Below are 230,686 nucleotides of genomic sequence, written 5' to 3'. Positions count from 1 at the left end.
TTGTAAGGAAAATTACCTGCCACTGCATAAGGCCCTTGCATGATTGGTGTAAAATCCTTTTTCAAATAATCAGCCTCTATGATTTTATCACCTAACTGAGGGTATTTCTGATTCAAATAGACAATGGATTCTGAATCAATATCTACCAAGTATAAATCCCATGCCTTTTCTAGCAAGAAATCTGTCAAGACCCCCATTCCTGGACCTATTTCCAACACTTTATTTACATGTTGATGCCCGGTGACAGCATCTGCTATCCGCTGAGCAATCCTTAAATCTGTAAGAAAATGCTGTCCCAGGTGTTTTTTGGGTTTGACTTTGTCCATGCGGCTAACTTTGATATTTTTATATAAATTGCAGTTCAAAAATAAGACAATTATCACAAAGGCCTACTATCTTATGTGAAGTCCTTGTGAAGCTTGGTACGCTAATCAAAAATTAATGAGTAATAGAAAACAGAAACCCATCATCGGAATCAGCATTGGAGACATCAATGGAATCGGTGCAGAAGTAACCATGAAAGCCTTGTTAGACAACCGAATCATGCGTTTGGTGACTCCAGTTATCTATGGACATGGCAAGACTATGGCCTTCTACCGAAAGCAATTGGAGCTGGAAGATTTCAACTTTATGCAAATCCGTTCGGTGGATGAAGTACATCATAAAAAAATAAATTTGGTCAACGTTTTGGAAGAAAGCCCTGAGGTCATGCCAGGAGTAGAAACCCAAGAGTCTGGAAAAATGGCTTTAGCCGCCTTGAACCAAGCGATTGAAGATCTAAAAACAAATAAAATCGATGGATTAGTTACGGCTCCATTGAATAAAAACAATATCAACTCCCCTGAAAAAAAGTTTATCGGGCATACAGAATATCTGACTGATGCCTTTGGAGCGGAAGACAGTTTGATGTTTTTAGTAGCAGAAGATATCCGAGTGGGGCTGGTGACCGGCCATATTCCGATTACTCAAATTGGCAATAAATTAACAGCAGAAAATATCCGGAAGAAATTGACCGTTATGTTGAATTCCTTAGAAAATGATTTTGGAATCAACAAACCAAAAGTAGCAGTCTTGGGATTAAACCCTCATGCAGGTGAAGACGGACTCCTAGGAACAGAGGAAACTGAAATTATAAGTCCTGTCATCCGAGAATTTAAAGATAAAGGTAAGTTGGTTTTTGGCCCTTATCCTGCTGATGGATTTTTCGGAATGATGCACCAAAAGAAATTTGATGGTGTCCTTGCCATGTATCACGACCAAGGATTGATCCCATTCAAATCCATGGCCTTTGACTCAGGAGTCAATTTTACAGCTGGATTACCGATCGTGCGCACCTCCCCTGACCATGGCACTGCCTATAACATCGCAGGAAAAAATGTTGCAGACGAAGGTTCCATGCGAGCAGCCATCCTTCAGGCCTATGATATTTTAAAAAATCGAGGTAACTGGGAAAATGAACAAGAAGATGAATAAAACTAACTGGGAGTTGATCAATCACAAATGACTAACTCCCTTTTTAATTTTAATGACGAGGATTGCAATAAACCCATGTAAACTTTATGCTAGACGTACTCATCATTGGCGCAGGATTTTCAGGAATTGCTGCCGGTAAAAAGCTCCATGAAGCCGGGAAATCATTCAAAATTCTGGAAGCACGAGACAGAATCGGTGGCAGAGTATATACCAAACGCTGGGAGGATGGTTTCTACTTGGATTTAGGTGGGCAATGGATAGGTCCAACGCAAGACCGTATGTATGAACTGTGCCGAGAGTATGGAGTCGACTTCTTCGAAACTTACGATGAAGGTAAAAACTTATTAGATCTGAATAATAAAATAAGGAGTTACGCAGGCCTAATTCCCAAAATGGACATCATTTCCTTGATTAATCTTGACTGGGTCATGAAAAAAATGGAGAAAATGGCAGCCTCCATCGATTTAAACCAACCTTGGGCTCACTCCAATGCAAAAGAGTATGACAGCATTAGTTTGGAAGCTTTTATAAGCAAAAACTGTAAAACCAAAGCCTGCAAAAAAGTCATCCGATTGGCATGCGAAACAGTCTTTGCTTCGGAAATGAATGAAATCTCATTACTTCATGCCTTGTTTTACATTCGTTCCGGAACTGACTTAAATACCCTCGTCAGCATCAAAAATGGTGCTCAACAGCATCGCATTCAAGGTGGTATGGGAACCATAGCCGAACGTATGGCCAAAGCATTTGAGGGTTCCATCCTGTTATCTCATGCAGTCAGCAAGATAGAACAAGGTGACTCTTCAGTAACTGTTTATACCGAGAAGGTCTCTTTCACTGCTAAAAAACTGATCATAGCTATCCCTCCACCACTCGCTGCCAAAATCAATTTCAATCCCATGCTGCCCGCCAACAAAAGACAAGTTATGGATCGTATAGCCATGGGGCAGGTAGGAAAATGTTTTATGATTTACAAAAAACCATTTTGGAGAGAAAAAGGATTTAGTGGACAGGTACTAGCTGACGAGCAATCACCTTTCCAAACACTTTTCGATGCTTCTCCTAATGATGGATCGATTGGTATTATTTTAGGTTTTACCATTGCAGAAAGATGCAAGGCCTACTTTGCACATGTAAAAAAAGACCGGCAGAAAGCTATGGAAAAACAATTGGTTTCCTATTTTGGTGCAGAAGCATCCACCCCCATTCGTTATGAAGATTTTACCATGACAGATGAAGCTTGGTCCCGAGGCTGCTATGCAGGCTTGTACCCCACAGGTGCTTGGACCGGTTTTCAGGATGCTTATCGGGAAACAACCGGACGCATTCATTGGGCCGGTACGGAGGCAGCTACTCGTTGGTTTGGGTATATTGAAGGGGCAGTCTTAGCTGGAGAAAAAACGGCTACCGACATCATTTTATCTCTCAAAGATTAAGGGAATTGGGCAGATTGAGCGCAGGTATTTTTTGATTTTGAATGATTGAAAACAGATAAAGTAGGCATGAGAAAGGTTAGGATTGGTTTGGTAATTATACTGGTTGGGTGGGGAGTATGGGTGAATGTGGGGTATTCAGTTGAGTCAATTTCTACGGAATCCCATATCAGCTTGGTTGAGGACATCAATCCAGTTGGATATGATACAACTACTGGCAATATTGTGGGCATTCAGCCTTACATGCTTCCTGCTGACTATTTGAGCGAGGAACTGTTTTTCCAAAAAATGGACGCCTATTTCAATAAAGCTGAGCAGGCAGGATTTTTTGGAGATAAAACCGTTGTTCTACTTCCTGAATACCTTGGCACCTGGTTGGTTATTTCCAACGAAAAAGTAGCGGTTAGCAAGGCTTATACCTTAACCGGTGCCATGGCCACATTATTGTTGAGTAACCCCCTGAGTTTTTTAAAAAACTACTTCTTATCATCTTCTGATGAAGATCGTATTGCTTCCACCCTATTTCGCATGAAAAGTCAGGAAATGGCTCGAATTTACAGTACTACTTTTCAGCAATTGGCAAGAAATTATAGCGTACATATCGTGGCCGGGTCCATCAACCTTCCGGGAGCCCATGTAACTCAGGGAACAATTCAAGTTACTCCCTCTGACCCGATCAAAAATACTTCCTTTGTTTTTAGCCCGACGGGAGAAATCCTTCCTTATGCTGTACAAAAAGCCTTTCCTATTGAATCCGAACAGCCTTTTGTGACAGCAGCCAATCCCTCAAATATCCCAGTCATTCAATTACCTATTGGCAAAATCGGCGTATTGGTATGCGCGGACTCCTGGTATCCAGAATCTTACCAAGCCATCCAATCTGCTGACATTATCTTGGTCAATTCCTATTGTGCAGGTAACGGAGCCATGAGCATTCCATGGGCTGGTTATAACGGTGCTCCCACCCCATCCGATGTAGCACTTTCAGATATCGGAACCCTCACCGAACAGGAAGCATGGAAAAAATACGCCCTCCCCGGTCGCATCTCCACCACCCAAGCCCGCCACGGCGCTAACATCTTCCTCCGAGGCCAACTCTGGGACCTCGGCACCGATGGACAGCCATTTTTTATTCTGAATGGAGTGTTGCTAGATATAAAAGAGGCGGAAAGAGGGGGTATATGGAATTTGTCTCTCGCAGAAAGTTCTCGCAGATAAAAGGGATTGAACAGATTAAGCGCAGATTATTTTTTTTGATTTTAGGAGAGTTTCTCGCTGATAAAACAGATAGTGAAGATTTCAAGCAGATTTAATTACTTGGATTTTAGGCAGATTACTTTAAAATGCTAGTTATATAGCAAACCTACAAGACTTAATTGAGTGAGTTTATTTGGATTTAGTTAAAGTTGATTACTTGGATTCTCTGGTATTGATGATTCTTATGATACTTTTTTTATTGACTAATTCATTGGTGTTGAAATTCACTAAAATACCCAATTTCAATCCCGAAAGTCTTAGATAGCTTAATAATTGCTTTTTATGGACATCATGCAATTCTTCCACTGATTTAACTTCAACAATCACTTTATCTTCTACAAGAATATCTAAGCGATAATTTCCTTCTAATTTTACTCCTCTGTAGACTATTGGAAGGGTAACTTGTGTTTGCAATTTTAACCCTTGTTCTTCCAACTCCAAGGCTAATGCTTTTTCATAAATTGTCTCTAACAGCCCTGGACCAAAGTGGTTATACACAGCAAATATTGCTCCCCTAATCTTATAGCTAACATCATTTTCCTCCATACCCAAAAATAGAATATGTGAGCAAATCAGTTCCAAATTTAAGTACTTCAATAAATACTTAATTTTCTTCAGAGGCTTGTCCCTTCCCAACTATTAGAATCAATAACCATCAACTAATATTTGATCTGTGGGAAATCCGCCATATCCCCTTTATCTGCGATAACCTTTTGCGAGAGCCTTACCTATAATTCCAATTGATAATTGCATTCCATACCATGGGGGCTTGGTGTAAGTTCAAGTATCGGTGGAGAGGATCGAAGGTGAAGGCTACGATGGAACCTTTGCCCACAGGAACGTGGAAGATAGCGCCGTGACCGATGATTTCCTGTTCGTTGCGCACCATGCCAGATACTACGTAGGCCGGATTTTTAGTGGAAGGTTTTTCTTCTTTCTCTACTTTTTCTACTGTTGGCATACCCAAAATCGGTCCTTCATAAGGCACCTCATCTTTCAATTGCCCATAGCCGTACTGGGCAATCATGTAGTCTCGATTATACTTATCCGTTTGTAAAAGCGGTCCATTCCCTCTAAACAAATCAAAGTCTTCGGGATAGCCATATAATATTGGATGGGTACTTTTTCGGGCCTTGCCTCGCACGATGGAACCAGGATGAAACAAACTCGGTGTACTCACAGCTGACAATTCGGAAATCAAACCTGCTTCTGCCAAGATTGCGGCACTATTTTCCAAGGCAATAACCATACCCCCTTCTTCCACAAACTTTTTCAACTGTTCCATCCCCAGAAAACCAGGACCTCCCGTCATATCTGCCGTGCTGGATGGAAATCCATGAGATGGAAATTCAGCAGTCTTTGTATAGGGCATAGGACCATATTTGCTGTCTACCCCATGAATGAAGTTTTTGGCAGTTCCCCTTACTCTAGGAATCAAAATCACGTCGTACTTGGAGCGGAGATTTCCTGCTTTCAGTGCGTCTTTGTCTATACTGGTATACGGGATTTTATTGGTATCAAAGGTGTAACGGGACCAACCTTCATCTTGGGTATTGAACCATGTATGATAAATGGCTATTCTCGGTAGTTGAACATCTCGTAAAGCCGCTCTCATAATCGTCAAAGGCTCGGGAACCAAGTCAATCCCGAATTCTTTCGCTACTTGCTCTGCTAAGGAACGGTTGATTTTTCGCACGAGGATGGTTCCAGCTGGATAAAGTTCTCCTTTGATCTCTGTACTATTCGAGAGTACAAAAAGCTCTGCATTACGATTTTTGGATTTGATCGCATAGAGCGCTGGCAGAACATTCGCTTGTGCATGATAGGGAATCAAGTAACTGCTTCCATCACCTTGCGCTTTCCCTTCATACCTAACCCCTTCAGCCACTCGAGTCAATTCGCTCATTTGGAGATTCAACTCCTGATGCGTTTCCACTTCCACTCCATACAAATTAGGCAAAGTCCAAGCAATGGCATCATAGGGAGGGAATTTGGCATCCTTTGGGTAGGCCGTAGGAGTCATCAGAGAAACCAATAAATTTCTATAGGGCTGTTCGGTTAGCGCAATGTAATGCGTGTCATTTTCATGCACTTCGATTCCTTGAGCAATCAATTGATTGGCTAAGTAGGCCGCCATACTCGGATCACGCTGAGCTTTGGCTATTGAAAAAGCTTTTGGACCTTCGTTTTTCCCTTTCTGCAAGCTGTTGTAGCCTTTTTTATAAAAATTCTCTAACAATAACTTGCTATTGGTTGCTGCATAGGATAAGGAAGCAATCACTCCCACTTGGGTATAATTGATATTATTTCTAAAAGACCACAAGACTTGAGGCGTCGCTGGATCTGGCCTGTACCATTCCTTCGAAGTAGCCAAATCTCCTGCATATCTGGATGTTGACAAATCTCTCAGATAGGTGTCGGCCCCTGCATTTCCATAGGTTTCATAAAAACGCCCATTGGAATTGTGATTATTGGCCACCCAAATTCCATAACCTGGCCACCAACCATCGTAAAAGGCCCAAGTAAAGGCACCTGGCATACCCTGAGCAGCAACTGCTGCCACATCATGGTTACCCATGACCTGCCATTCACTTTGAGTAATAGGATCTACGTAGTCATTGTACGGCCCTGTACCTGTGGAGATGTATAACAAAGGCACTGACTCATGCAGGTCCAACATGACGGTTGGATGAAACTCGAAAAAGCCCTTGAAAATACTTTTAGTGATGGCTTGAGAGATCTGCAAACCATCCCGGTTGTTATCATGAAAGACATATTTTCCCCAGTAAGGTGTAGAGCGCGGAAACCCATCATCAAACTTATCTCTGCCTTTGGTATATCTATAGTACCAATCCACCTGCTTATCCCAACCATCCGGTTCCATGATTGGGTTGATGACGGTGATGATATTTTCCCGGATCTGACGGATTTCATCTTCTGGGGAAGTCACTAAGCGGTAAGCTAATTCCATCATCATTTCAGGCGAGCCCATTTCCGTAGCATGCATCCCCCCTGAAACGTAATAGATGGGTTTACTATCTAGGATGATTGTCTTTGCTTGTTCTGGACTGGTGATCCGTGCATCTGCCAATCGGGCTGTTTGAGCTTTGTAGTGCTCCAATTTTCCAATGCTAGCTTCATCTGCAATCACTACCAGATAAAACGATCTCCCCTCTTCTGATTTCCCCATTTCTTGCATATGAACCATGGCCGAAGTCTCTGCGAGTTTCTTATAATACCCAAAAATCTCCTCCGAACGGTGGACATGACCTTCTGCCCCAATGATATGACCAAAATGCTTTAAGGGAGATGGAATGGTCGGATGATCCACCACATTCAAGAGTTTCTCCGGTAGAAATCGTGCATCGGTCGTGAAATCTTTGATGAGCTGATTGTACGTCTGATCGAGTTGCTGAGCAAAAAGCGAGGTATGAAGACAAAAAATAAAGGCAAGGGAAAGTATTTTTCGTAGCATAGGAACTGACTTTGTTGATGATGTCAGGAAAGTACAAAAAATAATCAGTGCTAAAAAACGAATTTTCTTAAAAGGTCTCTCGCAGATACAACTGATTTGGCGGATTTCACACAGATAACAATTATTAAAAAATTGATCTGCGGTAAATCTGTTATATCTGCTCGATCTGCGAGAGACCTGATCTATCTGAATTTATTCAATACATCTATAAATGCTTGAATATCTTCCTCCGTATTGAAAAGATGTAAAGAAACACGAATACCCTCCCCTCGGACGGAAACGTATATTTTGGCTTCTTCCAAGGATTTTAGAAGGTCCGTTCGGGCTATTCCTTGGGGCAATCCGATTGCAAATAGGTGTTTGGCACGATAAGTTTCCTCCTCTACCCAAAAGCCATTGGCTTTACAGAAGGAAATCAAGGGCTTGGCTAACTCCTCCACATAAGCCGTAATCATTTCAGGAGTCCATTCCAGCAATTGGATAAGTGCTGCTTCAAGCATGGGCATCAGATTGAAACTGCTAAATTCACCCATATTGAATCGTCCTGCTCCTTCAGAGTATTCCGAAGTGTAATGGGTAAGAGCGGCAAAATTCTCGGCATTGGCACGATTCATCCAAGACTCTTCCATAGGCTTTCCTTCATTAAATTTTGAGGAATAGTATGCCAAACCAATGGCATAGGGCCCCATCAGCCATTTATACCCCGCACAGACTAAAGCGTCAATCCTGCATTTTTTTACATCAATAGGCATGGCACCCACGGATTGTGTTCCGTCGACAATTAAATAACAAGTATGCTTTTGGCAAGCCTCCCCTATTTTTTCCAAATCAAAAATAGTCCCATCCGCCCAATGAATGGTTGAGATAACTATAGCCGTACACGTATCATCAATAGCATCCAAAATTTGCTGATTCCAAAGAGCACCTTTTCCCACATGAACCTCAGGTGCAGACACAACTTCTAACGACTGTCCATGCTCCTTACACCAGCGCTCAGCTGTGTAATACCCACTTGGAAATTCATCCGATACAACCAAAACCTTACTTCCCTGATCGTTTGGTAGATTTGAAACTGCCGTCATCATTCCATAGGATGCAGATGGAATAATGGCTACTTGTTGGGCAGTACCATTGACCAACTGAGCAAACAAAGATTTTACCCGAGCCGTCTCGGTAAAAAAATCAATGGGTTTGATTTGTGTTGGATTTCTCTTTTTTACTAAGGCGCTCATACCTGCCTCTTCCACTGATATAAGCAAGGGTGACATGTAGGCAGCATTGAGGTAATGGATATCCTCGGGTAATTGGAAAAGGTGTTTGTAGTCCTTCATAGAGTTGGATGAATCTTCTTCTTCATCAAACATAAAAACAAGCAAGGGAATTTTCTCAAAAAGGGGTGAAAAAAGCTATCTAGCATAAGTGAAAAGTGTACTTGCTAGATAGCTTTACGACTCTTTCATCAAGGAAACTTCACACTGAGCATCAAGAAAAAATTTCTACCAGGCGCAAACAAAGGTCTTCTGTCTGCTCCTATAGGTCTATTGAGATGCTCATAATACGTTTGATTGAATAGATTTTGTGCTCCCATTTTCAAGGAAAGTTGGGATGTGAGGGTATAGGATGCGTCCACATCCACCAAGGTAAATCCTGGTGTACTCATTTCACTAAATATGGTTGAAACCCTATCTTGCGCAAGAACATGCCTTAATCGGAAAGCCGTATGTAATTTTTGATTGAAATGATTGCCTTGCAAAGAATAGCGAGCATCCAAAGGGGCTATTTCAGGCAGGGCTTCTCCCACTACCAAATTTTGGCCATAGGTATAAGCAAATGCTATTTGTTGCTGAAAACCAAATCCTATCAGTTGATTAAATGCTACCTCTAAACCTGTTTTAAAAGCCCTGTCTATGTTTACAAATTGCCTAACGCCTGGAGCAGTCGCAATTCTTGGTGTAAGGTTTGTTTTTTCCGCAGTAATAAAATCTGTCAAATAGGCAGCAAAGGCACTGAGTTCAATCTGTATTTTTCCCTCCTGATAGCCAAGAACGAAATCTACCTGATTATTGGTTTCAGCTCTTAAATTTGGATTCCCAACCATCTCGTAGGGGTCAAGCCCCACGGGAAAGTAATTGATAAATCGTTCAGTTAAGCTCCCACTTCTTTGTACACTTGCCATCCAAATGCTAGCATTCCACTGCCCATTGATATCTTTTTTGACACCCAAAGAAACTCCAGGATTCAGCTGTGTAACTTCACTTGCTGGATTGACAACTTCAAATTCTAGTACCGTATCTTTGGCCTTCGCATGATTTACATCCAGTCTTCCTGCAAGTGAAACAAGGTAGTCACCAAGAGGCAAGTGATAGCTCATAAATCCACCAAATTTTTCAATAGTTGAATTCTGCCAAGCGTTATCAAATACAACTCTTCCTGCCATGGGACCCACTAAAAACTCACGCTCCCGTATCCCTTGAGCCGATTCTGAACGAAAGTCAATACCTGCATACATTCGGGCATTTCCTATTTTCCAAAGCCCCTCTGTTCTACCTCCAAAATTTTCGGTAGTAGCGGGCACTCGGGCATTGCTCATACGAGGAGTTAGATCTCTGAGCAAATTATCCATTAAATGATCTACCTTAGATAAGTAAACAGATGATGTCAGTGAAAGTAAATTTCTGTTTTGAAAGGTTCGGGTATGCTTGAGAGATCCCATCCATGTATCGTCCGTCCTTAGATCCATGGCCAAAGAAGGAAAGTCCACATCCCTGGCAAAATTTCTATTGAGGGTCATTTGAATTAAATCCCGTTTACTTACACTAAAGTCTCCGTACAACCCAATTGTCCCTCTTCGAAAATTAGCTGGTACCCTTGTACCCGATCCGTCTACGTAGTCTGTCCCTGTAGACCAAGATCCCAAAATACCAACATCGTGATTCTCGCCAGAAAAGCCTACTCTTCCCTCATTCCTCCATATATTTCCATTACTTTCGTACATACTGGAATATCGGCCATATACGCCGTTGGGAGAAGAGAAATTAGGGTCTTCTTGTACAAAATTTATGGTACCACCAAGGCCAATACCATATCGCAGGGCATGTGGGCCCTTGAGGATTTCAACCTGCTTAATCCGATTCAATGCAATCTGGGAAGTAGGTGGGTCCATGCGATTGGGACAGGCAGCTATAGCGGACTGAAGACCGTCTATAACGATATTCAATTGTTCGTATTTAAATCCTCTCATGACGGGATCAAAGGCAAATGACCCACTTTTTCGAATCCCGTTGACTACGGGGTTTTGATTTAAAATAGCCCCTGCATCGTGGTGCAAACGCTCTTGATCAGAAATCATGATCCGCTGATCTTTTTCATCCGTTTGCTTCAGTGAAATTACCGTAACAGGCTGTAAATGGAATGATTGCTCCGTCCGATAAACTATACCAAGTCTAATTGCCTCTTGAAGTTCGGTCGCATCAAAGGTCCATTTTCCGTACAATACATGGCTGAAATGGATAGACGCTCCTACCTGAATTTGAATAGTGATTTTTCCGAATTCATCTGAAATGCCGGATTGATCGGCATAATGATAAGTCAATCCTATGATAGGGTCTAGTGTTTGGCGATCAAGTAGCTGGATCGTCTGGGCTTGAGAAGATATGCCTGCTACCCAAAACAAAAGGATAAGCAGATATATATACATTTTAAATATAGGCGAATTCATAAGCGAAAGTTTGAATTTGAAGAGTAAGGTTTGGACAAAATCGATCCTTGCTAACTCTCAAAGGAGTAGCTATCGGGTTATTTGTCAAGACACATGTGGATTTTTTAAAAAAAATCAGGCAATGGGAGGATGAAAAAAGTCAAGAAAAACTCCTTGAGATTGATTGGCTGGTACGAATAAACATTTGGACTGCTCAACTACCTTCCTTTCAGTCGAATAAACCTGAATAGCAGGTGTCGATAGATACAGCAGTTGCACCTCTTCTTGAATATGTGCCTTCTTGGTGTCTTCATGATCTTTTGCTTTGTCCAAGCGCTTATCCAATTCACACAATCCATCACACTCCAAAGTAGGCTGTTCCTTGTTTTCACAAAAAGCATCTGCAATAGCTTCCCTATTCATGTAAAAATGGGTCTGAATCAAAGAATAACTCATTCCTGAAGCAAGCAAGAGCAGTGAAAGGACTATATAGGTAAGGGATTTCAGCATGTGCTATAAAGTTGCAAATTTAGATTTCATTCCTTGGAATAATGTGACCAAGGTCACGGTTAAGGCTTTTTTTAATGGAAAGCTTCATGGGAAAAATAAAAGCAGGTATTGAAATCATTTTCATAGTGATGAATAGAACATGAATTTCCATAAGTTTTTGCCTTGGTTTTCTATCCTGTTGCCTTTACTTTGTAAGCAAGTTCTAATTTCAATAATGGTAGCTATTGCCTCTTCATTCTTGTTTCTTATTTATCGATTTTAAATAAATGGTCAACATAACCCATAAATCCCCCACCCTCCGAAAAGCCATCGCTCAGGCCATTGTCAAGGTAAGTTCTCAAGCCACTATTGAGGCCATCCTAGAAAAAAAAGTCCCCAAAGGAGATGTATTTGAAATGGCAAAAGTGGCAGGCTTATTTGCAGCCAAGAGAACTGCTGACATGATTCCGGATTGCCATCCACTACCCATAGAATTTACAGCTATCAGCTATGAAATCAAGGAAATGGAGGTCTATGTATATGTAGAAATTCACACCATTTACAAAACAGGGGTAGAAGTGGAAGCCATGCATGCAGCATCGGTCGTAGCTTTGACCATGTATGATATGCTTAAGCCTATTGATAAACAGATTAGCATAGAGCAGATCAAACTGGTGGAGAAAAAAGGTGGTAAAACAGATTATTCAAAAGACAAGAATACTGACTTAAAAGCAGCTGTAATTGTATGTTCCGATTCTATTGCAGCAGGCAAAAAAGAAGATAGAGCAGGCATGGCTATCATTCAAAAATTAGAGCAATCGGCTGTTCACATTCATCAATACTTAGTCATTCCCGATGAAGTGGAACAGATACAAAACCAATTGAAGAAATTCCTTGCTGAAAAAGTTGATATGGTCATCTTCACAGGTGGTACAGGACTTTCCCCACGGGATGTCACACCCGAAGCCATCAGGCCATTATTGGAAAAAGAAGTTCCTGGTGTAGAAGAGGCCATTCGCTCTTACGGTCAGCAAAGAACTCCCTACTCCATGCTTTCACGGTCAGTGGCTGGATTGATTGGAAACACCTTAGTGCTTGCGCTACCTGGTTCTACCAAAGGGGCAGAAGAATCCATGGACGCCATTTTTCCTGCTATTCTCCATATTTTCAAAGTGATGGAAGGACCTAGATTTACCCATTGAAAGCATTGGTGATCAGAGTGCAGTGAGTTGCATTCTTTTAGGGATTCTTAGGGAGTACAAAAGAAAAATTGCGCTCTGCCGAAAGCATGTAGACAGGGATACTATTACCAATAGTAACGGCCATGCAGGTATTTTAGAAAAAAGACTTCTAATAGATGGAAAAATGTTTATTGATTGAAGGTAAAGAACCAAACCGTGGGTACGGTTTGGTTCTTTTATTGATTCAACACGAATAGGTCTTCAATTTCAGATTAAGCTATCGTAGGCACCAATCCCCTTACCTCATCCTCTAAAGCTTGCAATTGTGCCTTGAAGCTACTCATCACTTCCTCTGTATCCATACTCCATTGATTGGCTAGTTCTTTGTAGTAATTCACACCATCCAACAGATTACTCTTAAACTTTTCGAGGTAGCTGGTGTATTTGGCTGTTTGCTCAGGTAAAGTCTTCTCCATTTCTTTTTGAAGATGCTGCACATACAGCTGCAATTCTTTGATAAATACATGCGGACGCTCTGGGTCAAGTGGCAATTGCAATTTTCCATAGATATGGCCTACCATTTCCTTCAAGCTGTAAATTCCTTTAAAATAAGCCAAATTAGGACCAGGGCAAATAGTTACCGCTTTCAAGTTTCGAGCAGGCACTTCTCCCGCGTGTAAGATAGCTGGAGCACTCAAACCTTCACACAGGCAATCCTTTTCCAATACTTCAGTCACTTCCTGTTGAGAAACTTCTCCCGCTTGGAATTGCTTCAATTTCAAGTGCTGATATTCGCGGGAAGCAGTACAAATAGGCTTTGCTGAATATTCTGTACTAAATGCCAAAAACTTCTTGTAACATGGACTTCCTGCTCTGTTTTTTTCAATCCTTGCTTTCCGCTGATCTTCCCCCGTGCTTGTTCTTAGGTTATTGAAAGGCACTCCTAGAGGAGAAGCATGACTTAGATAAAAGTCTGATTTTTTAGCGTCGATAATTCGCTGAAGTGTTTCATCATCTACACTAGTAGCCTCAGGAACCAATAGGAAAGGACTTCCCCAGCCAGTACCGTCCAATTCATAGTGATTCAATAAAAACTCTTTTTCCTCTGCATTTCCCAAGCCACCTTGGTAGGTAATTTTGAGCGTAGTATCATCTGTGATTAAAGAAAGGCCTTTACTTAAAAGTACCTGATTACATCCTTCTCGTAATAAATCAGCAAGGGATTGTTTGTTAGCTTTGAACTCCTCCAAGATTGGACCTGCCAAAATCCCGTCTGTGGCAAATGCATGCCCCCCACAATTTAAACCAGATTCAATTCTAAATTCACTAACCCAAATCCCTTTTTTGGCTAAAAAACGCCCTTGAATCATGGCCGAGCGGTAATCTGAAACTTTCAGTATCACTCCTTTGGCAATATTTCCAGCTTTGTCTGGGAAAAAATCTTCAAATTCTTCCAAGTAGCTGTATAGTGCAGGGTTTAAGCCTGCGGAAAACACAACATTTCCTCTCACCTTACTTTTGGCAAAACCTCTCAAAGCAGCCAAAGCATCAGAATATTCCCGTGGAAGAGCCTCTCCTGTCTTGGTTCGGTTGATTTTATCCACCTTTGTCATGATATTGACATCAATGTTCCCGGCTTGAATGAATGTTCTCAATTGCGCTTGTAAAGACAATCGCACCTCTCCATTGGCTTCCAACATTTGCCGGTACACAACTGCATAGGCATGATTGCTTGGCAATAATTCAAAAAAATCATGAATGCTTGTAGACGACTCAAAGTCCTCTCCACGTAACTGCTCCACTTGTTGGTCTACCAAATCTTGTAGAAGGTCCAAATAAGCTGCTACCCGTTTGGCTCGATGATCTTGCTCGCTTTCCAAAATAGGAATGTAAGGAACCGCATATTTTCGTGAATAAATTCGTCGCATTTCCTCCAGTAGTTGATCATCAACTATGGAAACGACTGATGTAATTCCGAATTTGGCTACTTTCAAAGGAGAGTCAATAGTAAATCCCAATCCCATAACCGGGATATGAAACTGATGCAAAGCGTTATTCATGGCACTGATTGATTGTAAGGTATTAAAAACACATTTACAAAGGAGAGATTTATCTCCGAGATAAAAGATGATATTCATCAGGCTTTTGAAAAAGTTTTCTTTTTTACACAAACGGACAGCAATTCAATCAAATTGTCCGAAATCGTGCATTCTTAAAGTAAAAAGTCCCTTTGTACGCTACCCACAATCATTTAGTAATCATGGCACTGAATTTGGACTTGTAATTAAAAAAACTCCGTTAATGCTGACATTTCTCCTGTGGTTAATCCTCTGCATCCTTTGCTGGCCAATTGCTCTGCTAGCGTTGATTCTTTACCCCTTGGTTTGGTTGCTTTTGCTCCCCTTCCGCTTGTTGGGGTTTGCGGTAAACCTATCGTTGAGTTTTATCCAGAATTTGGTACTACTGCCATTTCGGTTGGTCAGGTAATCAATTCACAGCTATAAAAATCTGCTGAAACAGAGCCTCCACTTCTTGCCTGACTACACGGGCATCCAATTGATTATTCTGTAAATGCCGTGACATCACTTCCATAGAAGCCAAAGGAATCACCCCATTGGTTTGATAGAGGGTATACCTAGTTAAAGTGCGATGTTCGGGTTCAGGTATCAGTCCCGGCGAACCAGCGAAAGGTGCTGCCATAGCTTCCCGATGTTGCAATTGAGCTCCTAGGCCTGAATTTCGGGAAGGTTTCCTGCTGACTACCTGCATATCCAAAAAATAACTTACCCCCAAGTTATCGTGCAATCGCTGTATGTTCCGCTCCAAAGAAAAGTCATTGATCTGCGCTGCTTTTAAATCAAAATCATGTTCGTCAATATCCAAAATATCCTGAAACCCCCTCATCCGAACTCCTGTAATCATGGATTCTCTGACAGCTTTAAAATCTGTCGGAGATAAATTTTGCGGAAAACTCAACATAATGGACTCTTGGATCCTGAGGTCTATGAATGGTTGAACATCCACCTTATTCAAAGCTAAAATCTGACCTCTTGGACTACAAGAAACCAAACTAACCAGTACAATCCATATTCCTACATACTTCATAAGTCTTCGATTATGATACACAAACATACTTATATACCGCCCATTCTCCATAGGCTACAAAATAAATTCGCATCCATCATTAAACTTTTCTAATTTCCCCAAGTCAAACGTTTGAATGTTGTCAATAACTGATTTAGACCTTTTAAAGCTAATACAAGACCCTTCCACCAAGGAAAAAGGGTTTCGCTTACTTATTGAAACCTATCAGAGACGTGTCTATGGGATAGCCCGTAAAATGGTTTTAATCCACGAAGATGCGGATGATATTACCCAAAACACATTCATCAAAGCATTCAGGAATATTCATAAATTCCAACATAACTCCAGTTTGTTCACTTGGTTGTACAGAATTGCTGTCAATGAAAGTCTAACTTTCTTAGAAAGTAAAAAAAAGCGATTTTTTTTTCCTGTAGAAGATCATTTGGAGGTATTGGAAAACTATCTGGACCAATCGACTGCTATATCTGCCGACGAAATTACTTTGAAACTCCAAAAAGCCCTGCTTAAAATCCCTGAAAAACAGCGATTGGTGTTCAATTTAAAATATTATGAAGACCTTAGCTATGAAGAGATTTCAAAAATCACCGACACTTCCGTAGGTGCTTTAAAGGCTTCTTATCATCATGCCGTAAAAAAAATTGAATCAATTCTGACAAATGAATAAACCTCAAGCCATTTTCAGAGTCTAATAATCAAATTATGTTACCAAAACAACCACATACCAATTTTCATCGAGCCCCAGAGGGTTACTTCGATCAATTGCCAGATAAAATTTTCCAGCGAAGAAAACAATCTGCCACAAAAGTGAGAAGCCTTTGGTTAGCTGCTAGCTTAAGCGCCGCCATGGTACTTATGGGGATTTTCTTTTGGAATCAATCGGAATTACCATCAGATCAGCTAAAAAATAACCTATCCGCTGAAATCAATTTCTACATCAACGCTGGATATTGGGAAGCAGAGGACATTCTCAACCTTAGTGATAACCCTAATCAATTGTTAGATGATTTAATTGCCAGTGAATGGGATTTCATGGATTATTCCGATGATGATGATGATGAGTTGGATGAATTTTGGTTTTAATTGATACTACTATGAAAATCGCCCCATACTTACTACTAACTTCCTTTTTCATCCTGATGAGTTTAGATGGGTTTGCTCAACGCCAAGAGCAACGCAGCTATGACCGTGAAAAATTGGAATCAGCTAGAATTGCATTTATCACCAATCGATTGGATCTCAGACCCGAGCAAGCAGAAAAATTCTGGCCATTATTCAATCAATACAATGAGCAACGATCTGCCATCATGGAAACATTGGTTTCGCTGAATCGAACTTCTATGGATAATATGTCAGATGCTCAGGCAAAAGACATTATTCAAAAAAGACTCAACCATCAACAAAAGATGCTGGATTTGGAAGTAACCTTTATGGAATCCATCACCAAAGTCATCAGCCCCAAGCAAGCGGTCCAACTCAGTGGAGTCAACAGAGAATTTACTAGACAAATCTACCGCAGTCAACAAGGTGGCGGCGGTGGTAGGAGAAATTAATCAAATTTAAAGCCCTATTCCACTTCCCAGTACATCAGACGCTGTACTTTACCATCAAGGGTAATAACTTCTACAGTTCGTAAAGGCTCCCAGTCTCCTATGGGGTATTGATGAGAAATAATTCTGGAGCCTTTGGGCATAGCCTGAATCTTTGGTAGTAATTTTTCATTGATATCGGGAAATAGATAGATAATCAAGATACTCGCCTGATTAAAGTCAAATGCAAAAAGATCTCCTTGGTAAAACTTGACTAAATCGTCAACTCTAGCTTCTTTGGCCAAGGAATCTGCCAATTGGACGAGTTCAGAATCGATTTCTACTCCTAAACTTTTGATGCCAAACCGTTTGGACGCAGCAATGGGAATCCTCCCATCTCCCGAACCCAAATCCAATAATACATCCCCCTCCTGAATACCCGCCAATTCAAACATTACCTGCATGACTTCTTCTGAGGTGGTCACAAAAGGCACGATATCACCTACAGTAGTTTGAGCCAATGCCGTACCAAAACACAAATACAACAACCAACCGATGAAGCCACGACTTTTCATACTTACAAATATAGAAGATTTTGAAGCGTGAAATCCCTGCCAAAATCTGGGTAATTGGGGTATTTTCGCTATTTTTGCGCGATTCAATTGAAATAAACCCAGAATTTTTGTGATGAGAAATATAAAATTGGTAGAAGTACGCTCTGAAATTGCCGCCGGTACTCGTGGTGCCAGTATGGGCATTGATGCCCTGAAAATTGCAAGTTTGGACAAAACATCCGACTTCTTTACAAAGTTTGAGCCTGTTCATGTACAGGATGCCAATAACTTTCTATTCAAAGGAAATAAGTATCCCCATGCCAAATACATCGACGGGGTATATCATGTATTGAAAAATGTGTACAGCACCATCGAGACCTTACGGTTAGAGAAAATGTTTCCCATCATTTTGGCGGGAGACCATTCCACCGCGGCAGGCACGATTATGGGCATCAAAGCTGCTCATCCAGAAAAACGCTTAGGTGTCATCTGGATTGACGCGCATGCGGACTTACACACTCCTTTTACAACTCCTTCAGGGAATATGCACGGAATGCCATTAGCTATGTGTATTCAGACAGACAACTTAGCCTGTCAAGTCAATGAACCATCGGAAGACACTTTGCTATTTTGGAACAAAATCAAAGTTATCGGAGGGGATTTCCCTAAAGTAAAACCAAAAGATATTGTTTTTATATCTGTCAGGGACACAGAGGAACCCGAAGATTATCTGATTGAAAAATATGGCATCAAAAACTTCCAAACGGAAGAAGTAAGAACAAAAGGCGTCACACAAATAGCTCAAGAAGCTTTGGAATTATTAAAGGATTGTGACCAAATCTACATCTCTTTTGATGTGGATAGCCTAGACTCTTCTATATCTGTGGGTACTGGAACTCCCGTTCCTAATGGTCTTACAGTAGAAGAAGCGCTCCATCTAAATGCAGAATTGATCAAAGATAAGCGGGTCTGTTGTTGGGAAATTGTGGAAGTTAACCCAACTTTGGACACTGAAAACCTGATGGCTGAAAATGCATTTGACATTTTGGAAGCCACCACCAAGTCACTCGTCGAACACTTTTAAAACCTATGAGCTTAGAACAAGGAATACTGTCATCCATTCAACAGGCTTTTGCCGAACTATTCAACCACGAGGTAGCAGTTGAAGATTTACAATTGCAACCTACCCGAAAAGAATTTGAAGGTAGTTATACCTTCGTTGTCTTCCCGTACCTCAAAGTAACCAAATTGAATCCGGAAGCTTCTGCAAAGGCTATCGGAGATTATTTGGTCAATGCAAGTGAAGCAGTAAGTGCCTATAATGTGGTGAAAGGTTTCTTGAATTTGGTGGTCAATCAAGCATCTTGGTTGGATATTTTCCAAGGACTAATGAGTAAGCCACAAATCGGACAACTACCTGGCAATGGCAAAAAGGTCATGGTGGAGTACAGTAGCCCGAATACTAATAAGCCCTTACACCTTGGGCACCTACGCAATAACTTCCTGGGGTATTCCGTGGCTGAAATTATGAAGGCTACCGGATACGAAGTAATTAAAGCTAACCTTGTCAATGACCGCGGCATTCATATCTGTAAGTCTATGGTTGCCTACAAGCACTTGGGCAATGGAGAAACCCCCACTAGCAGTGGCTTAAAAGGTGATCACTTAGCAGGCAAATATTATGTATTGTTTGATAAAGCTTATAAAACCCAAATATCAGAACTTGTAGAACAAGGCATAAGTGAGGAGGAAGCCAAAAAATCTGCTCCTTGGATGCTTGAGGCTCAGGAGATGTTGCGGCTATGGGAAAACGGTGATTCAGAAGTCGTTGGCTTATGGAAACTGATGAATGGATGGGTGTATGAAGGCTTCAATGCTACCTACCAAAAAATGGGAGTGAATTTTGACAAGTTTTACTACGAGTCCGATACCTATCTTTTGGGTAAAGACATTGTAGAAGAAGGTTTGTCCAAAGGCGTTTTCTTCAAAAAAGAAAATGGCTCTGTGTGGGTAGACCTCACAGACGAAGGTTTGGATGAAAAACTGGTTCTTCGTGCCGATGGCACCTCTGTATACATCACCCAAGATATGGGTACGGCAGACTTAAAGTATCATGATTTCCAAATCGATAAATCAGTGTATGTGGTAGGGAATGAACAAGATTATCATTTTGATGTGTTGTTCAAAATCATGCGGAAATTAGGTCGTTCTTACGGAGAAGGCTTGTATCATCTTTCGTACGGCATGGTGGACCTGCCCACGGGAAAAATGAAATCCCGCGAAGGAACTGTGGTGGATGCCGACGATTTGATACAGGAAATGATTGATACAGCAGAAAGTCATACCAAGGAATTGGGAAAAATCGACGGATTTACCGAAGAACAAGCAGCTGAACTGTATGAAACCCTAGGATTAGGGGCATTGAAATATTTCCTTTTGAAGGTGGATCCGAAAAAACGCATGTTGTTCAACCCTCAAGAATCCATCGAATTCCAAGGAAATACAGGTCCATTTATTCAATATTCCCATGCAAGGATTGCCTCTATATTGAGAAAAGCTTCTCAAATTGGCGTTTCTTATGACACGGAGGCCTTCGCTGCTCTTACAGCCATCCAAGATGCAGAGCGCGATTTGATCATCATTCTCCATGACTTCGAAAAGAAATTAACCCAGGCAGCAGAGGATTACTCCCCGGCAATCTTGGCACAGTATCTTTTTGATTTGGCCAAGGAGTATAATCGCTTCTATGCCGAACTTCCAATTTTCAATGAACAGGAAAAATCCATTCAATCCTTCCGTATCGCTTTATCCTTCCAAACCGCACAAACAATCAAACGCGGTATGGAGTTATTAGGTATAAAAGTTCCAGACCGAATGTAATATGAACAAACTACTGCTATTTTCTGCACTAATCATTTTTGCCTGCACTTCCAGTGTGCAAAAGCAAAATCCTGAAACCATCTCTACACTAGACCAATTGCTCATGGAAAAGACTATTTACGATTTCAAAATGAAAAACATCAATGGCGATGAGGTTGATTTCTCTCAGTTCCAAGGCAAAAAACTATTACTGGTAAACGTAGCTTCCCGTTGCGGATACACGCCACAATACGAAGATCTTCAAAAATTGCATGAGCAATATGGAGACCAAGTAACTATTTTGGGATTCCCGGCTAATAACTTTGGTGGTCAGGAGCCTGGGACCAACGAACAAATCAAAGAATTTTGTTCTTCTAAGTTTGGGGTAACCTTTACTATGATGGATAAAATATCCGTCAAAGGTGCTGACAAGCATCCCCTATACAGATGGCTTTCCGACAAAGACTTGAATGGATGGAATGATAAAGAACCTTCTTGGAATTTCTGTAAATACTTTATCAACGAAAAAGGAGAATTGGTAAAGTTCTTCCCTTCTTCAGTGAAGCCAATGGACAATCAAATTTTGGAATTGATCAAGGCTTAAATTCTGTCATTTGTTTCCATCTTGGTTACTCCTTGTTAGTATCCAAGATGGAATAATTTTATCGATCCGCCGTACTTGTGGAAACAGCACTTACCAGTAAAAAACAAGCTTGGCTTCATGCCTTTCGCTTACGCACCCTACCTTTAGCTTTATCCAGTATTTTCCTAGGGAGTATCCTAGCTTCCTACTTTGGCGATATGTATTGGGGAGTTTTGATTTTAGCTTCCTTGACCACCATATTCCTGCAAGTGCTCTCCAATCTTGCCAACGATTATGGGGATTCAGTTCATGGAGCTGATAGCGCAGAAAGAGAAGGTCCTGTACGTGCTGTTCAATCAGGAATTATTTCCCTTGCTGAAATGAAGCGTGCCATGATTATCTGTGGCGTTTGTTCATTTATTTCAGGTATTTTCCTCCTCTTCGTTGCTCTGCAAAGCTGGCAATTGATTTTGTTATTTGTAGGCTTAGGTGTAGCTGCCATATATGCTGCTATCACTTACACCTCTGGTTCCAATCCTTACGGATACATTGGCCTGGGAGACATTTCTGTGTTCATTTTCTTTGGATTACTTGGAGTGTTAGGTACCTTTTTCCTTCACAATCTCACGCTTGAAATAGGTGTTTGGTTGCCTGCAATTTCTTTGGGTCTCTTTAGCACGGCTGTTTTAAATATTAACAATATCCGGGATATTGCATCAGATACCAAAGCAGGAAAACGCTCCATTCCTGTCCGCATTGGTAGGGAAAATGCTGTTTTATATAATTGGATACTCATCTTGGGAGGAAACGCATTATTGCTGGCCTTTGCCTGGATGCATGAGGCTTGGGGAGCACTTGGCGCCTTGATCGCTTTGCCTATCATGCTTGCTGTTGGGACAGGAATTCAACGGGAGCGAGAAGCGGAAAAGATTGACCCTTTTCTGAAAAAAATGGCTATTTCCACCTTTCTTTGGGTATTAGGATTTGGGTTGGGGCTTTACCTTTTCAAATAAATTGGCCACAATTCTTTGTTTTTGGGGATTTTTCGTATTTTCCAATGTAAAAAACATAAACCCCTATGAAAACTATTCTTGTTCCTTACGATTTTTCAAAAGAAGCTAACTATGCATTGAATTTTGCTGCTGAATTAGCCAAAAAAACTAAGAATAAACTGGAATTGCTACATGTGATTGAATTACCAACTCCGACAAGTTTCAGCTCTTTTGGAGAAGCTGGTGCCATGAGCAATGAAACAGCCAATATTTTTATGATCGAGCTGATCGAGAAGCGTAAAAAGCAGATGAAAGAGCTGGAAGAGGAATTTAAAGATGCTGGCTTCAACTTTGAAACCAAGATGGTATTCGGCAATCCTTTTGCGGGTATTTCTAAAGAAATCTTGGAGATTGATGCGGACCTCGTGGTGATGGGAAGCAAGGGTTCCTCTGGCTTGGAAGAAGTCCTGATCGGATCCAACACAGAGAAAGTAGTTCGCAATGCCTCCTGCCCTGTCATCACAATCAAATCAGAAATAGCTCCATCAGATATCCATAAGATTGTATTTGCTTCTGATTTCAATGAAGTGCCCGCCAATGTGGTCGCAAGACTCAAAACATCCATCGAAATTATCGACGGAGAATTACATTTGGTGAAAATCAACACCCCAAGTATGTTTGAACATAGCAGGACATCTATGGAGAAAATGGAAGCTTTCATTAAGGCATTTGACCTGAAGCCAAGCTCTAAGAAAATCTATAACGCTCCTTCTGAGGAGGAAGGAATTGTGGATTATGCTGAGGACATTCAAGCAGACATGATTGCCATGGCTACTACGGGACGAACCGGATTTTTACATTTATTGACCGGAAGCATTGCCGAAGATGTAGTCAACTCTGCTAAAAGGCCCGTATGGACCATGAAAGCTAAAAAGTAAGATGAGTAAAAAGAAAAATAACGATTGGAAAAAACGTGACGGAGTGGTCTATTCCACTGCGGATGATTTTGAATTTAACCTTCTGGGAAATGAGGACGTAGAAACCTTAGCCCCCTCCCAACAACAATTGAAAGTACAGCTGGATAAAAAAGCCAGGGCTGGCAAGCAGGTAACCTTGATTACCGGATTTATCGGAAGCGAGGAGGACTTACAGACCTTGGGTAAATTATTGAAAAACAAATGTGGTGTAGGAGGTTCTGCCAAAGATGGGGAAATCCTCCTGCAGGGAGATCTGCGGGATAAGGTGTTGGATTTCCTACTCAAGGAAGGGTACAAAGCCAAAAAATCAGGAGGGTAATCCCTCCTCTTGTTTTATATAGCCTATCATGATGAATCGTCTGATTTATAGTTTCGAATTACTCCTCCTCCTACCCTTTTTCCCCTTGCTTTATTGGAAAGGGAAAAAATTAAGACAAGAAGTACAACGGCTTCCTCAACACAGTTCCTTTTTGAATCTGGAAGCCGCACACACATCTAAGCGTGTATTGGTCATAGGTGAGTCTACGGCCGCAGGAGTGGGAGCCAGCAGTCCGGAAAGCAGTTTTGCGGCACGTCTTTTTGAAGTCGGAAAAAGAGAATTTCAGGTGCTTAACTTGGGCAAAAATGGACTCAAAGCCAAAGGCTTGGTGCGCCTACTCAATCATGCCAAGCCCGATATTCCAGCTTCCTTTGATCAGGTAATAATTTTAATCGGTGCCAATGACTGTTTCAAGTTTACCCCTCCCGGTAAGTTTAGAAATGAATTAAAATCATTCATCAAACTCTTTGAGCAGCAGCAAGCTACTCGGTTGGTATTCATACCTGCCATTCCTCCTGTCAACCACTTTCCTGCTATTCCATCGATATTGCGTTTTTTCTTGGGAATTCACCGTTACATTTTAAACAAAGAAATCAAACGCCTCAGTCAGGAACTGGATAAACTATACTTTCACGATTGGAAAACCGGTTTTACGGACGAATTCTTCGCAAGTGATGGCATTCATCCCTCGGATATAGGCTATGCTAAAATGGCCGAAGAAACCTATCCCTATATAAAAGGGTGACCCCGCAACAGCCACCCTTTGTTCAAAAAAATGTCTAACCATTTATCTAAAAAATTCCAGCCAACCTTATATACGAAGCATCAAACGGTATTGGATTGCAGTATTTGACAGCGTTATGGAAAAAATTGCACGTTTTTTTTCAGTGATTGGTCACCCACTGCTGGTGGGTCCCTTATACGTGATGTTTATGGCCTTTACTAAACTCAGTACCCAAGAGGCCATGTTATTGTCTGGTATGGTCATCGGAGTAGTGACTGTTCCGATTATTGTTCACAATTATTACAAAGTCAAAAAAGGGAGTTACACCAACTTTGATGTGTCCCAGCGGGAACAGCGGAAAGGTTTTTATCCTTTTTTACTCCTCTTGTTTGTTTGCATTCAAGTGCTGATATATGTGTCGGGCTTACCTCGAGAAGTCAGTATTCAAACGCTGATTTTCACGGTCCTTTTGGTCGTCTCCTACGGTGTCAATTTCTATCTCAAATCCTCCCTTCACGCTGCTATTATCTTTTACATCTGTTTTAGCGTGTTGAATTTAATCAGCTTTTCATGGTTAGCCTTACTAACCTTTGCTTTCTTGACAGCTTGGTCCCGAGTTTATACCCAGCGTCATCAGGTATCTGAAGTAGTTGTGGGTGGAGTTTTGGGGGCTGTTTTTGGGTGGATGGCTATGATAGTTTAAATCATGGATCAGATTTAGTAGCACATTGATTGTCTCATGTATGGGAGAAACATTAGGAATTTGAAAAAATAATAGGCATATCCTCTGGATAGTAATCAAGGAAACAAAAAAAATAGCCATCAAACAAGATGGCTAAGAGAGCTTAAGTAGAAGAGTAGCCCGCGAAACTTGGCCCCACCGCTCTCAAGGCTTACGGTTGCTCCCCCCTTCTACCTCAATTAAATTAACAAAACTATCTTATTTGAGTTCCAGAAAATTAAAATTTCAACTCAGAAAGTTAGAAACTTAATACTACGATTTAATGACATCAAAGAGAATTATCTGAAATATAAAAATTAACATTTAGTCCTAAGTATCAATGCATATTAAATCTGTCATTGTAAGTAAGTACCGATTACATTTTCAAGTATCGGCTACAAAAAACGCTGTTCTTGTTGAGAACAGCGTCTATGAGGATTAATTCATTCTGCACATCCTAAGCAACGATTTCGCCCCCGTACATCCCCTAGGTGTTGGCCAGCCTTACAGCGCAGTATAAACTTATGTAAATATACATAAATTAACAAAATGAGATTCAATTAGGAGTTTCGGTATGTAGATTCACTTAGAAATCGGAGGAACTGATAAAGTTATCAAGTGGTTTATATGTTTTTTTGACGATTCATGGCTTTTCATCTACGAAAGACAGGTATTAATAAATAGGAGTTTAGTTGGGAAAGGATTAGCTGAACTTGGTCCCTCCACTCCTAGGCTGACGGTTACTCCACCCTTCCCAACTCAAGTGATATTCACGATAAATGTCAGGCGAAAGTTTATAAAAAAAACCACCCCAGAGGATGGTTAGAGAGCTTAAGTAGAAGACTAGCCCGCTAAACTTGGCCCCACCGCTCTCAAGGCTTACGGTTGCTCCCCCCTTCTACTTCAATACAAATATAAACAAATAAATTTAACTGTTCTTTATAGTAGCAATAGAGCTGGAAAAAGCTTAATTCAGTAATTAACAAAATGCCCTACTTTCCAAAGGAGCAGGGCATCAGGTGGATTAATCTAAAACTAACATCTAACAACGGTTTCGCCCCCGTACATCCACTAGGTGTTGGCCAAACCTTACCAGTCTGTTTTAGACTTACTACAAAAATAAGTAACAAGATTTACAACTAAAATAAACTGAATCTTGCTTTCGCACCGACCAACGGGAGGTATATGAACTCCGCTGAAAATTATTTAATCAGTAAATAAATTGGTTTCCTCCTTAATAGACATGAGACGCTAAACACTAGATAATAGACAAAAAGTATCCAACTGAAATCATAAGTCGTAACTGAATCTTGCTTTCGCCCCGACCAACGGGAGGTATATGAACTCTGCTGAAAATTATTCAATCAGTAAATAAATTGGTTTCCTCCTTAATAGACATGAGATGCTAGAAACGAGATAATAGACAAAAAATATCCAACTGAAATCAGAAGTCCTAACTGAATCTTGCTTTCGCCCCGACCAGCGGGAGGTATATGATCACCGCTGAAAATTATTAAATCAGTGAATAAATTGGTATCTTCCTTAATAGACATGAGATGCTAGAAACGAGATACAAGACAAAAAATATCCAACTGAAATCAGAAGTCTGAAATGAATCTTGCTTTCGCACCGACCAGCGGGAGGTATATGAACTCCGCTGAAAATTATTAAATCAGTAAATAAATTGGTTTCCTCCTTAATAGACATGAGATGCTAGAAACGAGATACAAGACAAAAAATATCCAACTGAAATTAGAAGTCTGAACTGAATCTTGCTTTCGCCCCGACCAACGGGAGGTATATGAACTCCGCTGAAAATTATTAAATCAGTGAATAAATTGGTATCTTCTTTAATAGACATGAGACGCTAGACACTAGATGCTAGACAAAAAACATCCAACTGAAATCAGAAGTCCTAACTGAATCTTGCTTTCGCCCCGACCAACGGGAGGTATATGAGCTCCGCTGAAATTTATTTAATCAGTGAATAAATTGGTTTCTTCCTTAATAGACATGAGATACTAGACAAAAAATATCCAACTGAAATTAGAAGTCCTAACTGAATCTTGCTTTCGCCACGACCAACGGGAGGTATATGAACTCCGCTGAAAACAAACACAACAGTGAATAAATTGGTATCTTCCTAAGGAAATCACAGCCAAGGCCCATTGGCTTACGCCTGATCATCCGTTGTGAATTGCTTTCAAATTGGTATCTTCCTAAGGAAATCACAGCGAAAAACCACATTGTTTGGTGGAAGGCCTGTTGTGAATTGCTTTCAAATTGGTATCTTCCTAAGGAAATCACAGCGGTGATAGTTGTATAAATCCTTATCAAATAGTTGTGAATTGCTTTCAAATTGGTATCTTCCTAAGGAAATCACAGCCTTGACCACCCTCACCTCCCGTAATCCTACGTTGTGAATTGCTTTCAAATTGGTATCTTCCTAAGGAAATCACAGCTATCCGCTACCATACCCTGACGTTCCTCTCTGTTGTGAATTGCTTTCAAATTGGTATCTTCCTAAGGAAATCACAGCATCTCGCAATTGTTTTGAATAAAGAAAAGCGTTGTGAATTGCTTTCAAATTGGTATCTTCCTAAGGAAATCACAGCGAGAAGTTTGGATATTGCGTGAAGCTTTTTGTTGTGAATTGCTTTCAAATTGGTATCTTCCTAAGGAAATCACAGCTTGCACTTTCAGTCCTCAACAAAAAGCAGAGTTGTGAATTGCTTTCAAATTGGTATCTTCCTAAGGAAATCACAGCTGAATGATTAGGATAATTGCAGGAATGCAGGTTGTGAATTGCTTTCAAATTGGTATCTTCCTAAGGAAATCACAGCCCCCCAATTCTGTGGGAACGGTGCTTAAAAGTTGTGAATTGCTTTCAAATTGGTATCTTCCTAAGGAAATCACAGCTGCTATTCCTGATTTAGGCTACGTTTTTCAGTTGTGAATTGCTTTCAAATTGGTATCTTCCTAAGGAAATCACAGCCGTGCCAGAAGGCTAACCAATACCCGGTTTGTTGTGAATTGCTTTCAAATTGGTATCTTCCTAAGGAAATCACAGCGATAGACCTACCAACAAAGCTTGCCATTCTGTTGTGAATTGCTTTCAAATTGGTATCTTCCTAAGGAAATCACAGCAGCGATGCAGACACAGCCTTCTGGTGCACCGTTGTGAATTGCTTTCAAATTGGTATCTTCCTAAGGAAATCACAGCAATTTAGAAGTTGCTCACATATTGGTTCCAGTTGTGAATTGCTTTCAAATTGGTATCTTCCTAAGGAAATCACAGCGTAGGTGGTTTACGATGTTGCCCGAACCTGGTTGTGAATTGCTTTCAAATTGGTATCTTCCTAAGGAAATCACAGCAAGACGTACAGCGCTTGACGAGCTTGCCCAGTTGTGAATTGCTTTCAAATTGGTATCTTCCTAAGGAAATCACAGCAAAGGCTCTAAAATCAAACTCAACTTTGCAGTTGTGAATTGCTTTCAAATTGGTATCTTCCTAAGGAAATCACAGCTCACTCCCGGGCCCCCTCTCCCTGGAGGGTGTTGTGAATTGCTTTCAAATTGGTATCTTCCTAAGGAAATCACAGCTGTTTGAGGATGAAATATTAGATGTCAGCTGTTGTGAATTGCTTTCAAATTGGTATCTTCCTAAGGAAATCACAGCATGTTCCCTATAATGAAGAACTAAATATTGGTTGTGAATTGCTTTCAAATTGGTATCTTCCTAAGGAAATCACAGCTAATGGAAGTGAAAAAATAGCGGATGGATAGTTGTGAATTGCTTTCAAATTGGTATCTTCCTAAGGAAATCACAGCACACAGGTAAATTATATTCACTTCTTCCTGGTTGTGAATTGCTTTCAAATTGGTATCTTCCTAAGGAAATCACAGCGCGATGACTAGCAAGCCAATACCGGTAGCTGTTGTGAATTGCTTTCAAATTGGTATCTTCCTAAGGAAATCACAGCGCTTCAAAAACAAATCCCACAAATTTATAAGTTGTGAATTGCTTTCAAATTGGTATCTTCCTAAGGAAATCACAGCTTCAACGCTTGCGCAATTACCTAGAAACTTGTTGTGAATTGCTTTCAAATTGGTATCTTCCTAAGGAAATCACAGCCAGGTGAATTTCAACCCTCTCACAATATTAGTTGTGAATTGCTTTCAAATTGGTATCTTCCTAAGGAAATCACAGCTCTCTAGACCATTGGTTGCGATTAATCAAAGTTGTGAATTGCTTTCAAATTGGTATCTTCCTAAGGAAATCACAGCACAGTAGTGTTAGATAATATTTACCGAATAGTTGTGAATTGCTTTCAAATTGGTATCTTCCTAAGGAAATCACAGCTCCTGCCTTGTGGGATGTGCTGATCAATGGTTGTGAATTGCTTTCAAATTGGTATCTTCCTAAGGAAATCACAGCCAAGAAAGTATCTTCCCGGCTGGGAGAGGTCGTTGTGAATTGCTTTCAAATTGGTATCTTCCTAAGGAAATCACAGCGACTTAACTATTTGGTCAAAGTCGTCTATAGTTGTGAATTGCTTTCAAATTGGTATCTTCCTAAGGAAATCACAGCCAAGCAAGCAACGAGAAAAGACGATTGCTTGTTGTGAATTGCTTTCAAATTGGTATCTTCCTAAGGAAATCACAGCCAAGCAAGCAACGAGAAAAGACGATTGCTTGTTGTGAATTGCTTTCAAATTGGTATCTTCCTAAGGAAATCACAGCGCCAAGCAGCAAAACGTTATCGGCAACCCGTTGTGAATTGCTTTCAAATTGGTATCTTCCTAAGGAAATCACAGCTCCTACAAATTCAAGACAGATCAATTGGTTGTTGTGAATTGCTTTCAAATTGGTATCTTCCTAAGGAAATCACAGCATATGTGTGGGATGCCGATCCACCTTAGAAGTTGTGAATTGCTTTCAAATTGGTATCTTCCTAAGGAAATCACAGCGGGAGAATCGGTTTTTCTCAAAGATTTTGAGTTGTGAATTGCTTTCAAATTGGTATCTTCCTAAGGAAATCACAGCATACCCCACGTTAAGTGGCTGGTATGCTGTTTTTTATGGGCTAAAATAGAAAATTAAAAATAGTATTAAATTAGATTATGGGGTAATAGACCTGTCAGGTTTTAAAAACCTGACAGGTCTTATCCGCCAATTTGGAAGAGTTTCACAAACATTCAAAATAACTCCAACTGCTGAGAAGGCGGCTCTGTCTCTTGCTTGCTCGTACCAAAAAATACCTCCATCATCCCAAACTGTTTATCGGTTATGGACATAATCCCCACTTTTCCTTTGGGTGGGAGATTTTTTTTGGTTCGCTTGATATGGACATCCGCATTTTCACGGCTGGCACAAAAGCGCATATAAATGGAAAACTGAAACATTCCAAAACCATCATCCAAGAGTTTTTTCCGGAAAGAAGTAGCAATTTTTCTATCCTTGCGGGTTTCCGTGGGGAGGTCAAAAAAGACTAAGACCCACAAACTCCTGTATTGATTAAGTCTTGAAAAATATTTCTCATCCATATTCCGGGTAAATGATTTTTCTACTGATTCCAGCAAAACACTCAAACAAGGAAGATGTGGTCCGAGAGGCTGCTACCATCAAAGGGCTTTTTTGTCCATCTATCTTGACATCCAAGGCAGGAATGCTCAACAGCTCCTTTTTTAATACTGTGGTCAATTCTGCATACTCATCTTGGGTTTCTACGATGTGTGCTACCACCAAATCAACATAAGGTCGATACGGTTCCATAATATCATCCGCCAAGCAATAAGCATTGTATTTATTCCGATGCCAAATTCCTACACCCGGCAACATTCCCGAGGAAACTAAGGCCCGTGCTACCACTGCCCTCAAAATGGCATAGCCATAATTCAATAAATTATTGGGGGGAATTCCTGCCTGTCCCCGATTGAAATCGGGAATATCAAAGAGTTCCTGCCAATAAATAGCAGCCGCTTGTGCCTCATGATTTCCAGAATCTCCTGAATTGACATTTTTGTAGAGGTACTCCATACGCTTTGACTCTTTCCCCTTTTCTAGCAAAAGCGCATGTTGATTTTTGATTTTAGCAATCACTGTTTGCTGCCAAAGGTTTTTTTTGAGTGGTTGAGAAGCTTCCAACTGGTAACGGACACGCTCCGTTTGCTCGGTATGCCCCTGCATGGGAAGTAATAAGCCTTCGGGTAAATGTTGAGCATTACAGGACACAACAGCTACTTTTCTATCGGTCAACTTTGCTAACAATCCATTGGTAATGGTAATCTGCTGGTTCTCCAATACAATCATCCCCAAGTCTTCAATAGGGACAGTCCTATCTGCTTTTTCAGCCTCCGGAAAACTGATGTGCAGCTGCTCGTTTTTGGTGCTGAGGTAGGCAGGATTACCGAAGAAGAGGGTTCTTTTGATCATGTTGTTCTGAATTTAAAGACCTGACAGGTTTCTAAAACCTGTCAGATCTGGAGTCTGCTTCACCCCCACCAATAAATGGAAATGATTTGGCATCAGGCAAAAGGCATAAGTATCCACAACATCACCCAAATAATTTTTATACTGTTGCAAAAAGAACCTATAATTTTCTTCTTCACGAAAGATATTCTCCATTCCATTGGCGTGGTTGTAGATATGGTAGGATTGACCTGGTTCCATTCTTTAGTACTCTCCTATTTGAATAATCTTCCCTAAATGATTCAATCTTACTTTTATGATTTTCTTTAGTACTTCTTTGCTGTAAATATCTATATAAGTAACACCTTTCAATTCTTTCTTATTTTCTAATTGTGTTTCTAGGTGGTGTCTAAACCAAAATCCTGACTTAGATAATTCTCCAAACTTTTGCACTCTAAACAAAATTGGACTAATCAAATGAAAACTCTCTTCATCCAATAAGTCTATTTCCTCAGGATCAAAATCATCAGAAGGAAAAATGAAGTACTCATTCTGTTTAAGCGTAAATAAGAATTTCCATCCTAAAGCGTGGTTTTTATTGATTATTGGTAAGCCTTGATTCTGCCTAACAACAGCCTCAAAAAAGGAAACTACCTCCTCTTGAAGATTTCCCTTTTCATCCTCATAAATAGCAACATGATGGTTATTGCCCGTACTGACAAAATCCACAGGTATTTCATTTCCTTTTTGATCTAAAATTGGCGATCCAAAATGATCTCTTTTGATATGCAATGATTCAACATTGCTTACTCCAGAAATTTTAACTCTTTTAATGGATATACCTTTCTCTTTGTTGAGCCAAATAGGGTTTTCGTCAAGATTTGAAAATGCAAGCTTGGCATTACCTCCAAACTCTTCCAATCGGTTTTCTAAAATTCTTTTTACTCCAACATCTATAATTTTATCCACCTTCAAATCCGGATCAATATTTTTTCTGATGGTGTAATTTTCCTCCAGTCCAACTGTCTTTACTTTCTCAGGCAGCTTGATATTTCTTTCCAAGTCCAAGTAAATGGGCATTTTACTCAAGGAGTTCTTCCCCGTAAATGCCTTTTTTGGATCATTTCCATTTTCTACTAGCCTTTTCAATAGAGCTTCTCTTTCTTCCTTCTTTGCAACGGTATTAATTTTCTGTACATCAAAAGATGCTCCGATTTTCTCAAACTTAGTACTATAATGAAAGGACTTCCCGTACACCGTCTCCTTATGAAGCTGACCTCTTGGTGTTAGGGCAATCTGTTCATTGAAACCTGCTCTCTTCTTCGTTTTATTCTTATTAATTGTAACAACTTTATTTTTTGCTTTATAAGAAATCAAAATCTTAGAAAGGTGCTTTTTAGCCTCAACTCTAATATTTTCGATTGGAGGAATAAAACAAAGTTTTCCATTTTCTCTTTTAAGATACTTTTGTTCTATTGCAAAAATCTCTGTGCCTTTTTTACCATTCAATCCTTTAGCATTTAGATTATTGAGATACTGAATATAAGCTGGTTTTGTCAATGCCACTGCAAGAGCATCCATAGCATGATGACGATGATCATTTCTTTTACTCCAATCTTTGATTTTATTCAACCTTTCGCCATGTTTCCCTTCAATTGTGTAGGTCAACCCTAACTTATCATATTTTTCCCAATTCAGCTCCTTCATGATCTCTACTAGACCCCAATCCTCGCGTAGCTTATCAGTAATAATTCCAGTTGTAACAGTTACTCTCCTTGTAATCTCAAAAAGTATTTCCTTCGCTTTTTTGCTGATATAGCGGGTTTCTTGAAGCTGTCGAGCTATAAAATCCTCGGGTATTTTATCATTGGCCATTAATAGTTTTTGAATTTTTGCCTTACTCAACTTTCCATAAAATGATTTTACTCGAGACTGGTACTGCTCAAACTCATCAGCAGATAGTTTATTTTGAAGAAAACTAAATGCCGTAACATTCGCTTTATCAATATTTAGTTGCCTTTCACAAATAGTCTTGTTAGAAAAAGAATCATCAAATAATCTTGCTTTGGGAATAATATGTTCGATGTCATATTCCTTGGAAAAAAGTTTACTTGCCTCTATTGGCTTACCAGTGTAAAGAGATATCCCATCTGTTTCCAGCCAAAGTTTGTAACGCAACAAATCGTTTTTAGTAACTCTTTTCAGCCCAAATTCCTTTTTGAGTATTTCTCTATATTTTTCATGGTCTCTTGTCGCAGATGCAATATTGGAAGTCATATTTTTCCTTTGCTCGGCATTTGCCTTTAGCTCCCGAGCCATTTCAACTCTTATTTCATCAGGTCTGCCTAGATTTGGATCTTTTATAATAGCATTTACAACATTAATCATCTGATTAAGAATCTTTTCTACTACAGGATTCCTCAAAGAATTCTTTTTTAATAATTCCAACTCTGATCTCAACGCTCTCTTTTCATTTTCTTCTGTGGTAAAAGAAGACGAATGATTATATCCGGCATAAGTACAAGCTTTGTCATAAATAAGTCCGGATTGAAGGTGAGGTAAAATCCTTTTTATAGCCCTACTACTTAAGGATGCATGATCATCTTGAAGACTAATACTTGCCAAAATTTTTGCATGCTCTGGTTTGAAACCGAACTTTTTTATTAAGTTTTTCTTTAATTTCTGGTCGTCTTCAGAGCTATACAATAAATGCCAAAATTGAATATAGGGCTGTTTTTCATAATTTGGTCCGTCGACTTCATTGTTTACTTGGAGTAACCCTGGATCTATGCCAATTCTTAAAAAGGCCTCAGAGAACTGATCCAAAATATCGTCAGCTTTCAGATTACCCAAATCAAGAGGTTCTCCATCTTCTAGTTCAATTATTTTTGCAAATGCCTCAAAAAAAGCATGATTGGTACGGTTGCCTTCTATTTTTGTAAAATTGAGTTCCCATTCACTTGATTTTAAACCTAAAATACTCAAGGCATCTTTTAAGGGTAAATCCCTTTTGAAAGCCAATTCTTTTGACAAAGCAATTTTATCCTCTAATGCTAATTCATATTTTTCATTTAGATTGTCTTTTTTTAGTAAAGTTAAATTATTGAGATTTTGCCATATCCTAAATTCCTGAAAGATGGGGTGTGACTTTGGTACAACCTTATTGTGTTCTTCAAACTCACAATTGCTAATCAAATGCTTTTGAGATTTAAGGCGACGCTGAAAGAAAATAGTAATATCCCTAATCTCCTTTTTAATTTCATCATTTAATTGAGGATGAAATCCTGATTGTACACTCCAAATTTTTTCGAATTCATCCAAATAATCCTGTCTATAAAAAACCTGCCCTTTCAATCTTGTATGGGGATTTTTTTGGACTTGCTGAAACAAATATTGACCAACTGTTAGATTTTTAAAGTACAACTCCTTACTCCTGTCACTGATAGCCCCCAGATAGCCACTAGAATTGGATATTTGAGAATTAATTTGCGAAAGAATGAATGCAATTTCAGAAAGATCAATTTTAGATTTTACTGCTTCAGCTCTCCATTTATATTCTTGCAATCTTCTATCGTCCCGTTTACCTTTATTTTCGGCTAATTGAACTCCTTTTTTATTGAAATATTGCTTTGTAGGACTACTAGCTTTTCCCATCCAATCTTCAACAAAAGAAAAATTCAAAATATCTGGATAGAATTCAGATTGGTAATTCACAATTTTTTTGAATTCTTCTTGAAGGTCAGATCTGTAAAAATCAGGGACATTCTTTTTTCCATTTTTCAATGCATCGTATACCCATTGTCCAGGTGTTAGATCATTTTCATATAACTCTTTAGCTATAACCATGCTATCAATAGCCGATCCTTCATCCTCATCGGACTTTGCCTTTCTACTGCTTTTGTAGCCTCTTTTTTTATTTATTTGTAAAAGGACTTTCACTAATTCATCGAGCTCAATTTTTTCTTTCGCTGCTTTATCTCTTTGTTTTAATGTTGAAAACGTAGAAGATGGACCATCCTCAGCATATTTAAAGTTTGATGGGATCAAATTCTTATCTTTAAAGATTTCCAGAAGTGCATTTCTCCTTTGCTTGAATCGTTGTAAATTTCTTCTGGCTCCTCTTTTTAGAGTCCTATCAGCATTAATTGAAATAGTATTGCCTTTTGCAAAATCATTTTCTTCATCAGAACTAAGAGGTACTATCCTTACTCCCATATCGACAATTTCACTTCCAACCACATCTTTTTCTGGTTCTCTGATAAATGCCCAACCAATTGAAGTAGTACCCAAATCCAATCCCAAAATCTTTTTCATATCTTTTACAAAAATTTAAAATTTATATCCTATATTCGTTTTACCAATTTGAAGCAATTCACAATAAGGATTATTCCGTTGTGAAAACATTTAAAAGGGCCCCATAGACATTTGTTTATGGGGTCGTTTTTTTTGCAATGTCAAAATATCACTTTTGTTTTTCCTTTCCTATACCCTGATCAGGGTATTTTAGTTGATTGACATGGGTTGTCGCAAAAAAAAATAAAAATTTAGGGTTTGAGGACTTAAAAGTTGGCCTAAAACTTCCAAAAAGCATTTTTTAAGGATACTTTGAAGACCTATTCCTGCTAATTTTTGTAAAAAACTTTGTTTGTATTCCTGAAGTTTCCCCCAAACAAACTTTTCCAAAGTTCTAAACTTTGGAAAAGTTAGCTCTCTTCCCCCCCTAAAAAGAAAAACCCGGCAGGTTTTGAAAACTGCCGGGCTTAGCTAACTACGAACTTTAAATAGCTGAATTTTTAGACTTACTTCACATCCTTCATCAACTCCTCGACAGCCTTTTCCAATTGCTGATCAATTCCTTGATCAATTTTGCCTGGCATATTTTTCACCTCAAACTGTGGCTTGGTTTCGTTGTTTTCCATCCAATTGCCTTGCTTGTCTTTGGCAGAGATCGGTACAATACCCCAACGGGCACCATTTGGCAAAGCCTCCCAACCTGCAAAGGAACAGGTTCCTGGGGTAGGCATACCTACGGTTTTCCCAATCTGTAAATCTGTATACCCACAGGCAAAGCAATGTCCATCGGAATAGTTAGCTTCATTGAACATGGCTAGGGTTGGTTTGGTCCAACGGAAAGTTGGTTCGTAGCCTACATCTCTACCCTCTACGGCGTAGGTGATGAATTTCTCTCCAGTAAAGAACATAGCCAAATCAGCCACCAAGTCTCCCCCACCATTAAAACGAGTATCTACAATCACGCCTTCACGGTCATGATACTTGCCCATCATCTCCTCATAGGTAGTTCGGAAAGGTCCATCAGACATGCCGGGGATATGCACATAGCCCAATTTTCCATCCGATAGTTTGTCCACTTCCTCTTGATTTTTGCGTACCCATCTTCTGTATAACAACTGATTTTCCTCACCCAAGGAAACCGGCTTCACCGTCACCTGCTTGCGTGCATTGGTCTGTGGGTTGAAGATATCTAGTAACGTGAACTTATCTGCTTTTCTATTCAAGTAAACGGCCACATCCTGATCTTTCGAAACTACCTGACCATCGATTTTTTCGATGATCATACCAGGGCTTAGGTCCAATCCAGCCTTGTCCAAAGGTCCATTACGAAGAATTTCTACGATTTTGATGCCATCGCCACTGTGTTTGTAATCCATAAATATTCCCAAACTAGCTGTCGCATCTGATTGGGAAACTCTTCTAGAATAGCGGGCACCTGCATGGGATACATTCAGCTCCCCGATCAACTCTGAAACCATCTCCGCAAACTCATAGCCATTGCCAATATGTGGAAGGTATTTTTCGTAGGAATCTGCCAAGGCATCCCAATCTACTCCATGCATATCCGGTGTGTAGAAAGCACCTTTGGTACGGATACGGATATGGTCAAACATGGCCTTTCTCTCCAAATCGGTATCCAAAGTCATCTCACCTGCAATTCTGATAGGATCTCTCTTTGTTCCGTTATTAGTAATTTTGGCAATGGACCCGCTCGCCAATAGGTAGAGATTTTTCATCTCTGCATCCCATTCCATAGACCCAAAACCAGCATCCAACTTCAACTCCATTTTCGTTTCTTTGGTACGCAAGTCCGTGCTCCATAAGTTCAAACCCTTTTCAAATCTGGCCAAGTAAAATAGCTTCTCACCTTCCTTATCTAAGACCGCATCACCTAAAGAAGAAGAGTGAATGGTCAATTTAACTTTACGATAAATCAACTCATCCCAATCGATCTTAATGTCCTCTACTTTCTTACTGTCTTCTTTTTTATCATCAGCTTTCTTGTCATCTCCTTTTTTGTTTGCCTTTTCGATTTCCTTCATCAAATCGTAATCCTCCTTGCTGAGGTTAAATTTGTCGAAGCCCTCTTTGGTGAGGAAAAGCGTGTACACATCTGCTTGAGAACCTCCACTTGTCGCCAAACTCTTCAAACCATCTCTGTTGGAAAACCAGATAATCTGCTTACCTCCATTGACCCACTTAGGTCTATAATCGCGGAAACCATTTTGAGAGATATTTTCCATCGGTCGTTTACCTGTTACATCCAACAACACAATCTCACCATTGGCCATGGTTGGATTGTATTCCGCTAATAGCCATTTGCTGTCAGGACTCCAAGAGAAAAACTGATCTCCATCTTGCATATGGTACAATTGGGTGTCGTCCATCAAGGTGATGCTAGTTTTTGTAGCCAAGTCCATGACCACTAAATTTTTACGATTCTCAATGTATGCCAATTTTTTTCCATCAGGAGATAACTTTGGTTGATAGACGTCCACATCTTTGGACACCAACACTTCCTCATTCAAGAGTGTACTTGCAAAGAAGAAAGGCTCTTCTTTTTCACGCACACGCTTGGTCTGTAAAATCTCCCATTTGCCATCACGCTCTGCTGCATAAATAATGGACTTACCATCTGGTGCAAACTGCACAAAACGCTCGGCTTCGGGTGTAGTGGTAATTCTCTTGGTCAAAGCCCCATCCACAGAGGTAACAAAAACTTCACCTCTGGAAATAAAGGCAATCTCTTTACCATCCGGAGACAAAGACATTTCCCGTACTTCCCCGTTGATGGTAATAAAACTATCGGTATTGCTAATAGCCTGGGTGGTCAAGGATACCTCCACTAATTGAGGCTGTCCACCCTCTCTCAGGGTATATAAATGTCCATCATAAGAAAAACTCATCAAGCCATCCTTGGCAATGCTCAGGAAGCGAACTGGAAAGTCTTTCAAATCAGTCAAGGCTTGCTTATTGGCAGGGTTGGCCAAAGAAGCTTTCCAAACATTAAAGTTGCCGTTTTCCTCGGATAGGTAGAAAAAATCACTGCCATTAGGAGCAAAAACAGGATTCCTGTCTTCACCATAGAAAGTAGTCAGCATTTGATGGGAATTGCTCCCTTGATCATAGACCCAAATATCACGGGCAATACCGGATTGATGCTTTTTCCTCCACTCATTTTCTCCACCCTTTTTATCATGGTAGAGCATTTTGCTGCCATCTTCGGAGACAGCTACATATTCTGCCGGAATGGTCCAAACTTGGTCAATTCGCCCACCTTTAACAGGAACTTTATACAATTCAGGCTGCGAACCCGTCGGATATTGTCTGTGCTCTGCCAAATCCTGACGAACACCTCCAAAAATCACATGAGCACCGTCCGAAGAAAAGCTGTATGGCATCTCATCGTTAGAATGATAAGTCAAACGGGTGGCATTTCCTCCTTGTGCAGGCATGATGTACACATCAAAATTACCATAACGATCGGAAGCAAAAGCAATGCTTTGACCATCCTTGCTCCACACAGGCATAAAGTCATGCGCCTCATGGAAGGTTAATTGTACGGCTTTTCCTCCTTGTGAAGGTACTGTGTAAATATCCCCTTTGTAGGTAAATGCGATCAATCGTCCATCAGGTGAAATGGACGGGTAGCGCAGCCACTGTGGGGCTTGTTGCGCAACAATGCTTCCAGACGCCAAAAGACAGCAGAGAAGCATGAAAAACATATATTTCTTTTTCATAAGACAGATTTATACCTGCGAAAATAGAAAAAAAACACAGGTCACAGCATCAATTTTGCTGAATGGTGCTTTCGGGTTGAAAGTGGTTTGTAAAAATAGAGAAATGACTCGAAGACCAATCCTGGCAGGTTTTAAAAACCTGCCAGGATTCTCGCTAAAATCCCTGTTTTCCCTATCCCTTCAAAGTCGAACACTGGACCATCTTTTCCAAAGTTTAAAACTTTGGAAAAATTCTCAGAAGACCAATGTAAACCCCTGAAAGCTTATTCAAATCCATCAAATTCAAAATGCAATTGCTTACCGAAGAGTATTTTCTCCTCTTCAATATTCAGATTGGATAGCCCAATCCCCAATAAGCGAACAGGCATTTTTAATTCCTCTTGTTCCAATAAAGCTTGCACCGTTTCCCAAATCTTATCCATTTCGAGGTATTGTTCAAAAGTTTTGCTTCGGGTCTGAATGGTGAAATCAGAATACTTGATTTTGAGTGTAACAGTACGACCCTTAATTCCTGTTCGCTCCATGCGTTTTTTTACCTCCGCTAGCACATCCTGTAAAGCTCCCAAGCAATCAGAAGCCGAAGATAGGTCTAGTTCGAAGGTATTTTCTGCAGAAAGGGATTTGCGTAAGCGGTTAGGCTGCACCTCACTTTGATGGATACCTCTGACAATATTGAAATAGTGCAACCCTGACTTCCCAAACTTTTTGGTTAAAAACTGGAGGGAATACTGCTTAAGATCATAGCCATTGTAAATGCCGAGTTTATTCATTTTCTCAGCTGTGACCTTGCCCACTCCATAAAATCGTTCGATGGGTAATTTTTCCAAAAAAGCCTCCGCATCCTTGGGTAAGATGACTGCCTGCCCATTGGGTTTATTGATGTCAGAGGCTGTTTTGGCTAAAAACTTATTGTACGAAATGCCTGCTGAGGCATTCAAACCAACTTCATCTTTGATCCGTTGACGGATTTCTTTAGCCAACAAGGTAGCGGATGGATTATTTACTTTATTGACCGTCACATCTAAAAATGCTTCATCCAAAGACAGTGGTTCCACCAAGTCAGTGTATTCGTAAAAAATTTCGCGGATTTGCATGGAAAGTTCCTTGTAGCGCTCAAATCGTGGGCGGACAAAAATCAAATGAGGACACTTCATCGCCGCCATTTTACCAGACATAGCCGAGCGCACTCCGTATTTTCTAGCCTCATACGATGCTGCCGCCACGACGCCCCGCTCACGATTACCGCCCACTGCCACCGGTTTCCCTTTCAGGTCAGGATTATCCATCTGTTCCACCGAGGCATAAAATGCATCCATGTCTACATGAATAATTTTCCGTATGACAACTCCTTCAATTTCCATTCTTTATTTTTACGGTCCACGAGTTATGCAAATTACACGAAGTTGATTATTATTCGTAACTTGCATGGAATGATTTCCCTAAATAACATATCGTCTCAATTTTCACGCGCTTTTCAAGGGAATTCTATGCACTTTTTGAAATCAACACCCAGCAAAGTCTTTGTACTGTAAGCCCCTGCTAGTGCAATCAACCAATTTATCGTAGCAGGGGAATCTTTCCCAGGCATATGTGCATCTGGGATTCTTCAATTCAACGCCAATTTACACTTTCAAATTTCAGCTACTTGGAATGCTGTTATCAATTTATTTAAAAAATTCACTTATAAATTACCTAACTCATGGTACCTATCATTAAACAATCAGACGAAAAAGCCCTTTTATCCATGATGGAAAGAATTCCATCCAGTGAACGAACCAAAGAAATGGGCGTATTACAATCTGAACTCCGTAGAGCCAAAATAGTTGCCGACAAGAAAATTTCTGATAAAGTCATCCAACTCGGCTCTACCTTTCACATCACAGATATTACCAGTGGAAAAAAACTAGAGTTCACCCTTACCTTTCCCAAAGATGCCGACTTAGCTGCCAAGAAACTCTCCATTCTTTCCCCATTGGGGGTTGCACTGATCGGTTTTCAGGAAGGGCAGGAAATTGAATGGAATCTGCCTGCAGGAATCCGTACCTTTAATATCGAAAAAGTTTCTCAACCTGAATACTCGATTTCAACCTAAATAAATCCTTCCCTACATTCGGGGAAGGATTTTTTAGATTTTATAGTGGTGAATTTAGAATTAAGGGACAAGAAATAAGATAGACTTCCAAGTGTCAGTGCCTAATTTCTCTTGACACTTTTTTTATCATTCTTCAATGATTAAACAAAGCCTCCGATCCCAGCGGGATCAACTATTTAAAGTTACAAAATGTCTAGGGACAGGTGCGACTCCGAACGGAGTCGAATGTCGCTAACTGCAAACAATTTAACTATAAACATGTGACCTCTTCGAGGTCGGGATTTTCGGCATTAAAAATAAATGCATATACTGTATTCAATAAACCAATTATTAGCTCCATCGGAGGGGCCGACATTTTAACAATGGGTTTAAAACCATTGATGTATATTCACACCTTAGGCGAAGTGTCATAGACACGATTGACATTGGCCAAAGGTATTTATGTCGGTCGTCCCGATGGGACTTTTAGGAGAGAGCTGGAAATCTTTTATCCGAGGGTTGAAACCCTCGGCTAGTATGCTGGCCGTCTCTATGAGACTCTAGCGGAAATTAGTAGGCAAAAACGAACTCCTTTAAAGTTTGAAAATTTCTATTTAAAGTGCTCGAATCTAGTCTTGACTCTTGGTTCTAAGTACAAGATTCGCGTAAGAAAAAGAAATATCTTCTGTACTCACATTTCTCATTCCTCATTCTTCATTCTTAATTCACCAACTGTTCACTGTCAATAATTTAAGATTTTAGAAGGTAGATTTTAGATTTGACTGCAACACCATTCGGTCTTCGGTCAATGAACTGTCAACCTATTTCATAAGGAGGTATTTCAACTGTTCACTGCCAATCTCCTCCAATGCCGGGGATTAAAATCCACGGCTATTGATAGAGCTACCCTCTCATAAAGTATCTGAATTTCAGACAATAATAGTCAAATCATTAGTGGGTTAAAACCCACAGAAAAAAGGATTCCTAATTTTAGTCTTACCATTTGGTTCTTGTCTCTTGTCTCTCGTTTCTCGCTTCTCATTTCTAAGTAAAGGATTCGTTTAAGAAAAAAAGTAATATCTTCCGTACCCCCATTCCTCATTTCTCATTCTTCATTCTTAATTCCTCACTGTTCATTTCTCACTGTTCCCTCCCCCTCCAAAACCTGTCTCATGGCTGATGCCTTCAACTGGCATTCTTCGTATTCATAGGCAGGATCGGCGTCGTAAGTGATGGCGGAACCCACGGCGAAGTAGCCTTTGCCTGTTTGTTGATTATAGATAATGCTGCGAATAATTACATTGAAATCAAAGTCACCCGATGCATCAATGATTCCTACGGATCCAGAAAACCATCCCCTCTTAAAATTCTCATACTGCTCGATGAGTTCCATGCACTTGATTTTAGGAGCACCCGTCATGCTTCCCATGGGAAATGTTGCCTTAAAAATCTCAGAAATGCTGATTTCTTCTCTCACTTGGGAACTAACAGTTGAGATCATTTGATGAACCCGAGGAAAGGCATACACACCAAACAACTCTTCCACTGCAACTGAACCGGTTACCGATACTTTGGAAAGATCGTTTCGCATAAGATCTACAATCATCAGATTTTCTGCACGCTCTTTTTCGGAATTCAATAAAGTTTGTGCAAGTTCGAGGTCTTCTGCTGGATTGGAACCTCTACGAATGGTGCCTTTGATGGGTTGTGCGATTAGTGTACTCCCTGTTTTCTTCAAAAACCGCTCTGGAGAAGCACCTATCAAATACTGATGCTGAGCTTTCAGGAAAACTGAAAAAGGCATGGGAGAAAGCTGCATCAACTCCCTAAATGCAGCCACAGGATTCCAATTAGATTTTTCAAAAGTATAACCCAAGCAGTAATTTAATTCATACATATCTCCTTCCTCTATATGCTGCTGTATGGATCGTACATGGGCAATGTACTGCTCACGGGAACTGAGGGCTTGAATTTGTACAGGAGGATTTTTTGACTCTGCTACCTGATGTTCCTGAATTTGCAGAAGAATCTGTTCCGGGTGCTCACTCTGTATGATAATCCTTTGTTTTTCCAATTGGATGGAAAGCGCTGCTTCGAAAAATACTGAATCCGGAACTGCCACGATGACCTGGTTTTCACTTCGCAATTTTTCCAATTGGTTTTTGTAATCATAAGAAAGTATACCAATGGTCGGAACATTTGTTTTGGTTAATTCATCCAAAGACTTAGCCTCGTATCCTGCAAAAATAGCCTTAGGAAAGGTGCCTTGGGGATACTCCACGTCGTTCCCGTGGAATAATGCCATATATGGAAAATTGCCCTGAGTCCAATCCAAGGCTTTGTACAAAAATTGAATACTGTTTTCTAGGTGTACTTCGATTTGAAACATGGCACAAATATAAGGATACAAAAAAAGGAAACCCGAAGGTCTCCTTTTTACCAAACAAACAATCTATGAATTTGTCTTAGTTAGCTTTGATGTCGAATCCTACACTTACTGTGTTGTAGATAAATTGATCTTTTGCTTTATCTACTGCATTACTTTCGTCACCGTAAGCCAAACCCCAAGCTGTTCTGTCAATGTTGAAACCAGCTTTAGCGCTTACTGCACCATCCACAATAGATACTGTAGCAGGGAATTTGATATTTTTGGTAGTACCTCTCATAGTCAAGTTACCAGAGATCCAATGAGTTGGGTTACCAGCTAATTCTGAAGCTGAAGCAGGAGTGTTTTCAGTTTCGAACTCATCCTTGTCCTCAATAGTACCAGCAGAGAAAGGTTCCACACCAGTCATTTCGAATACAGCTTCTGGGAAGTTAGCCGCATCGAAGAAATCGGCAGACTGAAGGTGACCCCACAATTTACCATAATTCTCATTGTCAGCGGGGATATCATCAATTTTCAAGCCCGTGATATCAAATGCAAAACGAGCACCTGTCAAATTAGTACCCTCTACCATCAATTCACCGGAAGTTACCGGGATAGTTCCCCAGTGCTTACCAGTTGGCTTGTAACCAGTCCAGTTTACAGAAGAAGTTTCTGGGCTGATTGCAAGAGTTACACCAGAACCAGCAGCTACATCTTGAGCATCTGTGGTTTCTACTGTATCGCCTGGTTTACCACAAGCGAAGGCTAACAAAGCAGCGGCTACAAACAAGCCTGATTTTTGAATGAATTTCATAATTTTTAATAGATAAGTTAGTTTCCTATTTAATGTCTATACACGAAAACTATTTTGAGCCAAAAAAGTTCACGCTAAGCCAAAAAAAAATACTTTTGATAGAAAATTTAACGCATTTTATACCTAATTCTTATGGCACTTATCATGGAAGTTAATGGAACTCAGCCCTCTTGGGATGAAAATTGTTGGTTTGCCCCCAATGCAACTATTGTTGGAGATGTGAAAATGGGAAAAAACTGCACGGTTTGGTTTAACGCAGTAATCAGAGGAGATGTTCATGAAATCCGCATAGGTGATGATAGCAATATCCAAGATGGGGCGGTGATCCATGGGACCTATCAGCAATCCGGGACTTACATTGGCAATAAAGTATCGATTGCTCACAATGCGGTTGTTCATGGCTGTACCATTCATGATAATGTATTGATAGGTATGGGCGCAATAGTGATGGATAAAGCAGTTATTCACTCGGGTGCGGTGATTGCTGCAGGTGCGGTGGTATTGGCGGGAACTGTGGTAGAAGAAAATAGTATTTATGCAGGTGCACCTGCCAAAAAAGTAAAAGCTACTGGACCAGAAATGCTTGCAGTAATCGAGCGTACTGCCGGGAACTATCCGAAATATGCGGGATGGTTTAGGGATGCTGAGAAAAAGTAAGTTAGTCCTTCAGCTATTTATCTCCCTATTGCGGGATAGATTTCATCAGAGTTCCAACTCAGTTAGGTTATTTTTAACCCAAAATTAAGAATGCGTTAATTCATTGCATTTGTCGTATACCGACAATGAAGCCTTCATAGAGGGGCTACTTTCGTGACTCAAAATCACACCTTCTATGAAAAAACTAGTACACATCACAGCCATTGTTTTTCTGAGTTTATTAAGCTTGGAAACATTTGCTCAAAATGCATCTGCCTCATTTTTTGGTAGTGTGCGAAATGCTTCGGGAGAAACTCTTCCGGGTGCCAATCTACAGATTCGAAATGAATCTACGGGCTTCGTTACCGGGACTGTAACCAATTTGGAAGGACGTTTTCAAATCAGTCAGTTACCCTTAGGTGGACCTTATGTCATCACAGCTTCTTTTGTTGGAGAGGGTCAGGTAAGCAAAACTGGGTATTTCCTCAATCTAGGTGATCAGGTCCGTGTGGATTTTGACCTAAGAGATGGAGATGGGGAATTGGAAATGATTACCGTCACTGCATCAGACTATGCTCCGAATAGAGTATCCCCTATTGGTGGTGCTACCCGTCTAGGTATTACCGAGATGAAAAATATGCCAACCAATGGCAGAAGCTTTCAGGACTTAGCCAACTTGTCGCCTACAACTGCCCCTGGGGGTTCTTTAGCCATCGGTGGTACTCGTGAGAGCTCTACGTCTATCACCTTAGATGGAGGCAATCAACGCTTCATGATGAATGGAGGATTGATCTCTCAATACACGGTATCCATGGAAGCTATTCGGGAATTTGAAGTAACAACCAATGAATACAGTGTACGCGAAGGACGACAAGGTGGAGGAGCCATCAACGTTGTAACCAAATCAGGAACCAATGAATTTACTGGTTCTGCCTTTCTTTTCAACCGTAATCAGCGATTGACTGCTGATCAAGATTATATCGGAAGACCCATCAATGACTTCAATATCAACCAATACGGCTTTTCATTGGGTGGACCAATCATCAAAGACAAATTACACTTTTTCACTGCCTTAGATTTTGAAGACAGAAGTGAACCATTCGCCATCATAGATGTACGGGATCCTTCCACGGAGCGATTGGAACAAATCACCCAGCAAAATTTGGATCGCTTTTTAACAATTTTGCAAAATCAATACGGCTTAGATCCAACGAGGCAACAAACCGGCTTATTCAACAGAAGACCTACGAATAGGACTGTCTTTGCACGCTTAGATTGGCAGATCAATGATATCCATAAGTTGACTTTCCGTAACAATGTCTTTTGGGGAGCGAATGAATTTGTCGTAGGTGGTGACCAAACTGCCCTGGCTGATTCCCGCGGCGATATCGAAATTTTTGGTCTCAATTCTCAATTGGCGCTTCGATCTACCTTTTCTCCCAAATTAACCAACGAGCTGAAAGTTCAGTACTTACGGGCACAACGTGACTTTGTAGCACGATCTTTTGCTCCTAGAGGTTTTGTAGGAATTGAATCCTTCCAAGAGGATGGTACAAGGTTATTTAGACAGTTTCAATTTGGAGGTAACAGAATCGCCCCAGAGGAGCAAGGTGAAAAACAGTTCCAATTAATCAACACCACATATCTTCAGACAGGTAAAATTTTCTGGACCTTTGGTACGGATAACATTGTAACCTTTACCAATACCTTAAATACCAATGAACAAGGCGGATTATTCCAATTTGCGAGCTTGGATGCCTTGGAAGCACAGACTCCTTTCCAGTATTCCAGATTAGTACCAAATAATCCTGATGGAAGATATGCTCCAAAATTACAGCAGACAGCTTTGGATTTATCCGCTTTTACCCAAGCAGATGTAAATTTTAGTTCCAAAATGAGTGCTTCCTTTGGTTTACGCTGGGATGCTACAGTATTTATGACAGCACCGGAATTCAATCCTTTGGTAGAACGTGAACTAGGCAGAAGAACAGACGTAGTAGCTTCTGATTGGAATAACTTCCAGCCTCGACTACAGTTCATCTATGACTTCAATGAAGATCAACGCAATGTATTGAAAGTTGGAATCGGTGGATACTCGGCCAACATCGTACACTGGGCTCAACTGAGTAATATCCTTCAGTCTGGAACAATTTTAACGGACCTCCTGCTCAGAGGTCAAAATGTTCCCTTCCCTGATTTCCCCTCGTTCATCAATGATCCAAGCACAGTACCAGGAGTACCTGCTGGTGGACAAGGCCGTTCTCCATATATCAACTTGATTGGAGAAAATTTCCAAGCTCCTTATACATGGAAAGGAAATTTGGCCTACAGAAGATTTTTGACGAATGAGTTCTATGTAGGTGCCAATGCCTATTTCGCAAGAACATTGAACAACTACCGATACCAAGACCTCAACTTAAGACAAGACTTTGTATTCCGATTGGCTAATGAAAATAACAGAGGCGTATTTGCCAGACCTGATCAAATTACTCCTGTCAACCTAAACAACCCAGGTGTAGTAGTCTATCCAATCAACGCTGAGGTAGTCAACGCCAACCCGAACTTGGGAAGAGTTTTGGAATTGAATGGTGACTCTGATATCTGGCAGCGAGGAATTATCTTTGAATCCGGTTATATCTTCCCTAAAGGTGGAACCATCACAGGTACCTTTACTTTGAATCGAACGGAAGATAACAACTCCTACAACTGTTGCATTGCACGAACATCCGTCTTGACAGCCATTGTAGATGACCCTAGAGACTTAATCGCCAACAGAGGGGGAGCAAATACGGACTTTAGACACAAAATCATCTTATTCGGAACAACGCCTACCTTCAAAAACATCTCCATCTCTGCTCGCTATGTAGGTCAATCAGGTACCCCTTGGTCTCCATTGGTATTTGGTGACATCGTGGGTGACGGTGCAGGTTTATTGATCAATGCCAATAAAAGAGCCTTTGTATTTAACCCTGAAACCATACGCGCTAATCCAAACCGAACCCCTTTTGAAGATATCATTGCAGATGGAATGGATGTGGTGCTCAACAATCCTAACAACATTGCTCGAGGACTATTGATCGATAACTTGGGTGAAATTGCTCCTAGAAATGAGATCTATAATCCATTCTGGCATAATGTGGATGTACGGGTGACCTATAAATTGGACAACACTGTCATCAAAGGTTTAGGAAAAAGCTACATGGAATTTATCGGAGAAATCTTCAACTTCACCAATCTGATCAACTCTGAGTGGGGTGGAGCTCCAACTGTTCCAGGAGGGAATCAAGTATTGTTACAAACACTAGGTTTAGATCCCATCGCAACTGCACAAGGAAGACCACAATATGCCTACCGAGTAAACCCAACTTTTGGAGAAACTGTAAAGGCTAATCCTCCTTTCCAAGTTCAGTTTGGTGTACGCTATAACTTCTAATCTTACAATCTAACCAATTCCAAAAAGACCTGTCGATGGCAGGTCTTTTTTTTAACCTTTTGTTTACATTCCGGTCACAGATTGATGATGTTTTTTTCGGAGCTTTGGCAATGATGAAAAAGTTGAAGTTGCGAGCTTATTTTAGCGATATTTTACAACAGGAAGGAACATGTGTACAAGTACTTCAGCTAAACCCCTTAGCTTGTGAAGGGCTTGCTTGGGTAGAATCAGGACTCGCCAAAATCTACGGCACCAATGAAAAGGGCCTGAAAGTAAATACTGACTTGATTTTTGAAAAAGAATTTGTTTGGCTGACTCCGGAGAACTATCAATCAAACGACCTTTTTTTCTTGGAGTGCATGAAAAACTCCAAACTCAGGTTTCTCCCGATTCACAAATTGGATAGTTCTGAAAAAGAAGCTGTCCCCATGTTAATGCTTGACTTTTATCAGGACAGACTTCGGAGAATTCATCAGCAGAAAGTAAAGAATTTTGATTTGGAACTAGAGGAGCGGGTCTTTTTCCTGTTGTTTGATTTTAGTTTACTTTATGGGAAAGAAGGCTATTCCCATATCAGTTTTCCAAATTTTTTCACGCATGATGATTTAGCCAGTATTCTCAAAAACTGCCGACAAAACATTACAACCTGTTTGAATGATTTGAAGAAAAAGGGAATTATCAGCTACAATAGGAAGGAAATCATCATCTCTAAAGATCAGCATGAACAGGCCATGCGAAAATATTACCAAGCAGTTTCCTGATTTTTCCCATCACACATTGACCAACTTCCATTTACCTTTCTTAAAGACCCACATGCTTACCATCGCGTGCATAGAATGAGCAATGGTGATCGCCCAGAAAACCCCAATAGCGCCCAATTCAAAATGGTTGGCAAGCACATAAGCAAGTGGAAGTTGAAAGCCCCACAACACCGCCAAGTTGATGATTGTAGGCGTGCGGGTATCCCCAGCCCCATTCAGCGACTGTGACATCACCATCCCATAAGCAAAGAAGACGTACCCCAGACAAATGATAGTCAAACCTAATCTTCCGACCTCAATCACGCCTGCTTCCTGATTGAAAATAGCAATGAAATAACCGGCACCAATGATAAATATCACGGAGCATATCCCTAAAAACAAGGCTGCTATATGTGCAGATAACCAAGCGGACCGCTCTGCCCTACCTGGTTGCAAGGCACCCAAATTCTGCCCCACTAAAGTTGCGGCGGCATTGGAAAAACCAAAGGCAGGTAATAAAACAAAGATGATTAGCCGTACCGCAATGGTATAACCCGCCAAAGCCACCGAACCTGATTCAGAAATGATGCGCATCAGGAAAATCCAAGAAGCCGATTCAATCAAAAACTGTCCCATACCACCCGAAGCTACTTTCAGTATCGTCCAGATAGTCTTCCAGTTCATCTGCAAACTCTCCCAATAGAATCGGATGATGGACATACCTTTAAAAAGAACTACTAGTTGAAAGACCACTCCAAGACTCCTTCCAATAGTTGTAGCCCAGGCAGCACCTTCCAAGCCCATGGCAGGAATCGGCCCCCATCCAAAAATCAGCAAAGGATCCAATACAATATTGAATCCATTGGCAATCCATAGGGCACGCATAGCCAAGGCAGCATTTCCCGCTCCTCTGAAAATCCCATTGATCAAAAAGAGTAACATGATGGCAACATTCCCACCAAATACGATCTGCGTATAGCGATAGCCCTCAGCAATGAGTTCTTCCGAACCTCCCATTAGGCGAAGCATGGTTTGTGCCTGCAATACACCGATAACAGCCATGGCAATTGCAAAAATGGAACAAACCATAATGGCCTGAAATGCTGCTATGGAGGCTGCTTGTTGGTTTTTCTCCCCTATCCTTCTTGCCACAATGGCGGTAGCTGCCATACTGAGACCGATAGCTATGGAGTAAATAATCGTCAACACTGATTCGGTCAATCCCACGGTAGCCACTGCGTTGACACCTAGTTTACCAACGAAAAAAATGTCAACGACAGCAAATAAGGATTCCATGACCATTTCTAAAATCATGGGAATGGAGAGATAGAAGATCGATTTTTTGATACTGATACTGGTAAAATCTTCTTCTTTGCCTTGTACGGCACGCTTGAAATGGGTAATAAATGAACGGAATTTCATACGCCGACGGTAATTGTTGAATGGAGAATAAGAAAAGTTCGGAGGCGTATTATAACTTCATGCCACAAATGTCTAGAAAAAATCATTTCCACAAAAGTGAACCGCTAAAAAATTTACGTTGAATAAGTTAATGGAAGAAGCATGTATTTTCCGCACGGAAGTTTTGATAATTATGGATGAGATAATATTTTCGCAGTAGGATTTCAGTTTGAAGTTCATATTCGGGGTGTGGCGCAGTCCGGTAGCGTACACGTCTGGGGGGCGTGTGGTCGCAGGTTCAAATCCTGTCACCCCGACTTTTTAACCTATTAAACTGATGAAAATCAATACTTTATACATTTATTTTCATTCTAGCCCCCATATAGGTCCCAAAAAATCTTATCATTTACCCACTTAATTTTCAGGTTTTAGCTTAATGCAATTTAAAAGGCTTAAAGAATTTTAACAATAAGTGCAAAGGACTGAAAACATACATAAAAACAAGCCTTTTCAACGAACCAACTGCTCATTGATTCACCCCCCACAAAAATCCTCATACTTCAAGGGAGACTTTCGATAATACAGGCTCCCTGCTGAACTGTAGCTTCCCAGAGAATAAACTAAATGTAAAAGCTCTCCATCCTCACTAAGCCCCCATTCATAATGTATCTCCAAACCTGATGCTTCCTTGATCGTGTAAAAAATGGCATTTTCACTCACAAAAACCGATACCACACCCTTTGGAAAATCCCTGAATTCTTTGTTATGAGTAAAGCAACCCTCTGCTTCCGTCCCATCACCTTTGCTGAGCTCCATGACTTTCCAATAATCAAATGCAATGACACGGGCAAAACCAAAAGGCATGTCTACATAAGGACCAAATGCTTCCCAAACCGTCTGATGTAATTTGGATGCTAAAATAGAGGGATTCGTCGGTACAAGCTTTGCAGTGATACTCATTGGTTGATTTACTGTTAGTTCAGCTACTGCTGTGGTAGCGGAAAATGAATCCTCCCATGAGACAAAAGCCCAATCGGGATCAGGGATGCATTCAATCCGAACCCTCCGCTCAAACGAGTCCCCCACAGGTATCGGTTCGGCAAGCAAGGTCTCCTCCACAGTACCCACCCCATCTACCACAAAATTGATCGGAGGACCCCAAGGGATAAAATGAGCTTGCAAATTCATGTCTCTGACCAAAACAAAGCGCAATAGTGGAGAAGTACTCTCAAACTCCCCTTCCCATCGATCAAATTTCCATCCTTCATCGGCCACTGCCTGCAACTCCACATGCCCTGGTAAAAATACTCCGGGAAACACAATCCACGTTCCTTGATTGACTTGCCCTTTCCCAATAATCTCTACAGTCAAATCAAATGATGAACGCACAAATACCGCACGCACCTCTTTTGGGCCATCTATTCGGATCACGTGAGGGTTACTGCTACCCGTCGCGTCCCCTTCCCAACGTACAAACACCCAACCTTCAGCAGGTAAAGGATTCAATTCCAACAATGTCTCCGCAGGATATTCCCTACTGGACGAATTAGAAATTATCCGTTCCTGAATGATACCTTCTCCATCCACATGTATGGTCAGTGGATACATGCGCTTAGTAAAATTAGCTTGAATTACCTGATCTTTATCCATTAGTACGACAAAGACACCATCTTCCAAATTCACCTCACCTTCCCAACCTGCAAATACCCAATGCTCAAAAGCCTCAGGTGTTAAAATAATCCGCTCGCCAGCCAAATAGCTTCCATTACTGCTTCCTTTGGATAAGTTAACAATTCCTCCTTCAGTAGGATTGGAAATCACCTGAAGGGTATAGCGGATGATGGGCTCTTCTTTCTCACAAGCCAAAAGCAAGACAACAAAAATATATTTTAAAAATCTTAGCATAACAGAAAATAATGATGAAAAATAGCAATTAAACAGAAGATAAACAAGAGACAATCTCCGAAATCAGAGTTAATAATATTCCACAAAAAAATTCGGGTTTATATTCATCACTTAGAGCCAATGTAACCTTAGTGGATTTACTTTAAACTTGAATGGCTACAAAGTCTCCAAGACACAAAGATTAATCGATCTTACACCAACTAATATTTGAGCAAATACTTCTAGGAAACTACTTATGACATAGCCTCCTATTCCCCTAATCTATACATCAATCTTATAAGACACGTAGCGTTTATCGGATGGGTTTTTCTGACGTACAATCAGTTCTTTTCCCTTGTCACCCATATAGAAGTCATTCACCCGATTGATTAAACGGGAGCGCTTCAAACGCTTGGAATCCAAATTATCTAACGTATGTATACCCAACACTTGATCGAGTTTTTCTGTATCCAATAACTCCCCCTCATAGCTGATAAGTGTTTGAACGAGCAGCTCGATTTCTTCTTCCTTTGAGGCTGTAATTATCTTTTGCTGCTGTCTATTCCACTGATTGAAGCCGATAAATAGAATTAACGAAACAATGACTAAGCTATAAGCCAAATCTTTGCTCATGAAGAATTTGGCGTCCTTAGAATCCGGGAAATCTTGTATAGTTATTTTACCAACTTCCTTGGACTTTGCTTTCAGTGTATTCAAATCCAACTGTACTGGACTACCATTGGGGTTTTGGTAAAATATCTGATTACCAATAACTTCTACAAAAGGCGATATAAACACATCTTCATTTCTCAAAGACTCATAAAAGTAAATCTTACCCGACTCCTTTTCTATGATATTCCAGCCTAAATTAGGAAAGTCAGCATTTGTTAATACCATATACACAAAATCATCTGTTTCGACGAATCTAAAATTTCCAACTTTAGAAATGCTAGAATTATCAATGCCCTCAATTTCAATCAGGAGTCTTTTCCATTCCTTACTTTTCCAATCTAAAAAATAACCATTTGGCTCTTGAATATTCAAATCTATTCGGGGATTAAAATAGGTGCCAAAAAGAGCAAAAATGCCATCTGAAGTGGAAAAAATCCTTTCAGTATGATAATTTAAAGGTTGGTTTTTAGTCTTCGTAAGCTCCCAGGATCCATTGATTTCATCCAACCACAACAAATCCATATGAGCTGTCCAAAGTCCATTTCCTCCCAATAGATAATTAACCGAGTCGCGCACAAATAAATAGCTGGCACAGGTATAGCCTCGATTATGCAATTTATACTTCGGCACCAATCCTTTGTCTCCTATAGTGTAAAAATCAAAAGAACATCCAATGGAAAGGTGTAATTGATCATTGACCCACAAAAAATTATAGCCGCTTGGTTTGAAGGCATATAGTTGATCAAGAGAATCCAATAGTTCGACCGAAACCCTTCCATTGAGAAAGGAAGTTCTATCAGTTTTTTTCCACAGACCAGTGTTGGTCTTAAAGTAATCACGGGAAGAGGATGCTATGGAAGCAAAGCTTGGCAAGAGCAAACATAGGAAAACTCCTAACAATTTATGCATAGTAATTTGGCATCGGGTGTTTTCAGGAAGAAAGGTGGAGAGAATCCCTGACTTTCTCTCCCCTTGTTGTACCCGAAAAATAGAAAAAATTTATCGTTATAAAAAAGAGTTGCACAAACATAATTTTTCGGTCATTGGTATGATAAAGGAATCGTGTTTTTCAGGAAACAATAACTGTTTCATATCTGATACATATTTTTTTACGAAATACAATCAACTGATTATAAATAAATTAACCCAATAACCCTTGCTTCCGAAAAAGAAAGAATTATTGGGCGAGAAAAGTACATAAATAGCAACTTATACCGCCAAATACCCTCCATCTACTGGATAATAGCTACCTGTTATGAAGGAAGATTTTTCGGATGCAAGAAACAATGCCAACTCGGCAACCTCTTCCGATTTCCCTAATCTCCCCAATGCATGTTTGGATGCAAGAAAATCTATGGTCTCCTTACCCATGGTTTCTTCATTGACCATTCCGGTGTAAATAAACGCCGGACCGATGGCATTTACCCGGAGATTTTGCAGACCATATTCAACTGCCGCAGCTTTAGTCAATCCTACGACTCCGTGTTTCGAAGCCACATAAGCAGGAGCCGTAGCAAAAGCCACCTGTCCAAGAATAGATGCCATATTGATGATACTTCCACCACCCGTCTTCAGCATTTCAGGAATTTGATAGTGCATACCATAAAATACACCGGAAAGGTTGATATCAATGACCTGCTGCCAGGATTCTATCGGATATTCTCCAGTCAAAGCAGCTGCCCCTCCGATTCCTGCATTGTTGACGGCGATATGCAGTGCACCAAATTCCTGAACAGCTGCCTTTACTAAGGCCTCATTATCCTCTGGTTTAGAGGTGTCCGCGTAGACAAAGATAGCTTCTCCACCCGCATTGCGGATAGAGTTCACTACTGCTTTGCCACTTTCCTCCACAATATCACTGACCACCACTTTGGCACCTTCTTGAGCGAATAGTTTGGCTGTAGCAGCACCAATTCCAGAGCTTGCTCCTGTGATAATGGCAACTTTATTTGCTAGATTTTTCATAGGGTTATATTGGGTTTAGTATATGCTTAAGATACAAACATTTTGAAAAACACCCCAATTTCCACAAAATCATCCCTATTTGAAAGAGCATTTATCAAAGCTAAACATGATAAATATCAGCTTTTGGGAAGGAAAAAGGAAGTAGATTCGTAAGTAAGAAATCAACCGAATAAATATCATGAAAACCCAAGATCCTATAAAAAATATCATGACCGCTCAGGTCTATACCGTACAGGAAGACGGGGACCTCCATGAAGTCATTCACATGTTTAAAAAACATAAAATCCGCCATGTGCCCGTACTAAAAGGCAAGCAATTGGTGGGAATGATCAGCCGTACGGACATCAATCGTCTAAGTTTTGGAGCCCTTTTTGAAAATCAACCGCGAGCAGATGAGACTGTCTTGGAAATGCTGACCATCAGTGAGGTTATGACATCCAAAATTAAAGTAGCTCAGGCAACTCAATCCATTCATGAGGTTGCACATATCTTCACCACAGAAAAGTTTCACACCCTACCCGTAGTCGAAGATGACAATCTCGTTGGAATTGTTTCCACCACGGATGTTATTCTCTATTTCCTAAGAAATTGTCATTAAAGACAGGTAAATCAAAAATCAATCGCTCGGAGCAGCATGATTTGCAGCAAGTGGCAGAAGCCTTAACGTTTTTGGCTTTACGAATGGCTTCTCTACCTGAGTTGAATGGGCCGAGGTAATCTCGGTCCATTGAATTTGGTATCAGAGGACAGTCTTTTTCATGAACTAAAAAGCGACCTTCAAAATCTGGAACAGAGGCTAAATAAAAGAATTTCATAACAGTAGGATTAAAGTCCAAAGATAATTCATTTACAAGCGTCAAAAAATACCCCGAAAAGGGTATTTTTTATCCATTTTTTTGAATTTCAGACCTTCTCATGGGCATACTGTCGACTAATTTAAAAACTGTTCCCCAATCTAATGCTAATTTTTCGTGGGCCTTTACTCCTCCATCCAAACCAATGAGCAACCATAATTCTTTATTCGCTTTCTTATCATACTGCTGACGTAGTTGACTGATTTCCTTTTCTATCAAGGAAAATTGGGCATTACTACTGACTTTTTCACCATATACCCAATACAAGATTTTCCTTTCTTGAAGTTCTTGAATCAGTTCTTTGGAGGGTTCAATCCAAGAATTTTCTTCGGATGGAAAGTAAAGTACCACGCGATACTTCCACTGCAATGTTTTTAGGGAAACTGTAGGATCTGAAAGATTCGCTAAGCCAATCCATATCCCTAACATCCAAATCCATCCGATTGCCATATCACCCGCTGTTTCTTCGTAACTCAATTACTGTAATTTCAGGCCAAATGCCTACACGTCCAGAAAATGCATGAAAACCAAAACCCCTGTTTACATACAGATACCTTCCTCCAAATTCTGAGAGTCCAGCCCAATTTGGATAGCGATACTGTACTGGACTCCAACGAAACACGGGAGTTTCAATCCCAAACTGCATCCCATGCGTATGTCCTGATAAAGTTAAATCAATTGGCATCTGATGGGTTTTGACCTCCGCTTCCCAATGTGAAGGATCATGAGAAAGTAATACCTTAAAATCTTCTTCGCTCAGGCCTTCCAATGCTTTGGACAAATCTCCCTTGGTTTTGAAGCCCAAACCCCAATTCTCTACCCCCATGATCACAATACTTTGTCCCTCTTTTTCAATCCGCACATGGGCATCGTTAAGCAAGGTCCATCCTAGCTTTGCATGATTATTTAGCAAGCGTTGAAAATTGGCTTTTTTCGCATCCTGACTCTCCCAGCTCACATAGTCTCCATAATCATGATTCCCTATTACCGAAAACTGTCCATAAGGGGTTTTGATCTGGGCAAAATTGGAGATAAAGGGTTCGATTTCATCCGCCTTATGATTGACCAAATCGCCTGTAAATACGAACAAATCAGCATTTTGCTCCTTGACTAAATCAATACCCTTTTGTATCCCCTCTGAATCTTTGAAACTGCCGGAATGAATGTCCGAAATCTGTACTATTCGAAAACCATCAAAAGCTTCTGGCAGGTGATCAAAATATATCACCTCTTCTTTGACTTGATAATTAAACTTGCCATACTTAATCCCATAGACAAAAGAGAAAAAAGGCACAGCTGCCACTGTCACCGCAAGCAAGGAAACCCACCTGTTACGGGCCGGAAAGGAATAGTCTTGAAAACCATTGACAAGATAGGTGAACCCAGCCTGTGCATTTCGAATGATATCTTCTCCAAATAGGAACATCACGCATACTAGCTGAGTGACCATGATGGTCAGAAACACATTCATGACTGTCTGAATTTCGGCGGTAATTTCTCCCATTCGAAAGACCTTCAAAAAAGTCAGCACCAACCATACAGCCAGTCCCTGAAAAATCACCCAATATACAACCGAGATCATGGTCCTTTGCTTTTCAGCTGCTAAGGTTAAACTCAAGGTTTTGACCGCCTGAAACACATACCAGTTAAGAAATGTGGCAAACAAAAATGCAGCAGCAAGAAAGATGATTGCTCCAAGAGAATTCATGTATCAATAGTTGGTTTACCCTATATACATTTCTTGGACAAAATATGTTCAATTTGCCTTCATAGAAACATAGGTTTCAAGAAAACTTGCGGCTTTCCCTCCGTAAGTTCCAACTATAGGAGCTGCACGCTCGAAATCAGCACTGCAAGCTAATGGGATGTAATGATGGTCAGTCAACAAACCTAAACTCGGATCCAAACCTATCCAACCTGCCCCCGGGAGATATACTTCCGTCCAAGCATGGAGTTCATGTCCCTCTTCCAACTCGGAATTAAAAGCATATCCGCTGACAAATCTTGCGGCAAAACCCGCCGATCGAAGCATCTGAATAAGCATCCAAGCCAAGTCTCTGCACGAACCGTGTTTGGCTTGGAAGGTTTTTTCCGGAGACCACACCCCTTCTTCCTGTCGGACTTCATACTTCCATTGGGTATGTACCTCACTGACCAACTTGACCAGAAAGGATACTATTTGATCCGATTCTTGTAAGATTCCCAAGGCAAAAAAATTAAAATTGGAGATTTGAGGATCTACTTGTAAAAAAGGCAATAGTAAAGGCAGGTCATTTTCGGCATACGCCATTCCCTGTTGATTGAAAGAAAAGGTCGGATTTAAGATAAATCCATAAGGATTAAGCTCATGAATCGTAAGTTCATAGGAAATATATACAGCTAAGCTTTCGGTAAATCCTTCAAACCAAGCTTGATGGTGAAGGTTGCACTCCAAATCCAATCGGGTCTGTAGACCCTTAGGAATAGGGGTAATTTGAATTTCCTGAGCATCTAGCTTAAAATAGTTCCTAAATTGAGGAATCAGGTTGATGATATGAACATTCAGCTGCACAGGTTGATCATAGGTGTACCGTGTGGTATGCTCTATGCATAATTTCATAGATGGGTGGCTTTTTCCTCAGTATCGAAAATCTGCATCAGACGCTCTGCTGGCAAAGCTCGAATACCTTCTTTGATCCGATCATTCCAAAATTCTGAGATATGTTCCAGTTCTTTTTTATCAAAGCGTTTTTCTATGGTATGGTACTGATCATTTTCCAAAAAGACTACATCTATTGGAAAATCTACATCATTGGCGGATATGCGGGTAGCATCAAAAGCCAAAAAGGCACACTTAAGCGCATATTCAAGGGTATCTTCATAAGTTATGGAACGTCTAAGCACGGGATTACCGGCTCCTGTATTCCCGATAGATACAAAAGGAGTACCTCTCCTGATTTCAATCCAGTTACCTTGTGGATATAACAAGTAGAGCTTAGGCGCTTTATCCTCTTCCAGCTGTCCTCCTATGATGGAAAATAAATTGAAAGATAATCCGGAGGCTTCCAGAAATTCTTGGTCTTCTTTAGCTACTCGCTTGACCTGATCACCAAACTCATTGACAGCTTTGTACAGTTTGGTGAAGTTTTGATCCTGTTCTTCGATGACTTCCGAGAAATACGTAATTGCCTTATCCCTGACGGAGCGAAGTCCTGAGGTCATGATAAAAAACGTGTGTTTATCCCGATTCACAGTAAAAACCTTTTTGGAAGTAGTCGTCTCTGTACCTGAAGTAATTCGGGTGTCCGATAAGCCCACAATTCCATACTTGGTTTTTATTCCTAAACAAAAGGTCATTCTTGAGTTGATTTTTGATGGCTAAAGTTATCCTTTATTTGGAAGAAGTTATCATCAATCCTATTAGAAATCTGATTTATTTTAATCTGTAATTGGTCAATATACTCATGTAAACCTACCAAAATAATTTCTTCCACATCAGTAAACTCTAATTTGGAGCGAAGTTCTCCCAATGATTTTTCAGCCGAATTGTGGAATCCTGTTTCCCGATTGCCCGAGATGCTGTGCAGACATCGTTCTGCCTCTTTGATACAGAAAAAGACTGAACGTGGGAAATATTTATTCAATAACAAAAACTCCACTACAGCCGAAGGCTCAATGTTCCCATATAAGCGTCGATAGGTATTAAAGGCTGTCACCGACTTCAGTAACGCCGTCCAATGAAGGAAATCCAAGGGGGTTCCCACCCAATTGGGAGACGGAAGCAACATGTGGTATTTGACATCTACCATTCGGCTCGTCTTATCAGCACGTTCCAAAAACATCCCTAATTGCCTGAAATGCCAGCCCTCTGTTCGTGCCACTGTACTATCGGCTAAGCCATACAAGAGTAGAATTTGGTTTTTGATACTTTCAAAGAAAACCCTTGGGTCCTCTTTCCCAAAGTCCTTTTTCTCTGCTCTTTTTTTGACAAAATGGTATAATTCATTCAAATATTCCCAGGTCTCTTTGGTGAGATTCTCCCGTATCACGCGGGCATTTTCCCGAGCAAAGCTTATAGAGGAAAATATGGAATTAGGATTATCTAAGTCGAAGGTAAGAAAGTGTATGACTAATTTTCTATCGTATTGCTCATACTTCTTTGCATATAATTCCTGATCCCCTGTTGCAAAAATCAGAGGTTCCCATTGTGCTTTCAGGTCCTGAGGAAGATCTAGCATCAAATTAAAATTCACATCCAAAAAACGCGCATAATTCTCTGCTCTTTCCAGATATCTTCCTAACCAATAGATGGAGTTCGCTACTCTACTTAACATGTTTGATTTGTTCTTTGATTAAAAATGATTTAGTATGATTGCCCATTACTCTCATCCCCATACAAGACCCAAGTATCTTTGGAACCTCCACCTTGAGAACTGTTTACGACCAAGGAACCCTTCCTCAGTGCAACTCTTGTCAATGCTCCGGGAATCACCTCAATTGACTCTCCGTACAAGATATAGGGCCGTAGGTCTACATGTCTGGGCTCTAATCCATCATCTGTCCAGGTAGGGACGGTAGAAAGAGAAAGCGTTGGCTGTGCAATGTAATTGGTTGGATTGTCTTTGATGAGTTGCCGGAATTTGTCATGTTCCTCCTTAGTAGATTTAGGACCAATCAGCATTCCGTAGCCTCCGGCTGCATTGGTTTCTTTGACAACGAGTTCATCAATATGGTCCAAAACGTACTGTCTGTCCTTTTCTTCCCTACAGAGATACGTTGGAACATTTTTCAAAATGGGTTCTTCTCCCAAATAATACTTAATCAATCGGGGTACATAGGCGTAAACAGCTTTATCATCCGCTACACCTGTACCGGGCGCATTAGCCAAGGCTATATTTCCAGCTTTATACGCTTCAAAAATACCAGGAACTCCCAACATGGAATGAGGATTGAACGTCAAAGGGTCCAAAAATGTATCATCAATCCTTCTGTATAGCACATCGATTTGCTGCAGGCCTTTGGTGGTCTGCATATAAACTTTATTGCCTTTGGCTATCAAATCAACTCCAGACACCAACTCTACCCCCATTTGTAGGGCTAGATAAGAATGCTCAAAATAAGCTGAATTATAAATTCCCGGTGTAAGAACACCCACTACAGGTTTGTCCTTATTGGAAATAAACTGCAGCATCTTCAATAGTTTGGCAGGATAATCGGAGACGGGCATTACTCCTAGTTTATTGAACAAATCAGGATAAGCCCGTTTGATGATTTCCCTGCTTTCAAGCATGTAAGATACACCCGAAGGACAACGCAAATTATCTTCTAAAATGTAATATTCCCCATCCTTATCCTTGACCAGGTCTGTACCTGTTATGTGACACCAAATACCTTTGGGGGGAGTTAATCCCTGACAGGCTTTTAAGTAATCTTTACTCCCTAAAATCAGATCCTCAGGAATAATTTTATCCTTCAATGCTTTCTGATCATTATACATGTCATGTATAAAAAGATTCAAGGCATAAATCCGCTGCTTGAGACCTGCTTCTAGATGCTTCCATTCTGCATTGGCAATAATCCTAGGGACTATATCCAAATGCAGGATTTTTTCTACACCTTGATTGTCATGATACACATTAAACGTCATCCCCATGGCAACCTGCGTTTTGTTGGCAGAGTGCTGAAGATGCTGCATCTTTTTTGAACTCGTTTTCTTGAGAATTTTCAAAAAATCACAGTAATGCAACCTGCACTCACCCTCATTGGTAAACATTTCGTCATAATACCCTTGCGGTTGGTATAAATTGGTATCCATAATTCAAAAATTTACAATTTTCACTATTGATTTTTGAATATACTGGATTTCCTCACAAGAACAAAATTCAGGTTTGGTCTAGCAAGGTGCGAATGACAGCGATTTTATTTAAATCTAAGGGCTTGCTGAAATAATCAACAACACAGGAATAACCTGTAGCACGCTCCCGATCTTGATGTGCAATGGAAGAAGTCAACATAATCACTTTAAACGCATGCATACTGTTGGACTGCCTCAGCGCTTCCAAAACTTGAAACCCATCCATAAGAGGCATATTGATATCCAACAGGAGTACCGCAACTTGTTCAGGATTTTTGGCAAATTCCTCCATAAAAACGATTGCCTCTCGCGGCTTATCAAACGTTTTTAACTGTATATCCCCACCTAATACTCCAGACTTTTCAATTAAGCTCTTCGAAATTAAGATAGCCAAAGGATCATCGTCTACTAGTATCACTGTCTTAACTTTCATAAGGGAGCTCAATTTTTATTTTTGTACCGTAATCAACTTTACTTTGGATGAAAATACTTCCACCCATAAACTCTATTATATTTTTCACAAAGAACAAACCAAAACCTTTACTTCCGGAAATTTGATGATTCGTTTGATACAAACGAAACAGTTTGGTTGGATCTGGATCAATTTCCATACCCAAGCCATTGTCCATAATTTGTATGGTTAAAAATCTATCATTCGGAACATTTTGCTGGACCTCAATAGCAAGCGCTAATTTCCGGTTAGGAGACTTGAAATCTATTGCATTTGTCAGCAGCTTCACCAATACACTTTGGAGATAGGCACGATTAAGAATAACTTCTAATGAAGCGTCGCATTCAATGGAAAGAGCAACCTGATCGGAATCTAAAGTCGGGAAATTTTGCACCAACACTTCTTGGATGAACCGTCTAAGCTCTATTTTTTCTTTTTGATTATTCTCTGCACTGTTGATGGTTAATATCTCCATGATTTTATGCAGGAGTTGATCCAAATTATCCACCGTACCATTCATCAACTGAATGTAGCTTGCTTTTTCATGAGCATCCTCTGCAATTTCCATCAATACTAGTAATCCTTTTAGATTACTTACCTGAGAACGTATATTATGGGATGTAATGTTGCTGAATTCAATCAATTTATTATTCAAGAAGCCCATGAAATGAGAAAGCTTCTTCAAGCTTGAGCTTTTCTCTTCCAATTCGGTGATATCACATCCCAAACACAGGATTTCCCCCTCACCGGTAGCTTCTGTTAGTTGGAAACTAAAATCCCATACCCCTACAAGTAGTTCTCCCTGCCGATTTCGGGATCTAAATTTCACTTTGAATGATTGTCCCGGATTGGCAATTGCCTTTTTTACCGTATCCAAACAATCTTTCCGATCCTCTTCCAGAATTAAATCCATGGACTGACTTCCGATCATTGAAGTTTTGTCCTTTACAAATTTCTCTTCGTAAAAAGAATTATAAAACTTGATTCTACCTTGAAGATCTGTTTTAAATATGAAAAAAGACTGATTGTTGACAAGTCTATCCAAATACTTATTTTTTTCCTCAATCTGTTTCACTTTCTCCTTCAATGCTTGCAGCAGCAACATATCTTCTGTCACATCCTGAGCACTTCCGGTAATCTGAACATCTTCACTTTCTCCACTCAATTTCTCTCCATAGACTTTAATCCATTTCACAGATTGATCAGGAAAAGTTAACCGATAAACGTTAGTAAATGGACGATTCTCTTTCAAACAGTTTCTACCATCTATCAGTAGTTGGGTCCAGGATTTTTCATCAAAACAGCTTTCAAGGATAACCACAGAGGGATCTACCCCCAGGGGCATGGCAAATAAGCGGTATAAATTAGGTGTAAATACAAGTTTTCTTTGATTAAGTGTATACTCCCAAGCCCCAACATCACTAACCATTTCAAGCTTTTTGATGAGATTATGTTGTTGGGTTATTTCTTTTTGAAAAGTGTAATTTTTGGTGTTGTCTTCAATAAATACGTAAAAGAGCTCATTTTCATGCCTATAATTGACTTTAAGCACATTTCCCAATTGATGCACATGGAAAAGAAAATCCCCTTCTGATTTTTGTGACGCATATGCCAACTGCTTGATTTCAGAGAAAAAGTCTTTAATATCAGGAAAATCACTGAATAAGTCTTTTTCACCCATGAAATCATCAAAACTCAGCAACGTATTGGAGGGTAATCCAAACAGAACATTGTTAGTAGGCCACCAATGAAGCTTATTTTTTTCAACGTTTATAATGAATCCTCCAACACCTCCCAATAAGGCAGCTTTTTCAGTGAAAAAACGCCACACTTCCAATGCTTGCTTTTCTTTTTCAACCTCTGCCTTTTTTCTTCGAATTTCCAACATCTGCTGAACCTGAACTGCTTGATTTTTGAGGAAATCAAAATGAAAATCCTCCAAGTGTTTAGGTTGGGTATCCATTAAACAGACAGTACCCAAAAGGATCCCCTTTTCCGAATAAATTCCTGCCCCTGCATAAAATCGAATTCCAAAATCCAATAAGGCAGGATGATTTTGAAAGTTTGGATTATCGGCTAGGTCTGGAATAACCAGTAAATCAAGCGCTGACCCTACCAATTCTTTGCATAAAGAATACTTGATTTCAGTTTCTCGCATATCTAACCCAGTAGTGGCTTTAAACCACTGCCGCTGGTTATCCAAAAAAACTACTAAACTTATCTCACATCCAGAGAAAGCAGCAGAATTTTTTGTAATTCTGTCGAAGAATTCCTCCCTTTCGGTATCCAGAATCCGATATAACTTTAGTTCTTCCGCTATTTTCTCCATTTTTCTATATTCGAAATGCACTATTTTTCATTGAAAAATTGCTGATTTCTAAAGATAAATATAGCGAAAAAAGAACGGTAAATCCGAGTATATTAAGTAAAATACGCTAGCTTAAAAGACCTGCTTTTTAAACATTTCTTTGATAGGAATCTTACGAATCTTCCAAAAGTTTTTTCCGTCATAGGGGCTTCACTTTTTAAACTATTGCCCATATTGCACTAGCTAATGAATTATGTCTAACGATAGCTCTGATGAACCATCTAACAACACTAATAAAAGCATTCACACTGACAGTAATTATAAGTGCATGTTCGGTACCTTCTGACCATGAACTGAGTAAAGAAGCACACGATGCAGCAACGGAAGCTTGGGTGCAGGATCGGATAGCTGCATTGAAAAAAGAGGATGGTTGGCTGAACTTAGTCGGACTTCACTGGATTACTGAACGCAAGAGCAGCATGGGTTCTGATGCTTCCAATGATGTTTTAGTCCCAGAAAAATTCCCCGGAAAAATCGGGACTTTTACTTGGGAAGATTCCCTATTAAAATTTAATCCTGAAATTAATGGCATCAAACATGGTGAAGAGCTCATTGAAAATCAACTAATTCTTTTTTCAGCCGCTTCAGAAGAATCTCCCAAAACTCTTACATTAGGCTCTTTACAGTGGACTATCATCAAAAGAGGCGATGCAATCGGAATACGGATACGTGATTTGGAAGCTCCTGCTGTTTCCGAATTCAAAGGGATTCCCAGATTTCCAACTAGCTTAGAATGGAGACTGAAAGGAGAATTTACTGCATATACTCCTGCCAAAGAAATTTTAATTACCAATGTCATCGGACAAACAAGTGTAAATTTATCCCCAGGATTTGTAAGTTTTGAAAAAGATGGCAAACAGTATCAGTTGGATGCATTAGATGCTGGAAACCAACTATTTCTTATCCTGGCAGACGGAAGTAGTGGCATAGATACCTACGGTGGTGGCCGCTATTTATACATCGATAAGCCTAAACCGAATCAATCAGCAGTAGTTATAGACTTTAATCAAGCGTATAACCCACCTTGTGTATTTACGCCCTATGCCACTTGCCCGCTCCCTCCTAGGCAAAATATCCTGGAGTTGACCATTGCGGCAGGTGAAAAATATTCTGAAAAATGAAATCACTGAGTGCTCAAAATCATCCGCTTGCAAATGCAAGCAAAGAATTAGAATTACTAGAATCAACAGAAGAAACCTATTCTTTTCAGCAGAAATTAGAAGAGTCAGGTCTTTTTCCGCTTCAACCTGTAAGCTTGGATGTATTGCAGATCAATGTTGGGAAAATGTGTAATCAGGTCTGCAAGCATTGCCATGTGGATGCAGGTCCTGACCGTAAAGAAATCATGGATCAGCAAACCATGATGGAATGTCTCCGAATCATCGCAACAGAAGACATTAAAACTGTTGACCTAACCGGAGGAGCACCTGAGATGAATCCCAATTTCCGTTGGTTTGTAGAAGAAATCAGAAAAATCAGTACTTCGATCGATATCATCGTTCGCTGCAACCTGACCATCATTGTAGCCAACCCAAAATATAACGATTTACCCGAGTTTTTTAAAAAGCACAAGATTCAAGTGGTCTCTTCTCTCCCCTACTTTACAGCTCTGAAAACGAATTCCCAGCGCGGTGAAGGAGTGTTTGAAAAATCCATCAAAGCCCTCTTAATGCTGAATGAAGTGGGTTACGGGATTGAAGGCAGTGGTTTGGTTTTAAACTTAGTCTATAATCCATCGGGGGCATTTTTACCAGGCTCTCAAGCTGGCTTAGAGGCTGAATTTAAAAAGAAGTTGCTCTCTCTCTACAACATCCATTTTAATTCCCTCTTTACCATCACCAATTTGCCCATTTCACGGTTTTTAGAGTTTTTGGTCCGCAGCGGCAATTATGAATCTTACATGGAAAAGTTGATTGAGTCCTACAATCCTGTCGCTGCCAGTCAGGTGATGTGCAGAAGTATGATTTCTGTTGGATGGGACGGTCAGCTGTACGATTGCGACTTCAATCAAATGCTTGATTTAACAGTCGCTCCAAGCAGTAGCAAGCATATAAAAGATTGGAATAGTTCTACCCTACTTAACCGGAATATTGTCATCAATCAACATTGCTTTGGCTGTACAGCCGGTGCAGGTTCTAGTTGTGGAGGGGCTACTGCCTAAGTCCCCATGAAGCGAGCAATTATTATTTTCCAAAAAGCTTTGGTCATGGGTGAGGTGAAAACCCGCATTGCTGAAACTTTGGGAGCCGCAGAAGCTCTTCATATTTACGCAGAGCTTCGCGCTCATACCCATGAAATTGTAAATTCCTTAAAGCAAACTGAAACTTTTATTTTCCAGAATAAGCTGGAAGGAACCGGTGAAGCCATCAGATTCAGCAGTCCTCGGGTTTTCCTTCAACAAGGAAATGACTTGGGTGAAAAAATGAAACATGCCTTTTTAGAAGTGTTTGCGCAGGGCTTTGACCAAGTACTCATCATTGGTACAGATTGCTTGGATTTGAACACATCACATCTGGAGAAAGCATTTGACTTATTATCCCAGCATGATAGTGTCATTGGGCCTGCAATGGATGGAGGCTACTATTTACTGGGCTTGCGAAAAATGGTTCCTGAGCTGTTTCACAATATTCCCTGGAGTACATCAGAAGTCTTTGCCAAGACTTGTGAAATCTTAGCCTTCAACGGCCTTTCCTTCGCGTGTTTGGAGCAATTATCAGATATTGATACAGCGGAAGATTGGCGGCGTGCTCAAGAGAAAAAGAACAAAAATAAAGCATAAAAATAAGAGATCTTCCATTTTTTTGACCCAAGGCATTTCACGGCAAAATCAAAATTTTCTTCCTTAGAGATAGATACTATCTATTGGAAGCCAAATTTTAATCATCAAATAAACCATTGAAAATTTTTTAATTTTTGCAAGTCAGCAAACGTTTCAACATTGAAAACAAAAACTTTGCATCTATTTTTTTGCTAATCAACAAAAGGCGATTAATTTTATTGAATTCCAGCTAGATTTTACATTTTATGAAACAAGAATATTTTAAGTGGTACTCCCCCCATGTGCATAGGGATGTGGAGATGTTAGTTTTTGGTCATCAAGGTTATCCTGTGATTTTATTCCCAACTTCTATGGGTACTTTTCATGAAAACCGTGACATGGGACTCATAGAATCTGCGAAGTGGTACATCGAACAAGGTCTCATTCAAATTTTCTGTCCTGACTCCAATGACCGTGCAAGCTTTTATAACAAACATGTACATCCACATGAACGAATTCAAAACCATGTGCGCTATGACAAAATGATTTGCCATGAGATCGTGGAAAGAGTCCGTCTGAATACAGGTACTGGAAAGGTTGTTACTGCTGGCTGCAGCTTTGGCGGCTATCATGCTGCCAACTTTGCTTTCCGCCATCCCGGCTATGTCAGCCACATGTTTTCCATGTCAGGTGCCTTCGAAATACGAAGTTTTATGGATGGCTACATCCATGATGATGTTTTCTACAACTCTCCTTTGGAGTACCTTAAAGGCTTAAATGATCAGGAACTTTGGAAAATGGACATTGTACTGGGTACCTCCAATTGGGACATCTGCTTTGATGCCAACATCAAACTCAGTGATGTTTTAGAATCCAGAGGAGTGGGCCATTGGCTAGATGTCCGAAGAGACAGGCAACATGATTGGCCTGTGTGGAAAGAGATGTTTCCTCATTACTTATCAAGAATCAGGTTTACCTAAATAAACAAATCACTTTTAATCGATGCAAGGGTCAGTTTAGTTTCTGAGAAAATACCCTTTCGAAACAAAAGTGATGTTAACTAATGACAAATATAACCCCCTATACACATGAAAAAGATTGGAATCTTATTTGGCATGGAAGACACTTTTCCCCATGCATTCGTAGAGCGTGTCAATGAAAAGAACGAGAAGGGAATCATTGCCGAACCCGTTTCCATCGACAAAGTAATTCAAAACCAATTGACTGAGTACGCAGTAATCATTGACCGCATCTCACAAGATGTTCCATTTTACAGAGCCTATTTGAAAAATGCAGCCTTAACAGGCACTGCGGTTATCAACAACCCATTCTGGTGGAGTGCAGATGACAAATTTTTCAACAATGCCTTGGCTGACAAATTAGGGGTTCCCCTTCCGAATACGGTCATTCTTCCATCTGCTGAACATCCGACTGATACGACTTCAAAGTCTTTCCGAAACCTCAAAATGCCTTTAGATTGGGATGGAATATTTGACTATGTGGGCTTCCCTGCCTACATGAAACCCTATGCTGGAGGAGGTTGGAAAAACGTGTATCGCTTGGAAAATAAGGAAGAATTTTTCCAAAGACATAGAGAAACAGGACAGTTGGTCATGTTGCTACAGGAAGAAATTGTGTTTGAAGAGTACTTCCGTGTGTACTGCTTAGGTGGAAAAGCAGTAAGAATCATGGAATATGAACCAAGAAACCCCCATCATTTAAGGTATGTGGTAGATAGACCCCCTTCCGCTAAAAAACTACTTTCCAAAGTGAAAGAATACACCATCGCCCTCTGTCAGGGACTAGGTTATGATTTCAACACCGTAGAATTTGCGGTTAAAGATGGAATCCCTTACGCCATTGACTTTGGCAATCCTGCACCGGATGCAGACATTCATTCGGTAGGTCAGGAAAACTTTGACTGGGTAGTGGAGGAAGCTGCAAAAATGGCGATTGCCTACGCAAAAGCCCAAAAGCCAGGCAAAATCAATTTGACTTGGGGCACCTTTATGAAAGATGCCGTCAGCAATGCAAAACGATTCTAGTATATGAGAAAATTACCCGTTTTTACCTTAGGAGTAGAAGAGGAATATCAGATCATCGACCCTCAAACCCGAGATCTACGCTCCCACATGTCTAAAATAGTGGATGGGGCGAAGATTTTTTTGAAAGAGCAAGTGAAGGCTGAGATGCATCAGTCTGTGGTAGAAGTGGGTACCAACATTTGCCAAAACGTCAAAGATGCTCGAAAGGAAGTTTCTTTCCTTCGAAGAAAAATTGTGGATTTGGCAGCTGAACAAGGATTGGTTGTGGGTGCTTCGGGTACCCACCCTTTCTCCAAATGGCAAGATCAGCCCATCACAGACGATCCTCGCTATCACATGATTGTGAATGAACTTCAAGACACGGCACGTTCCAATCTGATTTTTGGACTGCATGTACATGTGGGAATAGAAAATCGAGAGATTGCCTTGCAAATTATGAATCAGGCTTGTTATTTCTTGCCTCACATCTATGCATTGACCACCAATTCTCCTTTTTGGGAAGGCAGAAATACAGGATTCAAAGCATTTAGAGCGCACGTTTTTGCCAAATTCCCAAGAACTGGGTTGCCTGAGTACTTTGACTCTGTACAGTCCTATGATAATTTCCTGGAGACCTTGGTGAAAACCAACTGTATTGACAATCCAAAGAAGATTTGGTGGGATTTGCGTATGCACCCATTCTTCAGCACCATAGAATTCAGAATCTGCGATATGTGCCTGACAGTAGACGAAACCATGTGTGTGGTGGCTCTGATTCAGGCGGTGGTAGCAAAGCTGTATAAAATGTATCTCATGAACACCAGTTTCAATATCTATCGTATAGCATTGATTCGGGAGAATAAATTCAGAGCGGCACGCTATGGTACCGATGGTATGATGATTGACTTTGGGCAAAAGAAAGAGGTTCCCTACAAAGAATTGATGTTGGAGTTATTGGAGTTTGTGGATGATGTGGTAGATGAATTGGGTAGTAGAGATGAAATCAACTACATCCATAAAATCTTCCAAGAGGGTACTGGTGCTGATAAGCAATTGAAAGTATTTGAAGATACCAAAGACTTATCTAAGGTTGTTGATTTTATAGTAGGAGAATTCTCCAAGAATATTTAATTCTTACTGGCTGTTTTTCTGATTGAAATGCAGTTACTTATATTCAATGCTACTGAAAAACAGCCACTTGAATTAAATTACTTACCTTTGCACTCCCAAACAAAAATACCATGCAAGATAAAATCAATGTAGCCATCCTGGACATGTATGATGGAGAGCCAAATCAAGGGATGCGCTGTATTCAGGATATACTCGGGAGATTTCAATCAGAAATCACCTACAAGACATATAATGTAAGGCAACATGCTGAAATTCCTGATTTCCATGAATACGATTTATATATTTCCTCTGGAGGACCAGGAAACCCTCTGGAAGGTGATGGCAATTGGGATGTTAAGTACTATGAATTGCTAGACAGCATTTACGAGTGGAACAAAAAACACGAGCAAAAGAAATATATTTTATTTATCTGCCACTCTTACCAAATGGCTATCAAGCATTTTGGCTTGGCAGAAATAACGAAACGAAAGTCCACCTCCTTTGGAGTGATGACCATTCATAAGACAGATGTAGGACTGGATGATCCTTTATTTGAAAACTTGGACAATCCCTTTTGGGCAGTCGATAGTAGAGACTACCAAGTGGTACAACCTCATCATAAAAAATTCCGGGAAATGGGTGCTCAAATCATCGCCTTAGAAAAAATAAGGACGCATGTGGAATACGAACGGGCCATCATGGCTGTACGCTTCACTCCTGAGATGGTAGGTACCCAATTCCATCCTGAGGCTGACCCAGAAAGCTTTCATGTGCACCTCCGTAAACCGGAAGTACGGGAGAAAATCATCCATATGCGGGGACGGGTTCGCTACCTTCGGATGCTTGAGCATTTGGTAGAAGAAGATACCATCTACAAGACGAATGAAACATTGATACCAAACTTTATTCGTCAGTCTATAGACCTCATCAATCAACAGCACGCATACACTCATTAACACTACCTATGATTAGTCAACACAGACAATTTTTCAATCAGCAGTTTAGTCAGGAAAAATACCAGTCTTTACTTCAAAGTATCGCAGCGGAATTTGACTACATGCCTACCTTTCGCATTGCGGAAACTCCTTTTTTTATCTCCGATGAGCTAAAATCCCAAGTGGAAGAAGCTTGTCAACAAGTGATTGACTTTATCAAACGGCCTGACTTCAATACCCTCACGCAAAAAGCCATTGATGTCAACTTTGATGTTCCCAATCAAGATGCTCATACTCAATTTCTGGCAATCGATTTTGGTATCTGTGAAGAAGATGGGAAGATTCTCCCAAAACTCATTGAGGTGCAGGGCTTCCCTTCCATTTTCAATTTCCAATTTAATCTCTTCCAGAAATTTTGTGAAACCTATCCCTTCTTAGCGGATTTCACGCCCTACCTGAGTGGATTGAATGAGCATAGCTATTTCGAAAAAGTGAAAGAAACCATCTTAAATGGTTATGATCCTCATGAAGTGGTCTTGTTGGAAATTGAACCTGAAAAACAGAATACAAAAATAGATTTCTACTATTGCAAAAAAGATTTGGGGGTGCCCTACATCTGCGTTACCGCTATTGAAAAAGAAGGAAAAAAACTGTTTTACACCAATGAGGCAGGGGAAAGAATTCAAATCAAACGAATTTATAATCGAGTAATTTTTGATGAATTGATGGCCCGAACAGACTTGAACATGCGTTTTTCATTCTTCGAGGAATTGGACGTGGAATGGGCAGGACATCCCAATTGGTTTGCAAGAATCAGTAAATTTATCCTTCCGTATCTTCAAGGACCTTACTTCAATGACACCGTATTACTATCAGATTTGCAAGAAATCCCAAGTGATTTGGAAAATTACGTGCTCAAGCCACTATTTTCTTTTTCGGGAAGCGGTGTGATTTTCCATGTGACCCGTGAAGATGTCATGAAGGTAGCGGAAAAAGATCTATATATCCTTCAAAAGAAAGCCACTTATAAACCCATCATTCAAGCTTTAGAAGGCCAAGTTAAAGCCGAACTTCGGGTTTTAGCTGTATGGCCTGAGAAGGATGAATCCCCTACTCTAGTCGGGAATCTTGTTCGCTTGAGTCGGGGTGAAATGATCGGGGTGAAATTCAATAAAGACAAAGATTGGGTTGGAGGCACGATTGGACTTTTTTCCAAATAAATTCTCAACACAATTTTCTTTGGGTTCACGTACAATTACTTACCATTCCTACTTTACATGACAAAAATCACTTTTTTTTGTCATTGTTTTTCCTAGCTTTAAAAGTTGGATGCACATTATCCACTTTTAAACACCTACTCATGATTATTGGAATCCTCAAAGAACCCGAGGGAGAGGCAAGAGTTGCTTTTCTTCCGGAGGCCGTAAAAACTCTTCTTGACTGGAAATTAGATGTTTGGATAGAGAAAGGTGCCGGTATCTCGGCTTTCTCTCCTGATGAGCAATACATATCCCAAGGAGCAAGTATTCACAGTCGGGATGAAATCCTTTCAAAAGCTCATTTGATTTGTGGTATTCAGTCCCTCAAACAGGCTGAATTTTCCCAAACAGGTCCTGAAACTGTTATAATGGGACAAATGGATGCGCTTTTCAATTTGGAACTGACTGATTTTCTGTTGAAAAACAACAAAACAGCATTCAGTATGGAGTTGGTCCCTAGGACTACGCGGGCGCAATCCATGGATGTCCTTTCTTCCATGGCAACTGTGACCGGATACAAAGCTGTTCTTTTGGCTGCTTCAATGCTTCCTCGGTTTTTCCCCATGTTTATGACCGCTGCCGGAAGTATTACTCCCGCAAGAGTATTGATCTTGGGAGCAGGTGTAGCTGGATTGCAAGCCATTGCTACAGCTAGAAGACTGGGGGCTAATGTTTTTGCCTTTGACGTGCGTCAAGCTGCCAAAGAAGAAGTCTTATCCTTGGGTGCTAAATTTGTAGATGTAGAAGGGGCTACAGAAGATAAATCTGCTGGAGGTTATGCGGTAGAGCAAAGCGAGGCTTACCTACAAAAGCAAAAAGATACCATACACGAGCATGCCCTAAAAGCAGATATTATTATCACCACCGCCCAAATCCCCGGACGGAAAGCTCCACAATTGGTGGAAGAACGCACAGTCAGGGCTATGAAACCCGGTTCAGTGATCATTGATCTAGCTGCAAGTTCCGGTGGGAATTGCGCGGGCTCTCAGCCAGACCAAACAATTGAGATAAATGGAGTACGAATTGTAGGAGTGAGTAATTTACCTGCTCAAATGCCTCAAGATGCCAGCAAAATGTTTGGCAAAAACTATTTGAACTTCCTGAAACTGATCATCAAAGATGGGCAGATCAATCTAAACTTTGAAGATGATATTGTGCAGGGCACCTGTATATGTCATCAAGGTGAAGCTATCAGTCCACGAATCATCCAACGCCTAACGATCTAAAATTATGGAAAGTATTTTACAATTTATTGGCGAAAATATGGAAATGGTATATTTCCTGATTTTAGCCATTCTCCTAGGAGTAGAGGTCATCTCCAATGTACCCGCCATCCTTCATACTCCTCTGATGTCCGGTGCAAATGCCATCCACGGAGTGGTAGTTGTAGGTGCCATCATTGTCATGTTACAGGCATCTCCTGATAATTACCTAGCCTTAGGCGTAGGCTTTTTAGCAGTGGTGGTAGGCACATTAAATGTAATTGGAGGATTTGTGGTCACCGATAGAATGTTGGAGATGTTTAAGAAAAAGCCGAAAAAATCATGATACAGCTCACATTCCTAGAAATTGCTTATTTAATTGCTTCCCTGACCTTTATCATAGGGCTCAAAATGCTCTCACATCCGGATTCGGCTCGTAAAGGAAACTTGGTTGCCGCAGCAGGTATGTTGTTGGCTATTGTAGTCACTTTAACTTTGTATCAGGATTTCGATAGTAGTAAACTATTAAATTACGGATTGATTTTCGGTGGTTTGATTGTGGGCTCCGTGATTGGCACCATCATGGCTCAAAAGGTCCAAATGACCGCTATGCCACAAATGGTTTCTTTCTTTAACGGTATGGGCGGTGCTTGTGCAGCTTTGATAGCCATCATCGAGTTTCAGCACCATCAGCATAGCACAGTTACAGGTTTTGATGGAGAATTGCTCGTGATGCTTTTGGGCCTTTTGATAGGTTCTGTTTCTTTCTCAGGCTCTTTGATTGCCTATGGGAAACTAGAAGGAAAAATCAAAGATAAAGTACTTCCATTCAACCATGTGATCAACATGACCATGTTATTGGCGATGATCATTTTAATAGTGTATCAAATGGTGTTTGGATCCAGTCCATTGGTGTTTTATGGAATTTTAGTCATTGCCCTAGTGTACGGAGTACTCTTTGTCATGCCTATCGGAGGTGCTGATATGCCTGTGGTAATTTCCTTACTCAATTCATTCACCGGAATAGCAGCTGCTTTTGGTGGTTTCTTATATGGAAACAAAGCTATGCTGACCGGAGGTATTTTGGTAGGTTCAGCAGGTACCATTTTGACGATATTGATGTGCAATGCGATGAACCGATCCTTAACCAATGTGCTCTTGGGTGCTTTTGGAGGAGCAGCAAAAGGAACAGCTAAAGCAGGGAGTGGTGATCAAACTGTCCGAGAGATTTCCATCTCGGATACAGCTGTACTCTTATCTTATTCACAAAATGTAGTTATTGTACCTGGCTATGGTTTGGCTGTTGCCCAAGCCCAACATATTTGCCACGAACTAGAAAAATTACTGGAAGAAAAAGGTGTAGAAGTCAATTATGCGATCCACCCAGTAGCAGGACGTATGCCCGGGCATATGAACGTACTTCTTGCGGAAGCAGATGTACCGTATGAACGTATGCAGGAAATGGAAGACATCAATGATAAATTTGCCAACACCGATGTAGTCGTAGTCATTGGCGCCAATGATGTAGTGAATCCTGCTGCAAAGAATGACCCTAGTTCACCGATTTACGGCATGCCTATTTTGGAAGTGGAGCAAGCGAAAAATGTCATTATCATGAAACGAGGAATGGCAGCAGGCTATGCAGGGATCGAAAATGAACTCTTTTTCTACCCTAAGACTAAAATGCTTTTTGGGGATGCTAAAGCAACCTTGCAGAAATTAACTGCGGAGGTTAAGGATATTTAAACCAATTCAGGCTTGATGGGTTATCAAAAGGCTAGTATATTGCTAATAAACTATTAAAAACCCATCAAGCCATGTTTACATTAACTCTTTACTTTCAAGCATTCTTCCTAGCTTTATTGGCTTGGAATCACCTGAAGCCTATAGATGCAACAAATGAGCTAGCTCCAGCTATAACTTTATGTCATTCAGGCCCCTCCGAAATGATTGCTTTTTTGGATGACCCCAGCTTTGTAGCTTTCCATCCATCCCCTATTCCTTTTGACTTTACTCCATCCGGACAAATGATCTCATTTCCCAGTCCAGACGGAAAAGATGCAAGTGGCTACTACTTACCGGCTACCAATCAATCTGAGCTTTGGCTCTTTGTATATCAAGAATGGTGGGGGCTTAATGATAACATTAAAAATGAATCTGAAAAGTTTTTCAATGACCTAGGTGGTAAAGTGAATGTACTGGCTTTGGACATGTACGATGGAAATGTCACTGCAAACCCTCAAGAGGCAATGACTTTTATGAGAGGAACAGAGGAAGATCGATTGACCAATATTGTAAAAGCTGCACAAAATTTTGCCGGGCCAAGAGCACAAATAGCCAATGTAGGTTGGTGCTTTGGAGGTGCTTGGTCTCTGAAGTCTGCTTTGATCCTAGGTCAATCAAACATTGGTTCCATCATCTATTATGGCATGCCTGTACGAGAAGTAGAGCAACTCAAAACCTTGAATTCTGATGTTTTAGGCCTATTCGCTACGGAACAAAATATTTCCAAGGAAATCATTGAGGAGTTTGCTTCTGCAATGAATCAAGCTGAAAAGGTTTTGAATTATAAAATTTTTGATGCTGTTCACGGCTTCGCCAATCCTTCCAATCCAAGACATGATGTGGCCGCTACGGAAGAAGCGTATGGAATGGCATTGGCCTACTTGAGGGAGAAGTTTCAGATGTAAAAGTGAGCAGTGGGGAGTGAATTTGGAATGAATTGGTCCAGTGGGTTTTAACCCGCTTGGGTGATTAGAATTTCTTGGCGATTATTCGATTCAATTTCTCGAGGATACTTAAATCTAAAGCCTTGGATTTTAATCTCCGGTATTCAAGGGACGTTGAACCCTGAGGAAACTAAGAGACCTCTAAAAAAATCTGCACTAATCAGAGAAATTTGTGGACATACGACCACTTTAAAGGATGAAGGTTGAAGGATGAATTAAACAATGCAAAACACAGTTGAGAATTCCATCTGTTATTGTGCACTGATTTTTGAAGATTAGAAAGAGTTTAGTGAAATCAAATTATTAATGAAATCCAAAACAGCTTGATGAGGTTACCCCTTCTTCTACGAATTCTGCGTTATCTGTAAGCCCTAAATTAAAACTTAATAGATAATCCCAACATCAAATTCTGGAAAGCAAAATCTCCGTTACCTGTGAATACATCATCAATCACAATGGTTTGTCCATTCAACACCCGTTGGTAGCGAAGATCCAATCCTAAATTCCCAAAATTCAGACCAATCCCAAATTGATAGCCGGCATTCCATTTATCAAATTCAAAAGGTCTTAATTCATCTTGGATATAATAATGCATCGCAGGACCGGCAAATACAGAAAAGATAGGACCTAAGACATTGACTCCAAGCAACAAAGGCGCATCTAATAATTGGGTTTTGAAAACTTCTGAATTGACTTCTGAGCGGACTTGTGTGTAATTCAATTCCGGACGCAGAAAGACAGGACCTAAATTTACTTTTCCAAACATCCCAAGGTTGAAGCCTACATTATCCATAGGGTTTCCCCAGGCCAAGCCTGCATCTTTGAAATACTGTCCGCTGGAATTGTAATTGACACCACCACGGATTCCAAAGCCTCCTGATGTTTGCGCATATACTTGTTGTGTTAAAGACAGAAACAGTAGCCCTGCCATAGCGAAGGATAATTGAAGGATTTTTTTCATAGTGCTTTTTGTTAATAGTTGGTAAAAGATGGAAATCTCACAAACACATGCATCTATTTCATGGTTTTAACTCGTAGATAAAACCAAATAAAATATTGACTTCCTCAGAACGATCCCTTTTCCAAAATCGTGCCTGAAAATTAAATTATAATCAAAAACCTATGCGCTCGATAAAAGTCCAGTTTAGTTATGTAGTATTAGGAATAGCCCTGTTATTCTCCCAATGTTCCTCAGCTGAGAACAAACAATTACAAGCAGAAGATAAATCTGCCGATGCTGCTACACTCTCTAATAGTCGATCACTTGCTACATTCGCAGGTGGTTGCTTTTGGTGTATAGAAGCACCGTTTGAAGGAATTGATGGGGTCATCAGTGTCATTTCCGGCTATGCCGGTGGAAAAGAAAAAAATCCAAGCTATTCTGATGTATCATCCGGTAAAACCTCTCATCGGGAGTCTGTTCAAATCACTTTTAACCCGGATGTAATTTCTTACTCGGAATTGGTAGATATCTTCTTTCAGCAATTTGATCCAACGGATGAAGGGGGTTCATTTTATGACAGAGGTTTTCAGTACTCCTCTGCTATTTTCTACCATGACAAAACCCAAAAAGAAGTAGCTGAAAAAGCGATCAAAGCCTTGGACCAAGCAAAAATCTTTGATAAACCCATTGTTACTCCTGTAATCAAATTTACCAACTTCTACGAAGCTGAGGAGTATCATCAGGATTATTACAAAAAAGAGCCAGGAGAATATTATGCCTATAGAAGAGGCTCAGGCAGAGATGCATTCATCGCCAAACATTGGCCAGTGAATCTGGCAGATCAGTATAAAAAGCCTAGTGATGCAGAGTTGAAAAAGCGCTTGACCAAGCTACAATACGATGTTACGATGCATGAGGCCACCGAACGTGCCTGGAACAATCAGTACAACGACAATAAAGAAAAAGGCATTTATGTCTGCATTGTTTCAGGTGCCCCACTATTCAGTAGTACAGATAAGTATGAGAGTTATTCCGGATGGCCATCCTTTACCAAACCAATAGATGCCCGCCTGATAGATAAGCCAACCGATATTTCCTATGGCATGATGCGTGTGGAAGTAAGAAGTAAACTGGGAGATTCTCATTTGGGACATGTGTTCAATGACGGTCCTAACCCAACCAGTTTACGCTATTGTATGAACTCTGCTGCTATGAAGTTTATCCCATTGGCCGAAATGGAAAAAGAAGGCTATGGCAGTTACAAATGGCTAGTAAATTAATTTCCGGAATGTCAAATTAATCCTTCCCCCCAAGACCTTTTTGGTTTTGGGGATTTGATGCTCCCAAAAGTGTTGACACTCCCCTTTCATCAAGAGTAAAGAGCCATTTTCCAGCTCAATTGACTTTTTGAGCTGTTTGTTTTCGTAGTGTCTTAATTGAAATGCACGGGATGCACCAAAGCTTACCGACGCAATGGTAGGATTTCCACCCAGCACCTTTTCATTATCCCGATGCCATCCCATACTATCTGCACCATTTCGGTAGTAGTTGAGCAATACGTGAGTGAATTTTTCTCCAGCTTCCTGTTCTACCGCATTCTTTATGTCAATCAAAAAATCTGTCCATGCCACTGGAGTCATTTCTATACCCGAATACCCATAAGGTTTGGAAGGGTCTCCGTATAGGGCGGTTAATCGAGGTTGCATCACCTGCTTCCCAAACATCCAAATAGGCTCTTGTTTCCAGGCTATTTCATTCAAAAGCTTCTCCCAAAAATAAGCTGATTGGTCGCCAGTAAAGAATTCGTGATAGTAATATGCCTCTCCTTGTACAGGCAATAAATTTTCTTGTGGTGAAGCGTGAAAGAGTTGCATACTGTAACAATAGTTCTTCTGAGGAATTGTTTACAAAAAGTAGAAAATCCACAGAGCTTTTCTTACTTTTAGTTAAAATTCATCAACACACACATGGCAAAATTTTTAAAAATCAGCATTCCTATCCTCATCTTAGTGCTTGCAGCATTGATTTATTGGAGATATTTCTTCGTTTTTGGCGAAGGAGTCAAGGGTGGCACACTCAATTATTTCGAGAAAAAAGGCTTTGTATTCAAAACTTGGGAGGGTAGATTGGTACAAGAAGGCTTCCAAAGTCCCACTGCCGGCGCACTTCAAAGCAATGAATTCCGCTTTAGCGCACAAGGGGATAATGTAGCCAATCAACTCGAGCGGGCAAGCGGTCGATTTGTAGAAGTGCGCTACAAGGAATACCTCAATGCACTTCCATGGAGAGGAGCTTCCAAATATGTCATTTATGAGGTAGTAGAAGTTGGCGAACGAGAAGGGGGAAGTAATCGGGATATTCCGTCCAATAAAGATTAATTTGTTTCAACAATAGCTGTCACAATGAAGAATCACCGTAGCAGTAGATTTTACAAAATTTGCTTTTCTGCGTTTGTGTATTTTTCTTTGTGACAGATTCTTTATCTGATTTATAAAGAAGAGGCGAGAGAACAGGCTCATTGACCCTCTGGCAACCACTCCAAGCGAAGGAAAAGGTGCCAAAACCTGCCCAAATGGGGACTATAAATTGGCAACTATGTACGTAACTATTTCCTTTCTTCAATATACTTTCCTCAGACGACCATATTCGTCTTTGATTTTTTCTGTTAACTATTCAATTATCTATTTCCATTTATCACACTATCAAGCTCTTATTTACTGGATTCAAAAAATCTGGCAACGGCATTTTTATACTATTCATAATCAATCAAGAAACAGATTAATCTAACATATATGGCTAATTTCGAAACCAACGCTATCAGAAACATCCCCGGAAATCCTCATCAGCGAGAGCACTCCACTCCTATTGCTTTGACATCTTCCTTCACTTTTGAAAATGCAGAAGAAGCCAGACAGATGTTTGCTGATGAAATCGATGGAAATATCTACTCCCGCTACTCCAATCCGAATACCGCAGAATTGATTCATAAAGTATGCGTAGCTGAAGGTACAGAAGCAGGTATTGCTACTGCTTCGGGCATGGCTGCCATGTTTGGTTCAATTGCCTCCATCTTACAGCAAGGAGATCATATTTTGGCTGCGCGCTCCTTATTTGGTTCTACGCATCAATTACTGACACGCATTTTTCCAAAATGGGGAATTACCTCCACCTATGGAGATATATCAGACTATAAAAATTGGGATCGCTTGGTTCAACCAAACACCAAGATGCTTTTTTTGGAAACACCTTCCAATCCTGGTTTGGAGATCATTGATTTGGAATGGGTCGGGAAATTTGCTGCTGCCCATAGCCTGATTTTGGTAGTCGATAACTGCTTTGCTACGCCTTACCTACAGCAACCTGCCAAGTGGGGTGCACATATAGTAACCCATTCCGCCACCAAATTCATCGATGGTCAAGGAAGAGTATTGGGAGGACTTATCTTAGGTACCAAGGAACTAATGGATGAAGTCACTTACTTCACAAGACACACGGGACCATCTATGTCTCCTTTCAATGCCTGGGTGTTGGCAAAAAGCATGGAAACCTTAGCGGTAAGAATGGACAGGCATTGTAGCAATGCACTGGCAGTTGCTACCTATTTCCAAGATAGCAAAGACGTGGAATTTGTTAAGTATCCGTTCTTGAAAACACATCCCCAATACGAGCTGGCACAAAAACAAATGAAACTGGGAGGTGGAATTATCACCCTTAACCTTCATGGTGGACTGACACGAGCCCAGCGCTTCATTGATCAGTTGCAGATGATTTCCATTACCCCTAACCTTGGAGATAGCAGAAGTATCGTAACTCACCCAGCCTCCACCACCCATAGTAAATTAAGCCCTGAGGAACGCGCCCTTGTGAGTATTACTGATGGCCTGGTAAGGATTTCGGTAGGTTTGGAACATCAAGATGATATTATCGCTGATATAGAGCGGGCCTTGGAGAAATCGAGATAGGGATATTGAGCTAGATAGATTTTTAGGAGTAGATAGTGATATATGCTTTGCGAAATAAATGGATATATGCCTAAGGCGGTATAACAGGGGCGTGTGATAAAAAAGATTACACTCTGCCCGCTGTCCGAGATTATAAATCTCGGACAGTAGATGATGGGGATTTGTAATCCCCATTTGTGGAATTCATGTAGTTAATTCATGAGATTTTCGGTCATGCTTGTGGCGTTATGTCAATGCTATGCGTATTAGCTATAATCAAACTGTGAAAAATGAAAAATCAAATCTCATTTCTACTCTCACTCTGTTTTTTGTTTATCAGTTCATGCCAGCTGTTTGAAAGTGAAGATACATTTACCTGTACCTTAGATGCTGCATTCTGTAACCCTTTAATACAAGAAGATTTTGAAAAAATAGCCATTCCCGTCAATGCCTTTTTAGGAAGCTTGCCTTCCAATCTATCTGAACAAGAGGTTATTGATCGACTCATGGAGTGGATGATTTGTAAAAGTTGTGTAGACTCTATTGATTTTTCCTGCGTTTCTTGTTTATCTTCTTTTCCTCCTCAAAGCAGAATAGGATTTACTGTATTAAAAGATGGTCAACCCCAGCTTCATTACATGGATATTCTCATGAGTGAGCAACCAAGATTTATGCGAGTGTTTAGGTTTTCGGAGTGATTTTAAATACGAAAGCACTAGTGGGGTTGCAAATCCCTATTTATCTTTTTCACGAAATTACAAATTTTTAGAAGCAGAGAAGCGTCAAAAAAGCCTAGAAGTCTTTCTAATCCCCTAGGCTTTTCATTTGTAAATATGATACCAACTCTTAAGCTTCTTTTCTGAAGGATTTATATGCATTAATCAACCCATTGGTAGATGCATCATGACTGCTGACTGCTTCCTCTGATTCCAGTTCAGGAAGAATGGCATTAGCCAAGACTTTACCCAATTCAACACCCCACTGATCAAAGCTATAAATATTCCAAATGACTCCTTGCACAAATATCTTGTGCTCATACATAGCAATCAATTGACCTAGCGTATATGGAGTAATCTTTTTAACCAAGATAGAATTCGTTGGTCTATTTCCTTCAAAAACGCGATGCGGAGCAATTTTTTCAATGGCCTCTGATGACTTACCCGCTTGCTGCATCTCCGCTTTCACTTCTGCTAAAGACTTGCCATTCATCAAGGCCTCTGTTTGGGCAAAGAAGTTGGATAGTAATTTGGTATGATGATCACTCACAGGGTTATGAGAAATCGCAGGTGCAATGAAATCGCAAGGAATCAAATGAGTGCCTTGATGGATTAACTGATAAAAAGCATGCTGCCCATTCGTTCCTGGCTCACCCCAGATGATCGGACCAGTTGCATAAGAAACCTTTCCACCATCACGGGTTACATATTTACCATTGGATTCCATATTTCCTTGCTGAAAATAGGCCGCAAAACGATGTAAATACTGATCATAAGGCAAGATGGCCTCGGATGTTGCACCCAAGAAATTGGTATTCCATAAACCTATCAATGCCAATAAAACAGGAATATTTTTTTCAAATTTAGCTTCCCTAAAATGCTTGTCTATGCTATGAGCTCCGGAAAGCAGTGCCTCAAAGTTGTCATAGCCTATCGCACAGGCAATCGGTAAACCGATAGCAGACCATAAGGAATACCTTCCTCCTACCCAATCCCAGAAAGCAAACATATTTGCCGTATCAATCCCAAAAGCTGCAACAGCCTGGGCATTGGTAGATAAAGCCACAAAGTGCTTCGCAACCGCAGCCTCATCCTTTGCATGCTCTAAAAACCAACGTCTTGCCGAGTGGGCATTGGTCATAGTTTCTTGAGTAGTGAAAGTCTTGGAAGCAATAAAAAACAAGGTAGTCTCTGGATCTACTTGCTTCAAAGTTTCGGCTATATGCGTACCATCTACATTTGAAACAAAATAGATCGATAAGTCCGGATGCTGATACGGTTTTAGGGCCTCAGTCACCATCACTGGACCTAAATCAGATCCCCCAATACCGATGTTGACCAAATGTTTGATTGGTTTACCGGTAAAGCCCAACCACCTTCCTTGCTGAATTTGATCTGCAAAAGATTTCATTTGAGCCAAGACCTTATTGATAGCAGGCATGACATCCTCACCATCAACAAATACGGGAGCATTTGAACGATTTCTAAGTGCTGTATGCAAAACTGCCCGGCCTTCAGTTCCATTTATTGGCTGACCGGTAAACATCGCTTCAACTGCTTCTTGCAAGCCACATTCCGAAGCAAGGTTCACTAATTGATTCCTCACCTCATCAGTGACCCGGTTTTTGGAATAGTCTACTAAAATATCCTCCAATTGAATGGAATATTTCTGAAACCGATCAGTATCAGCGAATAAGTCTTTTATTTGAACAGTACCAAACTCTTGAGAAAGTTTAGTTAATTTTTTCCAAGCTTGTGCTTCAGTCGGATTAATTGCCTTCATGCATCTGTAGGTTTAATAGGATAAAGCGCAAAGTTAAAATTATTATTGAATCTGTTTAGAAAGCGTAGCCAAAACCTACACCTACCCATAGTGGCCAAAATCCATTATGGTTGAAAATTGGGGTAAGATTCGCTCGGAAGGTAAATCCCCCATCCACAGGAATTCTACGATAGCCTAAGTTCAAAACTCCCATAAATGCCGGTGTATTTCCTGAAGGAAGAATGAAATCGAATTCTTTGTAAGTTGTAGTAGGTCCCCCATTCCAATCTTCCCAACGATCTCTGTAATAAATAAAGGTTGTACCAAAACCCATTTCAAAAAAATGTGTATCCCTACCATAGAGCTTGTTCAACATGACAGGCATCGTTAAGAGACCTTCGGAAGTATTACCCCAACCTCTGTCTCTTCTAGCCCATCCACCGGCACCAATCCGCATGCCCCAAGAGTTGATATCATCTTTATCAAATCGGAAATCATAATTGAAGGAATAAGCCAAACCGGCACCGCCCAATTCAGCATAAAATGCTTGGGTTCCACCTTGTTGTTGCGCCTGAGCATTGAATGTCAATACTATAGAAAAACAGGCAATAATAAACAGTCTTTTCATGTTGTGTCAGGGAATTTAATTTCCAAAACTGAACATAAAATAATCAGAAACAAAAAATTTAGTTAATTATTTTTCTCCCGTTCGAAATTTAACAGCAATGGAAGTTTCCAAATCAGCATATAAACAAAAGAGCATCCATTCTCAGGTTTTGAGAAAAGATACTCTTTTGAAGTTAAACTATTCGCAAGTTAAAAACAACAATTATTTAGCTGGCAGAACTTTAGAGGCGACTTCACCAAAGCCTATGCGTACACCATCTTTTTCACAGAAACCTTTCATGATGACGGTATCTCCATCTTCAATAAATTTCCGCTCAGCACCATCTTCTAAGATTAATGGTTTGGTTCCTTTCCAAGCGAGTTCCAGCATAGAACCAAAACTATCCGGGGTTGATCCAGAAATCGTTCCTGATGCCATCATATCTCCTACATTCACATTACAACCGTTGATGGTATGATGAGCCAATTGCTGGGCAATATTCCAATACATGTACTTAAAATTAGAAGTACACACTTTACTTGCAGAACTTTCTTCCGGCTGGATAAAAACTTCTAATTGAATATCAAAAGCGTGATCAGATTCACAGGTTAAATATGGTAAAACTGGAACATCTTGCTCTGGGCCTTTAACTCGGAAAGGCTCTAATGCCTCCATCGTCACCACCCAAGGAGAAATGCTGGATGCAAAACTTTTACCTAAGAATGGACCTAATGGCACGTACTCCCAAGCCTGAATATCTCTTGCAGACCAATCATTGAATAAAACCATTCCAAAAATATGGTCTTCCGCTTGGTCGGTTGCGACTGAATCTCCCATTTTGGTGGTTTTCCCAACGATAAAGGCCATTTCCAATTCAAAATCCAATCGTCTGCTTGGGCCAAACTCAGGTTTCTCCATGTTGGGATCTTTGTATTGTCCCTTTGGTCTATGAATAGGTACTCCTGATGGAATAATTGAAGATGCACGACCATGATAACCCACAGGCAAATGTTTCCAATTAGGAAGCAATGCATTATTTGGGTCACGGAACATAGTTCCTACGTTGGTTGCATGTTCAATACTACTGTAAAAATCTGTATAATCACCTACCTTTACTGGCATCAGCATCTGTGCTTCCGAACGGTTGACCATGGCTTTACCTCTACAGGTATGCTCTTTAAGTGCGTCATTCTCATCCAATAATAAATCCTGGACTTTTTCTCTGACACGTCTGGTAACTGATTTACCAAGAGCTATAAAATCATTTAAAGCATCTCTTAAAAAGATATCATGTGGTAGTTGTGTCAAATCAGCAAAAAATCCTTCTTCATGTAACACAGATAAATCCACAATTTTATCACCGATGGCTATACCCACCCGGGCTGAAAGGCGCTTGCTTTGAAAAATACCAAATGGCAAATTATAAATGGTAAAATCAGAGTTTTTAGGCACAGAAACCCAAGATTGTAAGCTGGGTAATGGTTGGTTTGTCATCGTATAGATTTATTTTGGAGCTGCAAATGTAAGAAATAATGCTTTAAAAGGGAAAGTGCAAGGATTTTTCAAAGCTCTGAACAGTCTTATCTAGCTCAAAGTCAAGTATAAGTGATAATTATTCGCTGAATAACCGTAATGAATTACCTTCCTCTTAACTTGGATCAGAACTTCAGGCACGAATACCCAAAATATCAAATACAAAGGCATACTCTCTCGCCAACTCTTTCAAGCTTTCAAAACGTCCGCTTGCCCCACCATGACCAGCATCCATATTAGTATATAAAAACACATGATTGCTATCCGTCTTTAAAGTTCGGAGTTTGGCCACCCACTTGGCAGGTTCCCAGTACTGTACTTGGGAATCATGTAAACCGGTAGTAGCTAAAATATGAGGGTATGCTTTTGCTTCCACATTATCGTAAGGAGAATAGGAAAGCATGTATTCATACTCTTCCTGAATATTAGGATTTCCCCATTCTAACCACTCAAAAGTAGTCAACGGAATACTTTCATCCATCATCGTAGTGACTACATCTACAAACGCAACAGCAGCAATAATCCCTCTATAGACTTCAGGAGCCATATTAGCCACAGCACCCATCAATAAGCCACCTGCACTTCCTCCCGAAGCAAATAATTGATCTTTGGCCACATATCCATTGTCCTGCAACCACCGTGAACAATCAATAAAATCGTAAAAGGTGTTTTTCTTTTGCATCATTTTCCCTTCTTCATACCAATGGCCTCCCATTTCTTGTCCACCTCGAATATGAGCGATGGCAAATACAAATCCTCTATCTAATAAACTCAATCGGGGCCTACTAAATGTTGGATCAGTAGAATATCCATAAGAACCATAAGAATAAATCCATCCAGGCCTAGACCCGTCTTTCTTAAACTTGTCCTTTCTATACACCAAAGACATTGGTACTAATTTCCCATCTCTGGCAGGCACCATAATTCGCTCTGTTTGGTAATTGTTTTTATCAAAGTCCCCCAAAACAGGGGTTTCTTTCTTCAATTCCCGCTCTTGCGTTCGCATATTATAATCAAAAATTGAAGCAGGTGTTGTCAATGATGTGTAGTCAAACCTAAGAATCTCTGTATCAAATGCAGGATTATAATTGATTCCTGCTGAATAGGCGGGTTCATCGAATGCTAAAAAGTGTTCTCCACCCCCATCCATTTGGATAATTCGGATCCTAGTTAAACCTTCCACGGTTTCTTGAGCTACCATGAAATTTTTAAACAATTCAACTGCTTCCAAAAAGACTTCTAGACGATGTGGCAATACATCTTCCCAATAATCCGCAGAGGGATATTGCACAGCACATTGACATAATCTATAATTCACTGCATCCTTGTTGGTATGGATGTAAAAAAGATCCCCACCGGCATGGTCTACATCATATTGCACATTATCCTGTAAAGGTTCGATGATTTTTGGAGCCGTTGGATTATTGGCATTAATGTAAAAGGAATAAGAAGCATCTGTTCTCCCAGAAGAAATAATGATATACTCCTTGGATTTGGTTTTTCCTATACCACAATTGAGTGTAGGATCATCTTCTTGAAAAACAAGCTCATCCAGAGATGGGTCCGTTCCAAGAAAATGCCTTTTAATCTGAAAATTTCTAAGGGTTTGCTTATCCGGTATGGCATAATAAAAGGACTCATTATCATTGGTCCAGGCAGTTGAGCTTCTAATATCCATGATCTGCTCAGGGAAAAACTCTCCAGTCTGCAAGTTTTTAATCCTTACCTGATAAAAGTTTCTACCTTGGGTATCCATGATGATCGCCATCACTTGGTGATTGGGACTTACTGAAATAAAGAAATTCAAAAACGCCTGATCCTTTCCTAACTCATTACCGTCTACCAAAATTTCTTCTTCCGCTTCCAAAGAATCTTTTTTCCGTGCATAAACAGGATACTCCCCACCTTCTACAAATCGGGTGTAATAAAAATACTCATCAATTTTAGCAGGAACTGAAGAATCATCCTCCTTTACCCTAGCTCTCATTTCTTTGAACAATTGCTTTTGAAAGGATTTGGTATGTCCCAGCATTTGCTCGAAATACGTATTCTCTTGATTCAAGTAATCAATAACTTCCGGATTCTCCCGGTCATTTAACCAGTAATAGTTATCAGTACGTACATGTCCATGTTTGGCATGGATATCGAAAGGTTTGATTGCTGCTTGAGGTGCGGGTATACTAGGGTAGATAAATTCGGTTACTGACATCAGATTTTTTTAAAATGAACTAAGCCTCAAAATTACAAGAAGACCTAGAATTCTCTCTTTTTTTCATCATTTTAAAATGGAATAAAAAAAGCCACCTCAAGGAGGTAGCCTTTGTGCATTAAAATAAACCCAAACATTAACCTGCCACTGTAAAGTACAGCAGCTTAATTTTTCCGGTCCGATTGAACATCTCAGCAGACATCGCAGCGGACAATTTATTTCCTTCTATTTTTTCAAGAATCAACGAATTTTCCCCAATCACCTGAATCAAATTTTTAGAACCCTTGACATATTTCACTGGAACCTGACAGTAAGTAAAGCCCAAGCTATCTTTTTCCAACGGCAATACTTTAAACTCTCCATTCAGATCTAAATAAGAAAACTCTTGCGGGGTTTTCAACCACTCATGGGCCGCTAAGAAAGTTGGATTCAACTGAATGCAACCATCCACTACCCCAACTCCCAATTCTGCCCAGCGATTGAGGACATCCTCTTTCACCTGACCGGTCATACCAGGTTGTTGTGCTCCTCTATGTGCTGGCGTGTGACTGTAAGGGTCTGTTGGAATTGCACCATACACAGTTGGAATTTTATTGATTCCAATTCCTGCTCTTATTTCATAGTAATTGTCAATGAGCTTACCTCTGACCACAGGATCCATCGGTGTATCTTCCGCCAAAATTTCACTCACTGCCAACAAGAGTTTGGAAACCATGTGCCAGTAAATACTTCCCAATCCTTCAAATGCAAAGAATGTACCCGATCTTCCTGTAAAGGCTTTATGATTGAATACTCCTTCGTAAATGGCTTCTACATCTTTGAAGATCTCATCTGTCGCTGTTGGATAATCAGCTTTTATCACCTCATAAATCGTACGGAGCGCCTTGACATTATTAAAATCACTATTGAAGAAGCAATTACCCTGTGCATCCTGATCAATGATGCGAGAATCTCCTTTTGCAATCATTGCCGCCAACAGTGGATTTTTTTGAACTGTAGCAGCTGGCACACTGCTTTTTTCTAAAAATCCTGCCAAAGTTCGATTTGGATAGAGCAAATAACTATACTGATCTTCTCTGAAAATAGCGCTTTTTTTCATTTGCTCCAACAACTCTACTGCCTCAGTTTCATCCAAATAACCCGAAGAAAGAATACTTACTTGTCCTTCCAACATTTCATACAAATAATCAATTTCAATTGTACCTTTTTTGCAATCGATCAAATTATATGCATGGTAAAGCCCATCCTCCCGCTTGTTGTGAGCTATGGATTTTCGCAGGTATTGCTTAGTAAGAGATAATATCTCTAACAATTGCATAATAGATACGCTGGATTTTTTCTCTGACAATCCAGCATAGGCCTGCTCCCGATAGTTTTCTGACAACAGACCCAATGCTTTCACAAAAGTATATCTGGTATTGGCATCGAAACCTTGACTGAGCTGTCCTTCATAGGATTTCAGCACATCATATATTCCCTGCATCCAACTTTCTACTTCCTCGTGAAATTGAACTTCCTCATGAAGCTCTTCCTGAATCCAGGTTTCCATAAACTTGGTAAATCGGTACATGTAGTACAAGGTTACCATGGATGTTCCGTTACCTACCAAAGCATTATTGGCATCATTCCACTCTGGACGTTGCGTATTCATCCAGATCCCTGCATCTGGCACAAGGTTACCTAGTTTGGTGAGCCATGGAATGAAAAGTTTTTCCAAGAAACTGCTTTTCAGGATAGTACCGTTTTTAGCTGGTACCAATTTCCCGTCGCCACCCATACTTGCAACTCGTTGCTGTATACGATGCTCCAAGGCCTCATCAAAAATCACCGTATCTTGAGAATCTTTTACAATTTCTTCAAAAGAGCGGATACGATATGGAACGTTTGCAAATACAAACCATTCTTTTGGGGCTAACTCTTTAAGAGATAAAACCTGATGTTTTTTGGCCAACTCCAATAATTTCAAAAGATAAATCAACTGGTGGTCTCCCCAATATCCAATGTAGGACCATGGATCATCCGGTTCAATCACTTCCCAATCTACCCCGTTACGAGAAATCCGGTAAGGATTGTATCCATCCATCGTGGAGGCATTCAAAAACTTACTTATCATTCCCTCCAAAAACTGAGGAAATGACAAGGCCAAAGCCTCCCAGTTTTGGAAAATATCTCTCCAATTACCTGCGTAGGCTCTACGCTTAGATCCATCCGGATTTTTTAAATCAATGCTAAATTTATTCCATGGCCTACTCGGGTCACCATGCCTTCTACTAAAGCTTAATGGTAAATATTCCGTGCAAACCCGAATCAAATCAGAAGAGCCGATAGCCTTTGCTTTGGAAATTAAGGCCTGATAATTTTCCTGTGCTTCTAAAGAGTCAAAAAATGCTGCATGCTCGGTCATCAAAGGCTTGTTGATTTCGTTGACATAATGCAAGAAATCACGCTTGTCTACAGAATAGTCATCTTCAAAAATCCCCCCACGCATCACATTAAACAAGACATTGGAATAGTGCCTGCTAACAGATGCCTGATCTGCTGTTAATTGTAAGCCATCAGACTTTGCCACTATTTTTTTCAGCTCTTCCCTACCCTTGGCTAAATCTGCATGGAGGATAGACATAACCTGATCGCTAGATTTAGTCAGTTCAGCAATTAAGTTATGTACCTGAGCAGGAGTTTGGTCAATATCCAAGCAAAAAAAACATTCCTTGTTTTCTTGTGAACCTAAACTCAACGAAGCCTTTATTCCATAAGAACCAATAGTCCCTTTGATATCTTTTTCTGTTTGAATTGCTTTTCCTGTAACAAAAGCACTCACCTGCAAAGAAGACAAGACAACAGCATCGGCAGGTATACCAGTGTGCCAAGCGATCGTTGCTTTCAAGGCTTCACTTGGTTCAGCTTTATCTACAATTAATGAACTCAATGCAAACACACCCAATCCAGTCCCTTCATGTAGCTCACTTCTCTTATAGGCATTCCCTAGATTGCTACGCTGTTGCTGCAAGGCAGAAGAAATACCAAATGGCATTAAGTCCTGCACAAGGTCCATCACTTCTAGTGTGATTTCCTTATCAGATAGATTGATTAGCTGACTTTTCTTCACAAAACCGTACTTGGAAGAAAACTGCCAGCTATAAGAAAAGCTTAAGCCTAAATCATGATTGATTTCTTCAAAAACAACTTCATTTCCCCACTGACTTTTATAAAGATTTTGCTCCAATGCATACACTCCCGCATAATCTTTAGAAAATGGTTTCCATAAAATTAACTTACCGGCTACATGCACCCGAATCAAAGTCAACGAACCTACTTTCCCCTCAGCTTCTAAAATTTTATCATCTGTTGTATATGGAAAAAGCGCATGTTCTTCATTTTTTCTACCTGCTGTCAGAGCACCGTTTGATCCTATAAACATCCAATGCTCATCGTGACTCACGATGGACATAAAGAAAGGAGCCATTTGATTGACATTACCTACTTTATAATATAAATCACCATCTCTTTTCACAAAAGAACCGGTAACTTCTTGATCTGAAAAATTCAGCGATGAACTTCCAATTTTTACCGTGGAGGTTTGAGGTTTGGGCATACTCGAATTAAGTCTTTTAAATAACTGGGTTTATTTCGTAAAAATCGAAAGTCAAAACAAGTAATATTTAGACCGAAGGACTAATTTACCGATACATCATTACTACATCAAAGTAATGAAAATCATTTCTCAAAAACTATACAGATTCAAACAAACCCATTAATTTTCAGCATTTAATGGGCTCTATTCTGTTTTCAAATCAAAAAAGATATTTCATCGGTGAAATTTTCAAAACTTATTTAAAACTGCACATCAAAGGCAATTTTTCAAGACCAAAGAAACTTAAAAAATTACTAAAACACATTGTAATGCTCTACCAATAGAGTACCGTAAAAATCATTTTTTTACGATTTATCTGTAAACTCATGACTTTTGATAAAATATCTAAAAAAATCAACCTGTTTTTAAGATTTATCAACAAAATCAAATAATAGATGTATTTATTTTAACCAATAATCACAATTAATAATGATTTTTAAAATTTTTTGGTTTATTTTTAAACCAAAAACCACTAATCACATGAAAAATTTATCGAGAAGGGCTTGGTTAAGAACCAGTGCATTTGGTTTGGGCGGAATTTCGGCTCTTTCTAGTCTCCCCTTAAACGCGACTACAAGCCAGGAAGCAATTCACCACAAGAGTCTGGTAATGGAACTTCCTTTCACGGAAAATCTCCAAGTTCCTATTCGAGCAAGATTATCGGCCAATGAAAATCCATTTGGACCTTCTCCAAAAGCACAGCAAGCAATCATGGAGTCCATAGGACAGGGAAACCGTTATGGCCATGCGGATGCACAATACCTGATCTCATTGATCGCAGAAAAGGAAGGCGTCAAACCTGCCAATATCATGTTAGGCCCAGGCTCCACAGATTTATTGGAAAAAACGGCTATTGCACTCTGTAGACATGGGGGGAATGTGATTTCAGCAGATCCATCTTACCTTTCTTTAGTCAATACTGCCAAAGCAGTGGGTGCAAATTGGAAAGCAGTTCCACTAACAGCTGACCAAAGCCATGACTTAACCGGAATAGCTCAAGCTATAGACTCCAACACAAAACTAGTTTACATCTGCAACCCCAACAATCCAATGGGATCGATTACAGATTTTGAAGCCGTAAAATCATTTTGTAAAATGAATGCATCCAAGTCTCCGATTTTTGTAGATGAAGCATATTTGGAGTTTTTAGATAATCCCCAAGAAAAAAGTGCTGTAAACTTAGTAGCTGAAGGCCATGACGTCATGGTAGCGCGGACATTTTCCAAAATTCATGGCATGGCAGGCCTGCGAATCGGTTACATGGTAGCGACTGAGGAGCGCATCAAATCTGTTACGGATTTAGTGAGAAGCACTATGGGACTTTGTATCACTTCATTGAAAGGCGCAATTGCAAGCTTTCAGGATGAATCATTTATTGCTGAGTGTAGAGCCTTGAATAAGGCTTCCAGAGAATTTACCTCCGAGCAAATCCATCAGTTGGGGTATCAGGAAATTCCGTCCTATACCAGCTTTATGATATTCCCCATACGCTCCAAGGCTGAAACCTTTTCAAAATCTATGCTGAGTAAAGGAATAGGTATTCGCATGTATGCGATTGATGATAAACCATGGTGTAGAGTGAGTATGGGTACTATGGAGGAGATGAATTACTTCATTGAAGCACTTAAAATCACAGAAGGCTGAATTAACTAAAACCCAAAATAACCTTTTGAATTGATTTACCATTAACTATCACATCGTATGAATCCAGCAGTTCAAAAGACGCTAGCTTTTCTATTACTTCTGTTTATTGGCTTCTTGTTGCGCAGTAAGTTTCAATCATCGGAACAACAAAAAGGATTAAAAACAATCATTTTGACCATTGCATTGCCAGCTATCATCTTTGTAGCCTTATTGAAAGCTGAAATTTCCCAAGAGCTTTTATGGTTACCTATTATAGCTTTGGCATTCAACTTTATCTTATTTTTTATGCTTCAATTTATTCTTCCAATCTATGGAATAGAAAAAGACACGGCCACTTACAGAACCTATCTCTTACTTTTTCCTTCACTTGCTCCAGGTCTGTCCTGTTTTCCATTCCTGATAGAGTATTTGGGGGATGATGCGTTGGCATGGGGAGCACTCGCAGATATTGGGAATAAGTTTTTTGTCTTGATTTTTGCCTACATGTTAGCAATTCACTGGTTCTTCAAAATCCATCCTTCTGTGGATGGAAACAGCAGGGGGAAAATAAAGTCTTTACTCGTCAGCCTGGTGAATGAACCTATCAATATGGTGATCGTGATTGCCCTTATTTTATTGGCATTTGGTATCCGCATGGATAATCTACCTCTATTTTTATCCAGCTCAATTATCAGTTTGAGTAATTTGATGACTCCTTTAGTATTGATGTATATAGGAATAGCCGTTGTTTTCAACTGGGCTCAGATCAAAAAGATATTTAACCTATTAATGCTTCGCTCAGGGTTGACTTTTTTACTAAGTGGACTCCTGATTGCTATGGCACCCGGACTTTCCCCTTTGGCAATTTTGGTTATTGTGGTATTTCCTCAAAGTGCTATTAGTTTTTGGCCTTATGCACACATGTCTGCTATCCATGCAATGGAACAGGTGACTTCTCAACCAGGGAAAAAAACATTCGATTTAGCACTTGGAATTAATATTTTGGCTCTATCCCTTCCTTTTACCACTGCCATTATGCTGCTAGTCTTTTCCTTTGGAGAAACCTTTACTTCTCCCTCAGTCCTTTTGAGTTTAGGTTTAGGAATGACTTCTATCAGCGCTATCAAACCTACCTATATTAAAATCAATGATTGGATATTAAACGCTATGTTGAAAAAAGAACAGGGATAACGTTGGGTTGATTAACTCTTGAGTTTGAGAATTTCAGTCTTTAAGTCAAGAATCATTTTAGAAATATCCTCTAGGCTTGCGGGCTGAGCCTTATCTTTTGGACTTGGGAAGTCAGTGCTGATATAGGCTTTGGCTTCCCATATTTCCAATACATCCTCGCCTTTGACTTCATAGGGCTTATAGTATTCATTGTCTGATACGAGAAACAATTTTCCGTTTTCTTCCAAATAGTTGAAAACTCTTTTGTAGACAACTCCTTCAGTAATAGTCACCAACACATACGTTTTCCCACTTTTGATTTCATGCAATTGCTCCACATAACTGCCAATCACAACCGTGCCTGGGACTAATGGCAGCATACTATCTCCACTTAGTTCAAAAGCTCGGTACGTAGCATGATTGGAAAGATTTGGCAAGGAAAATTGCGGTAAATTTTCCACATATTCCGGATCCGCAAAGCCATTTAAATATCCAGCTGAAGCCTTTTGAGCAACCATAGGGATCTGCTCTCGATCCTCTCTATCAACTGTTATTGCCAACACTTTAATCTGCTTATTTTGCTGCACCTTCCTACCCAAAGTAGGGATGTCATGATATAACAATTCATCCACAGAAGTTTGAAACAATTCTGCGATTACACCAAGTGTAGAAAGCTTGGGTTCTGAGCGACCATCCTCATAAGCAGAAATCATCGTCCGCTGAAGACCTAATTTCTCCGCCAATTCCGCTTGTGTCATCTGAAGGGAAGATCGTAAGAACTTGAGATTTTTTGATAGAAGCATAGCTTAAGCAGAATAGAGGTAAAACTGATGATCATCTTTCACGGGCTTTGTCAAAGAAAAATGTTGGTTATTTTCCAATTGAACCATTCGCTGATACATGCGTTTGGTGATCTCATCAATGATTTCTCCAACAGGCTTTGGTTCTTGTGTTAACAAATATCCGTACATAGGCAATTGCTCATCCTCAATCACAAATTTAACCTGACACTTTCCCGAAGGAAGCTCTTTCTGAGTAATGCTGATTTTTTCTTTGAATTCCATAGCTCTTAGCGATTAACAAGAGCTAATATACAAATGTTGTTTTTATAAACACACAGGAGTTTATAATTTTAACATTTTTGAGACATTTATTGTCTCATTTTATATGAAATAGCAGGTATCAATTCAAAAAAAGATAGAGAATCATGTTACTGTTAAACTGATTACATCGAAGATGCAGCTAAAAAATATGACATATACCTCTTTAGACCAATCCCTCATTGATGGCCTTTGATACTGCCTCTGTCTGACAATGCACTTGAAGCTTTTCGTAGATTCTCTTAATATGTGTTCGTACGGTATCTATGCTGATTTTACAATCCGCAGCTATCATTTTAAAACTATTCCCTTTGCTGAGTGAAATCAACACATCTTTTTCCCGATCTGTCAAGCCATAATCACTGCTAGCAGGAGATTTTTGCATGGACTGTATCACCAATTTGGCAACAGCAGGAGACATGGGCGCCCCCCCTTCCAATATTTCTTCAACAGCATCGAACAAACGGCTGGCTATATGTTTTTTCAACAAATATCCTGAAGCACCGGCCTTTATGGCTTGTAAAACATTTTCGGAATCATCAAAAACCGTCATTATCAATACATAGACAGATGGAGACACCTTCTTTACTAGACGTGTTGCCTCAATACCATTTATTCCCGGCATCTCTATATCCATCAAAATCAGATCCGGATTAGTGAACTTGACTTGTCCCACAACCTCATTAGCATGCGAAAAAGCTCCCAACAATTCCATACTGCCACTCAAACCAACCATACTACTGATGCTTTCACGGAGGAGGTCATTATCTTCGTATAGGAGTACTCTAATCATTGGATTTTATTATGGTAGAAAGAGCTTTTAACTATCAAATTATTGCTTGATATTATTTTGGAAATTCATAAAGAATGTAGGTTTTACTATCGAACAATATCAATTATCTATAAATATCCGATTTTGTATTCAAAAATTAAATCCCCTAATCATGTGATAGCAAATTAAGCAATTGGAGCAGTAAGTTGAATAGAAGTCCCCATTTCCGGGAAACTTTCGATTACCATATTGCCTCCCATCATGGTTGCTCTTTGCTGCATATTGAATAATCCATTTCCTTTTTTTATCAACTCCTGATCGAAGCCCTTTCCATCGTCTTTGATCAAGAGGGTTAATTTCCCCGCTTCTACTGTCAAGCGAATATCTAAATGATGGCTATCGGCGTATTTGGCGGCATTATTTAGGGCCTCTTTGAATATTAAAAACAAGTTTCTGCGTTTCTCTAAGTCCAATTTAATTTCCTTAGCTTTTTCACTAACCTCAAATTCATACGTGATTTCTTTGGGTTCTAGGATCTCCGCTGCAAATTCCTGCATTTTACTTAATAATTGATCGAGATTATCATTATCAGGATGAATGGACCATACAATATCACTGAGTTTATCCATCATGCTTGCAGTTTGGGTATTGATTTTTGAAAAAATAGGCTTGCTCCCGTTCTTCTCCCGTTGCAAGGCCATTTGGGACAAAATATGTATACTCGAAAGCGTGCTCCCCAAATCATCATGTAAATCTCTAGCAATCGCATTCCGGAGGCGCTCAACTTCTAAAAGTCGCTTGGTTTTTCCTACGACACGGTATTTATTGACTAAAATACCCGCCAAAAGAATCAAAAAGAAAAAAATCGCAAGGATTAAATTTTGATTGGCCTTACGCTTAGATAACTCCACCTGGTCCAACTCTTTTTCAGCTTTTAGCAGGCTGATTTCATTTTCCTTCAAATCCAACAAATACTTGGATTCCAATTGAAGCAGCTGAGCCTGTAAAGCATCCACTCCCATGGAGTCTCGATAGGCATATTCCATACTTTGCGCTTCTAACGCTTCTTTAAAATACCCTTCCTTCAAGTAATATTCTTTAAGGTTTTTGAAGGCTTTTACAGCATCATCATATCGCTTACTTTCCATGGCGATCTTTTTGGCTACAAACAAATTTTGATAAGCATCCTTTTTTTGTTCCAATTTCTGCTGCGCATGTCCAAGATCTGCCAAAACCTTAGCCTGATAGGTTGTGACACCAGAATCGTGAAAATTTGTTTTTGCTTGCTCGAAATAAGAAACTGCCTGAGCATATTTTTCCTGACTCAGGGCATTTTTTCCAAGATTATAATATTGAATTCCCACCATCTCTTTTAGGCCCAACTGCTGCTGCATTTCCAATGCCTCCAAAAAATAGTGCTCCGCTTTACTATGGTCCCCAAGATCCATAAAATTATTTCCAAGATTAGCTAATACCATCGCCTCTCCCCGCTTATCTCCCAGCGATTTTCGGTATTCAAGCGACTTTAATAGGTAAGTTTGGGACTCCTTATAATTTTTTAAATGATAATGTAAGGTACCCAAACTGTTATAGGCAAAAGCAAGCCCTGTTTTATTTTGGGTTTTTTCAAATATCTCGAGGGCTTTATACGAAACTTCCAAAGTAGATTTCTCATCTCCAATTTGCTTATACACATTAGACAGATTGATATAAGTACCTGCTAAATTGTCCTGTCCAATGATAGAGGGATCCAATTCCAATACTTTCCGATAATTCATCAGAGCCTGTTCAAACTGACCTATTCTATTATAATGAATCCCCTTAGCTGTGTAGATCGGATAGCTTAACCGTTGATTATTTTCAGGATCACCAATAAATCTTTCCGCTAAATCAAAATAATAATCAACAGAATCCAACTTGCCCATAGCCGAAAAATTACCTGCTAGTCGTAAAGCAGCATTAGCTTTAAACCTATCAAATTCATTAATATCAGGCATGCGAAGAGCAGATAGGTAATTCGTGACGGACCTTTTGAGATCACTTCTCTCCAAGGCAATCCCCTGATTGACCAAGGCTTTGGCATACAAGGTGTCCTTTTGATTTTTATCAATGATGTGCTGAAGGCTATCAATTAATGCCTGTTGAGCAAAAGTCTTAGAAGGCTTACAAAAACACAAAAAAAGGCAAACCAAATAAATAACGAAATTTCTCATAAGTAAAAAGGTGTTTTATTACTAAAAATAAAACATTTATTTACAAAATAAAAAATTGATATCCAAAAACTTACTTAGCCATCTGAGAGATAAATAAAAAAGTCTGTTGACTTCACCTTTCCAGATAAAACAACAGACTATCAATCACTTATTGAGTTTCCAAATTACATGGAAGCAGCAAGCCTAATTATTATCTAAACTTCCCTTTTAGAAGCGCCAATTTGGAAGCAAAATCCCCCGTTTCTTCTACTTTCTCCTTCTTTGGCTGCGACTTCTGATTAGGTTTACCTCGATCTGCAAAAGGATCTGACTTCATGCTTAATCCTATGCGCTTTCTTGCCACATCCACTTCCATTACAGTCACTTCTACTTTTTGATTAACAGACACTACCTCCGTTGCATCCTTGATAAAACGGTCTGCTAAATGGCTAAGATGCACCAATCCATCTTGATGAACGCCCACATCCACGAAGGCTCCAAACTTGGTGATATTCGTAACAATGCCAGGAAGTTTCATTCCTACTTTCAAATCCGAAATTTCATTGACACCCTCCTGAAAATTAAACACCTCAAAAGTTTCTCTTGGATCTCTTCCTGGCTTGGATAATTCTTCCAAAATATCCTGCAAAGTCGGCAAACCAACATCCTCAGAAATATATTTTTTCAATTGGATTTTAGCACGAATTTCCTCCGAAGCCATCAAATCGACAACTTTGACACCTAGATCATCCGCCATTTGCTCCACTAGGGCATAGCGCTCCGGGTGAACAGCAGATGCATCCAATGGATGTTTGGCATTGCGTATTCTCAAAAACCCTGCAGCTTGTTCAAATGCTTTATCGCCCAATCTTGGCACCTTCCTGATATCATTTCTACTCTTAAAAGGACCGTGCTCATTTCGATAGCTGATAATATTCTGAGCTAATACGGGACCAAGTCCAGATACGTAAGTCAATAACTGCTTAGAAGCCGTATTTACTTCCACTCCTACCCCATTTACACAGCTCATAACGGTATCATCCAGGGAGTTTTTCAAGGCAGATTGGTCTACATCGTGCTGGTACTGACCTACACCAATGGATTTAGCATCAATCTTCACTAATTCTGCCAAGGGATCCATCAATCTCCTTCCAATGGATACTGCACCTCTTACAGTCAAATCAAAATCAGGGAATTCTTCTCGTGCCACTTCAGATGCAGAATAAATGGAAGCTCCACTTTCGTTGACCATGGTCACGATCACATGTTTAGGTAGTCCCAAAGATTTCACAAAAGCCTCTGTCTCTCTACTAGCAGTTCCATTTCCAATAGCAATAGCTTCAATTTTAAATTTATCCACCAAATGCTTTACCGTAGCTCCTGACTCAGCTAGTTTTCGCTGTGGTTCATTCGGGAAGATAGTATCATAGCTTAGCACTTGTCCTTGTGGCCCCAAACAAACAGTTTTACAGCCTGTCCTGAAGCCTGGGTCTATAGCCATGACAGACTTTTCGCCCAAAGGTGCCGCCAATAGCAACTGACGCAAGTTTTCGGCAAAAACCCTGATTGCCTCTTCATCAGCCTTCTTTTTGGTAAATAAACGCACCTCTGTTTCCATAGAAGGTTTCATTAGACGCTTATAGCAATCTTTGATAGCCAATCTCACTTGATCTACTGACGAATTTGCAGCCTTTTCTAGCACCATCTCTTCCATCAAAGCAATCGCTGAAAACTCCTCAGGGCAAGAATCCAACATCAAAAACAATTCTTTTTCCCCTCTGCGCATAGCTAAAACTCTATGAGAGGGAGCTGTTTTGATAGGCTCCGACCAGTCAAAATAATCCTTGTATTTGGCAGCATCCTCTTCCTTTCCAGGAATGACTTTACAAGTAAATGTCCCTTCATTGATAAAGAGATCACGCATTTTTTTTCTTAACTCTACGTACTCATTTACCCGCTCAGCGATGATATCCCGCGCACCTTGTAATGCTTCTTCAACAGATGCTACTTCTTTTTCTTCCGAAATATATTTTGAAGCTTCAGTTTCTAGATCTATGGAATCCTGAGCAAAAATTATATCAGCCAAAGGTTCCAAGCCCTTTTCTTTGGCTATCGTTGCTTTGGTCCTTCTTTTTGGTTTATAGGGTAAATACAAATCCTCTAAAACTGCCATCGTCTCCGCGGCCTGAATTTTCTTTTCCAAATCTTCTGTCAACTTTCCTTGCTCCTGAATGGACTTGAGAATAGCTTCTCTCCGTTTATCCAACTCCCGCAGTTGTTGCATACGATCACGGATAGCTGCCACCTGCACTTCATCCAAACTTCCTGTCACCTCTTTTCTATACCGGGAGATAAATGGCACTGTAGCACCCTCGTCCAAAAGTGCAGCAGTATCGGTTACCTGCTTCACTTTTACCTGAAGTTCCTCGGCAATTTTGATAAAATAATTGATATCCATAGTTCTCTTTATGCTTCAAAATGGAGGCGCAAAGTAAACAGGACTTTAGTAAGCTCACAAAAAAAGGAGGAGAATTTTCAGGCTTAAACGTAATTAATTCAGACGATGTAAGACACTAATAAAATCATATTCAGCAAAGTATGTTTTAACAAAAAAAATCGAAAAAAAACCCAGCCAAATACCCTTTTGGTGTTATCTGGCTGAGTTTTAAAATTAATTTGCTAATCTGAAAATCAACCCTCCTGTAAATCCAAATTGAACCACAGATGACCAACCACTTACTCCCACTTGAGTTCCTCCTCCCGGACTCCACCACAAGTTTGCCCCTACATTGGAGATTGGCATCATCAAGTTAGCTTGTAAACGAATACCAATGTTATCTGACACGAAGTACTTCATTCCTCCATTGAGCCCGACAGCAAACCTTGAAATATCTCGAAAATCTCCTTCAGGAAAAGCCAAGATACCGGCACCAGCTTTCAAACCAGAGAAAAATGCCATCTGAGAGCTTACTGGAAACAGACGATTACCTCCGATCATAATGTAATTGGCGTTTGTACGGGTATTGACATTGGATTGGATAGCGGTAGACCGAGCAGTACTGTTGCCACCTTGCCAACTGTATAACACTTCCACTTCTGTAAAATCATTGAGCTGGAATCCCAGCATACCACCCCAAGTCTGACCACCACCTAACGTGGCCCTTCCTCCTAGGATTGGTAAACTATGATTGAACGTGTAACCTGTGAAAGGCGTAATTTCAAGATTTTGAGCCTTACTTTCTATCAATAGAGAAAAAAAGATGCTGAGTAGTAATAGTTGTTTTTTCATAATGCTAATAAAATTTATTACCGATAATCGCAATCAACAAAAAACCTTATTTGAAAAATAAAGAATTTTTTGGAAGATTAATTAACAAATCTAATAAGTTTGTTTTTCCAAAAAAATAAAAATCTATTCCCATCAATAGAATTTTTAAAATGTTAAATCCCACCCGAATTTTTCCTATTTTTGTCGAAAGTAAATGCTTATGTTTCACTGGAAAAAACTGATGTTTTTTGGAGTTTTGTTGCTCTCATTGGTTGCTGTAATATCTATTTCAGGATTTAAAAAGCCAATTAAAAAAGCCCTCAACACACTTCTAGTGAATACTGGATTGAAAAAGCCAAAAGCTATTTTAATAAGTGCAGAAACTGAGCAGTTTTCTTACGATGGAAATTTTATGAATGAAGTCGGCGAAAGCATCGCACTTGCAGACTTTAAGGGCAAAACACTATTTGTCAACGTATGGGCCACATGGTGTCCTTATTGCAGAGAAGAGTTGCCCGATATCAATAGGCTTTATGAAAAATTCCGAGACAACGAAAAAATTGCATTCTTAACCATTTCAGTGGATAAAAAATTTGATAAAGCCCTTCAACTCATGCAAAATAAATCCTACCATTTTCCTGTAGTACATGCAGTTGATGGATTGAATGTCTCATTAGACGGTTCCACTCTACCCACTACACTCATCATCAATCCAAGTGGGCAAATTGTATTTTTTCAAAAAGGAAAATATGATTTTGGAACAGTTGAATTTGAGAACCTTTTACTCACTGCCTCTAACTAAATCACTTTATCAAAAAATCCCCCTTCCTTCATCGTGAGTTTTATCACAGGATTAGAATTGCTTAATTCCATAAATTGCATCAAAATTAACTAGTATGATTGATTGGAAGAAAGAATTAAAAAGTTGGGGGATAATGGCTGCCATTTTTGGTTTTCTATACTTTACTGGATTGCTAACCCCCATTATGGGTGGAGTTCAGTCAATGCTCCTAGCCACAGGTATCAAAAAACCAAAAGTCACCCTTGTCAACAAAGAAAAAGAGCAATTTTCATACGCCGGCATTTTCACAGATGCTTCTGGACAAGTTTTGCGATTAGAGGATTACGAAGGTAAGGCTGTATTTATCAATCTATGGGCTACCTGGTGCCCACCTTGCCGAGCCGAAATGCCCCATATTCATAGCCTATTTGAAAAAGTACAAGATCAGGAAAACCTAGAATTTTTAATGATCGCTTTGGATAAGGATTTTGACAAAAGCTTGAAATATATTGCAGACAAATCCTTTTCTTTCCCTGTGGTGCATGCCAGTCATGGCTTAAATGCTTCTCTACAAAGTCAATCCATTCCCACTACCCTCGTTATCAACCCCTTGGGAGAAATCGTTTTTTACCAAGAAGGGATGAGTAATTTTGATACAAAAGAATTTCGGGAATTTTTGATTGCTACGGCGGGGAACTAAGAAACGAAAAACAAGTGGAGCGAGAGATTCTGAGGAAGAGATAATGTAATATGCTTACTTAGACAGGCTCAGCACAAGTGTTCGATTTAAGTTGATATGTCCACTTCGACGAGCTTAGCAGAAGAATGACGATATATTATTGGCTAGTAGATAAGAGAATTATTCTAAAAAAAAGAATGAGGATCAATAAGCCAACAGGCCCAATTCCTCATTCTTTCATCACCAATTTTCCATTCCTAATCTAATGTCGTATAAATTAGAATGCAACTTGAATTGAAACTTTTCAAAAGTTAGATTAGAAGTATAATCAAACTGAACCTGCAAACAGAACTTTGGAAAAGTTATGCTAAACTAAACAGCATTAATTCCTAATCCCTCATTCCACGATGCAGATCATTCAACCTTTTTTCAAAAGGTCTCTGATTTCTTCCAAAAGTTGCTCTGATTTTGGTGGTGCTGGTGGGGCAACAGGAGCAGCTTCCTCTTTCTTTTTAAAGGAATTCATTCCCTTGATAGCCATAAAAATCACAAAGGCAATTATTAAAAAGTCTACTACATTTTGAATGAAATTCCCATAACTCAACACAACAGCAGCCATTTCTACTCCTGCATCAGTAGTGTAAGCATCCCTTAAAGTCACCGCAAGATCTTTGAAATCCACTCCACCAAGCAATACTCCCAATGGTGGCATAATGATATCGTTAACAAAGGAGGAAACAATTTTGCCAAAGGCTCCGCCAATAATCACGGCAACAGCTAAATCGACCACATTCCCTTTAACCGCAAATTCTTTGAATTCTTTAAGTAATCCCATAAAATAATTTGTTTAGTTGATTGATACGCCCAAAATACCTCAAATTCAAACATAAGCAAAATTTACTAGTTTATTTTTTGTACTAATCTCTCTAAAATTAACAAAAACCCAGATTCCACAATAATTCTATCGTTTCAAGAAAATAGATGCACAGTTCTTAGTAAATTTGTAAAAATTTATATCTTTCGACCTGAACCTATTGAATCTAATGAAAATTGCATTAATTGCCCACGATGGAAAAAAAGCCGACATGGTTCATTTCCTCAGTGGCTACAAAGATGTGTTTAACCATAAAGATATCCGCCTAGTAGCTACCGGAACAACTGGTTCGCATATAGAGCGGGCAGGAATTTTGGTGGACAAGCTCCTTTCTGGTCCACTTGGTGGAGACGCCCAAATCGCTGCTATGGTTGCAGAAAAAACGATTGGTATGGTGATTTTTTTCAGAGACCCTCTTGACAAGCACCCTCATGAACCTGATGTACAAATGCTTATGCGACTATGCGATGTGCATAATATTCCCCTAGCAACCAATCCAGCAACAGCCAACCTTTTGTTGAATGAACTAATTACAAGACTTTAATGGAAATCAAGACTATAAAAAAAATCGGTGTATTGACTTCTGGAGGCGATGCCCCTGGAATGAATGCAGCCATTCGTGCAACTGTCAGAGCAGGATTCTATTACAATTTGGAAATGTATGGAATCTATCGTGGCTATGAAGGCATGATCAATGATGAAATCAAAAAACTCGAGTCCAAAAATATTACTCATGTATTGGAAAGGGGAGGCACCTTCCTAAAGTCTGCACGTTCAGCAGAGTTTAGAACCCCTGAAGGTCGGAAAAGAGCCTATGATAATCTCAAAAAATACGGAATCGACGCATTAGTAGTCATTGGCGGAGACGGTTCTTTGACAGGGGCTCATCTATTTTATAAAGAATTTGGGATACCGGCTGTAGGGATTCCTGGGACTATCGATAATGATTTGGCAGGTACAGATATCACTGTTGGATTCGACACCGCCTGTAATACAGCAATTGAAGCAATCGATAAAATCAGAGATACAGCTACCTCTCATGATCGCTTATTTTTCGTGGAAGTGATGGGTAGAGATGCAGGATTTATTGCTATCAATGCTGGGATTGGAAGTGCCGCTGCTGCTACCTTGATCCCAGAGAAAAAAATGCCTATTGAGCGCTTGGTCGAACGACTAAAAGCCCGTACCAAAGCCATGAAGACATCCAATATCGTCATTGTGGCCGAAGGAGGTAAATCCGGAGGTGCTGCTGAAATAGCTGAAAAAATCAAAAAAGAGCTACCTTATTACGATATTAAAGTAACCATCCTTGGACACCTGCAAAGAGGTGGAGCGCCTTCAGCTTTGGACAGGGTATTGGCATCAAAATTAGGGGTGGCCGCCGTAGAGGGTTTACTCCAAGGCAAATACGATGTCATGGCTGGAGTTATCAATAATAAAGTAGTCTATACGCCTATTTCCAAAGCCATTTTAGGAGATAAAGAAGTGGATGAAGATGACTTTAGAGTAGTAAGGATTCTTTCTACTTAATATCAAAAGAGGTAATAGATCAATACATATCTATTACCTCTTTTTTCTGATACTTCCAGTGGATGACAGCGCTGGAAAGGTTATCCATACTAGAAATTACCTGTTTCATTACATTGGTAATCGTAGAGATAGGATAATCTAAATCTTCTTCTTGGATTTTTTGATAAAGTTCGGCTATCCAGTGGTTATACACACCTTCATTTTGTGCCAACCAACGTGGGAGGCCATTTGATTCGTCTACTTTTTCTATATGCCTATTAAGTTCTGTAATAAAATCAAAGCTGTACGATTTGATATCTTTATAAAAATACAGAACTAGCCTACTCTCATGTTCTTCCATTTCTCGAATATTATGCATGACATCCTTGATATCTTTGGCAGCATAAATGAGTGTTCGCAAAGTCAACATCAATGATGTTAATTTTTGAGCTTCTATTGGCTGCATATGCTGCCCTAGTAATTGGATGTGATAGGAAGTTAGCTCATCCTCTAAGCTTTTAAGCTCTTGATAACTTTGATTTAAATCTTTGGGTTGAAGTAATATCTTCCTCCAAATAGAAAGAGTCGCTTTAGAGGCATCTCCAGCCTTCCAAATATTCGCGATGAAATTGATTGTTTTATGGTAAGTTAGATTTATATCTTTTTCCAAGGCTGCTATGGCTGCTTCTGGAACTTCTACCGATACTTTTTTGGTATATACCGAAAACCCCTTTGGTTCATCTTTGGAAAAACGAGTATTCAGCCAATTTTCAAAAGTCCCTAAAATTGGAAAAAATAAGATAATCCCAATTAGATTAATGATGGAGTTCAATAATACCAGTTCCATCAAGGGATCCGAAATATGAAATGACTTCATAGTAAAGTCAACTAATTTTCCTACAAATAAAAATACTATCAAACCAGTAATAACATTAAATAAAAAGTGTGCTAAAGCCAATCGTTTTTTATTTGCATTACCACTAATTGCTCCGATACTTACCGTAATTGTTGTTCCGATATTAGCTCCTATAATCAAAACAGCCCCTTCGGTCAAAGTTATAATTGAAGCACTCATGGCACTTAAAATTATCACCATCATAGCCGAACTTGATTGAATCAATGCAGTAATGACAACCCCTAACAACAAATAAATCCACAAACCGTAAGCATGGAATGTACTTAGGTCAATCTGATCTGCTATTTCTTCTATGGCCGTTTTCATAAAGTCCAGACCAAGAAATAACAATCCAAAACCCACAGAAAACATCCCGATATTCCGAAGCACAGGGCGACTGGAAAAAAACAGGTAAAACAAGCTCCCAAAACCTAAAAAAGGCATAGAAAAAGATGCTACACTCAGCTTAAATCCCAAGGTAGCTACTATCCAAGCTGTCGCAGTTGTACCTAGATTAGCGCCCAAAATAACGCCTATGGAATTTTTTAAACTGATGACTCCTGCACCTAAGAATGCTAATACCATCAAGGTCACCAAACTACTGCTTTGAAGAATAGCCGTAATTAAGGCACCTACACTGATTCCTTTCAAAGGGGTATTTGTAAACTTTTGGAGCAAATGCCGAAAGGACTTCCCTGCCATTTCCTTGACCGCAGTTTCCAATTGATGCATCCCCCACAAGAATAGGCCAATACCTGCTAGGAATTGCCAAAAATCAAAAGTGTTTGTTTCCATAGATTGTATACAGCTACAACCAAAATTACACTTTTAGCAGAAAAAACAAAGGACTACTTTACTCTGCACGTTTGAATTTAGCCTGTTTTATTTTCTTTGGATAGTACCATAAATAAAAACCGGAAATGGCAAAACCAATTAAAGCCAAGGAAGTCAGCGTACTATAAACAAGTTTCGAATTTTCATTAGAAGATTGCAATAAAAAATCCAAGATACTACCATCATGGATTTTTTCAATCAAATCAGAGTTTCTCTGTGCAATGGACAAAACTTCTCCTGTGTAGCCATCCAATTGAATCTCAGTAAAGTGATGCTTAAAAACTACTTTAGCTATACCTTTATCTGGTCTCACATCCACTCTATCGATTAGCGTAGATTTACCCAAACTATCACCCATGATATGTTTAGAAATAGCTATCATTTCCTCTAAACTTATCCACTCCCCTAGCTGCTCAACTTTGGTCTTTTGGGTTTTGGGAATTAAACCCGTTTCTTTCTTCCAAGCCAATAAAATCGCGGTAACTCCTATAATGAACATAAAAGCCACGAAAGGCAAACTTAGCCACTTATGGATCCTTCGGTTGATACGGGTATTACGGGCGAGTTTAGAACTATTGGGCATGTACTTCTTACTTAAACACTACCTGCGCCAACTTCATGGCTTCGGCAAATTCATCCATCTTCAATCCTAAGTCAAAACCCTTTGCTTGGAGCAATGCAATCAACTGTTCGGTAGCCACATTTCCTACTAACTCATCTTTGGCCATAGGGCAACCACCATACCCCTTCAATGCCCCGTCAAAACGTTGACAACCAGCAGCTAATGCTGCGTCAATCTTTGGTGCTAAATCCTGTGCGTGGGTATGCAAGTGAAGCCCAAACTCAATAGCTGGAAATGACTGAGCATTAACTTGGTAAAGCGATCTAATTAACTCAGGGCTTGCAGACCCTGTAGTATCCGCAAAAGAGATGATCTGAATATCCAAATCCACCAATTGCTGTACAAAGGTCGCTACTAATTCTGGGGAATAAGGGTCACCGTAAGGATTACCAAAGCCCATACTTAAATAAGTGACCAACTGCTTACCCTTTGTCTGACAAAGATTCTGGATTTCCTCCACGGTCTGAAGTGCATCCTGAATACTTTTATTAGTGTTACGCTGCTGAAAGGTTTCAGAAACTGAAAGCGGGAACCCTAAATAATCAATCTGTTCAAATTGGCAAGCATCTTCTGCACCCCGGAGATTGGCAACAATAGCCAGCAGTTTGGAATGAGTGCCAAACAAATCCAGCTGATCCAATATATCTGCGGTATCCCGCATTTGAGGGATTGCTTTAGGACTGACAAAAGACCCAAAATCAATAGTATCAAATCCAACTTGTAGCAATTGGTTGATATAAGCCGCCTTAATGGAAGTATCTATAAAATCGGGAAGTCCTTGCATCGCATCCCGAGGGCATTCAATTAACTTAATCATGCGCTAAAGGTAAATGGAAGCTTTCAGTACTCCAAGGCAATTATTTAAATGGCCTTGGATAGACTTTTAAATGGTGATTAGAGCTGAAGACTCCCCGACACCAACCGTATATGGCTCAAATGATGCCTGCAATGCCAAGCGTACAAGGCAACATTGAAATCCAAGGCAATAGACTGTTGGCGCTCTGGATGGTAAAATGTTTTTTGGAAGTCTTCAATGTTCATACTACGCATCAATACTACCCAACGCCGATGAACAGCACGAATGATTGCCAAACTATCCGCAATGGGAGCTGATTTTCCATCCGGAAGCTCTGCCCATAGCTCTTCGTGATAGGGTTTCACTGTTGGGTTTTCTTCCGTTAATGCCAGCTTAAATCTGCAAAAACTATTCATATGACTATCGGCCAGATGATGGACAACCTGTCTGACAGTCCAGCCTCCATCACGATAGGGGGTATTCAACTGCTCCTCGATCAAGTCTTGGACTTCAGCTTCCAATAAAGCAGGAAATTCTTTTATTGTAGCGATCCAAGACTGAAAATCAGTTTCCGTATACGCGGATGGGAAGACAAACTTCCCGACTGGATATTGTTTCGTGAACTCCATCATTTTTCTAGTTAAAATACACAGGCAATCTAGTAAATTAAGGAAATCAAATAAAAAAAATCAGCTCATGTGTGACACCTTTGTAGCTTTAACACCCAAAACATTTACTGGAAATACCATCCTCTCCAAAAACTCTGACAGAGAACCTACAGAAGCGCAAGCGTTGCTACATCTTCCACGCAGCAAACAGGCATCCCCTACCCTTCGGTGTACCTTTATAGAAATCCCCCAAGTCCAAGAAACGTATGAAGTGATTTTATCGAAACCTTTTCAAATGTGGGGAGCCGAAATGGGAGTCAATGAGTTTGGATTAGCTATTGGTAACGAGGCAGTATTTACCACTGTAAAAATGTCCAGAAAAAATCAAGGGTTGACGGGAATGGATATGATTCGTTTGTGTTTAGAACGCTGCAAGAGTGCTGCCGAAGCATTGAACCTCATGCAAGACCTCCTTCAAAGCTATGGACAGGATGCCTGCGGAGGTTATCAAAATAAGTCTTTTTTCTACCATAACAGTTTTATCATTGCAGACCCCCAAGAAGCTTTTGTACTAGAAACAGCCGGAAAATCTTGGGCCTACAAACGAATTATGTACCAACACAGCATTTCCAATGGCCTAGGAATCCATACGGATTACGATGCTTTTCACTTGGAAATAGAACCCAAAGCATTCCCCTATTTTTGGAGAAAGGCCGCAAACCCATTCTCTTTCAAAGATTATTTTTCTGATATCCTGTTTACACAAGTTGGGCGGGCCAAACAACGGCAAAGTTGTAGTAGTGGCTTATTAAAAAATCATGTCAACCAAGGTGTCACTGTGGAATCTTCCATGGAAATTTTGAAAACCCATCATGTCCAAGATTCAGAATTTAACCCCAAAAAAGCCTCAACAGCTTGCCTGTGCATGCACGCAACAGGCCTCACGAATCCAAGTACGACCACTGGAAGTATGGTTGCCGAATTGAGGACAGATGGCTCTCATACGGTTTGGTTGACCGGAACTTCCATGCCATGCTTATCCATTTATATCCCATTTTTCCTCGGCACCACCACGTTGGACAATTTCCAAGCGCCAAGTGAACAAGCAGATGATTCCCTCTGGTGGCAAGCCGAACGCCTCCATCAATGGATTTGTGAAGATTATCAGGGCCGAAAAGCAGCTTGGCAAACAGCTTCGCAGGAGTTGCAAACAGAACTGTTGGAAAAAGAACATGTCCTGTTTAGCAAGGATTCAAGCCTCGCTACCTTAGAAAAATTCAGCAACCAAGCTTTGAAAGATGTCTGGGATTTGTACCAAAAATTCCTTTCGAAAATATAAACTTAATCCGCTCAAAACAAGTATATTAGATCATGGAAAAAGAGTTTGAAAAATCCTTGGTCAACGAACCTGATCTCAGTTATGAACGGCATACATATGCCGACTACCTCACTTGGGAACTCGATGAAATGGTCGAATTGATTAGAGGGAAGATATTCAAAAAAGTAGCTGCACCTAGACGCATTCATCAGCATGCGACCACTATTCTCGTATCAACTTTTTATCAACAATTAAACAAAGGTAAATGCCAGGTATATCCTGCCCCATTTGATGTTCGATTGCCCAAAAAATCCATCCGTGATGATAAAATCTACACCGTTGTACAACCAGATATTTGTGTGATTTGCGATCCAATCAAATTAGACGAAAAGGGATGTGTCGGTGCTCCAGATTTGGTAATAGAAATACTTTCTCCAGGTAACAAACAGCATGAACTCAAAAGGAAATACGAGGTATATGAAGAGGCGGGGGTAAAGGAGTATTGGCTACTTGACCCTGAAAGTCAAACACTTCTGGTGTATACGCTTGAAAACAAATCCTACAAAGCTTCTCGTTTGATGACTTCTGGAGATATTGTTTCTTCCACAGCGTTAGAAGGTTTCTCGCTTAATTTGGAAGAGTTTTTCAATCAATTATCTTGAACTCCATGGATAAAGCTAAACATCCATACAAAGAAAAAGAGGTCAGCAACCCACTTGTCAAAGAGCCCAATCTAAGCTTTGAAGGTTATTCCTATGCAGATTACCTTTCTTGGGAAATGGATGAAATGGTTGAATTGATCAAAGGGAAAATATTTAAAAAAGCGGCTGCACCCAGAAGAATTCATCAGCAGGTAGCTGGAAACCTCTTTTTTAAATTGCGCAGCTTCTTGCAAGAAAAAAAGTGTAAAGTATATTTCGCACCCTTCGATGTGCGATTGCCCAAAAAATCTATGAGTGATGATGAAATTCACACTGTAGTACAACCAGATATTTGTGTGATTTGCGATCCAAGCAAATTAGACGATAAAGGCTGTATAGGCGCACCTGACTTGGTAGTAGAAATACTTTCTCCCGGCAACAAACAGCACGAACTCAAACGGAAATACGAGGTATATGAAGAGGCGGGAGTAAAAGAGTATTGGCTACTTGACCCTGAAAGTCAAACACTTCTGGTGTATACGCTTGAAAACAAATCCTACAAAGCTTCTCGTTTGATGACTTCTGGAGATATTGTTTATTCCCAAGCGTTAGAAGGTTTCTCGCTTAATTTGGAAGAGTTTTTCAACGCACTAGACTAAATATGCTCTAACAGCCCCAAGGTTAGCATACCTGTACCAATCGCAATCCCAAAACTTAACAACGTTCCTATCAAGAGGTAGGTTGCAATAAAAAATCTCCAATGAAATGTGCTATAAGTAGTTTGAGTAATACAATCATTTGGTCAGTGCTTTGATTTTTTTACGAAAAAGTCTCTCAACAGCCAATAACTCATCTATATGAGCCCTGTTCCATCTTCCACTGACAGAGTTTTGCTTGATCCCTAATTGCTTACCGATCTCTTCTTGCGTTAAATTAGGGTGTCGAAGCACATAATGTGCTAATTCAGCGGATGATAGCGACCAAGAATCTGCAAATAATCCCAGCAATTTGAAGCACAAATTCATTTCTTCGTCAAATTCTCCCCAAGCTGTTTTTATTCCCAATTTTATATTTTCTTTTTTTAATCCATCAAATTTTTCTCCAGAATAAACAAAGGCAGGACCATTGCTTTCGGAGATGACTTCTCCCGAATAAATCTTTTCACCTATCCCGATGCCCATACGGACATCTATGGTACTGATTTTTTTTTGCTCATCCTGAGGCCTTACTTTTTTGATTAATGCCTTAATTTGCAATGCCTTTAAAAGTGCCTCTTCGGGATTTTTAACTTCTACTTGGAAGTAATCTCCCCTCGATAGATCCCATGTCTTGGATCGTTCTCCCCAAGTGCTCAGTAAGTCCTTCAATGGTACCAACCACTGTTCTTGGTTCATCAATTTTCTTGATGCTTCAATATCTCCTGTTAAAACTGCTATCATGACTCAATATATCGTCGATTTCAACGATAATCTAAAATATCATCGATTTCAACGATCATGAGTCCACGCCTTATCCGACTCAATACCCTTGCCAAATTTCCGTCACCACCTTCACCATCGCCTCGCGTATAGAAGCAGTAGGACGAATAAAATTGTTGTTCATAAACACAAAGCGGTAGTCGTTCCCCTTTTTACTTCGAATCCACCCACTCTGCAAATGGGCATACCGCAAAGTTCCTGTTTTGGCCCAAACAAATGGCTGCCCCTGTTCATCGGTCTTGTAGGCATTTTTTATGGTGCCCGAAACTCCTCCGGCAGGCATGATGACCCGCAGTCGCTCTATTCCCAATTCTTCCTCCACTAATTTCAATACCTCCATCACCGTCTGAGGAGTGAACAAATTGAATCGGGATAGCCCAGAACCATCATACCATTGAGGTGTTTGTTTCAAATCAACTAGTTGGTACTCCAAACTATACGCAATAGCATGTTTTACCTGTAATGCTGAATCAAGTCTACTCGCAATCAACAAAAGCTGCTGTTCTGCCAAAAAATTATCCGAAGGCTGCATCATATGTTTATACAAACTATCGGAGGGAATACTGTAAAAGGTACGGAAATCCGAAGGCTTCTTCCGCTCTATGAGTTGTACGGGTCGCTTCAAGGTGTCTGAAAGTAGTAATTGTGCAACAAGTAAATTACTGGGAAAAGGTACTTGTTCGGAAAAATCATTAGGAATCGTCATGGCAGGATAAACCAAGCCATCTCCCCGTTTATTGCGTACAACATCAAATGATTTGTTGGGAAGGCTTGAATCTTGCGTTAAAAATTGCTGAAGGACAGCGGGATTGGTAACCAATGACCCATCATTTCCCACACGTATGTTGGTCATATTTCCATACATCGGAAAAACAGACAAATCAGCCCGCCAATAACTTACTTCAAATTCAGGTTCCTCTTGCTTCACCAAATAAATCCTATAAGGTGTGTTCGACAAAAAATCAAATACCCTTCCATTATCCAGTTTGGGATGTAAAAAACTGGGATCCCCTGTACCCCAGATCAACAAGGAATCTCCCTGAATGCTGTAATCAAAAGCAGGTATTGAGTCCCCAAGCGTTTTCAAAGAGGCATACAAAGTCAATAGCTTGGTATTGGAGGCTGGAATAAAGTACTTATCCGCAAACTGCTGATAGATGGTTTTCCCCTTACCATCTTCGAGCATAAATCCGACAAAATGCTCTTGGAGCACCTCTTGGGATTCAATCAATTTTTGAACCTGCTTTTTTTTGATGCTTTGTGCATTCCCGAAGAAAGGGGACAAAAGCAGGAGTACGACTAATCTCAACATCATGGCTTTAAATGTCTTTGTAAAAATTCAGCAGTAGCAGCATTTACCTTCACTAGATTTTCAAATTTCATCCAATGATGGCTATCGTCGGGTATCATCAAATATTCATACGGTTTCTTTCGCTCGTCAAATCTTCGGATGATATCTGTGGTATGACTCACATTGACATTACGATCATCATCTCCATGGATGAATAGTACAGGAGAAATCCAAGTATCCAAATAAGCTAAAGGAGAGGATAACCAGGCGGTTCTTAAAGCTCGATCAAAATCTGGCGCCTTTTCAAAACCAGTAGGCAACTCTAATCTGCTAGACAATTCATGTACCCCATGAATATCCACACCTACTTTAAACAAATCTGAATCTCTCCCTAAAGCCAAAGCAGTCAAATACCCACCATATGAACCACCATAAATGCCAATCCTTTCTCCATCTACACCATCCAACGAAGCGAGGTATTCACCAGCAGCTTTTACATCCAAGTACTCCTCTGCTCCTTGCCAATAGGTTCTAGCAGGCCGATGAAATTCATACCCATAGCCAATACCTAGTCTAAAATTGACTGAAAGTACTGCAAAACCCAATTCTGCCAAATACTGATTGACAGCATAGGTATTGGAATAATAATCTCCATAATGCCAACCAAGTAGCATTTGACGTTGCGGCCCTCCATGGACAAAAACAATCCCTGGTTTTTTCTCTGCCCCATCATCTTTTACAAATAGTTGCCCGTGGACAGTCACTCCATCCAATGACTGGAAGATCACTTGTTTGGGCACCACCAAGGAAGTTGGCATTTCTTTAGGGATTCGATCTTCTGCCAAAAGCTTTAATTCCCGATTTTGTAAGCTTAAAATAGCTGGAATTAGAGGTCTGTGGACGGTAGAAGAAACCAGGCCAACCGCATCACCACTTGCCAAGGGTACAGGAATCGCCTCGATTCCCTCTCCAGGGGTCAATACCTCAAATGCTCCAGTTTCCACTTGTACACGAGCAACATGTCTCCTGTCAATATCCTCCATAGTAGGCCCAGTGTTCGCTGAAAAATACAGGAATGCTCCACCTAGACTAGAGGCAACATGTTCGACCATAAAATTTCCTTTCGTCAATTGCTTGCGATTTCCATCCAAGTCCATTGCATAGAGATGAGGCCAGCCATCTTCGTACGATAAAAAAGTAAGCGTATTATTGGCAACCCAACGCAAATTAAAACTTCCATGGGTAGTAGGAACTGAGCCTCTTAAGGTTTCTGGCGCTTTCCATAATCGAGAAGAAACCCCAGAACTTAGTTCATACGACCAAATTTCCCAAGGTGAATGGCGCTGTTCTAAAATGGCTTGTGGCTCGGGTCTTCCTCCCGGTAATCGAATAAATGCGATATACTGTCCATCCAAAGACCAACGTGGATTAGTATCACGGTAGAAAGCAGGTGCGATCCAAGTAAGTTGATTCTTTGTTATATCAAAAGTAGCTACCATAGAATGAGTACCTCTATTGACCGAAAATAAAATCGTCTGTCCATTAGGAGACCAAGAAAGATTGGAAACAGCCCCACTTGTCTCAAACAATTGAGATATATTATCACCAGTGGCATCCATTTTCCAAACCTGCCTGTTTTTAATGAATAAGATAATTTTACCATCTGGAGAGAAGCTTGGATAGTCCCCCTCCGTAAGTTTTTTTGCATGCTTATCAATAAGGTTGACTTTCCAAATTTCAACTCGGGGTATTAATGGCATTTGAGAGGGATTGATGCCTAAACCCGGGTCCCAATTTGAACCATGTTCTCCTCCTCTTACAAAAATCAATGCTTGACCATCAGGAGAAAATTGCAAACTAGTGATTTCCTGACCATCGTCTACCATAAAATCAGTCACTTGAATAGCTTCAAAAACCGGAGATTTAGCCACAAACACATTTCGTTTGCCCTGCTCATTCATCGTCCATGCCATTTGATCTTCAACTGGCGAGGCTGTGAGCTCAGATGGAAACGGAAATGAAGAAATATCCTGAATGGAAAAGCGCTGGGCTTGGACAGAAGCAAAAGTCCCCAACAGGGAAAAGAATAGTAAGATTTTTTTCATAGCGGGAGGATTTTTTTTAAAATGTAAGAAAAAAAGCTAAAAAAGAAAACCTAACAGGGTTTGAATCCTGTTAGGTTTTTCCAATTGACATCTGTATTTACATCTTAAGGTCTTACGTTGATTGTGATATTCCTTGAGCGTGTAAAATTACTTTGTGTCACTAATACAAACTGCATAGTAACCGCAGTTCCTCTAGCACTTTCGGGTACTGTCCATGTGAACGTTTCGACGTATGAGTCCTGAACATTCCATGTGCTGAAGTTCCTAGTTTCTATGTTAGTCACAGTTCCACCTTGAACTCTATTCATACGAAGCTCAGTTGCAGGCTCATGCTCCGAGTAAACCATCATGGTAAATGTAACCGTGCTTCCCACTTCCGGGGTAGTACTTGAGGCTGTTAGGGTAGCAATGGTTCCCACTGCTCCTACCACATCATATTCGGGCTCTTCGTTTTCCAAAATACATCCTGTCAACAGGAATGGAAATACCATGAAAGCCAATAGATATCTGAAATAGTTTTTCTGATTTTTCATAAGTCTAAATTATCTGTCCCAAAATACTCTATCCAAATTTGTAACACTTGGAACATTTGCAGAATTATTCACAACTTCCCTATTAGGATAGATAAATCTTCTAGGGAAATTACCTTGAGTGGTATTACTCGGAGCTACTTCCAACAAAGGGATACCAGATACCGTATTTGGTGAATTTGCAGGAATCGTTCTTCTCCAATCTACCCAAGCCTCAGGCTGAAGGAATAAATCAATATGCTTTTCTATCATGATTTTTTCCAAAGTAATGCTGGCTTCGGTCTCAGAACCATATTGTTCAATGTAAGCTGCATTGGCTGCGCCGGTAATCCTTTGTAAAGATGCTGCTACTGCTGCATTATGCGCAGCAGCTGCTCTTGCTGGCTGTCCTGCCCTCAAGGCCGCCTCAGCTTCGATAAATTTCACTTCACTGAAATTCATTAATGGCGTAGGCGCCTCTCTGGAATTTAAATAAGTTCCAGGGTTTACTGTTCCTGCTGGTCTAAATGTGGAACCATTAGGGACCCCGACATATAATCCTCCAGTAGTAGGCGTTACAAAACGCACCAAGCGAGGATCATCTATACCTGCTCCAACCCTATCTCTCAACAAATTAATAAATCGTTGACTAATACCCACATTATTTTCTCCAAAAGTTGTTTGAAAGAAAGGGAACCACGGACCCGCAAATTCTGACCCGAATGTAATGACAGGCTGATCTGCATTGGATGTGAATGTTCCAGCATCTATTGCAGCCAATGTTGCTGTGGCTGAGCCACTGGGATCAACTTTACTCAGGTGATTATGATATCTAGCTTTCATTGCTCTGGCCAACATGATCCAACGAGGCAATGAGTTTGCTCTCCAAAGGTTTTCATTATTAGCTCTGTATATCAAATCATTTGTACTTGGACTGGTTGTGCTTTGACGTTGAAGATCTGCTATTCCTTCATCCAACAAGGTTTGAACACGTTGGTAAAGACCTGCTGCATCATCAAATCTTGGTTGAGGAAATTGTGCTAAATTTAACGCTTCAGAATATGGAATATCATTCCATAAGTCCACAGAATATCCAATAATGATAGCCTCGATAATCTTAGATGTGCCTAGATAATGATAGGCTCCTAAATCCTCCGCTTGCTGCTTTACAATTCGTAAATTATTCAAGCAGTTTGAATAAAAGCGATTCCATGTTGCATCACTCATATCCGCAATAAAGGCATAATTATTCACCTGTTGTTGATCGCCCAAGATACCGGTTAAGTATTGCATCAAAATGCTCGTAAACTGAGCAGACTCCCCGTTCATCCCATACACAAAGGATGCTGTCGCAGCAGGAAAGATCACCTGAATAGACGCCTCAGTTGCTTGATTAGGATTGGTATTGATTTCATCAAAGGTCTCACAGGAATTAAAGACCAAGAGTATCAATAGAAAATATATAATTTTATTTTTCATCGTATGCTTGTTTAAGGGTTAAAAAGAGGCATTGATGGTCACACCGTAACTTCTCATATTAGGAGTAGTAAATGCATCTAAACCTACGACACTGTTAGGACCTGCAAGGTTGGTCTCTGGATCAATTCCACCATAGTTGGTAAATAACAAGAGGTTTCTTCCATACACACCCACATTCGCTCTACTCATTCCTAACTTTCTAGAAACGGATTGAGGTAAATCATATGTCAAATTAACATCTCTTAGGCGTATCCATGACCCATCCTGCACCCATCTTTCAGTTAATTCACGACCAAAGGCCAATGCAGCACCTGAGCCTTGAAAAGCAGCTTGATCTAACGTCACTGGAATAGTGTTTGGCTGTCCGTGATTATCTGCCCCAGGGTTTTCAATAATACCTCTGAATATAGCAACTCGATTTCTATCCAAGGTATGCTCAGCTACTCCTGAACCATTCCCCATCCAGAAAGCGGTAACATTTACTACATCACCACCTTTTCTTATATCCCAAAGCATGGTCAAGTTCAGGTTTTTATAGCGGAAATTATTTCTCCAACCAATCAGGTAATCCGGATTGGGGTTACCTACCTGGCGCTGAACAGGGTCCATTATCGGAAAGCCTTGTGGATTAATCAATACATCCCCATTATCATTTCTTAAGAAGGCATTTCCATAAAATACACCAAATTGTTCTCCAGGAATCAATCTGCTTTGAATACGGGCACCAAACATGTTGTTGACAATCTGCTCATCATTTGGTAAGGAAATCACAAAGTTTCTATTCCGCGTGAAATTGAAAATCATGTCCCAAGAGAAATCACCTCTATTGACGACATTTCCGGTAATAACAGCTTCAATACCTTTATTTTGAATTTCTCCAGCATTGACAATCTGCGTTGTAAACCCTGTTGATGCCGGTATAGGCACTGAGACAATTTGATCTGTACTTGTCGCATTGTAATACGTTACTTCAGCGCCAATTTTATTATTGAACAATCTGAAATCCACACCAAATTCATAAGTATTAGTAAATTCAGCTCTCAAGTTTGAATTTCCAGCAGCAGGACTCAACAATACTCCTCCTACCCCATCCAATGGAAATCTTACACCTGGAGCATATCGAGTACCCGTAGTAGCTACATTAAAGAAAGTATCAGTACGATAAGCAGGTGGAATATTTCCTGCACCTGCAATTGAACCTCTTAATTTCAGAAAGTTCAATGTATTGCTTTCAATACTCAATAGGTCTGTCATTACCACACTTAAACCTGCACTTCCATAGGTAAATGAACGGTTTGCCGCTGGTAAGGTAGATGCCCACTCATTTCTAATGGATAACTCTAAGAATACAGAATTAAGATATCCCAAACTAGCTCTTGAGAATACCGCTTGAGTCATCCTTCTAAAATCAAAACGCTCAAACCGTGGATTTTCTTGAGTATTCTGTACGGTAAATAAACTTGGAATGGCAAAATTTGTCCCATCCATCAGCAAACTGGTATTGGATGTGGAGAAGAAGTTATGACCTACCAAGAATGATGTGCTGAACTTATCATTGATATCTTTATTCGCTGAAATAATAAAATCAGAGTTGATAATTCTATCACTGATGGTATTTTCATTAATTCTTCCACCCAAAGCTCCACTGGCAGAAATGGCAGCACCACCAGAAGAGGAAGGCGCCCATATTTGCGTTCTATCTTCGTTGGTAAAGTCAAACCCTAATCGATGAGAAATCGTCAACCAAGAGCTTGGCTTATATTCTGAAAACACGAAAGAAAGATAACGATTAACATTATCGTTAAAAGGGTTATTATTTACTGTCCAAAATGGGTTATCCGGACTAAATGGTCTGCTTCCATCTACTGCACCTCTAAAGTTTCTTTGCTGCCCATTAGGTAAAACAAACCCTGCTGAATTGTCAAAAGAAGGAGGTGTCCGGTACAAGCCTTGGATAGCATCAGAGAAATTATCTCCACGACCAAATTTTGTACTTGTACTATTAGCATAGGTAATTGAAGCTCCTACCTTGAACTTTTCTCCTAACTTAGTATCAGCAGATAGTTTCACAGATGTTCTGTTAAACGTATTGTTAGGAATAATTCCTTGTTGGAACATATTTCCAACAGACAAATAGAAGTTAGAATTATCAGTACTAGACGATACTGCTACGTGGGTATCATTGGTAAAGCCACTTTGGAAAAATAACTCTTGATTATCATACACAGGTAATCGTGGACCCGCATTTGGATGATTCATATCTACGATTGTCCCTCTTGGATCCTTCGGATTTGGGGTAGATGGATCGTATCGCAAAGTAGAAATAGGTTGTCCAAAATGATTGAACGTAGTACCTCCATTAAAAATACCATTATCTCCTTGGCTGTATTTCAACTGAGCAGGGAAATAGTTCATGATTCTGTCTGTGGAGAAGTTAGTGGAAACATCCACGGTGAATCCTTTTTGTCTTGCTCCTTTTTTGGTTGTAATCAACACAACCCCTGTGGCACCTTGAATTCCGTAAAGGGCCGTCGCCGCAGGTCCTTTCAGTACCGATATACTCTCTATATCATTAGGATTGATATCAATAGCACGGTTTGCGTAATCCACGCCTCCCGATGTCCCAATAGTTGCATTAAAAGAGTTGTTGATGGGCACCCCATCTACTACAAACAAGGGTTGGTTTTGACCGGAAATTGACTGAATACCACGGATTACGATACTGGACGCAGCACCCGCAGATCCACCTTGCCTTGTCACCTGTACACCAGCAACTTTGGCATTGAGGGCATCTACGATGTTTTGCTCCCTAGATGCAATGATTTCATCGCCACGCACCTCTTGAGCTGCGAAGGCAATTTTCTTTTTCTCTTGGGTCAAACCAAAAGCTGTTACGACTACCTCAGACAGCTGCTCAGTATCGGTAGTCATATTGATGTTAATTACCGAACGTCCGTTGACTGGTACATTCTGCGACTTAAAGCCGATGAATGAAAAACTCAAAACGGAATTCGCATTAGGAACATTGATGGTGTATTCTCCATCAATATCCGTAACAGAACCTATTGAAGTGTTCTGTACCAAAATGGTTACTCCTGGAAGCGGTTGTCCGTCTTCTTGGGATACGACTTTTCCTCTCACTGTCAATTGTTGAGCATGTGCCAGCATAGGCACAGTCAAAATTAAGAAGGATAGAAGAAAGTAACTGGTAAACTTTTTCCTCATAATTGATTTTATTAGGGTTAAATGACTTTTCACTAATACCAGACAAAGGTCTAGACCGAATAGCATCTTGCTGTTTCATGTCGGTATTTGATAATAAAATATCGAAAAAAGACCTAAAACAGCACAAAGAATCAAACAAGAGTTTGATATTATTTAAAAATATGGCATAAAAACGCAAGAGCAAAACATTTTGTAAGAAAATTTTCAAAAAAAAAAGCCCCTGATTTCTCAGAGGCTTTTGTAATTATTTTGTAATGACAATTTTTTCTACCTTTTCTACCTTCTTCCCGTCTACGTAGGTAATCTCTTTCTTGATTTCTACATCTTCTTTCAGAGCATGCGAGCCATGAGGTTTTTCCGAAATATGGGGAGCGATTACCAAGGCTACGATGGATGTTAATTTGATCAAAATATTCATAGATGGACCTGAGGTATCCTTAAAAGGATCACCTACGGTATCACCAGTCACAGAAGCTTTATGAGCCTCTGAACCTTTATATTGCATCACACCATCAATCATTACACCTTTCTCAAAAGATTTCTTTGCATTGTCCCATGCACCACCGGCATTGTTTTGGAAAATACCCATCAATACCCCAGATACGGTAATACCTGCTAATAGACCACCCAAAACTTCTGCTCCAAAAGCGAAACCGACAACCATAGGTGCTATTAAGGCAATAGCTCCTGGCGCCACCATTTCTCGGATAGATGCTTGTGTAGAGATCTCCACACATTTTTCATACTCTGGCTTGTTTTTGTATTCCATAATTCCTGGAATTTCTCGGAACTGTCTACGAACCTCATTGACCATGTCCATAGCGGCCCTACCCACTGCAGCAATTGCCAATGAAGAGAAGATAAATGGGATCATCGCGCCTACAAAAAGACCCGCTAAAACATCAGCCTTATAAATATCAATGGAATCAATGCCTGCTATACCTACATAGGCCGCAAACAAAGCCAAGGCTGTTAAAGCAGCAGAAGCAATTGCAAAACCCTTTCCAGTAGCCGCTGTAGTATTACCTACTGCATCCAAGATATCCGTACGCTCACGAACTTCTTTTGGTAAACCTGACATTTCAGCAATACCACCCGCATTATCCGCAATTGGACCAAAGGCATCTATAGCCAATTGCATAGCTGTGGTTGCCATCATACCAGCAGCAGCAATTGCTACTCCATATAAACCTGCGGCAAGAAAAGAACCATAGATGCCACCCGCTAATACCAAAATCGGAAGTACCGTTGACTCCATCCCTACCGAAAGTCCACCAATAATATTGGTAGCATGACCAGTTGAAGACTGTTTGATAATGGAATTAACAGGTCTCTTACCCATAGCGGTGTAATACTCTGTTATCATACTCATTAAGGCACCGACAATCAAACCTATAACCACGGCACCGAAAACACCCATTTTCGTGAATGCTATGGAGCCTCCACGAGAAAGCACTAATTCACCTTCTGGCAACATGTACATAATCAAAGGATAGGATGCTGCAACTGTCAATAAAATAGAAATCCAGTTTCCTTTATTTAATGCAGCCTGTACCGAATCTGTATCCTTACTGATGGTTACAAACCAAGTTCCTACAATTGAAAAAATCAACCCGATACCTGCGATAACCAACGGTAATAATACTGGAGCTATACCTCCAAAATTATCATCAGATATAATCTCTCTTCCTAGAACCATAGAGGCAAGGATAGTAGCAACATAAGACCCAAACAAATCGGCACCCATACCCGCTACATCACCCACGTTATCACCTACATTATCTGCAATTGTTGCTGGATTTCTAACATCATCTTCGGGAATCCCTGCTTCTACTTTACCCACTAAGTCAGCACCTACATCAGCTGCTTTGGTATAGATACCTCCACCTACACGGGCAAATAATGCGATAGACTCTGCACCCAATGAGAATCCTGCCAAAACTTCTAAAGCTGTTTCCATAGCAGCACCATTGACATCTCCACCTGTAGAAAGCACAAACATATTGTAAAATAGGATAAACAATGCTCCCATTCCAAAAACGGCCAATCCTGCAACACCAAGCCCCATAACTGTACCTCCTGTGAAAGATACTTTCAATGCATTTTTTAAGCTTCCTTTAGCCGCCTGAGTAGTCCGAACATTCGCTTTGGTCGCGATATTCATACCCAAGTAGCCTGCAAAAGCTGATAGTACAGCACCTATCAAAAATGAAATAGCAATGACCGGCGAGGAGGTTTCGATCAATGTACCTGACCAACCTAATAACAAACCTGCGATCACAACAAAATAAGCGAGGACTTTCCATTCTGCCTTTAAGAAGGCCATGGCTCCTTTAGCAATGTGACCTGCCAATTCTGCCATATTTTCATCTCCTGCATCTTGCTTAGTTACCCAAGCTGATTTGATTGCCATGACGACAAGACCGATAATCCCCAACAAGGGGACAATGTAGATAAACATTTGTTCCATAAAGATTAATTGAGTTATTGTCAAAATTTCAATTCGACAAATATATTACTATTCATATACCAAGCAATCAAAACAGATAAAAGTCATCTATTTTTGATTTCAGAAGAAAATTCGGATTGATTTTCGGAAAGCTTTAGGCCAAATGAAGCAAACTTTTTACCTTTAATCCGTAACTATTCTTTAAAACCTATTTTACTATGATAGAATTAAGTCAGCAATTACTTTTTGAAAAAATCCGGAAGGATATGGATTTTCTCACTGAACGATTCAAAAATGTTTTGATAAATCTTGGAGAACATGAACTTGTAAAAAGCTTTGAAACCCGTTCAGGAGTGCCCGATATTCTCAGTAAACAAAGTGAGGAATCCAAGCACATTCAGACACTTAGTATATACCTTCAACTAATGAATCTAGTAGAAGAGAATGCGGCTGTCCAATTCCGAAGGAAAATAGTGGACCATAACGGCTCTTCAAGCATACGTGGCTCATGGGGAGAGACTTTTCAGCGCCTTCAGAGTGATGGGTTTTCTGAAAACGAACTATTGGATGTTTTAAAATCAACAGAAATCACTCCTGTTTTAACCGCGCACCCGACCGAGGCTAAGCGGATATCTGTATTAGAAATCCATAGAGATTTATATCTAAAACTAGTACAACTAGAAAACACCTCTTTTTCGAGTGCCGAAATTAAGGGTATCGAGCGTGAAATTGAGACGTTAATCGAACGTTGGTGGAGAACGGGGGAAGTTTACCTCGAAAAGCCAACTATTCAATCTGAGCGAAACAATGTCTTACATTACTTTACCAAGGTATTTCCCAAAGCCTTAGCCAAACATGATGAACAATTAAAAGATAGCTGGATAAATGCAGGCTTTGATAGGCAGGCAATGCAAAATCCAGAAAATTTCCCTGTTCTCAGTTTTGGAAGCTGGGTAGGTGGTGATAGAGATGGGCACCCCTATGTATCTGCCGAAATCACCGCAGAAACACTCCTACTTCACAGGAAGTCTGCTTTGGAATTAGTAGAAAAGCAAATCCGAGAATTAGCGGCTAAAATCTCGTTTTCTGGTATAAGGAATCCAATTCCTCCATTTTTTGAAAAGGAAATTAAATCCATGGAAAAATTATTGGAAGAAGAAGGAACACAAGCCGTACAAAGAAATCCATTTGAACCTTGGAGGCAGTATATCAATCTTTTATTGGTAAAACTCAAACACACCAAAGAGCAAAATTTAGAAAAAGGCTTTAGTAGTGCGCTAGAGCTCAGTGAAAAGCTGAAAATCATGCGAAAAAGTTTGATAAGCATTGGGGCTCATGGAATCATGGAAACCCTCCTTTTCCCTATTGAGCGTCAAATGCAATGTTTTGGTTTTCATCTTGCTAAGCTGGATATCAGGCAAAACTCTGCCTTCCATGATATAGCATTAGAACAATTAATCCAACATGCATATCCTGAGGAAGCACTTTATAGCGAGTGGTCGGAAGAGAAAAAGACAGAATTCTTGAATCGTGAATTACAAACCAATAGACCTTTTGGGGTAGTTGGAACAAATTATGGTGAAGAAGCCGACAAGGTCTTAAATTGCTATCGTGTTGTCAAATCCCATAGTGACACATACGGAAAAGACGGTATTGGTTCATTTATCGTGAGTATGACACGAGGATTAAATGATTTATTGACAGTTTATCTCTTTATGAGAGAGGCTGGAATTCCGTATGGTGATTTCCCAGTAGTGCCTCTATTTGAAACTATAGATGATTTACAGGCTTCTCCAGGCATCATGGAAGCTTACCTCGCTCATCCTATCCATCAAAAACAAGGCATTGAAGTTCAGGAGGTGATGTTGGGCTATTCCGATAGTAATAAAGACGGTGGTATTGTGGCCAGTAGATGGAATATTCATCAAACAGAACAAGCGCTAAGTCAAGTTGCCAAAAAACACGGGATTCGTTTCAAATATTTTCATGGAATTGGAGGAACAATCAGCAGAGGCGGAGGAAAATATCACCGTTTCCTAGAAAGTATGCCTGTGGGTAGCTTGACAGGAGAAATCAAATTGACTGTACAAGGCGAAACCATTGCCCAACAATTTGCTAATCTTTTGAATGCTGTCTACAACTTAGAAATGTTAGTTTCGGGTACTGTTCTTCAAACAGCCAAAGCAATCAAAGGAGAGCAGCTTGCCACAGAAAAAATACAGGCAGTTGAGCTACTAGCTGGGGCCGCACAAAAACATTATAAAAATCTGATTCAGCATCCGGATTTTATCAAATTCTATGCAGAAGCAACTCCAATTGATGTGTTAGAACTTAGTAAAATCGGTTCGAGACCTGCCCGTAGAACAGGCACACGTACATTGGCAGATTTACGTGCTATTCCATGGGTATTTAGCTGGACACAAAGCCGATTCAACTTGACCGGCTGGTTTGGTATGGGTACAGGCCTGCATACTTTGAGGACAGAAAAACCTGAACTCTATTCCCTATTAAAAGACAATCATGACAGTTGGCCATTCTTCCGCTATGTTTTAATACAATTGGAAACCAATGTATTGAATGCCGATGAAAAATGGATGAAAACTTACGCATCTTTGGTCAAAGATGAATCGGTCAGAAACAATGTACTGAACATCATTGAGGCAGAATATAAATTATGTTTAGATGAATTGGAGTTGGTGTTCAAGAATCCAAGAAGTATACGGAGAGCGTCCTTGCTCGATACCTTAGGAAGGCGAGCGGAGGCAGTGGAAATTCTCCATCACTATCAAATCAATAATCTCCAAACATGGAGAGCGGCCAATCCTGATGGAGACAATCAGGAAATCATTACACGATTGCTTCAGATAACTACCGCATTGGCGAATGGATTAAAAAATACAGGTTGATCAAAAACCAAATCCGCAACACTTGCTCACAGCAGAATGGGTATGGTACTTACCAAAACCCCATTCTGCTTTTTTCAGTAGCTATTGTCAAAAAGTTAAGGGGTTTCTCCTATAAAATCTATACTAAGCGCGCTTCCCCGAAATTAAATCCAGCTTTCAAGTGAGGCCCTTGACTGAAAAGTTTTTTAAGTACCTAATTACCATTCAATTTCTTTTATCCCTTTACTACTCAAGTACGCATTGGCTTGCGAAAAATGGCTGCATCCTAAGAAACCTCTATGGGCAGATAAAGGACTAGGATGGGGAGCTTTAAGTATGCAATGTTTATCTTGATCAATAAAGGACCCTTTTTTTTGAGCGTAAGCTCCCCATAACATAAATACAACATGTTCTTTTTGTAAAGCAATTTGCTTGATGACAGCATCGGTAAACTCCTCCCAACCTTTTCCTTGATGTGAGCCAGCTTGATTTGCCCGCACAGTAAGTGTAGCATTTAAAAGCAAAACACCTTGCTGGGCCCATCTATCCAAATTACCATGAGCAGGTATGGACTTCCCTAGGTCTTTGTTGATTTCTTTGAAAATATTCAACAAACTTGGGGGAAAAGGCACTCCTTCTCTCACAGAAAATGAAAGCCCATGCGCCTGCCCGGGGCCGTGATAAGGATCTTGGCCTAAGATAACCACTTTAACTTCATCCCAAGGACAAGAATCGAATGCCTGAAAAATCTCTTTCCCCTTTGGATAGATTGTTTGCGAAAGATATTCTTGTTTCACAAAGGCGGTTAGGTCTTTGAAATAGGGTTTTTGAAACTCCTCAGCTAATTTTTTCTTCCAACTATTTTCAATTTTTACATCCATTTTTTAGAGAATTCGTATCAATTAAAGATTTATTGTATATTTTCGTCACTAGTACTGATTAAATTTCTACACATCATGGTATCTGCCACAACCGAAGGAGTAAAGGTAACTGTAGACACAACTTACCAAGCTGATTTTTCTAATCCTCAACAACACCATTATGTTTTCACTTACAAAGTAATTATAGAAAATAATAGCAGCACAACTTTGAAGTTACTGAAAAGACATTGGGAAATACACGATGCTGGAGATCATTTAAAAATTGTTCAGGGTGATGGGGTTGTTGGTAGGCAACCTATCTTAGAACCAGGACAACACCATGAATATGTATCAGGGTGCAACTTAAAGTCAGGATTGGGGAAAATGGGGGGCACATATCTTATGGAAGTTATCAAAACAGGCAAACTTATTGAAGTTCAAATACCTGAATTTCAACTGATAGCAACAATATTCGACAACTAAACTCACTTGATACTACCTTATCTCAAACATTGGTTACTCAAATTAGACCAATATTCTCTGCAATCCCCGCAAGTTTTCCAAACCTACTCCAAGCTCAAGAGCTTCATAAAAGAGGAACAACCTTATGAAGCTGAACTTGAAGCTATTCGTCAACAACTTTTACAAGATGATGAGCTGCTTTTTATCAAAGACTTTGGTGCTGGTTCAAAGAAATTGAAAAAAAACACCCGTAAAACATCTGATGTCACCAAGTACAGCACTAGTAAACGAAAATTCAATAAGCTTTATCAATTTTTTTGTCAAGAAACACCTGCACAACAAATATTAGAATTGGGTGCCTGTACGGGTCTTAATGCACATTACTTATCCAAAGTCAGTAAAGGAGTTGTGCATTCACTGGAAGGAAGCGAAGCTTTATGGAAAAAAGCTAAGGAACACCACAAAGCTGAAAACCTTCAATTTCATCTTGGAGATATCAAAACCTCGTTACCAATTATTCTCACAGATTTAAACGCTATAGATTTTGCTCTTCTTGATGCTACACACACAGAAGAAGCTACTTTACATTATTTTGAAACCCTCCTACCTTACCTACACCATCAAAGTATTGTCGTTGTAGCAGATATACATTGGTCAAGGGGCATGGAAAATGCATGGAAAACACTTAAAGAGCACCCTAAAACTAGTTTGTCTTTTGATTTTTTTGAGTGCGGCATCCTTTACTTTGACCCCAAACTACCTAAGGAAGCTTACATTTTAGATATCTAATCTATTTTGGAGACTTAATAGAAATAAAGACTTCTGAGCCCATTCTAGGCGTGATGGAATTATAACATTCTTCAATCATCACATGATTAAAATATTCTTGGAAAAGGATTTTATAATCTTCGGCCCATCCACCAAAGGGAGGCCCCTGGTTTTCAAACTCCTTATTGAACATTACCCCAACAAGCTTTCCTGTTGGTTTTAGAAGACTGTGCATTTTCTTTACATATGCTTTCCGCAATGAAGGATTTAAGGCACAAAAAAAAGTTTGCTCAAGAATCAGGTCATAACTACCCTCATGGTCGAAAAAATCTTGATGATGCATTTGGGAAATAGGGAAATTTGGGCAGTTTTGACTAAATTGCCTTAATGGTACATCCGAAAAATCTAGAATATGAACCTGCTCAAATCCCAATTCGTAGGCATATAAGGCTTCATGGGCATTTCCAGCGCCTGGAATTAAAATACTCAAGCTCTTATCAAGAATTTGGTCCAGATATTGCTTTAGTGGAGTTGAAGGAGCACCAAGATCCCAGCCTATTTGCTGATTATTGTAGCGATTTGTCCAATATTCAGAAGAAAGAAAGGTTGTCATAACTATATCTCTTAATTATTTTACACACACTATGGAACCAAGTAAACAATTCCAACAGCCTAAAAAGAACGATACAGGCAAAAATGTTTTAATCATCGTTTTGGCAATTTTGGTAATTTTAAGTGGAATCAAGCTATACTCAGACAGTAAAGACAAAAATCGTAAGTCCGAAGAAATTATTCTCCTTTCAGAAGAAAACAACGAACTCAATAAACGGCTAGACTCCATGACCTATCAATTGGATCTTCGAATTCAAGAGATAGAACGATTGGGCGGCGAGGTAAGTTCACTGCAAGAAATCAGAGAACAACTAATCCGAGAACGTGCAAGTGATCGAAAAAGGACTTCCGATGAAATTGCAGCATTGAACAGACAAATCAGCTCATACACTAAAACTCTAAATGAGAAAGATCAGGAAATCGTACGTCTTCGAGAAATCAATCAACAGCTGTATACTGAGAACGAAGGGCTAAAAACTACACAAGCCCAAATTCAGGAAGAGGTTTCCCAATTGAATATCCGTCAGCAAGAGCTTCAGGAAAAGGTGGATATCGCTGCCCAATTGAAGGCTGAAAATATCACTGTGGCTGCTGTCAATTCCCGAGGACGCGAACGGGAAGATGGCTTTAGGAACCGTCAAATTGAAAAATTAAAAGTAACTTTCAACTTTGCGGATAATAAAGTCGCTGAAGCAGGCCCGAGAGATGTATATGTACAGGTAATTGCTCCAAACAATCAACCGATCTTTGATATTGCGAAAGGTTCAGGTACTTTTAATCTAAATGGTAAAGAGGAATTTTTCACGGCTCACAGAGATATCAATTTCACCAACAATCAGCAGACCTTAAGCTTCTTTTACGAAAAAGGCAGTAATTATGCCTCCGGTATTCATGAAGTCAGAATATTCGTTGATAATTACCTTGTGGGTACCAAAACATTTGAAGTCAAATAAAACCAATCCCAACAGAAATAAAGCTGAATATTTATAGAAAACAATTCGATCTCAGTTTGTTTACTGCTTAATGAAAAGCTAATGCAAACTGAGATTTTTTATTTGTACAGCACCTTGGAAAAAACCAAATAATATTCTACTTTTGCGCTTTGTTTATTGTAAACACACAAAAAGTTTAACACATGTTCCAGAAAAATTATGAAACGGTATTCATCCTTACTCCCGTTTTGTCTGATGTTCAGATGAAGGATACCGTAGACAAGTTTGTAAACTTGTTGAAACAAGAGGGAGCAGACGTCATCAACGTTGAAAATTGGGGTTTGAAAAAAATGGCTTACCCTATCCAGAAAAAAAGCACCGGCTTCTACGTATTGGTTGAATTTAAGGCATTGCCTACGTTGATCAAGAAATTGGAAGTAGAATACAGAAGAGATGAGAAAGTAATGCGTTTCTTGACTACTGTATTGGATAAGCACGCAGTTGCTTACGCTGACAAGAGAAGAAAAGGTGAATTTAACAAAAAAGCAGAAGCTAAGGAGGAGCAAGCCTAATGACACTTAAGAACGAACCTATCAACAGAGTTGAGAACAGAAAAAAATATTGCAGATTCAAGAAGAACGGCATCAAGTATATCGATTACAAAGACCCTAACTTCTTATTGAAATTTGTAAATGAGCAAGGTAAAATCCTTCCAAGAAGATTGACTGGTAACTCTGCAAAATTCCAGAGAAAAGTTTCCAATGCAATCAAGAAGGCTAGACATTTGGCTTTATTGCCTTTCGTAACTGACGGTTTGAAATAATCCGTTATTGTTCAGTTCTATCACCAATAATATTGCACGACAATGGAAATTATTCTAAAAACAGATATAAAAGGACTAGGTTATAAAAATGACCTTGTTGAAGTAAAGCCAGGATATGGTAGAAACTACCTTATCCCTCAAGGCTATGCAGTACTTGCTACAGCATCTAACAAGAAAATCTTGGCTGAAAATATTAAGCAAGCTGCTCACAAAGCGGACAAAATCAAGAAAGATGCAGAAGAAATTGCTGCACAACTTGAAAACTTAACGTTAGAAATCAAAGCTAAAGTAGGTGATTCCGGTAAAATTTTCGGTAAAGTTACTACGCTTCAGATTTCTGATGCTTTAGCAGAAAAAGGAATTACTCTTGACAGAAAGAAAATCTCCATCAACATGGAAGTTTCTACTGCTGGAGAATTTGAGGCTGAAGCTGATCTTCACAGAGAAGTAAAAACTGCCATCAAATTTGTAGTGGTAGGAGAATAATCTCTTCACTGTATAAAATAAAAAACCGTCACTAGTGGACGGTTTTTTTTGTGCATAAAAAAACCAACTCCTTTTATTCTTATCACTAGCGAAGCCAGTTTTTATACAAAGGAGTTGGCTAAAATTGGCTGGATTATAATGCTGCTACTTTCTCTAGATCATCGATTAATTTTTTAGCAACAGCTTTTGCATTTTGTTCTCTTTTCTCTTTAAAAAGCGCAAGTGCTTGCTTACTTTTTTCGATTACACCTACCGGATTTTGATCAGCAAGAAAGCTGTTCCAGCACCAAGACAATTCAGCATGAAGTTTTTCGTCCAACTTTAGTTTTTCTAGTTTCTCTAGCGTTGAAACAATGGTTTTTTCTGAAATTTTAACTGACATAATTTTGTATGTTTGGTTTGTTTTTTTCTCAATTGTTAATAAATACGCAACAAAACAAGAGATTTAATTTTATAAATGCAAAAAAACCAGCTAATTATATAACTAACTCTTGAATACAATCGATTCCGCTAATCAAAAAGCAAAGAAAAATTAGGAACATGAGCTAGTTATTTCATCGAAAATCAACTATTTCACACCATGGTTACAAGAAAACAAAGCATAGAAGAAGAATTTGCCAATAGCATCACCCATGGGTTTGGTATCTTATTCAGCATCGTAGCAATTGCCCTGCTCGTTACATTTTCTATTTTAAAAGATTCCACGATTCATGTGGTCAGTTGCAGTATCTTTGGGGCCTCTATCCTACTCCTCTACACATTCTCTACTTTATATCATGCATTTCAGGAGGAGCGGGTCAAGGCTTGGTTACGTACATTTGATCATATCGGCATTTATTTTTTGATTGCGGGAACTTACACCCCTTTTTTATTATTGGCCGTAGGTGGAACAAAAGGCTGGATTTATTTCGGACTTATTTGGAGTCTAACACTGATAGGCACGATCTATAAAATTTTTTTTACCCATAGATTCAAACGTCTTTCGCTGGTCTTGTATTTAAGTATGGGTTGGATGGGTATTTTTCTTGTAAAACCTTTGATGGAAACCTTAGACATCACTATTTTGACCATGATTGCGGCAGGAGGAATTGCCTATACTTTAGGGACTATTTTCTATACTCGACCTCAAATGCGATTTGCCCATACGATTTGGCATGTATTTGTACTTGGTGGTACGGTGTGTCACTTTATTGCTATTTTGCGTATGCTTACCGTATAGCTATTCCATGAATAGAATAAATGATTGATTTTTTTCGACTGAAAGTAAGTGAATTATATTTTTTATATAAAAAACTTTGGGACTAGATTTGCATAAAAAAAATAGACCCCCTACATTTGTGACACCTTAAGAAAAAGGGGGTACAAAACTGACCGATGGTGTAACTGGCAACACGTCTGATTTTGGTTCAGAAGAGTCTAGGTTCGAGCCCTAGTCGGTCAACTAAGCAGCTTTCAAGCTGCTTTTTTTTATTTATGCGTTTTTGAAATTTTATTTTACAAAAACCCACCGTTCGACACCAAAATTCCATATTTTATTTCTCTTAACAATCATTTAACAATAATATTTGGTTTAGCTCTATCAAATTATTTACATTTACTTGCATTTCACCCTAAGTAAATTGTATTCAATCAAACACTTAATCAAATATTTCATGAAACACGTTTTACAACGAACAATGTTGTTCGTGCTGATGATGTTTTGTAGTATGCTAAGCATACATGCACAAACGCAAGTCATCGCAGGATGGACATTTGAGGCAGCAAATCCTGATGATCGCATATTTGCAGATCTAGGAAATGCTAACAACACAGGCGAAAATGCCCAGATCATTGAACCGGTTAACATTAACTTTACTTCTTATGTGGTAGGAACTGGAGGTAGTGGTACTTTCGCTAAAAACTCCAATACTTGGCAACCTGCTGAAGGCATTGTAAAATATTGGCAAGTACGCGTAAACACTCTGGGTTTTCAAGATCTAACGATCTCTAGCAGACAGCAAAGTTCTGGAACAGGGCCTCGCGATTTCCAAGTAGAATACAGCTTAGATGGACTTACGTGGACAGCAGTTCCGGGTAGCTCCATTACTACTGCCAATAATTTCACTTCAGGGGTTTTATCCCCAACAGCAGTACCTTCTGCGGCAAGTAACCAAGAAACTGTATTTTTCCGTTGGATTAATACATCTGTCTTTAGCGTCGGTGGCGGAACAACTGCATCAACCGGTACCAGTAGAATAGATGATATCCTTATTGAAGGGACTGCATTGACAGGTGACCCAATCAATCCCGATCCAGAAGAACCTGCCTTTTCAACGCTTGCCTCTTGGGACTTCACAGGTGAACCTGGAAACCAAGTAGCCACTGTGGGAACTGGTTCTGACAATGTAACAGCAATCAACTTTACCCGTGGCTCTGGTGTTACAGCTTCCACAGCCGCTAACTCAATCAGCGGATCTGCTTGGTCTGTTAGTGATGTAAATGATTATTTTGCTTTCGGAATTGAAGTTGGTGAAGGCTTTGAAGCTGAACTTTCACAACTGATTTTAGCTACCCGATCTTCAGGAACTGGTCCTGGTAGATTAGCCTTGCGATATAGTGTAGACAATTTTGGTAGTGATTTGGCCACTTGGTCCAATTCAGGAACCGCATTCTCTAATGAAACAATTGACCTTAGCGCTCTAGCGGCTCTTAGCGGAACTGTTGAATTCAGAATCTATCCAAATGAAGATATCAATGCCAATGGGGCTCCTGGAATTGCACCAGGTGGTACCTTACGCGTTGCAAATTTTGCAGAAGGTGGCGGTGTATTTTCTCCTGTCAGATTCTTAGGCGTAGTTACTGAGCAAGAGCAGCCTGAGCCTGTTACTTTAATAGAATATCGATTTACAGGTGAACCAGGAAATCAGCTTTCAACTCCAGGCGTATCACTAGATCCAAGAGTAGAAGGAAGAAGCATCAGCCGAGGTGCAGGATTGGGTGCCGTTACTGGAGCAAACTCGATCAACTCTAATGGTTGGAACGCTGGCGATGATCGATTCTTTACATTTGGATTTTCAGTAGCTCCGGGTCAACTGGTAGATTTAACAGAACTTCAAATTGGAACGAGTGCTTCCGGCACTGGTCCTCGCGACATGGCTCTTGTGTACAGTGGTGACAATTTCGCTAACCCACTTGCAGAATGGACGCAACCAGCCACATTCTTGAATCAAATCATCGATCTTTCTTCTATTCAAAACCTATCCGGAGATGTTGAATTTAGAATAATTACTACTTCTAGCACATCTGCTAATGGGGGAAGTATTGGCTCAGGAGGAACTTCACGAGTTACCAATTATTTTGAAGGAGGAAATACCGGAGCAACAAGGTTTGTTGGTATTGTAAAAGACGCAGCTGGAGTTATTATCCCAAGACTTGAACTGGATGTTGAAAATTTAGATTTTGGGTTGGTTACATTAAATACTACATCCCCAATTCTAAGCTATCAAATAACTGGAAGCAACTTGAGTAGCGCAGTGACAGTCGCTGCACCAGCAGGTATCCAAGTTTCCTTAGATGGCACTACCTTTTCTCAAGAAATCATCATCCCTGCTACTGATGTATTAGCTAGCAGCACCGTATTTGTACAGGTGGCAACATCTAATGCAGGGAGTGTCAATACTTCTATTACCCATACCACCGAAGGCACCTTACCGCTTTCATTAGGTGTTATCGCAACTATCTTTGATCCATTCGATATTGTCGAGGATTTCAATAGCATCTGTGTTGCTAACTTTAGCCCTATTGTAGGTGGTTGGAATCAAATCAGTGTGGAAGGTGATCAGATTTGGTCATGTTCCAACTTTGGTAGAGCGGGCACTTCTGCTACCGCATCTGCACCTTTTGGTGTGCAAATCAATGGCTTTGCCGCGGGTTCTGCGAGATTAAACGAAGACTGGTTAATCTCTCCTGCCTATGATTTAAGTGCTTTTGATATACCATTACTTGAGTTCTGGAGCAGAGTTGCATTTGGTGGTCCTCGCTTGAAATTGAAAGTGTCTACAGATTATGTGGACGGTGATCCTAACCTGGCTACATGGACTGAATTGGCAGATAGATTTGCTCAAGTGGACTCTTGGACAAGTTCTGGAGAGATCAACCTTTCTGAGTTCAGAGCTACCAATGTTCGAATTGCATTTGTATACACCTCTTCACCTGAAGCGGGTGCCGCACGTTGGACATTAGATGATTTCTCTTTGAGAAATTCTGATGTACCGCCAGCTCCATTCTTGGTCAATAGCATTGGAAATGTAGACTACTGGCACTTTGGAATTCTTCCTGTTGGAAGTTCTTCTACTGAAACTCGTAGCTTTGAATTCTCCTTGAGTGATGCAATAAGTGACTTGACAATTACTGCTAGTGAAGGTTTTGAATTCTCCAAAGACGGAGTAAACTTCTCTCCTTCCCTAACTTACAGCCCATCAGAAAGTGGCAAAACACAAGCTGTGACCGTTAGATTCAGTCCGACAAGTGCTGGAGCATTCAGCAGTCCAATTTCCTTCAATTCTGGAGATATTCAGGTTAGAAGAGGCTTCTTAACGGGCGCAACGGTTGAAAAATCTCAAACCTTAGATGTAGTTACTTGGAATATTGAGTGGTTTGGATCCACCACTAATGGACCGAACAATGTCTCACTTCAACTAGAGAATGTAAAGAAAGTAATTGAAGACTTGGATGCAGATATCTATGCCTTCCAAGAAATCGCTTCTCTAAGCAGATTCAATCAATTGGTAGACGCCCTTCCTGGCTATGGAGGAGTGGTATCTCCTGCTGCTTCGGCAGGTGGAGATTTCGCAGAAGAAGCTCAGAAGTTGACCTATCTCTTCAAGCTGGAGACGATTGATACGCTACAAACGAAAGTATTGTTAACTGGCGTTACTCCTGATCTTTTGGTGGATTATCCATCTACTCCAAATAGATTCTGGGCTTCCGGTAGACTACCATTCTTAATGGAAATCCAAACCAAGAAAAATGGTGTAAGAAAAACCATTAATATGATCAACGTACATACGAGATCCAATGGTGGCGGAGAGTCTGCTGCTAACCCTCGCTATGCGATGAGAAGATTTGATGTCAATGTATTAAAAGACACCTTGGATGCTCAGTATGCCAATGTGCCTTTGATTATCTTGGGTGACTTCAATGATGATTTGGATGAGACGGTAGCAGATCCAAATGCTCCGACTGTGGGTACAACAGAGACTTCCTTTATCAATTACATCAATGATCCGGAAAACTATAATCCAATCACTATCTCTTTGAGTAATGCTGGATTAAGAACTTTCCCAACATTTGAAAATGTGATTGATCACATGATTATCAGCAATGAGATGAATGAAAGTTGGCTAGTGAATTCAGAGCGCATTTATTTCCCTTACGATCTAATCCCTGACTATGACCGTACTACCTCTGACCACTTACCAGTGAAGGCAAGATTTGAGTTGATATGCGATTTGGAAATTCCTCAAATTTTGGGTCCTGATCAGTTATGTGCAGGAAGTGAAGAAACACTTATCTTATTTGGTGGAAATTTCCAAACAGTTATTACTTGGGAGTCATCGCAAGACGGTATCAATTGGACACCAATTGATGGAAGTCAGGGGTCTGACATCCTCCCATTAGAAGGTATATCTGGACGCACCTTCTTTAGAGTTATTGTTGGTTCGGATATTTGCTTTCCACAAACAAGTGAAATCTATGAGATTAATCTGAAATCTCTACCAACTCCTGTAATCTTCTTCGATAATGGACTTCTTCAAACAATCGAAGGCCCATACACCTACACTTGGTTCAAAAATGAAACAGTAATAGCTCGTGGGGCTTCCAATAGAGTAAGAATCAATGGAGCCGGAATCTATGAAGTGGAAATCGAAGACGCTGAGGGTTGTATTTCAAGATCTACAACGTACAGATTCCCTCAGCAATTGGCAGGAAATCGCATCACAGTATTCCCTAACCCAGCTACAAGTCAAGTTACCGTGACTATCAGAAATGCGGAAGGCTTGGCCAATATTCAATTAAAAACCAGCTTTGGAGCCATTATCAATCAGGTATTGACTAATGACGGATTTGCTCAGTTTGATTTGAGTGGCTTAGCAAAAGGTGTTTACCTGGTTGTCATTACTAACCAACGAGGCGAAACTACTGTACAGCGACTGATTGTACGATAAATCAGAAAAAAAAGAATTTAGAAGCCGTACTCATCTGGGTACGGCTTCTTTTTTTAGCTGTTTCTAGAGTTTTTTACTTTCTTTGCACTGCAACTATTTTCAGCACCATGCCGCAATTTGAGGAAATCAGACCTTACTACGATACAGAAGTTAATCAAGCAATCCGAGCAATCATCGATCACCCCATGCTGAAAGCGATGATGAATTTCACTTTCCCAGAGTTAACGGATGAACAATGGAAGTCCTTAATGCTTCGTTGTCATTCCATTCGGGATTTCCAGATTAACTTTATTTATCCAGGAGTACGAAAGGTGCTAGAAAAAAGCTCAGATGGACTTTTTACATCAGGCTTTGAAAAGTTGGAAGAAAACACTTCTTACCTATTTATCTCTAACCATCGGGATATTATTCTGGACACTTCTTTACTGAATGCCTGCTTATATGAAAAAGGGTTTTTCATGACCACCTCTGCAATTGGAGATAATTTAGTCAAAAAACCTTTTTTAAAACATCTTTCGAGGCTTACAAGGAATTTTACGATCAAACGAGGTTTACCGGCACGAGAACTTCTGGAAAGTTCCAAACTTGTATCCTCCTTTATTCGGCAATCGCTTTTGAGAGAAAACCGCTCAGTATGGATTGCACAAAGAGAAGGAAGGACAAAAGATGGAAATGACCTCACGCATAAAGGAGTCTTAAAAATGATTTCCATGGCTGCTGATGAAGGAGAACATTTTTTGGACTATTTCAAGCGACTAAATGTGGTCCCTGTCAGTATTTCATACGAATATGACCCTACCGATATCCTCAAAATGCCTGAATTACTAGCTAAAGCACGTCAAGAGCCTTATATCAAAGGAGAACATGAGGATTTCAATACGCTTTTGAATGGAATCATCGGAGCCAAAAAAAGAATTCATATCCACATTGGAGATATCCTAACTCCAGGGATAGAGAAAATATCCCAAGAAGTAAAAGGAACTGTAAAGCAATTGCAAGCCCTAGCTGATTTGATTGATGAGCAGATTATTCTAGGGTATAAATTATGGCCAAGTAATTACATAGCCCACGACTTATTGATAGGTTCACACCAATTCAACACAGAGTACTCAGAACAGGAAAGGTCCTTATTTGAAGCACGATTTCGAAAAGGTGTTGATACCAATAATCCTGTTGCTGTCGAAAACTTCCTTTGCATGTATGCAAACCCAGTGACGAATCAAAAAAGATTACAAGATGCATTGGGGATATAAATCCCTGTGCATTATTTATTGGTTTGTTACTGGAATTTTTACTTTGAAGTGGGTAAATACTCCTACTTGCGAGCTTATTTCTAAACTCCCATTCATGCTATCAATTAAGTACTTAACCAAACTTAAACCAAAACCATATCCTGACTCTCCACCTGTACCCTCAGAAGATGTAGTTCCCCCTTGCATGACTTCCTGAATTTTTTCCTCACGCATACCTACACCCGTGTCTTTGACCTGTGTGATTAACTCATAAGCATTCACAACTTGTGCTAGCTCCAATGTCACATCTACCGTTCCATTTTCTTTTGTAAATTTTAGTGCATTTGAGATGATATTCCCAATGATTTGCAAAAGCTTGGTTTTTGGAAATTTAATAGCCCTATTTTCCCCAATCAGGGAAACTGTTAAAAAGATATTTTTTTGACGAGCTTGCGCCCCAAACAAATCTTGTAGTTTTTCTTTGAGCTCTTCTAAATTAAATAAATGCGCAGATGTGATTTTAAGTGCTTGATCTTCGTCTTTCATGATTTGATCGGCCAACTCCAATAAAGATCTACCGCTCCTTTGAATGAGTGTAATAAACTCTAAAATATCCTCCAGCTTATTTTGGTTGCCTTGCATTTGGATGATTTCTGCCAACCCTACAATTCCAGCCAAAGGTCCTCGAATATCATGCGCTACTTTCTTTTTATCGTTTTTTAGGTCTTTGATGTCCTCCTGCAAACCCTGCACTGATTTTAGAATTTCCAATCTGTTGACGATTTCTTTTCCAATTAACTTCAAAAGCTCGACTTTCTCAGGAGTTATATCTTTCTCTTGAGGATCCATCACACACAAAGCGCCTAAATTGTAACCTTGAGGATTAGTTAATGGAATACCCCAATAATACCGCATATGTGGTTCCCCTTTTACATAGAATTTATCACGAAAACGTTCATCTTCAAATAAATCTTTAACTTCAAAATTTTCTAAACCTAATATTGTATAATTACATACCGCATCTTGTCTATCCATTTGAATGGTGGGCAAACCTGTGGCTGCCACGGACCACTGGGTATAGCTATCAATAATATTGACCAAAGACACCTGACTTCCTGCAACTTTGGCAGCTAGGTTAGTTAGATCTGCAAACTGCTTCTCTAGAGAAGCATAATCCAAATCATATTCGCTTAATGCTAATAGTCGTTGGAATTCATTGGGGGTGATAGGGGCATTCATAACTTGTCTGGAAAGGATCAATAAGCATTACAAATGTACAGTTTTGCTTTCAAAAATAAATGAAATAAAATCATAAATAATACTTTTCGACTAAAATTTGTGTTTTTTTACCATTGAAGATTGTTTGATACTTTAATATCCCATTGCTGAAGCAAAAACGAAGTAGTCTCCAATAAAGCCCAAGCATTTTCATCTATTAAACACCTTTTATTACCTTCGAAAAAACAATAATTCCTATTGATACAGCTCATGAAAAAATCCCTCTTGATTCCTCTTCTTTTCCTAACTTTCTTTTGTAAAGGTCAAGACAAAATACCTATCGCCAAAATTGAAACCAGATTAGGTATAATCTATTTTGAATTCCATCAAGAGACGGTGAAGCATCAAGAATCCTTTATCCAATTAGCAGAGGCAGGGTATTGGGATTCACTAACATTTAATCGGGTCATTCCTGAGTTTGTAGCTCAAGGGGGCTGTCCCGATACCGAAGAAGGGTTTACCGACCCAGAATACTTACTTGAACCTGAATTTTTTCCTCAGTTAAAGCATGTATATGGAGCTGTGGGTGCTGGAAGAGATGATAATCCTGAAAAATTATCTGCCAGATGCCAATTCTACATTATTCACCGAAAAGAAGGTGTGCATAGATTAGACGGGGATTATACGGTCTTCGGGCAGGTAATAAAAGGGATGGATATAGTAGATGCAATAGTAAAGAGTCCCAGAAATGCTCAAAACCAACCTTTGGAAGACTTTCAATTAAAAATATCAATTGATTATTGGGAAAAAGATGAATTAAAGAATTTTAAAAGTCAAAAATTGTAAACAAAAACCTATCTTTAAATTACAAACCCAATAGATCATCAACACATCGGATGAAAAAACCCAACAAACCTATTTCCGAAGATCGTCGTTTACAAACTCTTCAGCAATACAATATTTTAGATACTGCTGCTGAACAAGATTTTGATTTTTTAACTAAAATTGCCGCAGAAATTTGCGGAACCCCTATTGCCTTTATAAGCTTAATAGATGGAGAGCGACAGTGGATAAAATCTAAAGTTGGAATGGATGTATCAGAGACTCCAAGAGATTTATCGGTTTGTGCGCATACCATCCTTACACCAAAAGAGGTGTTTGAAATAGAAGATCTTTCCAAAGATGAACGATTTATCGGCAATCCACTGCTAAAAAATGATGATTTTGAGCTCCTTTATTATGTTGGTGTTCCTTTAGTTTCTCCAAATGGAGAGGCAATAGGTACTTTGTGCGCTTTAGACATTATCCAGAAAAAAATTACGGACAAACAAAAGGAAACCTTGATTGGTCTTGCAAGACAGGTCATGAACCTCCTAGAAACCCGAAAACAAAACCAAGAATTAAAAGACTATCAAGCAAGAACCGAAGCTTGGAGTACCAATACTGAAGCTGTCTCATTCACTTGCTACAAAGATGAGGTCTTTAACTGCATATTTGTATCACAGTATATTCAAGAACTAACCGGAATTCCAGCATCAGAATTTATTGAAAACCCGCAAGTAGGCCTCTTAAGTATCACACATCCGGAAGATTTAGGCGCGATTAAGCAAAAAATAGACCAACAACTAACTAAAAAAGATACTTGGGATGTTACTTATAGAATCAAGGGACAAGGAGATGTTATCAAATGGGTACTCAACAGAGGAAGAATTCGAAAGCTTAACAATCAGGATATTTTGGATGGTATCTTGGTCGACATTACAGAAAAAATACAGACAGAGCAACTATATAAAACCATTTTCGAAAGTTCTGATAGCATTGTGTGCATTCATGACTGCCAAGGGAATTTACTTCACTTCAATCCTGCGGCAGCTAGGTCTCTAAGCTTTCAAGTAGAAGATAAAATTCCAGAAAAAATTCAGGACTTTATTTTTGAAGAGGATCTCCCCTATTTATCGGTTTATTTTGATGATTTACTCGCACAACAAAAAATCAATCTCAACCTTCGGCTTAAATCAAATAAACGTACCTCAATATATTGGTCTTGTCAATCCTCCTATCTTTATGAAGAGAATGGAAAAAAACTATTCATGATCAACGCTTGGGACATTTCCGAGCAACTGAAGACTGAAAGAAAACTCCAAGAATCTGAATCCCTTTTTAAAATCATCGCTGAAACCATCTCTGATGTATTATTTATTTATGATGCTAAAAGAAATAACTATCGATTCATTAGCCCTAATACCGAACGAGTCATAGGTGTAGAGCAATCCTATTTTTTTCAAACTAACGAATTTATTAAAGACTATGTATGTGATGAATTTAAAGAGGCTTGCCAAACGTTAAAAAACAGTCTGGATAAAAGTGATGGCTACGATTTTGAATACATGGTGAGCGTAAATGGCAAGGTAAAATGGCTTCGGGAGTCCGTACACTTGGTGAAAGGATATCAATCAGACGAAAGTATATTTGCTGGAAGAGTAACAGATGTCTCTGATAGAAAAGCTGAATTCCAGCATTTAGAAAATACGAAAGTCCAACTTGAGGAAATCGGGAAATTGGCCATGGTCGGGGGGTGGAATTTTGATGTCATGAACAATCACCTACAGTGGACTAAAATCACTTATGAAATACATGATTGTCCTTTAGAATATTTGCCTAACGTTCAAGATGGAATTTATTTTTATAAGGAAGGTGAGAGTAGGGAAAAAATCACACATGCATTCCAAAACCTATTGAAAAAAGGCTCCTCATATGATCTAGAGCTTGAAATCATTTCAGCTAAAGGAGTTAATAAATGGGTAAGAACCATAGGGAAACCTATTTTTAAAAATGGAGAAGTTGTGTCAATTATTGGAGTTTTTCAGGATATAACTGCTTCAAAAACTAATGCCTTGGAATTACAAAAAACTAAAAATCAAATAGAAAGTATTTTATCAGAAGTAAATGACATCATTTGGTCTGTTAGCTACCCAGAAAATAAAATGATTTTTTCTACACCTTCTGTCGAGCAGATTACTGGTTATTCTATTGAAGAATATTATGAAAACCCTGAAATTTGGAAATCCATTATCCATCCGGATGATCGAGGTGTAATCGAGGAAATTTTTGACTCAATTGAGTATAATGCCAGTTATTCAAAAATTTATAGGATAATTGATAAGAATGGTAACTTAAAATGGGTAAAAAATATAGGTCATATTGTTTACGATGAAAAAAAACACCCTATTCGAATAGATGGTAAAATAAGCGACATCACAGCTGATATTGAAATCCATGAAACTATGAGCTCGCAGCTAGAACTACAGAGCTTATTAATGAAGATCGCTACAGAATATATAAACCTAGATGTAAAGGACAGCGACTTCAAAATTAACAGTTCCTTAGAGTTGATTGGAAAGTATGCAGAAGCTGATCGGGCTTACATTTTTGATTATGATTGGGAAAACAATATTTGCACTAATACTTTCGAATGGTGTGAATCAGGTATTACTTCTGAACTCCCTAATCTTCAAGAAGTCCCTCTGGAAATTGTACCTCGATGGGTTTCCACTCATAAAAATAAAGACTTTATGTACATCGATAACCTGGAAAACCTCCCAGATGGCGATGGTGTAAAATCAATTTTAGAGCCCCAAGGAATAAAAAGCCTAATTGCATTACCAATTTTCTTTGAAGAAAATATATATGGATTTGTTGGTTTTGATTATGTTAAAAATGTGAGAACTCTCTCTGGGAATGAAATATCATTATTGCTTCTTTTTGCTCAAATTTTGGCCAATCTCAAAAACAGAACACTTCTTGAGCAAGACTTAATTGAAGCAAAAGAACGGGCGGAGAAAACTAGCCAATACAAATCTCAATTTTTGGCAAATATGAGTCATGAAATCCGTACACCACTCAATGGTGTGATTGGTTTTACCGACTTATTACTGAAGACACCACTTAGCCATGTTCAAAAGCAATATGCTGAAAATGCCAATATATCTGGAAAATCTCTTTTAGGTATCATTAACGATATATTGGATTTCTCTAAAATTGAAGCTGGAAAACTCGACCTTGAATTTATCGAGTACGACATTAATGAGATAGCAAACTCTTCCGTAGATATTATTAAGTTCCAAGCAAGTCAAAAACTATTAGAACTGATCCTAAACATACAGCCTGATTTGCCAAGGATAATGGTTTTAGATCCAATAAGATTAAAGCAAGTAATTATCAATCTCTTAAGCAATGCTGTCAAGTTTACCGAGGAAGGTGAAGTAGAGTTGAAAGTCCAATTTGATCGAAAAACAGACCAATTAGGAATACTTTATGTCGAGGTGCGCGATACAGGTATAGGAATCTCTGAGGAACAACAACAGAAACTCTTCCAGGCATTTTCACAAGCAGACAGTTCGACAACCCGTAAGTACGGAGGATCAGGCCTTGGCTTAACGATATCAAATTTGTTGGTCAACAAGATGGGGGGAAACATAGAACTTGAAAGTTATCTTGGTAAAGGTTCTATTTTCAAATTTGAATTTGAGGTGCCTTACAAAGACTTAAATACGAATGAAAAAGTTAGTTTAGATCTTCAGAAAGTTTTGATCCTAGATGACAACATTAATAACATCACAGTTTTAGAGGAAAATTTAAAATTTTGGGGAATACCATATGTAAGTACCCAAGATCCTTATGAAGCTTTGTCAATTCTGCTTTCAGATCCTAGTATTGACCTTGGAATCATCGACTATCATATGCCGATAATGGATGGGATTGAAGTCATTATGAATATCAGAAATGAACTAAAAATAGACAAAGATTCACTAAAACTAATACTATTACATTCTTCAACAGATACAGAGCTTTTGCGAAAGTTCTACAAGAAGTTTGACATCTCATTTGGACTTTTGAAACCTGTCAAATCAGATGAATTCTATAGTTTTTTGGCAAATATCAAAAACAAGCTTATAATCCAAGAATTCCAAGAAAAACAGGAAAAAACAGAAATTATTTATGCACCTGAAAGTTCTTATAATATCTTAATTGCAGAAGATATTGACATGAACTTATTACTGATTAAAACACTGGTACTTCAACAATTGCCAAAAGCAAGAATCTTTGAATGTAAAAATGGAGATATCGCATTTAAGACATTTAAAACCCAAAAAATTGATTTGGTATTTATGGATGTTCAAATGCCAAAAATGGATGGTATTGAAGCAACAAAAGGCATAAGAGCTTATGAGGCCAAGTTATCAAAAAAGAGAACACCTATCATTGCTTTGACAGCAGGTGCACTAAAAGAAGAACGTGAAAACTGTTTGAATGCTGGAATGGATGAGTTTTTAACCAAACCTGTTCAGTCTGATATACTGATCAAGGTAATTGAAAAATATCTCCTAAATCTTGATAAAGACAGTAGCCAAAATTACCCTATACAAACTTCTTCACCTCCCATTGAGGAGCTCAATAGCCCTTTATTTGAAAAACAAGGATTATTAGCTTTAGTCAGCCATGACATGACCCTATACAAAAACTTACTTGAAGCATCTTTGGATTTTGACAGACAGATCTCACTGCTGTTAACAGCTTTTGAATCTCATGACCGAATCCAAATCAAATCAGTTGCTCATGGAATTAAGGGTAGTGCACAGTCCATGTTCTTCACCCGTATGCATCAGTTAGTTCGGAAAATCGAAAATCAAATAGATGATTTAAGTGAGGACAAGCTAACCTTATTCATTCAAGAGGTGGAAAAAACATGGCAACAATTAAGGCCAATCATTGAGGAAGAAATCAAGAAGTACTAAGTAAAATAAGGGGAAAAAGCACTTAGAATCTCCAACTAAAAAATTTAAGTTTTGGCATTTTATTTACAATATTTACTTAATATTGATAAAAAATTACCGATTGTTTATAATCCACCCTGAAATACAAATTACTATGTCTAAAAAACATGTCTTGTTAATTGATGACCAGCCAGTCATGGGTATCTTATTAAAAAGTAAGCTTGAAAATGATTTTACTGTAGATATCAAACATAATGGAAAAGAGGCACTCGCATGGATTATGGAAGGAAATATTCCCGATGCAGTGGTTTTGGATTTAAATATGCCAGAAATGAATGGCATAGAATTCATTAAAGAGGTACGTAAATTTAATTACTTTGATAAAGTACCTTTAGTAGTACTCTCAGGGGAAGAAGGTGTAAACTCAAGAATAGAGGCTTTTCAAGTAGGAGCAGATGATTTCCTTATAAAACCATTTAATCCTGCCGAATTGACCATTCGTGTCAACAGGTTTTTTGATCGTTACAATTTCGATAAGCAATGAAAAAAAAACTGGTCTTTATCAAACCGGGATATGCGCTCAACAAAAATTCCAGATCCAACTTGGAACAAGCATTTGACTTGGAAATTGTTGAAGACATCTTTGCATTTGTAGCTCAGGCTAAAGAAAAATCAGACTTTGATGCTGTTATTTTTTTTGGAGCTTTAAAAAATCCTGAGTTCCTCAATTATGTACGCAAAGTTAGGCCCTATTCATTCAGGGATGGTTACATTTTATTGGCCATTGCTGATACAATTGATTCAGAGGACCGGAAAATCGCTATGAAAGAGGGGATTAGTGGCTTATTTCTTACCAAAGACTTAAGCAAGGAAGCTATATTTGAAACTATTCAAAAGATATTGAATGATCCTCCTCTGAGAGGTTTTCTAGATAAAGAAAATTCAAATGAAGTAGTCTTTACTAAATACAAAACACCACTTTGGAAAAGAGCATTTGACATCTTGGTGTCAGGCACGATTATTCTGCTGATCTCCCCTATCTTATTGTTAGTAGCTTTGGCCATACGCCTGGAGTCCAAAGGACCAATTTTCTACAAGTCTAAACGTGTAGGTACAGGCTGGGACATCATTGAATTCTATAAATTCAGATCAATGGTACCCGATGCCGATAAAAAATTGAAAGATTTAAGTCACTTAAATCAATACGCGAATCAAGCACCTGAGAAGACAAAGGAAGAAAAAGTGGCATTCGTACGTTGCGATACTTGCAAAAAGTATGACCAACCATGCGAAAGCTTACTCTTCAATGAGAGTGGTGAGCAGGTTTGTGAACTGACATTTAAATTAATGAAAAAAGGTGGTGAAGCAGCCTTTTTTAAATTGACAGATGATCCAAGAATCACTAAATTGGGTAAATTCCTAAGGAATTCAAGTATTGACGAACTACCTCAACTCTTCAATGTCTTGAAAGGAGATATGTCTATTGTAGGAAATCGGCCATTGCCAATCTATGAAGCAGAAAAACTGACTACTGATCAGTTTTCTAAGCGTTTTCTTGCCCCTGCTGGAATCACTGGACTGTGGCAAGTGACGAAGCGAGGAAAAGGTGGACCCATGTCCGAAGAAGAACGTATCGGACTGGATAACGAATATGCAGATAAATTTAGCCTATGGATGGACATCAAGATTCTATTGATGACCGTACCTGCCTTATTTCAGAAGGAGAATGTGTGATGAAGCAAGTAATACTTATTTTGATTTTTACATATATTGCAATTGGAGTTTCTAAAGCTCAAATTAGTGAAATCAAAACTACTGCCGTATCAAGTATGGTTGATTTTGATCTTATGCAAGACATTGCACTTCAACTTCCTACTTTGGAAGAGTTAACAAATATAGGGCTAGAGTACAGTCCGAAGATTCAAAAAAACATACATTTATCTCAAGCTGAAAAAGAAAAAATATTTTTAGAAAAACGTTTTTGGACTCAACATATTCAAGCTTTTTTTAATGTTTCAACTGGTAACCAAGGGATTCTTATAACAGGTCTTGAAGGAAGCAACTTTAATCAAATTGTAAATGGTTATCGATTTGGTTTCAACTTCAACTTCCCATTTTACGAACTGTTTTCTAGAAGTCCTAGAATCAAATTAGCTGAATATGAAACTAAAGCTGCGCAAGATGTCATCGATGAAATGAAATTATTGGTGGAAGAAGATATCTCTACCGCATATTTTAAATTGATTACGGCACAAAAGATTATGATTTCAAATACTAACTTTTTAGAGTTAGCGACCAATAGTATGCTACTATCAGAAAAGAAATTAATGGATAATCAAACCACTTTTTCAGAACACACACGAATTACTGAAATAAAAACACTTGCAGAAGAACGATATCATCGATCATATGCTGAGTTTTTATCTGCTTTTCGAAGTTTGGAAATCTTGGTTGGTATTAAACTAAGCCTTTTGAAAAATTAATCGCATGGGTCTGATCAATTTCAAGGAAATATTATGGTTATCAAAAAAGTACTGGTACTTGTTTTTGATTTTTCCTGTTACGATCGCAGCGACGATATTTTTTTTAACGAGAAATTCCCCAAAAATTTATGATTCCAGTACAGTCATATATACAGGTATTTCCTCTCGAAAAAGTGCTGATCTGACTGAGTCATTAAAAATAGACTTTTTTACTTCGAATAATTTGATGGATAACATCATTTCCCTTGTTAATTCTAGGAAATCGATCGAAGAGACAGGCCTTCGACTACTAGCCTTACATCTAAGCAAAGGAGAAAAAGATGAATCAGTTCTGTCGGAGCGAAAAAAAGCGGAATTAAAAAATCATATAAATGAACAATTATGGCAGCAAATTGCGGTTATAGATGATCCTGAAAAAACCTTTATTAATATTTTGAAAGATTTTGAAGAAAATCCTAATTCAACTTTTAGATATCTACTGAATAGCCACTATGACTATGGAATCAATGAAATTCAAAAGAAAATTCGGGTAGATAGAAAAAAGAGCTCAGATATGATCGAAATCAGCTATTATGCTGATGATCCTGCCATTTGCTACCATACCGTAAGGATTCTGGGTGAAGTCTACATGCAGCGATATAGTGAATTAAGGTATTCAGAAACGTCCTCTAGCGTTGAATACTTTGAGATGATGCTTGAGCGAGTTTTCAAGAAGTTGCAAGATTCAGAAGACCGACTGAAAGACTTTATTTCTGTAAACAAAATCATGAATTATTATGAGCAAGGAAAAAGCCTTGATTTATACAGAAAAGAATTGGAAATGGCTCAAAATGAAGCCCTCAGAATATCATTAGGAGCAGAATCCAGTTTAATCAAACTAGAAGAAAAACTTCAAAATTCGAACAATAGAAATACAGTAGTTGATAGTTTAAGCTCCTTAAGGTTAGAAGTTTCTAAGCTTAGGCTCCAACTCAACACCATTTTAGCCTCTGGTCGCACTGAGAGTGAAGAGGTTGTAGCTTTAAAATCGAGAATAAATCAGCTTAACAATCAAATCAACCTAGAAGTATCAAATCTCTATAGAAAAGATTTTCAAGTAGATGGCATACCCGCTACTAATGTACTATTAGAATGGCTTGATTTATATATCGAAAAAGAAAAGCAAGGAGTTGCCTCAGAAATCACCCTACGCTCTGTACAAACAGTAGAAGATCGGATATCTGAATTTGCCCCATTAGGAGCGGAATTAAAAAGATTGGAGCGAGAAGTGTCAGTAAATGAAAATGAATACTTGGTTATCCTAAATGGATTAAATCAAGCGAGACTTCAAAAAGAAAATCTTAAAATCTCTCAAACACAGGAAATAATTGATCCAGCTTTTTTTCCGGAAAGTCCTAGGCCTTCCAAAAATAAATTATTGGTCATAGGTGGAGCACTATTTGGAATCATCGCCTGTGTAAGTTTAATTATCATTTTTATCCTTTTTGATGATTCACTGAAAAACATCTTTAACGCACAATTGAAAACAGGGCTCAAAGTTTCTGCCTTCATGCCTGTTCAAACCAAAAAATCAGAAGATCTAGTGCAAGAAAGCTTAGAACAATTCTTAAACCAAGTCAATATACATTTCCTAAATACCAAGCATAACAAACCCTTTGTAATTTCAATCTTAAGTGAATTCAATACTTCTCAAGATGGTGAATTAGTCAAAATGATCGAGTCTTACAGTCAAAACAAAGGCTACAAATCGTTGATGATGCATGCAGGAAACGTTGATAATTATGGTCTTGCTTACAATTTAGATGATTACAAATCTAAAGACGCATCATGGAAAATATTTGATTTCAATTATTTCAATGAGCATAACTTTGATTTGATTTTTGTACTACACCCTAGTATGAAGTCTCAAAATCTTTCCTTTGATATGCTCAAGCAAAGTCACTGGATTCTCATCATGATTTCTGCGACTAGTTCTTGGAAATTATGGCATCAACGAATTGTTTCCATGATTGAAGATGGTTCTGGTATCAAACCAGAAATTTATTTAACAGACATAAGCAAAGACGAAGCAAAAGATTTCTTGAAATTTTAATGAAAAGAACTACAGCCCTAAGTCTTCAACAATTTACAAGTCCATGGTTCTTAATTCCATTTACCATTGTAGCTGGCTTGGTAATCGGTTTTTTGATCAATAAACTTCAATTACTTTTCCTTGTCTTCCTATTAGGCATGTTTCCTGTTTTTTTTCTTTTCAAAATTATTCATACCAATCCCATGAATGGGATAAAAATTGTATTGATTTTTTCATTTCTCGTGAATGGGCTTACCAGATATGTGACACAAGCGCCTTTGGGTTTAGGTGTTGATGCCTTATTGGCCTTGACACTCTTAATAAGTTTATTTTCTCCAAAATTACCCAACACCAAAAATCTCAATAACCTTATTTTTTACATTACTATTGCGTGGATGGGTTTTACCATATTACAGTTTTTCAATCCGGAGGCTCGTAGTAAAGCTGCTTGGTTTTATGCTGTGAGAGCTTATTCCATATATCAGTTATTGATGGTGGCTGTTCTACTATTTTACCTCACTAAAAAAAGTCAAGTATTCTCATTTGTAAATATCACTATTCTATGGTGTGTTTTTGCCGCATTTTGGGGGTTTAAACAGATCTTTATAGGATTAGATAATTTTGAATGGAACTGGCTTCTAAGTGGTCCAATCAAAACCCATGTGCTGTTTGGTGTATTAAGGGCTTTCTCTTTTTTGTCGGACTCGGGTCAATTTGGAGCAACCATGGGCTATGGTGCCATAGTAGCTTTATTGATCGCTTTGGGACCGCTACCCTTAAAAAAAAGAATCATATTTATAGTTGCTGGATTGATTTGTTTGTACGCAATGGCTTTAAGTGGGACAAGAGGTGCCTTGTTTGTACCGATTGGTGCTTCGGCTGCATATTTGGTTTCTACAAAGAATTTCAAAAGTATGATTCTTGGGGCTCTAGTAGTGGGTGGTATCTTTTTCTTTTTGAAATACACAACGATTGGAAATGAAAATTATCAGTTACGAAGAATGAGAAGTGCTCTAGACCCTGAAGATGCTTCGTTCCAAGTTCGACTGGAAAACCAAAAACGATTTAAGCAATACCTTGCAGTCAGACCTCTCGGAGGGGGTATTGGCACTTCTGGTTCATGGGGACAACGCTTCTCTCCCGGAACATTTTTAGCAGAAACTCCAAATGACAGTTGGTATGTTAAAGTCTGGGCTGAAACAGGAATTATCGGATTGAGCATACATGTATTGATGCTTTTTTCAATCATTATCTATGGTTACTACACTATTTTCAAGACCCGTGACCCGGTATTTAAACAATATTTAATGGCGATTCATGCGGGATATTGCGGCATCGTATTGGCGTCCTATGGAAATCCGATTCTCGGGCAATTCCCCTTAAACATTATGATCTACTTCACCTGGGTGGCTCTTTTCACGCACCAATGGAAAGATGAAGAGGGAGACACCAAGACTGTAGAAGAAGAAGTTAAAAATTAACCTAACCTATTCATTGGCACGCTTTGCTCGTTCCCAAGTTACTTGTTGCCTTCCTTTAAGCCACCTATTCAATCCCAGTAAAGCACAGTAGTTCATGACATAAAAATAATAAGGAACATAAAAACCTTTTAGCGTTACTCCTTTATCTCGAAGGATATGTCCCAACAATGCAAGAAAATAGAATGCATATTGCCCTATCAATAAAAATTCATAAAGCATATTTTCCGATTGAATGACTAAAAGATGGTTAAGGATAAAAACCACAATCAACAACATAGGTGTCAAAGTCCACCTGAGTACACGATGACTTACATACTGAAAAGTTAATGTAAAATCATGAAAAGGATTAATTGCCTTAGGAAGCCTGAAGATACTTTGCCAGCCTCCAGCAGCTATTCTAATTTTCCGCTTCATCTCCTCCCCTACGCTTGCACTGGCATATTCAGATGCTCTTGCCTCTGGGACATACTTTACTAAGTATCCCTTTTCAGCAATCTTCATGGTAAGCATAAAATCATCTAAGAGTGTATCATCCGGTAAAAACTCAAATAACTCTTTTCGATAGCCCATCAATTCCCCTGCACCTCCCACCATAGTATGGTAGTTACTATCCATTTTTTTGAGCCATGATTCATATTTCCAATAGATCCCTTCACCTTTACTACTTGCCCCGTCTTCCTCGGAAGTGATGATGTACTTCTCTCCAGTGACTGCACCTACTCGCTGATCTGCAAAAGCCTGAACCATCACCATAACAGCCTCTTGATTGAGAATGGTGTTGGCATCACAAAAAATTAGAATTTCTCCAGTTGAAATACCAACTGCACGTTTCATTGCTGCCAATTTTCCTTTTCTAGCTTCCGAATGAGTGGCTATCACTTCAGGATAAGCAGTCGGTATTTTTTCAGAGCCATCGCTCGTGCCATCTGTTACAAAAATGATTTCAAATTTTTCTTTTGGATAGTTTAATTCTAGCGTGTTAGCTATTTTTTGATGAAGAAAATCACCCTCATTAAAACAGGGAACAATTAGTGTCACTTCTGGCAACTGATTTTCCTCAAATGAAGGCACCTGAGTTTGCTCTCCTTTCAGTTTGTTTAATAGTGCAATTAAGATCCCATAACCAAGATAGGTATAGAAAATAATGAACAGAGCGCTTAGAAAGATATATTCCATGATTTTTTAGGTGTTTAAATAGGTCTCATAAGCCATATCCCAGAATAAATCCACCCTATGTGCCCATGAATTCATTTTGGTTTGTTCGTATCTCAATTGAATAAGGGTATCTGAATTATTGAGTATAGCGTGATCAATAGACTCAATAAAAGTATCATGCGATTCCGCTACCGTGACTACTTCTTTGAAGGATTGAATATCCGGTGAAAATGAAGTGGTCACCACGGATTTCCCCGCAGCAAGGTATTCATTGATTTTGAGTGGATAAATATTCCGTGTCAGTTCATTGCATTTGAAAGGAATAATAACAACATCAAAGTATTTTAGATAGGATGGTAACTGCTCTAGTTTTTTTGGACCTGTGAAATAGATGTTAGGAATAGCATCCAAATCAATGGTTGTGTGCTGCTTATCCTCTCTTGGTCCTACCAGTACAAATGATTTGTCTACATGCTTTTGAGCTAACTTCAGAAGTAATTCATAATCTATCCGCTGACAGACATTACCCGTATATCCCACCATTGGTCCCGGAATACTTTTGATATCCTGAGGCATTTCCAAATCTTTTTCCCATGCCATCTTAAACAAGTCCGTATCTCCACCATTGGCGAATAAATGAACTGTCTTTCCAGAGGCTTTAGAAAGGTCATCAGACAAAGAACGGGAGGTGGCAATAGCTAAGTCTGAAGATTGAATAGCACTTACTTCCAAGTATTGCCCATGTTTTCGTGTAAATTCATTGATGGCAGTAATGGCATCTCTAGAATGATATACTGTAAAAACCGGATTCAAAAACTCATGAGGTTGATACAGGTAAGAAGGGTTAAAGCTGTTCCAAAAAATAAACTCGCTAATTCCATCTTTTTGAAGGGTACTACCGATAGCCGAAGCAACCTTGCTATTGTTTAATCTACTTAATTGATTATACAACCAACCAGGAGAAGCCCAGTTTATCGGCAAAACCAATGGAGGTGTAATTGACTTTACACTACTATGGTCATGTTGGATTAAGACCTTTGAAATTTCTTTACCTGAAAGCAAGGCGTTTTTCCGGGACTTAACTGAGTCAAGTCCGCGCTCCCGCCAATAATCTGTCCAAGTGTACGGGTAATCTACATAGTACACGTTCGTTGATTTCCCAAACTCTTTGGCTAAAGACCAAGATGCAGAAGAAATATAACCATCCCAACGGGACATAGATATCATGACTATAGGCAACTTTTTAAACTCTTCAAATGACTTTTTCATAATATCAGGATGTGAGGTCTACAAAATCTTTTTTGCGCTCATTCCAAACCTCATCTATCCCAACTGTTTGGGAATGCTGAGTAGCTAAAAAATCATTTTTAACCTGTCTGAACCCTAGTAAAGATAAAATTTGCCTAAATGCAAAAACCGGTATCCAGGGAATAGCCTTCCATATCTGTACGGGTGCTTTAGAAAACGCCAAGCTTAATATCCAGCCTCCTATCAACAGAAAGAGACTACCGGAAGCCAATAGAAATAGTGTAGGGGACATTAGAAAACCTAAAAAAAGGCCAATAAATATCAACATGCTCATTATTACAAGCGGTGGAGTGGATATCATACAGGCGAAGTAAATCCCATTCCAGTCCCTTGCTTTTAATCTATTCCAAAACAAAGTTCCCACATCATTTAAATGGTCAAAGTAGGATTTAAGCCAGCGTGTTCGTTGGTTTTGAAGTTGCACTCCTGAACTTGTTTTTTCATCAAAAATCAAAGCTTGTGGTTGGAAACTGATTTTTGTTCCCGATTGAATCAATTGCATTTGTAAAAGCTTGTCTTCCGCTAGGACCACTTCCGAAGAATTGAAATCGAAAGATTTGAGATAAGTTTCAAAGAGAGATGTTTCCACCAACATTCCTGAACCCGCAATCGTCGCAGATGAACCTAGCTGAAATGGAACTTGACGCTGTATGTAATTGTAATAAATCTCCCCAAGAGCATCCAAACAAGCTAAAGGCGTATCTAAATTTTTTGCGGTTCGCATTCCTTGAATAGCTTTATACCCGGCATTAAAATGATCGGAAAACTTCCTCAATGCAAGACCTTGTAACAAATTATCTGCATCTAATATCAATACAGCTTCATGCGGACGAACCCAAGAAGATTTTGCCAAATTGATAGACTTGATTTTTGAATCCAATGGCTTTAGGGGAAAAAGAATAGTTAATCGTGCATCCTCTGGTAAATTTTCCAATTCTTCGCACCGATCGGCAACTAAATAAATATGATAATTCGAGTAAGATTGTTTTAAAAGTGAATCTACCAACGGTAAAGATGTTTGGATGTTTTTATACGCAGTAATAATGCACGCAATATCAACTTCATTTGATAAATAATTCTCCATCTGCGGTTTAGGAAAAATCTTACTCAACAACACACTGAAAAAACCAAATCCAGTGTAAAATAAAATAATAGAAATTATCAGGATAAAAGGAATAGTTACTATCCACATAGGAATTTGAGCGCTAGGTGATCCTGATTAATCAGGCCGTTTGGATGTTTGAATTTAACAATTTAATTCAAATAAAATAATGCAAAATGAACAAGTTCATCCGAAATATTTATAAATTAGTGTACCATAACCACCCCAGCATTTTGGAAACTTCTAAGTCTACCCCAACCCCTCTAGTTTCAATCATTTCAGTCAATTATGGCCAAACTGAGCTAACGCTTGAGATGATTGCCTCCCTTAATAAAATCACCTATCCTGCTATTGAAATTATCATTGTAGACAATGGTTCCCCTAGTAGTTGTAAAAATGAAGTTACCAAAAACTACCCTAAAACAATCGTTATTGAAAGCCCTCATAATCTAGGTTTTGCGGGTGGAAACAATTTAGGCATCAGAGAGGCTAAAGGGAAATACTTACTTTTTTTAAACAATGATACTGAAGTAGAGCCTGACTTTTTAGAGCCTCTGATTTCTCTTGCCGAAAGCAATCCATCTATTGGAGTCATTACCCCAAAACTGAAATTTTACTTTAGTGAAAATAAAAATATCATTCAATGGGCAGGTTCATCAGGATTAAGCCTTACCACAGTAAGAGGGAAATCAAGAGGGGACTTTGAAGAAGATAAGGGTCAGTATGATGAAATCATCCCTACTCAATTGATTCATGGTGCGGCTATGCTTGTACCTATGGATGTGATTTGGAAAGCCGGATTGATGCCGGATATTTATTTCCTTTATTATGAAGAGTTGGACTGGGCGGAAGCTATCAAAAAAGCTGGTTATGCTTTGTATTACAATGGTTTCAGTACAGTTTATCATAAAGAAAGTATGTCCGTTGGTAAAAACAGCCCTTTGAAAATCTATTATATGACAAGAGGAAGATTGATTTTCACGAGAAGGAACCGAAACGGACTAAAATTCTTAATGGGCTTTTTGTTTTTCTTGTTTTTAGCGATTCCAAAAAACATTTTGAAAATGGTCTCAAATAAAGAGTGGAAACAAGCTAAAGCTTTCCTTCAAGGCGTGGGTTGGCACATATCCGGTGCTGATGTAAACATTACCCCCAAGTTAAAAAAAGCTTCTAATGGTTCATTAGAAATAATTGACAGCACCTACCAATTAGTAAAAAAATTCTAATATGTTAGTAAAATTGAAAGAGAAATATCTAGAAAAAGTTGAACGCATGGAGGAGGAAGGAGAGCCTACGAGCTTTTGGTATATTCTTTCAGAAATTTTTGCTGCTTTTTTTCAATTAGTAAATGGGAAGATCTACTTTGCCAAGAGATGCAAAAAAGGAGAATTACTTATGGTTAAGGGAAAACCAATAGTTGAAAATAAAGGCTTAATTAAATTTGGAAATAATGTAAAAGTTTGGTCTTCAATTGAGACGGCAAAAATTTTTATAGGAAGGAAGGGGAAACTGTCAATTGATGATAACTCAGTAATAAATGGAGCACACTTATCGGTTAGTAAAGCAATAACCATTGGAAAAAATGTTAACATTGGACCTTACTCAGTACTGATTGATGATGATTTTCATGAAATCCCAGGATTAAAAAATCAAATCACGAAAGCCCCTATCATAGTTGAAGATGATGTTTGGATAGCTACGCGATGTACCATCATGAAAGGCGTTACCATTGGAAAAGGGGCAGTAGTAGCAGCTGGAGCAGTAGTCACAAAAGATGTTGCACCTTACACCATTGTGGGAGGAATTCCAGCAGATATTATCAAAAATATTCCTAAAATAGCTTAAAAATCAGCCATGATTATCGGAATCGAAGCCCAGCGCATTTTTCGGAAGAAAAAACACGGAATGGACATTGTAGCCATCCAACTGATCAAGTCCTTGCAGCGAATAGATACCATCAACACCTACTGCATTTTTGTCAACCCTGATGAAGATCCCAGTGCTATACAGGAAACAGAAAATTTCAAAATCATAGAATTACCCAAGAGCTCTTATCCGGTATGGGAACAAAAACACCTTAAACAAGCCGCTGTAACTTATAAATTAGATGTACTGCATTGTACCAGTAATACAGCTCCCACAAATTGCCCAGTACCTCTTGTCTTAACCTTGCACGACATCATTTACATGGAGAAAATCAATCTTTTCTCTGGTTCTTGGTATCAGCGGATAGGCAATCTTTACAGACGTTGGAATGTACCCAAAGTAGTGAAGAAAAGTCATGCCATATTTACTGTTTCCAATTTTGAAAAAAAGAAAATTGATAATTTTTTCGCTTTCAAAGATGAACGAGTGAAAGTAACCTACAATGGTGTAGCTCCACATTTTCAACCACAAAACCCTAACCTAGTAACACAAAAAATAAAAGAATTTGGCCTTCCAAATGAGTATTTGCTTTTCCTTGGTAATACTGATCCCAAAAAAAATCTTCCAGGTGTATTAAAAGCGTTGAAGATTTTAGATAGTCATGGAAACTTGAAATATGATCTAGTAATGCCAGATTTTGGAGAAGATGAGTTATCCAAAACATTAGAAAATATTCAAGCAAACCATCTGAGAAGTAGAATACATTTGACAGGGTACATTCCTAATGCAGATTTACCTTATGTCTACAGCGGAGCTAAGCTTTTTTTATATCCTTCGCTGAGAGAAAGTTTTGGACTACCTATCTTGGAAGCTATGGCCTGCGGATGTCCTGTCATCACCTCCAACACTTCTTCCATGCCCGAGGTGGCAGGCGATGCAGCTGCTATAATTGACCCCTTCAAACCGGAAGAAATTGCCTCAGCTGTTTCCAAAATTTTAGCCGATGAAGCGTATAAACAAAGCTTAATCAACAAAGGATTTGAGCGAATTCCTTTATTCAGTTTTGATCACAGTGCATCCATCATTCTCGAATCATACCAAGAAGCTGCTAAATCCAAGAACTAATGGGTAAATCAAACTATTGGATAAGTAGTGGCTTTTTCTCAATGCTCCACAGAGCCATTGATTTTTTTGTGGGTTTTTTAGGCTTTATGATTTTGGTGAGAATTTTCAACCAAAAAGATTTCGGTGTTTGGGTATTATTTATAACCATAGCCTCTATCGTTGAAATGGCCCGAAATGGCTTTATCCAAAACGGCTTGATCAAGTTTATAGTAGGTAAAACCGATGCTGACTTTGCGAAGATTCAAATGTCAGCTATTTGGTTAAATGGTATTCTCACAGGCTTATTGATGATCTTGCTAGTACTGACAGCACCTTGGATGGAGCATACTTTCCAAGCACCCGGACTCAAAGATTTGATCTATATCCATTGTCTCTTTTTACCAGTACTTATATTCCATACCCACAATCTGATCTTAATGCAGGGAACATTTAATTTTAAATCTTATTTTTTTGCTGGTGTCAGCAGGAGTGTTCCTTTTTTCTTGGTAATTCTTTTCTTTTTTTTCACCCAACAGGATATCAACTTAATCCAGTTGGCATGGTATTACAATCTAGCTTTTGTTATTGCTTTTTTGACTTCTCAATATCAAGTCAGGAAGCAATTCAAACTCATTTGGGGTTGGCATAAAGAATGGGCAAGTCAATTGTTTCACTTTGGAAAATATGTATTTGGAACCAATCTCGTTTCAATGCTGACAAGTAGTATGGATAAATTTCTTCTAGGAGCTTTACTTTCTCCAGTTCAAGTTGCTTTGGCTAATTCTGCTGGCAGAATCATCAATCTCTTAGATATTCCTATCAACTCTATTTCATCCATTTCTTTTCCAAAAGCAAGTGAAGCTCATGAAGCAGGAGAGATGAAGGAAGTAGCAAAAATTTATGAACTCACAGTCGCTAGCATGTTTAGCTTCAGCCTACTTTTTATCGCCGTCGCCGTCATTTTCGCAAAACCCATTATATGGATTGTAGCTGGTGAAGAATACCTAGATGCAGTCCCCTATTTACAATTGATTTCTTTGATTGCCATTGTAAAACCTTTGGATAGACAATCAGGTGTATTCCTTGATGCAATCGGTAAACCATTCTACAATATGATCCTTGTCTTTGGAACATTAGTTTATGGCTTGGGATTCTCATGGTTTTTTATCACCCAATTGGGGTTGATAGGTGCAGCAATCGGTGTGGTTTTAGCTACAGGGCTCACAGCTTTCATCAAAATGATTATATTAAACAGATTTCTAACCATTTCATATAAAAATATTATCAAGGAAACCTTTTTTAACTATCCCAAAAGTATTGTTTTGATAAAGAATAAGCTTCGAAAATGATACGCCTTAGGGAATAAAAAAAGTGACAAATCCTCTAAAGAATTTACCACTTTTAAAGATGATAGGATAAGCTCCTACCTCCTCCGATACAAAGCTGATGGATTTATATTATCTCCATTATTTCTAAACCAATCCTTATGTTGATTTCCCCCTGACTGTGCCCAGTCAGGAAAACGCTGATAGCCTTTGGTAAAGTCTACTCTTTCAATAGGGTGACCTATGCTTTCAGGTACAAATAAGGCCCAATTCAATCCACTAGCACTCTGGTAAAAGACTCCACTGTTAAAATTAGAACGATCATCCCTTGTCCCAAAATAACTTCTTGATGCAAGTGTCGTCGGTTTCCCATTCATCAAGTGCACCTCAATGCCTCGATCTCCTGTTCTATACAGAAATGCATTGAATGGCTCTACACCAAGATCTCTTTTGTCTAGTGCAAATCTAAAGACCAAATTCACACGAATCGTATCTTCTTTCTGATGTGCATTCCCCTCAAAAACATTAGATAAAGGAGTCATATTCACCGTAGCATCATCAAATACTATAACTACGGCAGTTTGTTGACCTGCTTCCGTGCCATTCCCATTCAATTTGATATTTCCTGTTGTCAATCGATTACCAGTTACTGACTCTACATTTGCAGGATTAGTAGGAAACTCTATTCCAAAACCATTTTTAACACCTGCACCGATCGCACGAATAACGAAAGTCATCTGCATTTCTTTGATGCGTCCTTGACCATCAGTAATTTCTCTATTATTGAAACCTAGGACAAGATCGTTCATATCATAATCACCAAAACTAGGCCACAGATCCTCAAACATAAATGTACCATACGAATCCTTGGCAGGATAAAAATTACTAAAAGCTCTTTCAGGATCATTAGGAAACTCATCAATATCATCTTTCACACCATCTCCATCTGCATCTCCGATAACCTTACTCTCTAATCGGGCATAATTACCAACTTCCACACTGGTAATTGGATTCCAAGTGGCATAGAACACCAAATCATTGAAATCATGATCACAACCAGATAAATTCCGAGGCATATCCTCCCATCCAATCAGCATTACTCTTTCTTGCTGATCATATAAAAAGACCATGTGCTCTCGCAAGGAAGGATTAGCTATACCAGTATTTAAGTTGCGATTCGAAAATAATAGTGCTCTTCCATTAGTCACAGAACCATTAGACCAACCGTCAGAAATGATGAACCATCCGATTGTCGTTCCTTTTTTGAATGCACCGTTTGGTAAATTACCTCGCAGTTTCACTTTGTCACCTGAAGAAAGGGCATTGATATGAGGAAAAATGATAATCTTTTCTTTTACTTCTGAGGCGGTTTTTGGCTCTTGCCCCTCTTCATAAAAATAATAACCCAATACGTTTCTCCATCCAGCACCATTGTGAACAAATGTCACCCACACTTCCGCTTCTTCATTTACAAACAATTGACGCGGGTATTGTTCACTCAATAGATCAGGACTGGTCTGACGAAGATCTCTGCGTTCTGGTAAGTTGGCATTGAGTCTCGTAAATATGCCTTGAGAAATCCTATCTCTCGTAGGTAACAAGTAAGAAGGTAAGCCATTAGAATTGTATGTACCAAGTGCTGTAAAACCAGCTGGTAAAGAAGCCAATCTAGCTCCTGGATTAGAGCTTGATCCACTATCCACACCTACATCAAAGGAATCTACAGAAGGGTCAATGCTAACTTGGGTTTGAGGTCTGTTGACCGAAAACTTTTTCACAGGTGGCAAACCAATAAACTCAGTATACAGAAATAAATCTTGAATATCAGAAGCTAGCGTTAATTCCACACTTCCACTTCCTTGATCATTAAGCAAAACTGTACTAATCTTCTTTCCTCCATCAAACGGATTTCCCTGATATACCTCATATTTAACACCTGCCAGCGGTGAATTATCCGAAAAAACTCCATTGACTCTAATGGTTACTCGATCACTCGTATTAAATTCAAAACCCGCAGGTGGGTTAATTGCTAAGTAACCTTCTAGATTTGGATCTATTGGAGACTCTTTTGGTTCCAAATTACAAGCAAAGGCCGTAATGAGAGTCAAGAGCAAGAGGTATGAATGGAGCCGTTTCATGAGTGTTTATTTTTTTTCAAAATTAAAGAGATCATTAGTATCCTCCTTAATTCTTCGATAAACCTACCATTATATTCGATAAAAAAACATGATTTAAATCAATCCGCGAATATTTTCTTTGCAGCATCTTTATATTTTGGACCGATTGGTAGTTTTTTACCATCGATGATCAAATGGTCCTTGTCTAGTGAAACCACAAAGTTTTTATTCACGATAAAGCTCCGATGTATCTGTAAAAAATTCATAAATGGCAGCAGTTCAATCAGCTCTTTCATCGTCATATGAATCATATAGCTTTTTAATCGAGTATGAATAAGCATATAATCTGCAGCTGCCTCTATATAGATAAGGTCATCATGAGGGACTTTTACAAATGAGCCTTTATCTTTAATCACCAAATAAGTCGTGGTATTTTGTACCTTTCCAAACGTCTGAATTTTCAAATTCACACGTCTAATGGCTTCTGATAGCTTATCGCGATCTAAAGGTTTTGTCAAAAAATGGATAGGGTTGAAATCAAATGCAGTCAATGCGTATTTTGATTTAGAGGTAACAAAGATTACCATAACTTCAACAGCCAACTTCCTTAAAAACTCCAAACCATCATCTCCCGGCATTTCAATATCTAAAAACAATAAATCAATTTTTTCTAGGCTTATAATCTCATTGGCTCGAGCAGTATTATCAACAATGCTCACAAAATGAAGATTATCATACGCTTGTAAGTATTTCCTTAAAAGTGTAGCCGAAACCAAATCGTCATCTACAATTAAATATCTGATAGCTTCGGTCAACATCTACAAATAATTTATTTATTTTAAACAAATTTAAATATTATGGATATACCAACCATTTTAGTGACGGGCGCAAATGGACAGTTAGGTCAGGAATTTCGGAAAATATCTGAACAATTCAACTATAATTTCATTTTTGCGGATAGAAAAAGTGTTGATTTTTCTAGTCTTGAATCTGTAAAGAAATATTTCTCAGAGCAGCATTTTGATATAATCATCAATTGTGCTGCGTATACTGCCGTTGATAAAGCAGAAACTGAAAAAGAAATTGCTACTACAATTAATGCGGATGCACTACTAGTGATAGCTGAGCTAGTTTCAAAAAAGGATACTTTTTTGATCCATTTTTCAACAGATTACGTGTTTGACGGAAAAGGATATCAACCCTACTCCACTAATCACCCTACTAAACCTGTCAATCATTATGGAGAAAGCAAATGTGCTGGTGAAAAAGCCATGCAGACTACCCAAGGTTTAAATGGTATGATTATCCGAACATCCTGGGTGTACAGTGAGTTTGGAAACAATTTTGTCAAAACAATGATACGCTTAGGATTGGAACGTCCGCAGCTTAATGTAATTGATGATCAAATCGGCAGCCCTACCTATGCGTATGACTTGGCAAAATTTGTAATCGGTCGGTTGTCTTCCTTCTCTTGGGAGGGCGTGCGCGTGTATCATTACAGCAACGAAGGGGTCTGCTCATGGTATGATTTTGCCCATGCAATTATGGAATTAAAAAGTATTACTTGCACCATCAACCCCATTCCAAGTAGTCAATATCCCACGGCAGCCAAGCGACCCAACTATTCTGTACTGGATAAATCTAAAATCAAAGAGGATTTTCAAGAGTCAATACCCCACTGGAGAGATTCACTGAAAGTCTGCTTATCCAAACTTTAACTAATTTCAAAACATAAATCATTTGAACAATTCAGCGAATATTTTTAACCTTTCATTAAAAAACTTGCGTCATCTATGAAAACTATCAATGTAATTCTTTCCGGAGGAGTTGGAAGCCGCTTATGGCCACTTTCAAGGAAATCACAACCGAAGCAATACCTCAACATTTTTCAAGGACAGAGTTTATTCCAAAAAACTGCTGACAGAAATGCATCCTTTTGTGATGAAATCATCATTGTGGGAAATAAAGATAATTACGAGCTTTCCAGAAAGGATTTGGATGCTGCCGGACTTTCTAACTACAAGGAAATCATTGAAGCCATGCCACGAAATACCGCTGCAGCAATAGCTTTTGCAGCATTTGCGGCTAACCCTGAAGATATTTTGCTTGTAACCCCCTCTGATCATCTTATCGAAGATGAGCACACCTATGCAGACTGCATCAATAGAGCTATTACCTTAGCCAAAGAGGGGAATATTGTCACATTTGGACTTGTACCTACCAAACCAGAAACTGGGTTTGGATATATAGAATTTGAGGGAGAAAAGGTAATGAGTTTCCGAGAAAAACCAGATTTAGACACGGCTCAGGATTTTGTAGCTTCGGGCCGATTCTTATGGAACTCAGGTATGTTTTGTTTTCAGTCTGGAGTATTCCTGCAAGAATTAAAAACATTCGAGCCAATCGTCTATCAAAAGTCTTTAGAAACTTATCAAGGTATACAAGATGGTTTTTTACCAGCAGAAGCAAGCGCACAGATCCCTTCCATTTCTGTTGATTATGCAGTAATGGAGCACTCAACCAAAATAAGAGTAGTACCTTCCTCCTTCCAGTGGTCAGATATGGGCTCTTTTGAATCAATCTATGATTACTATTTGGCACAGGGCCATCCAGTAGACTCTAATGGAAATATGGTAATCGGCACTAGTGATTTTACGGCTTTTGTAGGACTACAAAACTCTCTGTTTATTCACACATCAGATGCCAATCTCATTCTTCAGAAAGAGGCAGCTCAAGATGTGAAAAAAGTGTATGAGTACTTGGAAAAGGAAAATCCAACGCTTACCTGAAACGGTAATTAAGCTGAGGATTAAACATAAATGCTTTGAATCTTCAAACATGAAGTATCGGTAATCAAAAATATAAAAACCATGAAAAAAATCCGTGTACTAGTAGTGGGCTGTGGAAATATGGGGGCTTCTCATGCCCTGGCATACCATCATTTGGATGAATTTGATATTTGTGGTCTTGTGGCCCGAGGAAGCAGTAAAATCAAGCTCAACAATACACTTGGGGGGAAATACCCATTATTTGATGATTTTTATACAGCCTTGGAGGAGACACAAGCTGATGCGGTTTGCATTTCTACTTATCCTGATACTCATGAAGAATTCGCTTTAGCCGCCTTGCAGGCTGGTTGCCATCTGTTTGTAGAAAAGCCACTTGCCTCCACGGTAGCAGGAACAGAGCGGATTATTGCAGCGGCACAAAAAGCAAATAAAAAAGTAGTGGTTGGTTATATATTAAGGCATCATCCTTCTTGGGAGCGCTTTATATTGGAAGCCCAAAAACTCGGCAAGCCACTCGTCATGCGGATGAATCTTAATCAGCAAAGCCAGGGATTTATGTGGGATGTCCATAAAAATTTGATGCAATCGCTTAGCCCAATTGTAGATTGCGGGGTGCATTACATCGATGTGATGTGTCAAATGACACGCTCCAAACCAATCTCCGTTTCTGCTATTGGGGCACGACTGACGGATGAAATCCCTCAGGACAATTACAACTACGGACAATTACAGATCCGCTTTGAAGATGGTTCGGTAGGATGGTATGAAGCGGGATGGGGACCTATGGTATCAGACAATGCCTTTTTTATCAAAGATGTCTTTGGTCCAAAAGGTGCGGTTTCGATTGTGGCCAAAGCAGCTTCCTCTTCGGGAAAGTCTGATAATGTAAATGCACATACCAAAACAGAAAGTATCAAAATCCATCATGCAAGTATTAATCAAGCAAATAACTTTACAAATCCAGATGAATGGATTGATCTGAGTGATGAACCTGACCATGATGAGCTTTGTAAGCGTGAACAAATTTATTTTTATCGCTCAATTACAGAAGATATAGATCTTAGCAACCATTTATCCGATGCCCTTAATAGTTTAAGAATTGCCTTTGCTTGTGATGAGTCCGTTAGGTCAGGCAAAACAGTCCTGCTTGAGTAAAATTTAATTTTGAAATATTGTAAAGTTAGTGGTTGTGAACATTAAATTTTTTAAATTTAGAAATGTTCAAGCCAGCCATTCTTTCATGAAAAGATTTACTGATCCGATTTTACAGGCATTACCATTCCCAATTTGGGAAGAAGATTACTCAGCCATTAAGGAAAAGCTTGTAAAAGAAGATATTTGGGACCTAGAATCAAATGCGTTTAGACAAACACTCAAAGGCAATCCCAATCTTGTAGTAGATTGCATCAAGTTATTAAAAATTGTCCATATCAATCAGGCTTGCTTAGACCTCTATCAAGTTGACAGTATAGAATCTTTGAGCAACTTTTTTCTCAATAATTTTTTAGGCAATTTCCATGATTCCTTTATAGATGAATTAATTTTTTTAAATGAAGGAAAAACCAAATTTCAGCTATTTGAAGAACTCACCACCATTGAAAAATCAAAAAAAAATATCCAATTGGAATTTGTGGTGATGGATTCAGACCTCCGCCAAGTGATCGTTCAGATCACCGATATCACTAAAGAAGTCCAATCTAGAAAGCAAATTGAAACGCTGGTTAAAAGGAATGAAATGGCCCTGAAAACAACCAAAGCAGCTGTATGGGAATGGGATTTAATTACTAAAGAGATCTATTGGAGCGATGAATACTACGCATTATTCGGCATAGATCCCGGTAGAGATAAATATGGATTTGAAGAATGGGCTGAAAAAATCCATCCAGATGATCACCAAGAGGTAACAGAAACACTTGAAAAAGCCTTAAAAGATAAATCCGAGTATTGGGAAATGGAATATAGAATCCAAGTACCCTCCAAGGGATATATTATTGTAATTGACAGAGGCACTATTCTGCTTAATGAGTCAGGTGAAGTCGCAAAAATGGTTGGGGCTATTCATGATATTACGCAAGAAAAGACTATCTTAAACCAACTGATTCATCAAAATAAATTTATCGAAACGGTCCTTGAAAAAATACCCATAGGTGTAGCGGCTAACTATATAGATACTGGAAAGGTCAAATTAATCAATAAAAACTTTACACAGATATATGGATGGAGTTTGGAAGAGCTATCAGATGTTCATTCATTTTTTGAGAAAGTCTATCCAGATCCAGATTATAGAACCGACATAAAAAACCAAATTCTTTCAGATATTTCATCTGGAGACCCTGAAAGAATGAACTGGAGTGGCATAGAAATCACTACCAAAAATGGTCAAAAACGAATCGTTAGAGCCACAAATATACCGCTACCTGAAGAAAATCTAATGATTTCAACGGTTAGTGACCAGACCGACCTTCACAAAGCCATTCAAGAACTGGAACAGTTTGCTTATATAGCATCCCATGACCTACAGGAGCCTTTGAGGATGATTTCAAGCTTCCTAAGTCTACTACAGCGAAAATATGAGCGTCAATTGGATGAGAAAGCGCAATCCTACATCAACTATGCAGTGGATGGTGCTAATCGAATGAAAGACATGATCAATAATTTGTTGGAGTATTCTAGGGCTAACAGATTACCTGAAAAAATTGACCTGCTCAATTTGAAAGATGTGATCATGGAAACTCAAGGTTTATTGAAAGTACTGATTGAAGAAAATCAAGCAGAAATCATTATTGCCCAAGAAATGCCTGTGGTACACTTCCCAAAAAGTCTTTTAATACAAGTATTTCAAAATTTAATTACCAATGCGATTCAAAACAGGAAAAAAGATCAACGCTCGATCATCCAAATTCGAACAAAAACTACTAATCAAAAGACTTTAGTAGAGGTATCTGATAATGGAATAGGCATAAGTCCTGACAAACATGAAAAAATATTTCAACTTTTTCAAAGTTATGGTTCTAATGGGGACCATAAAAAACGCGGCATTGGACTAGCCATCTGTAAAAAAATCATTGAAAAATCAGGAGGTGATATTTGGGTTAAATCCGATGGAAAAAGTGGCTCAAGCTTTTTTTTCACTATAAAGAAGTAATTTTATGCACCCGAAGAAGTTAATCGAGTTCACCTATAAATCCCCTTTAATTACTGGGACGATTACTTTTTTTATTTCTATTGTATTAATACAACTACTTACCTACCGTGATTATCAAATTAAAAAAACAAATGAAAAACAGCTTGTTTTGGCAGAAGCTAGTTTACTTGAAAAAAAGATTAATACCATTCTAAATCAAGCATATGCAGCAGCATCTACCCTGCAAATCGCATATGAATTGGTAAAAGAGGATAAGCAGTCGCTTGATTTCAAATCTGCACAACTTTTAGAAATGTTCCCTTCACTAGATATCATACAAGTAGTGGAAGGAGGTAGCATTTCCTACGTTTATCCATTGGAAGGAAACGAAAAGGTAATTGGTTATAATATTTTAGATGATCCCAAAACTGCACGGGAGGCAGCATTAGCTATTGAACGAAAAAAGATGTTTTTTGCAGGTCCATTTGAACTTCGCCAAGGAGGTGAGGGAATTGTAGGAAGACTGCCTATCTTCAAAAATAATCAGTTTTGGGGCTTTAGTGTAGCAATTATCAAAATGGAAACATTTCAACGTGAAATCATTGGGAGTTCAGAAATAGAAAGTCCATATCATGTACAGTTTTCAAAAATCAAACCTGACAATCAAGGAAAAGTAAATTTCCTACCTATTCCTTCAGATTTAGAAAAGTATAACGGATTCAAGTATTCAGATACCCTCACTGAAGGAGATTGGGAATTGACAGTTCAATTAAAAAGGTCACAGGCCCTGAACCAAATTCTACTACCTTTATTTTTAAGAATATTCATTTCATCGATTTTTGGTTTAATAGCCTACTTTTTGGCACAACAACCAAAAATTTTAGAGCAAAAAGTAATCAAAGCCACCAAACGCTGGAAAAGAAGTAATAAACGATTTCAATATTCAACCAAAGCCACGTCAGACACCATTTGGGATTGGTCATTAGTAACTGGTAAAGTCTATCGCTCCGAAAATTTTGAAAAGCTATTTGGCTACCCACTGACAGTGTTTACTAATGACACCAATTTCTGGAATGACCATATTCATCCGGATGATCTTCCCAGAGTTATCAAACGATTAAATGAAGTGAAAGCCTCCCAAGAGATTTATTGGGAAGAAGAATTTCGTTTCAGAAAAAGCAACGGAGAGTATGCGGATGTGGTTGATAAAGGCATTATTATTCGTGATAGTGAGGGAAGGCCTATTAGAATTATTGGAGCAACGCAGGATATCAGTAAAACCAAAAGTTACGAGCGTAAATTAATTCAAGAAAAAGAATTTTTAAATTCCTTGTTGGACAACCTTACCGAAGGAATTCTTTCATTGAACCCATCTCATAAAATTACCTTGAGTAATAAAAAGGCCAGAGATATCCTTCAATTGAAACCATCAGTCACTAACTTTAACGAAATTTTAAAAGCTACCAGGTTTTTGACTATCCCTGAATATCATCCAGTTACCATTGATCAAAATCCACTTCAACTTATCCTCCAAGGAGCAAAGATTAAAAATCAGGAAATCGCCATTCAACAAAAAAATGAAATCCTGCATATTTTAATATCAGGAGAACAAATCAATGTTGACAACGACAAGCAAATAAGTACATTAATTGTTCTCCACGACATCACCGATATTCGTAAAAAAGATTTAGATCTCGCTAAAGTCAGTAAAGAACTACAAAACCGAGCGGAAGCATTGGAGCTATCAAACGCTGAATTGGAGCGATTTGCCTACATCACATCTCATAATCTTCAAGAGCCTTTGCGAATGGTTAGTAGCTTTTTGAAACTGATTCAAGGGAAATATGAAGGTTTACTGGATGACAAAGGAAAATCCTATATCCAATTTGCTATCGAGGGGGCTGACCGCATGAAACAGTTGATAATGGATGTGTTAGAATATAGTTTGGCAGACATAGGCGACGAAAAAACATCAATAAATTTAGAAGAACTGATCGAAGAAATAAAAATCTTAGAAAGAGCGAATATTCAAGAAACACATGCCTCCATCCATTGTGATCAATCATTAAACTTTATCGGTGTAAAAGTCCAAATCCGTCAATTACTTCAACATCTAATCAATAATTCGTTGAAATTTAAAAAAAACAATGAGAATTTACATGTAAGCATTACTGCAGAAGAATTGGAAGACAAATGGCTATTTAAAGTCAAAGATAATGGTGTAGGAATCAAGGAAGATTTGCGCAAAAAAATCTTTAACATTTTTGAAAAAGACCAACAACAAAGCAATCATAATAGTATGGGGATAGGATTAGCCATTTGCAAAAAAATCATCAGCAAACATAATGGAGAAATTTGGATAGAATCAAGAGAAAATATCGGTACTTCCGTTTATTTTACCATTGAAAAATAATATATTTAAAAGTTAGAGGCAGACTTTAGTTGGATACAAGTAAAGTTTAATCTAGATTTCTTTAAGAATACTAGTACAAATGAATAAAGAGTTAAAAATTTTGTTGGTAGAGGACAATGAGGGAGATATTGTACTAACAAAAGAAGCGTTTGGAACTACCACCATTAATCATACCATAGAAGTAGTGACAACGGGGCTGCAAGCCTTGGATTTCTTGTTTCGTAGAAATGAATTTGAAACCAAATCATTGCCTGATTTAATATTGATGGATATCAACATACCCCATTTGAATGGACATGAAGTATTAAAAAAGATTAAGCAGGACCAACTACTCAGGTATATTCCTGTAGTCATGCTTTCTACTTCCAGTTCTGAAAAAGATATCAAATTGGCTTATGAGAATTACGCCAGCTATTTTTTGACCAAACCGATTGATTTGGATGATTTCTATGAAATGGTCAATAACATTGCTCATACATGGGGGAAGCTTGTACAATTAGTAAAGAATTAGGTCTATGTTAAAAGACAGCAAGGAGTATCAGATATTAGTCATTGATGACAACAAAGGTGACCGCGTACTGATAGAGGCATACTTGGAAGACACGGTTTTATTACCAAAAATATCTGAGGCAGAGTCCTTCACACAAGCTAAAGAACTCATAGAAGCTTCTCCAAATGCTTTTGATGTAGTTTTATTAGACTTAGGCTTACCCGATTTAAGCGGGGAAGAATTAATACAGTCGATGATGGACTTGTTACCGAAAACTCCCGTTGTAGTTCTTACTGGCTATCCAGATGTAGACTTTAGTAGAAGATCGCTGAAACTGGGAGTCGCAGATTATCTATTGAAAGATGAATTAAATTCCCCGAGTCTTTATAAAAGCATCGTCTACTCCATCGAACGTAAAAAGGTAATCAACCAACTGATCAGTTCCGAAAAGAGATATCGAGACCTCTTTCAATTATCTCCCATGCCCATTTGGGTATATGAAAAACAAAGCTTGAATTTCTTAGCTGTAAATTATGCCGCAGTAGAAACGTATGGGTATAGTTCTGAGGAATTCCTCTCCATGCGAATCACTGATATTCGTCCCGAAGAAGAGATCCCTTCTTTGGTTAATGCAATTGAAGCAGATAATTCTAGTAAAGGGATAAATTTGAGTGGGATCTTTAAACATAAAAAAAAGAATGGAGAATTGATGGATGTTGAAGTCTACGCAAATGAAATCGACTTCAATGGTAAAAGTGCAAAAATCGTATTGATCAACGATATAACCTTTAAATCCCGTTATATAGAAGCAATAGAAACCCAAAACGCAAAACTTAAAGAAATAGCTTGGATCCAATCACATGTTGTACGTGCCCCTCTTTCCAGAATGATGGGTTTGGTTGGGTTGCTCGATATGGAAGAAGAATCCAATAATCTTACTTCCGATCAAAAAGAGTTGGTTCAGTTTATCAGAGAATCAGCAGATGAATTGGATAAGATTATTCGTGATATCACCATTAGAACAGAACAAATAAAAATTGATTAATCAACCCTCCCCTTATGAACTTTGACATTCTAATCATTGACGATAAAGACATCGATATGATGTTGCTCAGCAGAGTCGTCAAAAAAGCATTTAAAGATTACAATCCGCTAGAATTCATGTCAGGAATCAAGGCACTCGAAGAAATACACTCAAGCACTTCGATGAAAGATAAAGTAATCGTGCTTTTGGACATCAATATGCCTGATTTTTCTGGATGGGATTTTTTGGAAATGTTATCTAAAAACCCTCCAACTAGATCAGTCCATGTTTGCATAGTAACATCTTCGGTCAATATCTCTGATAAAAAATTAGCCGAAAAATATCCTCAAGTATTTGACTTCATTGAAAAACCAGTTTCTCTAGCTAATCTCCAAAATCTAGCAACTAACGAAGTGCTATTTTCTTAATAAAAATGTCTGTTTTGGAGACAATTGATTATGAAAGCTCCAAAACAGACCCCTAATTTTTTAAAAAATTACCCCTAAATTACCGCTATCGGAATTCCTCTGGAAATATTTAACTCCATTCAAATCTTTGATTTTTTGAAATGGTAAAGAAGCTTGTAAAGAGTCCAAAGGCTTTTGAAAATCAATCCTTTCCATACTAATACTGCTAACCACAACAGGTAGAGACTTAGTAACCAAATAAATGTGCAGGCCAAGTGTAGCAATCATCAAAAAAAAGATTACTATCAATCCAATTACAATACGTTTGATTAAAACTTTATCCATTTGGGTTGAGATACGAAGTAACTAGTCGGGTTGGGTTTTTACTTTTCATTTTTTTTGGCAATTCAATTTATATCATTAGTTTTACATAATTATGAGTTAGTTATGAGGAATTTTGGTATTTTCTTAGTTGTAAGCATGACACTTTTGTGGGGTTGCATCGGAAGTTTTTCGGAAGGGGAACGCTTATTTCGGGCAGGTAACTACCAAGAGGCAATCGATGAATTGTCAAAAGTACTTTTCATTCATGTTACGGATATCAACACCCTTCATTTGAGGGCCAGAGCTTATGAAGAACTCCAAAACTGGGAAAAAGCAGAAGAGGATTATAGAAGTATTCTCAAATTAGAGCCCAAACATGCTCAGGCATTTGCCGGATTGGGAAAAATCTATTGGGAACAAGAACACTACAGAGAAGCAGAAAACTTCTACCTGCTTGCAGCCAAAAATGATCCTGAAGACTTTGATATTCTTTTTCAATTAGGGCAAGCCCTTCTTAAAAACAAAAAATACCACAGTGCAGATGAATTCTTACAGCTAGCCAAAGAAATCAATGACAAACACCCGCTCGTTTACTTTTATCAGGGCATGGCACGGTCCCAGATTGGAGACCTTTTGGGTGCAGCAGGTTCCTTCAATATGTGTCTAAAATATGATCCCGATAATTTGATAGCACTTTACAACCGAGGATTAGTACGGATGACGATTGGATACCTCAGCTGGGCCATAGAAGATTTTGATCAGGTATTAGCCTCCAAACCTGAGCATACAGAAGCACTTGCACGACGAGGAGCCGCCAAAAAACTACTCAAAGACCCCACTGCTTGTCAAGACCTTCTGAAAGCCGCTACCAAAGGAAGTTCCTTTGCCCAGATGCAAATGGAAAACTGCTAAACTGAAACCCGCAAACGGGCTTGAATAGCTGATTGGTAATTCTCCATTGCTTTAGGATGGGTAAAAAGAAACAAATAGGGTTCAATTAGTTCCAACTCCATCAGAAGAAAAACCCCATTCCTCCACACTCCATCCACACGTGCATACAACGTATTTGCTGCAAACTGCTCAATATATGGGGCAATAATTGCCAGTTCATGGGAATCAGGCTCAAAGGGATGAATAGTTCCACCGAAAAAATGTTGTACTCGGAATTCTCCCTCACTTGCTTTTTTTAACAATGCATGCGAAAATTTCCCATTGAAAAAGATATAAGAATACTCTCCTACGACAGCGATTTCTGGCACAAAGGGTTGTAATAAATAATCCTCTCTGGTAAGCCATTGCTCAAGGGTAGGTAATAAATTAGCGAACTCTTTCTGGGAAAATTTTAAGGTGTTTTTTGATCCCCCGCTGATCGAAGGTTTAATCACAAACTGACTCTCTTTTTCCGAATTATCAACTATTTTTACCAAAGCCTCCACATTACCAGCTGATATCAGATTGGTTGGAACGACTCCCAAACCTGCTTGTTGAATTTCAAGTAAATATGATTTGTTGGCATTCCACAAAACCGTATGTAGATCATTCAACACAGGGATACCTAAGGACTGAATCAATTTACACCACTGAGCAAACTGTGGAAAGTAGTCAAAATAATCCCAAGGTGATTTTAATAAAAGCATATCATATTGCTTCCAATTGACCGATTCATCCGACCAGATTTCAAAGCAATAATCAACGGATAAACTTTCCAAAATATCACTTAGAAGTTTATCTTCATCAGGGACAGCTTCCACTGTGTAGGACCCACGATCTTGGTAAGTAATGACTGCTAATTTCATAAAGCTTGTTTTCGATGCAATATTAGGCATTTTAAGGTTTTTTAAAGCCTGATAACAATTTTCTTCGGGATAAAACATATTTTTGAAACTTGATTTTATGGAAAAAGAAAAACTAGTCATCATCCCCACATTTAATGAATCCGAAAATATAGAGGATATCATTCACGCTGTCATGGCATTAGAGGGAGAATTCCACCTTTTGATTATAGATGATAATTCCCCGGACGGTACTAGCTTACAAGTGAAAAAGCTTCAGCAAACCTATGCTCCAAGACTTCAACTGATTGTAAGGAAAGGAAAAAATGGACTCGGTACCGCCTATTTGGAAGGCTTTCATTACGCCATCATGAATGGCTATCAATATATATTTGAAATGGATGCCGACTTTAGCCATAATCCACAGGACCTAATCCGACTGTATCAGGCTTGCGCTGTAGATGGGTATGATTTAGCGATTGGTTCCAGATATATTACCGGAGTAAATGTGGTCAATTGGCCCATGGCAAGAGTATTGATGTCTTTCTTTGCGAGCAAATATGTACAATTTATCACCGGCATGCCCATTAAAGATGCCACAGCAGGATTCAAATGTTACAAAGTTCAGGTTTTAAAGTCCATACGCTTAGAAAAAATTAAGTTCGTTGGCTATGCCTTCCAAATAGAAATGAAATTCAAGACTTGGAAACTAGGCTTTAAAATCAAAGAAGTACCCATCATTTTTACTGACCGGACCAAAGGAACTTCTAAAATGAGTCCAAAAATCTTCAAAGAAGCTGTATTTGGAGTGATTCATATGAAAATTAGAAGTTGGTTTTTCAAATATAAGCCTAATCAAACCTAATAGACTTGATCGGCTGTATATTGGAAATCACTATTGCAGGGATAAAAAGCACCAAAGTAGTTACCACAAGTACTACCGCATTTAAAGCCAAAAACACTGGCCAGTTCCAGAAGATTGGTACCGTGTTCATGTAGTAATTTTCAGGATCTAAAGGGATAAGTAAAAAATAACTCTGCAAAAAACCAAAAACTAATGCAATCCCATTTCCAATAAGAAGCCCTCTTCCAATAATTCTCACACCGTTCCAAATAAAGACACGTCTAATCTGTTTGTTCCTACTTCCCAAAGCTTTCAATATTCCGATCATTTGCGTTCGTTCCATAATCAGAATGAACAAAATAGAGACCATATTAAAGGCTGCGACGAAACAAATTAGGCCTAAGAAGATATAGACATTATTGTTCAATAAGGACAGCCAATCAAATATTTCCGCATATTTCTCTCGAACATCTGTAAGCTTTAAATCAAAATCGAGAGAACGATTAATGTCATCTGCTTGCGCATCCAAATTTCGCAGTGAACTCACAAAAACTTCGAAACCTCCCACTTGATCTTCTGACCATCCATTCAGATTTCGTATGGTCTGAATATCTCCAAGGATTATTTTATCATCGAAATTCTCCAAGAGTGTCTCATAAACCCCCACAATTTCAAATCTTCTGAACCGTGGTGGATCCTGCACAAAATACATGGTGATCCGGTCTCCCAATTCAATCAATAATTTATTGGCTATCCGCTTACTGATAATAATCTCATTGCTGGCGGAAGAGTCCTGAAATTGAATAAACCTGCCTTCTACCAATGAAGACATAAAAGCAATACTATCAAAATCAGAAGTCAACCCTTTGAGTAACACCCCTTCCACTTCATCGTCTCCTTTGAGCAATCCCGGCTTATGTGCATATCCATGAAGTCGCTCAATAAACGGTAGTTGGGAATGATTTTTGTAAAAGTCTGATTGAATCGATGTAGGCACTTCCTCGAAGGCATTGCCTGACATGAATTTAGTAACCTGAAAATGTCCTGTAAATCCATATACCTTTTGAGATATCTCTTGCTGAAAGCCACCAAGAATCATAAAAGATATCATGGATATAGCCAATCCTATCGCAACAGAAGCCACCGCTATTCTGTGAATGGTTCCTGTGAATCCGCCGGCACGCTGGAAACTGATTTTTTTAGAAATGAAATACGATAGGTTCAATTAATTTAGTACTTTAGTCAAAATCTAGCGCAAATTAACTATGAACATGCTCAAAATAACAATTCTTTCCTTTTTTTTCATGCTCCACCCATTTATAGGAAACAATGAGGCTACTAAGAGTTGGAATGCGAATTCCCTTGAGGGTATCCTCACTGCCGCAGAACAACCTGAAAGTTACCTTCCCAAGCTAGCAGGGAAGAGAATTGGACTCGTTATCAACCAAACAGCTATTCTTGAATCGAAAGGAAAAATGCATTTGGTGGATTTTTTGATGATGGAAGGAATGAATGTGGTGAAGGTCTTCGTTCCCGAACATGGTTTCAGAGGAGATGCAGATGCCGGAGAAGTTATCAATTCCGAAATCGACAAAAACACGGGTTTACCCATCGTATCACTCTATGGAGATAATAAAAAACCAAAGCCAGAACAGCTTAAGGATGTAGACATCATCATCTATGACCTTCAGGATGTAGGCGTACGTTTTTACACCTATATCAGCACCATGCACTACGTAATGGAAGCCTGTGCAGAACAAAACAAACCTATGCTGATTTTTGACAGACCTAATCCTAACGGGGACTATATCGATGGACCTGTACTCAAGAAGGGTTTTGAAAGCTTTGTTGGTATGCATCCGATTCCGGTAGTTCATGGGCTTACCGTGGGAGAATTAGCTCAGATGATCAATGGCGAAGGCTGGCTTAAAAATAAGGTTAAAGCCCCTATCGAAATCATACCCGTTAAAAACTGGAGCAGAACAGACACCTACAGTCTTCCCGTGAAACCCTCTCCTAACCTACCCAACGACTTATCTATTCGCTTGTATCCTTCCTTATGCTATTTTGAAGGAACAGATGTCTCATTAGGGAGGGGTACGCAGTATCCTTTCCAGATGTATGGCTATCCTGACCCAAAATTCGGAGATTTCACCTTCACTCCTGTCAGCATTGTTGGTATGTCCAAAAATCCTCCACAACAAAATAAACTATGCTATGGGGTAGATTTAAGACAGGAATCACTAGACCACCGATTTACCTTACAATACCTGCTGCATGCATACACTGTCTCTGGCAAAAAAGAAAAGTTCTTCAATAATTTCTTTGACAAGCTAGCAGGAACCGACCAATTAAGAAAAGATATTCTCGCCGGAAAAACTGAGGAACAAATCCGCAACTCCTGGCAAGCAGATCTTGATAATTACAAGAAAATGAGGGAGAAATATTTGATTTATTGAAGATTGAGCTTTGTAAATAAAAAGCTCAATAACCGCATAATAAAAAAGTTATTGATTACTTTGCCCAGAATTCAAAACTATGAATGAGGAAACCTCCATAAAAGGAACATTACCTCCCTAATCTCCTGTAACAATCATCACCGTATATTAATCTTAGGTTGTGGACTTTTGTATGCATGTTTAGATATAAGCTACAACACAACCTATGAAGCAGAACAATAGCAGCTTTTTGAAAAAATATATTCCGATTTTGGAATGGCTGCCTAACTACAAAAAAACAGATTTACAAGGAGACCTATCCGCAGGTTTAACTGTGGGAATAATGCTCATTCCTCAGGGAATGGCATATGCCATGCTTGCTGGATTAGAACCCATACATGGACTGTATGCAGTCACCATACCTCTACTACTCTATGCAATTTTTGGAACCTCTAGACAGCTTGCCGTAGGGCCTGTAGCGATGGTATCATTATTGACAGCAGCTGGTATCGCGAGTTTGAACCCATCTTCTCCTGAACAATACCTCATGCTAGCCTTATCACTTGCCTTTTTGGTAGGTCTGATACAGTTCGGAATGGGAGCATTCAAATTGGGATTTGTGGTCAATTTCCTTTCCCACCCTGTCATTAATGGATTTACATCTGCCGCAGCTATCATCATAGGACTAAGTCAAATCAAACATTTATTCCGAATCAATCTACCAAATTCAGAGCATGTCCAAGAAATGATTGTGGCTATTTATCACAACATAGGAGACATCCACTGGATTACATTCGGAATTGGAGTTCTAGGGATCATCATCATCAAATATGGTAAAAAGATCCATCCTTCCTTTCCCGCCCCACTAGTAGCAGTAATCATCGGTATTGGATTGGTAGCTGGATTTGATTTGACCAATCAAGGTGTGAAAATCGTTGGTTCAGTTCCAAGTGGCTTGCCAAGTTTTTCAAGTCCTTCATTTGACTTGGATTCGTTGAAAACATTATTTCCAATTGCTTTGACGATTTCCTTGGTTGGCTTTGCAGAAAGCTTTGCAGTAGCAAAAACCATTCAGGCCAAGCATAAAAACTATCAACTGAATGCCAATCAAGAATTAATCGCTTTGGGAATTGCCAACTTTGGGGCAGCTTTTTTCAAAGGATATCCTGTAACGGGGGGCTTTTCAAGAACCGCCGTCAACAACCAAGCAGGAGCAAAAACCACCATGGCTTCAATTATATCTGCTGTATTGATCGTGTTAACCTTGCTTTTTTTCACAGGCCTCTTCACCAATTTACCCAGTGCAATTTTAGCAGCTGTAGTATTGGTGGCTGTGTCTGGACTGATTGATTACAAGGAACCCATCCATTTATGGAAAAAAGACAAAGCAGATTTTGCCATGTTGATGGCTACCTTCTTGATTACTCTAACCTTAGGGATAGAAACCGGAATTATTTCAGGGATGATACTTTCCTTATTGGTTGTTATATACAAAGCTACGCGACCACATATGGCAAAGCTAGCGAAGGTACCCGGAACAACCATTTACCGAAACACCAGCCGCTTTACAAATCTGAAAGAACGGGAAGATATCCTAGTTCTAAGAATCGATGGTCCTATATATTTCGCCAATGTGGAATATATTAAGTCCAAACTGGACCAATGGATACAGGAAAAAGAAGGAAAGCTTCAATTGATCGTCATGAATATGGAGAGTGTTACTCATATTGACAGTACAGGTGCGCATGAATTGCATGAATGGATAGGACAATGGAAAAAGGCAGGAATTGTAAGTGCCATGAGTAATATCAAAGGACCAATTCGAGATGTTCTGAACCGATGGAATTTGTTAGATGAAATTGGTAAAGAAAATATTTTCATTGATGACCATTCAGCCTGTGCATCCTTCGATCATGAGATAGACCAAAAATTACTGGATGAAATTAATTCATACGCCACTCAAACCACCATCAAATAATGTGTACGACTAATCTTGACAAATTCTTCGACTACAACAAAGCTTGGGCTTCTCATATTCTGGAAGAAAACCCCAACTATTTCACTGATATCAAAGAGGGACAAAAACCAATAGCGCTACTATTGGGGTGTTCCGATAGTCGAGTGTCTCCTTCTACAGTATTGGGAAATAATTTGGGTGAATTTTTCATCCATAGAAACATTGCTAATGTGGTCTCACACACTGATCTCAATTTCCTATCTGTCATGCAGTATGCAGTTGAAAGTTTGGGAGTAAAGGATATTATTGTGTATGGTCATTATGGGTGCGGAGGCATTAAAGCGGCCTTTGAAAATAAAACTAACGGGCTTATCGACAACTGGCTTGCCAATATCAAAGATGTGATTAGGCACCATAAAGCCGAGTTAGATCAAATGGAAGATTATGACCAAAAAATCAATTTGCTAGTAGAAATGAACGTGCTAGAGCAAATTGAAAATATCAAACAAACATCCGTTTATAAAAAAGCTATAGATAGAGGTGAGGGCCTACGCTTACATGCTTGGGTATTTGATTTTTCAACAGGGCTTGTGCATGACATCAAGAAAAAATATAAGCTTGAACCTGCAAATATGTAAAGCAAAAAAGACCGCCTTTTTAAAATGGCGGTCTTTTTTGCTTTTAATGATTAAAATTAATCTTTCATAATCAACTCCTCAAAATCATCCCGAATGTAAATTACGTTTCTACCTAGTTCGATCCATTTCTTTTTTTCCAACTGCTTTAATAACCTAGAGATCACCTCCCTCGAAGTACCTAACTCATTTGCTATTTCTTGGTGTGTAATCGTCAACTCGTTAGTTTTATGCTGCTTCATTTTGGTCACAATATAACGCATCAATCGCTCATCCATACGCTTAAACGCAACAGCATCCAATGCTACCAACATTTCTTGAAATCTAGCTTGGTAGGTCGTGGCAACAAAATCTTTCCATTGCTTGTATTGATCGGTCCACTCTTCGTGCTTTTGAAGTGGTATGCCCAGAATAACAGTTTTATCTTCTGCGACTGCCTTAATTTCTGAAGGCTTGGAGGCCGAGCAACAAGTTAATGAAAGTGCACAGGTCTCTCCTGGTTCTAAGTAATAAAGAAAAAGCTCTTTTCCATCCTCATCCATGCGCATGATTTTGATTGCCCCTTCTAAAACTACAGGCACCATTTTTATGAATTGCCCAGGCTCTGTGATAATCTTGCCCGCTGCAAACTCATGGATATTCCCAAAGTCCAACATGGCCTTCAGTAGATTAGGATCCGTAATATTGGGTAATTTATGCTTTAACTCTTCGACTTCCATAAATAAATTTTTTCGAAAATAAATCGGTATTCGGGCTTAAGATAGTGATAAAGGTTACAAAAAAAAAGGCAGGAAAAACTTTCCTGCCTTTTTCACACCACTAAACCTATGTTTATCACTAAGCGCTCAAATTCATTGAGTGTACTCGCAAATTGATACCTCAAAAATACTGGCTGAGTCACTTTTGGGGTAGAATAAAAATCATGATTTGATATGATTTTGATCAGGAATTTTAAAGGAAAATTAACGGAAATTCGGATATCCAAAACAAAAAACCCGAAAGCCATGAAGCGACTCATTGTTCCTATTGACTTTTCCACCTACTCGGATAATGCTTTTTTGACAGCAATCAAAATAGCTCAAAAGTCCAATGCTACGATCACTTGTATCAATGTGGTGAGTACTGAACTGGATTGGAAAAACCTATCGCCCGAAAGAAAAATAAAATATCCACACATCATAGACCTAGAGTCAGAAGCCAAAGATAAATTAAAGGCTTTTGTATTTGACCATCAATTGCATGGGGTACCGGTAGAACCGGTTATTGAAGTGGGCGTACCACATGAAGAAATCGTCCTAGTTGCTCAAAAACACCAAGCAGACTTAATTGTCATCGGAGCCTATGGCATGGGGCATACCAAGGATAAATTCATCGGTTCAAACCTTCAAAAAGTATTACGAAATGCCGCTTGTCCGGTATTGGCTGTCAAAAAAGTCATGAATGGAAATGATCTCCGAAAAATGGCTTTTGCCTCCACCTTTGAGGAAGACAGTAAACCTGCATTTATGAAGATGAAACCCTTTTTCAAGGACTTTCAGGCTTCTATTCACTTCCTGTATGTCAATACACCACAAGATTTCATCACTTCCAAGGAAGCGATGAGCAAAATGGACAAATTTGCGAAGGGCTTAGAAGATCTCACTATCCACAAACAGATTTATTGTCACAATGAAGCTGAAAAGGGAATTCAGGAATTTGCAGAAGAAAACAAAATCGGATATGTGGGATTAGCTTCCAACAACAGAAAGTCAAAGACTTCCTATATCATTGGAACAACTGAAACAGTCCTATTTAAATCAGATGTCCCAGTGCTTAGTGTAAAATTGTAAGCTAATGGATATATAAACAAAAAAACCGCTGTTACAAGCGGTTTTTTTTATGTTTTTCAATGGCTATTTCAGAACAGCGCTGCTATACGCTGACAAAATCAACTTACCTTCATCAATTTTTGCAGTACCCAAAGAATAAAGAAAATGATCATATTCATCTGGCAGATTGAAGGAAATTTCTGTATCCCCAATATTATGTACAACAAATAACGATTGATTTTTATAATCTCGGAAATAAGCCATCACTTGTTTTTCAATCTCTCCTTCATACAAATTCAAGTCCCCTAAAGCCAAAGCACGATTAGTATTCCGTAGCTTGATAACCTCTTTATAATGGTTAAAATAAGATGTAGACATGGACTTCTGAATCGCTAATGGGGTTACCGTTTCGTCTGTGCTATACTCTGGCTCTATCCAACGTGTTCTTCCTTTATCATTATTTTTCAGATCCCAAAGAAAAGGCTCACGGATATGTTCGTCAGGCTTTTTGCCTAACATCCCTATTTCCTCTCCATAGTACAAGTACGGAGCCCCTGGCATAGTCATCAAAATGGCTATCGCCTGTTTTAATTTTTTGGGATTTTCATCCAAAGAGTTTAATAAGCGCTCTTGGTCATGGTTAGAGGAGAATGTAGCATCAATAAAATCCTTGGTAATACCTTGGTAGAAGTCTAATACTTCTTTCTGTTTTTTGGCAAGCAACATACCATCGCCTTTGCGATAGGATTCGATTAAGGTATAATGGAAGTCGAAATTAAATAATGCAGGAAGTCCAGGAAGGTAAGGTGCAACGATTTCTTTGCGATCATACACCTCTCCTACTAAGTAAATATCAGGCTTTATCGCAGTCATTTTTTCACGAAATTCCTTCCAGAAAGCATGATTATCCTCCGGTCTGTCGTCTGGAAAAATATGCTTGGCTGCATCTAATCGGAAGCCATCCACACCAACTTCTTCTAACCAAAATCTTCCGATTTCATAAATCTCTTCACGTACCTTGGGATTATCAAAATTCAAATCCGGCATACCACCCCAGAAAAACCCATAATAATAATCTTCTCCAAAACCAGGGTCATGCCATTGACGGATATTATCACTATCCAAGGTGATGGTTTTTTTATTGATAAAGTCCGCTATGGTATCTTTTTGAGCCCATACATAATAGTCTCTGTAAGGGTTATCTCTGTCTTTTTTGGACTCAATAAACCATGGGTGTTCTGTACTTGTGTGATTAATAATCATATCAATCACAATTTTAATATCCCGCTTATGGGCTTCTTTGATGAGATTTTTAAAATCTTCCAGAGTCCCATAGTCAGGATGAATTTCTTTATAATCGGTCACATCATATTTATGATAGGTAGGCGATGGCATGATTGGCATAAACCAAATAGCATTCGCACCTAACTCTTTCACATGATCCAATTTTTTAATGACGCCATTAATGTCTCCTATCCCATCCCCGTCAGAATCGTAAAATGACTGAATAAAAATTTCATACGTTACGCCCGCATGGGGCCAATGATTTTCAACCTCTCCTGAACCAACGCCTCCACATGATGACAACATTCCCACGATAATGGAAAAAGCAATACCCTTTAAATACTTCATAATCCTTAAGAAACAGAAAAAGCCACTTTTCGTGACTTTTTCTGAGGTTTTAAAGTCTAATAATTAGTTTCTATTGATGGCATTCAACATATCGAATGCAAGTTCTAAGCGCTTAATAAAGGTCTCTTCACCTTTTCTTAACCACACGCGTGGATCGTAATACTTTTTATTTGGACTATCAGCACCTTCAGGATTCCCTAGCTGAGTTTGCAGATATCCTTCATTTGACTGGTAATAGTTCTTAATTCCTTCCCAGAAAGCCCACTGCTGATCCGTATCAATGTTCATTTTGATAGAGCCATAACTATTGGCCTCTCTGATTTCTTCCAAAGAAGAACCGGAACCTCCATGGAATACAAAGTACACTGGCTTAGGGCCTAATCCATGCTTTTTACTAATATAGTCTTGGGAATTTTTCAAAATCTCAGGTTTCAAACTGACGTTTCCTGGCTTATATACCCCGTGAACATTCCCGAAAGATGCTGCCACAGTAAATAAATCAGAAACCTCTCTCAATTGCTCAAATGCATAGCAAACTTCTTCAGGCTGCGTGTATAGTTTACTGCTATCAACGTCTGAATTATCTACGCCATCTTCTTCACCACCGGTGATACCCAATTCTATTTCAATAGCCATTCCTAGTTTTGAAAATTCCTTAAAATATTCAACGGAAATTTCCAGGTTTTCATGAACAGGCTCTTCGGAAAGATCCAACATATGACTAGAAAACAAAGGCTTTTTGAAGGCATCATAATACGCTTTTCCTTCTGCTAGAAGACCATCAATCCAAGGGAGTAATTTTTTGGCAGCATGGTCTGTATGTAAGATTACAGGTACACCATACGCTTCTGCCATTCTATGCACATGCATTGCTCCAGAGATACCTCCTGCAATCGCTCCTTTTTGTCCTTCATTGCCAAGACCTTTGCCAGCAAAAAACTGAGCCCCTCCATTCGAAAATTGAATAATTACTGGAGAGTTCACTTTTTTAGCAGTTTCCAATACTGCATTCACCGTACTGGTGTTGATTACATTTACAGCAGGCATTGCAAACTCAGATTCTTTGGCATAGGCCAACAAATCTTTTAGCTCTTCACCGTACTTTACACCGGGTTTAAATTTCATGGTTTTTGTTGTTGATTACTGTTTCAAAAATCGTTTCCTGATAACCGTACGATTATCATTGATCTCAAATATATAAAGACCCGATTTAAAATCCTTTAAATCCATTTGTAAAATATTATCTCCACCTGAAAAAACCTGTTCGGTTAACACAGCTCCCGTGACATCAATAACACGGTATTGGAAAGATTCCATACCATCCGGAATGAGAATATTTACTCGATCCTGAGCGGGTACAGGGTATATTTTAAGTTGAGATGAGTCAATTTCAGGATTAATAGATAATATCGGATCCTCCATTAAAATTCCTTTCTCAGGTGTTGGTAAAGGCTGATTAGTGAATAAAAGGAACTCATTTGCTCGCAATCTAAATGCTCTGGAATTACCAGTAACAGTAACCTCTTCTCCTGTGAAATAATTATAGTAGGTACCTGGTCCAGGGAAGCTTAAATTAGCACTGTTCAAATCTGTAAGTCCAAAATTACCATGAAGGATCACCTGAAAATCTCCATCCACCAATCGAATGGACTTGAGAGGCTGTGCCAAATTTAAGATTGCATTATCTGGATTATTGAAAGCATTATGTTCATTCTTCAGTTTGATCATTGCCTGATACAATTTAAATAGGCGCTGACGTTCTGGATTATCCAAATACTCCCATCGTGTTGGTTTGATACCCAAGCGATCATTATTAAGCTCTAAATCATATCCAAATTCTTCAAACTGCCAGAGCATTTTTGGGCCTGGAATGGTAAAGAAGAAAGCCGCCATCAATTGATTTCTGTTGACTGCATTGGTCAAATTCCTAATATTCAATGGTGTTGTCGCTCCAAATGTAAGTGATTCCCACATCGTTCGCTCCTCATCATGGCTTTCCATGTAAGTAACCAAGTTATTTTTGGCCCATCCCCTTGTCTGAAAATAGCCCCAATCAAAGTTTCTATTTCCTCCTTTGGCTATTTCACGGAAATTAAAGTTTTCATTCCCCCAAAACATCATCCCATAGTCTGCTAACTCCCTTTCTTCTGAATTATCTGCAAAATGCTCCAAAATCACGTAAGCATCAGGATGTGAACGTTTAATATTGTCGTAGATGTTTTTCCAAATGGCAATTCTAGACTCATCCCGCTGACTCCAAAAACCAACATCATCCCCGGAGTTTACCTGCGTAAATCCTTTACTCAGGTCAAATCTATAGCCATCAAACTTGTATTCTGTCAACCAATAATTATTGACTGAGTCTACAAATGCTTTGGTGTAGGGACTCTCGTGATTGAAGTCATACCCTACGTTAAATGGGTGCTTAGCTACTCTATTCAACCAAGGATTATCCTCGGTAGGAGCGCCAAAATCACCATCATTGTACAAGCGTACAAAAGGATTTTGACCAAAAGCATGGTTTAAAACCATATCCAATATCACCACCATATCTCGCTTATGGGCCTCATCAATCAGTTCTTTTAAATGATTTCTTGGACCATAAAACTTATCGACTGCAAAGAAAAATGACGGGTTGTATCCCCATGAGATATTTCCCTCAAACTCTTTGATAGGCATTAATTCAATCGCATTGATTCCCAAATCTTTCAGGTAGTCCAATCGCTCTATAACAGCTTTGAATGTCCTACGCTCATCAAAATCCCTTACAAGCAGTTCGTAAACAACCAATTCTTCCGGCTTAGGCTTTTTATAATCGGTATATTTCCACTCATAAGGTTCTTGGGCTGTCTGAAGGAAGGTTGCCTGAAACTGTGTTTTACCAACCGGATAAGGTTTAAGACCGGGGTATCTATTTTGTTGGATGATTTCTGTATCCAAGAATGGATCGGATATTTTATCCGCATAAGGATCTCCAATCCGTATTTCACCATCTACCAAATATTGAAATATATATTCCTCCTGTGGAGTCAAATCCTCAATCTTCAACCAAAAAAGTTCTCCATCAGGAGTGAGATTCATTTGATAATCGGCTAAGACTTCCCAATCATTGAAGTCTCCTATGACAAAAACGTTTTTCTTTTTAGGTGCTTCCAACACCAATATTACTTCTGTATCCGAGATATAATTAATACCCCTTCTAACCCCTTCTGGCAAGGGCATTCTTGGGCTTGGACCTACTACGTTGATTCGTGCTGTAGCTTCAGCAGTATCACCCCCACTTTTGGCAATAGCTTTTAATTCAAATTCTCCAGCTTCAACGGCTGTGAAGGTATACTCTAAATTGGAGACTTCTTCCCCGAAGGCAACTCTTGCTCCATTGAGCTGGATTTCCAAATCAGAGACTTCATTCGCAACTATCCGCACCAATTGTTGCTCTCCAATTTCCAATAAAGTCGTAGAGCTACTCGGTTGCTGAAAAGTGACTTCAAATCCTTGGCTTAAATTGACAAAAAAGTCTTGGTTGGTAGCGGTTTTTCCTTCTAAATTCCCACTGGCATTTCTGAAAACCATTCCCAATCTGAAAATGGTTTGATTGGGGTTGATGTCAAAAAAATCGTTTGGCGTCAATTCCCATTCCCAAATGTTTTCATCCACTTTGGTCATGCGGGCATCAGGATTGGAAGTCCCCCACTGAAAAGGAACTATCGCCCAAGTGGTCGAGGTAGGTCCAGCTACTACCGCACCTATGTGGATATACACGGGTTCAACGCCCCTAAGGCCTGTTGTTCCTTGTGTGGCATCGTAAATTATTTTTACTTTCTGATTAGCCCGTGGAAACTCAGGGATTGTTGTAACCTGAGCAAAAGTGAGGGCGCAATAGCATACACTTAAAAATAAACTTAAGAGAACTCTTTTCATACAAATGTAATTACTAACTGTGGCAGCGTGGGAATAGAATAAAAAAGGCTACCTGATAAGAGTAGCCTTTTTTATCAAGGTTAATTTTTATTGCTCGATCAAGATATATCTACCATCCAAGGTATTGAACCAGATTAAGTAGTTACCAGCTTCAGGGATTGGAATGTTTGGGCCATCCTGTACGGCTTTTCCAGAGATCGCCGTATTGGCACCCCAGTTAACTGCCCAATCATTATCCGCTCTAAATTTCATTTCTCCTTCTGTAAGTGTGGCAGTGATTTTCCATATATGACGGTCAAACGTAAAACCAGTCATCGCCGTAGAAGCATCCCATCCGTTTGCAGTCGCAGACCCAATAATGCCCACAGTGCCAAAGGTTCTATCTGTAGGGCCATCAAATGGAACTAAACTAAATGTTCCATCAGATAAATCAACCGTAAATGTGTAGAAACCAGCAGAAGGAACAGAAATCACTTCTGGCTCGTTGTCACCATCATTCACTCTGATAGTAGTGCCATCATCAGTACCCCATTGAGGTCTCCACTCACCTTGTACTTCAAGCAATTTGAATGCACCCTGAGCAAAGAAACCAGAATAAACATACAAATCAGGATTTTCAGGATCCCTGAATAAAGCAGGATTTTGATTGTTATTATTCCATCCTGGCTTGGTAGCGTCTCCCACTAGAAATAAATTCCTTAAAATCTCAGCTGCTGCATATGTTGAAACTGTAATAACAGAGGTTGGACCAACTAGCGGTGATAGAGACCTTGAAGTAGAAGCTCTAACTCTGAACTCTAAAGCACCTGATTCACCTGCCAAGATACCTTTGGCAATAGCTCTTCTATTCAAAACATCACCACGCACCTCAATAGTAGTCGTCTCAGAAGAAGCTACATCTAATGGGCTGGAGAAATTTGCTCCTTGTCTATCTACTTGAAGCGTATATAATACATCGGTAGGCACTCCAAAGTCTGCTGGAGAAACAGTAAACGAAATCATAGCAGCAGAATCAGCCTCTTCAATCACAATGGTAGATGGAGCTGACAAAATGCTGGAACCTGACTGAGGAATGATGGGTGGGTTGTCAATATCACCACAAGACCAAAATAAGGGCAGTAGCAAGGCTACCAAGGATAGTTTAGTAAGTACTCTCATAAATTAGTAGTTTTGGTATTCATTTGGATTTATTTTTATTGGTTATTTACAATTTTTTCTTCATTTTGGCTAAAACCAAATAAATAGAAATTACATTTCTCTATTTCGAATGGATTCAAGCACATGAAATATTAGCAAAAACTTAACGTTATACCAAATAAAAGGGAATCTAATTTCAGAATTAGTTTATGCAAACGTCACCGCAAACGTTTTCCATGACTAAAAAATGTTTTCACAAATGGGGTTTTAACGCAAAACCAAACCTATCGGGAACTTTTTTTTGATTTTCGAAAAAGTGAGTTTCCGCAAATAATTTTTATATTTAGGAACTTAGAAAAGTATAATTTTTATGAAATTAGGTCAAGCTACTATAAAGGATATTGCTAAAGAGCTCAATGTGAGTTTATCTACTGTATCCCGCGCACTCAAAAATTACCCCGGAATCAGCGAGGAAACAAAAAGACGCGTAAAAGAGACAGCAGAAAGATTGAATTACCGACCTAATGCGGTAGCTTTAAGTCTCCGGCAAAGTAAATCTTTTACCATAGGAGTCATCATACCCGAAGTTGTTCATTTCTTTTTTTCCACAGTTATTAGTGGAATTGAGGAAATCGCTTATGCTAATGGTTATAATGTAATCCTATGTCAGACGAATGAAAAATACGAACGCGAGAAAAGCATCCTAGATACCATGCTGGCTAATCAAGTTGATGGTCTACTTGTTTCTTTTTCAAAAGAAACGGAGGATTTCTCCCATTTTACCAAACTAATTGAACTTGAATTACCAATAGTATTTTTTGACAGAATCCCTACAATAGAGAACTCGGTTCATGTGACAGTGAATGATTTCCAAGGAGCATACGATGCTGTCTCGCATTTACTCCAACAAGGATATAGAAAAATAGCACATATCTCTGGCCCTGAAAATCTCACAATCACCAAGCAAAGAAAAGAAGGTTACCTAAAGGCAATCAAAGACTTTGATCCAACCATCTCTTACTTTAAAATTCTGGAGTGCCCAAGTGGAAATGAAAAAGAGAGTTTTGAATTAGTTAAAAACCTATTCACAAATGAAGAGGAAAAACCTGATGCTATCTTCGCACATCATGATCTGGCTGCTGCAGGAGCATTAATGGCACTGAAGTCATTGAATATAAAAATACCAGAAGAAGTCGGCTTGGTTGGATATTCCAATTGGCAATTTTCATCCATGATTGATCCGCCATTGAGTACAGTATCACAGCCTGGAGAATCCATAGGTGAGACTGCAACAAAACTATTGTTGGATTTGATCAACAAAAATGGAAACCCTGAATCCCTTTCCAAAAGTGTTATACTTGATACAGAATTAATCATCCGAAAATCTTCCAGCAAATAAAATCTTCTATGAAAATTAAACTTTTTGTGCAAACGTTTGAATATTCGAAAATTTAAAAAACAGCCACTTTTGAACAAACTATGAGTAGTAAAATTCAATCTCCCTTCATTGCGGACACTTTTTTACTTCACTTTTACTACTTAATTTTAATTGATTCCTTCAACTCAATCATAACCAAAAACCAATGAAGTCAGCCTCTCAGCGCTCAATAAGCAAGCAAAATTTAGCTGTTGGTAATGTTAATTTTTGGAAAAAAACAGATCGTGGCATCAGCGGAGAAACTGAACATGCTTTTTTCCAATTGACCGTTTATGCGGACCATACCATCAGAGTCCAAATAAGTAGAGAAAATAGTTTTTCCGGCAATCCATACAGTGTCATTTCTCAACCTGAAAATTCTGATTTCACTATTACCGAAAATGAAGGCAACATTACTTTGCAAACCTCATTCATCCAATGTGAAGTGAATTTACAACCCTTTCATCTTACCTTTCTAGATAAAACTGGTAACATCCTCAATCAAGATGACCCTGCATTTGCTGTTTCGTGGTTAGGTACAGAGGTGACGAATTATAAAAAAGTTCAGGCGGATGAGAAATTCATAGGACTAGGAGAAAAGACAGGAGGGCTTAATCGGGCTGGAAGCGCTTACACCAATTGGAACACCGACTATTTCGGTTACGGTGTAGGAGACGACCCGCTTTACATGAGCATTCCTTTCTACATTGGCATTCATCAAGAAAAAGCTTACGGTATTTTCTTTGATAATACACATAAAACCATTTTTAACTTTGGGGCCTCGAATAACCGCTTTATTTACTATTCTGCAGATGATGGGGATATGGACTACTACTTTTTCCATCATGAAACAGTTGCTGATATCATTCAAGCTTATTGTCAATTAACAGGAACAATGGAACTCCCTCCTCTTTGGTCTTTGGGCTTTCAGCAATGTAGATATTCTTACTATCCTGACTCGGAAGTATTAACTTTAGCAAAGACCTTTCGGGATAAAAATATGCCAGCAGATGTGATTTACTTGGATATTCATCATATGGATAAATACAAGGTGTTTACATTTGATCCAGAAAAATTTGCCGATCCCAAGCAAATGATTGCCCAGCTAAAAAGTTGGGGGTTTCGGGTGGTAGTCATCATGGACCCTGGCATCAAAACTGAAGAAGGTTACACACCATATACCGATGGCTTAGCAAAAGATTTGTTTGTCAAGTACCCCGATGGAACCATCTACGAGGGGCAAGTATGGCCCGGTTGGTGTGCTTTCCCTGACTTCACCAAAGGAGAAACCAGAACTTGGTGGGCCGAGCAAATGGAGTTTTATAGAAATGCCGGTGTGGATGGATATTGGACCGATATGAACGAACCGGCATCCTGGGGACAGTTTACTCCTAATTTGATTGAATTCTCTTACGAAGGGGAAGAAGTATCTCATAGAAAAGCAAGAAATATCTATGGCTTCCAAATGGCCCGAAGTGCCAAAGAAGGGGCTGAATTTCAAAATCCAGAAGAACGAGCCTTTGTACTAACAAGAGCTGGCTTCTCCGGTATCCAACGCTATGCAGCAGCTTGGACTGGTGACAACGTTGCGAGTGATGAGCACATGTTGGCTGGAATTCGCCTGGTAAATAGCCTTGGTCTGAGCGGGGTTTCATTTGCCGGATATGATGTGGGAGGATTCGCTGGAGAAGCTTCCAAAGCTTTGTTTGCCCGTTGGATGAGTGTGGCTGCCTTTGCACCTTTTTACCGGGCACACAGCATGATCAATTCCAATGATGCAGAACCTTGGGCCTTTGGAGAAGAAGTGGAAGAAATTTCCAGAAATTACATGAAGCTAAGGTACCGCCTACTACCGACCATTTACAGTAGCTTCAAGAAAAGCTCAGATACAGGACTTCCTATTTCCCGAAGCTTGGCGATAGACTATTCCTTTGATACTAAAATCTATGAATCAGCTTTTCAAAACCAATACCTTTTCTGCGATCAACTATTAATCGCACCAGTAGAAAGCTTCAAAGAAATCACTAAGGTTTACCTGCCAAAAGGAGAATGGTATTACCTGTTTGATGACCAAAAACATACAGGAAACCAAGTAATTTATCAGGACTGCCCACTTAATTACCTACCTGTCTATGTCAAAGGTTCTGCAATTTTGGCCCTACAATCTGATGTAAGCCATACCGCTGACGCTACTGATGGCATCTTACAACTACATGTATATCAAGGACAAGAGTCTAATACATACATACATTATGAAGATGACGGGATATCCAAAGCTTATCTTGATGGCACTTACCATAGTAGACAGATCACTTGGAATCCTCAGGAAGGGACTTTGCTAATCGACACAGCAGAAGGTACTTACCCAAGCAAATTTGAGAAAATAGCCATCTACATACATGGAAGAGAAATAACTAAGGCTCATATTCACGAACAAAGAATAGAACTGGGTAAAGAAACAGTCTCTTTCCTTGGGAAATTAACCGAGTTTGATCCATTACCCGAGTATTTACATCCCTACTACGAAATCAAAGATGTTCCTTGCATAGAAGTAAGCAATACTAGGGACGCAATTTTGATACATTTACCATAACCCACCAACCATCATCCTTTATGGAACAATCTGAAAATAAACCAAAGCTTAGTTTCTGGCAAATCTGGAATATGAGCTTTGGATTTTTGGGAATTCAATTTGGATTCGCTTTACAAGGAGGATTTATGTCCCGAATTTTCCAAACACTAGGTGCTGATAAAGATACCATTCCAATTTTATGGATTGCTGCACCTTTGACAGGCTTGATTGTACAACCGATCGTGGGTTATTTATCTGACCGAACATGGCATCCACGCTTTGGAAGAAGACGGCCATTTTTCCTGATTGGTGCCATTATGAGTACCATTGCACTTTTCTTTGCCCCCTACTCCAGTGCTTTGTGGATGGCAGCAGGCGCTTTATGGATATTAGATGCCTCTATCAACATCAGCATGGAGCCCTTCCGGGCTTTGGTAGCTGATAAACTCCCAGACTCTCAACGCTCCTATGGTTTTGTGGTACAAACATTAATCATCGGGGTAGGAACATGGGTAGCAAGTAACCTTCCATGGATGATGACTCAACTAGGAGTCTCCAACACTGCTGCACCAGGAGTCATCCCTGATTCTGTAAAATATGCATTTGCTATAGGGGCCCTTATCCTTTTCACCTCTATTTCTTACACCATTTTCACTACGGATGAATATCCTCCAGAGGATTTGGAAAAATTCAAGCGTGAAAAAGAAGCAAGCAAAGGATTCTTCAACGGTGTTAGTGAAATTTTCAATAACATTGCAGGAATGCCTTCAGTGATGCTCAAACTTGGGGTGGTTCAGTTCTTTTCATGGTTTGCATTTTTCACCATGTGGTCTTTTGCCACACCTGCTATCACCGAACACGTTTTCAAAGCAACGGATACGAGCTCAATAGAATATAATAATGCAGCAGATGCAGTAGGAAATTATTTGGGAACATACGGCTTGGTTTCCATGATTTTTGCTTTGACCTTGGCATTTATCACAAGCAAAGTAAAAATCAATCGAAAACTCCTCCACATGTTTTCCCTGTTTGCCGGTGGCATCGGTTTTATCAGTATTTATTTGGTCCAAGAACCTTGGATGCTTCATATTTCATTTTCCTTGGTAGGTCTCGCTTGGGCAAGTATTCTATCTATGCCTTATGCCATGCTCTCAAGTTCAGTAGATCCGAAGAAAATGGGCGTTTTCATGGGCATTTTCAATATGTTCATAGTCATCCCTCAAATCGTAGCAGCTGTCGGCGGTATCAATTTTATGTACAAGCTACTATTCGGAGAAGAAGTGATTTTCACGATGGTTTTGGCGGGAACTTCCCTAATTTTGGCAAGTTTGGCTAATCTACTGATTACCGACCGAAATGTAACCCACGACGGTTAATCTTAGAAAATACATGAAGCAAATCAGAATTACTGGAGTTCCCGAACATTTTAATATCCTTTGGAAAAAATTAGTCCAAACGCAGCCATTTTTGGAGCAGGGATATGAATTGCTATGGCTCGATGAACCGAAGGGGTCGGGAGCTATGAATTTAGCGCTTCGTGAAAATCAAACAGATATTGCAATTGTATTAACAGAAAGCTTTGTGCGGGACAAGATAGATGGGAATCCCGCTTTGATTACCGACTGGTACGTTTCGTCTCCCTTAACCTGGGGGATACACGTACCAGTAAATTCTGCGTATGCTAAAATCAGCGACTATAAAAATCCTCCAATTGCCATTTCTCGATATGGATCGGGTTCTCACTTGATGGCTTATTTATTGGCTAAGCGTGAGCAATGGGATTTGAATAAATTGAAGTTTGAGGTACTTCACGACTTAAAAGGTGCAATTGCAAATGCTCAACATGGAGGCCAACATATTTTTTTATGGGAAAAATTCACTACCAACCCTTATGTAGAGCAAGGTATTTTCAAAAGGATCGGAGAAATTCCTACTCCATGGCCCTGTTTTGTAACGGTTGCTAATGAAGATTTCTTAAATGAACACCAATACCTCATGCATCAGATTCAACAAGCTATTAAAAATTCAGCTCAAGAGTTGAAAAAAGATGCGCTAACTATTTCCGAAATCAGCAAGGCATACAACTTGTCGGTGGCGGATGTGGAATCATGGATTCAGCAGACTTCTTGGGCTGTCAACAACGAAATACAAAGTTCTGAATTAGCAAATGTCATGGAAGTACTTCGATCACTGGGTCTAATATCTCATGAACTCCCCGTTTCTTCGCTTGTATCCACTAAACTATCTACCTTATTGCCATAATTTCCCGCAGCAAAAAGTAAGCTTACTTTTGTACCTTTCCCCAATTCACTTTCAACCTGAAGCTTGCCATCTATTTTGGAGATAAACTCGTTGATAAGGGAATAGCCTAAGCCAGTTCCGGACTCTTTATCTGTACCTTCATTGGATCCAACCAAGCTCTGATAGGTAGACATAAGTTCCTTGACTTTTCTTGAACTCATTCCTTGCCCACTGTCTTTGATCGTAATGCAGGCAATGGAATCATTCAAAGAGGACTTAATCGTTACTACGGAATATCTATTGGAAAACTTGATAGCATTACTTAGTACATTCCGAAGAATAAGTGTCAAAATATTTTTATCTGTTTCAATTGTCAACGATTTATCCACGTCAATCTCGATCAATACATTCTTCTCTTCGGCCAAAAAGCGTAACAAGTTGAAAGCTGCCTCCACACATTCAATCATTGGCACAGGTATTTTTTGAATATTGAAACCTTCCATTTGAGATATAGACCAAAAAAGTACATTATCTAAGTTTATATAGAGATCGTCCACATTGCGTAAAATATTTTTATGAATTTCTTCAAACTCTGATTTTGACAAATCCTTATCTACAATCAATTGCAATACGCCCTTCAATTGAGCTACTGGCGCTTTAAGATCATGCCCAATGATGGAAAGTAATTTATTTTTAGTAGTATTTGCCAGCTCCAACTCCTTTGAATTTAGCTCCAAATCAACTTTTTGCTTCTTTACCAAATCTGTTTCCAATAAAAGTTGTTGATAAAGCATGTTTTTACTTCGGTTTAAAAAAGTCATCCAAAGCATCAAAGTAATCAAAATGAATCCTGCTACCACACCTAGAAAAGTAAATCGTTGATAAAGTTGTAGCTTGATATTTTTCACCTCAGATTCTGCCTTCAATGCAGTTAATTCAGCATCTGCTCGATCCACTTCAAACATTCCTTGGATAAGTTTTAATTTATCCTTGTCACTTGCTTCCTCTCGAACTTTGTTCAATGTCACATATTTTTCCAAATTGACAAATGCTGCTGGTACATTCGAAAGCTGATCGTACACAAGGTACAGGTTGTAATACGTTTGAATCAATTCATCTTGAAACCCACCTTCCTCTGCAATGACTCTTCCTTTTTCAAGTAATTCCACAGCTTTGGAATAATTTCCCAATAAAAAATACGCTTTCCCCAAGCGATGAAAAACGGAAGATTCGAATGAGTGTAACCGTTGATGACTGGCTTCAGTTAAGGCACTTTCATACACATCAATTGCCTCCTGAATTTCATTTTTTGCGAGCTTGACATCTCCAATGACACGCATGGTAAAGCTTGTAAAATAAATAGAACCTGATGCTTTATTCTGCGCGAGCGCTTCATTCGCATATACAAGTGCAGAGTCCAATTCATTCAATTTTGAATAATTCAAAGCTATATTGTTAAGGCTCCGAATGACAGTATATGTATCATCAACTGATAGTGCAAGTTCGTATGCTTCTTTAAAATAGCTAATGGCTTGTATGTAATTGGTCTGTTGATAATACAAGGCACCCAGGTTATTGAGCACCATAGCCAAATCCGAGCGGTTTTTGGTGGCCAAACCAATTAAGTAGGCATCTTTTGAATAACGAAATGCCAGATTCCAGTTACCTTTTCTGTAGTGAATCCATCCCATGTTTCCCTTAGCCGTGCCCAAGGCAGTACTATCATTTAATTCAATAGCTAAAGACTCAGCAGAAAGCGCATATCCCAAGGCTTTATCTAATTCACGCTCTCGCAACAAAAACGTGAGTTGATTCAACGCCTGCAATTTTTCGGATTTATTTGTTGCCTCTAATACAAAAGAAGCCAAAGAATCTATTTCCTGATTTTGCTGAGCAGCAATAGGCCTGTAAATCAGCGCTATACCAATAATTACTGTCCAAAAAAAAAGTTTCATGCTGTGTAATTTGGCGAGGTATAAAAGTACTAAGGAAAAAGTTAAATCCTACAAATTCTGCCGATTTTTTAATTTCGTAAACCCATCTAAACCAATATAAAGTTGTTCAAAAGAGTCAATCAGTAAAAGAAACGAAAGATTTTGTATAGCACCCCTTAAGATGCTTGCAAGCGCCTACCACAAACCGTTCAAACTTATGGTAGGTGCTAATTTTTGCCTTCTTATGAAAACCTTATAGAAATTAGAGCTTATTCCAATCCCAATCTGTATTGATTTGGTTGATCGCATAATGTGCAGTTAAATCGTATTGGCAAGGTACGATAGACACATAATTATTGGCAATAGCCCATTCGTCGTTATCTTCTCCCTTGTCGAAATTCACAAAATTTCCTGCCATCCAAAAATACTTTCTTCCATTTGGATCAAATCGCTCTTGGAATTCCTCTTCCCACTTGGCATGCGCCTGTCTACAGACCTTCACACCTTTGATCGCCTCATTTCTTTTGGGAGGAAAGTTCACATTCAACGCTATTCCTTTGGCTAATCCATTGGTTAGTACTTGTTCTGCGATTTTGTAAACATACTCCTCTACATGTGAAAAGTCTGCTTTGGAAGAAAAATCACATAAACTAAATCCTATAGAAGGCAAACCTTCCAATGCTCCTTCAATGGCTGCTGACATAGTCCCAGAGTACAATACTGAGATAGAAGTATTGCTTCCATGATTGATTCCAGACACTACTAAATCAGGCTTTTTATCCTTCAATACATAATGTTTGGCCAATTTCACACAATCTGCTGGTGTACCACTACACTTGTAAGCTTCTATACCATCAAAAATATCTTCTTCATACAAACGCAAGGTTTCGCCTATGGTAATGGCATGTCCCATACCTGACTGAGGACTGTCTGGTGCAACCACCACCACATCTCCCAATTTTTTCATTACGTTTACAAGCACCCGTATACCCTTGGACGTTATACCGTCATCGTTTGAAACCAAAATTAATGGTCTTGAATTCATAAAATTATCGTATCTGATTATAATAAGCGGTGATTCGTAAAAGATCGCCTCGTTTATCGTGTGACAATCTATTTTTTCTCATAAACAATTCTACCTCATCCGAGCGATCTCCAAGCACCTCTAACAATTCTCTTTTCTTTTGAGAATACCTGATAATCTTGCCGTCTTTAATAAAATAATAATTGAAGGCTAACTTATAAGCTCCACCCATCTGTGGTCCCCACATAGGATTCATGGGCATACCTCCCCACATCCCCATACCTCTACTATCCGCCACCACATATTCTCTACACAATAGCACGATGTTTTCTCCTTCTGTTAAAATCTCAAAAAACACTGGTGTATCGTAATCTCCATTCAAAGGAAAGGGCAGTGTGTAAAAGGTACGAATACCACCATATTGCTCATCAAATATTTCAAACTGGGAAACATTGGAAGCTCCAAATGTATCAATGCTGTTGGTTTGTAACTGAACCAAGTTATTTTCCAAATCGTATTTCACTTGTCCTTGATATACCTGTCCATTGACAGTTACGATCTGCCCCTTATGCCAAACCTGAGATGGAAAAACACCTGATTGAGCATTGCTTTGAATATATACAAGTAAGAAGATCAAAGAAAGTACGTATCTCATAATTCACATTGATTAATACTTAGATAACGAACCCAAAACAAATAAGTTGATTTCCGCCAAGAAAAGAGGAATCGATTTACTTTTTAAGGATGCTATGCCCCATCTTATCTCGCTTGGTTTCCAGATATTTTGAATTGTGTTGATTAGGTTCAATCTCAATGGGTATTTGTTCTACTATTTCCAAGTTATAACCGATCAAGCCAACACGCTTAGTAGGATTATTGGTAATCAATCGGATTTTACTGATACCCAAATCCCGCAAAATCTGTGCCCCTACTCCATAATCACGCTTATCCATTGGGAATCCCAGTGCTAGATTGGCCTGTACAGTATCCATTCCCTGCTCCTGCAACTTATAGGCTTTCAGTTTATTCAAGAGTCCAATACCTCTGCCCTCTTGATTCATATAAAGCACCACACCCTTTCCTTCTTTATCAACCATCTCCAAGGCTTTGTGTAGCTGGGGACCACAATCACATCGACAAGAGCCAAAAATATCTCCTGTCACACAGGAAGAATGTACCCGTACCATCACTGATTCGTCTTTATCCCAAGTCCCTTTGATCAATGCCAAGTGCAGATCATCTGTATTGGTTTGTCGAAAGGCAATCAGATCAAAATCCCCATAGGCTGTAGGCATATCAACACCTATTTCACGCTTAATCAAAGATTCATTTTTTAAGCGATAGGAAATCAAATCTTTGATGGATACCAATTTCAGATTAAATTTTTGAGCAACTTTAACCAAATCAGGCAGTCTTGCCATGGTCCCATCTTCATTCATGATTTCGACCAATACCCCTGCGGCTGAGAACCCTGCCAATCGGGCTAAGTCAATAGCCGCTTCCGTGTGACCCGCTCTTCTCAAGACTCCTCCCCTTTTCGCCTTTAACGGAAATATATGTCCAGGCTTACCCAATTCATCAGGGTGAATGCTATCATCAACGAGTGCTCGAATAGTTTTAGCTCTATCACTTGCTGAAATTCCAGTAGTACAACCATGTCCAATCAAATCGACAGATACAGTAAAAGGTGTTTCATAAGCTGCTGTATTGGTTCCTACCATTAACTGTAGGCCAAGTTGGTCACATCTATCTTCAATAAGTGGCGCACAGATCAAACCTCTCCCGTGTGTTGCCATAAAATTGATGATTTCTGGAGTTACCGTTTCAGCAGCGCAAACAAAGTCGCCTTCATTCTCTCTATCCTCATCATCTACTACAATGATTACTTCACCATCTTTGATTGCTTGGATCGCATCTTCTATGCTGTCTAATTTGAATTCTTGAGACATATTTTTTTTTGTATATCTGGGTTAAGTCCCGTAAAATTACTAGGATTTATGAGCAAAACCGCCAAAAACCAATTAAAGTTTTGTTCAGAAGGAGATAACAATCCCCAGTTGCTTATCGATGGCAACCTGATAGTTCTTCAACTCCATGTAAACACGGACTTTTTCAGAGACCAAATCATCACTTTCCTTATTCATTTCAGCTTTTTTGATCTGATCTCTAGCTTCTTCCAACAACTTTTTGATGACTTTTTTCTTTAAATGCAAAATATTATCATAAACAGTCTTGGCTAGATCATCCGCTTCATGCGTAGTAAAAATCTGAAACCTCGATTCCCATAAAGTTGACAACTCGTACTTTGGGGTTATCAAATTAATAACTTCTCGTTTGATTTCACTGTCTTCTACAGAAAGGAAATAAGCAGGTTGGGGAAGTAGGCCTTGTTTAAGAGCATCCTTAAAAATAGCCAAAATCTTATTGAAAACAGGTGTTTCAAAAGTTAAGTCTTCGGTCTCCTGCAACAAATACTCGCATACACTCAACTCCTCCGAAACCATTTCAAAACCATAATTGACCAACAATCGAAGCATTTCTCGCTCTTGCAATTGGATCAACTGAAAATTACTTGTCTCCTCTTTGGTGACTGGAAGCAATGTCTCTATGGGAAGACTAGGTTCTTCTTCCGCTCTTTTTTCTTTGAAAAACTGATCTTTTTGTGACTTAAGAAGAATTTTATTCAACTCCGTCATCAAAATATCCTCATCCATCTCCAACAAACTGGAGGATTTCTTAATAAATACGGATCGGATGATAGGATCAGGAATTTTGGAAAGACTTTGCACTACCTGCTTGACCAGTTCTGCATATTTGATGGGGTCTTTTGCCGCTTCTTCCGCATGCAAGCCTATTTGAAATGAAATAAAGTCAACTGCCTTTTCCTTCAGATATTGCTGAAAAGCCGAACTACCAACTTTTCTAGCATAGGAGTCAGGATCTTCTCCTTCTGGAAAAACAACAGCCTTGACATTCAATCCGCCTTCCAAAATCAAATCAATCCCACGAAGGGAGGCTTTGATACCCGCAGCATCTCCATCATACAAAACAGTGATATTATCTGTGAAGCGTTTGATCAATTTGATTTGATTCTCTGTCAGAGAAGTCCCCGAAGAAGCCACCACATTCTCAATACCTGCCAAATGCAAACTGATAACATCTGTATATCCTTCTACCAAATAACAATTATCCTGCTCACGAATGGATTTTTTAGCCTGATAAATACCATACAGGATATCACTTTTGTGATAAACTTCTGTTTCCGGGGAGTTAATATATTTAGGCTGCTTTTTATCATTGGTAAGAATTCGTGCCCCAAAACCAATAGGCTTGCCTCCAAGGTTGTGGATGGTAAATGTGACCCTACCTCTAAATCTATCATAAAATCGGCTAGTATCTCCTTCCTTCTGAAGAATTAGGCCAGCCTTCATCAGGAGCTCCCTAGAATGTCCTGCTGTCTCAGCCGCAATCAACATCTTATCCCATGCATCCAATGCATAGCCTAAATCAAATTTTTCTATGATTGAAGCATTGAATCCTCTTTCTTTAAAATAGGAAAGGCCAATTGATTTACCTTCTTCGGTTTGTAAGTTTCTGACAAAAAACTCTTTGGCAAAATTGAGTACGATGTATAAGCTTTCGCGCTCATTGTGGGCCACGATAGCCTCAGGACTCATCTGCCTGTCTTCTTCGATTTCTATTCCATATTTCTGAGCAAGTTGCTTGATGGCCTCGTTAAATCCAATGCCTTCGACATCCATCACAAACTGTATAGGATCTCCAGCCTTGCCACAGCCAAAACACTTGTATATTTGTTTGGCAGGTGAAACAGAGAAAGATGGGGATTTTTCATTATGAAAAGGACAGCAGGCCCACAGATTCTGCCCTTTCTTTTTGAGAGGCACATAATCCCCTACCACCTCTTCTATATCGGCGCGTTCTCTTACTTTTTCTGTGGTTTGCTTGCTAATAGCCATAGTCGGGATAAAAAACCAAAGATAAGAAGACTATCTTTATTTAAAAGCCCTCCATCGATTGTGAAACTATTTGCCTTTCTCGGAAGTTTGGATTAAAGATTAAAATCCTTTTTGAAAGGTTTTTATTTAGGTTAATTATAAACTAATTTGCACGGAAAATTTACTATCAATTATGGCAATCAGTCAAGAGCAAGTACTCCAATCCCTATCAAAAGTAGATGATCCAGATTTGAAAAAAGATTTGGTCACCTTGGGAATGATTCAGGGATTAGAAATCGTAGGCAACACCATTAAGTTCAAAGTAGTGTTGACCACGCCTGCCTGCCCTCTTAAAGAAGTTATCAAAAATAATTGCATCGAAACACTTACCGCAGATTTGGGTGAGGATATCGAATTGGATATAGAAATGACTTCCAATGTAACTACGGCTAGAAATAATGCACCCGTTTTACCTGAAGTCAAAAACATCATAGCAATCGCCTCAGGTAAGGGTGGAGTTGGAAAATCTACTACATCTGCCAACCTAGCGGTAGCCTTAGCCAATGCAGGTGCCAAAGTAGGTTTGATCGATGCCGACATATCAGGCCCTTCTATTCCAACCATGTTCAATGTAGAAGCAGAGCAGCCTATGGTGAAACAAGTTGATGGAAAGAATACCATTATACCTGTAGAGCAATACGGAGTAAAACTAATGAGTATAGGTTTCCTGACACCAGCTGATGCAGCAGTTGTTTGGAGAGGACCAATGGCAAGCTCCGCACTTAGACAGTTTATTCAAGATGTGGAATGGGGTGAATTAGATTATTTGTTAATTGATCTTCCTCCAGGGACATCAGATATTCACCTAACCATGGTACAAACAGTGCCTGTAACAGGTGCAGTAATTGTCACCACTCCTCAAAAAGTTGCTTTGGCCGACGCTACGAAGGGACTTAGTATGTTTAAGCAACCTCAAATTAATGTTCCCGTTTTAGGTGTTGTAGAAAATATGGCTTATTTTACACCCGAAGAACTCCCTGATAATAAATACTACTTGTTTGGAAAAGACGGTGGGAAGAAGCTAGCAGAGAAATTTCAAGTACCTTTCTTAGGAGAAGTACCTATTGTTCAAAGTATCCGAGAAAGTGGAGATAGCGGATACCCTGCTGTTTTGAAGAAAGGAGTAACTCAAGATGCATTTTCTGCGCTTGCAGAGTCTATAGCCAGACAGGTTGCCATCAGAAATGCTGAAAAATCAAAAACTGAAGTAGTACAGATAAATTAATATCAAATGAATACATCATTGTTGGAAAGAGTTGAAATAGCATTGGATACAATAAGACCCTATTTGGAAGCTGATGGTGGCAATGTGAAAGTTGTAGATGTGACAGAAGAAATGACCTTACGACTGGAACTTACAGGTACCTGTAGCTCCTGCCCTATGTCAGCTATGACATTGAAGGCTGGAGTAGAAGAAGCCGTCAAAAAAGCAGTACCTGAAATACTTAAAGTAGAAGCTGTTAAAGTAGAAGTAGCCTAATTAGTCCCCGAATGTCCCAACGCCAGTTTACCTATTTCCGATTAAAAGAATTATTTTTTCTTTTAATTTTTATTGCTTCCAGCAATTTAGCGTATTCACAAGCCTTTTTTGGTAAAGCGCTGCAACATGTACACGATGAAAAGTGCGGCCATCGATTTATGGAAGCCCTCTTGGAAGAGAAATTAGGAGTATATGGCAGTAAAGAATATTTTGAGACTTGGCTAGAAGAAAAAAAAGTAGAAAGGGACGGCAAGTTGCAGTCCCTTCGTACTCAAAATGAAATCAAAACCATACCTGTGGTTGTCCATATCATCCACAATGGAACTGCCGAGGGGGTGGGCGCAAACATTCCACTAGGGCAAATTGAATCTCAATTAAGAACACTTAACGAGGATTTTAGAAGACTTAACCCTGATAGAACACAGACACCTGGGGATTTTCAATCAGTAGCTGCAGATACAGGAATTGAATTTGTCTTAGCAAAACAGGATCCAAATGGTTTGCCTACCACCGGTATTGTAAGGGTTCAAGGTTCTCAGTCTGTTTATTCTCCTAGTGACGCCGCTCTGATAAGTCAGACTTCTTCCTGGCCTCCGGAAGAGTATTTTAATATTTGGGTGGTTCAATTGACATCACCAGTCATTGGTTTCGCTGTTTTCCCGGTTTCTGACCTTCCAGGATTAAATTTCCCTCCTGGTATCCGCGAACTAGATGGTATCACAGTCGATTTTCGCTATTTCGGTACAGGTTTTAATGCAGTCTCTACTTCTAGAGGCAGAACAGCCACTCACGAAGTTGGTCACTTCCTTGGTTTACGACATATTTGGGGTGATGGAGACTGTTCAGTCGATGACTTTGTTGCAGATACTCCCCTTCAAGATGGTCCCAACAACATTTGTAGAACCATCAACCCGAGAATTACTTGTGATTCCCGTGACATGGTGGAAAATTACATGGATTATACCACAGACGCCTGTATGAACCTCTTCACCCTTGGACAATCCGAGCGAATGAATATCGTATTGGAAAACAGTCCAAGAAGAGCTAGCTTAGTAAATAACAGAGCTACACAAGAACCTCAATTACTATCAAACGATTTAAGCTTAAGAGCGATTCTTGAACCTCAGGATTTTATTTGTGACCCTGTGGTGATACCAAGTTTAGTAGTGCTAAATACTGGAAATAATGTAATCAACAGTGCTTCTGTTGAAATTCGTCTCAACAATCAAATCATTGAATCAAGGACTTTCGGTTTAAATCTGGCAACAGGGGAATTTGATACATTACGATTCAATTCATTGGAATTGGCCGGCGTAGGTAATCAGTTTACAGCAACTATTTTGACAGTGAATGGAGCCGAAGATCCAAATCCATCCAATAACACCCTCACTTCTACTCCTGTATTGCAGGGACAAATTTCTTTACCTTATAATTTGGACCTTCAAGATGTTGGGAACAGTTGGATCATCCGAAATCCGGATGACAGCTTTACCTGGGAGGTAGTCAACAATCAATTTATTGATGGTAGTGTAAGACCATTGATTCGAATACGAAACTACGAGTATGATGCTAATGGTCAATTGGACTTCCTGATATCTCCACAAATCAATTTATCGGAATTCCCGAATGCCCAATTGGTATTCAGAATGGCCCATGCACCTTTTGCCGCACAAGGATTCTCTGATGCCTTATATGTAGCAATATCAACAGATTGCGGAAACACCTTCTCTATAATAGACGCACCTTATGCCAAAAACGTACAATTCCTCCAGACGGTCAATCCGATCTTGGATGAATTTGAAGCAAATTCAGATGCTCAATTCAGAACAGAAATAGTAAACTTGGCTCCTTTTGCTGACTTGGGAAGTGTACGAATTGCCTTTATCAATCAAAATGGCTTCGGAAATAATATCTTCCTGAAAGACATTCAAATCTTAACCGAGGAAACCTTCCGCTATCGAGTGGATATGCCAAGGTTGATAGCACCTTCGCCGATTACCAACAATAATTATGAAAATGAGCAGATTGAGATAACCAATTCAGGAAACTTACCTGTAACTGGATTTATTCTGAGAAGAAGATATGGAAATGCACCCCAAAATTCCTTCCTGTTTAGAGGTCAGATAGCACCGGGGGCTTCTGCTATATTGAACCTACCAAAGACTACTTTGAATGGCACTCAAAATTTCCTATTCTCCCTAGAGAATCCAAGTTTTGATCAAAATCCAGGAAATTCCTCAAGTCTATCAAGATTTGTCGTTATTGATACTGAAACCCAACGAACCCCTTGGAGACAAAATTTTGATAATATTGTTACGCTGAGTCCATGGGTGACGATTAATCCAGAAAACAATAATCCTGCCTGGACACTAACACCTGTTCAGAATGCCCCAAATTCCAATGTTGTACGTGCACAGGCTACTGCTCCCGGTAATTCTTTCTGGCTAGGAACTCCAATTTTCGAATTAAACAGGAGTCCACAAGGAGGATTCTTCTTCGATAGGGCGGCTGGACCGATGCCATCCACAGCTGTGCTTCGGGTATTGGGTAGTGATACAGGTGGGGGTACTTATAGAGAAGTATTGACCTTAAGGGGAAATGAGATTAGCACGGTTACATCGGGTGAACCAAATCCTAATAACCCTAACGATTTTAGACGAACATTTGTCAACTTAACTGAATTTGCCGGTAGAGGTAAAACTACCACTAGGGTGGCTATTGTATTGGAGGGAATTAATCCAGAAGATGGTCCTGTATTCCTAAACAATGCTGAGTTATTTATTTCAGCTAACCCTGAACCTGTAGATCCAGGGGTTGGAAATGTGAGATTGTATCCAAACCCTGCAAGAAATCAATTCAATTTAGCCTTCAATCTAAGGAATTTTGAAACGGTTAACATCAAAATGATTTCCCCAACAGGAGCTCTAGTTCACGATGTGGATTATCCAAATACCTTGAACCAGACATACAGCTTTACAACTCAAATGCTATCCAAAGGTCTGTTTATCATACAAATCAGCAGCCCTACCATTACAGAAACGAAAAAACTATACATCCATTAAGGAAAGTAAGAACGCTTTTCAAGGCTGGCACATTTCCGAAGACCAGCCTTTTCCTTATTTTTGGCCTCTGATTTGTGATAAATTGTATAGATTTGTCTAAGTCTCTGTACTTTCACTGGCACGCAAACGTTACTAATTCAAAATATACTTCCATGAGTAAACTGAAGGACTCAACAAAGAAAATCCTTATTCACTTTTCAATCATATTAGGATTAACGATCGTTCTTGCCTTTGTTTTTCTGCAGATCTTTCTTCCCAGCTATACCAATCATGGAGAGACTGTCACCGTACCAAACTTGGAGGGCTATGACTACCAGGAAGCTGGTAAATTTCTTGCAGACCGTGATCTCAGCTATGAAATCAACATTGATAGTGGCTTTAATGCCGAAGTGAGGCCATTCACCGTTTTGCAGCAAAACCCAAGACCTGGAAACCAAGTCAAAAAAGGAAGAAAAATTTATCTTACGCTGAACTCAAGAAATGCTCCTTTGATCAGGATGCCCAATTTGGTCAACACACCACTTAAAAATGCTCAGGAAATATTAGCAAATGCAGGCTTGATTCGTGGGGAGATTGTATATGTACCAGACATAGGACAAAATGTAGTATTGGAACAAAAATTCCGAGGTAGAAATATTTCTGAGGGCTTTGAAATCCCCAAAGGCTCCCAAATTGATCTCGTGGTAGGTGACGGTTTAGGTAATCAGATCTTGGAAGTTCCTAGCATCGTTGGTATGGATGAAACCGATGCGGAATTTTTAATTATCGGTTCTGGATTAAGATTTGGGAAAATAAACTATATTGAAACGGATACAGTCCTTTCCGGAACAATCATTCGTCAGATGCCTCCCGCAGGTTCTGAAGTGCGAACTGGAGAGCCTATAGATGTATGGATTTCGGAATCCAAAAGATTTTCTAACTTTTAACTATGCCCACGAGGAAACATATAGTGATTTTATTGCTTTTGCTAAGCTTTAGCTTGACTGCCTTGGCTCAGTTTCAGCAATTACCCACTCCCCTTCCTCCACCAAGCAAAAACAAACAGAGTAACCTAAGACTAAACCAAGAAGCACTATCTTTACCTTTTTGGGATGATTTTTCTTTGGGTTTTATCGATAGTACGAAGTGGATCAATGAAGGGGCTACTGCAAGTTTCACCGTAGGAAATGCTGCTCCAACAATCGGAGTACTTTTGTTAGATGGAATTGATGAAAGAGGTGCTCCTTACTCCAATAATCCTTTGGAACAGGGCTTTGCCGACAGAATCACTTCTCAAGTAATTGATTTATCCTCCATTGCAGAAGCCCAAGTAAATACTGTTTTTCTAAGCTTTTACTGGCAACCGGGAGGCAAGGCTGAGATGCCGGATTTCAACGATGAGCTAAGCCTTGAATTCTTAAACGAACTTGGGGAATGGATAGACGTATGGAGTCAACGTGGTGACTTAGAACCCAACCGAAATTTTTTCCTTCAAGAGGTTATTCCGGTAACTCCTGAATTCCAACATCAAACCTTTCAATTTAGATTTAGTAGCAGAGGCAGAATCTCAGGTCCTTTTGATTCTTGGCTAATTGATTATGTATATCTCAATCAATTTAGAAACCCAAATGATATCGCTAGAAGAGACCGTGCACTTACAGAGACCAGTAGAAGACCATTAGAGAAATACTCTGCGATCCCCTTCTTCGAGTATCAAAGAAGAGGCGATGAACTTTGGAATAGAACATCCAACGAGTTTAATAACCTCAATAACTTATTCTCACCAATGGAATTCACCATTGCGCTAAAGGATCAGACAACGGGAGAAATTTTGCAGGGAATCAATACCAACACCCCTATCAATCCTGTTCCTTTAGCCTTTGAGCGCAGAAGATTCCAAAGTAATGAAATCGGGACACCACCGAGATTAACCACAGAGACTGACATTGAATTACTGACCTATCTGAGTACAGGAGATGAATTTCTCTTCCAAATTGTCAATGGGGACACGATTCGCTATCAAACTATTGATCTCCGGGTCAATGATACTACGCGTACAATCATACCTATCCGTGATTTCTTTGCCTACGATGATGGAAATGTAGATTATTCCGCCGGTATCAATCAACGATCAGGAATGTTGGCCAACCGATTTGAAGTTACCTCACCCAGTTATGTCAAAGGTATCAGCATCAACTTCACCAATTTTGCTCAGGTAGGAAGAGTATTGGATTTGATGGTTTGGAACAATTTGAACCAGGCACCTGTATATGTTCAGGAATTTTTCTTACCACCCTCAGACGGCATCAATGAATTCACCTATTTTGAGTTGGAGGAAAACGTATTGGTTGACGATGTGTTTTTTGTTGGTTTTACCCAATTCACCAATGAATTTATTCATGTAGGACTGGATAAATCATTTGATAACGGTCGCGAAATTTTCTTCAATGTCAGCGGTTCTTGGCAGCAAAATACCATCGTAGAAGGTTCTCTGATGATACGGGCACATTTGAGTGAATCTCCTGTTTTTGAAGAACAAAGCGAGGCTGAGACAAGTACACAAGTGTATCCAAACCCGGTAACTTCAAGATTATTTATTGAAGGAAAAGCCGATACTGTTCAGGTATTTGATCCATATGGTCGCTTGATAAATCTTCCTCAAACAGTAGATGGGGATAGGAAAATCCTTAACTTTGAAGGCATGATGAAAGGTATTTATTTGTTGAATATCTTCCAAAATGGTACCGTAGAAACCAAACGAATTTTAGTACAATAAGATGCAAGATATTACAGTAGAAGAACTCAGAGATAAGCTAAATGCAGGTGAAGATTTCCTGTTTATTGATGTAAGGGAAGAATGGGAATATGAAGAAGATAACTTAGGAGCAAAAAATATTCCTTTGGGAGAACTTCCTTTTGCTTTAGACGAGTTTGAAGCATTCAAAGACAAAGAAATCGTATTGCAATGCAGATCAGGCGCAAGAAGTGGTAATGCTAAAAACTTTATGGCCAGCAAGGGCTTTACAAAAGTCCGAAACCTTCTAGGAGGAATTATGGCCTATAGAGAAATGGAAGAGGAAGAAGGCTAATCCTCATTAATGGGAAAGCGGACTAAGCTTTCCCATTCTCGGGTTTAATGGAATCATCATTCCAATATCAGGACAGGTTATTGGAACAATTAAACCCAAAAAAACATGAAAAACGCAGTAATTACCGGCGGTAGTAGCGGTATTGGTTTGGGCATAGCTAAGTATTTTGCCCGACATGGTTATAATCTTTTAATCAATGGTCTTGAAAAAAATGGACAGGAAATAGCTTCTTCCATTGCCGAGACTTATGGGGTCACCTGTATTTTTAGCCCTGCCAACTTATTGAATCCAGAGGAGATCTACCAAATGATTACTCTTGCCGAAGAGCAATTAGGTTCTATTCAAGTATTGATAAATAATGCAGGTATCCAATTTGTCTCTCCTGTGGAAGAATTCCCCGATGCCAAATGGGAAGCTATTCTAGGTGTCAACCTTTCCTCTGTATTCTACGCATCCAAAGCTGCCTGGAAAGGAATGAAAACACAAGGTTTTGGACGGATAATCAATATTACTTCTGCACATGGTTTAAGAGCGAGTGAATTCAAGTCAGCATATGTTGCTGCCAAGCATGGGGTAACAGGGCTGACCAAGGTTTTGGCATTAGAAGGTGCTCCCTATGGTATTACCTGCAATGCGATTTGCCCGGGATATGTGCGTACACCATTGGTAGAAGGTCAAATTGCCGACCAAGCCAAAGCCCACAACATGAGCGAAGAAGAAATCATCGAAAAAGTAATGCTTAAAAAGCAAGCCATCAAATCATTCATAGCCATTGAAGATTTGGCAGCGTTGGCACTTTTTCTGGCTTCTGAAAACTCCAGCACTATGACGGGCGTTAGTCTTCCAATGGAAGGTGGTTGGACATCCCAATAAATCATACGCATGGAGATTATTGCAATTATTAGTTCATTGGTTTTATTGATGGTATTGGCATACCGAGGATATCCAGTGATCTTAATTGCTCCACTATTAGCCATATTTGCTGTACTTCTGAGTGGAGAACAAGGAGCGCTTGCTTTTTACTCAGAGGTATTTATGAAAGGACTGGGTAATTTTATCATCAAGTACTTTCCGATTTTCTTATTGGGAGCCATTTTTGGTAAATTGATGGATGTCTCTGGTGCTGCCCGCTCAATTTCCCATCAAATCATTTTAACCTTAGGAAAAAACAAAGCAGTACTTGCAGTAGTGGCATCATGTGCACTCTTAACCTATGGAGGGGTTAGCATTTTTATTGTGGCCTTTGGAATTTTCCCCATGGCGCAGGCATTGTTTAGAGAAGCCAATATTCCCAAGCGATTGATTCCAGGAACTATTGCTTTGGGGGCCTTCACCTTCTCTATGACTGCACTTCCTGGAACTGTACAAATTCACAATATCATCCCTATCCCCTACTTTCAAACCGATGCCTTTGCCGCCCCACTTTTTGGTTTGACAGGAAGTTTCATTATCGCAAGTTTGGGTATTGCATGGCTACAGCACCGAGTCAAAAAAGCTATCCAAGCTGGCCAAGGCTATGGATTTGAAGAAGATGAAATGGCTAAAAAAACAGACTCCTACCCCACTTTTTGGAAATCCATAGCACCGATTCTTCTCCTTATTAGTCTCAACTTCCTTTTTTCACAAGTTATCATTCCATCTTGGGACGATACCTTTTTAGAAAATCCAGCCTTTGGCAATGTAAGTTTAGAAAATGTTAAGGGAATCTGGTCCATCATTCTAGCCATGATTCTTGCAATCGGTAGCCTTATCGCTTTACACTTCAAGCAACTTACCACCTTAAAACAAACACTCCAAGAAGGTATTCAAAGCAGTCTTATGCCTATTTTCAACACTGCTACAGAAGTCGGTTATGGAAGTACGATAGCAGCATTGGCAGGTTTTGTTATTATTAAAGATTATGTTTTAAATTCTTTTCAAGAAATCCCCTTGCTAAGTGCAGCCTTGGCTATCAACATTTTAGCTGGAATCACAGGATCCGCTTCGGGTGGTTTGGCTATTGCTTTGGAAACGTTGGGAAGCACCTATTATGAATTGATGATTCGGGAAGGAATTAGCTTGGAACTGATGCACCGCGTAGCATCTATGGCGAGCAGTGGCCTAGACAGCCTTCCGCATAATGGAGCAGTTATTACGCTATTGATGATTTGTGGAATGACTCACAGAAAGAGCTACTTGGATATAGCCGTGACAACTTTACTTATTCCTGTGAGTACTTTATTTGTAATGATTTTGGCTGTTTCTTTTATTTAAGCTTTCCTAATAAAAATTCATTCGCCATCTTTTCCGTAGGATGATACTCGATCTTCATGTCGTGATGTTTATCGATCAGTTTTTTGGCAATACTCTTACTTGAAATCGTCCGAAAAGTAATGGGGGAAGGTATAATGGCCATGCGTATATTTTCACCCAAACTTTCAAACAAGACTGGAAACCACGTTTTGTACAACCATTTCTGTTGGGCATCTGTGAGGGGCTGTATTTCTCGCTGATCTACGAGTATGCGTTTAATCTGATGATCAGCCATATATTTCAAACCGAAATTCAATGCCTCTTGATACGTTTCCATGGGAATTTTACCTTTCCATACAAATCGTACACTTTCCCGATCTACATCGTGAAAAATTTTCACCAAAGCCTGTTCATAAATGATTTGCATATCCTGTCCGTAAGTATTGCTAAAAATATATACCTCAGGGCACAAATAAAACATTCTCATCAAATAAATAAACCCTTCACTCAAGAAGCGAAGGGTTTAATGGAATCATTAGGACAGGTTATTATCGTTACTTCTTATTGAAGTTAAATTTCACTTCCAAGGAATATAGTCTTCCGATGATCGGTGAACCAACAAACTCTCGCTGCTCTGCATTGAATAAGTTGGAAATACCACCACCCACGGTAATCATTTCACTGAAGGCATAGCCAGCAGAAATATCCACTGTTGTAAATCCTCCCAAAGGACCATAATTGTATAAGAATGGAGCTACCCTAGTATTTGCACCAGCTGCAGTAGCTATTTGGTTACCTGATCTGAAATCATATTCTGGTAACCAACGCACATTCAATGAAGCATTTACTTTGTTATTGACCAAGTTCAAAGCAGATAAATTGAAATTAGCCCTATGCGCAGGCGCATTCAACACTTGTAGTGCTTCTCTGGAGGCAGGAGGCAATAAGGATATATTCGCATCATCGTCAAATTTCCCTTCATCTGTAATGTTTGATCCAAAGTATGAATATTTCGCCCCAAAGCTGAAGTTTTTGTTGATCAGATAGTTAAACCCTAAATCAGCTCCCCAGTTGGTCACTTCACCAAAATTCAAGTAGGTAAGATTGATACCACTTAAGTTTGCAGGTACAGGCTGACCACCTCTTTCCACGATGCGCTCACCACCTAAGAATAAGTTCACTGCCGGGCTGATGAAATTTCTTGTGTTTCCATACCATAAAGTACCATCAAAATAGAAATTCTTGGCAGGAGTACCCTTGTAACCAAATTCCCAAGTTGTATTTTCTTCAGGTTGTAAAGGATCAATGGTTCTTCTAGCTCCTGTAGCAAAATTTTCCAATGTTAAGCCTTGTCCTGAACCAATGATGGCTCCATTAACGCCTGCAATTGGGAATAAAAACTCCAAGAACTGAATGGATGGAGCTGCATACGCGCGACCATAAGTCAATCGAAAACTACCATCACCAACCGCTTGGGTTAAAGCCAATCGTGGACTTACCTGTAAATCATAGTAGTCATGTTTATCCACTCGCACAGCACCTACAAACTTCAAGGTATTGGTCAATTCATAATCTGCTTGTGCCACAGCACCGTATTGGGAAATGATAATATCTCCATCAATATCAAATAAATATGTACCCAAGCTATTGGCTACATCCCGCTGATAACTACCTGCCAAGACATAGCTGAATTTTCCTACACTATTATTGTACTGCACCTCAGCATTTAAGCGAGAAGATTCATCTTTGAAGCCTGGGAAACCTAGTCCCCCTTCCGACACGGGAAGAAGTGATCGTCTTTTTGCTTCCTCAGGACTATTTCCCTGCGCAAGTAAAGTGGCATAATTGACTGTTCTACCATTAATTTGGAAGGTATTACCAGCATTATTCCATGTATTGGTCAACTGTGCAAAAATCCTTGGAGAAACATAGCGAGCCTGTAAATAACTGAAAGTCCATCCATCTATTTGATTTCTTCCCAAATTAGTCACTCCAATATTAGATCCTTGACCAATCCCGTAATCCAAAATAATGTCATGACCTGCTTTAGGTGTATAGTAAACAGCAGCACCACCACGAATAGCTTTAAAATTGAAGTCAGGATCTAATTCAGGAATTGCCAAAGCACCAACATACACTGTATCGATAAATTCAAAATCACGGCCCTCAGTATATTCAAAGTTAACTTTGTAAGCAAATTTGTCAGAAACTTGATCCGCATGCCTAACACGACCGGAAAATACCCCCTGATTTCCAACACCCAAGGCAACAGTTGTTCCTTGAGACGTTCTTGGATCTTTTGTGATAGTATTGACAACTCCTGCATGAGCATTTGGTCCATACAATGCGGATACAGGTCCAAGGATTACCTCAACCCGCTCAATATCTTCTTTGATGATGGTATTGTAGAAACCTGCCGGCAAACCAGTCCCTCCTGGCAACATGCCATTTCTACCATCATTCAATTGAAGCATACGCACATTGAAAGCTGAGTTAAAACCTCTGGCATTGATTCCAATCCCGATCACACCTGAGCGAACCACTTCAATACCTTGGATTTTAAAAAGCATTTCACCTACGTTGAAAGAAGGTAGACGGTCTAGGTCTTTGGAAGAAATTACTCCTATGGATGCAGGAGCATCAGTTAATCGTTCAGGTTTTCTTGTAGCCGAAACCACCACTTCCCGCCCCATAATAGCAGTACTTCCCATGGAGATCGTTCCAAGGTCCATATCTGAATTGAGAGTGATTTTTCTTGTAATCGTCTCGTAACCTAAAAATGAAAATCTCAGGGTATAAGCACCCTCATTCACTGATGGAATTGCAATCTTTCCATCCAAATCCGAAGCTGCTCCAAGCCCCGTACCTTCTAAAATAGCATTGACACCGATCAAGGGTTCTTTGGTGTCCGCATCCACTACTTTTGCAGTGATGTTGAATTTTTGGGCGAAAGCCAACTGAACACTCAGTAGCAAGATGCCCATCATCAGGGTAAATCTTTTATTCATGGATAAATTGGGTTTAATTGTTTTTGGCGTTCGTAAACTTACATAAAAAACAATAACAACAAAATATTATATATGCAATTTGATTTTTTACAAAATAATGATTCAAAATAATGCAATTTTGAGTCATTTTTTTTAAGATGAAAAAAGCCTCATATCCCATTGACATTCAAAAACATAGATGGCTTCAATAACCAAATAAAAATACCCTATCTTAGAATCTCAATATTTCACGCCCTTTTTTGATGCCTAAAAAAAAATTAAAAAAAATTCGGAGCCATTCAAACAGCTCCGAACATCTTACTGAAACACCAAATTAAAATTGGTTTTTACTTAATTTACAAATTCCCGAATGAAGCGATTGACCTCTTTCGCTTGTTCAAACATGAGCATGTGACCTGCGTCTGGTATCAAATTTACCTTTGCATGGGGCATCAACTTCTCAACAGAGGCCGCCACAGCCTGCGTAGTCAAGTGTGGATTTAATAATTTATTTGGAATGAGATCATCATTGTTTCCAAATAAGACTAATACAGGAGATTGCAAACTTTCAAGCAAGTCGGCTAAAGGCTGTCGTACCATTCCTCGAATACCATTGACCACCATGCTTGCATAGCGCGGAAACTCTGGATCATTTTTTATTACGATTCTATCTTCGATCATAAACTGCGCTTCGTCGGTATATGAATAGAAATTTCTTTTCAGATTGGCTTCTATTTCTTGATCTGAGGTTGCTGCAATAGCTTCAGGAGTTATCATTTCGAAGAAAGCTTTTTGCTGGTCGGTAAAGGTCTCGATACCCGCAGGAGCTACTAAAATCAAAGATTTAACAAGTTCTGGATAAGCAAGACCTACATGCATAGCAATCTGTCCTCCCATGGAATGTCCTACCAAATGGACCTTTGAAAGTCCAAGATTTTGTACTAATTCCTGAATCACCCTTGCTTGATCTTTCAGCAAATACGTCTCTTCTGGTTTACTTGATTTTCCATAACCCAATAAATCTACTGCTATACAACGGTAATACTTACTCAATTCCTCCACATTCTTTTTCCAGGCAGGTCCATAGCTTCCTAATCCATGAATAAATATAAGTACCTCTCCTTCCCCTTCATCCATAAAGGCTATTTTCTGTCCATTGGACAAATTGACTTTCTTAACTGGATAAGGGTATTCGACTCCTTCAAAAATACCCTGGCCATTTGCGGAAAACGACCAAACACTTATCAGAATTACGAATAATAGATTTTTCATAGGGTTTTCAGTTGAACCGTTGTATTTTTTTTATTCCATAAAATCAGCAAATTCCCAACAATAATAGAAGCTACAATGGCGAATGCAGCTGCAATCCCTGGATTTTTGACAGGGCCTTGCATGTAGGATGTTAGGGGAATATAATATACAGAAAAATGAACAAGCACAGCTGTTAAAGATGCCCCAAATGCAGCCATTACAGGCGTTCCTTTTCTAAATGTTCCATACAATACGGGAAAGAAAGCTGCCGAAAAATATGCGTATACACCATTTTGAGCAAATATCCCTACTGATAAATTCGGATTGATCAATTGATCTTTGGTGAGGAAAAAACTGACCACCGCAAGCCCAATAATCACCAGTTTATTGACAAAAATGCCATTTTTTTCTAAATTCAATGATTTACCTACTAAAGGATCCAAAATATCAGAAGTAATCGTAATGGATAGTGACTGAATCAAGCCCTCCAAAGTGCTCAAGCCTGCCGAAATCAAACCAAGGATCAAAATCAATCCCATATACACAGGAAAATGATTGACCACATACCAAGTCACTACGTTGTCTACAGGAATGGTTTTATCCCCATCCACCAATTCAGGATTCAAAATCCGTACATATAAGCCAACCAAAACTACCGAGAAAAAAAGAATTTCAGTCAACACTGCCACCCATAAGAACTTATTCACATGTGCTTCACTTTTGAGTAAGAGGGACTTGGTGATGATATGGGGTTGGCAGACGATGGCAATTCCCACTATGATTTGACAGATCACGATTTCAAAAAAATCTCGAAACAATGGGCTTTGCTCATTTTTCCAACCAGCCAGCAGAGGGTCTATTGCTTTCAATTTTTCTAAAAAACCATATACGCCCGCTGAAAAATGATCGAATCCCGAACCCAACAAAATAATTGCAACTGTCACCATCAAAATCGCCTGTACCATGTTGGTATAAACCATAGAATTGGCTCCTCCAAACATCATATATCCAAAAATGAAGGTAATAAGCATTAAGCTCATCCAAATCTCATCCACGCCCAAGGAAGCTGAGAGAACTTTGGTCAAGCCCACACAAATCAACACTATGAATGTGATGAGTAATAGTGACAGAAAAGCGAAAAACACAGAGTATTTTTTACTGCCATACATATTTCCTATCCATTGGGCCATGGTCAGTGCTTTCACTGTCTGACCTGCTTTTCGGAATCCTTTTGTCAATACAATCAAAGAACCCAAAGCAGCCAATGGCAAAACTACGGCCATGGAAATAACACCTGCTACACCATAGTACGCTACAAAGCCTGGATTAATAATAAAGGTGGCCGCCGAGGTCATGCTCGCAGCAAGACTTAACCCAACGGCAGTTGGAGAAAACAAAAAGCTTCCCAGTGCATAATCGTTGATCGATTTGGTTTTTTTGGCACCTCTGAATACAAAAAATAAAATCACAGCCATGTAGGTCAGTACCAAGGCCAAAACAGCTGTGCTTAAAGAATTTGTTACGTCCATAAATTCACGGTTTTATTGGGTTTAATCTAATATATTCCGCCAAAAACAATTAGCCCAACTATCCGCGAAGAAATTTATATTTCACAAACTTAAACATTTTTCTTTTATTTAGGGCTTTATCAACCAAAAGGCCTTTTATGAAAAACTATCATTCCCTACCCTCAGGGCATCGTATGTATTACGAAATCCGAGGGAATACCGATAGTAAACATCCTCCTTTTGTGTTTTTGAATGGACTTTCCCAATCTACCCAAGCTTGGTTAGGCGTCATTCAGAAAGACTTTGGGGAAGAGTTTACATGCATACTTGTTGACCTTATTTTCCAAGGTCAGAGTGACAGTGCAGACGAGTTTAAAACATTTGAAGAACATGCAGCGGACTTACATGATCTCCTTTCCAAGCTCCCCTACAGCAACTACCACTTAGCTGGTATCTCCTATGGTGGAGCGGTAGCCCAACGATATATAGTGGAATACCCGGAAAAAGTAGCACAGGCCTACCTGATTTCTACCTTTTCCAGTAAAAACGAATATTTCAATGCGATCGGTCTTGGTTGGAAAAAAGCTCTGTTATGTGGTGACTATGAATTGATGTTTGACGTGATGCTCCCTTTTGTTTTGGGAAAAAGTTTCTTCAAAAATCCAATTGTCCCCTTGAAGACTCTCAAAATGTCTAAAAAAGACATGAGTCCAGCCACAGAAGACTTGTTGAAACTGATGGAGGCAACAGAGAAATCAAAAAATTACCTCTCAAATCTGAGCAGCTGTCAGGTTCCGTGCATCATTATTCATGGAGAAGAAGACCTCCTTTGCACCCCAGACATGGGAAAAGAGATGGCTTCTTATCTTCCAAAAAACGAATTCATTGTATTACCTGGCGTAGGACATACTCTAAATTTAGAAGCAATAGACCCACTAAAAAATATTTTGGCATCCAGAGCCAAAGCTATAGCAAAAACTGTGGAAGCATAATTTCCAAGGAATCATTCAGGACAGGTTATTGATTCAAAAAAAAACTACCCCCATGGGAGGTAGTTACCATTAACAAATAGATATCACTTAATTTTTTTAATTATCGTTCATCTGAGGCTGCGGATTCCACACCGGCGCCAACTCCCGCTCTTCTAAGCGCACCAACAATCCCTTTTCAAAGGTTGCCAACACAAAAAAACGATCGTCACGCTGCACGCGGTATGTTTTAAAATCTCCATCAATTCCACTCAAGACAGCTTCTTTATTTTGTCTTAAAAATTTTCGTTCAGTCATACCTTGCTGAAATTCAGGCCTTACTCCCACACATGCATTCAAAAGCAAAGCAACCATGATAATCATTCCATACTTTTTCATCATACTCTTGTTGTTTTTTGATAGAAAAGCGCAAAAACATTGCCAAAAAAGTTCCTCTCTGATTGCTAGCAACTTATAAAATGAGCACAAGTTTTTTGCACAGAACATTTGTCAAGAAATAATTTTAGCCTACTTTTGTGACCTAGCGGCACGACCAGCTCCTGCTGAATCCCCCAGGTCCGGAAGGAAGCAAGGGTAGGCGGTTGTAGCGGTGCGATGCCGCTTCTTTTTTTTACTTCCCTCTGTAATTCAATTGTTTGCGAAGCATATCTTGCTCCTTAGAGAAGTCAAAATCTCTACTATACCGCTCCAGTTTCTTTTGTAAATTATCCAAAAACTTAAGGTGTGCAGGACTATCCGGGTTGAATGGCTTATGCATCAAATCTCTTTTGATTCCTTCAAATTCTGTTATCAAATCAAATGATCTGGAATCTACCCAAGTCTGCTTAAATCGCTCCCAGATGTACCCTTCGGCCATTTCATTGGGATGAATCATGTCTTCTTTATAAAAGCGATAATCCCTCAGTTCATCCATCATGATCTCATAACTTGGAAAGTAATGAACAAAATCATAGGTCTCTTCCAAGTCATTTGCTGCCATTCGTAGGACTGATTTACTCAATTGATTTTGAGGAATCCCATCTTTGATGTGACGTACCGGACTAACGGTCAAAATAACTTGAATCGTAGGATTGACTTCTACCAAAAGATTAAAAAATCCTGCAAAAGCTTTTTGAATTTCATCCGGATGCAATAATCTTTTTTCAAAAAGATGCCCAGGCTGTTTATGACAATTGGCAACTACTTCTTTTTCATCTCCAAACTCATAGACCCAAGCAGTACCCAAGGTAATCAGGACATGGGAAGCCCGTTCCAGTACTTGTTGGGTATGTTGTTGCTTTTTTAAAATTAACCGCTCTAAGGAATCCTGACTGTAGGCCACCACATCCGAGTGCATCCCATAATGCAGGTATAATCCATCTCTCACCAACACCAACTTTTTGTCCAATGGCATCTCCAATAGAGAGTCCTCCATCACCCTGGCAATTGAAATGGGATTGAAAATAGTTCCGAAAGGATTATTCAAGACCGGGAATTTTCTTTCAGTCAATTTATCTCCAATAACAGTAGAAAAACAGGAGCCGATGGCATAAATACCCGACTGATGGTTGATTTTTACCTGCGCTTCAGGTATGGAAAATGAAGTTGTCAATTGCATGCCTAAAAATAGAAAGAAAGCCCCAATCCTAAAAACATATTCATCATTGGGATTGCAAATCCCACCTTATCTGGTTCACGAAATTGCAAATTTCGCGAAGCGTTGAAAAAACTAAACCCCTCCACTTGGAGGGGTTGTATGAATTTATCATGCATTTTTCTCAATCCAATGGTAGGCGTTTTTGAAGGCCTCTATCCATGGCGTGACCTCGTCTTCTGCATGATCAGCAGGATAGTATGGCCAATTCCAAGGCTTAATAGACCGCTCAATATGCGGCATGATGGCAAGGTGTCTACCATCAGCAGAAGCGATACCTGCGACGGCAAAATCAGAGCCATTTGGATTGCCTGGATAAGCTTCATAACTGTAAGTCATACCAATATGGTAAGCATCTTTTCCTTCCGGAAGATAGAATTTACCTTCCCCATGGGCAATCCAAACACCCAATCGCTGACCTGCCAATGATTGCAACATCACGGTATTATTTTCAGGGATACTCACATTCACAAAGCCAGATTCAAACTTGTGGCTTTCATTGTGCAACATTTTTGGCTTTTGAGTATGTTCTTTGGCTATCAAACCTAATTCTACCATCAACTGACATCCATTACATACCCCTAAACTGAGCGTATCTTTTCTCGCATAAAAGTTATCCAAGGCTGCTTTGGCCTTTTCATTGTACAAAAATGCTCCAGCCCAACCCTTGGCAGAACCCAAAACATCGGAATTAGAAAATCCACCCACGAAGACAATCATTTGCACATCTTCCAGGTTTTCTCTACCTGCAATCAGATCTGTCATATGAACATCTTTCACATCAAAACCCGCTAACCATAAAGAGTAGGCCATCTCCCGATCTCCATTCACCCCTTTTTCACGGATTATCGCAGCTCGTTTTCCGGAAGTCACTCTTCTATAAGGGTTCAGGCGATAAGCATCAAAAGTACCTCCCCAGGTATCTGAAAACGTATATGAAAGCGGTTGTTGCTTATAGTTTTCTTTTCTAGCCAAAGCTAATCGTTCACCACTTTGATGCTTGTCCAAGAGGTAGGATGACTTAAACCAAGTATCTCTCATTTCTTCTACAGAAAGCTCTAAAGACATATCGGTAAAAATTACTTTACCCGTAGTCGTAACCTCGGCAAGCGAAACATAAGCAATCCCATAATTATCCAAAAGCGCACGAACCTTTTCAACTTCCTGCACCTGAATGAGTACACCAGGATTTTCAGCAAATAATGCTTTGATAAGATCTTTATCCGTCAATCGGTCAGTTTTTACATGAAGGCCTACCGTGGTGGAAGGGAAACACATTTCCAACAATGCTGTAATTAAACCTCCAGAGGAAATATCATGTCCTGAAAGAATGGCTTGGTCTTCAATCAATTTTTGGATCACCATAAAGGCCTGTGCAAAATACGCTACATCTTTCACATCAGGAGTTTCATTCCCTACCGTATTCAGCACTTGAGCAAAGCTAGAACCACCTAGTTTGGCTGAATCTTTAGAGAAATCTATATAAAAGACTTTGGATCCTTCGACAGGTTTTAAATCCGGTGAAATTGTTTTTGTTGGTGCTGAACATTCGGCAACGGTTGAAATGATCACAGTTCCAGGAGAATATACCGTCTTACCATCAGGATATTTTTGTGTCATTGACAACGAGTCTTTCCCTGTGGGAACATTTACTCCTAATGCAATCGAAAACTCAGAAATTGCCTCAACTGCTCTATACAAACGATCATTTTCACCGGCATTCTTTGCTGGCCACATCCAGTTAGCAGACAAGGAAATCCCTTGCAAGCCCTGCTCTATCGGTGCCCAAACTAGGTTGGTCATGGCCTCGGCTATTGCTAATCTTGAACCAGCTTCAGGATTTGCCAAGGCAGCTACTGGAGCATGGCCTATAGATGTTGCTATTCCTTTTTCACCTGTAAAGTCCAAAGCCATTACTGCCACATTGTTCAAAGGTAATTGAATCTCCCCTACTGTCTGCTGTTTGACTACACGGCCTGTTACAGATCTATCAATCTTATTAGTTAACCAATCTTTACATGCTACCGCCTCTAATTGAAGCACTTCTTTGATATATGTTTTTAATTGCTCTGTTGAATAATCAGGCTCAGCAAAATGTTGTTCTTGTTTAGTATCCTCCAAGATTGTTTTTGGTGAGCTTCCAAACATATACGCCAGATTCCAATCGATTGGCTTTTCACCTGTTTGGGAATTTTCAAATTTGAAATGCATATCCCCCGTAGTCTCACCCACGACGTAAAACGGTGCACGTTCGCGATCGGCTATTTTTTGTAAGGTGGCAACATCTTTAGGATGTACGACTAATCCCATTCGCTCTTGGGACTCATTCCCTACGATTTCTTTCGCAGACAAGGTAGGATCTCCCACTGGGAGTTTATCTACATAGATAGTGCCTCCTGTACTTTCCACCAATTCAGAAAGACAGTTTAAGTGCCCCCCTGCTCCATGATCGTGAATAGAGATAATCGGGTTTTCCGAGCTTTCTGCCATCGCCCGAATCACATTTGAGACTCTTTTTTGCATCTCTGGATTGGAGCGCTGTATAGCATTGAGCTCAATAGCATTGCTAAATTCACCTGTATTGACAGAAGACACAGCGCCACCTCCCATGCCGATGCGGTAATTATCACCGCCCATGACGACAATCTGATCACCTTTGGATGGTTCTGACTTTTTTGCGTATGCTTTATTGGTAAAGCCGATTCCTCCGGCCAACATAATCACTTTATCGAAACCGTGATTTTTCCCTTGCTCCTCATGCTCAAATGTCAATAAAGAACCACAAATCAGAGGCTGACCAAATTTATTTCCAAAATCTGAAGCTCCATTGGATGCTTTGATCAAAATATCCAAAGGGGTTTGGTATAACCATTTCCTTTCAGCCAAATTCTTTTCCCAAGAACGACCTTCCTCCGAACGGGCATAGGAAGTCATATATACGGCAGTACCTGCCAAAGGAATCGAAGCTGTACCTCCAGCCATCCGATCCCTGATTTCACCTCCCGAACCTGTTGCAGCACCGTTAAATGGCTCTACGGTTGTTGGGAAATTGTGAGTCTCTGCTTTTAGGGAAATCACTGAATCAATGGCATTAATGTCAAAAAAATCTGCTTCATCCTGTCTCTTAGGGGCAAACTGCTGCACCTTTGGACCTTCTACAAAAGCCACATTGTCTTTGTAGGCAGAAACAATTCTATTGGGGTGTTTCTTAGATGTTTCTTTGATCAATTGAAAAAGTGTATGCGGTTTTTCTTCGCCATCAATAATGAAATTACCATTGAAAATTTTGTGTCTGCAGTGCTCTGAATTAACCTGACTGAATCCAAAAACTTCCGAATCCGTCAACTTCCTCCCCAATTTATCGCTTACGTCATTCAAATATTCAATCTCCTCCTCACTCAAAGCCAAGCCTTCCTGTTTGCTATATTCGGCAATATTTTCAATAGGTTTTATCGGTTCGGGACTCATGTGAATATCAAAAATCTCTTGATCCAATCCTTGATATACCCGTTGAAGCATGGGGTCGATTTTTAGGTCAGCTGCCATTGGTGTAAACTCCTCCATTCGCTTGATTCCTATGATACCCATGTTGAGGGTGATTTCTACTGCATTGGTTGACCAAGGAGTCACCATTTCTTTTCTTGGACCAACAAATTCACCTGCAATAGATGCTTGTTCACTCAAGTTTGCGTTGCCAAGAAGCCAGGATAATTTCTCTAAATCTGCTGCTGCAATTGGAGATGCCGACTCTACGGCGTAAACTAGTTTGTTTGGGGATTGAAAGAAGAAAATCATTCGATTATGAGGAGCTGTTTTTTGGAAAGGCAAAGGTAAACATTTGAGCTAAAAGAATAAACAATTGTTTTTGGAGAAAAAAGTAACAATTTCACCTTCAACAAAAGGTTTAAAATCTTACCCAATCCAATTGATAGTGAGGAGTATTGATCAAGTTAAGAATTTGACTGACAAATAATTGTTTGCCAAATTTCCTTTTTCTACAAAGTTTGCCTAAATTTGCGGTCTTGAATTAAAGAGTAGTGATGAAATTCTTAAGGAATTACAATATTGACATAGTGAAATTAAGAGAAGGAGATCATGCCTTTTCTTTTGATGTCTATGGAGATTTCTTTGAGTTTTTCGAAGCAACAGAATGGGTTAAAGATGCTCGAATCAATACTTCTGCCAAGTTAAAAAAGACCTCAGCAGTGATTGAGGTTGATTTTCACATACAAGGCACCGTAAGGCTGGTTTGTGACAGAAGCTTGGAAGAGTTTGATTACCCACTTGAGTTAGATGAAAAAGTCATCTACAAATATGGAGTAGCAGAACAGGAGTTGAGTGAAGATTTATTTATCATCACCAAGGACACTCCAAGTATCAATGTTGCTCAATTACTGTATGAGTATATTTTAATTGCAATTCCCGCAAAAAAAATTCATCCGGATTATGAAGATGAGATGGATGATGAAGATTTTGAAGGAGATGGTGTTTATGTATACATAGACGGAGAAGATTCCTTTGAAGATGAATCTCCTGAAGAACCTAAGGAAGAAAAAGAAGTTGACCCTAGATGGGCAATATTAAATAAGTTAAAAGCAAAAGATTAATCTAAACATAGTATAGCGATGGCACATCCTAAACGAAAAATTTCGAAAACAAGAAGAGACAAAAGGAGAACACACTATAAGTTGACAGCTCCTGGATTGGCGCAATGCCCTACCACAGGTGAAATGCACCTTCCTCACAGAGCTTTCTGGCTTGACGGTAAGTTATATTACAAGGGTCAAGTGATTATGGAAAAAGAAGTTCTAGCTTAATTTACGTATAAGGCCTTATACCAAAATCCATTGCCCTACAGGCAGTGGATTTTCTTTTTTGGGGCAAAAAATAACTGAAAAAAGGGCTAATTGACTGACCTATCATCACCTACTGCGTTCTTCCAACAAAAAACTTTGGTGAAAATGCAGTTTTTAGATAATTTTGAAAGCTTGTCCAATAAATAAGTGTGTCAAATACAACTAATCAACACAGACAAATAAAGCAAAATCGAGGTAAGTAATCAGACCTACAAAAACAATATCAAATGAAGAAAACCAGAGCAGTGATTACTGGCGTCCACGGATGGGTACCGGAATATGTTCTAACTAACAGAGAGTTAGAAACCATGGTAGACACCAATGACGAATGGATTGTTACCCGAACAGGCATCAAAGAAAGACGTATCCTTAAAGGAGAAAATCAGGGAACATCAGTAATCGGAATCAATGCTATCAAGGGATTATTAAAAAAAACCAATACCGATCCAGAAGATATTGACCTAATCATTTGTGCAACAGTTACACCGGACATGCCTTTCCCAGCCACGGCTAACATTATCGCAGATGGTGTGGGTGCAAAAAACAGTTTTAGTTTTGATATTTCAGCAGCTTGTTCTGGCTTTTTATATGCATTGACCATGGGTTCTCAATTCATTGAAACTGGCATGCACAAGAAAGTGATCGTGGTAGGTGCAGACAAAATGTCCTCCATTATTGATTATCAGGATCGTGCAACCTGTATTATTTTTGGCGATGGTGGTGGGGCAGTACTTCTTGAACCTACAGAAGAGGAGGTAGGAGTAATGGATTCCATGCTACGCGCTGATGGTTCAGGCGCACCTTACCTGCATATGAAAGCCGGTGGAAGTAGAAAGCCTGCTACCGTAGAGTCTGTAAATGCCCGTGAGCATTTTGCATTCCAAGAAGGCTCTACCGTTTTCAAATTTGCGGTAACTAATATGGCTGATGTGAGTGCGAAAATCATGGAAAAAAACAATCTCAAATCAGAGGATATTGCTTGGTTGGTTCCTCACCAAGCCAATAAAAGAATTATTGATGCTACAGCTAATAGAATGGGGGTAGGTCCAGAGAAAGTAATGTTGAACATTGAACGTTATGGAAATACTACTGCCGGAACATTACCTTTGTGTTTGTGGGATTATGAACCACAACTTAAGAAAGGAGACAATATTATTCTAGCAGCATTCGGAGGAGGATTCACTTGGGGATCTATTTATCTGAAATGGGGCTATGATGGATCAAAATAAGAAATAAATTAAACCTGAAATATAATGGCAAGTACAGCAGATTTCAAAAATGGATTATGTCTTGAAATGAACAATGACATTTACTCCATTGTAGAATTTCAGCACGTCAAACCCGGTAAAGGTGCTGCGTTTGTAAGAACAAAACTTAAAAGTCTCACCACAGGGAAGGTCTTGGATAAAACCTATAATGCCGGTGAAAAAGTAACCACAGCACGCGTAGAAAAAAGGCCGCATCAGTTCATTTTCGTGGATGACTATGGGTATAACTTCATGGACACTGAGACATTTGAACAAATACCTATTGCGGAAAAACTAATTGAAAGACCTAACTTGCTGAAAGAAGGTCAGATGGTGGACATTCTTGTTCATGCAGAAACAGAAACGCCTCTTTCAGTGGAGTTGCCTCCATTTGTAGAGTTGATGATCACGTATACAGAACCAGGTATCAAAGGAGATACTGCAACCAATGCATTAAAGCCTGCCACTATGGAAACAGGTGCTACTGTAATGGTTCCTCTGTTTGTAGAGCAAGATACAATGATCAAAGTAGATACACGTGACGGCTCGTACTCTGAACGTGTAAAATAAATTCTCGGCCTTTACTGAAAGAATTCTTTCGGTAAAGGCTTTTTTATGGTTATCAAACTTAAACCCTCAAAATTGAATCACATGAAAGCAAAAGAAATTCAAGAGCTTATTGACTTCATATCAAATTCTGGATTAGCAGAAGTGAAAATTGAAACAGAAGAATTCAAACTTTCTATAAAAAAGTATTCTGAAGCACCTACTGTAAAATTTGAAGCAGCTCCTGCTCCTGTGGCAGTTCCTTCCCCAGCTCCTGCCGCCGTAGCTCCTGCTCCAAGCCCTGCGGCTCCTACTGCTCCTAAAGAAGACACAAGTAAGCTGATTGAGATCAAATCTCCAATGATCGGAACATTCTACAGAACCCCAAATCCAGATGCAGATGCATTTGTCAATGTTGGAGATACTGTTAAACCTGGTCAAACTGTTTGCATCATCGAAGCGATGAAATTATTTAATGAAATTGAGTCTGAGGTGTCAGGTAGAATTGTAAAAGTATTGGTTGAAAATGCTCAACCAGTAGAATATGATCAGCCTTTATTCTTAGTAGACCCAGCTGGATAAGCTGACATGTTTCATCAAAATCAATCGTTGTGTTTAAAAAAATATTAATAGCCAACAGAGGTGAGATTGCTTTACGAGTAATCAGAACCTGCAAGGAAATGGGGATTAAAACTGTTGCCGTGTATTCCACTGCTGACAAAGATAGTCTTCATGTTCGCTTTGCTGATGAAGCTGTATGCATCGGACCTCCTCCAAGTAGAGACTCTTATTTAAATATCCCTAGAATCATCGCAGCTGCCGAAATTACCAATGCAGATGCTATCCATCCAGGATATGGCTTCCTTTCTGAGAATGCAGAATTCTCCAGAATCTGTGAAGAGTATGGTATCAAATTTATCGGTGCCAGTCCAGAGATGATCAACAAAATGGGTGATAAAGCTACCGCTAAAGCTACCATGAAAGCTGCTGGCGTACCTACAATCCCTGGATCTGAAGGTCTATTGGATTCCATGGAGCAAGGATTAAAACTTGCTGAAGAAATGGGATATCCTGTGATCTTAAAAGCAACTGCAGGTGGTGGTGGTAGAGGTATGCGCATTGTCAAAGAATCATCCGAGTTCAAAAAAGCTTGGGATGATGCAAGACAGGAATCTGCTGCTGCATTTGGCAATGATGGTTTATATCTTGAAAAGTTTGTAGAAGAGCCAAGGCATATTGAAATCCAAATCGTGGGTGATAGCTCTGGTCGTGCATGCCATTTATCTGAAAGGGATTGCTCCATCCAAAGAAGACACCAAAAACTGGTAGAAGAAACTCCCTCACCTTTCATCACAGATGAGTTAAGAGAGGCTATGGGTAAGGCTGCCATTAAAGGTGCTGAGGCAATCGCTTATGAAGGCGCAGGAACAATTGAGTTTTTGGTGGACAAACACCGAAACTTCTACTTCATGGAAATGAATACCCGTATCCAAGTAGAGCACCCGATTACAGAAGAAGTAACTGATTTTGACTTGATCAAAGAACAAATCAAAGTTGCAGCGGGAGAAAAGATTTCAGGTAAAAACTATTACCCGAAACTCTTTTCCATGGAATGCAGAATCAATGCAGAGGACCCTGCTAATGGATTCCGTCCAAGCCCAGGTAAGATACAAAATTTACATCTACCCGGTGGTAAGGGTGTTCGTATCGATAGTCATGTATATGCAGGATATGTCATTCCACCTAATTATGATTCTATGATTGCAAAGCTTATTGTAAGTGGTCAGTCAAGAGAAGAAGTAATGCTTCGGATGAGAAGAGCCTTGGAAGAATTTGTTATTGATGGTATCAAAACAACCATCCCTTTCCATATTGCACTGTTAAATGATGAACAGTTCAAAAAAGGGGACTTCACTACCAAATTCCTTGAAACTTTTGACTTCTCAGTCATCAAATAAAAAAAAGACCTCCGAAATTGGAGGTCTTTTTTTTGGTTTTTTTAAATCAATAGAATCGTTTCACCCATTCCTAGTTCTGGAGGATTAGATCGCACAAGCGCTCCTCTCTGCTCTAAATAAACTATGGACGTTCTGCTGTACTGCATTTTGAACAATGACTTCACAGCATCAGCTTCTTCACAATTTTCTAAAAACAAAAAGTCAGGAATACGTGTCAAATTGTTTAATTGATCAGGGATGTCATCATTTAACACAAAGATTCCTAGACATTCAAACTCTAGCGAGTTTAGTGAATTCAAGATTCTATGAATTGATTTACTTGTGTTGGCTAGTACACAATAACCTTTCGCATTTTGTTTGGGTAACAACATATAGTTTGAGAAACAATTTAAGATAAAGGAGCACCCTAATCCCCCTTTATCTTAAATTCATAGTGACAACTTATTTTAAAACTTCTATTTCACTCCGCCCAATCTGAGCTCTGTTCTTCTGTTCAATTGATGCATGGCTTCTGTGCACGGTACGGTTCCGCAATCATTGATTGGCTGGGTTTTGCCGAACCATTCGTACTGCATTCTGGCAGCTTCCACTCCCCTGTTGACCAGGTAATCCATCACCACTGCCGCCCTGCGCTCGCTCAGGCCTTTGTTGTACTCCTCACTGCCACGTTGATCCGTATGACCCGCAATGAACAGCTGCAGATTGGACATGCGCTTCAACATGATCGCTGTACGCTCCAGTTCCTTCTTGTGCACCGATCTCAGCGTACTCTTATCAAAGTCAAAGTAGATCGTCGGCAAG

At 39.3% G+C, this 230,686-nt stretch carries 186 protein-coding genes, 2 tRNA genes, 1 other RNA gene, 1 CRISPR repeat array and 1 riboswitch (1 of these 191 cut by a window edge); of the genes, 102 read left to right on the top strand and 87 right to left on the bottom strand.

Annotation, left to right across the window (positions count from 1 at the left end; genetic code table 11):
- On the bottom strand, positions 1-326 hold the 5' end (the start) of the coding sequence (gene rsmA, locus ACXIUD_RS15145; protein ID WP_458053485.1) for a 16S rRNA (adenine(1518)-N(6)/adenine(1519)-N(6))-dimethyltransferase RsmA. Its footprint begins 457 nt before the window's first position; 326 of the gene's 783 nt are visible here — the first part of the coding sequence; the start codon lies at positions 324-326; its stop codon lies off the left edge, out of view.
- Positions 327-441: 115 nt separating this feature from the next.
- Here rsmA and pdxA point away from each other — a divergent pair, with 115 nt between their 5' ends.
- The 3 genes from pdxA (at position 442) to ACXIUD_RS15130 (ending at position 4,124) form a co-directional block, all read left to right on the top strand.
- Positions 442-1,473 (top strand): 4-hydroxythreonine-4-phosphate dehydrogenase PdxA, encoded by a 1,032-nt coding sequence (pdxA, locus tag ACXIUD_RS15140; protein ID WP_458053484.1) that lies wholly within the window; start codon positions 442-444, stop codon positions 1,471-1,473.
- 86 nt (positions 1,474-1,559) lie between these two features.
- A complete protein-coding gene (locus ACXIUD_RS15135; RefSeq protein ID WP_458053483.1) occupies positions 1,560-2,909 on the top strand; it encodes a flavin monoamine oxidase family protein in 1,350 nt (449 codons plus the stop codon).
- Positions 2,910-2,975: 66 nt separating this feature from the next.
- Positions 2,976-4,124, top strand: coding sequence for a nitrilase-related carbon-nitrogen hydrolase (locus ACXIUD_RS15130; RefSeq protein WP_458053482.1), 1,149 nt, complete (start codon positions 2,976-2,978; stop codon positions 4,122-4,124).
- A 192-nt stretch (positions 4,125-4,316) separates the two neighbouring features.
- Here the strand turns inward: ACXIUD_RS15130 and ACXIUD_RS15125 are convergent, their stop codons facing one another.
- The 5 genes from ACXIUD_RS15125 to ACXIUD_RS15105 form a co-directional block, all read right to left on the bottom strand.
- Positions 4,317-4,760, bottom strand: coding sequence for a GxxExxY protein (locus tag ACXIUD_RS15125; protein WP_458053481.1), 444 nt, complete (start codon positions 4,758-4,760; stop codon positions 4,317-4,319).
- Positions 4,761-4,887: 127 nt separating this feature from the next.
- Positions 4,888-7,638: a M14 family zinc carboxypeptidase gene (locus ACXIUD_RS15120; protein ID WP_458053480.1), complete on the bottom strand. Its 2,751-nt coding sequence runs from the start codon at positions 7,636-7,638 to the stop codon at positions 4,888-4,890.
- A 182-nt stretch (positions 7,639-7,820) separates the two neighbouring features.
- A complete protein-coding gene (locus ACXIUD_RS15115) occupies positions 7,821-9,002 on the bottom strand; it encodes an aminotransferase class V-fold PLP-dependent enzyme (protein WP_458053479.1) in 1,182 nt (393 codons plus the stop codon).
- A gap of 95 nt (positions 9,003-9,097) precedes the next feature.
- Positions 9,098-11,356, bottom strand: a complete 2,259-nt coding sequence (locus ACXIUD_RS15110; protein ID WP_458053478.1) for a TonB-dependent receptor domain-containing protein — start codon at positions 11,354-11,356, stop codon at positions 9,098-9,100.
- A 114-nt stretch (positions 11,357-11,470) separates the two neighbouring features.
- The gene (locus ACXIUD_RS15105) at positions 11,471-11,845 is read right to left on the bottom strand and encodes a hypothetical protein (RefSeq protein ID WP_458053477.1); all 375 of its coding nucleotides are present in this window, start codon (positions 11,843-11,845) and stop codon (positions 11,471-11,473) included.
- Between the two features lie 266 nt (positions 11,846-12,111).
- Here ACXIUD_RS15105 and moaCB point away from each other — a divergent pair, with 266 nt between their 5' ends.
- Positions 12,112-13,026: a bifunctional molybdenum cofactor biosynthesis protein MoaC/MoaB gene (gene moaCB / locus ACXIUD_RS15100; RefSeq protein WP_458053476.1), complete on the top strand. Its 915-nt coding sequence runs from the start codon at positions 12,112-12,114 to the stop codon at positions 13,024-13,026.
- 251 nt (positions 13,027-13,277) lie between these two features.
- On the opposite strand, the gene ACXIUD_RS15095 is transcribed toward moaCB, so the two are convergent.
- Complete coding sequence (locus ACXIUD_RS15095; protein ID WP_458053475.1) at positions 13,278-15,065, bottom strand: hypothetical protein; 1,788 nt, start codon at positions 15,063-15,065, stop codon at positions 13,278-13,280.
- A gap of 427 nt (positions 15,066-15,492) precedes the next feature.
- Positions 15,493-16,110, bottom strand: coding sequence for a hypothetical protein (locus ACXIUD_RS15090; protein ID WP_458053474.1), 618 nt, complete (start codon positions 16,108-16,110; stop codon positions 15,493-15,495).
- A gap of 115 nt (positions 16,111-16,225) precedes the next feature.
- Here ACXIUD_RS15090 and ACXIUD_RS15085 point away from each other — a divergent pair, with 115 nt between their 5' ends.
- Genes ACXIUD_RS15085 through ACXIUD_RS15075 form a run of 3 tightly spaced genes read left to right on the top strand, consistent with a single transcriptional unit; the run spans position 16,226 to position 17,660 of the window.
- On the top strand, positions 16,226-16,774 hold the full coding sequence (locus tag ACXIUD_RS15085; protein WP_458053473.1) for an RNA polymerase sigma factor: 549 nt from the start codon (positions 16,226-16,228) through the stop codon (positions 16,772-16,774).
- Positions 16,775-16,809: 35 nt separating this feature from the next.
- Entirely contained in the window at positions 16,810-17,190 is a 381-nt protein-coding gene (locus ACXIUD_RS15080; protein ID WP_458053472.1) for a hypothetical protein, read from the top strand.
- A gap of 11 nt (positions 17,191-17,201) precedes the next feature.
- Positions 17,202-17,660 (top strand): Spy/CpxP family protein refolding chaperone, encoded by a 459-nt coding sequence (locus ACXIUD_RS15075; protein ID WP_458053471.1) that lies wholly within the window; start codon positions 17,202-17,204, stop codon positions 17,658-17,660.
- Positions 17,661-17,674: 14 nt separating this feature from the next.
- On the opposite strand, the gene ACXIUD_RS15070 is transcribed toward ACXIUD_RS15075, so the two are convergent.
- The gene (locus ACXIUD_RS15070) at positions 17,675-18,211 is read right to left on the bottom strand and encodes an SAM-dependent methyltransferase (protein WP_458053470.1); all 537 of its coding nucleotides are present in this window, start codon (positions 18,209-18,211) and stop codon (positions 17,675-17,677) included.
- A 112-nt stretch (positions 18,212-18,323) separates the two neighbouring features.
- On the opposite strand from ACXIUD_RS15070, the gene rocF reads away from it, so the two are divergent.
- The 8 genes from rocF to ACXIUD_RS15030 all read left to right on the top strand — a co-directional run bounded on the left by rocF (position 18,324) and on the right by ACXIUD_RS15030 (position 25,347).
- Entirely contained in the window at positions 18,324-19,274 is a 951-nt protein-coding gene (gene rocF / locus ACXIUD_RS15065; protein WP_458053469.1) for an arginase, read from the top strand.
- A 5-nt stretch (positions 19,275-19,279) separates the two neighbouring features.
- Positions 19,280-21,070, top strand: a complete 1,791-nt coding sequence (argS, locus tag ACXIUD_RS15060; protein ID WP_458053468.1) for an arginine--tRNA ligase — start codon at positions 19,280-19,282, stop codon at positions 21,068-21,070.
- A 1-nt stretch (position 21,071) separates the two neighbouring features.
- Complete coding sequence (locus ACXIUD_RS15055; RefSeq protein ID WP_458053467.1) at positions 21,072-21,653, top strand: glutathione peroxidase; 582 nt, start codon at positions 21,072-21,074, stop codon at positions 21,651-21,653.
- 77 nt (positions 21,654-21,730) lie between these two features.
- Positions 21,731-22,645, top strand: a complete 915-nt coding sequence (locus tag ACXIUD_RS15050; RefSeq protein ID WP_458053466.1) for a 1,4-dihydroxy-2-naphthoate polyprenyltransferase — start codon at positions 21,731-21,733, stop codon at positions 22,643-22,645.
- A 65-nt stretch (positions 22,646-22,710) separates the two neighbouring features.
- Positions 22,711-23,562: a universal stress protein gene (locus tag ACXIUD_RS15045; protein WP_458053465.1), complete on the top strand. Its 852-nt coding sequence runs from the start codon at positions 22,711-22,713 to the stop codon at positions 23,560-23,562.
- A 1-nt stretch (position 23,563) separates the two neighbouring features.
- The gene (locus ACXIUD_RS15040; protein ID WP_458053464.1) at positions 23,564-23,920 is read left to right on the top strand and encodes a translation initiation factor; all 357 of its coding nucleotides are present in this window, start codon (positions 23,564-23,566) and stop codon (positions 23,918-23,920) included.
- A gap of 28 nt (positions 23,921-23,948) precedes the next feature.
- On the top strand, positions 23,949-24,665 hold the full coding sequence (locus ACXIUD_RS15035; protein WP_458053463.1) for an SGNH/GDSL hydrolase family protein: 717 nt from the start codon (positions 23,949-23,951) through the stop codon (positions 24,663-24,665).
- A 115-nt stretch (positions 24,666-24,780) separates the two neighbouring features.
- Positions 24,781-25,347, top strand: a complete 567-nt coding sequence (locus ACXIUD_RS15030) for a hypothetical protein (protein WP_458053462.1) — start codon at positions 24,781-24,783, stop codon at positions 25,345-25,347.
- Between the two features lie 2,207 nt (positions 25,348-27,554).
- Positions 27,555-30,411: a CRISPR direct-repeat array (repeat unit 46 nt; unit sequence GTTGTGAATTGCTTTCAAATTGGTATCTTCCTAAGGAAATCACAGC).
- Between the two features lie 152 nt (positions 30,412-30,563).
- Here ACXIUD_RS15030 and cas2 read toward each other — a convergent pair.
- The 6 genes from cas2 to dinB form a co-directional block, all read right to left on the bottom strand.
- Positions 30,564-30,911 (bottom strand): CRISPR-associated endonuclease Cas2, encoded by a 348-nt coding sequence (gene cas2, locus ACXIUD_RS15025; protein ID WP_458053461.1) that lies wholly within the window; start codon positions 30,909-30,911, stop codon positions 30,564-30,566.
- Positions 30,904-31,800: a type II CRISPR-associated endonuclease Cas1 gene (gene cas1 / locus ACXIUD_RS15020; protein ID WP_458053460.1), complete on the bottom strand. Its 897-nt coding sequence runs from the start codon at positions 31,798-31,800 to the stop codon at positions 30,904-30,906. Before cas1 ends, cas2 begins: the two co-directional genes overlap by 8 nt.
- A 12-nt stretch (positions 31,801-31,812) precedes the next feature.
- Complete coding sequence (locus tag ACXIUD_RS15015; protein WP_458053459.1) at positions 31,813-32,037, bottom strand: hypothetical protein; 225 nt, start codon at positions 32,035-32,037, stop codon at positions 31,813-31,815.
- A gap of 3 nt (positions 32,038-32,040) precedes the next feature.
- Entirely contained in the window at positions 32,041-36,090 is a 4,050-nt protein-coding gene (cas9, locus tag ACXIUD_RS15010) for a type II CRISPR RNA-guided endonuclease Cas9 (protein WP_458053458.1), read from the bottom strand.
- Positions 36,091-36,575: 485 nt separating this feature from the next.
- Positions 36,576-39,794 carry a S41 family peptidase gene (locus ACXIUD_RS15005; protein ID WP_458053779.1) on the bottom strand — a complete coding sequence of 1,073 codons (3,219 nt, stop codon included), beginning with the start codon at positions 39,792-39,794 and terminating at the stop codon, positions 36,576-36,578.
- Positions 39,795-40,072: 278 nt separating this feature from the next.
- Positions 40,073-41,170 (bottom strand): DNA polymerase IV, encoded by a 1,098-nt coding sequence (dinB, locus tag ACXIUD_RS15000; RefSeq protein ID WP_458053457.1) that lies wholly within the window; start codon positions 41,168-41,170, stop codon positions 40,073-40,075.
- Between the two features lie 338 nt (positions 41,171-41,508).
- Here dinB and ACXIUD_RS14995 point away from each other — a divergent pair, with 338 nt between their 5' ends.
- Positions 41,509-41,901, top strand: a complete 393-nt coding sequence (locus ACXIUD_RS14995) for a GreA/GreB family elongation factor (RefSeq protein WP_458053456.1) — start codon at positions 41,509-41,511, stop codon at positions 41,899-41,901.
- A gap of 1,105 nt (positions 41,902-43,006) precedes the next feature.
- Here the strand turns inward: ACXIUD_RS14995 and ACXIUD_RS14990 are convergent.
- The gene (locus ACXIUD_RS14990) at positions 43,007-44,269 is read right to left on the bottom strand and encodes an anthranilate synthase component I family protein (protein WP_458053455.1); all 1,263 of its coding nucleotides are present in this window, start codon (positions 44,267-44,269) and stop codon (positions 43,007-43,009) included.
- Between the two features lie 76 nt (positions 44,270-44,345).
- Positions 44,346-45,062: a YceI family protein gene (locus tag ACXIUD_RS14985; protein WP_458053454.1), complete on the bottom strand. Its 717-nt coding sequence runs from the start codon at positions 45,060-45,062 to the stop codon at positions 44,346-44,348.
- Between the two features lie 132 nt (positions 45,063-45,194).
- Between ACXIUD_RS14985 and ACXIUD_RS14980 the strand changes: the two genes are divergently transcribed.
- From ACXIUD_RS14980 to ACXIUD_RS14970, 3 genes are all read left to right on the top strand, one after another.
- On the top strand, positions 45,195-45,719 hold the full coding sequence (locus ACXIUD_RS14980) for a gamma carbonic anhydrase family protein (RefSeq protein ID WP_458053453.1): 525 nt from the start codon (positions 45,195-45,197) through the stop codon (positions 45,717-45,719).
- Positions 45,720-45,894: 175 nt separating this feature from the next.
- A complete protein-coding gene (locus tag ACXIUD_RS14975) occupies positions 45,895-49,131 on the top strand; it encodes an outer membrane beta-barrel protein (protein ID WP_458053452.1) in 3,237 nt (1,078 codons plus the stop codon).
- Between the two features lie 35 nt (positions 49,132-49,166).
- Positions 49,167-49,892: a Crp/Fnr family transcriptional regulator gene (locus tag ACXIUD_RS14970; RefSeq protein WP_458053451.1), complete on the top strand. Its 726-nt coding sequence runs from the start codon at positions 49,167-49,169 to the stop codon at positions 49,890-49,892.
- A 9-nt stretch (positions 49,893-49,901) separates the two neighbouring features.
- Here the strand turns inward: ACXIUD_RS14970 and ACXIUD_RS14965 are convergent, their stop codons facing one another.
- Complete coding sequence (locus tag ACXIUD_RS14965; RefSeq protein WP_458053450.1) at positions 49,902-51,293, bottom strand: MATE family efflux transporter; 1,392 nt, start codon at positions 51,291-51,293, stop codon at positions 49,902-49,904.
- 222 nt (positions 51,294-51,515) lie between these two features.
- Between ACXIUD_RS14965 and ACXIUD_RS14960 the strand changes: the two genes are divergently transcribed.
- Positions 51,516-51,589, top strand: a tRNA-Pro gene (locus tag ACXIUD_RS14960).
- A gap of 217 nt (positions 51,590-51,806) precedes the next feature.
- On the opposite strand, the gene ACXIUD_RS14955 is transcribed toward ACXIUD_RS14960, so the two are convergent.
- The 3 genes from ACXIUD_RS14955 to ACXIUD_RS14945 form a co-directional block, all read right to left on the bottom strand.
- Entirely contained in the window at positions 51,807-53,177 is a 1,371-nt protein-coding gene (locus ACXIUD_RS14955; RefSeq protein WP_458053449.1) for an InlB B-repeat-containing protein, read from the bottom strand.
- A gap of 261 nt (positions 53,178-53,438) precedes the next feature.
- The gene (locus tag ACXIUD_RS14950; RefSeq protein ID WP_458053448.1) at positions 53,439-54,737 is read right to left on the bottom strand and encodes a hypothetical protein; all 1,299 of its coding nucleotides are present in this window, start codon (positions 54,735-54,737) and stop codon (positions 53,439-53,441) included.
- A 300-nt stretch (positions 54,738-55,037) separates the two neighbouring features.
- The gene (locus ACXIUD_RS14945; RefSeq protein WP_458053447.1) at positions 55,038-55,793 is read right to left on the bottom strand and encodes an SDR family NAD(P)-dependent oxidoreductase; all 756 of its coding nucleotides are present in this window, start codon (positions 55,791-55,793) and stop codon (positions 55,038-55,040) included.
- A gap of 178 nt (positions 55,794-55,971) precedes the next feature.
- Here ACXIUD_RS14945 and ACXIUD_RS14940 point away from each other — a divergent pair, with 178 nt between their 5' ends.
- Positions 55,972-56,391 (top strand): CBS domain-containing protein, encoded by a 420-nt coding sequence (locus tag ACXIUD_RS14940; protein WP_458053446.1) that lies wholly within the window; start codon positions 55,972-55,974, stop codon positions 56,389-56,391.
- On the opposite strand, the gene ACXIUD_RS14935 is transcribed toward ACXIUD_RS14940, so the two are convergent.
- The 9 genes from ACXIUD_RS14935 to ACXIUD_RS14895 all read right to left on the bottom strand — a co-directional run bounded on the left by ACXIUD_RS14935 (position 56,360) and on the right by ACXIUD_RS14895 (position 65,260).
- Positions 56,360-56,608 carry a hypothetical protein gene (locus tag ACXIUD_RS14935; protein ID WP_458053445.1) on the bottom strand — a complete coding sequence of 83 codons (249 nt, stop codon included), beginning with the start codon at positions 56,606-56,608 and terminating at the stop codon, positions 56,360-56,362. The genes ACXIUD_RS14940 and ACXIUD_RS14935 overlap by 32 nt on opposite strands.
- A 69-nt stretch (positions 56,609-56,677) precedes the next feature.
- Positions 56,678-57,124, bottom strand: a complete 447-nt coding sequence (locus ACXIUD_RS14930; RefSeq protein WP_458053444.1) for a DUF4174 domain-containing protein — start codon at positions 57,122-57,124, stop codon at positions 56,678-56,680.
- Positions 57,099-58,355 carry a metallophosphoesterase gene (locus tag ACXIUD_RS14925; RefSeq protein WP_458053443.1) on the bottom strand — a complete coding sequence of 419 codons (1,257 nt, stop codon included), beginning with the start codon at positions 58,353-58,355 and terminating at the stop codon, positions 57,099-57,101. Before ACXIUD_RS14925 ends, ACXIUD_RS14930 begins: the two co-directional genes overlap by 26 nt.
- Before the next feature lie 48 nt (positions 58,356-58,403).
- Positions 58,404-59,246 carry a transglutaminase family protein gene (locus tag ACXIUD_RS14920; protein ID WP_458053442.1) on the bottom strand — a complete coding sequence of 281 codons (843 nt, stop codon included), beginning with the start codon at positions 59,244-59,246 and terminating at the stop codon, positions 58,404-58,406.
- On the bottom strand, positions 59,243-59,983 hold the full coding sequence (locus ACXIUD_RS14915; RefSeq protein ID WP_458053441.1) for a peptidase: 741 nt from the start codon (positions 59,981-59,983) through the stop codon (positions 59,243-59,245). The genes ACXIUD_RS14920 and ACXIUD_RS14915 overlap by 4 nt, the downstream gene beginning before the upstream one ends.
- Positions 59,980-60,960: an alpha-E domain-containing protein gene (locus ACXIUD_RS14910; protein WP_458053440.1), complete on the bottom strand. Its 981-nt coding sequence runs from the start codon at positions 60,958-60,960 to the stop codon at positions 59,980-59,982. The genes ACXIUD_RS14915 and ACXIUD_RS14910 overlap by 4 nt, the downstream gene beginning before the upstream one ends.
- Before the next feature lie 29 nt (positions 60,961-60,989).
- On the bottom strand, positions 60,990-62,441 hold the full coding sequence (locus ACXIUD_RS14905; protein WP_458053439.1) for a circularly permuted type 2 ATP-grasp protein: 1,452 nt from the start codon (positions 62,439-62,441) through the stop codon (positions 60,990-60,992).
- Positions 62,442-62,508: 67 nt separating this feature from the next.
- The gene (locus ACXIUD_RS14900; protein WP_458053438.1) at positions 62,509-62,913 is read right to left on the bottom strand and encodes a response regulator; all 405 of its coding nucleotides are present in this window, start codon (positions 62,911-62,913) and stop codon (positions 62,509-62,511) included.
- A complete protein-coding gene (locus ACXIUD_RS14895) occupies positions 62,903-65,260 on the bottom strand; it encodes a sensor histidine kinase (RefSeq protein ID WP_458053437.1) in 2,358 nt (785 codons plus the stop codon). Before ACXIUD_RS14895 ends, ACXIUD_RS14900 begins: the two co-directional genes overlap by 11 nt.
- Before the next feature lie 251 nt (positions 65,261-65,511).
- Between ACXIUD_RS14895 and ACXIUD_RS14890 the strand changes: the two genes are divergently transcribed.
- The 12 genes from ACXIUD_RS14890 (at position 65,512) to ACXIUD_RS14835 (ending at position 77,277) form a co-directional block, all read left to right on the top strand.
- A complete protein-coding gene (locus tag ACXIUD_RS14890; RefSeq protein WP_458053436.1) occupies positions 65,512-66,420 on the top strand; it encodes a DUF1684 domain-containing protein in 909 nt (302 codons plus the stop codon).
- A complete protein-coding gene (gene arsS, locus ACXIUD_RS14885) occupies positions 66,417-67,460 on the top strand; it encodes an arsenosugar biosynthesis radical SAM (seleno)protein ArsS (protein ID WP_458053435.1) in 1,044 nt (347 codons plus the stop codon). The genes ACXIUD_RS14890 and arsS overlap by 4 nt, the downstream gene beginning before the upstream one ends.
- Positions 67,461-67,466: 6 nt before the next feature.
- Positions 67,467-68,078 carry a TIGR04282 family arsenosugar biosynthesis glycosyltransferase gene (locus ACXIUD_RS14880; RefSeq protein WP_458053434.1) on the top strand — a complete coding sequence of 204 codons (612 nt, stop codon included), beginning with the start codon at positions 67,467-67,469 and terminating at the stop codon, positions 68,076-68,078.
- A 245-nt stretch (positions 68,079-68,323) separates the two neighbouring features.
- Entirely contained in the window at positions 68,324-69,037 is a 714-nt protein-coding gene (locus tag ACXIUD_RS14875; RefSeq protein ID WP_458053433.1) for an esterase family protein, read from the top strand.
- A gap of 108 nt (positions 69,038-69,145) precedes the next feature.
- On the top strand, positions 69,146-70,102 hold the full coding sequence (locus tag ACXIUD_RS14870; protein ID WP_458053432.1) for an ATP-grasp domain-containing protein: 957 nt from the start codon (positions 69,146-69,148) through the stop codon (positions 70,100-70,102).
- Between the two features lie 3 nt (positions 70,103-70,105).
- Positions 70,106-71,212 (top strand): carboxylate-amine ligase, encoded by a 1,107-nt coding sequence (locus tag ACXIUD_RS14865; RefSeq protein ID WP_458053431.1) that lies wholly within the window; start codon positions 70,106-70,108, stop codon positions 71,210-71,212.
- A 110-nt stretch (positions 71,213-71,322) separates the two neighbouring features.
- A complete protein-coding gene (locus ACXIUD_RS14860) occupies positions 71,323-72,147 on the top strand; it encodes a type 1 glutamine amidotransferase (protein ID WP_458053430.1) in 825 nt (274 codons plus the stop codon).
- 8 nt (positions 72,148-72,155) lie between these two features.
- On the top strand, positions 72,156-73,346 hold the full coding sequence (locus ACXIUD_RS14855) for a hypothetical protein (RefSeq protein ID WP_458053429.1): 1,191 nt from the start codon (positions 72,156-72,158) through the stop codon (positions 73,344-73,346).
- Between the two features lie 140 nt (positions 73,347-73,486).
- On the top strand, positions 73,487-74,611 hold the full coding sequence (locus ACXIUD_RS14850) for an NAD(P) transhydrogenase subunit alpha (RefSeq protein WP_458053428.1): 1,125 nt from the start codon (positions 73,487-73,489) through the stop codon (positions 74,609-74,611).
- Between the two features lie 4 nt (positions 74,612-74,615).
- A complete protein-coding gene (locus ACXIUD_RS14845; RefSeq protein ID WP_458053427.1) occupies positions 74,616-74,933 on the top strand; it encodes an NAD(P) transhydrogenase subunit alpha in 318 nt (105 codons plus the stop codon).
- Positions 74,930-76,333: an NAD(P)(+) transhydrogenase (Re/Si-specific) subunit beta gene (locus tag ACXIUD_RS14840; protein ID WP_458053426.1), complete on the top strand. Its 1,404-nt coding sequence runs from the start codon at positions 74,930-74,932 to the stop codon at positions 76,331-76,333. Before ACXIUD_RS14845 ends, ACXIUD_RS14840 begins: the two co-directional genes overlap by 4 nt.
- 71 nt (positions 76,334-76,404) lie before the next feature.
- Positions 76,405-77,277, top strand: coding sequence for a dienelactone hydrolase family protein (locus ACXIUD_RS14835; protein ID WP_458053425.1), 873 nt, complete (start codon positions 76,405-76,407; stop codon positions 77,275-77,277).
- Positions 77,278-77,692: 415 nt separating this feature from the next.
- On the opposite strand, the gene ACXIUD_RS14830 is transcribed toward ACXIUD_RS14835, so the two are convergent.
- Entirely contained in the window at positions 77,693-78,277 is a 585-nt protein-coding gene (locus ACXIUD_RS14830; RefSeq protein WP_458053424.1) for an outer membrane beta-barrel protein, read from the bottom strand.
- Between the two features lie 161 nt (positions 78,278-78,438).
- Here ACXIUD_RS14830 and msrB point away from each other — a divergent pair, with 161 nt between their 5' ends.
- Positions 78,439-79,539, top strand: coding sequence for a peptide-methionine (R)-S-oxide reductase MsrB (gene msrB / locus ACXIUD_RS14825; RefSeq protein WP_458053423.1), 1,101 nt, complete (start codon positions 78,439-78,441; stop codon positions 79,537-79,539).
- Here the strand turns inward: msrB and ACXIUD_RS14820 are convergent.
- Positions 79,528-80,133, bottom strand: coding sequence for an alpha-ketoglutarate-dependent dioxygenase AlkB family protein (locus tag ACXIUD_RS14820; RefSeq protein WP_458053422.1), 606 nt, complete (start codon positions 80,131-80,133; stop codon positions 79,528-79,530). The two genes, msrB and ACXIUD_RS14820, sit on opposite strands and share 12 nt — an antisense overlap.
- 93 nt (positions 80,134-80,226) lie before the next feature.
- Between ACXIUD_RS14820 and ACXIUD_RS14815 the strand changes: the two genes are divergently transcribed.
- From ACXIUD_RS14815 to ACXIUD_RS14805, 3 genes are all read left to right on the top strand, one after another.
- Complete coding sequence (locus ACXIUD_RS14815) at positions 80,227-80,637, top strand: hypothetical protein (protein WP_458053421.1); 411 nt, start codon at positions 80,227-80,229, stop codon at positions 80,635-80,637.
- Positions 80,638-80,744: 107 nt separating this feature from the next.
- Positions 80,745-80,847, top strand: a riboswitch (SAM riboswitch).
- Between the two features lie 204 nt (positions 80,848-81,051).
- Positions 81,052-82,221, top strand: coding sequence for a trans-sulfuration enzyme family protein (locus tag ACXIUD_RS14810; RefSeq protein ID WP_458053420.1), 1,170 nt, complete (start codon positions 81,052-81,054; stop codon positions 82,219-82,221).
- 269 nt (positions 82,222-82,490) lie between these two features.
- Positions 82,491-82,898: a hypothetical protein gene (locus ACXIUD_RS14805; protein ID WP_458053419.1), complete on the top strand. Its 408-nt coding sequence runs from the start codon at positions 82,491-82,493 to the stop codon at positions 82,896-82,898.
- A gap of 148 nt (positions 82,899-83,046) precedes the next feature.
- Here ACXIUD_RS14805 and pgi read toward each other — a convergent pair whose 3' ends face one another.
- The 5 genes from pgi to ACXIUD_RS14780 form a co-directional block, all read right to left on the bottom strand.
- The gene (pgi, locus tag ACXIUD_RS14800; RefSeq protein WP_458053418.1) at positions 83,047-84,699 is read right to left on the bottom strand and encodes a glucose-6-phosphate isomerase; all 1,653 of its coding nucleotides are present in this window, start codon (positions 84,697-84,699) and stop codon (positions 83,047-83,049) included.
- Between the two features lie 55 nt (positions 84,700-84,754).
- Positions 84,755-85,306 (bottom strand): hypothetical protein, encoded by a 552-nt coding sequence (locus tag ACXIUD_RS14795; RefSeq protein ID WP_458053417.1) that lies wholly within the window; start codon positions 85,304-85,306, stop codon positions 84,755-84,757.
- A gap of 201 nt (positions 85,307-85,507) precedes the next feature.
- Positions 85,508-86,779 carry a fumarylacetoacetase gene (fahA, locus tag ACXIUD_RS14790; RefSeq protein ID WP_458053416.1) on the bottom strand — a complete coding sequence of 424 codons (1,272 nt, stop codon included), beginning with the start codon at positions 86,777-86,779 and terminating at the stop codon, positions 85,508-85,510.
- A gap of 172 nt (positions 86,780-86,951) precedes the next feature.
- The gene (locus ACXIUD_RS14785) at positions 86,952-89,027 is read right to left on the bottom strand and encodes a S9 family peptidase (protein ID WP_458053415.1); all 2,076 of its coding nucleotides are present in this window, start codon (positions 89,025-89,027) and stop codon (positions 86,952-86,954) included.
- Between the two features lie 136 nt (positions 89,028-89,163).
- Entirely contained in the window at positions 89,164-92,622 is a 3,459-nt protein-coding gene (locus ACXIUD_RS14780) for a hypothetical protein (protein ID WP_458053414.1), read from the bottom strand.
- Between the two features lie 519 nt (positions 92,623-93,141).
- Here ACXIUD_RS14780 and ACXIUD_RS14775 point away from each other — a divergent pair.
- Both ACXIUD_RS14775 and ACXIUD_RS14770 read left to right on the top strand, forming a co-directional pair.
- Positions 93,142-94,305 carry a pyridoxal phosphate-dependent aminotransferase gene (locus tag ACXIUD_RS14775; RefSeq protein WP_458053413.1) on the top strand — a complete coding sequence of 388 codons (1,164 nt, stop codon included), beginning with the start codon at positions 93,142-93,144 and terminating at the stop codon, positions 94,303-94,305.
- Between the two features lie 57 nt (positions 94,306-94,362).
- Positions 94,363-95,475 carry an AEC family transporter gene (locus tag ACXIUD_RS14770; RefSeq protein ID WP_458053412.1) on the top strand — a complete coding sequence of 371 codons (1,113 nt, stop codon included), beginning with the start codon at positions 94,363-94,365 and terminating at the stop codon, positions 95,473-95,475.
- An 11-nt stretch (positions 95,476-95,486) separates the two neighbouring features.
- Here the strand turns inward: ACXIUD_RS14770 and ACXIUD_RS14765 are convergent, their stop codons facing one another.
- The 6 genes from ACXIUD_RS14765 to ACXIUD_RS14740 form a co-directional block, all read right to left on the bottom strand.
- On the bottom strand, positions 95,487-96,257 hold the full coding sequence (locus ACXIUD_RS14765; protein ID WP_458053411.1) for an XRE family transcriptional regulator: 771 nt from the start codon (positions 96,255-96,257) through the stop codon (positions 95,487-95,489).
- 3 nt (positions 96,258-96,260) lie between these two features.
- Positions 96,261-96,518 (bottom strand): hypothetical protein, encoded by a 258-nt coding sequence (locus ACXIUD_RS14760; RefSeq protein WP_458053410.1) that lies wholly within the window; start codon positions 96,516-96,518, stop codon positions 96,261-96,263.
- Between the two features lie 202 nt (positions 96,519-96,720).
- On the bottom strand, positions 96,721-97,347 hold the full coding sequence (locus ACXIUD_RS14755) for a response regulator (RefSeq protein ID WP_458053409.1): 627 nt from the start codon (positions 97,345-97,347) through the stop codon (positions 96,721-96,723).
- A 164-nt stretch (positions 97,348-97,511) separates the two neighbouring features.
- Positions 97,512-99,539: a tetratricopeptide repeat protein gene (locus ACXIUD_RS14750; RefSeq protein ID WP_458053408.1), complete on the bottom strand. Its 2,028-nt coding sequence runs from the start codon at positions 99,537-99,539 to the stop codon at positions 97,512-97,514.
- Between the two features lie 190 nt (positions 99,540-99,729).
- Positions 99,730-101,976 carry a Tex family protein gene (locus ACXIUD_RS14745; protein ID WP_458053407.1) on the bottom strand — a complete coding sequence of 749 codons (2,247 nt, stop codon included), beginning with the start codon at positions 101,974-101,976 and terminating at the stop codon, positions 99,730-99,732.
- 213 nt (positions 101,977-102,189) lie between these two features.
- Positions 102,190-102,807, bottom strand: a complete 618-nt coding sequence (locus tag ACXIUD_RS14740) for an outer membrane beta-barrel protein (protein ID WP_458053406.1) — start codon at positions 102,805-102,807, stop codon at positions 102,190-102,192.
- 199 nt (positions 102,808-103,006) lie between these two features.
- Here ACXIUD_RS14740 and ACXIUD_RS14735 point away from each other — a divergent pair, with 199 nt between their 5' ends.
- Entirely contained in the window at positions 103,007-103,588 is a 582-nt protein-coding gene (locus ACXIUD_RS14735; RefSeq protein WP_458053405.1) for a TlpA family protein disulfide reductase, read from the top strand.
- A 94-nt stretch (positions 103,589-103,682) separates the two neighbouring features.
- A complete protein-coding gene (locus tag ACXIUD_RS14730) occupies positions 103,683-104,267 on the top strand; it encodes a TlpA family protein disulfide reductase (RefSeq protein ID WP_458053404.1) in 585 nt (194 codons plus the stop codon).
- Positions 104,268-104,664: 397 nt separating this feature from the next.
- On the opposite strand, the gene mscL is transcribed toward ACXIUD_RS14730, so the two are convergent.
- A complete protein-coding gene (mscL, locus tag ACXIUD_RS14725) occupies positions 104,665-105,081 on the bottom strand; it encodes a large-conductance mechanosensitive channel protein MscL (RefSeq protein ID WP_458053403.1) in 417 nt (138 codons plus the stop codon).
- Between the two features lie 208 nt (positions 105,082-105,289).
- Here mscL and ACXIUD_RS14720 point away from each other — a divergent pair, with 208 nt between their 5' ends.
- Both ACXIUD_RS14720 and pfkA read left to right on the top strand, forming a co-directional pair.
- Positions 105,290-105,664 carry a methylglyoxal synthase gene (locus ACXIUD_RS14720; RefSeq protein WP_458053402.1) on the top strand — a complete coding sequence of 125 codons (375 nt, stop codon included), beginning with the start codon at positions 105,290-105,292 and terminating at the stop codon, positions 105,662-105,664.
- The gene (gene pfkA, locus ACXIUD_RS14715) at positions 105,664-106,650 is read left to right on the top strand and encodes a 6-phosphofructokinase (RefSeq protein ID WP_458053401.1); all 987 of its coding nucleotides are present in this window, start codon (positions 105,664-105,666) and stop codon (positions 106,648-106,650) included. Before ACXIUD_RS14720 ends, pfkA begins: the two co-directional genes overlap by 1 nt.
- Positions 106,651-106,669: 19 nt before the next feature.
- Here the strand turns inward: pfkA and ACXIUD_RS14710 are convergent, their stop codons facing one another.
- The 4 genes from ACXIUD_RS14710 to ACXIUD_RS14695 form a co-directional block, all read right to left on the bottom strand.
- A complete protein-coding gene (locus ACXIUD_RS14710) occupies positions 106,670-108,319 on the bottom strand; it encodes a Na/Pi cotransporter family protein (protein WP_458053400.1) in 1,650 nt (549 codons plus the stop codon).
- A gap of 58 nt (positions 108,320-108,377) precedes the next feature.
- Complete coding sequence (locus ACXIUD_RS14705) at positions 108,378-108,941, bottom strand: PepSY domain-containing protein (RefSeq protein WP_458053399.1); 564 nt, start codon at positions 108,939-108,941, stop codon at positions 108,378-108,380.
- Between the two features lie 7 nt (positions 108,942-108,948).
- Positions 108,949-109,797, bottom strand: coding sequence for a hydroxymethylglutaryl-CoA lyase (locus ACXIUD_RS14700; protein WP_458053398.1), 849 nt, complete (start codon positions 109,795-109,797; stop codon positions 108,949-108,951).
- Positions 109,798-109,874: 77 nt separating this feature from the next.
- Positions 109,875-110,408 (bottom strand): YfiT family bacillithiol transferase, encoded by a 534-nt coding sequence (locus ACXIUD_RS14695; RefSeq protein WP_458053397.1) that lies wholly within the window; start codon positions 110,406-110,408, stop codon positions 109,875-109,877.
- 64 nt (positions 110,409-110,472) lie between these two features.
- On the opposite strand from ACXIUD_RS14695, the gene ACXIUD_RS14690 reads away from it, so the two are divergent.
- Genes ACXIUD_RS14690 through ACXIUD_RS14680 form a run of 3 tightly spaced genes read left to right on the top strand, consistent with a single transcriptional unit; the run spans position 110,473 to position 113,002 of the window.
- Positions 110,473-111,723, top strand: a complete 1,251-nt coding sequence (locus tag ACXIUD_RS14690; protein ID WP_458053396.1) for a C69 family dipeptidase — start codon at positions 110,473-110,475, stop codon at positions 111,721-111,723.
- 32 nt (positions 111,724-111,755) lie between these two features.
- On the top strand, positions 111,756-112,364 hold the full coding sequence (locus tag ACXIUD_RS14685) for a Uma2 family endonuclease (RefSeq protein ID WP_458053395.1): 609 nt from the start codon (positions 111,756-111,758) through the stop codon (positions 112,362-112,364).
- Between the two features lie 5 nt (positions 112,365-112,369).
- Positions 112,370-113,002, top strand: coding sequence for a Uma2 family endonuclease (locus ACXIUD_RS14680; RefSeq protein WP_458053394.1), 633 nt, complete (start codon positions 112,370-112,372; stop codon positions 113,000-113,002).
- A 70-nt stretch (positions 113,003-113,072) separates the two neighbouring features.
- Here ACXIUD_RS14680 and ACXIUD_RS14675 read toward each other — a convergent pair whose 3' ends face one another.
- The 8 genes from ACXIUD_RS14675 to ACXIUD_RS14640 all read right to left on the bottom strand — a co-directional run bounded on the left by ACXIUD_RS14675 (position 113,073) and on the right by ACXIUD_RS14640 (position 124,900).
- Positions 113,073-113,141 (bottom strand): DUF3307 domain-containing protein, encoded by a 69-nt coding sequence (locus tag ACXIUD_RS14675; RefSeq protein ID WP_458053778.1) that lies wholly within the window; start codon positions 113,139-113,141, stop codon positions 113,073-113,075.
- Positions 113,138-113,782 carry a MarR family transcriptional regulator gene (locus ACXIUD_RS14670; protein ID WP_458053393.1) on the bottom strand — a complete coding sequence of 215 codons (645 nt, stop codon included), beginning with the start codon at positions 113,780-113,782 and terminating at the stop codon, positions 113,138-113,140. The genes ACXIUD_RS14675 and ACXIUD_RS14670 overlap by 4 nt, the downstream gene beginning before the upstream one ends.
- 79 nt (positions 113,783-113,861) lie before the next feature.
- Entirely contained in the window at positions 113,862-115,136 is a 1,275-nt protein-coding gene (locus tag ACXIUD_RS14665; RefSeq protein ID WP_458053392.1) for a D-alanyl-D-alanine carboxypeptidase, read from the bottom strand.
- Positions 115,133-117,217, bottom strand: a complete 2,085-nt coding sequence (locus ACXIUD_RS14660) for a S9 family peptidase (RefSeq protein WP_458053391.1) — start codon at positions 117,215-117,217, stop codon at positions 115,133-115,135. Before ACXIUD_RS14660 ends, ACXIUD_RS14665 begins: the two co-directional genes overlap by 4 nt.
- A gap of 104 nt (positions 117,218-117,321) precedes the next feature.
- The gene (locus tag ACXIUD_RS14655) at positions 117,322-117,750 is read right to left on the bottom strand and encodes a hypothetical protein (protein WP_458053390.1); all 429 of its coding nucleotides are present in this window, start codon (positions 117,748-117,750) and stop codon (positions 117,322-117,324) included.
- Between the two features lie 9 nt (positions 117,751-117,759).
- Complete coding sequence (locus ACXIUD_RS14650) at positions 117,760-119,205, bottom strand: SusD/RagB family nutrient-binding outer membrane lipoprotein (protein ID WP_458053389.1); 1,446 nt, start codon at positions 119,203-119,205, stop codon at positions 117,760-117,762.
- Between the two features lie 18 nt (positions 119,206-119,223).
- Complete coding sequence (locus ACXIUD_RS14645) at positions 119,224-122,430, bottom strand: SusC/RagA family TonB-linked outer membrane protein (RefSeq protein ID WP_458053388.1); 3,207 nt, start codon at positions 122,428-122,430, stop codon at positions 119,224-119,226.
- Between the two features lie 244 nt (positions 122,431-122,674).
- Positions 122,675-124,900 carry a sodium-translocating pyrophosphatase gene (locus ACXIUD_RS14640; protein ID WP_458053387.1) on the bottom strand — a complete coding sequence of 742 codons (2,226 nt, stop codon included), beginning with the start codon at positions 124,898-124,900 and terminating at the stop codon, positions 122,675-122,677.
- Between the two features lie 197 nt (positions 124,901-125,097).
- On the opposite strand from ACXIUD_RS14640, the gene ACXIUD_RS14635 reads away from it, so the two are divergent.
- A complete protein-coding gene (locus ACXIUD_RS14635) occupies positions 125,098-127,785 on the top strand; it encodes a phosphoenolpyruvate carboxylase (RefSeq protein WP_458053386.1) in 2,688 nt (895 codons plus the stop codon).
- A 197-nt stretch (positions 127,786-127,982) separates the two neighbouring features.
- Here the strand turns inward: ACXIUD_RS14635 and ung are convergent, their stop codons facing one another.
- Positions 127,983-128,645, bottom strand: a complete 663-nt coding sequence (gene ung, locus ACXIUD_RS14630; RefSeq protein ID WP_458053385.1) for a uracil-DNA glycosylase — start codon at positions 128,643-128,645, stop codon at positions 127,983-127,985.
- Positions 128,646-128,720: 75 nt separating this feature from the next.
- Between ung and apaG the strand changes: the two genes are divergently transcribed.
- Both apaG and ACXIUD_RS14620 read left to right on the top strand, forming a co-directional pair.
- Positions 128,721-129,107, top strand: coding sequence for a Co2+/Mg2+ efflux protein ApaG (gene apaG / locus ACXIUD_RS14625; protein ID WP_458053384.1), 387 nt, complete (start codon positions 128,721-128,723; stop codon positions 129,105-129,107).
- 6 nt (positions 129,108-129,113) lie between these two features.
- Complete coding sequence (locus tag ACXIUD_RS14620; RefSeq protein ID WP_458053383.1) at positions 129,114-129,875, top strand: class I SAM-dependent methyltransferase; 762 nt, start codon at positions 129,114-129,116, stop codon at positions 129,873-129,875.
- Position 129,876: 1 nt separating this feature from the next.
- On the opposite strand, the gene ACXIUD_RS14615 is transcribed toward ACXIUD_RS14620, so the two are convergent.
- On the bottom strand, positions 129,877-130,467 hold the full coding sequence (locus tag ACXIUD_RS14615) for a methyltransferase domain-containing protein (protein ID WP_458053382.1): 591 nt from the start codon (positions 130,465-130,467) through the stop codon (positions 129,877-129,879).
- A 31-nt stretch (positions 130,468-130,498) separates the two neighbouring features.
- On the opposite strand from ACXIUD_RS14615, the gene ACXIUD_RS14610 reads away from it, so the two are divergent.
- From ACXIUD_RS14610 to rplI, 4 genes are all read left to right on the top strand, one after another.
- Entirely contained in the window at positions 130,499-131,419 is a 921-nt protein-coding gene (locus ACXIUD_RS14610) for a hypothetical protein (RefSeq protein WP_458053381.1), read from the top strand.
- A gap of 182 nt (positions 131,420-131,601) precedes the next feature.
- Positions 131,602-131,970, top strand: coding sequence for a 30S ribosomal protein S6 (gene rpsF / locus ACXIUD_RS14605; RefSeq protein ID WP_189585724.1), 369 nt, complete (start codon positions 131,602-131,604; stop codon positions 131,968-131,970).
- Positions 131,970-132,221 (top strand): 30S ribosomal protein S18, encoded by a 252-nt coding sequence (rpsR, locus tag ACXIUD_RS14600; RefSeq protein ID WP_189585721.1) that lies wholly within the window; start codon positions 131,970-131,972, stop codon positions 132,219-132,221. Before rpsF ends, rpsR begins: the two co-directional genes overlap by 1 nt.
- 42 nt (positions 132,222-132,263) lie before the next feature.
- Positions 132,264-132,707 carry a 50S ribosomal protein L9 gene (gene rplI / locus ACXIUD_RS14595; RefSeq protein ID WP_458053380.1) on the top strand — a complete coding sequence of 148 codons (444 nt, stop codon included), beginning with the start codon at positions 132,264-132,266 and terminating at the stop codon, positions 132,705-132,707.
- 133 nt (positions 132,708-132,840) lie between these two features.
- On the opposite strand, the gene ACXIUD_RS14590 is transcribed toward rplI, so the two are convergent.
- Positions 132,841-133,089 (bottom strand): hypothetical protein, encoded by a 249-nt coding sequence (locus tag ACXIUD_RS14590; protein ID WP_458053379.1) that lies wholly within the window; start codon positions 133,087-133,089, stop codon positions 132,841-132,843.
- 198 nt (positions 133,090-133,287) lie between these two features.
- Here ACXIUD_RS14590 and trhA point away from each other — a divergent pair, with 198 nt between their 5' ends.
- From trhA to ACXIUD_RS14570, 4 genes are all read left to right on the top strand, one after another.
- Positions 133,288-133,926 (top strand): PAQR family membrane homeostasis protein TrhA, encoded by a 639-nt coding sequence (gene trhA / locus ACXIUD_RS14585; RefSeq protein ID WP_458053378.1) that lies wholly within the window; start codon positions 133,288-133,290, stop codon positions 133,924-133,926.
- A gap of 149 nt (positions 133,927-134,075) precedes the next feature.
- Positions 134,076-134,148: transfer RNA gene (locus ACXIUD_RS14580), tRNA-Gln, on the top strand.
- A gap of 211 nt (positions 134,149-134,359) precedes the next feature.
- On the top strand, positions 134,360-138,913 hold the full coding sequence (locus tag ACXIUD_RS14575; protein WP_458053377.1) for a choice-of-anchor J domain-containing protein: 4,554 nt from the start codon (positions 134,360-134,362) through the stop codon (positions 138,911-138,913).
- A 107-nt stretch (positions 138,914-139,020) separates the two neighbouring features.
- Positions 139,021-140,166, top strand: coding sequence for a 1-acyl-sn-glycerol-3-phosphate acyltransferase (locus ACXIUD_RS14570; protein ID WP_458053376.1), 1,146 nt, complete (start codon positions 139,021-139,023; stop codon positions 140,164-140,166).
- 15 nt (positions 140,167-140,181) lie between these two features.
- Here the strand turns inward: ACXIUD_RS14570 and ACXIUD_RS14565 are convergent, their stop codons facing one another.
- Complete coding sequence (locus ACXIUD_RS14565) at positions 140,182-141,384, bottom strand: GAF domain-containing sensor histidine kinase (protein WP_458053375.1); 1,203 nt, start codon at positions 141,382-141,384, stop codon at positions 140,182-140,184.
- A 249-nt stretch (positions 141,385-141,633) separates the two neighbouring features.
- On the opposite strand from ACXIUD_RS14565, the gene ACXIUD_RS14560 reads away from it, so the two are divergent.
- The 7 genes from ACXIUD_RS14560 to ACXIUD_RS14530 all read left to right on the top strand — a co-directional run bounded on the left by ACXIUD_RS14560 (position 141,634) and on the right by ACXIUD_RS14530 (position 153,172).
- On the top strand, positions 141,634-142,209 hold the full coding sequence (locus ACXIUD_RS14560) for a peptidylprolyl isomerase (protein ID WP_458053374.1): 576 nt from the start codon (positions 141,634-141,636) through the stop codon (positions 142,207-142,209).
- A gap of 50 nt (positions 142,210-142,259) precedes the next feature.
- On the top strand, positions 142,260-147,158 hold the full coding sequence (locus ACXIUD_RS14555; RefSeq protein WP_458053373.1) for a PAS domain-containing protein: 4,899 nt from the start codon (positions 142,260-142,262) through the stop codon (positions 147,156-147,158).
- A 133-nt stretch (positions 147,159-147,291) separates the two neighbouring features.
- Positions 147,292-147,681: a response regulator gene (locus tag ACXIUD_RS14550; RefSeq protein ID WP_458053372.1), complete on the top strand. Its 390-nt coding sequence runs from the start codon at positions 147,292-147,294 to the stop codon at positions 147,679-147,681.
- Positions 147,678-148,871, top strand: a complete 1,194-nt coding sequence (locus tag ACXIUD_RS14545) for a sugar transferase (protein ID WP_458053371.1) — start codon at positions 147,678-147,680, stop codon at positions 148,869-148,871. Before ACXIUD_RS14550 ends, ACXIUD_RS14545 begins: the two co-directional genes overlap by 4 nt.
- Positions 148,808-149,620: a TolC family protein gene (locus ACXIUD_RS14540; RefSeq protein ID WP_458053370.1), complete on the top strand. Its 813-nt coding sequence runs from the start codon at positions 148,808-148,810 to the stop codon at positions 149,618-149,620. The genes ACXIUD_RS14545 and ACXIUD_RS14540 overlap by 64 nt, the downstream gene beginning before the upstream one ends.
- 4 nt (positions 149,621-149,624) lie before the next feature.
- Positions 149,625-151,712, top strand: a complete 2,088-nt coding sequence (locus ACXIUD_RS14535) for a GumC family protein (protein ID WP_458053369.1) — start codon at positions 149,625-149,627, stop codon at positions 151,710-151,712.
- Positions 151,712-153,172 carry an O-antigen ligase family protein gene (locus tag ACXIUD_RS14530; protein WP_458053368.1) on the top strand — a complete coding sequence of 487 codons (1,461 nt, stop codon included), beginning with the start codon at positions 151,712-151,714 and terminating at the stop codon, positions 153,170-153,172. Before ACXIUD_RS14535 ends, ACXIUD_RS14530 begins: the two co-directional genes overlap by 1 nt.
- Before the next feature lie 6 nt (positions 153,173-153,178).
- Here ACXIUD_RS14530 and ACXIUD_RS14525 read toward each other — a convergent pair whose 3' ends face one another.
- The 3 genes from ACXIUD_RS14525 to ACXIUD_RS14515 are packed head-to-tail and all read right to left on the bottom strand — an operon-like array spanning position 153,179 to position 156,719.
- Positions 153,179-154,348: a glycosyltransferase family 2 protein gene (locus tag ACXIUD_RS14525; protein ID WP_458053367.1), complete on the bottom strand. Its 1,170-nt coding sequence runs from the start codon at positions 154,346-154,348 to the stop codon at positions 153,179-153,181.
- 6 nt (positions 154,349-154,354) lie between these two features.
- Positions 154,355-155,596, bottom strand: coding sequence for a glycosyltransferase (locus tag ACXIUD_RS14520; protein WP_458053366.1), 1,242 nt, complete (start codon positions 155,594-155,596; stop codon positions 154,355-154,357).
- Positions 155,597-155,600: 4 nt separating this feature from the next.
- Entirely contained in the window at positions 155,601-156,719 is a 1,119-nt protein-coding gene (locus ACXIUD_RS14515) for a glycosyltransferase (RefSeq protein ID WP_458053365.1), read from the bottom strand.
- Between the two features lie 194 nt (positions 156,720-156,913).
- Here ACXIUD_RS14515 and ACXIUD_RS14510 point away from each other — a divergent pair, with 194 nt between their 5' ends.
- From ACXIUD_RS14510 to ACXIUD_RS14495, 4 genes are read left to right on the top strand one after another with little or no spacing between them, the layout of a single operon-like run.
- Positions 156,914-157,963, top strand: coding sequence for a glycosyltransferase family 2 protein (locus ACXIUD_RS14510; RefSeq protein WP_458053364.1), 1,050 nt, complete (start codon positions 156,914-156,916; stop codon positions 157,961-157,963).
- A 1-nt stretch (position 157,964) separates the two neighbouring features.
- Positions 157,965-158,582, top strand: a complete 618-nt coding sequence (locus ACXIUD_RS14505) for an acyltransferase (RefSeq protein WP_458053363.1) — start codon at positions 157,965-157,967, stop codon at positions 158,580-158,582.
- A gap of 9 nt (positions 158,583-158,591) precedes the next feature.
- Complete coding sequence (locus ACXIUD_RS14500) at positions 158,592-159,728, top strand: glycosyltransferase family 4 protein (protein WP_458053362.1); 1,137 nt, start codon at positions 158,592-158,594, stop codon at positions 159,726-159,728.
- A complete protein-coding gene (locus ACXIUD_RS14495; RefSeq protein ID WP_458053361.1) occupies positions 159,728-161,056 on the top strand; it encodes an oligosaccharide flippase family protein in 1,329 nt (442 codons plus the stop codon). Before ACXIUD_RS14500 ends, ACXIUD_RS14495 begins: the two co-directional genes overlap by 1 nt.
- A gap of 74 nt (positions 161,057-161,130) precedes the next feature.
- Here ACXIUD_RS14495 and ACXIUD_RS14490 read toward each other — a convergent pair whose 3' ends face one another.
- Positions 161,131-163,170 (bottom strand): LruC domain-containing protein, encoded by a 2,040-nt coding sequence (locus ACXIUD_RS14490; RefSeq protein ID WP_458053360.1) that lies wholly within the window; start codon positions 163,168-163,170, stop codon positions 161,131-161,133.
- 98 nt (positions 163,171-163,268) lie between these two features.
- A complete protein-coding gene (locus tag ACXIUD_RS14485; RefSeq protein ID WP_458053359.1) occupies positions 163,269-163,967 on the bottom strand; it encodes a LytR/AlgR family response regulator transcription factor in 699 nt (232 codons plus the stop codon).
- A gap of 39 nt (positions 163,968-164,006) precedes the next feature.
- On the opposite strand from ACXIUD_RS14485, the gene rfbD reads away from it, so the two are divergent.
- The 8 genes from rfbD (at position 164,007) to ACXIUD_RS14445 (ending at position 173,417) form a co-directional block, all read left to right on the top strand.
- Positions 164,007-164,867, top strand: coding sequence for a dTDP-4-dehydrorhamnose reductase (gene rfbD / locus ACXIUD_RS14480; RefSeq protein WP_458053358.1), 861 nt, complete (start codon positions 164,007-164,009; stop codon positions 164,865-164,867).
- Positions 164,868-164,942: 75 nt separating this feature from the next.
- Positions 164,943-165,938: a mannose-1-phosphate guanylyltransferase gene (locus tag ACXIUD_RS14475; protein ID WP_458053357.1), complete on the top strand. Its 996-nt coding sequence runs from the start codon at positions 164,943-164,945 to the stop codon at positions 165,936-165,938.
- An 81-nt stretch (positions 165,939-166,019) separates the two neighbouring features.
- The gene (locus ACXIUD_RS14470; protein ID WP_458053356.1) at positions 166,020-167,093 is read left to right on the top strand and encodes a Gfo/Idh/MocA family protein; all 1,074 of its coding nucleotides are present in this window, start codon (positions 166,020-166,022) and stop codon (positions 167,091-167,093) included.
- A gap of 85 nt (positions 167,094-167,178) precedes the next feature.
- A complete protein-coding gene (locus ACXIUD_RS14465) occupies positions 167,179-169,083 on the top strand; it encodes a sensor histidine kinase (protein ID WP_458053355.1) in 1,905 nt (634 codons plus the stop codon).
- 4 nt (positions 169,084-169,087) lie between these two features.
- Complete coding sequence (locus ACXIUD_RS14460) at positions 169,088-171,475, top strand: ATP-binding protein (RefSeq protein ID WP_458053354.1); 2,388 nt, start codon at positions 169,088-169,090, stop codon at positions 171,473-171,475.
- Between the two features lie 79 nt (positions 171,476-171,554).
- A complete protein-coding gene (locus ACXIUD_RS14455) occupies positions 171,555-171,986 on the top strand; it encodes a response regulator (RefSeq protein WP_458053353.1) in 432 nt (143 codons plus the stop codon).
- Positions 171,987-171,990: 4 nt separating this feature from the next.
- On the top strand, positions 171,991-173,010 hold the full coding sequence (locus ACXIUD_RS14450) for a response regulator (RefSeq protein ID WP_458053352.1): 1,020 nt from the start codon (positions 171,991-171,993) through the stop codon (positions 173,008-173,010).
- A 14-nt stretch (positions 173,011-173,024) separates the two neighbouring features.
- Positions 173,025-173,417 carry a response regulator gene (locus ACXIUD_RS14445; RefSeq protein ID WP_458053351.1) on the top strand — a complete coding sequence of 131 codons (393 nt, stop codon included), beginning with the start codon at positions 173,025-173,027 and terminating at the stop codon, positions 173,415-173,417.
- Positions 173,418-173,477: 60 nt separating this feature from the next.
- Here the strand turns inward: ACXIUD_RS14445 and ACXIUD_RS14440 are convergent, their stop codons facing one another.
- Entirely contained in the window at positions 173,478-173,741 is a 264-nt protein-coding gene (locus ACXIUD_RS14440; protein ID WP_458053350.1) for a hypothetical protein, read from the bottom strand.
- 135 nt (positions 173,742-173,876) lie between these two features.
- Here ACXIUD_RS14440 and ACXIUD_RS14435 point away from each other — a divergent pair, with 135 nt between their 5' ends.
- Positions 173,877-174,632, top strand: coding sequence for a tetratricopeptide repeat protein (locus ACXIUD_RS14435; RefSeq protein WP_458053349.1), 756 nt, complete (start codon positions 173,877-173,879; stop codon positions 174,630-174,632).
- Here ACXIUD_RS14435 and ACXIUD_RS14430 read toward each other — a convergent pair.
- Complete coding sequence (locus ACXIUD_RS14430) at positions 174,629-175,516, bottom strand: ATP-grasp domain-containing protein (RefSeq protein ID WP_458053348.1); 888 nt, start codon at positions 175,514-175,516, stop codon at positions 174,629-174,631. The genes ACXIUD_RS14435 and ACXIUD_RS14430 overlap by 4 nt on opposite strands.
- Positions 175,517-175,613: 97 nt before the next feature.
- On the opposite strand from ACXIUD_RS14430, the gene ACXIUD_RS14425 reads away from it, so the two are divergent.
- A complete protein-coding gene (locus ACXIUD_RS14425; protein WP_458053347.1) occupies positions 175,614-176,357 on the top strand; it encodes a polyprenol monophosphomannose synthase in 744 nt (247 codons plus the stop codon).
- Here the strand turns inward: ACXIUD_RS14425 and ACXIUD_RS14420 are convergent.
- The gene (locus tag ACXIUD_RS14420) at positions 176,344-177,561 is read right to left on the bottom strand and encodes an ABC transporter permease (RefSeq protein WP_458053346.1); all 1,218 of its coding nucleotides are present in this window, start codon (positions 177,559-177,561) and stop codon (positions 176,344-176,346) included. The genes ACXIUD_RS14425 and ACXIUD_RS14420 overlap by 14 nt on opposite strands.
- 40 nt (positions 177,562-177,601) lie before the next feature.
- On the opposite strand from ACXIUD_RS14420, the gene ACXIUD_RS14415 reads away from it, so the two are divergent.
- The 3 genes from ACXIUD_RS14415 to ACXIUD_RS14405 all read left to right on the top strand — a co-directional run bounded on the left by ACXIUD_RS14415 (position 177,602) and on the right by ACXIUD_RS14405 (position 181,369).
- Entirely contained in the window at positions 177,602-178,795 is a 1,194-nt protein-coding gene (locus tag ACXIUD_RS14415; RefSeq protein ID WP_458053345.1) for an exo-beta-N-acetylmuramidase NamZ family protein, read from the top strand.
- A 205-nt stretch (positions 178,796-179,000) separates the two neighbouring features.
- Positions 179,001-180,752: a SulP family inorganic anion transporter gene (locus ACXIUD_RS14410; protein ID WP_458053344.1), complete on the top strand. Its 1,752-nt coding sequence runs from the start codon at positions 179,001-179,003 to the stop codon at positions 180,750-180,752.
- The gene (locus ACXIUD_RS14405; RefSeq protein WP_458053343.1) at positions 180,752-181,369 is read left to right on the top strand and encodes a carbonic anhydrase; all 618 of its coding nucleotides are present in this window, start codon (positions 180,752-180,754) and stop codon (positions 181,367-181,369) included. Before ACXIUD_RS14410 ends, ACXIUD_RS14405 begins: the two co-directional genes overlap by 1 nt.
- Before the next feature lie 56 nt (positions 181,370-181,425).
- Here the strand turns inward: ACXIUD_RS14405 and ACXIUD_RS14400 are convergent, their stop codons facing one another.
- A complete protein-coding gene (locus tag ACXIUD_RS14400; protein WP_458053342.1) occupies positions 181,426-182,085 on the bottom strand; it encodes a Crp/Fnr family transcriptional regulator in 660 nt (219 codons plus the stop codon).
- Between the two features lie 285 nt (positions 182,086-182,370).
- Between ACXIUD_RS14400 and ACXIUD_RS14395 the strand changes: the two genes are divergently transcribed.
- On the top strand, positions 182,371-183,195 hold the full coding sequence (locus ACXIUD_RS14395; protein ID WP_458053341.1) for a universal stress protein: 825 nt from the start codon (positions 182,371-182,373) through the stop codon (positions 183,193-183,195).
- A gap of 63 nt (positions 183,196-183,258) precedes the next feature.
- Here ACXIUD_RS14395 and ACXIUD_RS14390 read toward each other — a convergent pair whose 3' ends face one another.
- The 4 genes from ACXIUD_RS14390 to ACXIUD_RS14375 all read right to left on the bottom strand — a co-directional run bounded on the left by ACXIUD_RS14390 (position 183,259) and on the right by ACXIUD_RS14375 (position 189,885).
- Positions 183,259-184,764, bottom strand: coding sequence for an alpha-amylase family glycosyl hydrolase (locus tag ACXIUD_RS14390; RefSeq protein WP_458053777.1), 1,506 nt, complete (start codon positions 184,762-184,764; stop codon positions 183,259-183,261).
- A 105-nt stretch (positions 184,765-184,869) separates the two neighbouring features.
- A complete protein-coding gene (fbaA, locus tag ACXIUD_RS14385) occupies positions 184,870-185,931 on the bottom strand; it encodes a class II fructose-bisphosphate aldolase (RefSeq protein WP_458053340.1) in 1,062 nt (353 codons plus the stop codon).
- Positions 185,932-185,946: 15 nt separating this feature from the next.
- Entirely contained in the window at positions 185,947-188,727 is a 2,781-nt protein-coding gene (locus ACXIUD_RS14380) for a DUF4961 domain-containing protein (protein WP_458053339.1), read from the bottom strand.
- An 87-nt stretch (positions 188,728-188,814) separates the two neighbouring features.
- On the bottom strand, positions 188,815-189,885 hold the full coding sequence (locus tag ACXIUD_RS14375) for a SusF/SusE family outer membrane protein (RefSeq protein ID WP_458053338.1): 1,071 nt from the start codon (positions 189,883-189,885) through the stop codon (positions 188,815-188,817).
- 349 nt (positions 189,886-190,234) lie between these two features.
- Between ACXIUD_RS14375 and ACXIUD_RS14370 the strand changes: the two genes are divergently transcribed.
- The 4 genes from ACXIUD_RS14370 to ACXIUD_RS14355 all read left to right on the top strand — a co-directional run bounded on the left by ACXIUD_RS14370 (position 190,235) and on the right by ACXIUD_RS14355 (position 196,115).
- Positions 190,235-191,263, top strand: coding sequence for a LacI family DNA-binding transcriptional regulator (locus ACXIUD_RS14370; protein ID WP_458053337.1), 1,029 nt, complete (start codon positions 190,235-190,237; stop codon positions 191,261-191,263).
- Between the two features lie 184 nt (positions 191,264-191,447).
- The gene (locus tag ACXIUD_RS14365; protein ID WP_458053336.1) at positions 191,448-193,874 is read left to right on the top strand and encodes a glycoside hydrolase family 31 protein; all 2,427 of its coding nucleotides are present in this window, start codon (positions 191,448-191,450) and stop codon (positions 193,872-193,874) included.
- A 20-nt stretch (positions 193,875-193,894) separates the two neighbouring features.
- Complete coding sequence (locus ACXIUD_RS14360; RefSeq protein ID WP_458053335.1) at positions 193,895-195,229, top strand: MFS transporter; 1,335 nt, start codon at positions 193,895-193,897, stop codon at positions 195,227-195,229.
- A gap of 13 nt (positions 195,230-195,242) precedes the next feature.
- Entirely contained in the window at positions 195,243-196,115 is an 873-nt protein-coding gene (locus ACXIUD_RS14355) for an ABC transporter substrate-binding protein (RefSeq protein ID WP_458053334.1), read from the top strand.
- On the opposite strand, the gene ACXIUD_RS14350 is transcribed toward ACXIUD_RS14355, so the two are convergent.
- From ACXIUD_RS14350 to dnaG, 5 genes are all read right to left on the bottom strand, one after another.
- The gene (locus ACXIUD_RS14350; protein ID WP_458053333.1) at positions 196,058-198,049 is read right to left on the bottom strand and encodes a tetratricopeptide repeat-containing sensor histidine kinase; all 1,992 of its coding nucleotides are present in this window, start codon (positions 198,047-198,049) and stop codon (positions 196,058-196,060) included. The two genes, ACXIUD_RS14355 and ACXIUD_RS14350, sit on opposite strands and share 58 nt — an antisense overlap.
- Before the next feature lie 241 nt (positions 198,050-198,290).
- A complete protein-coding gene (surE, locus tag ACXIUD_RS14345) occupies positions 198,291-199,073 on the bottom strand; it encodes a 5'/3'-nucleotidase SurE (RefSeq protein WP_458053332.1) in 783 nt (260 codons plus the stop codon).
- 4 nt (positions 199,074-199,077) lie between these two features.
- Positions 199,078-199,707, bottom strand: a complete 630-nt coding sequence (locus tag ACXIUD_RS14340) for a hypothetical protein (protein ID WP_458053331.1) — start codon at positions 199,705-199,707, stop codon at positions 199,078-199,080.
- Positions 199,708-199,783: 76 nt separating this feature from the next.
- Positions 199,784-201,001, bottom strand: coding sequence for a bifunctional 3,4-dihydroxy-2-butanone-4-phosphate synthase/GTP cyclohydrolase II (locus tag ACXIUD_RS14335; RefSeq protein ID WP_458053330.1), 1,218 nt, complete (start codon positions 200,999-201,001; stop codon positions 199,784-199,786).
- Between the two features lie 84 nt (positions 201,002-201,085).
- Positions 201,086-203,029, bottom strand: a complete 1,944-nt coding sequence (gene dnaG / locus ACXIUD_RS14330) for a DNA primase (RefSeq protein WP_458053329.1) — start codon at positions 203,027-203,029, stop codon at positions 201,086-201,088.
- A gap of 172 nt (positions 203,030-203,201) precedes the next feature.
- Between dnaG and ACXIUD_RS14325 the strand changes: the two genes are divergently transcribed.
- The 8 genes from ACXIUD_RS14325 (at position 203,202) to ACXIUD_RS14290 (ending at position 212,931) form a co-directional block, all read left to right on the top strand.
- Complete coding sequence (locus ACXIUD_RS14325; RefSeq protein ID WP_458053328.1) at positions 203,202-204,293, top strand: Mrp/NBP35 family ATP-binding protein; 1,092 nt, start codon at positions 203,202-203,204, stop codon at positions 204,291-204,293.
- A 6-nt stretch (positions 204,294-204,299) separates the two neighbouring features.
- Entirely contained in the window at positions 204,300-204,548 is a 249-nt protein-coding gene (locus tag ACXIUD_RS14320; protein WP_458053327.1) for a NifU family protein, read from the top strand.
- Positions 204,549-204,559: 11 nt separating this feature from the next.
- Positions 204,560-207,610 (top strand): M43 family zinc metalloprotease, encoded by a 3,051-nt coding sequence (locus ACXIUD_RS14315; protein WP_458053326.1) that lies wholly within the window; start codon positions 204,560-204,562, stop codon positions 207,608-207,610.
- Positions 207,611-207,762: 152 nt separating this feature from the next.
- Positions 207,763-208,536, top strand: coding sequence for a PASTA domain-containing protein (locus ACXIUD_RS14310; RefSeq protein ID WP_458053325.1), 774 nt, complete (start codon positions 207,763-207,765; stop codon positions 208,534-208,536).
- 2 nt (positions 208,537-208,538) lie between these two features.
- A complete protein-coding gene (locus tag ACXIUD_RS14305; RefSeq protein WP_458053324.1) occupies positions 208,539-210,365 on the top strand; it encodes a T9SS type A sorting domain-containing protein in 1,827 nt (608 codons plus the stop codon).
- Between the two features lies 1 nt (position 210,366).
- On the top strand, positions 210,367-210,678 hold the full coding sequence (locus ACXIUD_RS14300) for a rhodanese-like domain-containing protein (RefSeq protein WP_458053323.1): 312 nt from the start codon (positions 210,367-210,369) through the stop codon (positions 210,676-210,678).
- A 105-nt stretch (positions 210,679-210,783) separates the two neighbouring features.
- Positions 210,784-211,551, top strand: coding sequence for a 3-hydroxybutyrate dehydrogenase (locus tag ACXIUD_RS14295; RefSeq protein ID WP_458053322.1), 768 nt, complete (start codon positions 210,784-210,786; stop codon positions 211,549-211,551).
- A gap of 9 nt (positions 211,552-211,560) precedes the next feature.
- Positions 211,561-212,931 (top strand): GntP family permease, encoded by a 1,371-nt coding sequence (locus tag ACXIUD_RS14290; protein WP_458053321.1) that lies wholly within the window; start codon positions 211,561-211,563, stop codon positions 212,929-212,931.
- On the opposite strand, the gene ACXIUD_RS14285 is transcribed toward ACXIUD_RS14290, so the two are convergent.
- From ACXIUD_RS14285 to ACXIUD_RS14270, 4 genes are all read right to left on the bottom strand, one after another.
- The gene (locus tag ACXIUD_RS14285; RefSeq protein WP_458053320.1) at positions 212,924-213,391 is read right to left on the bottom strand and encodes a hypothetical protein; all 468 of its coding nucleotides are present in this window, start codon (positions 213,389-213,391) and stop codon (positions 212,924-212,926) included. The two genes, ACXIUD_RS14290 and ACXIUD_RS14285, sit on opposite strands and share 8 nt — an antisense overlap.
- Before the next feature lie 73 nt (positions 213,392-213,464).
- Positions 213,465-215,918 (bottom strand): TonB-dependent receptor, encoded by a 2,454-nt coding sequence (locus ACXIUD_RS14280; protein WP_458053319.1) that lies wholly within the window; start codon positions 215,916-215,918, stop codon positions 213,465-213,467.
- Positions 215,919-216,248: 330 nt separating this feature from the next.
- Positions 216,249-217,169 carry an alpha/beta fold hydrolase gene (locus ACXIUD_RS14275; protein ID WP_458053318.1) on the bottom strand — a complete coding sequence of 307 codons (921 nt, stop codon included), beginning with the start codon at positions 217,167-217,169 and terminating at the stop codon, positions 216,249-216,251.
- Positions 217,166-218,677: a sodium:solute symporter family transporter gene (locus tag ACXIUD_RS14270; RefSeq protein ID WP_458053317.1), complete on the bottom strand. Its 1,512-nt coding sequence runs from the start codon at positions 218,675-218,677 to the stop codon at positions 217,166-217,168. Before ACXIUD_RS14270 ends, ACXIUD_RS14275 begins: the two co-directional genes overlap by 4 nt.
- A gap of 137 nt (positions 218,678-218,814) precedes the next feature.
- Here ACXIUD_RS14270 and ACXIUD_RS14265 point away from each other — a divergent pair, with 137 nt between their 5' ends.
- Positions 218,815-219,648, top strand: a complete 834-nt coding sequence (locus ACXIUD_RS14265; protein ID WP_458053316.1) for an alpha/beta fold hydrolase — start codon at positions 218,815-218,817, stop codon at positions 219,646-219,648.
- A gap of 96 nt (positions 219,649-219,744) precedes the next feature.
- Here the strand turns inward: ACXIUD_RS14265 and ACXIUD_RS14260 are convergent, their stop codons facing one another.
- Positions 219,745-220,026 carry a hypothetical protein gene (locus ACXIUD_RS14260; protein ID WP_458053315.1) on the bottom strand — a complete coding sequence of 94 codons (282 nt, stop codon included), beginning with the start codon at positions 220,024-220,026 and terminating at the stop codon, positions 219,745-219,747.
- Between the two features lie 139 nt (positions 220,027-220,165).
- Between ACXIUD_RS14260 and ffs the strand changes: the two genes are divergently transcribed.
- Positions 220,166-220,252: signal recognition particle sRNA small type (gene ffs, locus ACXIUD_RS14255), an RNA gene on the top strand.
- A 3-nt stretch (positions 220,253-220,255) separates the two neighbouring features.
- Here ffs and ACXIUD_RS14250 read toward each other — a convergent pair.
- Both ACXIUD_RS14250 and purL read right to left on the bottom strand, forming a co-directional pair.
- Complete coding sequence (locus ACXIUD_RS14250) at positions 220,256-221,242, bottom strand: GSCFA domain-containing protein (protein WP_458053314.1); 987 nt, start codon at positions 221,240-221,242, stop codon at positions 220,256-220,258.
- A gap of 147 nt (positions 221,243-221,389) precedes the next feature.
- On the bottom strand, positions 221,390-225,073 hold the full coding sequence (purL, locus tag ACXIUD_RS14245) for a phosphoribosylformylglycinamidine synthase (RefSeq protein ID WP_458053313.1): 3,684 nt from the start codon (positions 225,071-225,073) through the stop codon (positions 221,390-221,392).
- Between the two features lie 245 nt (positions 225,074-225,318).
- Between purL and ACXIUD_RS14240 the strand changes: the two genes are divergently transcribed.
- The 6 genes from ACXIUD_RS14240 (at position 225,319) to accC (ending at position 229,885) form a co-directional block, all read left to right on the top strand.
- The gene (locus ACXIUD_RS14240; protein ID WP_458053776.1) at positions 225,319-225,885 is read left to right on the top strand and encodes a YceD family protein; all 567 of its coding nucleotides are present in this window, start codon (positions 225,319-225,321) and stop codon (positions 225,883-225,885) included.
- An 18-nt stretch (positions 225,886-225,903) separates the two neighbouring features.
- Positions 225,904-226,095 carry a 50S ribosomal protein L32 gene (gene rpmF / locus ACXIUD_RS14235; RefSeq protein WP_189586132.1) on the top strand — a complete coding sequence of 64 codons (192 nt, stop codon included), beginning with the start codon at positions 225,904-225,906 and terminating at the stop codon, positions 226,093-226,095.
- Positions 226,096-226,361: 266 nt separating this feature from the next.
- Complete coding sequence (locus tag ACXIUD_RS14230; protein WP_458053312.1) at positions 226,362-227,363, top strand: beta-ketoacyl-ACP synthase III; 1,002 nt, start codon at positions 226,362-226,364, stop codon at positions 227,361-227,363.
- A 24-nt stretch (positions 227,364-227,387) separates the two neighbouring features.
- Positions 227,388-227,951, top strand: coding sequence for an elongation factor P (gene efp, locus ACXIUD_RS14225; protein WP_458053311.1), 564 nt, complete (start codon positions 227,388-227,390; stop codon positions 227,949-227,951).
- Between the two features lie 81 nt (positions 227,952-228,032).
- Positions 228,033-228,509 carry an acetyl-CoA carboxylase biotin carboxyl carrier protein gene (gene accB, locus ACXIUD_RS14220; RefSeq protein ID WP_458053310.1) on the top strand — a complete coding sequence of 159 codons (477 nt, stop codon included), beginning with the start codon at positions 228,033-228,035 and terminating at the stop codon, positions 228,507-228,509.
- Between the two features lie 29 nt (positions 228,510-228,538).
- Positions 228,539-229,885: an acetyl-CoA carboxylase biotin carboxylase subunit gene (gene accC / locus ACXIUD_RS14215; protein ID WP_458053309.1), complete on the top strand. Its 1,347-nt coding sequence runs from the start codon at positions 228,539-228,541 to the stop codon at positions 229,883-229,885.
- A 41-nt stretch (positions 229,886-229,926) separates the two neighbouring features.
- Here accC and ACXIUD_RS14210 read toward each other — a convergent pair whose 3' ends face one another.
- Both ACXIUD_RS14210 and ACXIUD_RS14205 read right to left on the bottom strand, forming a co-directional pair.
- Positions 229,927-230,184 carry a hypothetical protein gene (locus ACXIUD_RS14210; protein ID WP_458053308.1) on the bottom strand — a complete coding sequence of 86 codons (258 nt, stop codon included), beginning with the start codon at positions 230,182-230,184 and terminating at the stop codon, positions 229,927-229,929.
- 156 nt (positions 230,185-230,340) lie between these two features.
- Positions 230,341-230,686: OmpA family protein (locus tag ACXIUD_RS14205; protein ID WP_458053307.1), on the bottom strand; the 346-nt coding region annotated here is incomplete at its 5' end.

This window comes from Mongoliitalea sp. (assembly GCF_054166905.1).
This window is presented reverse-complemented; position numbering and strand designations above follow the sequence as displayed.

Excerpts from the sequence above, each read along its gene's own strand:
- ACXIUD_RS14300 (WP_458053323.1), top strand. The coding sequence starts at position 210,367 with ATGCAAGATATTACAGTAGAAGAACTCAGAGATAAGCTAAATGCAGGT.
- ACXIUD_RS14915 (WP_458053441.1), bottom strand. The coding sequence starts at position 59,983 with ATGACCTTTTGTTTAGGAATAAAAACCAAGTATGGAATTGTGGGCTTA.
- ACXIUD_RS14435 (WP_458053349.1), top strand. The coding sequence starts at position 173,877 with ATGACACTTTTGTGGGGTTGCATCGGAAGTTTTTCGGAAGGGGAACGC.
- ACXIUD_RS14980 (WP_458053453.1), top strand. The coding sequence starts at position 45,195 with ATGGCACTTATCATGGAAGTTAATGGAACTCAGCCCTCTTGGGATGAA.
- ACXIUD_RS14340 (WP_458053331.1), bottom strand. The coding sequence starts at position 199,707 with ATGAGATACGTACTTTCTTTGATCTTCTTACTTGTATATATTCAAAGC.
- accB (WP_458053310.1), top strand. The coding sequence starts at position 228,033 with ATGAAAGCAAAAGAAATTCAAGAGCTTATTGACTTCATATCAAATTCT.
- ACXIUD_RS15015 (WP_458053459.1), bottom strand. The coding sequence starts at position 32,037 with ATGGAACCAGGTCAATCCTACCATATCTACAACCACGCCAATGGAATG.
- ACXIUD_RS14935 (WP_458053445.1), bottom strand. The coding sequence starts at position 56,608 with ATGAAATTCTTTTATTTAGCCTCTGTTCCAGATTTTGAAGGTCGCTTT.
- ACXIUD_RS14895 (WP_458053437.1), bottom strand. The coding sequence starts at position 65,260 with ATGGAGAAAATAGCGGAAGAACTAAAGTTATATCGGATTCTGGATACC.
- rplI (WP_458053380.1), top strand. The coding sequence starts at position 132,264 with ATGGAAATTATTCTAAAAACAGATATAAAAGGACTAGGTTATAAAAAT.
- ACXIUD_RS14240 (WP_458053776.1), top strand. The coding sequence starts at position 225,319 with ATGAAATTCTTAAGGAATTACAATATTGACATAGTGAAATTAAGAGAA.
- ACXIUD_RS14570 (WP_458053376.1), top strand. The coding sequence starts at position 139,021 with ATGCCGCAATTTGAGGAAATCAGACCTTACTACGATACAGAAGTTAAT.
- ACXIUD_RS14830 (WP_458053424.1), bottom strand. The coding sequence starts at position 78,277 with ATGAAAAAAATCCTTCAATTATCCTTCGCTATGGCAGGGCTACTGTTT.
- rocF (WP_458053469.1), top strand. The coding sequence starts at position 18,324 with ATGAGAAATATAAAATTGGTAGAAGTACGCTCTGAAATTGCCGCCGGT.
- ACXIUD_RS14410 (WP_458053344.1), top strand. The coding sequence starts at position 179,001 with ATGAAGCAGAACAATAGCAGCTTTTTGAAAAAATATATTCCGATTTTG.
- ACXIUD_RS14415 (WP_458053345.1), top strand. The coding sequence starts at position 177,602 with ATGAACATGCTCAAAATAACAATTCTTTCCTTTTTTTTCATGCTCCAC.
- ACXIUD_RS14525 (WP_458053367.1), bottom strand. The coding sequence starts at position 154,348 with ATGGAATATATCTTTCTAAGCGCTCTGTTCATTATTTTCTATACCTAT.
- ACXIUD_RS15075 (WP_458053471.1), top strand. The coding sequence starts at position 17,202 with ATGAAAATCGCCCCATACTTACTACTAACTTCCTTTTTCATCCTGATG.
- ACXIUD_RS15005 (WP_458053779.1), bottom strand. The coding sequence starts at position 39,794 with ATGTTTTTCATGCTTCTCTGCTGTCTTTTGGCGTCTGGAAGCATTGTT.
- ACXIUD_RS14560 (WP_458053374.1), top strand. The coding sequence starts at position 141,634 with ATGAAAAAATCCCTCTTGATTCCTCTTCTTTTCCTAACTTTCTTTTGT.
- ACXIUD_RS14710 (WP_458053400.1), bottom strand. The coding sequence starts at position 108,319 with ATGGAAACAAACACTTTTGATTTTTGGCAATTCCTAGCAGGTATTGGC.
- ACXIUD_RS14460 (WP_458053354.1), top strand. The coding sequence starts at position 169,088 with ATGCACCCGAAGAAGTTAATCGAGTTCACCTATAAATCCCCTTTAATT.
- ACXIUD_RS14795 (WP_458053417.1), bottom strand. The coding sequence starts at position 85,306 with ATGAAAAGACTGTTTATTATTGCCTGTTTTTCTATAGTATTGACATTC.
- ACXIUD_RS14820 (WP_458053422.1), bottom strand. The coding sequence starts at position 80,133 with ATGCAACTCTTTCACGCTTCACCACAAGAAAATTTATTGCCTGTACAA.
- ACXIUD_RS14430 (WP_458053348.1), bottom strand. The coding sequence starts at position 175,516 with ATGAAATTAGCAGTCATTACTTACCAAGATCGTGGGTCCTACACAGTG.
- ACXIUD_RS15135 (WP_458053483.1), top strand. The coding sequence starts at position 1,560 with ATGCTAGACGTACTCATCATTGGCGCAGGATTTTCAGGAATTGCTGCC.
- ACXIUD_RS14290 (WP_458053321.1), top strand. The coding sequence starts at position 211,561 with ATGGAGATTATTGCAATTATTAGTTCATTGGTTTTATTGATGGTATTG.
- ACXIUD_RS14840 (WP_458053426.1), top strand. The coding sequence starts at position 74,930 with ATGATACAGCTCACATTCCTAGAAATTGCTTATTTAATTGCTTCCCTG.
- ACXIUD_RS14880 (WP_458053434.1), top strand. The coding sequence starts at position 67,467 with ATGAAGCGAGCAATTATTATTTTCCAAAAAGCTTTGGTCATGGGTGAG.
- ACXIUD_RS14755 (WP_458053409.1), bottom strand. The coding sequence starts at position 97,347 with ATGATTAGAGTACTCCTATACGAAGATAATGACCTCCTCCGTGAAAGC.
- msrB (WP_458053423.1), top strand. The coding sequence starts at position 78,439 with ATGCGCTCGATAAAAGTCCAGTTTAGTTATGTAGTATTAGGAATAGCC.
- ACXIUD_RS14405 (WP_458053343.1), top strand. The coding sequence starts at position 180,752 with ATGTGTACGACTAATCTTGACAAATTCTTCGACTACAACAAAGCTTGG.
- ACXIUD_RS14475 (WP_458053357.1), top strand. The coding sequence starts at position 164,943 with ATGAAAACTATCAATGTAATTCTTTCCGGAGGAGTTGGAAGCCGCTTA.
- rpsR (WP_189585721.1), top strand. The coding sequence starts at position 131,970 with ATGACACTTAAGAACGAACCTATCAACAGAGTTGAGAACAGAAAAAAA.
- argS (WP_458053468.1), top strand. The coding sequence starts at position 19,280 with ATGAGCTTAGAACAAGGAATACTGTCATCCATTCAACAGGCTTTTGCC.
- ACXIUD_RS14745 (WP_458053407.1), bottom strand. The coding sequence starts at position 101,976 with ATGGATATCAATTATTTTATCAAAATTGCCGAGGAACTTCAGGTAAAA.
- ACXIUD_RS14465 (WP_458053355.1), top strand. The coding sequence starts at position 167,179 with ATGAAAAGATTTACTGATCCGATTTTACAGGCATTACCATTCCCAATT.
- ACXIUD_RS14920 (WP_458053442.1), bottom strand. The coding sequence starts at position 59,246 with ATGAAATTATGCATAGAGCATACCACACGGTACACCTATGATCAACCT.
- ACXIUD_RS14700 (WP_458053398.1), bottom strand. The coding sequence starts at position 109,797 with ATGATTAAGTTAATTGAATGCCCTCGGGATGCGATGCAAGGACTTCCC.
- ACXIUD_RS14750 (WP_458053408.1), bottom strand. The coding sequence starts at position 99,539 with ATGAGAAATTTCGTTATTTATTTGGTTTGCCTTTTTTTGTGTTTTTGT.
- ACXIUD_RS14670 (WP_458053393.1), bottom strand. The coding sequence starts at position 113,782 with ATGATAGCAGTTTTAACAGGAGATATTGAAGCATCAAGAAAATTGATG.
- ACXIUD_RS14635 (WP_458053386.1), top strand. The coding sequence starts at position 125,098 with ATGATAGAATTAAGTCAGCAATTACTTTTTGAAAAAATCCGGAAGGAT.
- ACXIUD_RS14590 (WP_458053379.1), bottom strand. The coding sequence starts at position 133,089 with ATGTCAGTTAAAATTTCAGAAAAAACCATTGTTTCAACGCTAGAGAAA.
- ACXIUD_RS14985 (WP_458053454.1), bottom strand. The coding sequence starts at position 45,062 with ATGAAATTCATTCAAAAATCAGGCTTGTTTGTAGCCGCTGCTTTGTTA.
- ACXIUD_RS14320 (WP_458053327.1), top strand. The coding sequence starts at position 204,300 with ATGAATACATCATTGTTGGAAAGAGTTGAAATAGCATTGGATACAATA.
- cas9 (WP_458053458.1), bottom strand. The coding sequence starts at position 36,090 with ATGAAAAAGATTTTGGGATTGGATTTGGGTACTACTTCAATTGGTTGG.
- fahA (WP_458053416.1), bottom strand. The coding sequence starts at position 86,779 with ATGACAAACCAACCATTACCCAGCTTACAATCTTGGGTTTCTGTGCCT.
- surE (WP_458053332.1), bottom strand. The coding sequence starts at position 199,073 with ATGAATTCAAGACCATTAATTTTGGTTTCAAACGATGACGGTATAACG.
- ACXIUD_RS14720 (WP_458053402.1), top strand. The coding sequence starts at position 105,290 with ATGAAAATTGCATTAATTGCCCACGATGGAAAAAAAGCCGACATGGTT.
- ACXIUD_RS14365 (WP_458053336.1), top strand. The coding sequence starts at position 191,448 with ATGAAGTCAGCCTCTCAGCGCTCAATAAGCAAGCAAAATTTAGCTGTT.
- ACXIUD_RS14690 (WP_458053396.1), top strand. The coding sequence starts at position 110,473 with ATGTGTGACACCTTTGTAGCTTTAACACCCAAAACATTTACTGGAAAT.
- dinB (WP_458053457.1), bottom strand. The coding sequence starts at position 41,170 with ATGGAAATTGAAGGAGTTGTCATACGGAAAATTATTCATGTAGACATG.
- ACXIUD_RS14765 (WP_458053411.1), bottom strand. The coding sequence starts at position 96,257 with ATGCTTCTATCAAAAAATCTCAAGTTCTTACGATCTTCCCTTCAGATG.
- rpsF (WP_189585724.1), top strand. The coding sequence starts at position 131,602 with ATGTTCCAGAAAAATTATGAAACGGTATTCATCCTTACTCCCGTTTTG.
- ACXIUD_RS14515 (WP_458053365.1), bottom strand. The coding sequence starts at position 156,719 with ATGGAGAATTATTTATCAAATGAAGTTGATATTGCGTGCATTATTACT.
- ACXIUD_RS14660 (WP_458053391.1), bottom strand. The coding sequence starts at position 117,217 with ATGAAAAAAATCTTACTATTCTTTTCCCTGTTGGGGACTTTTGCTTCT.
- ACXIUD_RS15055 (WP_458053467.1), top strand. The coding sequence starts at position 21,072 with ATGAACAAACTACTGCTATTTTCTGCACTAATCATTTTTGCCTGCACT.
- ung (WP_458053385.1), bottom strand. The coding sequence starts at position 128,645 with ATGGATGTAAAAATTGAAAATAGTTGGAAGAAAAAATTAGCTGAGGAG.
- ACXIUD_RS14455 (WP_458053353.1), top strand. The coding sequence starts at position 171,555 with ATGAATAAAGAGTTAAAAATTTTGTTGGTAGAGGACAATGAGGGAGAT.
- ACXIUD_RS14400 (WP_458053342.1), bottom strand. The coding sequence starts at position 182,085 with ATGGAAGTCGAAGAGTTAAAGCATAAATTACCCAATATTACGGATCCT.
- ACXIUD_RS14280 (WP_458053319.1), bottom strand. The coding sequence starts at position 215,918 with ATGAATAAAAGATTTACCCTGATGATGGGCATCTTGCTACTGAGTGTT.
- ACXIUD_RS14970 (WP_458053451.1), top strand. The coding sequence starts at position 49,167 with ATGGCAGGTCTTTTTTTTAACCTTTTGTTTACATTCCGGTCACAGATT.
- ACXIUD_RS14550 (WP_458053372.1), top strand. The coding sequence starts at position 147,292 with ATGTCTAAAAAACATGTCTTGTTAATTGATGACCAGCCAGTCATGGGT.
- ACXIUD_RS15040 (WP_458053464.1), top strand. The coding sequence starts at position 23,564 with ATGAGTAAAAAGAAAAATAACGATTGGAAAAAACGTGACGGAGTGGTC.
- ACXIUD_RS14845 (WP_458053427.1), top strand. The coding sequence starts at position 74,616 with ATGGAAAGTATTTTACAATTTATTGGCGAAAATATGGAAATGGTATAT.
- arsS (WP_458053435.1), top strand. The coding sequence starts at position 66,417 with ATGAAATCACTGAGTGCTCAAAATCATCCGCTTGCAAATGCAAGCAAA.
- ACXIUD_RS15105 (WP_458053477.1), bottom strand. The coding sequence starts at position 11,845 with ATGCTGAAATCCCTTACCTATATAGTCCTTTCACTGCTCTTGCTTGCT.
- pdxA (WP_458053484.1), top strand. The coding sequence starts at position 442 with ATGAGTAATAGAAAACAGAAACCCATCATCGGAATCAGCATTGGAGAC.
- ACXIUD_RS15035 (WP_458053463.1), top strand. The coding sequence starts at position 23,949 with ATGATGAATCGTCTGATTTATAGTTTCGAATTACTCCTCCTCCTACCC.
- ACXIUD_RS14640 (WP_458053387.1), bottom strand. The coding sequence starts at position 124,900 with ATGGAACAAATGTTTATCTACATTGTCCCCTTGTTGGGGATTATCGGT.
- ACXIUD_RS14500 (WP_458053362.1), top strand. The coding sequence starts at position 158,592 with ATGATTATCGGAATCGAAGCCCAGCGCATTTTTCGGAAGAAAAAACAC.
- ACXIUD_RS14950 (WP_458053448.1), bottom strand. The coding sequence starts at position 54,737 with ATGCATAAATTGTTAGGAGTTTTCCTATGTTTGCTCTTGCCAAGCTTT.
- ACXIUD_RS14760 (WP_458053410.1), bottom strand. The coding sequence starts at position 96,518 with ATGGAATTCAAAGAAAAAATCAGCATTACTCAGAAAGAGCTTCCTTCG.
- ACXIUD_RS14545 (WP_458053371.1), top strand. The coding sequence starts at position 147,678 with ATGAAAAAAAAACTGGTCTTTATCAAACCGGGATATGCGCTCAACAAA.
- ACXIUD_RS15045 (WP_458053465.1), top strand. The coding sequence starts at position 22,711 with ATGAAAACTATTCTTGTTCCTTACGATTTTTCAAAAGAAGCTAACTAT.
- ACXIUD_RS14375 (WP_458053338.1), bottom strand. The coding sequence starts at position 189,885 with ATGAGAGTACTTACTAAACTATCCTTGGTAGCCTTGCTACTGCCCTTA.
- ACXIUD_RS14965 (WP_458053450.1), bottom strand. The coding sequence starts at position 51,293 with ATGAAATTCCGTTCATTTATTACCCATTTCAAGCGTGCCGTACAAGGC.
- ACXIUD_RS14270 (WP_458053317.1), bottom strand. The coding sequence starts at position 218,677 with ATGGACGTAACAAATTCTTTAAGCACAGCTGTTTTGGCCTTGGTACTG.
- ACXIUD_RS14370 (WP_458053337.1), top strand. The coding sequence starts at position 190,235 with ATGAAATTAGGTCAAGCTACTATAAAGGATATTGCTAAAGAGCTCAAT.
- ACXIUD_RS14940 (WP_458053446.1), top strand. The coding sequence starts at position 55,972 with ATGAAAACCCAAGATCCTATAAAAAATATCATGACCGCTCAGGTCTAT.
- ACXIUD_RS14325 (WP_458053328.1), top strand. The coding sequence starts at position 203,202 with ATGGCAATCAGTCAAGAGCAAGTACTCCAATCCCTATCAAAAGTAGAT.
- ACXIUD_RS14380 (WP_458053339.1), bottom strand. The coding sequence starts at position 188,727 with ATGAAAAGAGTTCTCTTAAGTTTATTTTTAAGTGTATGCTATTGCGCC.
- ACXIUD_RS15130 (WP_458053482.1), top strand. The coding sequence starts at position 2,976 with ATGAGAAAGGTTAGGATTGGTTTGGTAATTATACTGGTTGGGTGGGGA.
- ACXIUD_RS14490 (WP_458053360.1), bottom strand. The coding sequence starts at position 163,170 with ATGAAACGGCTCCATTCATACCTCTTGCTCTTGACTCTCATTACGGCC.
- ACXIUD_RS14860 (WP_458053430.1), top strand. The coding sequence starts at position 71,323 with ATGCAAGATAAAATCAATGTAGCCATCCTGGACATGTATGATGGAGAG.
- ACXIUD_RS14775 (WP_458053413.1), top strand. The coding sequence starts at position 93,142 with ATGAAAAATTTATCGAGAAGGGCTTGGTTAAGAACCAGTGCATTTGGT.
- ACXIUD_RS15080 (WP_458053472.1), top strand. The coding sequence starts at position 16,810 with ATGTTACCAAAACAACCACATACCAATTTTCATCGAGCCCCAGAGGGT.
- ACXIUD_RS14805 (WP_458053419.1), top strand. The coding sequence starts at position 82,491 with ATGAAAAATCAAATCTCATTTCTACTCTCACTCTGTTTTTTGTTTATC.
- ACXIUD_RS14540 (WP_458053370.1), top strand. The coding sequence starts at position 148,808 with ATGGATGGACATCAAGATTCTATTGATGACCGTACCTGCCTTATTTCA.
- ACXIUD_RS14425 (WP_458053347.1), top strand. The coding sequence starts at position 175,614 with ATGGAAAAAGAAAAACTAGTCATCATCCCCACATTTAATGAATCCGAA.
- ACXIUD_RS14275 (WP_458053318.1), bottom strand. The coding sequence starts at position 217,169 with ATGAAAAATCTATTATTCGTAATTCTGATAAGTGTTTGGTCGTTTTCC.
- apaG (WP_458053384.1), top strand. The coding sequence starts at position 128,721 with ATGGTATCTGCCACAACCGAAGGAGTAAAGGTAACTGTAGACACAACT.
- ACXIUD_RS14865 (WP_458053431.1), top strand. The coding sequence starts at position 70,106 with ATGAGAAAATTACCCGTTTTTACCTTAGGAGTAGAAGAGGAATATCAG.
- ACXIUD_RS15030 (WP_458053462.1), top strand. The coding sequence starts at position 24,781 with ATGGAAAAAATTGCACGTTTTTTTTCAGTGATTGGTCACCCACTGCTG.
- ACXIUD_RS14495 (WP_458053361.1), top strand. The coding sequence starts at position 159,728 with ATGGGTAAATCAAACTATTGGATAAGTAGTGGCTTTTTCTCAATGCTC.
- ACXIUD_RS14780 (WP_458053414.1), bottom strand. The coding sequence starts at position 92,622 with ATGCCCAAACCTCAAACCTCCACGGTAAAAATTGGAAGTTCATCGCTG.
- ACXIUD_RS14360 (WP_458053335.1), top strand. The coding sequence starts at position 193,895 with ATGGAACAATCTGAAAATAAACCAAAGCTTAGTTTCTGGCAAATCTGG.
- ACXIUD_RS14265 (WP_458053316.1), top strand. The coding sequence starts at position 218,815 with ATGAAAAACTATCATTCCCTACCCTCAGGGCATCGTATGTATTACGAA.
- ACXIUD_RS14890 (WP_458053436.1), top strand. The coding sequence starts at position 65,512 with ATGAACCATCTAACAACACTAATAAAAGCATTCACACTGACAGTAATT.
- ACXIUD_RS15090 (WP_458053474.1), bottom strand. The coding sequence starts at position 16,110 with ATGAAGTATGTAGGAATATGGATTGTACTGGTTAGTTTGGTTTCTTGT.
- ACXIUD_RS14445 (WP_458053351.1), top strand. The coding sequence starts at position 173,025 with ATGAACTTTGACATTCTAATCATTGACGATAAAGACATCGATATGATG.
- efp (WP_458053311.1), top strand. The coding sequence starts at position 227,388 with ATGGCAAGTACAGCAGATTTCAAAAATGGATTATGTCTTGAAATGAAC.
- ACXIUD_RS14770 (WP_458053412.1), top strand. The coding sequence starts at position 94,363 with ATGAATCCAGCAGTTCAAAAGACGCTAGCTTTTCTATTACTTCTGTTT.
- ACXIUD_RS14565 (WP_458053375.1), bottom strand. The coding sequence starts at position 141,384 with ATGAATGCCCCTATCACCCCCAATGAATTCCAACGACTATTAGCATTA.
- ACXIUD_RS14730 (WP_458053404.1), top strand. The coding sequence starts at position 103,683 with ATGATTGATTGGAAGAAAGAATTAAAAAGTTGGGGGATAATGGCTGCC.
- ACXIUD_RS15070 (WP_458053470.1), bottom strand. The coding sequence starts at position 18,211 with ATGAAAAGTCGTGGCTTCATCGGTTGGTTGTTGTATTTGTGTTTTGGT.
- ACXIUD_RS14645 (WP_458053388.1), bottom strand. The coding sequence starts at position 122,430 with ATGAGGAAAAAGTTTACCAGTTACTTTCTTCTATCCTTCTTAATTTTG.
- ACXIUD_RS14785 (WP_458053415.1), bottom strand. The coding sequence starts at position 89,027 with ATGTCAGTAACCGAATTTATCTACCCTAGTATACCCGCACCTCAAGCA.
- ACXIUD_RS14355 (WP_458053334.1), top strand. The coding sequence starts at position 195,243 with ATGAAGCAAATCAGAATTACTGGAGTTCCCGAACATTTTAATATCCTT.
- ACXIUD_RS14555 (WP_458053373.1), top strand. The coding sequence starts at position 142,260 with ATGAAAAAACCCAACAAACCTATTTCCGAAGATCGTCGTTTACAAACT.
- ACXIUD_RS14685 (WP_458053395.1), top strand. The coding sequence starts at position 111,756 with ATGGAAAAAGAGTTTGAAAAATCCTTGGTCAACGAACCTGATCTCAGT.
- ACXIUD_RS14855 (WP_458053429.1), top strand. The coding sequence starts at position 72,156 with ATGATTAGTCAACACAGACAATTTTTCAATCAGCAGTTTAGTCAGGAA.
- ACXIUD_RS14485 (WP_458053359.1), bottom strand. The coding sequence starts at position 163,967 with ATGTTGACCGAAGCTATCAGATATTTAATTGTAGATGACGATTTGGTT.
- pfkA (WP_458053401.1), top strand. The coding sequence starts at position 105,664 with ATGGAAATCAAGACTATAAAAAAAATCGGTGTATTGACTTCTGGAGGC.
- trhA (WP_458053378.1), top strand. The coding sequence starts at position 133,288 with ATGGTTACAAGAAAACAAAGCATAGAAGAAGAATTTGCCAATAGCATC.
- rpmF (WP_189586132.1), top strand. The coding sequence starts at position 225,904 with ATGGCACATCCTAAACGAAAAATTTCGAAAACAAGAAGAGACAAAAGG.
- moaCB (WP_458053476.1), top strand. The coding sequence starts at position 12,112 with ATGGTCAACATAACCCATAAATCCCCCACCCTCCGAAAAGCCATCGCT.
- ACXIUD_RS14510 (WP_458053364.1), top strand. The coding sequence starts at position 156,914 with ATGAACAAGTTCATCCGAAATATTTATAAATTAGTGTACCATAACCAC.
- ACXIUD_RS14530 (WP_458053368.1), top strand. The coding sequence starts at position 151,712 with ATGAAAAGAACTACAGCCCTAAGTCTTCAACAATTTACAAGTCCATGG.
- ACXIUD_RS14230 (WP_458053312.1), top strand. The coding sequence starts at position 226,362 with ATGAAGAAAACCAGAGCAGTGATTACTGGCGTCCACGGATGGGTACCG.
- ACXIUD_RS14870 (WP_458053432.1), top strand. The coding sequence starts at position 69,146 with ATGAAAAAGATTGGAATCTTATTTGGCATGGAAGACACTTTTCCCCAT.
- ACXIUD_RS14975 (WP_458053452.1), top strand. The coding sequence starts at position 45,895 with ATGAAAAAACTAGTACACATCACAGCCATTGTTTTTCTGAGTTTATTA.
- ACXIUD_RS15115 (WP_458053479.1), bottom strand. The coding sequence starts at position 9,002 with ATGTTTGATGAAGAAGAAGATTCATCCAACTCTATGAAGGACTACAAA.
- ACXIUD_RS14440 (WP_458053350.1), bottom strand. The coding sequence starts at position 173,741 with ATGGATAAAGTTTTAATCAAACGTATTGTAATTGGATTGATAGTAATC.
- dnaG (WP_458053329.1), bottom strand. The coding sequence starts at position 203,029 with ATGGCTATTAGCAAGCAAACCACAGAAAAAGTAAGAGAACGCGCCGAT.
- ACXIUD_RS14305 (WP_458053324.1), top strand. The coding sequence starts at position 208,539 with ATGCCCACGAGGAAACATATAGTGATTTTATTGCTTTTGCTAAGCTTT.
- pgi (WP_458053418.1), bottom strand. The coding sequence starts at position 84,699 with ATGAAGGCAATTAATCCGACTGAAGCACAAGCTTGGAAAAAATTAACT.
- ACXIUD_RS14310 (WP_458053325.1), top strand. The coding sequence starts at position 207,763 with ATGAGTAAACTGAAGGACTCAACAAAGAAAATCCTTATTCACTTTTCA.
- ACXIUD_RS14470 (WP_458053356.1), top strand. The coding sequence starts at position 166,020 with ATGAAAAAAATCCGTGTACTAGTAGTGGGCTGTGGAAATATGGGGGCT.
- rfbD (WP_458053358.1), top strand. The coding sequence starts at position 164,007 with ATGGATATACCAACCATTTTAGTGACGGGCGCAAATGGACAGTTAGGT.
- ACXIUD_RS14315 (WP_458053326.1), top strand. The coding sequence starts at position 204,560 with ATGTCCCAACGCCAGTTTACCTATTTCCGATTAAAAGAATTATTTTTT.
- ACXIUD_RS14665 (WP_458053392.1), bottom strand. The coding sequence starts at position 115,136 with ATGATGTTGAGATTAGTCGTACTCCTGCTTTTGTCCCCTTTCTTCGGG.
- ACXIUD_RS15110 (WP_458053478.1), bottom strand. The coding sequence starts at position 11,356 with ATGAATTCGCCTATATTTAAAATGTATATATATCTGCTTATCCTTTTG.
- ACXIUD_RS14650 (WP_458053389.1), bottom strand. The coding sequence starts at position 119,205 with ATGAAAAATAAAATTATATATTTTCTATTGATACTCTTGGTCTTTAAT.
- ACXIUD_RS14735 (WP_458053405.1), top strand. The coding sequence starts at position 103,007 with ATGTTTCACTGGAAAAAACTGATGTTTTTTGGAGTTTTGTTGCTCTCA.
- ACXIUD_RS14250 (WP_458053314.1), bottom strand. The coding sequence starts at position 221,242 with ATGCAATTGACAACTTCATTTTCCATACCTGAAGCGCAGGTAAAAATC.
- ACXIUD_RS14680 (WP_458053394.1), top strand. The coding sequence starts at position 112,370 with ATGGATAAAGCTAAACATCCATACAAAGAAAAAGAGGTCAGCAACCCA.
- purL (WP_458053313.1), bottom strand. The coding sequence starts at position 225,073 with ATGATTTTCTTCTTTCAATCCCCAAACAAACTAGTTTACGCCGTAGAG.
- ACXIUD_RS14810 (WP_458053420.1), top strand. The coding sequence starts at position 81,052 with ATGGCTAATTTCGAAACCAACGCTATCAGAAACATCCCCGGAAATCCT.
- ACXIUD_RS14610 (WP_458053381.1), top strand. The coding sequence starts at position 130,499 with ATGGAACCAAGTAAACAATTCCAACAGCCTAAAAAGAACGATACAGGC.
- ACXIUD_RS14815 (WP_458053421.1), top strand. The coding sequence starts at position 80,227 with ATGGCAAAATTTTTAAAAATCAGCATTCCTATCCTCATCTTAGTGCTT.
- ACXIUD_RS14450 (WP_458053352.1), top strand. The coding sequence starts at position 171,991 with ATGTTAAAAGACAGCAAGGAGTATCAGATATTAGTCATTGATGACAAC.
- ACXIUD_RS14995 (WP_458053456.1), top strand. The coding sequence starts at position 41,509 with ATGGTACCTATCATTAAACAATCAGACGAAAAAGCCCTTTTATCCATG.
- cas2 (WP_458053461.1), bottom strand. The coding sequence starts at position 30,911 with ATGGATGAGAAATATTTTTCAAGACTTAATCAATACAGGAGTTTGTGG.
- ACXIUD_RS14615 (WP_458053382.1), bottom strand. The coding sequence starts at position 130,467 with ATGACAACCTTTCTTTCTTCTGAATATTGGACAAATCGCTACAATAAT.
- ACXIUD_RS14705 (WP_458053399.1), bottom strand. The coding sequence starts at position 108,941 with ATGCCCAATAGTTCTAAACTCGCCCGTAATACCCGTATCAACCGAAGG.
- ACXIUD_RS14295 (WP_458053322.1), top strand. The coding sequence starts at position 210,784 with ATGAAAAACGCAGTAATTACCGGCGGTAGTAGCGGTATTGGTTTGGGC.
- ACXIUD_RS14910 (WP_458053440.1), bottom strand. The coding sequence starts at position 60,960 with ATGTTAAGTAGAGTAGCGAACTCCATCTATTGGTTAGGAAGATATCTG.
- ACXIUD_RS14990 (WP_458053455.1), bottom strand. The coding sequence starts at position 44,269 with ATGTTTCAAATCGAAGTACACCTAGAAAACAGTATTCAATTTTTGTAC.
- ACXIUD_RS15095 (WP_458053475.1), bottom strand. The coding sequence starts at position 15,065 with ATGAATAACGCTTTGCATCAGTTTCATATCCCGGTTATGGGATTGGGA.
- ACXIUD_RS14925 (WP_458053443.1), bottom strand. The coding sequence starts at position 58,355 with ATGAATTCTCTTGGAGCAATCATCTTTCTTGCTGCTGCATTTTTGTTT.
- fbaA (WP_458053340.1), bottom strand. The coding sequence starts at position 185,931 with ATGAAATTTAAACCCGGTGTAAAGTACGGTGAAGAGCTAAAAGATTTG.
- mscL (WP_458053403.1), bottom strand. The coding sequence starts at position 105,081 with ATGGGATTACTTAAAGAATTCAAAGAATTTGCGGTTAAAGGGAATGTG.
- ACXIUD_RS14850 (WP_458053428.1), top strand. The coding sequence starts at position 73,487 with ATGATTATTGGAATCCTCAAAGAACCCGAGGGAGAGGCAAGAGTTGCT.
- ACXIUD_RS14390 (WP_458053777.1), bottom strand. The coding sequence starts at position 184,764 with ATGTTGTCATCATGTGGAGGCGTTGGTTCAGGAGAGGTTGAAAATCAT.
- ACXIUD_RS14395 (WP_458053341.1), top strand. The coding sequence starts at position 182,371 with ATGAAGCGACTCATTGTTCCTATTGACTTTTCCACCTACTCGGATAAT.
- ACXIUD_RS14655 (WP_458053390.1), bottom strand. The coding sequence starts at position 117,750 with ATGAAAAATCAGAAAAACTATTTCAGATATCTATTGGCTTTCATGGTA.
- ACXIUD_RS15085 (WP_458053473.1), top strand. The coding sequence starts at position 16,226 with ATGTTGTCAATAACTGATTTAGACCTTTTAAAGCTAATACAAGACCCT.
- ACXIUD_RS14695 (WP_458053397.1), bottom strand. The coding sequence starts at position 110,408 with ATGATGGAGTTCACGAAACAATATCCAGTCGGGAAGTTTGTCTTCCCA.
- ACXIUD_RS14945 (WP_458053447.1), bottom strand. The coding sequence starts at position 55,793 with ATGAAAAATCTAGCAAATAAAGTTGCCATTATCACAGGAGCAAGCTCT.
- ACXIUD_RS15120 (WP_458053480.1), bottom strand. The coding sequence starts at position 7,638 with ATGCTACGAAAAATACTTTCCCTTGCCTTTATTTTTTGTCTTCATACC.
- ACXIUD_RS14285 (WP_458053320.1), bottom strand. The coding sequence starts at position 213,391 with ATGTTTTATTTGTGCCCTGAGGTATATATTTTTAGCAATACTTACGGA.
- ACXIUD_RS14875 (WP_458053433.1), top strand. The coding sequence starts at position 68,324 with ATGAAACAAGAATATTTTAAGTGGTACTCCCCCCATGTGCATAGGGAT.
- ACXIUD_RS14520 (WP_458053366.1), bottom strand. The coding sequence starts at position 155,596 with ATGAAAAAGTCATTTGAAGAGTTTAAAAAGTTGCCTATAGTCATGATA.
- ACXIUD_RS14905 (WP_458053439.1), bottom strand. The coding sequence starts at position 62,441 with ATGGATACCAATTTATACCAACCGCAAGGGTATTATGACGAAATGTTT.
- ACXIUD_RS14505 (WP_458053363.1), top strand. The coding sequence starts at position 157,965 with ATGTTAGTAAAATTGAAAGAGAAATATCTAGAAAAAGTTGAACGCATG.
- ACXIUD_RS14835 (WP_458053425.1), top strand. The coding sequence starts at position 76,405 with ATGTTTACATTAACTCTTTACTTTCAAGCATTCTTCCTAGCTTTATTG.
- cas1 (WP_458053460.1), bottom strand. The coding sequence starts at position 31,800 with ATGATCAAAAGAACCCTCTTCTTCGGTAATCCTGCCTACCTCAGCACC.
- ACXIUD_RS14260 (WP_458053315.1), bottom strand. The coding sequence starts at position 220,026 with ATGATGAAAAAGTATGGAATGATTATCATGGTTGCTTTGCTTTTGAAT.
- ACXIUD_RS14535 (WP_458053369.1), top strand. The coding sequence starts at position 149,625 with ATGGGTCTGATCAATTTCAAGGAAATATTATGGTTATCAAAAAAGTAC.
- ACXIUD_RS14900 (WP_458053438.1), bottom strand. The coding sequence starts at position 62,913 with ATGAAAGTTAAGACAGTGATACTAGTAGACGATGATCCTTTGGCTATC.
- ACXIUD_RS14575 (WP_458053377.1), top strand. The coding sequence starts at position 134,360 with ATGAAACACGTTTTACAACGAACAATGTTGTTCGTGCTGATGATGTTT.
- ACXIUD_RS14335 (WP_458053330.1), bottom strand. The coding sequence starts at position 201,001 with ATGTCTCAAGAATTCAAATTAGACAGCATAGAAGATGCGATCCAAGCA.
- ACXIUD_RS14350 (WP_458053333.1), bottom strand. The coding sequence starts at position 198,049 with ATGAAACTTTTTTTTTGGACAGTAATTATTGGTATAGCGCTGATTTAC.
- ACXIUD_RS14955 (WP_458053449.1), bottom strand. The coding sequence starts at position 53,177 with ATGCTAAGATTTTTAAAATATATTTTTGTTGTCTTGCTTTTGGCTTGT.
- ACXIUD_RS14740 (WP_458053406.1), bottom strand. The coding sequence starts at position 102,807 with ATGAAAAAACAACTATTACTACTCAGCATCTTTTTTTCTCTATTGATA.